The organism is Rickettsia canadensis str. McKiel (genome assembly GCF_000014345.1).
GTDB lineage: Bacteria > Pseudomonadota > Alphaproteobacteria > Rickettsiales > Rickettsiaceae > Rickettsia > Rickettsia canadensis.
The window spans coordinates 964,213-1,159,772 of record NC_009879.1; the positions used below are offsets into that span (position 1 = coordinate 964,213).

The following is a 195,560-nucleotide window of genomic DNA, read 5'->3' on the forward strand; positions in this document are numbered from 1 at the left end:
TTACGAATCTTAAAAGATAGTATTTTAATCTCTGAGATTAGTGCAGAAATAGCAGGTTTTGCCAAAGTGTACTGTGTTACACCTGCTGCTGTTTTATTCGTGATTATTTATGCTAAAACAATTAATCACCTTACTTTTGAAAAGATCTTTTATTATTTAAGTACATTTTTTATCAGCTTTTTTGTTTTATTTGCTTTCGTTATTTATCCTAATATCCATATTTTTCATGTACATCCCGATAATTTAGCTGATTGGATGAAGAGTTATCCTCATTTTAAGTGGTATATATCACTAGTAGGTCATTGGGGTTATATAGTATACTATAGCCTTGCCGAGCTGTGGCCTAATATTTTTTATGTATTATTATTTTGGCAGTTTGCTAATGAACTTACTACTACCGAAGAAGCAAAAAGATTCTATACTCTTTTTTCGTTATTTGGCAACTCTTCTTTAATATTAGTTGGCTTTTTAATGATGAATCTATCATCAGAAGATACTATTATTAAGAAGTTTATGAGTATTTCGGATAGTAAAATCACTTTAGTTCAAGTATCCACAATAATTGTGGCAATTGTTGCTATTATTTGTTGTTTACTAGTCATGTTTATTAGTAAAAATGTTTTTACTAACCCATTATTTTACGCTAAAGCAAAAAGCGGCAGATCAACTTCAGAACGTATGGGATTAATTAAAAGCTTTAAATATATTGCAAAATCAAAATATTTATGGCTTCTTTTAATTTGTTCTGCAACTTTTGGGTTCGCTATTAACTTAGTTGAAGCCGTATGGAAAGCAAAAATTAAGGAGTTATATCCAACCGTAAATACTTACGCTGAATTTAACAGTCTGTATATACTTTGGACAGGTGTTGCAATAATGGTTATGACCATCATCGGTAATAATGTAATGCGTATGCATAATTGGTTTGTAGCGGCAGTAATTTCACCAGTTATAATAATGGTGACCGGCGTTTTGTTCTTTATACTTATAGTATTTGATCAACAAATTTTATCATTATTTGACGGAGCAATTTTAATGTCACCTCTTGCTCTTGCAGTTTCGATTGGCGGTATTCAAAATATTTTAGCTAAAGGTACTAAATATTCTATATGGGATACTTCAAGAGAAATGTTATATATCCCACTTGATGAAGAACTGAAAACTAAAGGCAAAGCTGCTGTTGACGTGATAAGTGCGAAAGTCGGCAAATCCTCTAGCGGTCTTGTACAATCTATTATTTTTACTTTAGTTCCAACCGCTACTTTTACTTCAATCTCACCAATTTTAATGGTAGTGTTTACTTTTGTATGCTTAGCGTGGATTTATGCAGTAAGGAAAATATATTTTGAATATCAAAAAATAGCATAAAATAAATTATTCTCACCCTGTGACTTGATCACGTGGTCCAGTAGAAATACTAAAATTATTAACATTTTAAGTTATTTTCTAGATACTGTGGTCAAGCCACGGTATAACACATAGAATTTTTCATAAATTTTGCTATAATAATGGAACGTTCTAACTCAATATCTAATGGTTTATAATTATTTTGAATAATCAGATAATCATTATTTACTCATCGTAAATGATATAGTAAACAATAATTATAATGTATGGTGAGCTTGCAGTAGTAGGAAGCATGTGCTGTTGGAATTGATGTAGTAGTACGCTTGATACACCTTTGAAATTTGCTATTGCATGCGCTGCAGGAATAATGGAAACATTGACTGCAATTAAAGTAGCAGAAGTCTGTTATATATTGGAATAAATATCTAAGCACAATATAATAATAACATATTTTGCATGAATTTAAAATTAAATTTAACCACTATTCAAAGCATTTTTTAGTCTAATTTTGACTTGTTTTAAAGAACGAGGAGTTGCGTCCGTAACTTCAATTTCAATATTTTCTGAAATATTTATTCTAGTACCGATAGCAGGAACGCTACCAACTCTAGTTAGAACTAATCCACCTATCGTATCAAACTCATCATCATTTTTTAGTTTTTCTCCTATTATTTCTTCAAGCACTTCCACTTCAACACGTGCATTTAAAATAATTGTTGAGTTATTAATAACCTTTAAATTATCACTATCTAATTGCTGATCATGTTCATCATCAATTCGGCCTACTATTTCTTCTATAAGGTCTTCAATAGTAACTAAACCGTCAGTACCACCGTACTCATCAACAACTATTGCGATATGCGTTCTCTCACGACGCATTTTTGTTAGCAAATCTAATAATTTCATAGAAGGAGCTGCAATTATATGCTTACGTATAAGCTTTTTTAAACACCCATTTTGCTTTGTAGCAAATGCTTTAAATAAATCCTTAATATGTATGAATCCTACTACATTATCCAAAGTACCGTCATATATAAGAGTTCGTGCATGAAGAACTTTTAACTTAATAGACTCACTTAATTCTTCTAGATTTGTAGTTAATTTTATTGCCGCAATATCAGAACGGGGTACCATTATATCTGCAATAGTCTTATCTTTTATCTTCAGTAAATTAGCAAAAATATTACACTCATCTAAAGTCATTTTTTGATTATTAATTTTAAGGCGTTTTATGACACCAAAAAAATTATCGGGTGTTTTTGTTTGTCTAAAAAAATTTTTGATTGGAGAGAATAATTTTCGTATAGCAAAAATTAACTTATTATTGTGATTTTTTTTACTAGAATCTTCTTTTTTTGAAGATTTGAACATAAATTTTTTTATTTAGTTAATAAGGGGAAGCAATACCAAAATATGATAATATTTCAATTTCTAGATTTTCCATAATATTTGCTTCTGTATCATTTTGATGATCGAATCCAATTAAATGTAAAATACTATGTATTAAAAGATGAATAAAATGATTTTCAGAAGTTTTTTGTTGCTCATATGACTCATTATATATTACCTCATAACAAAATGCTATATCACCTAAATGCATATAATCATAGCCAATTAACAATTCAAGTTTAGGACTAACATTACTAAAACATAAATCTTGCCAATTTAATTTGTTGCTTGGAAAAGAAAGCACGTTAGTAGCTTTGTCTATATTACGAAATTGTTTGTTTAAGGTCAATATTTCTGCAGTATTTGTGAGTAAAATTGATAATTCAAATTGTTTTATTTTACTAAAATTATCAAATCGCAATAAAACATTTTGAGTTACTTTTTTAATTAATGCTTTATTTATTTGTTTATGCTCACGCCATTTGTCGTAATTTCTTATAATTTCTACATTTATCATTTTCTTATGTTTTAAGCATTGTTGTACGACTCTTTGTCATTCCAGCGCAAGCGTGAATTCGTAAAAATAACCTTAATATAGGTACATATTTGACAAAATAAACATATAAAAATTTGTTTTTATATGTTTTTCCTGGATTTCCGCTTTCACGGGCATGACATCAATTGCCTTTATAATCATACACATATCTCAAGATACCAGTGATTGCCGGTAATTTTGTTTTAATTTTTGAAAATCTTCGTCAGCATGATATGAAGAACGGGTTAACGGACTTGCAGAAACCATTAAAAATCCTTTTGTTCTTGCTACTCGCTCTAGGTATTTAAACTCTTCAGGAGTAACATATTTTGCGACCTCTGCATGATCTTTGGTAGGTTGCAGATACTGCCCGATAGTTAGAAAATCGACCTTTGCTTCTCTTAAATCATCCATAACTTGTATTACTTCGCTTATTTTTTCACCAAGTCCTACCATCATACCAGATTTTGTAAAAATTTCAGAAGATAATTTTTTGATACTATGAAGTAAGCTTAAAGAGTTATAATATCTAGCTCCTGGTCTAATCGTTTTGTATAAAGATGGGACTGTTTCAACATTATGGTTAAAAACATCAGGCTTTGAATGAGCTATTATTTCAGCTGCTCCTTCTTTTCTTAAAAAATCAGGAGTTAGAATCTCAACAGTAGTATTTGGTGATGATTTTCTAATTTCATTAATACACTCCGCAAAGTGTAAAGCTCCACCATCCTCAAGATCATCACGATCAACCGAAGTAATTACTACATGCTTCAGATTTAATTTCTGCACTGCTTCAGCAAGTCTTTGAGGTTCATGTGGATCAAGCAAATCAGGTCTACCTGTTTTGACATTACAAAACCTGCAAGCTCTAGTACAAACCGAACCTAAAATCATCATGGTTGCATGTTTTTTTGACCAGCATTCACCGATATTAGGGCAAGCTGCTTCCTCGCACACTGTATTTAATCTCAGATTTTTTATTAAATCTTTTGTATTATAGTACTCTACAGAATTAGGAGCTTTTACTTTGATCCAATCAGGTCGTTTATTTAAATTAGCCATAGAAAGGAAATAATTTAATTAATTGTGTCACTTCAGTTAATACTTTCTGCTCAGCCTTACTATTATCTTCATTATTTTTGCATCCATCTAAAATATCTGCTATCATATGAGCAACTAATACAAAATCCTTTTCTTTAAACCCTCTAGTAGTGCATGCGGGAGTACCGAGCCTAATGCCTGAAGTAATAAAAGGCGAAGTTTTATCAAACGGAATAGTATTTTTATTGCATGTAATACCTGCTCTATCTAAAGAATTAGCAGCAAGTTTACCTGTGATTCCGTCTTTACGCAAATCCACTAAAACAATATGATTGTCGGTACCACCTGTTAATATATCATATCCTCTTTCTTGTAAGATCCTTGCTAAAGCTTCAGCGTTACTTATAACTTGCTGAATATAACTTTTATATTTAGGCTGTAATGCTTCTTGGAAAGCTACGGCTTTTGCAGCAATGACATGCATTAACGGTCCACCCTGCAATCCCGGAAATAATGCAGAATTTATCTTTTTTCCAATCTCTTCATCATTAGATAAAATTAAACCGCCTCTTGGACCTCGCAATGTTTTATGAGTAGTAGAGGTAACAATATGTGCAAAGGCAAGCGGGCTTTGATGCTCACCTGTGGCAACGAGTCCTGCAATATGAGCAATATCTGCCATGAAATACGCTCCAACTTTATCCGCAATTTCTCTAAATTTTGCAAAATCAATATTACGAGGATAAGCAGAAAAACCTGCTATAAGTAATTTTGGCTTATGTAAATCAGCTAACCTCTCAATTTCATTATAATCAATTAAATAAGTCTCTTTATTTAAGCTATAAGAAACGGCATTAAACCATTTACCGGATATATTAGGGGCTGCACCGTGCGTTAGATGTCCGCCACTATCTAAGGACATACCAAGAATTGTATCTCCAGGCTGTAACAAAGCAAGATACACAGCTTGGTTTGCTTGTGAGCCTGAATGAGGTTGCACATTTGCATATTTGCAATTAAATAATTTCTTTGCTCGCTCTATAGCTAAGTTTTCAGCTTTATCGACTTCCTCACAACCGTTATAGAAACGCTTACTCGGATACCCTTCTGCATATTTATTAGTTAGAATTGACCCTTGAGCTTCAAGAACCGCAGGACTTATGAAATTCTCTGATGCAATAAGCTCGATTACGCTACTTTGACGTATCTTTTCATGCTTTATTATTTCATCAATGTCTTTATCCGTTTCATGTAAATTATTATTAAAAATATTCATTTATCCTCATGTGTTTTTGATTTTGTTGCAGACTACTACTAATTTCATTACCGTAACTCCTATATCATTCCCACATAGGCAGGAATCCAGAAAAAATAATCTTAATACCGGTACAAAAATTGTATATTAATTGACAAAATAAACCTGAAAAAACAAGTTGTTTAATATAGGTTTAACTGAATTTCTGCTTTCGCAGGAATGACATAGGAGTCATGTAACAACGCAGCATTTATTTATAAAATTCAGTGCGATTTCAAGACCCCGCCCGTCTATTGAATGAGCAAGAGAAGTTAATTTATGTCCACTATGATCTATGTGCAACTTAGATAAATAGTTTGCAGCATTATACATTTCACTAACACTAACCACATCGTCAAGCTCCCCATGAATCAAGCATATAGGAGTAAGTTTATTATTAACTTCAGTTGGTGGAATTAATGCCCCTGAAAAACCTATAGTACAGAAAAACGGCTCTTGCTGAATCAGAGTTAAATATAAACCAATCATTGTACCTTGGGAAAAACCGATAATGATAGTATCTTTGTTGGTTAGATTTAGCTCCTCTTGCTTTTGTTTTATTATATCCTCAAGAAGTTTAATATTACTTGCAATCAATCTAGCTATAATATACGGACTGCGATCTTGTAGGCTAAACCATTGCCTACCATATGGTGCCATGTCGTAAGGCTGGATTCCATGTGGTGAAATAAAATGACAATCAGGTAAATCATTTTTAATGTAAGGGACTAACCCTATTAAATCATGGCCGTCCGAACCAACACCATGCAGTAATACTACTAGCTTTTTTGGCGGCTGCTGGGTACTTGTTACTTCAGGGTATTCTAAATATTTGCTCATGTTTTTTCACAAAATTGTCATATCGCGACTTAATCGAGAAATCTAGTTAATAAATATTTGCCGGTGGTCAAGTCACGGGATGACAGTAACACCATTACCTCTTCAATATCTTCTCAAGCGCACCATTATTGTGTAGCTCCGTTACAATATCACACCCACCAACTAATTCCCCGTTAATATATAACTGCGGAAATGTCGGCCAATCACTAAACTTCTTTAAATCTTCACGCAATTCCGGATCAGCAAGCACATTAATATCACGAAATTCTACATCTAATTTATTCAAAATAGCAACTACTTTAGCAGAAAAGCCGCACATTGGCGTTTCCTTAGTACCTTTCATGAACAACACTACTTTATTATTTTTTACTTCACTTTTTATAAATTCAAAATTTTTATTTTCTAGCATTTTAAGACTCAATAATTTATCTTCTAGGTTTTCTGTTGCACGTGTTTATTTACTATTTTAAGATATTTTTTAGCAAAAATTCATAAGATTTATACAGCAAAATATACCTATATTCAAAAAAAATCTTATAATTTTGTAGCAAAAAATAACTAAAATAAAATCTTTTTAGAAATACTTACATTACAGAACCTAAAATACACTTTCTATAGCAAAATATGCAAGTACAAATAGTTAATAAAATTTTTGAGATTTTAAGCAAGAATAATCCAAATCCAAAAACTGAATTAATATATAAGAATAATTTTACCTTATTAGTGGCAGTAATATTATCTGCTCAAGCAACCGATATATCGGTAAATTTAGCAACTAAATCTTTATTTAAAATTTATGATACACCGGAAAAAATTTTAGAACTCGGTGAAGAAGGACTTAAAAAATATATAAAATCTATTGGATTATTTAACATCAAAGGAAAGAATATTATCGCATTATGTAAAATTTTGATAAATGAGTATGATAATTCAGTACCGAATAGCTTTAAAGAGCTAGTTAAACTGCCCGGTGTCGGCAGGAAAACTGCTAATGTTGTACTAAATTGCTTATTTGGTATGCCGACAATGGCAGTTGATACACATGTTTTTAGAGTAGCTAAAAGGATCGGGCTTGCTCAAGGCAGCACTCCTGAAGTAGTAGAAAAAGAGTTGCTGCAAATTCTTAATAAGAAATGGCTAATGCATGCCCATCACTGGCTAATATTACACGGCAGATATATATGTAAAGCTAGAAAACCCGATTGCGATATTTGCCCTGTTAAAAAGTATTGTGAGTATTATCTTAATGCATAATATAAAACTCGAAGATTTGGCAGAAAGAAATAAACCTAAATAAAGTTGCGGTTGCCATTAATATATTTACTGTGCTTTGTTACATGGCTTTAAAAAGCCTTTAATGTCATTCCCGCCCCCGGGGGGGGCGCGGGGGGGGCAGCGCGGGCTGGAATGAAATCGACAACCTAGCAACAAAGCATACAGCTGCTCGCAATGACGTAAGTAAGTGACTCTAATTACTCTCATTCACCAATTTATATATCGCTTTCTTACTATAAATATTTTTGAATTTTTCATAAGCAAGTTCGGTAGTGGTTTTGCTACTTAAATTTCTATTTAAACAAAATTCTATAAATTTTTCTAAATCAACTTCTTGTTTTTCTTTTTTTTCTCGTAAATTTCCTGAAATCAATAATACTATCTCACCTTTTAAAATATTATTTTGATAGAACGCTATTATTTCATCTATATCACCTATTTTTATTCCTTGATACAGTTTAGTTAACTCACGAGCCACACATATTTCTCGGTTTCCTAGTATTTCTTTAGCTACTGATAAAGTGTTTATCAAACGAGGCGCCGTTTCAAAAAAAATCAAAGTAGCCTTAAGATTTACTAGCTCAGAAAAAATCTTTTTTTTACTTTCTATAGTTTTAGGTAAAAAACCGTGAAATAAAAATCGATCGGTAGGGAGAGCCGATAAAGTTAGGGCAGTAATCGGTGCAGATACCCCGGGTATCACGTCTATATGATAGTTAAGCATACGTAAATCTCTACTTAACTTATACCCTGGATCGGAAATTAAAGGAGTTCCTGCATCGGAAATTAAACTTACTATATTACCTTCTTTTATCAGACTTATAATATGTTCCCTATCTTTCTGATCACTATGATCATTATAAATTTGTAATTTTGTATGAATATCATGTTTTGCTAGCAATGTTTGTGATATTCTAGTATCTTCACATAAAATAATATCCGAATTTTTTAAAGTTGATATAGCACGAAGTGTTATATCTTCAAAATTGCCTATCGGTGTTGAAACAATATATAACCCTGGTTTTAAAATCATAATTTTTAAATTTTCAAGTAATATTATGGCTAGTATAAAACATACACTAAGAATTGTTCTATCATTTTTTTGTTTGATATATTTATCGTCATGTCAAACTCCTAAAGAAGACCCTATAAGTTTTCCTAAAAAAGAACAAAAAGAAATTGAGCTTGCAATTTTAATGCCAATTCATGGTCCTGATAGTATTGTAGGTAAACAATATAAAGATCTGATTAAAATGGGGCTTAATGATGGGATAAAATCTTATATACATGTTACGTCTTATGATGGCTCGGACGAAAAAAACGTTTTATCCGCTATGGATAAAATAGTAGCACGTAAAACTAAGATTATTTTAGGTCCTCTATATTCTAACTTTACTTCATTGATAGCTGAAAAAGCAAAAGCTAATGATATTATCATAATAACTATGTCAAATAATCCGGCTCTTGCAGAAGATAAATTATTTGTATTCGGTCATGCACCTTTAAAACAACTGATACGCATCGTTAATTATTACGCAAGTAACGACCATAAAAATTTTATGGCATTATTACCTAAAGGGAAACATTCCCGGAATATTAGTCAAGTAATGCAAAATATATTGATTCAGAAAAATGCATCATTATCACACACTGAATTCTATAATGATAATCCTGAATCTATAGCAAAAGCCGTAAGAAATATTTCAGACAATACCGATATTATAAATGAATGTAACGATACTACAAAACCAGTTATTTATCTATCGGACGATCCAAAAAATTTAAACCTACTTGCTGATATTATTCGTAAATATAATTTAGATAAAAAAGCTATTTTAATCGGTGATAATCGTATTGATATTGATTACCCTGAAAATATTGATATTAGTTTTACCAGTTCTTTAAATTTACTCAATAGCAACGTTCCTGGTAGGGCAAAAGACTTGGGTATTAACCATATGGGTTTCATACATCTTCTTGCTTATGATTTAGGTCGTATGACTGCAAACTATATAGGCAACGAATTTGTGTCTGAAAGATTTTTAAATAGAATCAATAGTAGACAGCCTTATATAGGTTTATCAGGTAATATTCATTTCATCGATGGAGTAGCGCAGAGATGGTATGATATTATTAGGAAAGAGAATGGTGTATATTCTACTGTATCAGGACATTAGAGAGTGTTATTGCATGGCTCTAAAAAAAAGAGTTCAATGTCATTCCCATGAAGGCAAGAATCCAGTAAAACCTATAAAAAATTTGTTGTTTAGGTTTATTGTATCAATATTAAGGTGATTTTACTGGATTCTTGCCTTCATGGGAATGACATTGGGCTTCATGCAACAAAGCTCCGCATACAGCAGGAATGACAATAAAGATTAATTATTTTTTCTATCATTATCGTTGCCGTCATCTTTCATACCGTCTTTAAAAGCTTTAAGACCTTTGGCAAGATCAGACATGACTTGTGGTAGCTTACCAGCACCGAATAATACAAAAATAATTAATAAAACTATTAATAAATGGCTAAAACTCATGCCCATGATATTTTATTGTGTGAGTTAAAATCTTATTATAAGATTTTAACTAAATTTAATCTAGTATATTTTATTTAGAAAAATGTTCACTCAAAAATGGTTCTCGGAATTTTTTGTTACTTTTTTTTATATTGGGAAAATCAAATATTGCCCTGGCACGTTTGGCTCGCTTGCCGCGTTCCCACTAACTTACTTGTTAATATATTTTATTGTCAATAATAAAATAATTCTTCCTTTCTCAAATCTAACACTCGGTGAAGCACAGCTTGTAACTATATTTATTATAAGTTTTAGTATATGTTTGATGTTGTTAATTCTCGGTACTTATTTTACTAGAATATATTTAAATTATACAAATTCAGAAGACCCTAAAGAAGTAGTAATTGATGAAGTAGTAGGACAAATGCTAATTATCGTTTTAGTATTTTTTTCAGCTTTATTTGCTAATGAATCGCATTTAGTAAAATATTTTAGTCCACTAACAATAAATATTATATTACTTTTCATATTACCTTTTTGTCTATTCCGATTTTTTGATATAGTAAAGCCCTGGCCTATTAATTGGTTTGATAAAAATATTAAAGGCAGTATCGGCACTATGCTTGATGATTTGCTAGCTGCAATATTTGCTGCGGTAGCTCAATACGCAATTATATTCGTATTAATAGATATAACATAATATTATTATTGACTAATTTCTAATATAATAATATGATATGGCAATATAAATTTTTAAAGAGATATTTTTCATGTTCGCAGTTATAAAAGCAGGTGGAAAACAATATAAAGTAGACAGAAATAGTGTTATTAAAGTTGAAAAAATTGATGGAGAACTTGGCTCTAAAATTCAGTTTGATCAAATTTTAATGATTGGCGAATATTCAAAGCCTTCTTTTATTGGTACTCCAATAGTTAAAGGGGCTGTCGTTACGGCTGAAATTACTAACCAGCTTAAGGATAATAAAATTATAGTTTTCAAGAAAAAGCGTAGAAAAAATTATCGTCGTAAAGCTGGTCATCGTCAAGAATTGACAGAATTAAAAATATTAGATATTACCAAACAATAATAATAACTTAAAAGGAATGATAAAATGGCAACCAAAAAAGCCGGTGGTAGTTCTAGGAACGGTAGAGACTCGGCAGGTCGCAGACTTGGAGTAAAGCAATCAGATGGACAATATGTAATACCAGGTAATATTATAGTTAGGCAACGCGGCACAAAAATTCATCCTGGAAGGAATGTAGGGCTTGGCAAAGATCATACAATATTTGCTTTGATAGAAGGTAGAGTAGAATTTGTAACTAAGCGAAATCATAAAGTCGTAAACGTTAAAGAAATTGCAAGTGCTTAAAAAAGAATAACACTTTATAATGCTGATATTGTTGCTGTGATAGGCTGCTTGCATAGTGGACCATAAGATATGTTCAGTGTCATCTCGTAGCTTGACCAACGTTGTTGCATGGCTTGTATATCCATGCACGCGTAGACTGGAATCCAGTAAAACCTATAAAAACTTGTTTTTAGGTTTATTTTGTCAATAATGTGTTAAGGTTATTCTCTGGATTCTACCGCCTACACGTGCATGACATTAAGGGTATTTTTTGAGCTATACAATAAAGCTTACAAGTGAACTATGACAACAAAGTTATGGCCTTAATAATTCAAAAATTCGGTGGCACTTCCGTTGCAAATATTGACAGAATAAAAAAAATCGTTCCTATTATAAAAGCTGAAATAGCTAAAAATCACCAAGTAATCGTAGTAGTTTCAGCTATGGCAGGTGTTACTAATAAACTTGTCACATTGTGCAATGAAGTATCAAGCCTGAACAAAACTTCCCAATTTGCAGAATACGATGTAGCACTTTCTAGCGGTGAAATAGTCACTGCTTCATTACTTGCATTAGCTCTTCAAGAAGAAGATATAAAGGCACGCTCATTTCTAGCTTGGCAATTACCGATTCTCACCAATAATAATCATGGTAAAGCTTTAGTGGAATCAATTACTACAGATTTACTAAAAAAATATTTACAGCTAAATACTACCCCTATAATAGCCGGTTTTCAAGGAATTAACAAGTTTAATAGATTATCTACTTTAGGTAGAGGAGGATCTGATACTACTGCTGCCTTAATTGCTACGGCTATGAAAGCCGATAGATGTGATATTTATACTGATGTAGAGGGAATATTTTCTGCTGATCCAAGAATTATTCCAAATGCAAAGAAGATAAAAGAAATAGATTTTTTAGAAATGTTAGCACTAGCATCAAGTGGAGCAAAAATATTACATCCTAGAGCCGTAGAGTTAGTAATGCGATATAAAATAGATATGCGTGTTCTTTCAACATTTTCACCAAATACAGAAGGTACGTTAATTACTTCAAGAGATCAGAATATGGAAAACGGCGTTATTAGCGGTATTACATCTAATAAAAATTTATTAAAAATATCTATAAAGAGCGTTTCGTTAAATTTTCTGCAAATTGCAAATATGATTACGCAAAACAATAATCATATTGAGTTTATGCAAGAGATAAAACATAATGAAGAATATAGTTTTATTACAAATTTAACCGATAAAAGTAATTTACAAACTTTACTTACTAGTTTAAAAAATGATAAGCAAATACAAGATTTTACTTTTGACACCGAAATTGCTACAATCTCCCTTATTGGTTATGGTATTAAAAATGATTGTAAATTACTTGAAACGATATTATCAAAGTTAACAAAAGATAATATAAATGTTAATATGATGCAATTATCAGAAGTTAAAATTACCTTATTAATAAATGATCAAGATACAGAGAAAACAATTTTTAATTTATATAATCTGTTTAAAATATCCTAGGTTCTGCATCTAAAATTTAATTTATATCTTTAAATTATTGTATGTTAAAATTATAAGATTTTGAAAAGACACTGCTCCTATTTCAGAAAAAATCTTATAATTTGTAATACAAAAATTATTATATAGGACCTAAATACTTAATTAAAGAGCTTAAATTTATTATTTTCATTATAATTATCTTCTATTTACTATTTATTAGTTATATATTAATAAATAAGTCTTACAAATCATAAATTCTTATCAGTGCAAAATAAATTATTTTAACTCTCAATTTTGAGGAGTAAATTTTACAGGGAAAAATAATGAGTGAAGATATAAGTTCAAAAGAAAGATTTAATAGAATTAACAATATATCAGAAACAAATAAAGATGATTTAGATTTAAAAAAAATTAGAGATAATTTAGAAAAATTTGTACAAGCTGTGTTAAGAGAAGAAAATATAACTCCATATGAGTTAAGTAGAAGAACAAATACTCATGAAACATTATGGAAAAATTTCTTAGACGGTCGTACACACAAACCTGACACTGGAGCAATTGTAGCTCTTGCAGATTACAAAAATGTTCCACTAGATGAATTGATAGGCAGGGATATAAATCAAGAAAAAAAGATAACCGTAGAAGTAAAACAAACTCCGGAAATATCGGCATCTATAGCTAAACTACCAAAAGACATACTTCAAGAAGCCATGTTGATAGGAGAAAAAACTAGAAGATTTATGCATAAACCAATAACTAAAGAAACAAAACCTTTTACTGAACAAATTAAAAGCTCTAATAAACCAAAAGGAAGGTCTGTCTAAATAAAAAATGTTTTCAATATTGATCCTAATATCAAACCTAAAATTTTACTTGATATTTTAAGATGAAAATAAGTTTATTATTCCTGAAATAGGTAAGTTCTTTCTATTTGATAAAAATAGTTTATAATCTATAAAACGCCTATAGTAAATTATAGCAGGTATGTATTTTCTTTCTTCTTCAATTAAATATTTTTGACGTCTTTTAGAAATACAATCATCTACTATAGCAATATTTTCATCAATTTAATTTTTGGTAAAAATCTTATGCATCTCATCAATTACACTATCTTTCATTTTATATTATTCTCCCTAAAAAATATAGTCATAGAATAAGCAAGTACAGCGGAGATGCAAAGATATAAAATCGGGAATAGATTAAAATCAAATAATTTTATGACATTTGCACAAATATAATTAGCAGTACCAGACATTAACATTGAGCCGATATTATGTCCTAAACTTATAACACGGTAACGTTCTTTAACTACAAAAGACTTAATAACTATACTATGAGCAAGAGCGTTAAAAGGAGCAACCGAGGCAGCTAACATTAAACTAGTTGCAAGCCCTAAATTAGTCATTTGATATTTTACTGCTATCATAAAAAATACACTTGCTATAATAGTACATATAAATGCGGTTTTTAATACCGAATTCACTCCTAAACGGTCGGCAATAAAGCCGGCAATCGGCATGCAAATAGCAAAAGATATTACTATTAAGACTGAAACAGAACTCATAATAATACCGACTGAAGGCAGTACGATCGGTAAATATTGCTTCATAAAAATGATTGCAATTTGATATGTTGCTCCAAAACCTCCAGCTAAGAATATAAGTGGTAAAATATATTTCCATTGCTTTTTAATTATGAAGTTAAGTTTTTCAATAGAATCTTGGCTATCATCTGCTTCTTTAAATTCCGGTGTTTCATGAAATTTCTGACGATAATAAAGAGTGATTAATGCAAGTGGTAAACTTAACAAAAACGGAATACGCCAACCCCATTCCGGAAAAATATGAGAATTAAAGAAATTAGTTGCACCAATCCCACATAATAAACCAACCACCCCTGTACATCTAGTTATAGCTGAAGCAGTAAATCGGTATTTTGCCCCTAAATGTTCAATAACATAAATCACTGCACCGTCATATTCTCCTCCAATAAAAATACCTTGCATGAAGCGACATAAAACTAAAATTACTGTACTCCAAACTCCTATCGAAGAATAATCAGGCAACAAACCGATTATTAAGGTAGGAATTACAATGCCGATAATCGTAAAACTTAACGCTCTCTTTCGACCGTATATATCACCTATGCATCCAAAAATATAAGCACCAATAGGCTTTGATAAATATGCCACCGCATAAACGGCAAAAACATTTACAAGCTTTGTTAATGGATCAGTACCGGCTGAAAAAAATTTATCGGCAACAATTGCCGCTGAGAAACCATATAAACTATAGTCGTAATACTCAATGATAGTGCCTAAAAAAGCACCGAAAACTTTATTGCTTGATTTTGTTTGTTTCATTTTAAAGGTATACTGTGAGTAAACGAAAAGTAGGTAGACGAAGTTTAATTTAGACAAAAGCAAGATGTCCTGAAGCTGATAACTGCAGCGATACATACGTACATACTAGTATGTGAGAGGATTATCAGCAAGAGACAACGTAACAAATTTTTCAAATTAAACAAGTATACATGACCGCTTTGGCCGTTACTTAAAATCCTTCAAAGACCTTTATGTAAAGGTGTACTTCATATATCTAAACTTAAATGAGTATTAGACAGAGACGATGTACTAAAAGTTATTGGTAGTCCTAGGTTAATATTAAGCTCACGAACCAAGCAGCCAAGATCTAATATATCACTTTCCCATTTTACGTGCAAGGTTTTCTAGATAACATGCTATAAGTAGTTAAGGTTTCTACAAATTTTTCTTCATCGGGATGATCTTTTTGAAAATCGTTTTTTCAAACTTTTCTGTTAGATTTACTATCTCAGGTTAAACATTAAGGGATACCATAACTAATAATAGCTCAAAAGAGGCTGTATGATTAACAAAGTGGTTTATTTTATTATTCAATTTATTCGCTAAAGATTAGTAATTCTTTCTCATCTCCATTATTACAATATAATTAAACACTCTTGTTATTTAATGTTACCATAACAATTGACATAATTATTTTTGCTGTTTTTTATTTCTTCACGTTTATTAATATAAATGTTAATTTGATCTAGCATTTTTATATAATTATCTTTTAATTCTTTATTTTCGTTTTAATTATTTACAATTACATAACCCACTTCTAAGGTAATTTGTACACGAGCCAGCACTCCGCATCCTCACGTACCTTTTTGTACTCTCCGATTCTGTGTTCCTTGTCTCCTTTAAATTCCTCTTTATTAGCTTTGTTCTGTAAACAGTCTAATATTTCATTATCCATTTTTGTCTAAGCATTAATTATGAATGGATGACTTATAATAATAATTGATAACATGATTATAGATATAAGTACTAATTGTTTTTTACGTTTATAATTTATTAATGTCGTAGCTCTTTGATTATTTAATAATTTTTCTGTCTCATTCTTTTTAGTAGCTTCTATCTGCTCTGCATTTCGATCTTTTACATTAAGATAATCTAAATATAATTTTAAGTAGCCTCTTACGTATACTTCTCCCGGTAAAACATCAAAATCACCCTCTTCTAAAGCTATTAAATATTTTTTTCTAATTTTTAAATCACTCGATACCTGATTCAAAGTTTTACCTGAATCTAACCTAATTTGCTTAAGCATTGATAACATAGTTTACTCAAGTTTTTGTAAGAATATTTCAAATTTCTTATTTGCTAAAATAATTATATTTAAATCTATAGTTTCTTGAGATTTAATTTCTTTAATAAAATCAAGAAAATTTCTAACTAAATTATTATTATTATCAATCCATAAATCTAAATCAATAGTTGTTTTAGATTTATTAATTATTTTTATTAATAATCTACGTTGTTTGTCATATAAATCATCTTTTAGCGATTGAATTCCAAGACGACGCCAAAATGAATCATTCAACTGCCTATCGCAAGCTTTACGTAACCAATCAAGACTAAACATATCGCTTATAGCAAAATAGGCTTCTGCTATCTCTTTATTATTTCCTGAAGTCTGTTTTGTTATATATATAGTGTCAAATACTGAAATTAGATTATCAAATGTAGCAATAGTAACAGCGAATGATTCCTCTACTCCGCTAGTTGTATAATAATTTAATTTTTCTTCAAATCTTATTTTAGTTTCTCCAACTAATAAAGTACCTACCGTTTTTCTTAAGTTTTGTGCAGGAACTCTAAACTCCGCTATAGTTTCACTAATATTAATAGGATGTTTTAAATTTTTAATAAACCAAGAAATACCACGACGCATTAATTTTGTTATTTCGGTAAACATATCAATTTTTACATTGTAATCAATATTAGCGGATAAATTGCTCACTGTTTCCCATATGTCATCAAGATCAAAAATTCCACAAATAATGGTATATGACCTTATTATATCACAAAGAGGAGCCCCAATCTCACGCTTTACAATACTAATAAGCGGTCCTCCAAGCTGATTCATTATTTTATTTATAGTAACGGTTTTAATAATTTCATGTTTAAGAGGATGAGATAAAATTTCATTACGAAACTTTTTTTGCATCATTTTTGGAAAATAATCTATAAGATATGCGTCAAAATATTTATCATGGGAAAAAGTAGAATTAAGTAACTCGTGATAAGCCGACCTTTTACTATATGATAGCAATATGCAAAGTTCAGGACGAGTTAATACTTCACCGCTGATAGCTCTTCTATTCAATTCTTCTGCACTAGGCAAGAATTCATTTTCCCGTTCTAATACTTTTTCTTCTTCTAAAATGTCTATAAATTGACTAAGTATATTAACGGTTAAAGTAGGAGATAGTTGCATAATCGTTATTGCTTCGGTTTGCTTATAATTATCAAGCAATACTAACTCTTCAACTTGCTTTGTCATATCGTTTAGAAGTTTATTACGTTCTTCTAAAGTAATTTTTCCTAAGGTTACCGCACTACTTAAAGCAATTTTAATATTTACTTCATGATCGGAGCAATCAACACCTGCTGAATTATCAATAAAATCGGCATTTATGCGTCCGCCTTTTTTAGCATACTCAACTCTACCTCTCTGTGATACACCAACATTACCACCTTCTGCTATAACCTTTGCTCTAATTTCCTCACCATTACATCTAAGGTTATCATTTGTTTTATCACCGATTTCTAAATTATTTTCCGTTTTAGCCTTAATATAAGTACCTATTCCGCCATTCCATAACAGATCAACATTTGCTTTTAAAATAGCTTTAATTAACTCTTCCGGTGATACCTCATTATCATTTATATCAAGTAATTTCTTAATTTCAGACGATAATTTTATTAATTTACTACTGCGTTCAAATATTCCACCTCCCTTAGAAATAAGCTTATAATCATAATCAGACCAATTAGAACCTTTTAAATTAAATAAACGTAAACGCTCATTAAAACTTGATAAAGGATCAGGAGTAGGATCAATAAATATATGCTTATGGTTAAAGGCAGCAACTAGTTTAATAACCTTTGACCTTAGCATACCGTTACCGAACACATCTCCTGACATATCCCCTATACCTACAACGGTAATAGGGTCTTTTTGGACATCTAACCCTAAAGTTTTAAAGTGATTAGTTACGGAAATCCAAGCTCCTTTAGAAGTAATAGCCATTTTTTTATGATCGTAACCTGCAGAACCACCTGAAGCAAAAGCATCATCAAGCCAGTAATTATATTCTCTTGCTACACTATTTGCATAATCCGAAAATGATGCTGTACCTTTATCAGCGGCAACCACTAAATAAGGATCGTCTTTATCATAAATAATAGTGTCTTTCGGATGTACTACTTTACCATCAACAATATTATCGGTTATGTCTAATAAACCTCTCAGAAAATTTTTATAGCATTCAATAACTTTTTCCATATATTCATCACGAGTAAGCCCTTCCTCAGTAAAATGAACATAAAAACCTCCTTTAGAGCCGACAGGGACAATAACGGAATTCTTAGTCATTTGTGCTTTCATAAGCCCAAGGATCTCAAACCTATAATCTTCTGCTCTATCTGACCATCTAAGTCCTCCACGCGATACAGGACCACCTCTTAAATGAACAGCTTCAAAATTTCTAGAGTAAACAAAGGTTTCGGCAAATGGAATCGGTTTAGGTAAATTAGGTACTTTTGAAGAATCAAACTTAAATGAAAAAATATGTTTATGTAGTTGATAGTAATTTGTTCTAGTAATAGCATTAACTATAGCAAACATATTACGTAGTACTTTATCTTCACTACTCATATCAACTGTTGCTAAGTAATTAGTTAGCTTATCTTTAATTACGTCACAATTATTATTAGAATGTTTAGGATTAAATTTTATGTCAAATAGATTTACCAACATTTTTGTATATTCGGAATGTTTAAGTAGCGTTAACTGTACATAACCTTTGCCGTAACTAAATCCTGTTTGATGTAAATATCTTGTTAAAGCTTTTATTAATTTAACTTGCTTCCAATTAAAACCAGCCAGCACTATCAGTTTACTTAAAGAATCATTAGCAAGCATCCCAAGTGCTATTTTATCTAAAGCTTCTTCAACATTTATTTTTAATTCATTAACATTATCCTTTACGGGTACAATAGAAGTTAAGATAAAATTATATATCCAACTTTCTTTGATTTCGAGGGCTTCTTTAATGACAAAAGTCTGTTCATCAATTGCTTTAAAACCTAAATTTTCGATTGGTGGCAATATGTTAGAAAGTGCAAGTTTTACCTTTGGACTATATATTTTTAAGTAAAATTCCGATTCACTTACAACGACTAAATTAAACATATATTTTTGCAACTTGCTTGCTTCCGTTAGATATTCAATATCTACTAACGCTATTTCCGGAGAAAATTTTTGTCTATAATCTGCCGGGAAAATACCATCAAAAAACTTTAAATTAATACCTGCTTGATATTCACCAATTTTTTTAGAAAGCTTAAAATAAAAATCTTCACTCCAACGTGTAGAGATACGATCTAAATCTTGCTGTATTATTTCTGCTTCAAAATTTATTTTATGTTCACTTTGTGCTTCAAGAGTTACAAAAAGATAAGAAAAATTACCAGCTACTTCGGTGATATAATTGGATAAAATTTTACTACCGAATTTTTCCGCTAAATAACAATCTATCATATTATGTATTTCAGCCGTTAAACGTTCTCTCGGTAAAAAAATTATGATATTAAGAAAAGAACTCGACCAGTCATATTGAATAAACAATTTAAGCTTTTTACTCATCATACTTGAAAGCATATGAAGACACATACAATATAAATCACCTTGATCGATTTGTATTAAAGCTTCACGCGGCAATGATTCCATTAAAATTTTTAATTTATCGGCATTGTAACCTGATAGGGCAAATCCTGCTTTCTCTATTACAAAATTAAATTTCTGTCTGAGGATTGGGATAGTACTTATTGAATGATAGTACATATTTGAACTATATATCCCAAATATTATACTTCCTGAAATATACTCACCCCAAGAATTAAAATTCTTTACTAACACGTAATCGATTAAATTATCTGGATGAATAAGTGAGCCACTGTTTATTTTACCTAGTATTATCAATTGATTCTGATACGGTAGATCTGCTGAACATTTTATAATATCTTCAATTTCGGTCTTGATATCTTGCCATATTTTTGTTGCACCGATTTCATTATTTAATTTTAAAGATTCTACTTTAAAATCAAGAGCACCTAATAAAACAAAATTGTTATTTTGCAGCCACTTTAAAAATTCTTTAGCCTCTCCAAAATTTAATTTATCATTATTAATTATATTTTTAGATAAATCTTGTAATTTTGTGAGTAAATGCGGCAAACTTCTATAACTTTGCTCTAGTTCTTCTAATCTTTCATTTATAGCCCGAGTTAAAAATGTAGTAGCCTTATCGTCAAAATTTCCTAATATAGTTAAATGCAATATCGATTCTGATTGTTCATTCGGTATAGAATTTTCTAATATTTTTTCTAATTCTCCTTTACTATTTCTTATGCAGTTTATTACCGGATGGAGTAAAAACTTAGTTTGCAAATTCATGTTTTTAAGCAAACATATGATAAAATCAACAATATGCGGTTTATTATCAAGTAATATCAAGACATTTATTGCCGGATCATTTTCTATAACTGCTTTTGTTATTACTATTTTTCTTGCTCTTTCTACCCTTTGCATAAAAAACTTAAAGGCTTCATCTGCAAAACTTTGGAATAATTTTTCTCTATTCTCAAAATCATAATCGATTGGAATATAATTTAAAAATTTTTGAACAAAATCCATATATATAGAATTTGATTCACGTTGTTCCGTACTAAGTTCTAGAATTTTAGTTTTATAATTCGGGATTTGACAATTTAAACGACTAAAATTTAAAGAGGTTGTTTTTGGGGTCATGATTTTCTCAAGTAATAACTATGATTATTTCTTTTGTTATTATATTATATAAAATAACTTAAGCAAGAGGCATAGAAAATAAGTGGAAACAATATTTGCACAAAGCTCTGCATTTGGTAAAGCAGGCGTAGCGGTTTTTAGGATTTCCGGTCCTAAAAGCTTAGAAGTGTTGCAGCTACTTACCGGGAGAAAGGACTTTAAATCGAGATTAATGTATTATCAACAAATTACTTTCCCTGAGAGCGGCGAACTAATTGATAATGCTATGGTAGTTTATTTTAAGTCACCAGGTAGCTTTACAGGTGAAGACGTAGCAGAGATTTATACGCATGGTAGTAAAGCTATTTCTATAATGCTTATTAATGCATTGTTAAATATACCGAATATTCGTTTAGCGGAAGCTGGAGAATTTACCAAAAGAGCTTTTTTAAATAATAAGTTTGATTTAACGGCTGCTGAAGGAATAGCTGATTTAATTAATGCTGAAACTATTATGCAGCATAGGCAAGCAATTAGACAAGCAGGTGGGGCTCTTGAAGAATTATATAATAATTGGCGAGAACAGTTACTTCAAATTATCTCTTTACTTGAGGCTTATATAGATTTTCCTGATGAAGATATACCGGATAGCATCCTTAACAAGGTTAATAACACTCATACAAACCTTATAAATGAAATATCTAATTATCTTAACGACAATAGACGAGGAGAACTACTAAATAGCGGTCTTAAGCTTGCAATTATCGGACCGCCGAATGCAGGTAAGTCTAGCCTACTAAACTTCTTAATGCAAAGAGATATAGCAATTGTCTCAAATATCGCAGGCACTACTAGAGATATAATTGAGGGCCATTTAGACATTGGCGGCTATCCTATTATTTTGCAAGATACAGCAGGTATAAGAGAAGAAAGTAGCGACATTATAGAGCAAGAAGGTATAAAAAGAGCTATAAATTCAGCTAAAACAGCGGATATCAAAATTATTATGTTTGATGCTGAGAAATTAGATTCATCTATAAATGAAGGTATTATAGATTTAATTGATGAAAATACTATCATTATAATCAATAAAATCGATTTAATTGAACCGAGCAAAATATTTTTAATTGAAGATAAATATAAATGCTTAAGGGTTTCAATTAAGAATAATATAGCCTTAAACGATATATTGAAAAATATTGAAAATATTGCCGAAAATATGGCAGGATTTACTGAAACACCTTACATAACAAATCAACGTCATCGTCATTATTTAAAACAAGGTCTTACCTATTTAAAAAATTTCACTCTAGATAATGATTTAGTCCTAGCAACTGAAGATATTAGAATGACTGTACGCTGCATCGGTACTATTACAGGCGTTATTAATGTGAACGAAATACTAGGCGAGATCTTTAAAAATTTCTGCATAGGGAAATGATTTTTCTGCTGTCACCCCCGTGATCAAGTCATGGGGTGACAGAGGGAAAATTGATCCATACAAGCAAACCTTCTGCAGGAAGAATATAAAAGTCCAACCACAATAACTACTCTCAAATCCTATTTTTATATATTAGTTTATTTTTCTCTTGACAAAAATATTAACATACTTTAGAAACCACGTTTCATGGTTTTATTAATTTAAATTGAAGGAGTAGTATTATGGCACCTGTATTAAATATAAATTTAAAATGTTTCATGCCTATATTTACAAATGAAATGGTGAGTAGCTTACCTGGAAATACAAAGCATATTATTTATAAGTTAGGCAATACTATACTTTCATCAGTATATAATACTGTTGCAGGAAGTTTTACTAATGGTTATTTAGTTGAGCATATAAAATGTAATTGGGCAGGAATCTTTAATCATTTAGCAAAAGTACATAATGATTTATCAGTAGTAACTCAACAATGTACAGAGATTAAAATCCCTATAAAGTCTATTGTTACTTATGGAAACAGTACTAGTGTTATTTTAGAAGAAGGCAAACACTTACTTCAAAACGTTAGCCTAGTAGAGTTAAAGGAATGCACTACTACCGAAGGTGAAGCCATTCTACAAGAGCATAATACCAAAATGCTTGTTAATAATTTGAGAGATATTTTAAATCATTTGGAAATAACTTTGAACAATGCTCAAGCAGTAGGAGAAAACATTTTTAATTTATTGAATATACCAGTCAAATTCACTACTGATAATCTTAAGATTATTCTAGAGGATTTCAACATAACTTTGGATGATATATCACCTAGAGAAGTAGGGAAAAACATTTTAGATCTAATAAATAAACCTTTCACTGAGGCAACCACTCCCACTACCACTACAGCAAGCCCTAACGATGATACAAATGGCAATGAATCGTGGGGTTATGTTATTGGAGCAGTAGGATTTATAGCAGCCTCATTGATGTTAGCTAAATATGGATGGGATTGGTATAAGGAAAGAACTAATAATAAAGAATTCGCACAACTAGAATATGGAAATTTAAAATATCAAATTTTAAATTCTAATAAAGATATATTAGATACGATTTTTAAAATTAAAGATTTAGATGATATAATTAAAATGTTAGATAAATTAGAGAATACTGATTGGTGTACACGAATAAATAATAAAAGTATAATAACATTAACTTCACAAGACTACGATTTAGTAGGTCTAAAAACAACAATGGAAAATTTAAACCAAGAATTTAAAAATTTAAATTCTTTAGATAAAATATTCTCTAATATATGTTCTCTAGGCAAGATACTGAATAACATATATTCTTTTATAAAGCCTAGTGTTAATAACTGTCTTACTAATAATCCTATTATACCGTATAAAATAACAATAAAAACCTTTGAAGAGATATTGCAAAGTATTAGAAATCTAGAAAATAATAAAATTAGTATTAAAGAGCAATTTCCTCTTTATGAAGATAGTTTTCAGCAACTATTTAGTATGTTACCAATTGAGAATACCTATGCTGAGTATACACATGAAGATACTTTTTTAATAGGGGAGTCAAGCTCAGGTGTGTAAGTTGCTCAGATTCAGTATAATTAAGACCTTATTGCATGGATTTAAAGTAAGTTTATATAAAAAATGATACTCGAAATAGCAAAACACTATTTCGTGGTGTCGCAGCCTCTACAAAAAGTGAGAACATCGCTCACAAAACCAATGGAATCCTTGACTTCATGTCACGGTCGGGAATATGTTAGACATATCCAGAGTTTAAAGTATTACTTTGAGCTTAAAACCTAGCGTAACTCACTTTTTGCAGTTTTCAACCTCCCGCAACCACCAAGAGTGTATTTCTCTTCAATGGTTAAAACTTGAGCAATTTAAGCTTCATTAATCTGGAACAAATGAATGTGGGGTAGTTGTTAAGCAATAATTATTCCTTGGCCAATTGAGAGTCACGAGCTATTTCTGCAATTGATACAGAAACACTGTGAGGGATTTTATTACTATATATTGAAAGACGTAATACTCACAATAACAGCTATACCTAATACATTAAGTCAGGCATATGCTATTTTTTGTAGTGCTGCTGTACTTCCGGATCTCTCTGCCAGCACTACATTCATCATAAATGTTTAAGTTGGTAGAGAGGCATAGACTACTTCCTATCTATGCAGTCCAAGATATATCGCTATAATCTAGTCTAATATACACTAGATACAGTAAAGATAAGCCCCACTAAACATTATTACACGTGCGGTAAATCGTGTAAGTAAATAATGGCATAACTAAAATATGCAATTAAAGTAAAAACTGCTTCAGGCAACATATAAAAGACCTGTGTGCAAAGAACTGAACCCTTTGATAAATTGGGTAACCATAAGGACATGAGATGATCCTAAGACACAAGTAATCAACTTAAGAACGTAAGGTAAATATTATCATGCCAATTAAGAGCATTCCACCAGATGCTAGATTCATAATACCGTATTTAGCCAACATCTTAATGCCTTGAACTAAAGCTGTCATTCCAAAAAATGACTGAAATACTACTGTCCAATCTCATGGCTCATTACTAGGATTAGATGATTCAGGAATCCAAACTATATGCAATAGGTACATTCACAAAAAATGCAAATTACCAACTTAAAAGCTTAACCAATACTCCTGAAGCGCGGCCCCTACGATTGCCATTATTCCCGACACAGATATGCGCGATCATACGTTCATACATATTAGTAAAAATATTACGCAATATAGATATAAAGTGGAAGGCATGATCATTGATCATCCTAACCCAAGTAAAGCACATATAATACTAATCCTAATGGGGTATCAAATACATAAACTAATATTGAAGCGATAGCAAAAACTAAAAGTCCTCAAAGTAATAATCTTTTACAACCAAATCTATCTCCTAGTGCACCTACAGTAATTAGAAGATCTGATAATACTATTGTATATGCATTGATTATCCATAATTGTTGTAAATTAGGGTTTTAAATCAAGAATTATAGTAGGCATAACAGCATGCAAGATAAAAGTAAGCATATGCTTAAAATAATTTAAATATACCATTATATAAGCATAAGTAGGCGAATCCAAATCAATTGACTATAACACAAGTAAATTGTTATGGAAGTCAAGATTTAATCTTACAAGCATAATAAAATAAAATTTGATTTTTTTTCTCAAGCTTATATTTTAATTGATAAGTTTATAATATGGGAATTTATGTCAAATACAGATAAAGAAAGAGCAATTGCCGCAGCACTCGCACAAATCGAAAAAAGCTACGGTAAAGGTTCAGTAATGAAACTAGGTCAGCGTCCAAATATTGATATAGAAGCTGTATCGACTGGCTCACTTGGGCTAGATATGGCTCTTGGAATCGGCGGCGTTCCCAAAGGTAGAATCATTGAGATTTTTGGTCCTGAAAGCTCAGGTAAAACTACTCTAACATTGCATCTAATTGCCGAAGCACAGAAAAAAGGTGGCACATGTGCTTTTATTGATGCCGAGCATGCTCTGGATCCTGCTTATGCTAAAAAATTAGGCGTAAATATTGATGAACTTATTATTTCACAGCCCGATACAGGTGAACAAGCCTTAGAAATTACTGATACTTTAATCCGTTCAGGCGGTATTGACATGGTAATAATAGATAGTGTCGCCGCTTTAGTACCTAAATCAGAAATTGAAGGAGAAATGGGTGATGCACAAATGGCATCTCAAGCAAGATTAATGAGCCAGGCTTTGCGTAAGCTTACCGCTTCAATTTCCCGTACTAACTGTATTGCCGTTTTCATCAACCAAATCAGAATGAAAATAGGAGTAATGTTTGGTAGCCCTGAAACTACAACAGGCGGTAATGCCTTAAAATTCTATGCTTCAGTTAGAATAGACATAAGAAGAATCGGTTCTATTAAAGATAAAGAAGAAGTAATAGGTAGCCAAACTAAAGTAAAAGTAGTTAAAAACAAAGTATCACCTCCATTTAAAACTGCAGATTTTGATATAATGTACGGCTCAGGTATTTCAAAAGAAGGTGAAATAATCGATCTTGGAGTTAAGCTTGATATTGTTGAGAAATCCGGTTCGTGGTTTTCCTATAATAACGTACGCATCGGTCAAGGTCGTGAAAACGTCAAACAATATTTAAAAGAACATCCACAAATTGCCAACGAAATTGAGAAAATAATACGTGAAAAATCATCAAAAATTACTAATATGAATCTTGATCAAATGGAGGAAGAAAATGATTGATTTAACAGGCAAAACTTCTTTAATTACAGGAGCTTCAGGAGGTATAGGCGGAGCTATAGCGAGGTTACTACACAAACTCGGAAGCCATGTAATTATTAGTGGTAGTAATGAGGCAAAATTAAAATCCCTTGGAAATGTTTTAAAAGATCATTATACAATAGAAATATGCAACCTTGCAAATAAGGAAGAATGCAGCAATTTAATATCTAAAACATCAAAGCTAGATATTTTAGTATGTAATGCTGGTATTACTAGCGATATGCTAGCCATTAGAATGAAAAATGAAGATTTTGACAAAGTTATTGATATTAATTTAAAAGCAAATTTTATTTTAAATCGTGAAGCAATAAAAAAAATGATGCAAAACAGGTATGGACGCATTATCAACATATCTTCAATAGTAGGGGTTTCAGGCAACCCTGGGCAAGCTAATTATTGTGCTGCTAAAGCAGGTTTAATCGGTATGACCAAATCACTCTCTTATGAAGTTGCAACCAGAGGTATTACGGTTAATGCAGTAGCTCCAGGATTTATTAAGTCTGATATGACCGATAAACTGAACGAAAAACAAAAAGAAATGATAGTACAGAAAATTCCGCTAGGTACTTACGGTATGCCGGAAGATGTGGCAAACACAGTCGCATTTTTAGCAAGCGATCAATCATCATATATTACCGGTCAAACTATACATGTAAACGGTGGTATGTTAATGGTATAAAAATTAATAAGATTATTTTGTGCTAGCATAAAATAATTTTTTGTGCTAGAAGTTTTTGTAAAGATAAAATACTATGAATGTTTTAAATAAATATTCATATACAGTAAGAATAAAGCCTAATAGCTGAATAATCGTTACAGCTATACACTTAAATGATTTATGGAGTTTAAAATTATGAGTACAACGGACAAGATCGAGCAGAAAGTTATTGAAATGGTTGCTGAAAAGCTAAATAAAGATAAATCGATAATCACTACGGATTCAAGATTTATAGAAGATTTGAAAGCTGATAGCCTCGATACCGTAGAGTTAATGATGGCAATAGAAGTGGAATACGGTATTGATATACCTGATGATGAAGCAACTAAAATTAAAACTGTATCCGATGTTATACAATATATCAAAGAACGTCAATCTTAATCTGCATAAATTAAATCCCTATATAGATAATTTAAAATGTCGAATCAAAGAGTAAATAAAAGAGTAGTGATTACCGGACTTGGACTTGTTACTCCTGTTGGACTTAATGTTAGTACATCTTGGAAAAATATTGTAAATGGGGTAAGCGGTATAAAAACTATTACGGAATTTGACACTTCTAAACTTGCGTGTAAAATTGCCGGCTTTATAGATAACTCTGAGAAAGATGGTTTTAAACTTGAAAATTTCATACAGGATAATGACGTTAATAGACTAAGTAAAATGGATAAATTTATCCATTACGGAGTAGCAGCCGCAACCGAAGCAGTTGAAGATAGTGGCTGGTTACCCGAAGATGAAAAATCTCGTGATAGAACCGGTGTGGTATTAGGTTCAGGAATCGGCGGACTTAAAATGATCGAAGATACCTCTATCAAATTTTATCAAGAAAATAACGGCAAAGTTAGTCCATTCTTTATTCCAGCTTCATTAATTAATCTTTTATCGGGTCTTGTTTCTATAAAATATGGTTTTAGTGGCCCGAACCAAGCAGCAGTAACAGCTTGCTCTACAGGAGCACATGCTATAGGCGATGCTATGCGTATGATAAAACACGGCTATGTAGACGTTATGGTCGCAGGCGGTGCAGAAGCTCCCATTACACCTGTTGGAGTTGCAGGTTTCGTCGCAGCTAGAGCTCTTTGTACTAAATATAACGATAATCCTGAAAAAGCATCAAGACCCTGGGATAAAGATCGCAGCGGCTTTGTTATGGGTGAAGGAGCAGGCGTTGTAGTTTTAGAAGAATATGAACATGCCGTAAATCGTGGGGCTAAAATTTACGGTGAAGTTATAGGATACGGTTCGACGGGTGATGCATATCATATGACAGCTCCACATCCTGAAGGTAGAGGAGCTTATAGAGCAATGAGAGACGCAATGCTAGATGCAGTTATCACTCCTGATATGATTGATTATATTAATGCACACGGTACTTCTACTAACCTTGGTGATGCAATTGAATTAAACGCTGTTCAAAAATTATTTTTAGAAGTTAATCCAAAAATTTTAATGTCTTCTACTAAATCATCAATAGGACATTTGCTTGGTGCAGCAGGAAGTGTTGAGTTTATCTTTTCAGCTCTTGCAATTAGAGATCAGATTGCACCACCAACCTTAAACTTAGAAAAACCTATGGATGAGGTTAAAATAGATTTAGTACAATTAAAAGCTAGAGACACTAAAATAGACTATGTACTGTCTAATTCTTTCGGCTTTGGCGGTACTAATGCTAGTTTAGTGATTAAGAAGATTTAGTCTAAATCATTTTCATACTGTGGCCCATCTCTACAGTATCCATAAAAACAAATTTATAATGTGCATTTATATTTTTACTGAATCCCGCGATTAAGTCGCAGCATGAAAATTATCCTTCATGACCCCAATTTATTACATTAAAAATGGTAATTTAAGTTTTGCAGATAAAATAATTTTATCTGATTTAGAGCTTTGTTTGTACAAAGGCGATAAGATTTTGTCTTATAGGTCGTATAACAGCTACGGAAAATCAAGCTTAATGAAAGTAATATCAGGTGATTATGAACTAGATAATGGCCGACTATTTCAAGATCCTTTAGTTACAACCGGTTATTTAAAACAAGATATTTCTATAAAAACTAATCTAAATGTTTATGATTTTGTCTTACAACAAACAGATAGTACAAAAAAAAATAGATAAATACCAAATCGATATAATCATAGAAAAATTACAAATTAGCGAAGTGGATAACTTATCCACCTATTCAGGTGGTCAACTTAGAAGAGCAAGCCTTGCTAAAACTCTAATATTAGAGCCGGGAATATTATTACTAGATGAAACGACCAACCATCTAGATATTCGAACAATCGAGTGGCTAGAAGAATTTGTTAAATCTTATAATGGTGCTATTATTTGCATTAGTCATGATAGGAACATTCGTCTCAAATGTTACTAATAAAATCTGGTGGCTTGATCGTAGGACTTTGCGTAAATCCGATAAAGGATTTAAATTTTTTGATGAATGGCAAACAACTAGATGTAAACGAAATCAAAAAAGGCTTGCGGAGTTGAAAGCCGAGCTATAACACAAGAACAGACTGAAAAACTAGCTCGTTCAACACAAAGAGTGAGGACGGAAAAGTAAATTCATTATTGAAGCAGATAATATTACTTTTAGTTATAAAAATACTAAAATTATTGATAATTTTAGCTTTCGTGTAAACAAAGGTGAGAAAATCGGCATAATCGGTACAAACGGTTCATGTAAATCTACCTTTATTAAATTACTTACAAAGCAGCTTACACCTGATTTAGGTAAAATTACATATGGCGGTAATTTAGATATTTCATATTTTGATCAACATAGAGAAAAACTAAACCTTAATCATACATTACAACAAACTTTATATTATCCTACAGGCGGTGATCAAGTATTTTTTCCAAACGGTAAAACTATGCATGTTGCCGGTTATTTAAAATAATTCATGTTTAATCCTAAACTACTTAATATAAAAACTGCTATTTTATCAGGCGGTGAAGCTAATAGGTTATTACTGGTAAAAATTTTAATAAATCCAGATAATTCATATTAGATGAACCAACCAATGACCTCGATATGGATCGTCTAGAAATTTTACTAGATATACTTCAGATTATTCAGGCACTTTAATCATAGTTAGCCATGATCGTGACTTTTTAGATAGGTTAGTTACTAGAACTTTAGTGTTCGCTCAAGGTAAATTCATGATCTAACAGGAGGTTATAAAGATAATAAGCAGTATTTTACTACGTCTTCTATAACTAAAAAAGCTTCAAAAGCACTACAATCAACTTCTCAAAAAGACCATCCTAATAAAAAATTATCTTACAAATATCAGCGTTTGCTTGAAACATTATCAAATGATATTGAAAAATTAGAAATATCAATAAAAAGCTTAGAAACAGAACTTGAAAATGTTAATTTATATTTAGATAATCCTCAAAAATATAATCATATTACTAGCCAATTAATTAATGATCAAAAGACACTAGACGAGTTATTAAATCAGTGGCTAGAAATACAAAATTAATTTTTATTAAAATTTTCTTGACTTAATTATTAACTTTTGTTAACGTTTCTTAGTGTTAATATTAAAGATGATTGGCATGGATGTCTGATATAACAGCTACATTAAAATATAAATTCAATAATTTAAAAGAGTATCTTAAAAACTCTTATTCTCGCTCTCAAATAGAAGCAATTCTAGTAGAATTAAGTAGTTTGCAAAGCGAAGCAGCTTCATATGGCTTGAATTTTGATATATTAAATCTTAAAGAAAATGCTGAAGCTAAGATCAAAAATTTTGAATTAGAACAAAATATTGATAAAATTCAAACTCAAGAAGAAGAATTTCTAAAATCACAAAGAGCAATAAAACTTGCCAAAGCAGAAAGAGAAATCGTACAAAGAATTGCTGCACTTAATAATTTGCATAATGAATTTATAAAAGATATTACTAAAGATACTAAAAGAATTGAAGAAAGTAATAAACGTTTAGATAAGATCATAAATAAACTGGAAAAAGAAAACATTATTGATCATGAAGAGTTAAATCGGGCAATATTAACTCATGAAGAAATATTTAAACTAAATCAAGAACATAAAGTATTAAATCAAAACCATAAAAAAATAACTGAAGAACATAAACAAGCATATAAAGAATTAAATGAATTAAATTCAGCAATAACAAATTTAACACAACAATTGCAAGAAAAAGGCTTAGCACCGGAAAAAGTGAAAGAATTAAAAGGAGAATTAGAATTCTACCAAGAAATGCTAAAAATATATAAGCCATATGTAGAACAGATTGAAAATAGTAAAAAAATATTAGATCAAGCAATCATTAAACGTGAAAAAGAACAAAAAATAAATAAAGAGAAAATAAAGAAATTAGGAAGTGATATTAAAGAGTGTTATAAAAAAGAACCAGCAAAATATTTAGAAGCATATGAAAAATATGTAGCTCTAAAAAATCAGTGTAAAGCAATTGAGACAAATGGCGTTGTAAAGAATATAGAACATCATAATAAAGTAATAAATAAAATTAATGCGGACAAAACTAAATCTTTAGCTAATAAAATAAGAGAACAAATTCAAGTAAAAGATACTAATATTGGGAGTTTATCTCCTTCTCGTACTCCTAATAATCCTACAAATAATAAAACGAGAGGAATTTAACTAAGTAATATTATTATTATGTCTAAACTTAAAAATTTAACTCCTGAACAAAGAAAAGCAATTTTAGAAGCTGCAAAAGTAAAAGTTGAACAAGAACAGCAACAACATAACGAAAGATTTCAAGAAGCTATACAAGCAAGTAGTCAAATCCACCAATATAATCAAGATTTAGCTAATGTTGTGGATAATGCTTATAAGACACAAGATACCAAACTTGCTGGTAAAGGTTCTAAAAGCGTGTGTGAAATTTTGTAGGGATAGCTATCTCTTTCTAAAAATGTTTTTATTCTGACGCCATAAAATAATGTCTGAGTGTCCATTTCAGGTAATGTAAATGGCGTCATTTCAATATAACCTATTCTATCTTTGCTAGTGTTTCAGAACCTGGTTTTATGAAGTCTCTTGATACACTATACCCAGTACCAAAATTTAATATCATTCGTATCAACAAGAACTCTTAAAATAGGAAATATATTTTGTTTTTTATACTGGATTTCATCAATAATAGCACATTCCTTTTAAATCAGACACAGCAAACATCAGTGCATTTAATCTTGCTAAATCTAAAGGATTTTCTCTAAAATATTTATTTTAGGAATATTATGATGTTTAAAAAGAGTAGTTTTTCGCACTATCTTGGTCCTAACAAGACACAAACTTTATGAGTTTTAACATACTGTGTTAAAGACAGAAATACTATTCTAAATCTATGAAATTTGGAAGCTTACCTTCTATAAGGTTCAGTATAATAGTATAAACACTTAGGAGCAAGTTAGTTAAGTTATTATTGACTTTTTCTTCGCTCTGCAACTATAATCGCATGTATTTTTTTAAGCGTATGGTCAAAATCATCGTTAGTAACTACATAATCATACTCATTAGCGTGTGATATTTCATTTTGTGCTGACTGCATACGTAACTTTATTGCTTCTTCATTATCGGTTGCTCTATTTCTTAAGCGTTGTTCCAGTACTTTAATACTAGGAGGCAATACAAATATAGCAACAACATTAGTAGAACTTTTCTTAATACTTCTTGCTCCTTGCCAATCAATATCAAACAAAACATCCACACCTTGATTTAATAACATTTCAACATATTCTTTAGGCGTACCGTAATAATTATCGTATATTTTAGTATATTCAAGGAATTTATTTTGCTGAACTAATTCTTCAAACTCTACACCAGTCTTAAAGTAATAGTTTATGCCCTCTACTTCTCCTAAACGTGGTTTTCTTGTAGTTACTGAAATAGATAAACGTAAATTATTATCTATTTTCAATAATGCTTTAGCTAAACTTGACTTACCTGTACCTGAAGGAGAAGACAAAATTATAATCAGTCCTTTATTTTTTGTTCTCATATTTTATGTTTTATTTTGTAGGTACTTTTCTTTTTATTACCTCATCCATAGTACAATTAAAATATTTTGCTATTTTAAAAATAGTATCTATTTCAGGATTAAATTCACGATTAAATTCTGCTCGCATAATTCTACTAATGGTAGTATAAGGGATATCAGTAACTTGAGCAAGATATTTACGATCTATCTTTTCTTGTTTTAATTTTTCTTCTAAAAATTCTTTTACTTTAATAGCAAGTGCCATATTATATACCTCTGATCAATTTAAAGAATAGTATACGAAGTTCAATCGAGTATTACCAAACATTTTTTATAATTATAGGCAATTTATAAGTGCTTATACCAAATTAAAAACCTAATATTATAGAATTGCTACTTGAAAACAGTCATGGTAATTCTTTTTTACTGATTGAAAGATACAAATATATCATCAATTTTAACGCGACTTGTTTTGACTTCAATAAAAACAACTTCTTTATTACGTAATACAATAATATATCTATTTCGCCGACATAATAACATTTTCTATGATGAAGGATGTGATAAAATTTGAATTTATAGATTATAATACAAATATATTTGGCATAATACAGACATAATCCTTTTGCATACTAGGTAAAATAAATTTAAAGATGAGCATTGTGGTATGGATCTATGTCATTCGCGTAGAAGCGGGAATCCAGTAATCAAAAAGTATAAATACTATTAGTTTTTAAAACTATTCTGTTTAATTGCTGTTTTTTTAGATTCTCGCTTCCATGAGAAGGATATTGAGTGCAACTTTAAAAGAACAGAAATTACTCTTTAGGCAATAATATCTGTACAAATTCCGTTTTAGATAGATCAGCTGCTATATCTACTATAACGTCATGTTCCGTAACTTTAGACACATAACCTACTAAAATACCTGCAGGATAAATACGACCATGTCCAGAAGTTACTATCTCCTCGTCTTTCTGTACTAAATGATTGTTAGGCAAGTATAAAATTTTACTATTATTATTATTACCTGCTAAAATACCTTGTTCTCTTGAAGCATTAGCTTTAATAGGTATTCTAGAATTAACATCGCTAATTAACATCACTTTAGCATAATTATTACTCACTTCTATTACTTTTCCTATTAATTTTCCTGAATTAACAACGATTTGATCAGGCTCAATACCTTGCTTTTTACCTGCAGAAATCAAAGCAGTTCTAGAAAAAGGATTAAAGGAAACACTCAGTAATTTAGTAGTAACATATTCAAATTCTTCTTCCTCAGCAATCTTTAACAAATCTTTTAATGCAATGTTTTCAGCTCTTAACGATTCTACTTCACTTTGCAAATGTTGTAATCTTGCTATCTCAAGTTTAAGATCTACATTTTTTCGTTCTAAATCTTGAAAATAAACAAATTTTTGTGTTATTGAATTTATATATTCAAACACATCTTCATAAACTGCTAAACCAGTTGATAATATACTACCGGTTACCTCAAGAGCTATACTAGATATTTTTTTAGGTGTAGTAAAAAATAAATATATAGAAAATCCAAGCCCAAATATAACAAAGAAACGCTTAAGAATATTTGATATTATTCTTATTAATTCTAACAAATTTGAAGAATTTTTAACTCTATTTGCAAGTATTGCCATTTTTAATCCTGCTTAAATAGTACATGTTTTAGTTTTGTAAAATCTTCAAGTACTTTTCCTGTCCCAAGTGCTACACAAGAGAGGGCATCATCTGCAACTATCACTGGCAATTTAGTAGCTTCACTAAGAACAAAATCAAGATTTCGTAATAATGAACCACCGCCTGTTAAAACAATTCCCTTATCAACTATATCTGAAGATAACTCAGGAGGCGTTGCCTCTAGTGCTACTTTTACTGCTTCAACAATTTGACTTACTGGTTCAATTAGACTATCAGCAATTTGTCTTTCATTTAATATCATTTCTTTAGGAATACCGTAAATTAAATCACGTCCTTTAATTTCCATCTTTCTCGGCTCAGCATTGTCATCTACATAAGCTGTACCTATTGCTTGCTTTATCTTTTCAGCAGTAGCCTCACCTATCAATAGGTTATAGTGCCTTCTTATATATGAGATAATAACTTCATCCATCTTATCACCGCCGACTCTTACCGACCTTGCATATACTATGCCACCTAGTGACAAAACTGCAACTTCCGTAGTACCACCACCGATATCCACAATCATTGAACCGGTTGCTTCCGTTACGGGTAGCCCTGCTCCAATCGCCGCCGCCATAGGTTCTTCAATTAAATATACATCTCTACCACCTGCACTTTCTGCTGCTTCTTGGATAGCACGACGCTCAACCGGCGTAGAACCGGAAGGTACACAAATAACAATTGTCGGACCAAAAAAAGAGCGACGATTATGCACCATTCTAATAAAATACTTTATCATTTCTTCTGCACCCTTAAAATCGGCAATAACACCGTCTTTTAAAGGTCTTTTTGCTTCAATATCCGTAGGAGTACGCCCAAGCATCATTTTTGCTTCATGACCATAAGCATAAGGTACAAAAGCACCATCTTTTTTTATTACAGCAATAACAGAAGGTTCCCTTAGAACAATTCCACGACTTTTTTGATAGACAATAGTATTTGCCGTACCAAGGTCTATTGCCATACCGGAAGAAAACCCTTCCAAAAATTTCATTATCATTTTATTTTTTCTCTCTCAATTCTAAAAACGCTTCTACACTAAACAAAAATTTAATATAGACGAAGTTTTATTTGAAAAAGAGCAAGAGGAGAATCGGAATTGTTGACCACAGCATAGATACTACGTGAGGATCAAAAATGAGAAGGAACAATGCCAATTTTTCAAATAAAACTTCGTCTATATTAAATTTCTTTATAATGTAAAATAATAAAGTTACTAATAAAAAATATTAGCATACTAGGTAATAAAATAGCAGCAATTAAAGACAAATTATTATAAGCCAGTATTTTTAATAAAATTTCTGATAACGAATATGCTATAAAACCTGAAAATAAACCTAATATCAGTATTTTTTCTTGGGAATTATTACGCTGTTTTAGACTAATAAAACAACTTGCTAAAATTACGGTTGCCATCATCATTATAGGCTTAAATAATTGCTTGTAATAATAAATTTGATAATTAATAGCAGGTAAACCTGAATTTAATAATTCATTAATTAATTTAGGTAAAGCCCAAATAGAAACCATATCAGGGCGACTAAATTTATTTACTAAACTATTAATTGATAAATTTGTCTGTATAGTTAAAGTGTTATAAGCCTTAGTTTCCTCTTTTGTAAAAACCTTAACTCTATTTAAATGTAACATTTTATTTTCAATAATACCGTATAATGCATCAATTCTCTTTAAAAAAGAATTATTACTATCAACAAATAAAACTGTAATATTATTTAATTTTTTCTCAGCAACATTAATAAATTGTGTTTGAATAATTTGATTTGCATCATTTAAAGATTCAAAAAATAATAAACCTGATTTAGATATTATACCATCACTCAAGGCTTTTTTAGTCAGTTTTGCTTCTAATAACTCATATTTTTGTAAACCTATAGTACCGATAGGATTCAATATGGTCGTAAAAACTATACCTAAAATTAAAGTTACGATACATGGACTAACAAGCACTTGCCAAATATGAACACCACTAGATAATATAACCGTTAATTCATTATTTTTTGTTAGATTGCTAAGAAAAAATAACATAGCGGTAAAACTAATTAACGACGATACTTGACCTAGTAAATAAGGAATCTTATATAAGATAAGTCTCCAAAAAAAACTAAAAGGAACATAAATATTTTTGAATTTTTGCAAAAGATCAAAGATATTTGAGATAATCAACAGCCCGATTAAAAGAAATAATATAATCAAGAAACACTTAGAATATAATTTAGTAAGATAGCAAGAAAGTGTTTTTAGACTAATCATTATAAATTCAGGTCTAATGCGAATTTAAATACTTGTGTGGTGGGGCTGGTAGGACTTGAACCTACGACCACACCGTTATGAGCGGCGGGCTCTAACCAACTGAGCTACAGCCCCTTTTCATTTGAAATTTATATAATTATTATGCAGTTAAGTCTAGTAAAATTTTTATATTTTTGGTATATCGCCTAAAAAGAGGGCAATAATTATAGATTAAGAAACCTACTATATGTTATTCTTGTAAAGGCTTGCTTGTATGTGGATCGATTTTCTGATTGTCTCACATCCCCACAGCACAACTTGATCACGGGATTCAGTTAAAAATATTAAAATGATTAGTATTTTAAGTTATTTTTATGGACCCCGTGGTCAAGCAAACTAGGTAATACAGCGGATTTTATCATTCCACGCAATAACCACTTCCACAGGCATAACATCAAGTTATAAATAAAAAAAAGACCAAATAGTAAACTCGATTAGTGGTGTATAACTGTTACAGCTCTACGATTATAAGCAAAAGCTTCTTCAGTATTACCCATCATAGCAGGTCTATCTTTACCGTAAGAGATTATATTTAATCTGTTATTATCAATGCCTTTATGAGCTAAGAATTTTTTCGCTGCTGCTGCTCTTCTTTCACCTAAACCTAAGTTATATTCTCTAGTACCTCTTTCATCACAATGTCCTTCAACAGTAGCTTTTACCTCAGGATGCTTTAATAACCAGCAAGCTTGTCTCTCTAATTCTTCTTTAGCCTTTGGTGACAAATCAGAGCTATCAAAATCAAACCATACTGCATTCCCTGCATGCTTCTCAAAATCTTTCATTAATGATATTTCTTCTCCTTGATTCACACCACTGTCAAATTGTGGTGCTTTTTTTGTTGTATTACACCCTGCAAGCACAAATAATGCAAGAAAAGCTAATGTAATTTTTGTTTTCATAATTAAACTCCTTGAGATTATATATTTATTAATATTGCATTCATTTTAGTTAGTGATAAACTTAAACTAACCAAAAGCTATGTAAGTTAGTATATATTATTATTTTATTAGTTTAAAGGCTAAAATATTATAAAATGCAATTACTTATGTATAAATGTGGTAAAAATATCATTTTTATGCATAGATAATTTAGATAAATAAAAGTATAGATAGACTCAGTTTTATTTGGAAAAGAGCAAGGAAGTATATAAGTCGAGGAGCGGGAGGCATATATATAATTATGTACACACTGCAGACAGTTATAACACGATGTAGCCAATTTTCAAATAAAAAAGTATATTCACCATCTTATTAATGCACTGCCCCAAGTTAAACCGGCACCGATAGCTGAAAATAGTAAAATATCGCCTTTTTTTATTTTACCTAATCCTTTGAGAGTACTTAAAGCAAGAGGAATAGAAGCTGCTGAACAATTAGCGTGTTTCTCTACAGTCTTTATGATCTTATGTTCTTCTATATTTAACAACTCAGCAAGTTTATTGATAATACGGACATTTGCTTGATGAGGTATAAAATAATCAATATCGCTTACGCTGAATTGATTAGCACATAATAACTCTTCTATAGATTGTTGCATTTTTTCTATTGCATGACGGAATAATTTTTGACCCTGCATAATGATTTTACCACTAGTACCATTCATACTTATACCACCGTTTGTATATAGTATATCATAATCGATACCGCTTGAAAAAATATTACTCTCTATTAAACCGGAATCATCGCTACTACGCTGCAATATCACACTCCCTGCTCCATCACCAAATAAAACACAGGTAGACCTATCATTCCAATCTAATAGCGATGTCATTTTCTCAGCACCTATAAGCAAAACAGTTTTATATTTACTGGAAGCAATAAGAGAATTTGCTACTTGCAACCCATACACAAAACCGGCACATACTGCCTGTAAATCAAAAGACGGTATATTAGTTAAACCAAGATAGCCTTGAAGTTTAGTAGCAACCGAAGGAAAGCTATGATCTGGAGTAGTAGTACATATAATTATTAAATCGATATCATTTGCCGATATCCCCGCATCTTCTATAGCTTTTTCAGCTGATTTTAAAGCAAGATGGGAAGTATATTCTGTATCGTCTGCTATATGACGCTGCGTAATACCTGTTCTTGTTCTAATCCACTCATCGTTAGTATCTACGAATTTTGTAAGCTCGTCATTACTCACTATTTTTGAAGGAAGATATTGGCCACAACCAATAATTTTACAGGTCATAAATCTTAAGCTTTAGGCGACTTCTTCTGCAGTTTCAATTTTTTTTGTTACTACTTGACGATTATTGTAAGTCCCGTCAACTAAAGAAACGTGATGCGGAAGTTTATATTCACCGGTTTGTGAGTCAACTATTACATTAACTTTACCAAGTGCTAAGTGCGAACGTCTCATATTACGTTTTGATTTTGATGTTTTCTTCTTTGGAACTGCCATTATTATCCTCTCTAAAAATACTATATAAATTAAAAAGTATTTGTCAAATTAGTGAAGCAGTATATTATAATATTGTAATAAAATCTAGATAAAATTAAACTTATGAAAATTTTTATAACATACATTTTTAGTATATTAGCCTTTTTTGCCTTAAGCGGCTGCAAAACTATCGAAAATAGAGGGCAATCCATAGATGATTCGGCACTTGTAAAATTAAAATCTAAAAAATTAAATAAAGCAGAAGTCGTAGAATTAATTGGTACGCCTACTATGGTACCAGAATATTCCCAAAATATTTGGTATTATGTTGAAAGGGTTATGTCTCAAAGAGCTTGGCTTAATTCAAAAATTGAAAAGCAAAAAATAGTAAAAATTATCTTTGATGCTAATAGTTTTATGCAGGAAGTAGTAATAATAGATAATTCTCATAAACAAGATATAGAAATAGTCCGTGAATATACTAGGACATATGGAACAGAACTTAACGGACTACAAAAATTTGTTAAAAATTTAGGTAGATTCAATAAAACTACTGACGGGAATAAAAATAACAGCAAGAATAAGAAGAAGAGATAAAGATTAAGTACCTTAATCGTTATGCGAATGAACATAAAGCGCGTGGCAATCTATTTAATGAATTGCGTCTTCGTCAATTACTTAGTAATTTTCCTTGCAATGACGAAAAAACTGATCCACGGCAGGTAATAACACCAACACCCATAAAACAAAAACTATCTAATATGATTTCGATATTTAGTAAATTAAAACAAAGTTTATCTAAAACTTCTAATAAAATATCAGAAGGTATCGACAAAATATTTTACAAGAAAAAATTAAACGAAGAAACTCTAGAAGAGCTAGAAGAGCTACTTATCTCAAGTGATATGAGTGTTTCGGTAGTAACTAATATTATTGAAGAATTGAAAAAGGTAAAATTTAACGAAGAAATAGATAGTAGTACAGTAAAGGCAGCCCTTGCTAAATTGATAGAAGAGCAGCTGTTAAACTCAGAAATTCCTTTTTCTCTAGATGCAAATAAATTAAATGTAGTATTAGTTTGCGGTGTTAACGGTGCAGGAAAGACTACAACTATAGGTAAGCTTGCTGCAATGTACTCAGCACAAGGAAAAAAAATAGCAGTTGCTGCCTGCGATACTTTTAGAGCAGCTGCCGTAAATCAGCTAAGTATTTTGATAGATAGAGCAAATGCACTACTTATTACAGGTGAAGAATCTGCTGATCCTGCAAGTGTTGCTTACCGCGGGATGGAAGAATCAATAAAACAAAATATCGATATACTTTTTATTGACACAGCAGGTAGACTTCATAATAAAAAAAACTTAATGGATGAACTCACCAAGATCGTAAAAGTTATAAAAAAATTAGATGAGAGCACACCTACTCATAGCATTTTAGTAATTGATGCTATTACAGGACAAAATACTTATAACCAAGCAGAGCATTTTCATAATGCTACTAACTTAACAGGACTTATCGTGACTAAACTAGATGGAAGTGCTAAAGCAGGCGTAATTGTCGGAGTAGTACAAAAATTTAATTTACCAGTGTATTTTATCGGCATAGGCGAGAAGATAGAGGATTTAAAAATATTTGATCGACATGATTTTGCTAAGAGTTTAGTAGGGTTGTGAGATTTTGTTTATAAAAATTACTATGTTATACCACAAATTGATCGCGGTATCTTAAGAAACAACTTATAGAGATAAATAACTTATCTTCTTATTTTTACCTAGAACACAGAGAATAAAAAACCCTCAAATCATAAAATGACTAAAAAAAACACCTTATTACTAATAGACGGATATGGATTTGTTTTTAGAGCCTATTATGCACAACAGCCTTTAACTTCGCCGAAAGGCAAGCCTGTCGGTGCTCTTTACGGTTTTACTTCAATGCTACTAAAATTACTGAGCGACTTTAAGCCTAAACATGTCGCTGTAGTGTTTGATAGCGGCGGGAAAAATTTTCGTCATCATATTTATCCTGAATATAAAGCTAATCGCCCTCCTCCCCCTGAAGATTTAATAATACAATTACCATTAGTTCGTGATGTTGCAAGTAGCTTAAATTTTCCTATTCTAGAAAAGAACGGCTATGAAGCCGATGACATTATCGCAACCTTTGCTACTAAAACGGCTGCACTCGGCGAAGATGTAGTCATTATCTCTTCCGATAAAGATTTATTGCAGTTAATGAATGAAAACATCAAAATATATGATCCACTAAAAGGAAAATATAGCACAGAGGATGATGTTGTTAAAAAATTCGGCACTACTGCTAATAAATTACGTGAAGTAATGGCTTTAATCGGCGATAGATCAGATAATATTCCAGGTGTACCCTCTATTGGACCAAAAACGGCAAGTAGCCTTATAACACAATTTGGTTCGATAGAAAATATATTTAACTCTTTAGACCAAATCTCAAGCGTAAAACAACGTGAAACTTTACAAAATTCAAAAGAAGCAGCTTTAATTTCATGGCAGTTAATAGGGCTTGATTCTAATGTTGATTTAGATTTTCAGCTGAATAATTTAGAATGGTCACCTCCAAATAGCGATAAATTAACAGGATTTTTACAGGAATATGGTTTTAGATCTTTATATAGAAGAGCAGAAAATTTATTTGATATTAAAATTAATGAGCACAAAGAAATAGTAGATAATAAAGTAGCGGAAATAAAAGAAATTAGTAATAAAATTGAACTTGAAAATTTTGCTAAAGAAGCTGAAATAGTAGGAATATTCGGAATATATTTACTACAGTATAAGGGAGATAATCTTGCTTTGATTTTATCACTACAAAATAAAAGTTATATTATTAAAATTTCAAATACGACCAATGACCTTTTTTCCTATAATACTAAAACTAATAATAGCTGGTTTTCAGATATTATTTCTAATTTACTAACCGATAAATCCATAAAAAAAATTACTTACTCTCTTAAACCTTTACTTAAGTTTTATGCAAACCAATCTCATGCAATTACGGCAATTGAAGATTTAGAGTTAATACAATATGCATTATCGGCAGGTTTATCACAGAAAAATTTATTTGAAGAAGCTCAAAAAGAAACTGTAATAGAAAATATAATCAATGAATCGGCAAAAATAGTAATAAATTTTATCTCACTTTATAAGCAAAAAATATTGGAGCTTAAAGATAATAAAGCCTTTAGACTTTATAGCAACATTGATTTACCTATTTGTTTTATTTTAGATAAAATGGAGAAAGTCGGTATTAAAGTAGATGCTAATTACTTGAAACAATTATCAGCTGAATTTGGAACAGAAATAGCTAGACTTGAAGAAGAAATTTTTGCTCTTAGCGGAACTAAATTTAATATTGGTGCACCAAAACAATTAGGCGAAATCTTGTTTGAAAAAATGCAATTACCTTTCGGTAAAGCTTCGGCTAAAACAAACTCTTACTCAACAGGTGTAGAAATACTAAAAAAACTTAGCAAGCATGGATATAATATTGCCGATTTATTACTAAGGTGGCGGCAACTTACAAAATTAAAAAATACTTACACTGATAGTTTACCAAAACAAATAGATAATATAACTAGGCGAGTACATACGACATTTTTACAAACTTCTACCACTACAGGAAGGATTAGTTCACAAGAACCTAATTTGCAAAATGTACCTATTCGCTCTAGTGAGGGTAATAAAATCAGACAAGCTTTTATTCCTGAAAAAGGTTATAAATTAATATCTGCCGATTATTCTCAAATTGAGCTTAGAATATTAAGCCATATTGCAAATATAGATGCACTAAAACAAGCATTTACCAATAAAGACGATATACATACTCAAACTGCTTGTCAGATCTTTAATTTGCCAAAAGATAAACTAACTAGTAAACATAGACGTAAAGCAAAAGCTATAAATTTTGGTATTATTTACGGTATTAGTGCTTTTGGGCTTGCTCAACAATTAAACGTTACGAATAGCGAAGCTGCAGAATATATTAAGAAATATTTTGCTGAATATAAAGGAGTACAAGAATATATTGAGCAAACAAAAGCTTTTGTAAGTAGCAACGGCTATGTTACCAATTTCTTTGGCAGAAAATGTTTTCTACCTTCAATTCATAATAAAAAGCTTAAACAATTTGCAGAGCGTGCGGCAATTAATGCACCTATTCAAGGAACTAATGCTGATATAATTAAAATTGCCATGATCAATCTAGATCAAGAAATAGAAAAACTTAAGCTTAAAACAAGACTAGTGCTGCAAATTCATGATGAATTACTGTTTGAAGCACCGACTGATGAAATAGAACTCGTAATACCTATTATTAAAAAAATCATGGAAAACTCTACTAATATGGACGTACCGATTATTACTGAAATTAGGGCTGGTAATAACTGGATGGAGATTCATTAGGTAATATATAATAAATATGCATGGCTTGCTTGCGTAGATAAGCTTTCCGTTTTCACCCTAGCTAACTTGATCATGACCTTGTTGCATGGATCAAAAAACTTACTCGATGTCATCCATGCAAAAGTGGTGATCCAGAAAAATAACTTTAATACTGATATATAAGTTACATAAACATATAAAAAACTTATTTTATATATTCCCGCCGCCACAGGAATGACATAAAGCGAGCTATACAACAACACTATTTACTATATCCTTTTAAAATCTCAAAATCTTGTGCTTGGAGAAAGAATTTGTCCGGTAATGTAATTTTTGCTACAAAATTCTTTACCTCTTCACTTTGTAAATATATCGTAGCTTTAGTATTACTTTCATTATTATTAGTGCGAGCTGCAAGCATCATTAATATCTGCCGTAATTCTTCATAATTTTGTGGGTAAAGCTTTAGTTCAAATTGTTTATTATTAATTACATCCTCAATTGACGAAAAGCTTTTTGCTGTTAGTTTTATTCCTCCTTCATCTTTAAATACATCACAATTAACGACTACCAAACTTTTAACATCAAGTAAATGTACATAATCTTTTAAAACTTCCTCACTAAAAATACTAAGTTCAAAGATATTCTCAGGATCGGACAGCACGAGCGTCACAAACCTACCTCTTACCGACATACGAGAATCCTTTTTTTGTATTACACCGGCAAGGTTTACTCGGGTAGTACCGTATGGTAATTTATTATGCAAATCTGCAGTATTTAAAATATTTAAACGGCTAAATATTTCTTGATACTGCGTAAGAGGATGATTAGAAATAAATAAACCCATAGCCTCAAATTCATAAAAAGCTAAAGTATTTTTATCTGCATAATTACTATCTATTAAAATAGTTGGACTTAAACTAGAAACTTTAATTAAGCTAAATTGATTAGATGCCTGCTCTTTGTGATATGAAGTTGCATAAGAAAGTAATTTTGGAATACTTAAAAATAATTGCAATCGATTATCATGTAACTCATCAAAACAGCCAGATTTAATTAAATTTTCCAGTAATTTACTGTTAATAGATTTTGGCGGTAATCGTTCAATAAAATCGGTAATTGATTTAAATGGTCCTCTTGCTTTTCGCTCGTCTGTTACTAATTTACCAAAATTCGGCGTAACTCCTTTAATCGCACCTAAAGCAAATATTATTGCACTTACTTCTTTATCATACTCACAACTTTTTATGTCATTCTCAGTACCTTCTTTGTCATTCCCACGAAAGTAGTCATCCATTTTCATTTCACTAATTTTTTCTGGATCCACGCCTACACGGGTATGACATAGAACTTCGTGGGAATGACAAGTCACAGCTTGCGGTATGACAGACTTTACAATAAAATACCCTTCAGAAATATTAATATTAGGAGCAATAATTTTTATTCCACTGTCTTTTGCTTCTTGTAAAAATAAATTAATTTTATCGTGATTATTTAATTCAAGATTTAAGCAGGCAACCAAAAATTCTGCAGGATAATTAGCTTTAAGATATGCAGTTTGATATGAAATAACGCCATAAGCCGCAGCGTGTGCCTTATTAAAACCATATCCGGCAAATTTAGCTACAGTCGCAAAAATGGATTTCGCTTGAGATGCTGAAATATTATTAGCCACTGCCCCTTTAACAAAAATTTCTTCTTGCTCCTCCATTTCTTTTTTAATTTTCTTACCCATTGCTCTACGAAGTAAATCAGCAGCACCTAGTGTATAACCGGCAAGAACTTGTGCTATTCTTTGTACTTGTTCCTGATATATCACCACTCCGTAAGTTTCTTCTAAGATCGGCTTTAATAGCTCATGTAAATAATCAGGCTGCTGTAATTTATGCTTACAAGCTATATAGGTAGGGATATTTTCCATAGGACCGGGGCGATATAAAGCACCAAGAGCTATTAAATCATGTATAGAATCAGGCTTAAGGCGTCTAAGTGCATCTTTCATCCCAACACTTTCAAATTGGAAAACTCCGACTCCCTTACCTTGACATAACATTTGATAGGTCTTATTATCATCAAACGTCATATTGTTCAAATCTACATCTATCCCTCGCTCTTTAAGCAGTTTCTTACAATCGGTAATAACTGTTAGGGTTTGTAGACCTAAAAAATCAAATTTAATTAAACCGGCAATCTCAGAATATTTCATAGAATAACCGACTATCAACATATCGGAATTAGCATCTTTATATACTGGGACTATATCAACTAAATCAGTGCCTGCTATTACGATTCCTGCAGCATGAGTCGAGGAATGTCTATGTAGTCCCTCAAGAATTAACGAAGTATCAAGCACCAGCTTAATTAACTCTGCTTCACCCTCTAAATTATACAGTCCATTACCTTTAGCAGCATTTGCAAGCTCTGGAACTTCATGCATTGCCTGTTCAAGCGTAACGGGATTAACTGCACTAAAAGGTACAAGTTCTGTTATATAATCAGCAAATTTATAAGGTAAACTAAGTACACGAGCAACATCCTTAATAACAGCCTTTGCCTGCATCTTACCAAAAGTTATAATCTGCCCTACTCTATTGTAGCCATATTTAGAACGTACATAATTAATCACTTCCTCACGCCTTTCTTGACAAAAATCAATATCGAAATCAGGCATTGAAATACGTTCAGGATTTAAAAATCTTTCAAATAATAAGCCAAATTTAATCGGATCGAGATCAGTAATAAGCAAGCTCCAAGCAACAACCGAGCCTGCCCCCGAACCTCTACCCGGTCCAACTAAAATCCCCTCTTGTTTACTCCATTTAATAAAATCTGATACAATCAAAAAATAACCGGCAAAATTCATATTACAGATAATATCCAGTTCGTAATTAAGACGAGACAAATATTCTGTTTTCAATTCTTCTTGATTCTCTAACGAAATATTTTCGGATTTAAACTTTATAGCAAGCCTTGCAAGTAACCCTTCTGTTGCTTCTTTTCTAATTAAATCTGTTTCACTAATATCTTTGGTAGCAAAATTAGGCAGCATCGGCGGGTTTGCATGTGCTGCAAAATAACAACGTTCTCTTAAATTCACAGTATTTTCAATAGCAGCAGGTAAGTCGGAAAAAAGCTCTATCATTTCACGTGGTGATTTAAAATAACAATTCTCGCTAACTGTTTTACGGTCAGGATATTCTTTAGTAACACCAGCTGATATACATAACAATACATCATGTGCATAATGCATGCTTTTCTCACTAAATAAAACTTTATTAGTAGCAACAAGTGGAATAGCAAGCTCAGCAGCAATTTTAATATAATGATCCTCAATAAACTGTTCTTCGGGTAAATCATGCCTCATAATTTCAAAATAAAACCGATCTGCTAAAATCTCCTGTAATTTACGTGCAAACAGTATCGCTTGCTCTTCATTACGAGCCAGTAAACATTTTCCGACAATACCGTCGGTATAACAGCATAATGCTATTAACCCTTCTTGATATTTTACTAAATCTTCAAAATTAATATGATCGCAGATCTTACGATCATTTTTAGTTACAGTAAGGCTTGATAGTTTGAGTAAATTTTTATAGCCGACTTCATCTTTAGCTATAAGCAAAATTTGAGCAAAAATATTGATATCATATTGTATGTTGAGAATAACCCCGTGTATCGGCTGCAGCCCTTTTTTTACTGCATATAACGCAAATTCCAATGAACCAAATAAATTCCCACTATCTGCCAAACAAATAGCAGACATTTTATTTAATGAAGCAAGCTCTACTATTTTTTCGATTGTTAATGCACTTTCTAGAAAAGAATAAGAGCTTTGTGTTCTTAAATGAATAAATTCAGGTTGCATTTTAAATATGAATGTATATGGTTTTTATGTGATTCCTGTGAAACATTGTTGCATGGATCGGATCAATGCCAACTCTGTCATCCCCGCGACTTGAACGCAGGTTCTAGTTAAAAATACTAAAATTATTAGTATAATAAGTTGTTTTTTGGATACTATGGTCAAACAACGGTATAACAGTGAATGCATTTTACGTAACAACACCTACGCGGGAATAACATCGAGTTTACTTCCTACTGCATAATACCTAAAACCGATTTTTTTCACTACTTCACTATCTAGTATATTTCTCAGATCAATTATTATCGGAGATTTTACTAAGTCATAAATTTCTTGAAAATTAAGTTCTTTAAATTCTAACCACTCAGTTGCAATAACTATAATATCTGCTGATTTACATGCTTCAACTGCTAAGTCTAAATATAGCAAATTTTTATTTTCAAAATTCTTTTTAGCATTTTCACAACCAATTGGATCAAATGCTTTAACATATGCACCTTTATTTAATAAAATCTTTATAATTTCGATAGCAGGACTTGCTCTAACATCATCTGTCCCTGCTTTATATGTTAAGCCTAAAATTGCTATATTCTTACCTTTTAAATCTCTGTCTAACAAAGTAGCAATCTTATCTACTATGTTACTTGGTCGCTGCTTGTTGCTTGCAATTACTGCCTTAAGAATCTTACAATCAATATGATGGTTTGCTACAAGATGATTTAATGCTAGAATATCTTTTGGAAAACACGAACCGCCAAAACCAGGTCCTGCATTTAAAAAATTTTGACCGATTCTTTGATCAAGCCCTATACCTTTAGATAAATCTTTAATATTACCGCCAATTTTTTCACATAAATCAGCCATTTCATTAATAAAAGCAATTTTAGTAGCTAAAAAACTATTTGAAGCATATTTAATAAGCTCACTTGTCACTAAATCAGTAACCAAAAACTTTGTTCCTTGTTCTATTAAGGGTGCATAAATTTTTCTTAAGATCTCCTCCGATTTTTCATTATTTACACCGACAACTATACGGTCAGGATATAAAAAATCTTCTACCGCACTGCCTTCCCTTAAAAACTCAGGATTGGAAGCAACATTAAATAAAAAACCTTTGGATTTTAAATATGCTATAATATTACTGCAGCTATAAGGCGGAACAGTGGATTTGATGACTATTAAACAATCCTTATTTATATGCACTGATACCTTATCAATAGCATTATAAACATATTTTAAATCTGCTTTTCCCGATTCTTTTGAAGGCGTGCCAACCGTAATAAATATTGCTTCAGCATTTTGAAGTTCATTATTATAAATATATGTAAATTTTAATCTTCTAGCTAGCAGAGCTTTTTGTAAATATTTATCAAGGTTCAACTCATAAATCGGTAATATTTGCTTATTTAATTTGGATATCTTAACCTTATCATTATCAATACAAGTAACATTATGACCTAAATAGCTTATAATAATACCTGAGACTAATCCCACATATCCACTACCGATAAATGTAATATTCATAATTTTTTGTGATTTTTATATTAAATTTTTAAATTATACGTTATATTCAACTAACATGACAAGTATACCTCGAGTGTCAATGCAGGATCATTATACTTTGACATAACTTCAAAGAGAGCTAAAAGTTCACAAGGCAAGAAGCGTATCATATACTTAATATGTAAGTACCGTTGTGTACTCTTGTAGAACAACAACACCAATTTTGAAGCTCATCAAGTATACAAAGCTTTTATCATATTTCAATAGATTTACAAGCTCAAATGAATTTTATTAAAAAAACCTTTATTAGTATTTTTATAATTCTTATTTCATTGTTTGTTTTTACAACTCTAACTGTTTATAGTGCGAACAAAGGATCGTTAAATGAACCTTTGAAAAAAATAATTGAATTTTATTTAAGTAAAAATGATATAAAGGCTGTATTACATAATTTAGAATTTAAAGAAAACCGATTATCTATAGATAAAATTACCTTAAGTTTTATAGATAATACTAGAGGAGAAATTAAAGATTTTAATCTTTTCTTTAATTTCAAAAATTTCTTCTCTAATTCGTTAATAGAGGCTAATTTTAATATTGATAAATTTTCCATAATCTCAAACAACGATGAAGAAATTATAAATACTTCAACGAACGGTGATTATTCGTTAAATATAATCAAAAAAGATGTTCTAACCGACATACGGTTAACTTCAATAAAAAGTGATATCTTAACCGATGAGCAAGGAGCAGGCTTACCTCTAGGAAATGCTTTATGCTTGTATAAAACCACCTATTCTAAAGGTAATCCAAAAAGCGTTAATTGCAAACTTACCTTTGGAGACAAAGCTTTTTTATCACTAAACGGTATAATAACCGATAAAAATATCGATGTAAGTGCAGCTGCTGCAAATATACCTTTAATAATTTATCAAACAGTTGAAAAAATTGTGCCGGATAATTCTATAATCTCATATTTACGAGAACATATAAAACAAGGTTATATCCAAAACGGAGAATTAAATATTAAATTAGATAAAAAATTTTTAAAGAAAAATATTTTAGTAGAAGATAATTTAAAAGCAAATTTACATATCTCGAATTTTGAATATAAATATCATAAAGATTTACCGCCTTTAACTAAAGTTGATACTAATATAATTATTTCAGGACCGGAAATAAAATTTCTAATTAATGAAGCATATAGCGGTAACAGTATTGTTTCAGATGGTATTATAACTTTCAAATGGGAAGGACCGGATAAATCGCAATTTGTTTTTAATGCTACTGCTAAAGGTGAAATTAACGACTTAATTGCCTTTGTTCCAAGTAATATATATCAAAATATTAAAGCTCAAAATATTGATCTAAAACAAATCAAAGGGACAGCAAATTCAATAATAGAGTTCATAATCCCTATTAGTCCAAATATCCCTAATAGTTATAATGTGTTATCAACATTAACAAATATTTCTTTTAATACTTTAGACAATAATATTTTATTACAAAACGGTGAAGCCAAAGGTAGTTTTAAAGATAATAAACTAAATATTACCGGTAAAGGCAAAATTAATAATTATGCAAGTAGCTTTACTTATGATCATGATATATCAGATAAAAATAATGAGTGTTTACTTAAAATAAAAAGCAATATTGTGGCAAATAATCAAAGATTTGGACTATTGAAATTAATTTCAGGGAATACCGTTCTAAATTTTGAGTATAAAAAGCAGCATAATAATGAGAGTTTTATTACTGTTAATTCTAATCTTGATAATTTAGAATTTAATATAGATAAAGTATCTATTCATAAAAAATTATATAAAAAAGCTAATTTATATTTATATACTAAATTAAATGATAAAAATTTCGATAGAAATATTGCATTTAACCTTTCAGGGCAGGATAATCTAAAAATTAACGGTAATGTCTTAATTAAGAACAATATTTATAATATTAATCTAGCCTCTGTTAAACATAATCATACGGATTTAAAAGGAAAAATAATTATAGATAACCATAATCTTAATACGGAACTTTATGGAAGCGGATTAGATTTATCAAATGCTAATATGATGCAGTTTTTAGAAAAAGAGGGGGATTCTACACGTAATATTAATTTAAAAACTAATATATCAAAAATACTTTTAAAGAATAATATAATTCTAAGTAATCTTGATTTAGCAATTAAATGTGATAAAGTACGGTGTTTCTCTGGTTTTCTAAATGCTAATATTGCTAATAAAAAAGTTAAGATGTCACTTACCGCTAAGGAAGCTTTTGAACAATGGCTCATTGAATCTGATAATGCCGGAGCATTGCTTAAAGGACTTGGAATGTATAACACTATGCAAAATGGTCAGATTAATATCAACTTAAATACAAAAAGATATAAAGTAAAAAAAGGCGAAATAGTACCAATATTAGATGGAAAATTTTCTATAAAACATTTTATGGTAGTTGATACCCCTTTTTTAACACGGCTTGTTTCCTTTGTTTCTCTACCGGGTTTTCTTAGTTCAATAACTAATAATAAAAATATTTTATTTGAAGATATGACCGGTAAATTTAATTATAGAGGGAATATTATTACAATTTTCGATACAGAAGCACATGGACCGTTTTTTGACTTTACTATGAAAGGTAATATTGATACTAAGCAGCAATTAATTACGGTTAAAGGAAACATTATTCCTTCCTTTTTCTTAATCAGCACCATTGTAATCAAAATACCGGTAGTCGGTAAAATATTTTCCAAAGTAGCCCCTTACTCACTAGAAATGAAATATTAAGTAACTATTTAAAGCTATTAGATTTCGTGTACAAAATTTTAAATCACTCCTTTATGTCATACCCGCGAAAGCAGGAATCTAGAAATCAAGAAGCTCAAATAACTACAGCTTCTAAAGTTAGAAAACTTAATTTGTTTGACTTTTTTCTGGCTTCGCGCTTTCGTGGACATGACATACATAGCCATACATATTTAATCGGTATTTTACTTTTAGGCTTAATTTCCGGTCTTACATTTAATTTAATTTTTTTCACAGTGCCATATCAATTATCTGAAGCAAAATACACTACTGATATAATAGGTTTGATATCATTAGCTGCTTTTCCATATTGTTTAAAGGTCATATGGTCACCTTTTATAGATAAATACTCTATACCTTTTTTATGTTCTAAACTCGGTCACAGACGTGGCTGGGCATTAGTATCACAAATATGTTTAATCCTAGCAATGACAGGATTCTTAAACATAAGCCCTTGCAATAACTTATATATTACTGCCGTTATCTTATGTATTATTTCATTCTGCAATGCTACTCAAGATATTGTACTTGATGCATATAGAATTGAGAGACCTACATCGAAAGAAGAACTTTCAATGGCTTTTACTTTTAGTAGTATAGGGTTTCGTTTAGGTATGTTACTTGGCAGCGTCGGTGCTTTATATTCATCAATTATTTTTGGCTGGAATATTGTATATAAATTTGCTCTATTCATTACTATACTTGGACCTATAGTAATTTTATATATCAAAGAACCAAAATCAAAAGAAATACGTCATACAACTACTAATTTAATAGGATTACAACAATATTTTGCAGTTATTAAAAAAAGTATTATATCCTTAAAAAATGAACAGCAATATTTACTGCTAATTATATTGTTTGTATTTTTGTACAAAGCTGCAGATTCTATACCTATGGCTATGAGTTCTCCCTTATTTCTAGATTTAAGTTTTACTACTCATGAAATTGCTATTATTTACAAAGCGTACGGGTTACTAATCATGATCATTGGGGGAGCTTTAGGTGGCATTTTATCTGCAAAAATAGGTATATTTAATAGTGTCTTAATTGGTGGAGTTATTCAATTATTATCGCCTCTTATGTTTATGATTCTTGCTACTATCGGTTATGATATAAGGACATTTATAATAACCGTTACAGTGCAAAATTTTTGTGCAGGCTTTGCAGGCACTATTATCTCTATCTATTTTGCTAGCCTTTGCAATAGTGAATTTGTTGCCACGCAATATTCCATTATTGCATCTTTTAGCTCTCTTAGTCGTATTCTTCTAGCTAGCCTTGGCGGTATTTGTGCAAAATATCTTACTTGGCCTGTATTCTTTTTAGGTAATACTCTGTTTAGTATGTTATTTATACCGATATTTTATAAAATATATAGAAAGAAACTAGTGATTAAAAAATATGACAATCCTTAAAAAACCTTTATAATATTGATATATATATACTTCTGTGAAATGACGAGTCGGAATTTTTATGAAATTATATAGTTTTCAAGAACATTTATTAGAATTAAAAATAAGGCTTCTTAGAATATTTACTACTTTTATAATTATATTTGCTATTTGCTATTACTTTAGCGACAATATTTATAGTTTTTTATTAAAACCACTGGCTAAGCTAAGCGGTGATACGGTACGCAATATAATTTACACAGGGCTTACGGAAGCATTCTTTACCTATATTAAACTCGCAGCTTTTACTGCTTTTACTATTATTATACCGATAATTGCTTTAGAGTGTTATTTATTTATCAGTCCTGGGCTACACCGCCATGAAAAAAAAATTATCACTTTTATTCTTTTTATGTCACCTATTTTATTTTGGTGTGGTAGTATTTTTGTCTTTTATTTTGTAATGCCGCAAGCTTGGAAATTTTTTCTTAATTTTGAAAAACGTGATATGATAGTACCAATAGTTTTGGAAGCAAGAATTAGCGAGTATCTCAGTTTAGTTATTCATCTTATTATTGCTTTTGGAGTCGCTTTTCAACTACCAGTTGTGATAATAATATTAAATATACTAAAAATAATTAAGGTACAGACACTTAAGCAAAAAAGACGCATTGCCGTAGTAATTAACTTTATCATCGCAGGAATATTAACACCTCCTGACATTTTAAGCCAGTTTGCTCTTGCAATTCCACTACTTTTATTATATGAAATTTCAATAATGATATGTAATTTTATAGAAAAATCGAGGACACTAAATGTTAAATATCAAATGGATTAGAGAAAACCAAGAATTGTTTGATGAAAAGCTTAGCCAAAGATTTATTGAACCTATGTCTAGTAAAATCGCTATGCTCGACGAAGAGAAAAGAAAAATTACGAGTTTAATTCAAGAATTTCAGCATGCACGTAGGGTGAAATCGAAGATTTTAGGTAATATGACCTCTAAAAGCAGTGAAGAGTTTGAAGGTTTACAAAGAGATGTCAAACATATAAATGAGAAGTTGGAAGAACTTGAAAAGGATCTAAATAACAATAACGAATTAAATGAGCTATTAAATATGCTTCCTAATATTCCGGACGACGAAGTACCTTACGGAATTGATGAAAGTATGAATAAATTAGTTCGTACTTACGGAGAGATAAATCCAAATGCTTTAAATAAGCAGCATTTTGAACTAGGCACAAAATTAAATTTAATGGATTTTGAACAAACTACTAAAATTTCAGGAGCTAGATTTGTAACATTAAAAGGCGATTTAGCAAAGCTAGAACGTGCTTTAATTAACTTTATGATTGATGTTCATACTAAAGAGTTTGACTTCTTTGAGATATCACCTCCAGTATTAGTTCGAGATAATGCTATGTATAATGCAGGACAACTACCTAAATTTACTGAAGAGTCTTTTGCAACAACAAAGGGTTACAGACTAATTCCAACCGCAGAAGTATCTTTAGTCAATATAGTCGCTGATACTATTATATCAAGAGAAAAATTACCTATGCGTTACGTTGCTTACACCCAGTGCTTTAGATCAGAAGCAGGTAGTAGCGGTAGAGATACAAGAGGTATGATTAGATTACATCAATTCGGTAAAGTAGAGCTTGTATCTATTACTACTCCAGAAGAGTCACAAAATGAACATGAATATATAACTAATGCATCAGAGACTATTTTACAAAAACTTAATCTACCTTATCGTATTATGTTACTTTGCACTGGAGATATGGGATTTGCAGCAAAAAAAACCTATGATATAGAAGTATGGCTTCCGGGACAAAAGCAATATCGTGAAATTGCGAGCTGTTCTAATTGTGGAGATTTTCAAGCACGTAGAATGAAAGCAAGATATAAAGAATTCGGCAGTAACGATACTACCTTAGTTCATACTTTAAATGCTTCAGGATTACCTATCGGAAGAACTATGGTTGCAATATTAGAAAGTTATCAGAACGAAGATGGATCAATAACTATACCTGATGTCTTGATAAATTACATGGGAGGGTTACAAAAAATCACTACATATAGTGAATAATTGTTTATTAAATATAAATAATAAGGTAAAGTTTTGTAATAATGCTAGGGTTTTATAGTAAGTTAGATCACGATAGTTTAGTTTATATGTCATGCCCGCGAAGGTATTATTGAGTGGAATGGTAAAACTCGCTGTTGCTACCTCATAGTTTGAATACAAATCCATAAAAAATAACTTAAAATATTAATAATCTTAGTATTTTTAACTGGATCCTACGATTGCCAATGATTTTTTCTTTCAAGTCACAGCATGACAATCGGGAAAATTGATCCACACAACAACACTTTTGAGGAAATGATATAGAGAAGTTTTCAAGAACAATGGAAACTAATACTAAGTCTTGACAAAATTGCAATTTAAATTCAGGTTATTTGTGTTTAGTGATTTACGAAAGTGTGATAAGGATATATACAATTATAATGCTCATAATTTTATACCTATAGCATGTCATTATAATGAAAATACTTTACTTACCAAAGACGGTAAGTTACTACAAATTATCAAAATATACGGCATTAATTCAGAACAAATTAGCAATAATTTACAGAATTTACGTGAAATGGTTAGAGTTTCTATAAAAAAGAATATAACCAATTATGATTTTGCTTTTTGGCTACATACAATACGAGAAAAACAAAATTTAGACGATTCCACTCCTTATAAAAAATTATTACCGGCAAATATTCATGCACTATGGCAAAGAAAAAATCATTGGCATGATAAATTTGTTAATACTTTATATATATCTATAGTACATGATTCCACTAAAGTTAATATCAAAAATTTTAACTCTTTAATAAATTCATTATCTAATAAATTAATTACTGATTTTGAAAATAACTACTTAGATTCAGCTTTTCAAAAATTAGAAAATATCACTAATAATATTTTAAAAGATTTAAATGAATTCGGTGCTGAAAAACTTGGTATAATATTTGAAAATGATAATGTTTTTTCTAACCCTTTATTTTTATATAATCGTATAGCTAACCTTAATAATAATTATTGTTTGGTACCTATAATAGATTTATCTGATGCACTAGGTAGAAGTACTTATACAATTAGTGGCGATAAAATGGTAGTTACAGATAATGATAAAAATAACAAATTCGTTTCTTTACTATCTATAAAAGAATATCAAGAAACTCCTTCTAACGCACTTGATAAATTTTTACAGTTACCGATTGAATTAATAATAACTGAAATATTTTACTTTGTAAGCAAAAAACAAGTAATATCCAAATTGCAAGGTCAAGATTATATTCTTAAGATTACCAACGACTCAACTTTACTTAATCACAAAGGGATTAATAAGCTTGATGCAGCTAACTTAGATTTTCAATTTTGTAATCAGCAAATTTCAATTGCTGTTATAGAAGAAGATGAAAATAAACTCGATGCAGATGTAGCTAAAGCATCAACCGAACTTTTTAAACTTGGCATTATTCATGTAAAAGAAGATCTTAATATTGAACAAATATTTTGGTCGCAATTACCTGCTAACTTTGCCTTTATCCGTAGAATGTCACCATTACCCGTAGAACATATTGCTTCTCTTACCGCTCTTCATAATACTACACTCGGTAATCAATATAATCCTTGGGGTAGAGCTATCACTTTACTGCGAACTGAAAAAGGTACTCCATATTTCATGAATTTTCATGATAAAACGAATAAAGGTAATACTTGCATCTTTGGTACGGAAAAAACTGGCAAAACCGTATTATTGAACTTTCTAATATCAGAATCGACTAAATATGACCCAACAATAATTTATATCTCTAATAATAATGATTCTAAAATTTTTATTGAAGCAATAGAAGGTAAATGGTTAGAACCGGACAAACAAATTATCAATCCGTTTTTAGTAGATGATACAGAAAAATCACAAGCCTTCATTTTAGAATTTTTAAAATTAATCAGCGGTCATTATATTTCACCACTAAGTGAAATAGAGATATTTTTCCTAGAGAAGTTAAAAAATAAAATTTTATCAATTGAAAAAGAAAAACGTATTTTTTCCGATATTTTAAAATTAGAAGATTTTAAAGAGGCAGGAGGAATACAAATACTTGATAAATTTAAAGTTTTTACCGAAGGACAATTATATTATCAATTATTTGATGGACCGTCTCTTAACATTCAAGAAGGGGAAGTCATAGGGTTTAATTTATATAAACTTTCTGACGAACCATTTTCTAAACAATTTTATCCAACGGAGAGAAAATTTTTAGAACAGTTTAATAATAATTTAAAGAAACACCAAAGTATTAGTGCAGCAGTAATTTATGCTTTTACTTATCATTTAAGCATAGTCGGCACAAAACCTAAAATATTTGTTGCCGATAATTTTGATAAACTTTATAAACCTGAGGTTTATTACGATAATATAAATTTGATTTATAATAATTTATCTAAAAATAACGGTATTTTCGTCAGTAATTTCAATTTTATTTATCTTAAGTCATACCCAAAATATACTATAAAACCTTGGCTTGATTTAATTAATACTAAAATTATTCTACCGTCTGACGTTAAAATAGAAGATTTAGACAAAATTTTAGGTTTAAGCGAACCGGAAATACGAAAATTATCACAGCTAATACTTTCTGCAAGGATGTTCTTAATTAGTCAGGATAATGAATCTATAGCTTCTGAATTAAGTATTGCCGCTTTAATAGGAATTGTCCGTATTTTATCAAGCAGACAAGAGGAAATGGACATTTATAAAAAAATACTTGAACAACACCAAGGTCCTCCGGATAATTGGGTCCATTACTTATATAATGCATTAAATACGGACTAATGCGAATAGCGCATTATTACATAATTCGCTATTCGGTTTAAAATATAAAAGGTGAAAGGTAGCTTCTACCTTTTATATCAATAAATTATATATGTTATTGGCGACAATTACAAAGTAACTAATTATAACAAGCATAAAGAATACTCAAAGTGTTTAAAAAATATTTACTATTTTTCTTATTTTCATTTTTCTCATTTAATGTATATGCATCTATTTGGGATGATATAGCCGACTGTCTTGGCGACCCATGTAATTGTGGTCAAAGTGAGAGAACGGAAATTTGGAATAAGGGCGGCCACAATGAAGTAAAAAGAGGACCTTTTAAACCTGATACATTGTGTCCTCCTTGGAATAAAAGCGACGGTCGCAATAATGATACTTGTTTATTAAAATTTGATTACCCAGGTACATTTATTGGTTTTTTACTCAATAGATGTGCGGAAGAAGCCCCTGATAGTAGTTACTTTAATCCAAAAATTCGTATTAGAGTTCAAAGCTGTAATGCTGCAGCTTGTTGGCACCAACACTCTACTTTAAATTGGGATGGAGAATGTGTATTATGGCCTACAGGTTATGGCCTACCTCTAACTAGAGTTTGTGCTAGAATCGCTGTACCGGAAATGTATCTGCCTTACGGAATAAATGCTAACCCTTTTCCTGCAGATCCAGGTTATACAGATGGAGTACATCTCAATAAAGTCGGTTACACGGAAAGTGATAATAAGATAATCGGTGTAGACGGGAAAATAGTTACTTTAAAATCACCTAAACTTTGTGCTTATAGTGATCCTGGACTTGTTAACCTTGTTTCAGATTCCGGTGTACATCTTGATCCAATGGACTGGAATCCTCATCGTCAACCTCTTCACCAAACTAATCAACTTAGCCCTATTGCAAAAGTATTAAAATTTTTAGTTGAAATGGTAAAAGGAGGAAATTTACCAGGTTTATTAGGACACATTCTTGGTATGATAAATCAAGATTCAGAATTTATAAAAGTACTTCAATCAATACTTAATGCAATAGGAGAGATTTTTAATTTTTTTCCTAATTTAATAATAAAAGTTATTGAAACACTTGGATCATTGAACGGTGCTGTAGATAACTATTCTTTTGGTTGCGTACAATTACCTTTAGGACCTTTTCCACCGCCATATTGTCCAAATTTAGATTATATTAGCATTAATCCTAAAGCTAATAATGTATGTAGCATCAAAGATTCCAACGGCAATTTTGACCAATCTTCTACTAGTCCGGCTTGTGTAGTGTCTAATGTTAGAAACAATATTGTTAATAATACCATACGTGTTAGCTTTAGCAATCTTGTTCCACTTTGTACAGGACCTAACCCTGACCTCAAAACTTGTGTACAACTCAAAAATATAGATTTTTCTTCAGCAAAAATTACTCATACTAATACAGCTTTTAGAGATCTTATCAAATCGTGTAATAATACTTCAGGGGGCACACCATGTATTAATACAGAAATCCCTACGCCATGTAGTGTTACAACTGATGGTTGTAATAATGGATTTAGAATAGTATATTCGCAGAAAATTGGCAGTGTAGAAACACCTAACGATTATTACATAAGCGATATACCGGACTGTCCAAGTTCTAATTCAACTACCTGCCAAAAAGTGTGGGGAGTTAATATCGGCGAATTTAAAGATGTAAGCGTAAAATTTCCTAAAATACAAGGACAAGATCAAGCTGGTTTAAGTAAACCTGGACCAACAAGATTCACTTTAAAAGACAATAACGGTAAAGATAGAAATCTTTATGTCTCTATTAGTAATACCGAAGACGATAAGCAAAATCCTAATAATATTTGCTTATTTGAGTCTAGTAATTTAATAGATTGCATACCACGAGTAAATCATTCTTACAGTTTAGTTGCTTATGAATGTGCAAAACAATATGCTGGAATTACCTGTACTAATAACAATGCCAATGATGCTTATTATAAACCGCAATTCATTGCTTCATTGCAGGTAAGGGACGGTAACAATATTATAGATGAAACAAGTACTCTTGTAACGCCATTGTCATACGCCGGACCTCCACCTCCAAACCCTAATGATACAGAAAGCATAGTCATGCTTGCCGGTTATACTTATAGTTCTTCTGTTGCGTTTATACCTAAAGATCCACCAAAAAATCCGACGGAAGATAAATATATTGCTATGCCATTTTCAGGAAAGAATGCTCTAAATCAATTGACCATTCACGGTAAATATAAAGATGATCAGAAACCTTACGATAATAATGGAAATTTAAACCCAAATGCAGTATATTTAAAATACTTAGAATATATAAACGGTAAATATATTCAAGGCGGAACACATGCCTGCTTGATGCCGAAAAATTTCCAACATTGTAACCCTCTCCCGATTCCTACCTTACCTGATGGCTCACCTATGCCCGGTTACAATAATGACTCTATAAATTGCGTACTTGCTAAACTAAATAGCAAAGATACTATAAATTGTAAGGATTTTAAAAATAAATATAACGTTATTTATCCAAATCTTGGATTATGCAGAGATACAAGTAGCTGCACTCTAAAAGAAACAGTATCAGGTCCAGGAAGAGGCATTAATATTTATACTTGCAATATAAATAATATGCCAAGTAATTGCTATACAAATAACGACAACCCTAATACTCCAATATGTGTTTTAAGTAGGGATTATACAGATAGAATCAAGCCAGAACCTAGCATAGGACCAATATTAGATGATTCAAGATATTATAAAGTGACATATACAAAAGGAGATATAAATAATCCTCCTGAACCGACATATAAAGCTGAAGTTTCAGATGTAAGAGATAAAACTTGGCAAGAGCTAAATCTTTGTACTCCTATATTAGTACCTACTTGTCAGGCAATTCATACTCCTTCAGATCAACATGGTAATGCATTATGGCCTGAAAGCGATATAGGGGAACTTGCAAAAGGAACATGCCCGGTTAATTGGGTAACTATTGACCCTAATAAACCTTTAGAACGCTATTGTTTATCATATTTTGATAGAAGGGTTGTCGAGTTTGAACCTTTAGGTCAAAATGTTGGCTGTAGAGAATCAAAAGGATTACAGATAGATATTATTGAAAATAACTTCCCAACAAAATTAGTTAACACTCCTTATAATCATGCAACTAAAACAGGTGAAGTGATTTTTAATGTAGTACCACAATGGAATTCACAATGGAATATTATGGCATTTCCTAGTAATAATCCGGATACTTTTATAAGTGCATCATATGAACCAGAAGGTACAAAATTATATACTATAACTTTCAAATTAACTTTAGATGCAATTATAGATGATATCGATTATTTCAAAATACTAGATTTATGGTACGACGATTGTATATTATTATATGTCAACGACACAAAACTTCTTAGTGCCCCTATACCTTCTATTGATTCTTTAGACGATCCAAAACAATGTAATAACGGTAGAGATCAAGGTTATGCATTACACGCTGAAGTTAATAACCAACCTATTAGTAAAAGCAATCCTATTGACATCAGACCCTATCTACATCAAGGTGAAAATTTCATAAAGTTCCAATTAAGAGTGATGTACGGCGGAGGGCTATATTATCACATGCAATATAAAATGAAGAGATAAATAAATGAATTGGATTATTTTTTATACGGTAATTGCTACTTTACTGATTCTCGATTTGGGGATAGTACACAAAAAAAACACCGTAATGAGCTTGAAAGAAAGCGTACTTTTTAGTCTTTTCTATTTTATAATAGCTTGTTTATTCGGTATCTATGTTTACTATAATACTGGGGCAGATCATGCTCGTGAATATTATACTTGCTTTTTCATTGAGAAAGCTATGTCACTTGATAATATTTTTATTATCTCGATTATTTTCCAATTTTTTAGAATTCGCAGAAAATATCAACATCGTGTTTTATTTTTCGGGATAATAGGCGTAATAATATTCAGAGCCATAATGATTTACAGCGGTATTATTCTTATAAATAAATTTGCCTGGTTATTATATATTTTTGCCGTAATACTTATTGCTACCGGTATAAAAACTTTTTATGTATCACATAAAACTTATGATATACAGGATTCTTATATTTACAAGTCAATAATAAAAAATCTAAATATTACTCCCAATCTTGAAGATGGTAATTTTGTTGTTAAACTTAATAACAAATTATATTTTACTCACCTTTTTATATCTCTAGTACTGATAGAAACAATAGATTTAGTCTTTGCTATAGATAGTATAGCAGCAATATTTGCAATTACTAATGATGTTTATATAATGTATACTTCAAATATTTTTGCTATTTTAGGGCTTAGAGCGTTATTCTTTTGTTTAGAAGAGATTACAGAACGTTTCAGTTATATAAAATATTCTTTGGCATTAATTTTAATATTTATCGGCTTAAAAATATTTATTCATCATTATATAGTGATTCCGGCATATGTTTCACTCACAGTAACTATTACTTTATTACTATTTAGTATAATTGCTTCCATAATTATTAGAAAAAATATGATTGACCATTAATAAAGGGGATATATAATGTTTTTTTATTTTTTAAACAATTATAATGACTAAATTACTAAAATTATTTTTTTTTACTATTATCATTTTTAATAACATTGCTTTTGCAAAAGAAACAGATTTCTATATAGGAATAGAAAGCAAAATAGTTAAGCCGGTCGTGAGTAAATTTCAACATAAAAACTCAAAGACCGAAATAATTTTAAAAAAATCAAGCATATATAGTGGGAAAATAGGCTATATAATATATCCACAGATAGCTATTGAATTTTTGGAAACTTATCAACCTACATATCTTCTACATTACGTATTACCGCAGCAAAATTTAAGTAACGGTCTTACTATCCCACCTACTCTAGGCAACGCTAAAGTATTATCAAATACATATATGCTAAATCTTATTGATGATTTGGAAAAAATAAAAACTTTTACAGCTTTGGTAATACTTGGAGGTGGGAATAGCACAAGTAAAAGTTAAGCCACCTCTTCTAGGTAGAGTGTTATAAAATAGTGATTATTTTAAAGTAAGAAGAAGTCATAAAAATTGTATTGCTTGGCAAGCATCGCTTGGTATTTCACAAGATGTAACTTCAAATTTAAGTAATTGATGCAACTGCAAAATTACAAACGGCATATAGAGTATAGAGTAAGGATTAATTATGATACACTTGATATAAAAACTGGACAATTCGTGCCAGCAAATCCTATCAAAAAAACTATAGTCGTTAGAGAATTTGGCTTAGGATTTACTTATAGATTGCCATTTTAAGGATTCTGTGCAATATTTATTATGAAAAAAGCTGGATTTCAGTTCTTTCTATTGTCATCCCGTGGCGTGACCACGGGATGGGGGACACAGAAGACTTTTTCTGCTCCAGACAATAACACAAATATAACCAACTATATAAGGAAAAAATATGTCCCAAAAAGCTATTAACTCTTCTTCTACCTCTAACAGTCATGATAAGACGGCAAAAAAACTACATTCCGTACAATCTGTTGTTAACGGGGCGATTTCAGATCATAACACTTATGATGAAGTACCATATGAAAGCTACCCGTATGCTCTTACCAATCCTTATCACTTAAGTACACTTGCAACCCTTTTCGGTGTAAATACTCCTGAAGTTGAAAATAGCAGAATATTAGAGCTTGGTTGTGCTGCAGGCGGCAATTTAATACCGCATGCAGTGCTTTACCCAAAAGCTCATTTTGTTGGTGTTGATTTGTCTAAGGTACAAATTGATGAGGCAAAAAAAAATGTTAAAGAACTAGGATTAAAAAATATAGAGTTCTATCATTGTTCAATAACCGATATTGATAATTCTTTTGGTAAGTTTGATTATATAATTTGCCATGGCGTAATTTCTTGGGTACCAAAAACCGTTAGAGATAAAATTTTTGAAGTTTGTAATAAAAATCTTAGCCCAAACGGAATAGCATATATTAGCTATAATACGCTGCCAGGCTGGAATATGGTCCGTACTATTAGAGATATGATGATGTATCATTCTAGCTCATTTGCAAATGTGCGGGATAGAATAGTTCAATCTAGATTGTTACTAGAATTTGTTAAGGATAGCTTAGAAAACTCCAAAACTCCTTACGCAGAAGTATTAAAAACCGAAGCAGGGCTGCTTGCTAAACAAACTGATCATTACTTACGTCATGATCATCTAGAAGAAGAGAATGCTCAATTCTACTTTCATGAATTTATGAATGAGGCAAGAAAGTATAATTTACAATATTTAGCCGATTGTAATCTCTCAACTATGTATCTCGGTAATATGCCGCCAAAAGTAGTAGAGCAGTTAAAATCAGTAAACGATATCGTTAGAACCGAACAATATATGGATTTTATTACGAATCGTCGTTTTAGAACTACTTTGTTATGTCATAGTAATATCAAAATTAATAGAAATATTAATAATGATGATATAATGAAATTTAATATGATCTTTAATATAGTACCTGAAAAGCCACTGAAAGAAGTGGATCTTAACAGTACTTCTGAAAACTTAAAATTCTTTTTAAACGGTAATAAAGACTTTAACTTAACAACTAGCTCACCTTATATGAAAGCTATTTTATACACTTTTAGCGAGAATCTAAATAACCCGTTAAGCTTTGAAAAAATAACTGCAGAAGCCAATAAAAAGTTACATAATACTAAATTAAATGAAATCAAAGCTGAGCTTTTAAATAATGCAATGAAGCTAGTATTGCAAGGTTATATTAGTATTACAAATCAGAAACATCGAAATAACCCTGAGCTTGATAAACCTAAAACAACAAAAATGGTCATACATCAAGCAAACCACACACCTTATATGTGGGTAACAAATTTAAAACATGAGCCGATTGGTGTTAATTTCTTTGAGAAGTTTGCACTTAGATATATGGATGGAAAACATGATAAAAAAGCAATCATTGATGCTGTACTTGGTCATGTAGAAAAAGGCGAATTAACTTTAAGTAAAGAAGGTCAAAAAGTAGAAAACAAAGAAGAAATACGTAAAGAACTTGAAGTATTATTTACTCTGATGATTGAGAAATTTTCTTCTAACGCTTTGTTGGTGTAATGATTTCGTCACGAGCTACGCGACTAAAGTCTTTGTTGCATGGATCAATGTCATTTCCGCAAAAGCAGAAATGACATTGATCCATGCAACAACTCCAGTCAAGTCACGGGGTAACTGACACCAAAGAGATACTTAAAAACATAAAAATAACTCATGCCTATATTTTTTTATTTATTTGCAACATTAATAACTATAAGCAGCTTTTGCGTTGTTTTAAACAAAAATTCCGTATATTCGGTATTATGGTTAATTTTTGCATTTCTCAATGGCTCAAGTCTTATGATTTTGCTTGGTGCAGAATTTCTAGCTATGATACTGATAGTAATTTATGTTGGAGCTGTAGCGGTATTATTTCTATTTGTGATAATGATGCTAGATATGCATTTTAATAAGGCAATAACACAGTTAAAAGAAAATCTGACTTTAAGTATTTTAATATCTCTCATAATGTTTGCTGATTTAGTAATAATTATTTTACTTGGGACTAAAAATATTAATTTCAGCTCCGATATATTGTTTGCCACAACAAATAATATCTCAAACACTAAAGCAATAGGTAATATACTTTATACTGATTTTATGATACCATTTCAAATGGCGGGTCTTATTCTATTTGTGGCTATGATTAGTTGCATTGTATTAACTCTTAGAAAGCGTGAGGGAATAAAACGTCAAGATATATTAAAACAATTAAGCCACAATAAAGAAAATGCTGTATTAATGACGAAACCTCTTCTTAATAAAGGCATTGAGGATATTAAATATGAATGAATATATTTCGCTTAATCATTATTTAATCTTAAGCAGCTTAGTTTTTACTATCGGCATGTTTGGATTATTTATACATCGCAAAAATATTATCAATATATTAATGTCCATTGAGTTAATGATGCTTGCAGTTAATATAAATTTTGTTGCATTTTCCGTGTATATGCAAGAATTATCGGGACAAATTTTTAGTATCATAATCTTAACTGCAGCAGCAGCTGAAACCTCTATAGGGCTTGCAATATTACTTATATATTTCCGTAATAAAGGCTCAATTGAAATTACTGATATTAATCAGATGAAAGGATAAAGATGTATAAGACCCTTACCATAATGATCATCATATTACCACTTGCCTCTGCAATAATAAATGGGTTATTCTTAAGAGTAATAGATAAAAAATTAGCCCAAGTAATTGCAACAGGGTTTTTATCTTTATCTACTTTATTATCATTAATAATATTTAACCATACGGGCTTAGAGGGGGATATTATCCATATAAAATTATTTCCGTGGATTGTCTTAGAGCAATTTAAAGTAGACTTTGCTATTTATGTAGATCAGCTCACTAGCATAATGTTCATAGCCGTAACATGGGTATCAAGCGTTGTGCATATTTACTCGCTTGGCTATATGGCAGAAGATAAAGGGATTGTACGTTTCTTATCATTTCTTTCTTTATTCACTTTCTTTATGTTAATGCTAGTATCGGCAGATAATTTCTTACAGTTATTTTTTGGCTGGGAGGGCGTTGGAGTATGCTCATATTTACTAATCGGATTTTGGTATTCAAAAGAATCATCCAATAAAGCAGCAATTAAAGCTTTTATAACAAATAGAGCCAGCGATTTTGCTTTTATCTTAGGCATAATAACAATAATTTTTTACTGTGGTTCAGCAAATTATAAAAATGTATTTTTATCTACAGGGTTATTATCTAATACAAAAATATTGTTACAGTTTTCTATTCTAGATATTATTTGTTTATTATTATTTATCGGTTGCATTGGTAAATCTGCACAGATTGGTTTACATGTATGGCTTCCTGATGCGATGGAAGGACCAACTCCGGTATCTGCACTTATTCACGCAGCAACTATGGTAACAGCAGGAGTATTTTTAGTGGCACGCTGCTCGTATTTGTTTGAATACAGCCCTATAGTTCTACAATTTATTACAATTATCGGTGGCATTACTTGTCTTTTTGCAGCAAGCATTGCTATTATGCAAAGCGATATTAAGAAAATTATTGCATACTCAACTTGTAGTCAACTTGGTTATATGTTCATGGCTTGTGGAGTCTCTGCCTATAATAGCGGGATATTTCACTTAGTAACTCATGCTTTTTTTAAGGCATTATTGTTTTTATCAGTCGGCAACGTAATACATGTAGTTCATGAGCAGGATATTTTTAAAATGGGTGACTTACGAAATAAGATGCCGATCACTTATGGAAACTTCTTAATCGGTTCACTTGCATTAATAGGCATTTATCCGCTTGCAGGATTTTACTCTAAAGACTCAATTTTAGAAGCTTCTTATAGTAGCGGATCGCTTATGTTTATTTTTGGAATAGCAGCAGCAATACTGACTGCTATTTATTCAATGAAAATTATTATATTGGTATTTCATGGCAAAACTAAGCTAGAAAAAGATATTTTTGAGCATGTTCACGAACCAGCTAAAATAATGAATAATCCACTTATATTACTCGTTGCAGGGAGCTTTTTTAGCGGTATGATCGGCTATTATTTACTCTCTATGGATAAACCAAACGGCTACTTCCATGAAAGCCTATTTAATTTACATATTTATAAATTACTAATTAACCATCCGCCTTTATATATAAAATTACTACCTATGGCCGTTGGTATAATAGGGATTATTATGGGGATTTACTTATATAAGTCAAGTACTGTTATGTCATTCCCACATAGGCTGGAATCCAGTAAAAATATCAAACACTGGATACCGCGATCAAGTCACGGTATGACATTTTTTAGTAAAATGGCACCTTTCAGGTTAATAGGTAATATCCTATACAACAAATATTACTTTGATGAATTATATACTTATTTAATTGTTAAGCCTATTAACTGCCTAGCCTGTTTATTTTATCTTGGGGATCAGAAAATAATTGATCGTTTTGGACCGAACGGTTTTTTACGAGTTGTTAATTATTTTAGTGTTCTTACTGGCAAAATACAAACAGGGTATGTTTTTAATTATGCTTTATATATAGTATCGTTTATTGTTGTAACAATTAGTTATTTTGTTTTTACTTTCTTTCAAAAGTAGTATTGCATACTACTTTTGAAAAAAGAATTAAGCTATATTGAGTAATAAAGATGAAAGGTGACTTCCATCTTCATTACCAAATTAATTTATTTTTTATTTTCACTATTCTTTATTTATTGGGATATTATATACAAGGATGCTAGAATTACCTATTATATCTATCAGTATTTTTCTGCCGCTAATAAGCGTGCTATATATTTTGCTGTTTATTAGTCAAAGTAAAAAGACAGATAAACCAATATATGTAATGTATGTTGTAGTGCTTAGTTCTGTTTTAACATTCATTTCAACTACCTATATTTTAGTAGAGTTTGATTCCTCAAATCCCGCTTATCAATTTGTCGAACATTATACATGGCTTGATAAGATCGGTCTTGAATTTCATGTAGGTGTTGACGGTATATCGATATTTTTCGTTGTTCTAACTTCTTTCCTTACTCTTATTTGCATAATCGGAAGCTTATTTACCGTTAAAAAATATATTAAGGAATATTTAGTATGTTTCTTATTAATGGAATCTTTTTGTATAGGAGCATTTACCTCAATAAATTTACTATTATTTTATCTGTTTTTTGAAGCAATATTAGTACCGATGTATATTATTATTGGTGTATGGGGTGGCGAAAATAGAATATATGCGGCTTTTAAATTCTTTTTATATACTTTCTTCGGTTCAGTATTTTTCCTACTTTCATTAATTTATATTTATAGCAAAATTCATAGTTTTGATTTAACCTATATTCCTGAGCTTACCGGTAATATTCCATTGTTTGCTCAAAAAGTTTTATGGTGGACAATTTTTATAGCCTTTGCCGTTAAAATCCCTATGATTCCTTTTCATACTTGGCTACCTGATGCACACGTACAAGCTCCAACCAGCGGATCGGTTATTCTTGCCGGTATTCTATTAAAACTTGGAGGCTACGGTTTTTTAAGAGTACTACTTACATTACTACCGACTACTTCACAAGCATTTGCAATTTATGTAATTTACCTTAGTGTCATTGCTATAATATATGCATCACTCGTAGCCCTCGCTCAAAAAGATATGAAGAAGATGATAGCCTATTCATCAATTGCACATATGGGATATGTTACGATAGGCATGTTTAGTTTTACTGAAGCTGGAATTAGTGGAGCAATATTTCAGATGCTTAGCCACGGCGTGATTTCTTCATGTCTATTCTTAATAGTCGGTACTTTATATGAAAGACTACACACTAAAGAAATAGCTAAATACGGTGGTGTAGTAAATAAAATGCCTGTACTTGCTACATTTTTTATGATGGCAATTTTTAGCTCTATCGGGCTACCTGGTACTAGCGGCTTTATTGGAGAATTTTTAAGTTTGCTTGGAATTTATAAGGTAAATATAGCAGCAACTTTTGTAGCCGCTCTCGGTATAATCCTTGGGGCAGGTTACATGCTAAAATTATATAAAGAGGTTATGTTGGGAGAAATTACCAATAAAGAAATTATGCATTTCAGAGATTTATATAAATACGAAATAATCTCAATAGCTCCTTTAATATTATTGATTATTTACTTTGGTATAATGCCGAATTCTATTCTAAATATATTCCGTCTATCGATAGAAAATTTGTTAGTTAGGTTTTGATGGTTAATGCTATTTCTGCACCCTTTTGTTATTTCAGCAATGGGCTGGGTCTTGTTGCATGGATCAAGAAACGTACTTAATGTCATGCAAGCGTCGTTGGTGGTAACCCAATAAAACTTGTGTTTTTAGGTTTGTTTTATCAATTAATTTGTAATTTTTATACCAAAATTAAATTTTTTCCGTCTACACGGAATGACATAGTAACAAAATTATGCTATCACTTCATCAATTACAATTTAACATAGAACAAAGAAATTTATTTGATCTCAGCCTTACTTTTCTTCCTTCTTCTATTACATATATAAAAGGAGCTAACGGTTGCGGTAAAAGTTCAATGCTACGAATGATAGCAGGAATTATGCAACCGAGTAGTGGTAATATCTACTATAAAAACTGTAATATTAACAATACAAAGTATATTTCAGAAAGCTTCAGACAAGATAAATTAAAAAGTGAGTCTGTACAACTTATAAAAATACGTGAGCAAAGACGAATTCTGCAAAATTGGCTTGTATCAAGCTTTACGAAATATGCTGTAGCTAAACCTTATTGTACTTATGTAGGTCATAATTTAGGTCTAAAACTTGAAATGACTGTTTTTGAGAATCTAAAATTTTGGTCAGAAATTTATAATTCTGCTGAAACCCTATATGCTGCTATTCATTATTTCAAATTACACGATTTATTAGATAAAAAATGTGCTAGTTTATCTAGCGGGATGCAGAAAGTCGTGGCCGTAGCAAGGCTTGTTGCTTGCCAATCGGATTTATGGTTACTTGATGAAGTTGAAACTAACTTAAGCAAAGAAAATAGAGATTTGCTAAATAATTTAATTGTCATAAAAGCAAATAGCGGCGGTATTGTTCTCCTATCATCTCATCTAGAAAGATCTATAAAATCTGCACAGATATTACAACTGGATTAATTATTACTTGTTTTGCATATTTTTACCAATGCAAAATAAAAAAGGCTAACTATAATCCAAATTGAACAATTAATTATTGTACTTACAGCACGTACTTTAGTAACTTCCATATAAGAATGAATATATATATTCATTCTTATCACTAATGCTCTTGTCTTCTAACGCTTTTGGAGATAAGCCTTTTAATTGTTCATACAAATCCTTATCATATGATTTTAGCTTTAAATATTATTTAGAAAAGATAACCACCAAAATTTTCAAGCCATAAGATTTTGTAGCTCTTTTAGGACCAAGGTAATGCAGGAAAACTACTTTAGCTCATTAATTACCGATAAGCAGAAAGATGTATATTTTTTGCTTTGGAAGATATAAGAGATTTAGCGATCTTAGAAAACCCTTATGTAGCACTTGAGGGTAAAAAAGCTTAATTATTATTAATGAAATTCAAAGATTACCAGAATTTATTTCCTACTTTACAAGTTTTAGCAAACAAAGATGCAAGGCAGAGTTTTTTAATACTAGGGAGTGCTTCAAGAGATTTAATTAGACAATCTTCAGAAACACTTACAGGCATAATATCTTATATAGCATGTATCTTTTTTCTTTTTCTAACCAAGAAAAAAGATACACATTAGAAGCAGATAATGTAGAACAATTACATTTTTTGTGGATTTCCAAATTGTTATCTCTATCCATAAACAGATTGTGACTGGTTAGAACAATATATTAAGGACTTTTTTAGAGCGTGATCAATTCCACCTGCTACATTATGTCATTTTGGACTATGCTTACTCATTATCACAGAAATATTTTTAATGCTTCTGAAATTGGGAAATCCTTAGCAGGAAGAGATATACTATACAAAATTATCTAGATATTTTACTGATTCAAGGATATTTGATCATTTAATTGATATTTATTCACCTGAGCAATTATTAAGACATCCAAAACTAGGAGCAAGTTTTGAAGGATTTGCTCTAGAACAAATAATACAGATTTTTAATAAACACAGCGAGGATTGCTATTACAGCGATACTCCTACTCGTACTTCTTCAATGAATAAAGCAATATAATAATGAAATAAATTTAAAATTATACGAACTATTTTTATATACTTCTGGCAGCAAAAATACCAATTATCAAGTAATATCACTGTTGTTCCAGTTAAGGATATAGTATACTTTTGTATAATTTACCTATACTCATAATCCTTATATAATTTACTGGTAAGTGCTTGTTCCCATTTGTCGCCGTTTTGCAGTAATCTTTCCTTATCGTAAATAAGTGCGGTATGGGTAAGGCTTGCAAACTCGAAATTAGGCCCCTCAACTATTGCATCTACTGGACAAGCTTCTTGGCACAACCCACAATAAATGCATTTTGTCATATCGATATCATAACGAGTAGTACGCCTACTGCCGTCATCTAATGCCTCTGCTTCAATCACTATCGCTTGTGCAGGACAAATCGCCTCACAGAGTTTGCAAGCAATGCAACGTTCTACACCATTTTCATAACGACGCAGTGCATGCTCACCCTTAAACCTTGGGCTCACAGGGCTTTTTTCATAAGGATAATTGATTGTAACTTTAGCTTTAAAAAAATATCTCAAAGTCAAAGCCATCCCTCTTACTATCTCATATAGAAAAAACGATTTTAAGTAGTTTATCATTATCTATTAAAATTTTAAGTTTGAATCGATAGTATTCAGTAATTCCTTAATAGTAGGAACATAGTCTATTATTCGCTTATAAATTTCATCTAAAAGTTTCTCATCATAAGCATGCGATATTACGGTCAGTAAACATATCAATCCATAGATCTTAATCATTTATTATACCAACATTAACCTCTTTGAGAACTTCTTTAGGCTTATGTTTATTTTTGACATATATAACTTTTTTATTATTCAATATATTTTCATAAAGTTCAGGACTTATTGTTGTAGACTCGAACCTAACATAATCTATCTTTAAAAGAGCATCCACATTTTCTACAATATCTACACCTTTTTAACCATTCTTGATCTGTAATATTGGGACCAATAATTGCAAGATCAATATCAGAACGCTTTTTATTGTCACCTTGAATACGAGGAACTAAAAAGCCATATTTCCTTTATAAACGGTAAAGATTGCAATTGCTCAATAAAGAAGTATGTTCAATATCTTTAATCATTCACAATTTACTATAGTTAATGTTATTATTCTCAAACACTTGGCAAATGATCGGTATACATAAGAACACTTGACACTAATACCACCCAAAATAGTGTGAGCGGCAATAATACTTTCCACCCTAAACGCATTAGCTGATCATAGCGATATCTTGGTAGCGTTGCTCTAATCCATAAAAAGCAGAACAGTAAAAATCCAACTTTAAAAGCAAACCAAAAGAAACCAGGAATACAATCTAACCACGAGATATTAAAAGGCGGTAAATAACCACCTAAAAAGAAAGTAGTAGTCATTGCACTAACAAGTATCATATTAGCATATTCACCTAGGAAAAATAAAGCAAATCCCATAGAGGAATATTCAACATTATAGCCGGCAACTAACTCTGATTCTGCTTCAGGTAAATCAAAAGGCAATCTATTTGTTTCAGCAAGCACTGAGATAAAAAACACAACACCCATCGGCAATAGCATTAAATCGATCCACCATGGAATTGTTCTTTGTGCTTCAATAATCCCACTTAAATTAAGAGTACCGGTAGTAAGCAACACGGTAATAATAACAAGTCCCATCGATACTTCATAAGAAATCATTTGAGCAGATGAGCGTATAGCACCAAGGAATGCATATTTTGAGTTACTAGCCCAGCCAGCAATAATAATTCCGTAAACACTTAAGGAAGAAATAGCAAGAATATATAAAACACCGACATTAATGTCTGCAAGAACTAAGCCCTTTGCAAAAGGTACAACCGCCCAACCGATTAAACTTAATATAAAAGTTATCATCGGTGCTAAAATAAATAATATTCTATCGGAATTGGTTGGAATGATTGGTTCTTTGAATAAGAGCTTAACTGCATCGGCAATAGGTTGCAAAAGCCCAAACGGTCCCACAACATTTGGACCTCTTCTAAGCTGCATAAGACCAATTACTCGACGTTCCACATATGTTAAATACGCAACGCACAATATTAAAGGAACAGTGATCGCCACCACCTTTAAAGCGATTATAATTAATGGAAAAGTATATTCAAAAAAGAGTGATGTCATATTTCATTGTGTCATCATCCCACGACTTGATCGCAGAATCTAAGGAAAATTATTTTATAATACTTTAAATCATGCCAATTAGGGTTGTTAGATTCGATTAAATCTAATTTCCATTTTCTTTTATATTATTTTAATTCACAACTAATTGCTAAATTAATATCATTACACTGTTCAAAATAACCTTTTATTTGAAAGTATATAAACATAGTATTCGTTCATTTTTAAATACTAGATACCGCAATCAAGTCGCAGTATGATACTTTATGTTCTCTACTTTGCTTTTAGCCTCTACGCACTTAGCCATAGTTACCGAATTTTTACTAATTATGTCAGTCATATAATAATTAATAGGTTCTGCAGTTATAGGCTCTTTTAATAATTTATCTTTAGATCTAAATTGAGTAAATTTATTCTCTATAATTTTACCAATACTAGCAAACACCTTATATTCTTCAGCAAGCTTAGTCCGTACTGCTTGCAAATTATTCATTCCAATATCTATTTTTAAATGACATGCAAGCTCTTTAATAATTGCTATATCTTCTTTAGCATCTCCTACAGGCGATACTATTTTTTCTGCTATTTGTGGTCTACCTTCTAAATTTACGTAAATGCCACTCTGCTCAGTATAAGCAGCTGCAGGCAAAATTACATCTGCATTAGTAGCACCTGCGTCCCCGTGATGTCCTTGATATACTATAAAAGCCGATTTAAATTTATTAAATTGGGCTTCATCGCTACCTAGTAAATACGCTAATTTTATTTCCTTTAATTCATCAACTGAGCTATTAAAACCGATATCAAGACCACCAACTATAGAAGCGTGATTATGTAATATATTAAAGCCCTTCCAATCATCACGCATAATATTATATTCAGCTACTATCTTATGAATAAGCGACAATATAGCATATCCGTCATCTCTTACATATACACCATCACCTACTATAATTATCGGATATCTTGCTGCTTTTAAAGTTTTAGTAAACTCATGAGTACCAATGATTAACTCCTCAATAATCTTAATATCACCTCCTAAATCCTGAATTTCATAAGTTTGATTATGCCCTGCTCCTATTCTGGCTACTTTTAATGAACCTGCACGCACCCTTTGCCCTATGCGACTATTTAATATAGGTGCTATTTGTCTTGGATTTGCTCCGATTAGTAAACATAAATCTGCCTTTTCTACACCAGCAATAGTTGTATTAAATAAATAATTTCCTCTCTCGCTTGTATCGATTTTATAGTTAAACTGATTAACACTATAATTATTACTGCCAAGTTTCTGAAGTAACATTTTTAGCATAAACATTGCTTCAACGGATACAAAACAGCCAGCAACAGCAGCAATTTGTTTAGGATTAATAGATTTAATTTTATCAACTATCGTATTTAAAGCTTCACTCCAGCTAGCTTCTACTAATTTACCGTTTTTTCTGATATAAGGACGATCTAGACGCTGATATTTCAGCCCATCATAGCTAAAACGATTTTTATCTGAAATCCATTCTTGATTTATTTCTTCATTAACACGAGGTAATATTCTCATTACCTCATCACCTCTACTATCAATACGAATATTAGAGCCTTCAGCATCATGCATGCCTATAGAATTTGTATGTCTTAGTTCCCATTTACGGGCTTTACAGGCATATGGCTTAGAGTTCAAAGCACCAACAGGACAAATATCAATCATATTACCGGAAATTTCTGAATCGAGAGCTTGTTCTAGATAAGATGTTACTTCCATGTGTTCTCCACGATGAATAGCGCCCATTTCTTCTATTCCCGCTATATCATTGGCAAATCTAATACATCTAGTGCATTGTATACATCTAGCCATCGCTGTTTTAATCAACGGCCCCATATATTTATCTTTAATAGACCTTTTATTTTCATAGAATCTATTAGTACCTTTACCGTATCTAAAAGCCTGATCCTGCAAATCACACTCACCGCCCTGATCACAAATAGGACAATCTAAAGGGTGGTTAATCAGAAGAAACTCCATCACCCCTTCACGTGCTTTCTTAACCATCAGTGTATTGGTATGAATAACCATACCACTGCTGACTGGCATTGCACAAGAAGCTATAGGCTTTGGAGATTTTTCCATTTCAACCAAGCACATACGACAATTACCAGCGATTTTTAGACGCTCATGATAACAAAAATGAGGGATTTCTTTGCCTGCTTGTGTACAGGCTTGATAAACGGTGCTACCTTCTGATACTTCTATTGCAGAGCCATCTATAGTAAGCTTTATCATCTTTTGTTTATCCCCAGTAGCAAATTACAAAAGCAATTTGCTAATGCTTTAAAAGTTGTACAAATCAAGCTTGAAATGCTTCTTTGCTTGATTTGGAAATAAATTTTTAAAAAAATCATTATTTTTTACAATTTTTCCAAATAGTATATTATATAATAATGCGCTATTCGTATTATTTTATCCAATAAGTCATAGGGTTTGGATAAGCTTGATCTTCTATCATATACTTAAAACCGATGGCAATACGAATTATATACCAAACTGCCAATGCAAAGTACAATACTACTCCAAGAATGATAAATGTAAATATGAAACATACAATCCACCCAAGAACTCCAAGACAAAAAGTACGCAATAGAAATACATAATGGCTAATAGCACAATTATCCCCTTTATCTTTATTGAAATATACAAAAAATACTCCAATTAATGGCAATATCGGAGCTACTATCCCGCATAGATATAATATATATACTACAATTAAATTTTTCTTACCGCTCTCAACATATTCTTTAAGATGCCTATCCATATGTTTACCTCCTTATGTCATTCCCTGTAGGTGGGTAATACAGAAAAAATCTTTACCTAAATCTTTCCAATCAGGATTGATTGTTTCTATGAATTTTATTTTCCAACCATAATTCCATTTTTTTAATGCTTTTTCTCTAGCAAGTCCTTCTTTAAGATCAGCAAATTCTTCGTATATACAAGCTTTATAATATTATATTTTACTGTAAATCACTTAATCACTTTTTTTTGCTTATGTTCATAAGCACGACACAGTATATTATAGTAATACCAATATACAAAGTACCATTACGATCAAAACATAATATTATGTACCCAACATTATTTTTGCTTTACTGTTTTCTAGATTCCCGCCTACGTGGCAATGACATCATTTCAAACTCTCTATCACAAAATGCATAATACTTCCATGCTTTATATAATTAATCTCATTATCCGTAAATATTTGCAATATTAAATCTATTGTCTGAGTCGCTCCGTTTTGTTTTTTTATCACGCATTTAACAGGATTATAAGGTCTTATATGCTCATTTAAGCCTATAATATCAATAGATTCCGATCCATCTAACTTTAAATCTAACCTTGTATTGTTACCGGTAAAAGTTAGCGGTAAAATACCCATACCTACTAAATTTGAACGATGTATTCGCTCAAAACTCTCAGCAATCACTGCCTTTACACCAAGCAGTTGCGACCCCTTTGCTGCCCAGTCTCTTGATGAACCACTACCATACTCTTTACCTGCAAAAATCACTACCGGTGTGTTATGCTCTTTATAGTCCATAGCTGCATCATAAATAGTTTGCTGCGTACCACTTAACTGGTTTATAGTAAAACCACCTTCTACACCTTTACACATCTCATTTTTTATACGGATATTAGCAAATGTGCCACGCATCATTACTTCATGGTTTCCTCTACGTGATCCGTAAGAGTTAAAATATAGAGGCTCTATATGATGATCTATTAAATATTTCGCAGCAGGACTAGTGTTACTAATACTGCCTGCTGGTGAAATATGATCGGTAGTAATAGAATCACCGAAAATAGCTAAAATTCGTGCAGATTTTATGTCTTTTATATTAGTCTTGCTGCCCATCTCCTTAAAATAAGGCGGATTATTAATATAGGTACTATTCTTATTCCAGTTATAAGTAGCACTAGTAGTAACCTGTAAATCTTTCCATTCTTTTGTTCCAGTAAATATATCAGAATATTTTTCTATAAACATAGAGGAATTAATTGAATTTGCAATAACGTTATCTATCTCTTCCTTGCTTGGCCAAATATCTTTTAAATAAATATTTTTTTCTATCGGTTGACTATTTAAATCTATATTAAGAGTGCCGCTAAGTGCGTATGCTACAACTAAAATAGGCGAGCAGAGATAACTTGCTTTAGTAAGTGGATTAATTCGTCCTTCAAAATTTCTATTACCTGATAAAACGGCAGCAACAACTAACCCGTTTTTGTTAATAGTTTCCTCTATTTCCGGATTTAGAGATCCGGAATTACCGATACAAGTAGTACAGCCGTAACCTACTAAGTTAAACCCCAATTCATCTAAATATTTATCAAGACCGCTAAGCTTCAAATATTCTGTTACAACTTTTGAACCTGGAGCAAGAGAAGTTTTAACCCAAGGCTTTACATTTAATCCGTGTTCTAGTGCTTTTTTAGCAAGAAGTGCTGCACCGATCATAACACTAGGATTTGAGGTATTAGTACAGCTAGTAATCGCTGCAATTACTACATCACCGTTACCGATTTTATAACTCTGATTTGCTACGAGATATTTTTTATCAACGTCTTTATTTTCTATAGCAAAATTCGGTAATTCTTGTTTAAAATTATTTGCTACATCGTTTAAATTTTTCCTATCTTGCGGACGTTTCGGACCGGCTAAAGAACTTTGTACTTTCGATAAATCTAGCTCTAACACCTCGGTATATTCTAGCGTTTCCGAAGAATCATACCAAAGATTTTGCATTTTAGCATACTCTTCTACTAATTTAATTTGTGCTTTTTCTCTTCCTGTTAGTTCTAGATACTTTATTGTTTCATGATCAATCGGAAAAAAGCCGCAAGTTGCACCGTATTCAGGCGACATATTAGAAATAGTTGCACGATCGGAAATCGTTAGATTTTTAAGCCCTTCACCGAAAAACTCAACAAATTTACCTACTACTTTTTTCTTACGTAGCAATTCAGTAACAGTTAGAACTAAATCGGTTGCAGTAACAATACCAGTTAATTTACCGGTGAGTTTCACTCCAATTACCTCCGGTAAGATCATAGTAAGAGGTTGACCAAGCATTGCAGCTTCCGCCTCTATGCCACCAACTCCCCAACCAAGTACCGATAACCCGTTTACCATAGTTGTATGGCTATCCGTTCCAACTAAACTATCAGGATAAGCAAGTCCGTCTTTATGCCACACAACTTTTGCTAAATACTCTAAATTTACCTGATGGCAAATACCAGTACCTGGCGGCACTACTTTGAAATTATTAAATGCTTGCTGCCCCCATTTAAGAAATGCATAACGCTCTATATTACGTTTCATTTCCATTTGAACATTTTTATCGAATGAATCCTTAGCTGCATAAGAATCAACGCTTACGGAATGGTCTATTACCAAATCAACAGGAATAAGCGGGTTAATTTTTAACGGATCACCTTCTATGTTCTTCATCGCATCACGCATAGCTGCCAAATCTACAATAGCAGGCACACCGGTAAAATCCTGCATCAAAACTCTTGCCGGCATAAAATCTATTTCTACATCAGATTTTTTAGTTTTTAGCCACTCTTTAAATGCAAGTAAGTTTTGCTTTGAACCATTAGAACGTAATACATTCTCGAATAACACTCTTAAACTATATGGAAACTTTTTTAATGGGAAATCGATATCATCTGCAGCTTTATTTATATCGTAAATTTTATATAAAATATTATCGACTGGTAATTCTTTCAGATATTCTGAATTATGCACTTTTTGCATGCGTTCCTCATTCTAATATTCATTATTTGGTACTTAGTGGCATTGCCGCTATGTCATTGCCACGTAGGCGTTGTTGCGTGGATCGATTTTCCGTTGTCATCCCACGACTTAACCACGGTATCCAATAAAATTTGACTACTAAATTTGTTTAAAGATCGAGAAGCTTAGTTGCTATTTCCGCTTCACTTAAATTCGTAACATTGATAGCTATTTCTGTAGCTATATTAATATAACTTCCTGCTACTTCAGTTACGCCGCCGGAAATAAGATAAGTGTTTTTGGGTTTATGCATATCATCTATATAAACCTGCACTAAACCAGTTTTCAAACTAACAAGCATCGGAGTGTGACTTGGCAACACCCCAAACATACCATCATCACCAGGTAGCGTTACCATTTTAGCTTGCTTTTCAAATGCAATACTTAAAGGAGTAATTATTTTAACGATAATTGTTTCATTCATATTTTGATTTATCCTTAATGTCATCCCGTGGCTTACTACGGGATGACACACAAAAGAGCTGGATTCCCACCTACGTGGGCATGACATCAACATCATTTTAAAGTCCGAGCTTTCTCAATAGCCTCGTCTATAGTTCCAACCATATAAAAAGCAGCTTCCGGTAAACCATCGTATTGACCTTCTACAAGTCCTTTAAAACCTTCTATAGTATCGGCTAAATCAACAAATTTTCCTTCCACTCCGGTAAATACTTCAGCTACATGGAAAGGTTGCGATAAGAAACGCTGTATCTTTCTAGCACGTGACACGGTTAATTTATCTTCTTCAGATAACTCATCCATACCTAAAATAGCAATAATATCCTGCAGCGATTTATAAGTTTGTAAAACCTGCTGCACTTGTCTTGCTACACTATAATGTTCTTCACCGACAATCATCGGATCAAGTACTTGAGAATTGCTATCTAACGGGTCAACTGCTGGATAAATCCCAAGTTCAGCTATCTGACGACTAAGTACTGTTGTAGCATCTAAATGTGCGAAAGAAGTAGCAGGAGCAGGATCGGTTAAATCATCGGCTGGTACATATATAGCCTGCACAGAAGTAATGGATCCGTGCTTAGTAGAGGTGATACGCTCCTGTAGTGCTCCCATATCAGTTGCAAGAGTAGGTTGATATCCTACCGCCGACGGAACTCTACCAAGCAGTGCCGATACTTCAGAGCCTGCTTGAGTAAAACGGAAAATATTATCCACAAAGAATAAAACATCTTGTCCCTCATTCATATCTCTAAAGCTTTCTGCAATAGTAAGCCCACTTAACGCGACTCTTGCCCTTGCTCCGGGCGGCTCATCCATTTGTCCATAAACAAGAGCAACTTTTGACTTTTCAGGCTCTTCAAGATTAATAACACCTGAGTCAATCATTTCATGGTAAAGATCATTACCTTCTCTAGTTCTCTCACCAACTCCTGCAAATACCGTATATCCACCGTGAGCCTTAGCTACGTTATTGATAAGCTCCATTATTAACACGGTTTTACCAACTCCTGCACCGCCAAACAATCCTATTTTACCACCTTTAGTATAAGGAGCAAGTAGATCGACTACTTTAATACCGGTTACTAATATAGTACGCTCGCTTGATTGATTGGTAAAACTAGGTGCTGGTTTATATATAGAAGAAACATTTGAGCTTTTAATTTCTCCCTTGCCGTCAATCGACTCACCTACAACATTCATAATACGCCCTAACGTTGCAGTACCTACAGGAATGCAAATAGGACTGCCTGTATCCACTACTTCTAACCCCCTTACTAATCCTTCAGTAGAATCCATAGCAATACAACGCACTGTATCATCGCCTATATGTTGTACTACTTCCAGCACTATCCTTTGATTATCGCTATAACACTCAAGGGCATTTAAAATTGCTGGTAATTTGCTATTATTCGTAAATTTTACATCCACCACCGCTGAAATAATCTGAGTAATTTTCCCGATATTCTTTGTCATTATTTTTTCTTTTGTTCAGGTTTGTTATTCCGTGGCTTGACCACGGGGCTCCAAATAAAAAAGACTAGATCCCGTCGTCAAGCCACGGAGATGATACAGCCTTATATCTAAACAGCCTCAGAACCGGCTATAATCTCTATCAACTCCTTAGTAATAATAGCCTGTCTTGATCTATTCAGCTTTAAAACTAACTTGCTTATTAAATCATTAGCATTATTTGTTGCATTTTCCATAGCAGTCATTCTTGCCCCTTCCTCGCTTGCTCTATTTTGCAGCAGAGCATAATTTATTTGGGAATTAACATATAAACTAATCAAGTTAGAAATTAAAGTTTCTCCTTCATACTCATAATGATATTTTTTTACTGTAGAATCATCCTTAGATTTTTCTACCGGTAAAATCTGTTGTCTAGTCATAATTTGAGTCATTGCGTTTTTAAATTTGTTAAAATATATAACACAATTACTAACTTCCAAATTGTAGGCTGCCGACATAATTTTTTGTTTTACTTGTAAGATTAGTTTTTCATCATGAATTTTGGATAACTCAAAATAACTATCAATATAATTTGCATACTGCCTTTTTAGTGCCTCGTAACCTTTTTTCCCAATAATAATAAGTTTTATTTGTTTACCTTTATTTTCTAAATCTTTAATATCATTCTTAACTTGCTTAATTATGTTGTAATTAAACGTTCCGCATAAACCACGCTGTGATGTCATCACTATCAATAGATTTACTTTATTTGGTACGGTATTAAAAAATTTTTGTCCTTCTATAGATAGCTCATACATATCAATTGCTAATATAGCAGACATCATTTTACTAATAGCCTCAATATAAAAATTTGAATTTGCTATTTGACTCTTTATTTTTGTCATCTTAGAAGCTGATACTAGTTGCATTGCTTTAGTAATCTTTTGTGTAGATTTAACGCTTTTAATTCTAGTTCTTAACTGCTTTAAATTTGACATATACTTTTAGTTATTTTAAATTCTAATTCCTAGCCAAAAGCTATACTGCTGATGTCATTCACACGAAAGCTGGAATGACATAGAGTGCAAGAATAACATTATGCTAATTAACTAGCTTTAATAAAAGCCTTAACAAAATTTTCTAAAAATGTTTTTAGTTTCTGCTCAGTTTCTTCAGTTATACGTTTCTCGTTTTTTATTGATTCCAAAATATCGTTTTTATTTAACCGTATTTCTGTAAGCATTTTATCTTCAAATTCCTTTACTTTCTGAAGCGGTACATCATGTAAATATTTCTTAGTGCCGACATAAATACTTACTATTTGCTCTTCTACCGGAAAAGGATGATATTGTGCTTGTTTTAATATCTCAACTAATCTCTTACCATGATCGATTTGTGCTTTAGTTGTAGGGTCTAGATCTGATTCAAATTGTGAGAAAGACTCAAGCTCTCTAAATTGAGCAAGTTCTAGCTTTACCGAACCTGCCACTTGCTTCATAGCTTTTATTTGTGCTGCAGAACCAACTCGGCTTACTGAAATACCAACATTAACAGCTGGTCTTATGCCTTTATAAAATAACTCACTTTCTAAAAAGATTTGTCCATCGGTAATTGAAATAACATTTGTCGGGATGTATGCGGATACATCACCTGCTTGCGTCTCGATTATAGGAAGTGCCGTAAGTGAACCACTACCTTTTGCATCAGACATTTTAGCCGCTCGTTCAAGCAATCTTGAATGCAAGAAAAATATGTCACCTGGGTAAGCTTCTCGCCCAGGCGGCCTTCTAAGTAATAATGAGATTTGTCTATATGCTACAGCATGCTTACTTAAATCATCATAAATAATAAGTGCATGCATGCCGTTATCACGAAAATATTCACCCATGCTACAGGCAGAATAAGGGGCAATGAATTGAAGAGCAGCAGCTTCTGATGCAGTAGCTGCAATAACAATTGTATATCCCATTGCTCCAGCAGCTTCTAGTTTTCTTACTATCTGTGCAACACTTGATCTTTTTTGCCCAATAGCTACATAAATACAATAAATTTTATCGTGTTCATTAGTAAGTAAATGAGCTTGTTTTTGATTAATAATAGTATCGACGGCTATAGCCGTTTTTCCAGTTTGTCTGTCACCTATTATTAGTTCTCTTTGTCCTCTGCCTATCGGAATTAAAGAATCAATAGCCTTTATACCAGTCTGCACAGGTTCACTAACACTTGCTCTTTCTATTATCCCCGGAGCTTTCACTTCAATATTTCTGTACTCTTTACTTGCAATATCACCTTTTCCGTCAATAGGGTTACCAAAAACATCAACAACGCGACCAAGCAAAGCTTTTCCTACCGGTACTGCTAAGACTTCTTTGATTCTTTTAACATTATCGCCTTGCTGTACTTGGTTATCATCCCCCATAATTACAGCACTGACGCTATCATTTTCCAAATTTAAAACAAGACCCTTAACACCGGATTTAAATTCTACTACTTCACCAGATTTTACATTAGCAAGACCATAAATTTTAGCTATACCGTCACCGACAGTTATTACCTGCCCTACTTCCTCAAGTTCACTTAAGCAATTAATATTAGCTATTTCCTTTTGTAATATTTCAGCTACTTCAATAGGCTTTAGTTTCATGTGGTTTACGTCTCCCTAAATGCACATTGTCATCCCACACGACTGGATCGTGGGGTCTAGTAAAATTAACTACTATAAGTTGTTTTCTTAATACAGTGGACAAACCATGGTATGACAACAATATTCAAGTATTAATATTAACTTTCTTTAAAACTTTCGTTATTTTATCTAAACTACCTTTTATTGAGTAATCTTGCAACATACTATCATATTTAATTACAATACCACCAATAATATTGCTATCTATATCAAATAATATTTCTGTTTTTTGATTTAATTCTTTTTCTATATGAGACTTAATCCACTCTTGCTCTTTAGGTTTTAACTTATTTGCAGAAATAACCTGAACTATCTTTATATTTTTACTTTCACATAGTAACTTATTAAATACACTTATTATATCTGATAAGATAGTCATGCGGAAATTTTTTATTAATAATAATAAAAAATTATATACTATTGTATTAATTTTGGTATTTTTTGCTAACGAATTGATTGCCTTAATTTTATCATTCTTATTGACTATAGGAGAAAATAAGAACTCTCTAATATCAACATTATCGGTAATTATACTATTTATAGAGGTGATTTCCTCAAATACCTTATCCTGAATATTATCAACCATAGCATTATTAAATAAAGCTATGGTATAATTCCCTATTAAATTATTTTTATTCATATATACTTCTTTTCTTTTAAATGTAGTATTTATAGTCCTTTTAAAAGAAGTTTTAAATAAAAGGTATTTGATATGAAAAGTGGTTTCCATCTCAAATACAAAATTAATTTATGTTTTTATTTTTCTTACTTCATAAATTTCATTTACTTGGACTATATATGCATTGCTCTATCATAAGCAACTAGTACCGACTCATGCATCATTTCCGATAAAGTCGGGTGTGGGAAGATAGTATTAATTAAATCCAGTTCGGTTCCTTCTAAATTTTTTGAAATCACGTATCCTTGTATTAATTCCGTAACGTCCGAGCCTATCATATGAGCTCCGAGTAACTCACCAGTTTTAGCATCAAATATGGTTTTTATTAACCCATCGCTATCACCACTTACTAAAGCTTTGCTGTTAGCCATAAAAGGAAATCTGCCTATTTTAAGCTCATAACCTAAGGCTTTTGCTGCTTCTTCAGTTAAACCAAGGCTTGCTATTTGTGGTGAAGAATAAGTACAGCTAGGAATATTATGTTTATTAATAGCATGGGGTTTTAAGCCAGCTATGCTTTCCGCTACAATAATACCTTCATGGCTTGCTTTATGTGCTAGGCAAGGTGCTCCTGCTACATCTCCTATAGCATAAATACCTGATTCCGCAGTTTGCATTAATACGTTAGTAACTATATAGCCGTTTTCTACTTTAACTTTTGTTTTCTCTAGTCCTAAATTTTCCGTATTCGCTGTAATACCTACTGCCATAAGTAAGATTTCAGCTTGTAATTTTTGTATCTTCCTGCCTAACTCTAACTCAACCTCTATCTTATCTTGTAATTTTGTTTGCTTAATTAACTTAGCATTTGTAATAATTTTTATTCCCTTTTTCTCAAATCTCTTATGAGCGATGCTGGCAATTTCCGTATCTTCAGCAGGCAATATTTTAGTGTGAGCTTCAATTACGGTAACATCAACGCCGATACTATTATAAAATGAAGCAAATTCTATACCGATTGCCCCCGAACCTACGATAATTATAGATTTTGGCACATGCTGAGGTATCATAGCTTCCTTGGACGTCAAAATTTGTTTACCGTCAGGCTCGAATCCTTTCAATATTCTAGGTCTAGCACCAGTAGCTATAATAATATTCTCTGCTTTTATAGATAATGTATCACCTTGTCCACCTATATTTATTATCTTATTGCCTGCAAGGCTTGCTACTCCATCTATCACGGTCACTTTATTTTTTTTTAATAATAACTTAACGCCACCTGCAAGCTTACCTGAAATTTCTCTTGAACGCTTAACTATTTTCTTAATATTGATTTCAGCACCTTTAGAATCAATTCCATAATCTTGAGCATGTCTTATGTACTCAAAAACCTCAGCAGATTTAAGCAGAGATTTAGTCGGTATACATCCCCAGTTCAGGCATACCCCACCCAAATGTTCTTTTTCTATTAATACAACTTTTTTCTTTAATTGTGCTGCTCTAATTGCTGCAACATATCCACCAGGACCACCACCTATAACGGCTACATTGTATTGTTCCATTTTATTTTTATTTCGTTAATTTGTTTATATTGTCATACCGTGGGTTGACCACTATATCAAGTAGTGTTTAATTTTATACCACGTGGTCAAGATACAGGGTGACACAACGGATTTTACTGATCTATTTAACAAAGCCCTGTCCCAGGGGAATAACATAAGCAACTCTCAAGAAAAACCATACTGCTTTTTAGCATCCACCTATTCTGCTCATACACTTTAATCTGTCCAATAATCTGGGCTGTACCCTCACCGCCTTCTGCTTGTACTACTTTAAGACCTTAATATAATGTATCTCTAATAATATCTTGATTGTTTTGAGATTTTAAGCATTTCATTCACTGTTGCGTAGGGATTTACCTAATCTATAGAGGTAAGTTTTATTAAATGTGACAATACGGCGACTTTAGCACCTAAATTTCTTATTCTTTCGGCAAGTTCATCTAAGCTTTCAACTAAATCTTCATATTGTCCTTCAAATAATAAATGTAGACTTCTAAACTCTGCTCCTTCTACATTCCAACGATAATTCTGCGTTTTAAAATATAAAACATAGCTATCTGCTAAAAATTGCTCTAAAACTTTTACGACTTGAATAACAACCTCAAATTTCTATGAACTTTTTGATTTTATAACATTTCTTTAGATACTTCAAGAGATAACAAAATTTATAATTCATTTCCACATTTCTTCATGAGAGTAAGTTTTAGCATTTTCTTTATCAAGTTTTTGAGTAATTTTTGATAAAATAAATATTCTGTCATTTTTTTTGTAACCACCATACAAACCATCCAATTTCCCTACCTTATAACTTTTGAGTTCTATCTTGACTCAGTTTATTACCACTGTCTATTTATCATAAAGCTTTCAACCATCTACAAAATCTTCAATACACAAAATATTTTTAGTCATTTCTTAGGCTTTAAGATTTACAGGTAATTTATTCTCTGCGAGTTTTTGAAGAAAAGTTAATTGTTCTTATCTTTAGGTATTTGAGGTTGCCTCCAAACTTTCAAGATAGCCAGTATATTCTTCTTTAAAAGGTAATTTTGGATAAGTATCATCAATTAAAACCTATCATAACCCATTAAACTTATAACAATTTTAAATGTTGAGCATGGAGTAGAACGGGCATTGCAATTACCTTTCTTATCTAATAAATTTATCATTTTCTTGAAACAAAAAACAATCGGCTTGAGTTATAAAAGGTATAAGTAGTGATATTAGGGTAGTTATATAAAATAATTTTTATATTATAAGCTCCAAGTAAATGATAAAGTGGGTAGATGAAGTGTAATTTAAAAAGAGCAAGGTACTTTGAAGTTGAAACCACAGCGTAGGTATACTACGTAAGAAATTATAAGCGAAAAGTAACGCCGCCAATTTTTCAAATTAAACAAGTATACAGTTTAATAAATTTCTTGAGACTGATCCTTTATACTGGGCACATAATCAAAAATATCATTGTTATCACGATTATCGATCATGTCTTCATTCTCAAGCATTTGAATGTTATTGATTTTAAATGCTTCTATCACACTACCGTTTGGCGTAATTTTACCGGTCGCCCTATCTACTGCTAATAATTTTATTGAATCAGGGACTTTGAAAGGCAGCACCGGTTCATCCTTATAAGCGTTACTCATAAAATCAATAAAGATCGGTAATACAACGTTTGATCCGGTTGCTCTTTGTCCAAGGGTTCTTGGGGTATCATAGCCAACATAGCTGCCGACTACTATTTTGGGTGTAAAGCCTACAAACCATGTATCTTTACTATCGTTACTAGTGCCGGTTTTTCCACCAATAATCTTCCCTAACTTCTTTGCAGCATAGCCGGTTCCTCTATCTATTGCTCCTATTAAAAACGAAGTAATTTGATAGTCACTAGCTTCATCCGTAACTCTATATACATCTTCTTTGGGTATTTCTAATATTGCGGTATCTAAATTACTATCCGAAACAATGCAAGACGGACATTTTCTATTCTCTCTACGATAAATAATACGTCCGTTACGATCTTTAATTAATTCTACAAAATGAGGTTTAACTTTTTTACCACCGTTAGCAATAATTGCATAAGCATTAGTCATTCGTGCAAGCGTGGTTTCAATTGAACCAAGTACCATAGAATAGACTTTTTTTGGTTCATTATTAATACCGAAACGCTTAATTATATCAACGATTTTTGTAAGTCCAACAGCAGTTGCAACTCTTACGGTTATAAGATTACGAGATTTTTCAAGCCCAGTACGCATAGTGATTTCACCTAAAAACTTACCTTCATAATTTTTAGGACGCCAACTAGGCATACCTGGGCCTTGTGAGATCTCAATAGGACCATCGTTAAAAATCTGATTCGGCTTAACACCGTTTTCAAGAGCTGCTAAATAAACAAAGGTTTTACTCAAAGAACCTGGTTGACGAAGTGCTTGAGTTACTCTATCAAATTGACTGGTAGAAAAATCATAACCGCCGACACTTGCAAGTACCTGTCCGGTATTTGGGTTCATAACCATAATAGCGCCATTCACCTCAGGGATTTGACGAAGAGCATACCACTCTTTTATAACCTCAACTACTATTACATCACCTTTTTTAAGCAAAGCCTTAACTGACTTAAGGTTACTTCTTGCCCATTTCATTTCAGAAATAGGAATTTTAGATTTGCTACCGTCTATAAGTCCAATCTCTGCATGGTTATCTGTTACATCTAGAACTACAGCTAATTTATACTCTAAAAGGGATTGAGGTGGGGATATTTTTTTTAGCTCTTCTTGCCAGTTTTGGATAGAGATATTAGCTATAGGTTTTCTAAAACCGCGTTTTCTATCAAACTCCCTAAGACCTTTTCTTAAAGAATTTTCAGCTAATTGCTGCATCTTTACATCTAAAGAAGTAATAATAGTAAGACCTCCGGTATAAAACTCTTCCTTACTATTTAGCATCTTAATTACTTCTTCTCGCACCTGCTCGGCATAATAATCAGCTGCAACAGTTTCTTCTTTAGCTCGTTTACGTAGAACTATCGGACTGTCTATAGCTTCTTTTGCAGCTTCTTTTGTTATATAACCGTCTTCAAACATGCGTGTTATTACATAATCACGACGCCCTTTTACCCTAACATAATTTTTCTCTGGATTAAGTTCAGAAGGAGCTTTAGGCAGCGCCGCAATAAAAGCTGATTCTGCAATGGTAAGCTCTTCCACCGATTTATTAAAATAATTTTGTGCAGCTGTTGCAACCCCGTATGCACCACGACCAAAAAATGTTTGATTAAGATATAATTCTAAAATTTGATCCTTAGTAAGTACTCTCGAAATCATATAAGAAAGAATCGCTTCTTTAATCTTACGGTCAAGAGAAACCTTATTAGTGAGTAGAAAATTTTTGACCACTTGCTGAGTAATGGTAGACGCTCCTTCCATACGCCTATGATGTAGATAATTAGATATATTTAAAAATGCTGCTCTAATTATTCCAAGCAAATCAACCCCCGGGTGGTTATAGAAATTCTTATCCTCAGCGGCGATAAAACTTTCTATTAATGAACTCGGCACGCTATTAATCGGTACAAATACTCGGCGTTCAAAAGCGTACTCCTCCATTAATTTACCGTCACGGGAATAAATACGCGTTACTGACGGAGGGTAATAACGTGCAAGCTGTGAGTAATCAGGTAAATCACGTGAATAGTGATATATTATATACCCTACAACAACACAGCCAATTAAGATAAGTACGGCAAAAACTTTTAAACAAAAAAACAAAGATTTATACATTTATAGATAATATTTTTTACATATAATAAAATAGATGAAGAAAATAGATGAAGATGAACTTCAAAAAGAGTAGTCGGTCCACAAAGCAAGGAATAAAGCGTATACTATATAGTTCGTACTATACCCCACCATACTTGTAGGACTTTGTGCTAATTTTTGAAGTTCAATCTAAGTATATATTTCGCCGGTTAAGCTATTACTTGTAGCTTTTGTAATTTTTACATCAATAATTTTACAAAGTAAATCTTGATTAGTGTTGTTGATATATACGGACTGCATATATGGAGTTTTACCTATTATTTGACCGTCGAATTTACCACTACGATCAAATAGAACTTTCATGGTACTACCAACACAACTTTCATTAAAAGCTAGTTGTTGGCTTGATAGTTCTTTTTGCAATATAGTTAATCTCTCTGATTTTATATGTTCGGGTATTTGGTCTGTTCTAGTTGCTCCAGGGGTGCCTGGACGAGGACTATATTTGAATGAATAGCACTGACCATATTTTATCTTGCGTACCAAATCTAAAGTATCTTCAAAATCTTCATCTGTTTCACCTGGAAAACCGACAATAAAATCAGAAGATAACACTATATCGGGTCTTGCTTCTCTTAAGCGATTAATTATATTAAAATAATATTCTCTATCATGTTTGCGGTTCATTGCTTTTAATATTTTATTTGAACCTGATTGCACCGGTAAATGTACGAATGGCATTAATTTGGATTCTATGCTGTGCAGTTTTATTAGATCATCTGTCATATCTATTGGGTGTGACGTAGTATAACGCAATCTTTCTAAATTTGGAATTTGTGCTAAATATCTTATTAGATCAGCTAGACTAAATATCTTATCGTCTACACCCTTACCGTGATATGCATTTACATTTTGTCCAAGTAGCATAATTTCTCTAGCACCGTTGCTAACTACTTTTAACGCTTCCCTATAAACCTGTTCTACGTTCCTTGAAAATTCAACACCTCTAGTATAAGGTACTACGCAGAAAGTACAAAATTTATCGCACCCCTCTTGTACCGATATAAAAGCACTTGCCCCTTGTGGATATAATTGCTCAGGTAGCTGATCAAACTTTGCTTCTTCAACAAAATCGAGATCAATTAAATGTTTTTCATGTCTAACGACTTTAGAAATCAATTCTGGTAAATTATAGTAAGATTGTGGACCGACAACAATATCAACATAAGGAGTTCTTGTAAAAATCTCTTCCCCCTCTGCCTGAGCAACACAACCGGCTACAACTATTATTGCAGAGCTTAAACCGTGTTTTTTTCGTGTATCTTGTAGTTTCTTAATACGACCAAGTTCAGAATAAATTTTCTCGGCTGCTTTCTCTCTGATATGACAGGTATTTAGAATAATAACATCTGCTTCTTTAATATTTTCCGTGGACTCATAACCAAAGGGATAAAGCAAATCTTGCATCTTGACAGAATCATAAACATTCATCTGACATCCGTAGGTCTTAATATAAAGCTTCTTACTCATAAAATTTTTAATATATAAAAAGTTTTATATTATAAAATATCTAAATAATTTTATCAAATTTTAAATAAACTGAAAGCAGTTATTTGTCAATACCATGATCAAGTTGGCATTTTTGCATGTATCGACTCCACCACTATCATCCCACGACTTGATCATAGGATCCAGATAAAAATGTCAAAAAAACATACGTTAAAAGTTTTTTGGATACTGTGGTCAAGCCACAGTATGACACCGGATGCGTTTTGTGATCCATACAACAAAATCTTTACAATCAGTGAATTAGTGTAATATTAGCATCTTTTATTTTTAACACTGCCCATATTTTACCGGCAGTATATAGTATTAAATTTAACACCTAAACTATACAAGCTCTATCTCCCAGAGATAATCCTTTACTATATATGCATGCAACTCCGGAGCATATTGTGCTCGCTCTAAATCACACAACACAATTATTGCTATAAAAGCTGTAATTAAAGTTAATATTTCCACAGTATCTATATTAGTGCGTTTTAAAGCAGTTAACACCTCGGTAATATTCATCCGTTGACATACCACATATGACAGTAGAGACTTTATTATTTCGCTACCTCTTTAATTTTGAATCAAAGCAAGTAAAGCTGAAGTATTAGTAATATATTATTCATGTTTTGCCTCTGCTCTTCTTGTTTTCATCAATTCATCCACTAGAGAAATTTTTTGTCCTATACCATCCATTTAATTTTTAATTTTGCTTACAGCTTTGTTAAAGCTTGAGTTGGAGTAGTAAATAAATTACATCTTCTTTATGTAACACTATATTATCACCGATTGAGAGATGAGAAGACTTTGTCTAAAAGCTGAAGGAATAATAACTCTCCACCTCACCAATCTTAGTATGCATCACTTCTTTAAAATTCTCTTTTTTATGAATTTTGTCCTTTATTCGTTTTTTTGCCATGTTAATAATATTTAATGATGAATATTTTTTAAATTTTGTCAAATAACTATAAAAATGTCTTTTAATATCTTTTAAGCTCAGTGTAAGAGAATTAAATTAACATCGTGACGTATTAATTTTATCCATGTAAATTTAACATAAAATGTTAAATTTGCATAAATAATGATTTAGCATTTTTTAGCACAAGAAATAGCAGAATGGATATCTCCTAACCCCCTTTATATTTAGACTTAGAGAAGCTTTCAGATTTGGCAAAATTATCCGATCCTAAACTTTACTTTCAAACTCATACTAACCACTTAGTTATTATTGATGAAAGACGTCATCATAGACAAAAAGTTAAACAATTCTTACTTCTTGGTTCTGTTTCTAAAGAATTATTAAAATATTCTTCAAAATCGTTAGCAGGTCGTATAATTTATACACAGCTTTGTGGTTTTAATATAATATTCAAGAAATTAGAAAAGCCAGATATATTGATGATAATTTATTATGGCTTAGAGGTAACTTTCCCTATAGCTTTCTCGATGCTTTGGATAATCGAAGTATGGATTGGCATCAATCTTTCATAATGACTTATTTAGAACGTAAAATACTACAACTCGGCTATATAAATATACCTACAGAAGTTTTACGTAGAACCTGGACTATATTCGCTCATTGCCAAGGTGATTTATTAAATGCTAGCAAAATATTCGGGAACCTTGGAATATCAGTACCTACTATAATGAAATATATAGAGCTATTTGAAGATTTATTTCTCATAAGATTGCTAAGACCCATGGTCGAGTAATATAAAGAAACGATTAGTTAAAACCATTAAACTATACATTTGTGATAGTGGTATCTTACATGCATTATTAAATATTAAATCTTAATAATAAACTACTCAGAAATTATATTCTCAGACGAAGTTTTAAAGTATTTGTAATAGAAAACATTTTACTATATAAGAATAAAATGAATAGCTGCTTTCATAGAACCGCCGTAGGGACACAAATGTAGATTTAATACTAGAATCAAGCTTACGGCAATTAAAATTAAAAGGTCTCTTACTCCTTCTATATCCAAAGGTTTCTATAATGCATTACAAGATTTAAAACCAAAGAAAGCTTATTAGAACCTGGGCAATGATAAATATTACTTAAATTCATAAGTTGAAGTAGTACCTTTGCATCATCTTCTTGATCTATTAAAAACAGAGCTACAATACTGTCATAATTTACTGATTTATTCTTACTTTACAAATTCTTTCAGTGATTTCTTGCAACTTTTCTCTATCCACTAAATATAAAAGCTATTCTTTACTAATTTTATAATTTCTATCATCATCAACATATACTTTTTAAAGTAACTCAAAACATTTTTTTGTTCTTCGGTTAACTGAGAGAATACCGTCCATAATTCATTAGTATAATTTTCTACCATGCTACCTAATGCTTCTTATCATACGACTTCTAGTTTAGAATTAGAAAAAACGAATAAAATAGTATTGTAAAGATTTTCTGTAGCTTGATGTAACTAAAAAGCACATTTGTTTAAATTACCTCTTAGTAAAATATTATAAACATCAATAAGACATTCGTTAGCATTTTTAAACCACTCTTCTAATATTTTTTCATCTCGCTCCAAGGTAACTCCTTAGCTTCACTAAGTGTAAATTTACCGCTATCATATAAAAGAATACTTTTTTCCGTATAAAATAACATCCTTTTTCTAACTGTCTCTTTTATTTCATTTTAATCTTAAAGTAGCATGCCCTTTATATTATATTGACCTTTTGCAGTATAATCAAAAATATCAGTATCATTATGATAGCCGTCAGGTAGATCACGCAGCCTATCACCTATAGCAAAAGAGCCACACAAGATAATCATAGCGATTTTATCTTGTACAATATCTAGATTTGCTGCACTATAAAATGAAGTCTAGTACTAATTTTAAGAGAACGTTTGGGTAAAGTGGTTTTTATTTAAATTCTAATACTTATTCTTATCATTATACACTCCCCAAATTACTTTCTTTGAAATCCAACCTGTGTAATCCTTACAAGTAATTTGACAAAATTGTTCTTTACATTTTTTCAAGCCACAACGAACCTTAGGCATTAATTTTACTATAACTCGGCTTTTAGGATTGACAGATTTGGTAAGCTCTATTTCTTTATCACCAATAACAACTACTGATCTTTTACCTGATAAAACACTTGAATGTATCCAGCCACCTTCACCGTTAATATCACGTACTTGTCGCCATTGTTCGTACTCTGCAATTATTTCTACTGGCTCACCTTTTTTAATAAAAACCCATTCTATGGCAGATTTAGTGGTTGGTCCGCTCCTTGCATTTACTTCATTAGATTTAATTGAAACAAATCGTGGAACAGGCAATTTTTTATTATCGGCATTAATTGTTGTTGATAATATTATAGTAATTAAAATGATAAAAACTTTAATCATTATCTTCCGCTTCAGATAAAGCATCCTCTTTTTTTGCTATTATATAATTACCAAGCCTAAATTGCACTTTTATTCTATTAATTTCCTGCTCACTAATACCTATATGTTTTAAGACTGTTCCACCAATTTGTAATCCCGTCTCATAGCTTTCCGGAATAATAGTTGTAGCCCCTAAATCATAAAACTCTCTAGCATTTTTTAAATTTTTTAACTTAACGACAACAGGTATATCCTGATAATTATCGCTAATTGTTTTAAGCGATTTCTTGATAGTTACTTGATTATTCATAGTAAGTATTATAGCGAATGCTCTTTCCGTACCTAATGCTTTTAGAGTATCGGCTTGCGATACATCACCTTTAAAAACCGGCAAACCGTTTGATAGTTCTTCTTTGACTCTATCATCATCTAAATCAAGTATTACATAACTTACACCTTCTGCTTCCAAAACTCTTGCTACCATTTGACCGGTATTACCGAGTCCGGCAATAATAATATGCTTTGTTAAATCTCTTGCACCAAGCTCTATCATTTGAGTTGGAGTTTTACTGAGTCCTTTATCAACTTTCTCAGCAATCTTTCTCCCTAAAGCTGCAAGTAGCGGCGTAAGTGCCATAGTAAAAGTAACTACAAGTAATAATATATCGGCTGTACTTTCTTCTAATATTCCACTATCTTTGCCTAAACTGAATAATATAAAACCAAACTCCCCGCCTTGCGATAATAACAAGCCTGAATAAAAAGCAACTCCTTTATTAAAACCAAATAAAATACAAAAAGCCGTTATAATTAAGGTTTTTATACCTATTAAAGCAATAGATAAAGTAAGGATATGAGATATCTTTTCATACATTTCTAAAGCATCGATATTCATACCAACGGTCATGAAAAACAGTCCTAAAAATAAACTTTTGAAAGGATAAATACTTTCTTCCGCTTGCAATCTAAATTCAGTTTCTGCAACTAATACTCCGGCAACAAACGCTCCAAGAGCTAAAGATAAACCAAATGTTTCAGTAGCCCAAGCAGCAGAAAGTACTATTAACAAAGTCATCGCAATAGGTAACTCGCTTGCATTATTACTTTCTGATGAAATGAATAAAAATACAGGGCGAAGTAAAACACGACCGACAATAAATATTGTAAGTAAGGCCGTTACAGCTTTTAAGAATGCAATACCAAGGGCAGCTGCAAGCGAGGCTTGATTGTTACCGGCAAGTAACGGAACTATCACAAGCAATGGCACTACAGCTAAATCTTGTAGTAAAAGAATTGCTAAAGAAATTCTTCCTATTTGTGTCGATTGACTACGATTTTCCTCAATAACCTGCATAACAAGCGCTGTAGATGAGAGTGCAAGACCACCACCAGTAATAATAGCCGCACTACTATTACCGTCTATAAGTACCATTGCACCAGCAATTACTATAGCAGTCGTTAAAACTTGCAAACTACCAAGACCAAAGACATATCGTCTCATAGCTTTTAATCGTTCAAAAGATAACTCAAGACCTATCGCAAATAATAGGAATACCACACCAAGCTCACCTAGTAACTTAGTTTGATCGTATGTTACGATTTTTAAACCGTGATCACCTATTGCAGCTCCGGCAATTAGGTAACCAAGTACCGGACTTAGTCTAAAACGCTTAAGTATAGCCACGATAAAAACCGCAGTACCGAGTAAAATTATAACATTAATAATAATATGATCGTTCATCTTTTCCAAATTTCTTCTAGCTTAAAATACTCCCGTGCTTCAGGATAAAAAATATTAATTAAAATAGTACCTGTATCTATCAGCACCCATTCTGATTTACCAAGCCCTTCAATATTACTATTTATACCGGCATTATTTTTTAATTCTAAAGCTACATATTCAGCAATTGCTTCAACATTTTTAGTCGAACGACCGCTAGCAAATATAATATAATCAGCTAATTTATGTTTTCCTGTTAAATCAATTACCTCAATATCTTCTGCTTTTTTTTCACTTAAACATTCTAAGATAAATAATTTTAATTCTTCTGCTGCTTTTTTCATAATAATTAATGAATGACATAATTTTATATTAATTGATTATATGCATAAGAGTAGCTTTTATCAATGCATGTTTAAAATTCTGTAATAAAAATTCATATAAAGCTTTACTTTAAGCAAAAAAAACTTTAATTAATATTTAAATTAATACTAATAAAATAATGGCAATATCTGCAGAAGAGTTAGAAAAAATACTTAAGGAATCCTTTCCAAACAGTATAATAAAAATTACTGATTTAGTAGGAGATCAAGAGCATTATGCATTAGAAATATCAGATGTTCAATTTAATGGACTTTCTTTAATTAATCAACATAAATTAGTAAAAAACGCCCTGTCTGAAATATTAAATAAAAAACTACATGCAATAACCATAAAAACTATCACAGTTCCTAGTCTCTGTAAAGATTACTAAAAAGATTTAATTTTCAAGCTAGCAACTCTTGTAGTCTTGATATTTTTACTCTTTTTTATTAGAAATTATTTTTGGTAAGGTGATGTTGATATTAGATTTTGATTGTCCTGAGTCTATTGGGATTTTGTGAGGTGCCTCATTATTGGCTTTTAATTATATAAGGAATAAAATTGAATTTTATACTCTATTAATTTAAATTTACTCTCAGTTGTTTTTCTATCCATTTTTTATGTTTTTGTTCATCTAAAAGACTTTTTTTTAAGGTTTTTGATGGATCATGCCATTTTATTATTTATTATACCCATTTAATCTTTCGTAAGTAGTATTAGTATCTTCTTCATTTGTACACATAGCATATAATTTTATCATCAACTACATCAGCAAGTATCCACTTTACCTGTTGTAGCAGGATTGCCATTATTACTGTATGGGCCTTGCTTCCAACATTGGTGATACTGCCGTTGGAGCCTGTGTGGCCACCATAGCTTAAGCCACCACTACCTCTACGCAGTTGATGCTGGGCCATTATAGCCTGTGCTACCTATAGCTCCCCACCTCACGCTAGAATAACTTATACCATCCTGACCTCTGACCAACTGAAGGAGTATATCGGCCAACATTATTACTAAGTACCCCTTGTTGATGGGCTGTATACACTATTACCACCTGCAGGTGAGTTACCACCCGTACTAATATTAGAACCTATACCACTTGGAGTAGTACCGCTGCTACCTATTGATGGACACCGTGTGTTCCAATATTACCGCCTAAGTACCATAACCAAAACCACTGCAAGAGACAGGAACAGCTTTATTAGCGGGATTGCTTAGGTCACTTGGGATAAATACACCTCCAATTATAGAAACGCCCGTCAGGATATCACCTCCCATACCAAGATCATTAGGACCAAATCCAACCGGTGCCACACTGTCTGTAATCATAGTATATGAAGTATTATGCTAGAGATTGCTAGGCGTTACGTTGTAACCACTAGGAACACTAGGAGGAACATATATATTGTTAACTACATTGCCAGCAGTTGGAAACGTTTACATAGGACTAAAAACTCCAATGTTTGGACTGACAGATAGACCTATTGTAGTAATAAGAGGTATAGTTATTCTATGTGTGTCCATTTGAAGGTCTTTGAATTATAGGTAATAGGTGTTCAACTACTGCACGTCTTTGTCATACAGGGATATTGACTATAACATTACCGACAGGAGTGTTTATTAAAATTTTGATGATATATTATCTATTGTTACATACCCTGTTTATCTATATAGGTAAAAGTACAAATGAATTACAATCTGCCATCTGACAAAACCTCCTTCATTAGCTGTAACATTAAACAGTAGATTTGTTGCATTACTGACTATTATATTATCTCCTGCTGCACCAATAATAGGATAAGCACTACCTTGCCCGATAGCAGCAGGATTATTTTGTGCAGTAAAAAATACTTTGATTCATTTGATAGATCTATATAGTACCACCGCTTGCTAAGACTATATTACTGCTATTAGCATTACCTGTGTGATCAGCATTTATCGTATCATAGAATACTTTAATAATAAGCTCACTGGTAGGAGTTGCCCCGATCCCATATAAGGGATCTTATTATTACCAAGATCAAAAGTTATATTACTTCCTGAGATATTACCACCCAACATTTAAGCTAGTGTTATCTCCGGTAAACATAATCGTTGATTGATCAGCAACTATGCTATTTGTTCCTAAATCTGATTGAATAAAGACTTTTGCTTCGGTACAAAAGTAATAACATTAGTACCGGTTAGAGGTTTTTGTAACCACACGTCATCGTTAAATTTATGACTACCACCGTTAATCGGTGCTTGTACAAGCGCAGTATCAATGTATTCAACTGGAGAGTTACTACTGCTACCTTTTTAAAACTATCTAGAACGCTTTTTGTTTTATAATTACGTTGTTGGTCTCAGCACTTTAACACCGCCAACGGTTTGCCGCAGGTATGTATACCTAAACTTCTACTGTTATTACCGGTAAATACTGCTGATTTACCGGCACCAATAGTAATTATCTTTAGCATAGGTATCCCCTGTTACCGGGGCTTTATTATTACTAAACTGAACTTAGCTTAAAGACTTAAATTCTCAGCATCTACATCATCGGTAAAGCCGTTATCGGCATTAAAAATATTGCCGTACCTTGATCCTTTGTCTTGGTTGTTATACTAGAGTAAAAATCTTCACTGTCGATTGTGATTTTACCGTCACTGTTAAGCTTCACGGTTTAAGGTAATTTGAGCATGAACCAAACGGCAAGGGTACCTGTTTTGTTAAATCACTTGTTATTGCAAGAGTATGAATTTTATTGCCGGTAGTTGTAGCCACACAAAATACACGTGTATTAGCAAAAGTTAATGTAGCAGATCATGAAGAAGTAAAATTGATATTGTTAACATGTACTTGGTTATTAAGTGTTACATCTCCAACTTTTATTTGTGTGATCCCTAAAGGACTAGTAGCCGTAAGCATACACCTAGACCTAGAAGCATTATATATTTTAGGATCAGCATCATCAAACCTTACCCCGCCTTTTATATTAATAGGAGCAGGATTGATAGGACAAGGAGGGGTACAATTGAACACTCCTGCAAATGATATATTACTTGAATCATAATCAATTATTACATTTGAACCTAGGTAAATATTAACACCTTTAATAATACTATCAGGATTGCTATTAGGTTACACCAACACTTAAGGTTCCATCTAGAACCCAGCTATCATGTTATTACCTATATTACCTTGGACACTACCATCTTAATTAAATGTTAAGTTAACAGCTGTACCACTGGTTTCGTTGATATTACTGGTTAAATTAGTAGCTTGCATAAATATTATATCACCTGTGCCGGTTCCTTAAATTTCAGCAATTGACATATTATCGCCGCCGTTAATTGTAACAGTACTATTGTCAGCCCCGGCTTTATTGTAGCATTGCAAGGTTTGTAATTGTATGCGTTGAGTTTCTGTTACCATCAACCGTACCTATTACCCATAAACACTACGCTACCATTAGTACCGCCGGTACTTGTTATATTACCCGTAATTGCTGTCGGTATATGTATATTATTTACTATAATAACTAGCAAATACAGCACTACAGGCATTATTTTGGAAATCCATATCACCATTAACATATACAACCATAAGCTTATTAGCACCTGAAAAAGCATCTGCATTGACGATTCCTATAGCAAGCTCCCTGGACACCAAGACGTCTATACTCTTGGTATTAATCTCAGTTACTTCTATTGTACCAAGTCTCATAAATTGTATTTTACTTATCGAATTTACTTTTGTTCCTATAGCACATACCTATTAACTGTACTATCTATTATTAACTTTATATTAGTATTTTTTGCATTTTAACCCAGTATTTGGAATACCCGGATCTATATAACCTGTTAAGGTTATAATACTATTCTTGCCCCTAGATATGATAGTCATTAATCTAAATACTGATGCAGGATTTACAAAAGTTTTACACCCGGAGCATTTAATGGGAACTCACTGTTTAATGCATCAAAAGTGCGTAAGTCCAAAGCCCGTATTATTACCGATATTGATTTTATGAATCTTAGGGCTAGCCGCAGTAATTGATTGGTCAGCAAATACAGCTCCATTTGCAATATTTAAGTACTACCGTGTTATACTTAAAGGCTATTATACCTACAACTTTGACCTCACTAGCCTGCGGTAACATTTATAGCGTAAGTACAGCGCATCCCTTACCAAGTGTTTCAGCACACAGGTAAGACCTTGAAGCTTAAGCAGGGTATCGCCCATACTACTTAAATTGACCATACCACCTCCATTAGCAACTCTGTCCAAACTATTAGCAATAGGTAACTTGTTGATTTTTGTTAGTAGTTAACCAAATACGGACTTAGTATTATTTCAAGTATTTTAGCCGTTAATACCTAAATTATTTACATTTCATTTGTACCGATTGTTTCTAAAAGACCATCAGTTGAACTTAACTGAATCACACTGCTAGCCCAACCCGCACCGGGATTTAAATCCCCGTTCATAGTAGTAGTTACATTACCGTTACTTGTATAATATTTAATGTTGAATTAGCATTCTTGAATTTCATATAGTACTAATATTAAAATTCGCAGGACCATCGACCTAATCCCCATCGATCAAAAATATATTAAGCCTTTTTGTATTTCTGCTTCCATTACCGCTATCTACATTCAGTGTAATATTCCAGCTAGTATTAGAGACGTGTAATATCAATTCACCAACTAAATTATTGGCTGGCACTACAGGTATCGTAGCTGCAAATTCTGCCTGATTTACAGATTCATTACTCACTATATAGGTATAATCATGATCAAGTAAGTTGATATTTTATACAGGCTGTATATCCATAATACCAAGTATCAGTATTAAACTCAAGCACCGTTGCATTTCCAATATTAAATATGAAGCCGATAGTAAAGCGCCATTGTAAGATTTGCTTGGCCCTGAATATCAGCTACTATACCTATTTACGTTAAAAGGAATTTTATCATCACTACCGAAAAAAAATATATGTAGACTTAAAAATTAAATACTAACAGTGTTATTAAAATTAAAGCTGTGAAAATAGTAAGTGTGCCCCAGTACTTACCCTGGTCCCCTTATACTTATTTGGGGTACAAAAGTAGGAACTGTCACAGCTGCTTCTGCTTGTGTAACCGACATACCTGTTAAAGTGATGTTTGAAGAAGCAAGTAATATCTACCTTTAATGATACAATCGGTTGAAGAGGATCATGATTAAGATTAATAGTTACGTCTAAGGATCAGGTCATTCTGCACAGTCATTACTGCATTGTCAAAGGTATCTAAATACATAGCAGGAATTGCCGGTAATATCCGTAGTAAAATTATTTACTCTACCAAGGGTTACAAACGAACCGGCTACGTATGGTCCACCTCACTCCCATCAGATATTAAACTATTAAACCCAGTGTTGTTACGATTTGGTTAGCAGTATCAAGGACACTCATGCTTGCAAGCATCACTGCTACAGTTGATGCTAACATACTGATGCTAACATGCTTTTTTTATTAAATTTTTAGAGTATTTTTTGTTGATATCTCCTAAGTCTGGAGTTAATTTCGAAATTAAAATTTTAGGCTAGTATTGCTTAACAAATATAAATATTCTGCATTGCAGGCAGATTTTTTGAAAACTACTAACAAAATGTAGGTTAAGATAAAAAATCTTAATGTTTTCATTATGTTGTACTTTTACAAAAAGTTAATAATAAAATTAAGTTTTTATTCAGGGCTTTAATTAATATTAATAATAAAAGAGAATAAGAATAAATGATTAATAATTATTTAAAAGAATAATTTTGTTATATAAATAACATATTTTAATTGAAGAACCTTAATTAAATACTAAATGATATACAAAAATACTTAAGAAATAAAGAATTTTTACATATAAAAGGTAACTATAAGTTACCTTTTCTTATTTAGAATAAATTTAATAGAAATTTGGTAAATCGTATATAAAACTTAAAGAATACGAGGATAAAAACTATATATTTTGGCTTCTCAATGACAACAGCAAAATTTGATTAATTTTTGTGACTCTTATGTTATTCCTGCGGAAGCAGGAATCGAGAAAATATAATCTTAATATTATACAAATATTACATATAAACTAAGTTTTTGATATGTGTTACTAGATTCCTGCTTCCGCAGGAATAACATAATGACACTTAGATATAAACAAAACCACTTTTTCTAGGCAAAATCTATAAATTTGTAAATAAACAAATTGATTTGCTATGAATAATAGACTATAATAATAAACATAAATTAATTCTCGGGGCGTAGCGCAGCCTGGTAGCGCATCTGGTTTGGGACCAGAGGGTCGGGAGTTCGAATCTCTCCGCCCCGACCATAAAAACATAAATTATAATGTCAAAAGATGACCTAATTCAGTTTACGGGTACAGTACTTGAGCTTTTACCTAATGCTAATTTCAGAGTAAAGCTTGAAAACGATCATCTAATTATTGCTCATACTTCCGGTAGGATGCGTAAAAATCGTATCAGAATACTACTAGGCGATAAAGTTACAGTTGAAATGACTCCTTATGATTTAACTAAGGGACGTGTGATTCATCGTCACTAATCTATAAAAAGTATGAAGTGGAATCAAAAAAACTTACCGATTGTATTAGCTTCCAGGTCTCCTGCAAGAATTGAGTTATTAAACAGAATAAAAATCATCCCTTCACACATTATTAAGGCAGATATAGACGAAACACCTAATTTGCGTGAATTACCTGCTCCCTTAGCTGTAAGACTTGCTTACGCAAAAGCTATAAAAGTTGTATCTCAAATAGAAGAATCAGCAATAATTATAGCTGCTGATACCGTAGTGGCAGTAGGTAGAAGAATATTGCCAAAAGCTACTACTTATGAAGAAGTCAAGAATTGTATTAAGATATTATCAGGGCGTCGTCATCGTGTCTATACTGGGTTATGTATTATCAAAAAAGAGAATGATAGGCTTACAGTTAGACAAAAAATAGCTCAGACTATTGTAAAGTTCAAAAAATTAAGTGATGAAGAGATTAACTTTTATTGTTCTTTAGATGAAGGAATAGACAAAGCTGGCGGCTGTAAAATTTCCGGTTATGCAGAAGCTTTTATCGCATTTATTTCCGGTTCATATTCAAATGTTATGGGACTGCCTTTATTTGAAACAGTAAATACTCTCACTTCGCTAGGTTTTAAGGTATATCATTAAGATTTTTATATCGTACAGTGTCACCTAGTTCGCTTGAGCACGGGGGGATCCAGTCTTTTTAAATTTTTTCTAGATCCCGCTACAAACTTGCAGGAGGGCAATAAAAACTAATCCATGCTCATAAATGACCTAGCTGCTTAGTTTCCAGGCTCATCAAAATGACTTCTCTCATAATTTTCATGACGTTCTTGAGCTTCAATACATAATGTAGCAATAGGGCGTGCTTCTAATCTTTTTATACCTATTGGGTCACCTGTTTCTTCACAGTAACCATATTCCCCATTTTTAATACGTGATAATGCCTCTTCTATTTTACTAATTAATTTACAATATCTATTTCTACTACGAAGCTCAAAAGCTCTTTCTGTTTCATGAGTAGCACAATCATTAAGATCGGATTCTTTCAAATTTTCTTCCTTTAAATGATTTAAAGTCTCTTGAGACTCTTTTAATAAATCATCTTTCCATCTTAAAAGTTTTTGTCTAAAATATTCTAGTTGATTAGGACACATATATTCTTCATCCTTAGAAGGTGTATAACCCATAGGTAATTTAGGTGTTTCCAGCATATTAATATCTCAATATTAGCTTGAATCTATTATGTTGATAAGGTTTTTAATAATAATATATAACTTAAAATTAACGCAAGAAGATTATGAATATTAATATATATTTTATTTTTTAATTGGATATGCGCTAGTGTATACAGATACTAAATGCTTTATACTTGTCTTAGTATAGTTTTGTGTAGTAGATAGACTTTTATGACCTAATAGCTCTTGAATAGAACGTAAATCTGCACCATGCTCAAGCAAATGTGAAGCAAAACTATGTCTAAATGAATGAGCAGTTAAATGTTCAGGTAAACCATAAAAACGCTTTAATTTAATTAATTCACGATTAAATACAGTTGGCTGCAATTTCTTACCTTGCTTTCCTCTAAATATCGGCTCATTTTCACCTAACTTATATGGCAATATTTCTAAATATTGGGTAATTAAATTTTTAACAATCGGTAACCACGGAATTATTCTTTCTTTACTACCTTTACCTATTATTCTTATAAATTCTAGATTTTGTAGATGAAGTTTCGTAATTGATAATGCCTCCGATATACGAAGCCCTGTAGCATATATAAGAACAAGTAGAGCTTTATTTCTAAGCTCTACCCACTTAACATTCCCGTATTCTTCAATATGCTTAAGTGATATTACTACATCATCTTCCGATAAGGATTTTGGTAACAATTTAGTTTTTTTAGGAGACTTTATAGAAAAAATTATATGGCTATTTAATTGTGTTGTTTTTTCTAAAAACTTATAAAAATTTTTTACCGCAGATAAACCACGTGAAATTGAAGATGTAGTAAAATTATTACAGTTACGTTTTGCAAGCCAACTTCTGATTAATCTTATATCTGCAGTTTTAATATGATTTATTGTCACAAGGTCTGAATTATAATAATGCATAAACTCCAGGAAATGCTTAAGGTCATTATTATAAGAAACTACTGTATGATGAGAGTAATTTTTTTGTAAAATGAGGTATTGTTGCCACTTATTTATTAATTCCTGAATTGATGTATCTAACATTTATAAAAACTTAACTATTTTTTTAATATTAATGCTAACAATTATTGATGCATAATTTTATAAAAATTAACATGAATTAAGCGTTTATGTTTACATTACGTGACCTATAAAACACAAAAGTAAAACAATTTCTTAAGTAAAAATCTTCTAATAAGATGCAGAATATAGCACAACAAATACAAAAAAATTCAATAAGAAATCTGCTTAAAAAATAACTAAAACTGTCATACCACAACTTGATCGATGTATCTTTTAAGGTATACTAACTACTTTACAAAAGATACATCGATCAAGTTGTAGTATGACATGGTAGAAATTCTCCTCAATTACTTGCTTTTCTGTTTAACCAATTTTGTAAATAAGACTCTGCTAGTTCCTTATCTTCTATAAGAATTATATTTTCAGCATTACGTTTATCAGCGGCAACTGTGAAATTAAATGAACCGGTTATTACTCTCTTTTTATCGATAATTATAATTTTATTATGCGCAATTCCCGGTACTTTATCTATACCTACATCAATGTTTGCTCGTTGTAATTCGTGTAACTTAGAAAATTTCTGCTTTAAATTACTACGATCAAGCAATATTTTAACTTTTACTCCTCGTGCTTGTGCGTTAATAAGTGCAGTAGTAATTAACGCATCACTCATACCATATGCCTGCATATAAATAGATTCTTCAGCTATATCTATCTGATTAGCTATAAACTTAGTACAGCCGGCAGGCGGGGTAAAACATGTACTAACTTTACTTCTTGAAAGCTCTGAAATATTGTAATGCTTTATTTGTGGAGCAGATGAAGCCAATAATTTTTGAGGTATTAGATTAGTAAAATAATCTGGATTCTGTCCAGAAATACCTAAAGCAACTCCCAATATAAAGACAATACTTCTTTCTATAAACTTATTATTTTTTCTCTTCATGACTTATATTTTAGACATTGCCTGTAGACTTGCAAATCGTCATTGCGAACTAAAGACTTTGTTGCATGGAACCCGATGTCATTCCTGTCTTTACAGGAATGACATAAAGAGTATTTACCGATCCACACAACAACGTCTATTTTTTACATAACTGCCTGGAGCTTCTTCAATAACCTTTAGATTCTGATAATCTAAAGAACCTACTAGCGCTTAGTATCATTATTTTTTACAAGCCAATCAAGCAAAATGATTCCACCACATGAGCCTTTATATTCCGTATCTTTTATAAGCCACTATGACTACTTAAACTTAAGTTATCATTAAGCCGATAATTATATTTAGGACTAGATGCGGAAGATTAACTACGCCTGCTACATGCCCTAAATCCATAAGATAAAAAATCTTATATCTGCAATTTTACTCGATCTAAACACCACAGAGCTATATGATCTTCTTGTACTGCTACAAAAAAAGAATTACAATCAACTTTTCCAAGATCTATTTTTGTTCTGAGTATCTATAAATTATTAGACTCTTTTAGCAAGTTATTACAATATGTATTTTAAATATTCCTCATACATTTTTGCCGGTAAGTTGATAGAATCTGCATTCCAATATAGCAAATCAAAAGGCATTGGTTTTTTACCAAGCAATAATTATTGATAAAAAAACGTCCAAATTATCATTTACCCTTAGCAAACTTAAACTATTTGATAAATACTGCCGGTCAAAATAACCCTTTAGTTTTACATCTTTAATTAATCGTAGCTTCAGTAAAAAATATTCGAAACTCGCCCTGGACTCGCATAATCAAGCAAAGTAGTAACGAAAGTAGCACTGAACAGAATCTATTTTTAATAGGTGATAATTATAGCAAGAAATATACCACCCATGTAATATCTAACACAATCAATTTTTTTAAAACCAAGGTTTCTAACATACTCAAAAGGTGCTAAAATACCGTCTTTTAAGTAACCATTGAAGTCTTTCTCCGATAAAGAGAGATTATGATTAATCCCATGAAATAAGAAAAACTTGAAAATTATTTCCTACTAGGAAAGATACTTATTTATACATGGCGGAATAATAATAAATATCAGAATTTTGTAAACTTTCTCTTTCGGCTCATAACATATTAATTGCATAAAGCATAAAATCATTTTGAAACATCACTTTTCCTTTTGTTGCCACAATATTTTTACCGAGTTTCAAGGCTGATTTATTGGTAGTTTTAATATATCACCGGAACTTTTTATATCTCTTAAGAAATTTTCTAGTCCTTATAATAGATTTTGACCACCACTTTCTAATGCCTCACATAAAACTTTGAAGGTGAACACACATCTATAAAATGTTTAGTTGCAAACTCTAAATGTTGTTTAAGCTGATAGCTCATACTATTCATTACTGTTCTATATTCTTCTTAAACCACTCCCGGAAGAAAGCAGGTAATATTGTGTAACAAAGTCAAAATGAACATTATCTTCCCATAAAGAATCTTTAATCTTTTATCTTGATTATCTGGAGGACAATACATCTTTTGCTGGACTACTGACAAATTGTGCAAAGCTATTCGCTGTAAGCTCTCTTAATTTATCAATATACTCAACATTAAGCCTACAAAACTTTCAGGATTTGCTCAAAAACTGTTCTACCATTAAAAGAAGGCTATAATTCTGTCAATTAGGCTCCTAGGCATCATAATACTTCCTCTACCTTGCATGAAATGCAAAATAAGCTCTTGTATTTATCGGCAATTTCTTTGAAATTATTAATTATCATCTCGTGTGGAATATTATACATATTGAGTTCCGGTATTAAAATCATGTGTGTCATATACCGTGGCTTGAACACGGTATCCAAAAAATAGTTAAAAAAGACTGTATCCTCGTTCAAATCACGGGATGACACATAAACAAAGCTTATATCTTTAAACCATTCCACATATTATTAACCTTATCGATCACTTCCTGACTCATCTCTATTTTTTTACCCCATTTTCTATTTGTTTCAGGGTATATTTTATCTGTTGCATCTATTCCCATTTTACTACCAAGCCCTAACTGCGGTGATGCAAAATCCAAATAATCTATCGGAGAATTATCTATAAAAGTTGTATCACGCCTTGGATCGCTTCTTGTTGCTATTGCCCAAATTACTTCTTGCCAATTACGAACATCAATATCATCATCTACAACAATAATAAACTTACTATACATAAATTGCCGCAGATAAGACCAAATACCAAGCATTATTCTTTTAGCATGACCGGAATAAGATTTTTTAATCGATACTACTACAATTCTATATGAACATCCTTCAGGAGGAAGCCAAAAATCAACTATTTCAGGGAATTGTTGCTGCAAGATAGGAATAAAAATTTCATTTAATGCTTCACCGAGTATTGATGGCTCATCAGGCGGCTTACCTGTATAAGTACTTAAATATACGGGATTTTTTTTCATCGTTATTGCCGTTATGATAAATACTGGAAATTCCTCAACATCATTATAATATCCGGTATGATCACCAAAAGGACCTTCAGGCAAATATTCCTCTAAACTTACATAGCCTTCCAGCACTATTTCACTATGTGCCGGTACTTTTAAGTCAATGGTTTTGCATTGTACTAACTCTACTTTTTCATTACCAAGTAAACCGGCAAAATTATATTCTGAAATATTTTCAGGTATAGGCGTAACCGCTGCCAAAGTTACTGCCGGATTTGCCCCGATAACAATAGCAGCAGGAAATGGTTCTTTTTTTGCTTCCCTCCAACGTTTATGATGCTCTGCTCCGCCCCGCAATTTAAGCCAACGCATCAATAGCTTATTTTCTGAAATAATCTGCATTCGATATATGCCAAGATTATAATTATCAATACACCTCTTCCCAAACTTTAATTCTAGAGGTAATGTATTATACGTTGATCCGATACTCGTATCCTCACGTATGTCCATATACGCTGCGGTGCTTAGTTTTGCGTCTCCTTTAAATTCCTCTCTATAAGTGAATTTGGAAAGAGGTCTAATCTTATCTTCAGTTGGACCTTTAGTAACTACTATCCCCCAAGTAATTAAAGGTGAAATATCATCAGGCCAACATTTTTGAATCGGTAATATATTGATATTTGGTTTGTCAATAATGACTTCATGACAAGAGGCTTTTGATATGGTTTTAGGAGACATAGCAAATATACGCTTAGCAAGTGGTAACATTGACAATGTTTCTTTAAAAGATGCTGGAGGTTGTGGCTGTTTAAGAAATGCTACTAAAACACCAAGCTCTCTTAATTCCTCGATGTTCTGAAGCTTTAGTCCCATACAAATACGCTTTATGCTAGCATAAAGATTAGTTAGAACAGGTATATCGGACTTAGTGCCGTCGGTTTTTATAACATTTTCAAAAAGTAATGCAGGTCCACCTTGTGCTAATCCTCTTCTGCTAATTTCGGTAATTTCTAAATCAGCTTTAACTTCGGTAGAAATACGCGTTAACTCACCATTTTTTTCTAAAAATTTTAAAAATTCCAGTAAATTTTTAAAGCTCATAGTTTTATTTTTTTATTTATAATACGTGGCTTATTGTATCGATCCTATGTCATTCCTGCGAAAGCAGGAATCTAGAAATGAGTATCATACTGTGTGGACGATATCCAAAAAAAAGACTGAATCCAGCGATCAAGTGGCGTGATGACAATGGCGAAAGCTAAATTCCCACGAAAGCGGGAATAACATTATAGACACGTTTCCCTACTTACTAAAATTAGCCTTTACCTGCATATCATTCTGAATAATTGCATAGTTAATTAACTCATCAATTACAGAATTTTTAATATTATATATTATATTTTTTTCTGAATTGACACGAATATTTTTAGCCGTTAATTCATCTATACTTCTAGATTTAATATGTGCAAAATATACTGCATCGCCTATCTGAAATACAGGTGTATTACTTCCTATTTTAGTATTAAAAATTGATAATAATATCTCAGGAGTTAATGTTAGCTCATTTTCCATTTCGGATCTAATATAATTTTTTTTGCTTATTTTTATTCCGGTAGCTTTAAGTTCTTTTATATTCTCTTGATCTGAATTATATTCCTTTGCTAAATCTTTGATCATGTTTAAGTTTACATCTGCAATATTCTGCTTTATCCAAACTTTATTTACCTGCTCTTTAATACTATCAAATTCAGGTATTTTTACCGGCTGAATTGATTTTAATTCCACCAATATAAGATAGCTTTTATCTCCTGCTTCTATAGGATAAGATAATTCTCCTTCTGAAAGCTCAAAAATACTATCAGCATTTTCGGCAATTATTTTATCTTCAATAAGCTCTGCATAACTGACATAGTTAACGTTTTGTATCGGTAACTTATATTTTTCAGCAATTTCAACTAAGCTAGAACCGGCTGCCGTCTCATCTTCCAATTTTTTAGCAAACTCCATATTAAGTATGTCGATTTTTTGAGCCTTTAATAAATCATGTAATTGTTTTTGCACCGTTTCAAAACTTTGATTTCCAAATTCATCTTTATTTTCATTATAAAATTCTAACAACTCATCTTGAGTAACTGAGACTTTTAGATCCTTAATATTAGCTTTAATATAAGAAAAGCTGCGTTTCTCAGGTACTTCAAACAAGGTTTTATTATCTTGGTAAAAATCCTTTAATTGCTGATCAGTAGGAGTAGGAATTTGTAAATCTTGCGGTTTATTTTGTAAATCTATTTGTACTAATTCTACCTCTCTTTTTTCAGCCATATAATCTACTATATTGTCAGTCATAGCTTTAGGAACATAGAAACTTTCTGCAAAAGTACCGACAAAAATATTTTTTAAAGCTTTCTCTTTGAAATTTGATAAATATTTTTCTTCATCCATATAAGAATTTCTAAAATAAGTTTTAAAAATTTTAATATCAAAAACACCTTGCTTATTTTTAAACACCGGTGATTCTTTAACTAAAATTTTAACTGTATCATCACTTAGATCTAAGTCATAATAACTAACTAAATAATCTAAAACATTATCGTAAACAAGCCTTTTTAAGACTCGGTTATCAATATTTAACTGTGCTATTTCTTCATCGGTTAAATTTGTTCCAGTTTGCTTACTTATAGCGTTAATTTCCAAAGATTTTGCTCGCAAAAAATCTGCTTGAGATATGTTTTTCGCATGAGAAAAAGTAACAACATCACCACCTCTTCTTCCGTTTAATACATCTTGAATACCAAAGCCGATAAAAGCAAAAGCGATCATTGCGAATAAAATCCGCATTATAAAACTATCGGCAGTTTTTCTAAAATTATCTAACATAATTTTTTATTTAATACTTACTTTGTCATCCCTTAGCTTGACCACGGGATCCAGTATTATTAGCATTTTAAAGTTATTTTCGGTGACACTCACTTCTAGATTCCTACTGTCTCGCAGGAATGACATTTACACCATTATATCTCAAGGCCATATTATAAAGCAAAAAAACCTATATAGTCAAAAACTATATAGGTTTTTCTGTAATATATGAATAGTTGATTAGAAGTTTATACGAACTTTTACACTACCTTGCTGTGCGAAATACTTACTTCCGATATTTGTATCGTAGTTCATGCTGTATTCCATCATTTTGTACTTAGCAGTAACACCAACACCGACATCAAAGCTTATTTTGTTTTGCTTGAAGCGGTTAGTCGGGAATGGTTGTGCCATACCTTGTAATCTTGCATCAATAGCTGGCACTCTGTTCTTAAATGCATAATCAACCATTGCGTAAAGCTCAGGTGTTAGAACTACATCACTGACATTGATATTACTTGATAGTTTAGCCCCTAATATTCCGTCAAAGCTTTTATAGTGCTTTCCTTTAATGACAAGATTTTGATAAGTAGCTCCAGTTTCTTTATAGCTTTTATCTTTGATGGCTGAGTATCTAAGTCCTGCTACCGGTGTAAGGTTAATGTTCTCAGGCATTACATAGGTATAGCCTACCATTAACTGACCTGTATAGCCTTCGGATTTATACTTACCACTTGCAGTTTGATAAGCAATAGCATCCACCGCCGTTGCAACAACACGTCTTGATTTGCTTCTTATTTTATTATCCGAGTAAGATGCTATAGCTTCAACAAAGAAATTTTCATAAGGTAAGTTATATAAACCATATAAAGAATAGATGTTACTCTGTGCTTTATTCTTATCACCCTTCTTATTATTTTTTAGTTTGATATCGGTATCAGCCCTTGTATATGCAAGCCCTAACGCTAAATGATCGCTAACTAGGCCGTCAAAACCTATAGTACCGCCCGTTGTATTAGACTTATAACCGCTTATGTTATTACGCATCTTTTGCGTTGTATTACCGACAAATGGGCTTACCCATGCACCAAACTTAGCATCTCTATCCTCATCACCTGCAGCTACGGCAACCGGCTGTAGTTCAGCAATTCTAGCATTTAGATTAATTAAACTATTTGATATATTACTTGCTATAATTTGATTATTAACAGCAGCTATAGTATCACTAGGTTTTATAACATCTTGTATGAGATGACTTACAGCATCTACTACCTGTGAATTTGTCATAGATCCGAAGTCATTATTAAGAGCCTGACGTGCATCTGAACCGTTTTGTGCTTTTGCCATTCTTTCAAGCGATGTTTGAGTAAAACCTGTAAACTCTTTGTCTATCACTGCTTTAGATACGTCTTCTGCAAATAAAGTTAAAGACAATTCATCAAAAGTAAAGTTGACAAAACGGTTTTCATTGTTAATAGTTACTTTAACATTATCTGCGGGGGCAGGCTTTAAACCACCGGCTGTTTCTGCAGATACTACTGTATATTTTGTATTTGGATCTATATTATTAATATCGAAATTAGTAGCAGTCACAACAAGTTCTAAAGTTGAAACCCCTGATAAATCAAGAGTACTACCTGATTTAATTAAAATATTACCGCCTGACTTAACTGCTCCGTCAAAAGTAGTATTTAAGGTTAATGTATCGGTAAAGCTACCTGTTCCTGTATAGGTTACTTGATTTGCTCCTAAGTTAATAGTAGTACCGCTACCTGTGATGGCACCGTTAAATGCTAGGTTATTACTGAAATTCATAGTAGCACCATCAGCTTTAAAGCTCATCGCGGTTACATCTTTAGCAAAATTATAGGTAGAACCTGTGACTAAAGTCACTGGTCCTGTATTAGTAAACGTATCAGCAAAACTTGTATTACCGCCAAATGTCGCAGTACCTTTTGCGTTAACACTGCTTCCAAAACTCATTGTGCCTGCGGTGGTAATATCACCCACTGGATTATTTGCATTACCGACAACACCGATGACACTACCACCACCAGTGAAGTTCAACTTTAACGCTTGACCTCCAGTTTTATTTATACTACCTATTAAGTTAATAGCCGGCATTGTTAACATTCCTGTACCGTTACCTTGGATTTCAGTGATGCTAGTATTACCGCCTGTGGTTATAGTTACATTACCCGCACCTAATTTTAACATAGCGAGATTCGTAATAGCGCCTTTAATAGTGCTAGCACCTCTTGCAATTATCGTACCGTTAACTCCATTGCTGCTTGTAACACTACCGTTGATACTTTTATCTACACCGAGTGTTATAACCGCTGCCTGATTATTAAAATCTACATTACCATTAATATTATAGTTTTGAGTTAAAGCAGTATTAGCTCCAAATGTTAAATTAGCATTGATATCCTGATTGTAAGTAATTGCCGGTACTGATAATTCTAAATCGTTAGCAAATATCTCCGTATCTATTTGGAATGCTCCGTTTCCTTTAAATTCCAATTCTTTTAACCTATTTACTGCAGTACCGTAAGTAGCACCACCGACACTTGCAAGTATTATTCTCCCACCCGCAGCTCCTGAATCTACAACAAGTTTACCTTTATTTGGTGCAAGAGGGTCAAGTACAGCATTTAATATTATTGTACCGTTACCGACTGCACTATTTTGTAATACTAATTCAGCATCTTCATGTGCAAAATTAATAGTCTGACCATTGGCTAAAATATTTATTGCATTAGGACCTTCTGTATCAATAGTATAAGAACCTTCACCGGCAGCACATAGTGCATTTGCAGCTCCTATATTTATTTTATTAATTTGGTTCGTAATACCGCCTACATCAACAAACTTTGTATTATTTAGGATATTAAATTCAATAACATTTGTAGTATCTATATTATTAAATGCTACATTACCAAAAATGTTTAATGATCCTAATTCATTTCTTACCGTACCTATTGCTTTAGCTCCACCATCACCTTGTAAGGTTATAAGCTTTGTTGTACCAATAAGAGTTAATTGACCACCACCGGTTGCAAACGCTGGTAAATCATTTTTAAGAGTTATAACTCTATCATCTGTAGTACTATTGTTAACTAATAAAAGGCTTGAATTTGCCCCTTTAAAACTAATCACCTGACCGTTTAATAAATTAACATCAGCGTTCTTAGCATTTATTCCAAAATTCTTACCATTTTGAATGTCAATTTGTGCAACTTCACCGATACTAGCATCATTTGCAACCACTGTACTGGCAGCATTAATATTAAGTTTACCGTTATTACCGTTTGCTATAACACCGGTTAAGTTATACATTGGACCTGCAGGACCGTTAAACTCTAATGTACTACCACCAGCTTTAAAATCTATATTATTTACAACTAGACTTCCTCCAACTTGTAATGTTGCTCCTGCTCCTACATTCACTGTTGCTAATGCTGATGTATCACCTATACTACCTGTTACTGTACTATCACCGTTAAAGGTCACCACACCATTATTAGCATTATCAGTATTATCTATTGCTCCGGTTACTATCACAGGATTTATAAATGTCAATTCTGATGCATTATCTGTTAAATTTATCACATTTGCTTTGACTATGCCGCCCTGTACTTGTACTAATCCTGCTCCTACACTCAATTTTGCTAATGCTGCTGTATCACCTATATTGCCGGTTACCGTACTTGCGCCATTAAAGGCCACCACACCATTATTAGCATTACCAGTATTATCTATTGCTCCGGTTACTATCACAGGATTTGCAAATGTCAATTCTGATGCATTATCTGTTAAATTTATTGCATTTGCTTTGACTACGCCACCCTGTACTTCTAAGCCTGCTCCTACACTCAATTTTGCTAATGCTGCTGTATTACCTATACTACCTGTTACCGTACTTGCGCCATTAAAGGTCACCACACCATTATTAGCATTACCAGTATTATCTATTGCTCCGGTTACTACTACAGGATTTGTAAATGTCAATTCTGATGCATTATTTGTTAAATTTATTGCATTTGCTTTTACTACATCGCCCTGTACTTCTAAGCCTGCTCCTACACTCAATTTTGCTAATGCTGCTGTATTACCTATACTACCTGTTACTGTACTTGCGCCATTAAAGGTCACCACACCATTATTAGCATTACCAGTATTATCTATTGCTCCAGTTACTACTACAGGATTTGCAAATGTCAATTTTGATGCATTATCTGTTAAATTTATTGCATTTGCTTTGACTACGTCGCCCTGTACTTCTAAGCCTGCTCCTACACTCAATTTTGCTAATGCTGCTGTATTACCTATACTACCTGTTACTGTACTTGCGCCATTAAAGGTCACCACACCATTATTAGCATTACCAGTATTATCTATTGCTCCAGTTACTACTACAGGATTTGCAAACATCAATTTTGATGCATTATCTGTTAAATTTATTGCATTTGCTTTGACTACGCCACCCTGTACTTGTACTAAGCCTGCTCCTACACTCAATTTTGCTAATGCTGCTGTATTACCTATACTACCTGTTACTGTACTTGCGCCATTAAAGGTCACCACACCATTATTAGCATTACCAGTATTATCTATTGCTCCGGTTACTATCACAGGATTTACAAATGTCAATTCTGATGCATTATTTGTTAAATTTATTGCATTTGCTTTGACTACGTCGCCCTGTACTTCTAAGCCTGCTCCTACACTCAATTTTGCTAATGCTGCTGTATTACCTATACTACCTGTTACTGTACTTGCGCCATTAAAGGTCACCACACCATTATTAGCATTACCAGTATTATCTATTGCTCCGGTTACTATCACAGGATTTACAAATGTCAATTCTGATGCATTATTTGTTAAATTTATTGCATTTGCTTTTACTACGTCGCCCTGTACTTGTACTAAGCCTGCTCCTACACTCAATTTTGCTAATGCTGCCGTATTACCTATACTACCTGTTACTGTACTTGCGCCATTAAAGGTCACCACACCATTATTAGCATTACCAGTATTATCTATTGCTCCGGTTACTATCACAGGATTTGCAAATGTCAATTTTGATGCATTATTTGTTAAATTTATTGCATTTGCTTTTACTACGTCGCCCTGTACTTGTACTAAGCCTGCTCCTACACTCAATTTTGCTAATGCTGCCGTATTACCTATACTACCTGTTACTGTACTATCACCGTTAAAGGTCACCACACCATTATTAGCATTACCAGTATTATCTATTGCTCCGGTTACTATCACAGGATTTGCAAATGTCAATTCTGATGCATTATTTGTTAAATTTATTGCATTTGCTTTGACTACGCCACCCTGTACTTCTAAGCCTGCTCCTACACTCAATTTTGCTAATGCTGCTGTATTACCTATACTACCTGTTACTGTACTATCACCATTAAAGGCCACCACACCATTATTAGCATTACCAGTATTATCTATTGCTCCAGTTACTACTACAGGATTTGTAAATGTCAATTCTGATGCATTATTTGTTAAATTTATTGCATTTGCTTTGACTACGTCGCCCTGTACTTCTAAGCCTGCTCCTACACTCAATTTTGCTAATGCTGCTGTATTACCTATACTACCTATTACTGTACTTGCACCATTAAAGGCCACCACACCATTATTAGCATTACCAGTATTATCTATTGCTCCAGTTACTACTACAGGATTTGCAAATGTCAATTTTGATGCATTATTTGTTAAATTTATTGCATTTGCTTTGACTACGTCGCCCTGTACTTCTAAGCCTGCTCCTACACTCAATTTTGCTAATGCTGCTGTATTACCTATACTACCTGTTACTGTACTATCACCGTTAAAGGTCACCACACCATTATTAGCATTACCAGTATTATCTATTGCTCCGGTTACTATCACAGGATTTGCAAATGTCAATTCTGATGCATTATCTGTTAAATTTATTGCATTTGCTTTGACTACGCCACCCTGTACTTGTACTAATCCTGCTCCTACACTCAATTTTGCTAATGCTGCTGTATTACCTATACTACCTGTTACTGTACTTGCATCATTAAAGGCCACCACACCATTATTAGCATTACCAGTATTATCTATTGCTCCAGTTACTACTACAGGATTTGTGAACGTCAATTCTGATACATTATCTGTTAAATTTATCGCATTTGCTTTTACTATATTTCCTCCAAGAGAAAGTGTAGTTGCCCCAACACTTATTTTAGCTAATGGATTAGCATTACCTATTATTCCATTAATTGTAGTATCTGTATTAGCAGTTATTATACCCCCTCCATTTATATTTCCTGTAAGGATTATCAATGCAGGCATGTTAGAGTGAATGGTTAATTGAGCATTTGCACCACCTAAAGTGATATTTCCTAAACCGGTATAAATATTAGCATTAGCATTAAAACCATGCTGTATGTCAACTGCATTTGTACCGGTTAAAGTTAAATTTTGATTATCATTAATAGTAACAGGCAATAAGTTACCATCTGTAATAATAGACCCGACATTGGTATTGTGATTGATATTTAGGCCTCCGGGATTAGTACCTGCAACATTTATAGCCTGAATAATACGACCAGCTACATCTGCAGTGATAATATGATCACCACCGAAAGTAAATGCATAATTATCTTGAGGTCCGGCAACACCTTGAGCATTATCTGCTCCTGCCTGCGTTATACCATGCCAATTATTAGCACCAATATTATCACTAAATGCTGCATTATTATTATTAGAAATAACACCATTTGCAACACCCAATGTCCCACTACTACTCAGCATTAATGCTGCGGTTGAGGTGGTGAATAAAGCGGTTTTAAGACCTTTTTGAATTACTTTTTGGAATAGTTTTGGAGAAATATTTGTCATATTTATAGACCTTAATAAAAATTAAATAACTTAGGAAATTAAATAACTTAGAAATTTGTTCTCATTTTAAATTAACTTTTTAAATATGTCTATTACAATTAATATATAAATGATATTTTTACAAAATTTGTTATAAATTTGTGGCATTATTGCATAATAGAGGGGAGGAGAGCACAGTGTAGCATTATTAAAGTATATTCGGTGTTATCTCCCATAGCTTGATCACTGTATTAATTTTTCACTGTAGTTAGCTTTTTATAGTATGACAGCAAGAATTAGACATCATAATTGGTCTTTGTATTCAATAATTAACATCCTTAATAATATAAAGTTGTTACTAATTCTAAATCACTCATATATATTGCTTTATAGTTTAAAGGCATTGAGAACAATCATAGATTATCTCCATTATTTAATATATTTCGGCGACAATTAAAAATATATTAATAATAATACTAGATAACATAAATCCCTATCTCTTAGGCAATAATATTTCTCTCTTACCAGTATGGTTTGGTGGTGAAACTATCCCCTCTTTTTCCATTTTCTCAACTAAATTAGCAGCTTTGTTATAACCGATTCTAAGCGATCTTTGGATATAGCTAATAGATGATTTCCGCTCATTATGCACTATCTGCACGGCTTTTTTGTAAAGTACTTCATCAGATGTGCCATCGCTGATATCAATACTACTGTCGTCTTCCTCAGGATGCTCGGTAACAGCAGATATATATTCAGGTGTACCAGTTTCTTTCAAATATTCCGTAATTTTCTCAATTTCGGCTTCATTAACAAATGGTCCGTGTACCCTACTTATCTTTGAAGTGTTTCCCATAAATAGCATATCGCCCATACCGAGTAACTGCTCGGAACCTTGCTCGCCTAAAATCGTACGGCTATCAATTTTAGAGGTAACTTTAAAACTAATACGGCTTGGAAAATTGGCTTTAATGATGCCGGTAATAACGTCTACCGAAGGTCTTTGCGTTGCCATAATAATATGGATACCTGCCGCTCTTGCCATTTGAGCAAGCCTTTGAATCAACATTTCAATATCCTTACCAGCCACTAGCATTAAATCAGCCATCTCATCAACAATTACCACTATGTAAGGTAGTTTGTCCATATTCATCGTAATGGTTTCGTAAATAGGTTTGCCGGTTTCAGGATCAAAACCCGTTTGAATCGAACGCTCAATTACTCTATTTTCTTTAACCGCCTCTAAGATTTTTGCATTATAACCTGCGATATTTTTAACCCCAATATTACTCATCATTCTATAGCGATTTTCCATTTCCTTAACTGCCCATTTAAGAGCAACTACTGCCTTAGAAGGCTCGGTTACCACAGGAGTTAGCAAATGCGGTATTCCATCATAAGCTGATAACTCTAGCATTTTCGGATCAATCATGATAAAGCGGCATTCTTCAGGAGTATAGCGATATAACAGCGAGATGATCATGGCGTTAATCCCAACCGATTTACCTGAACCGGTAGTTCCTGCAATAAGCAAGTGAGGCATCTTAGCAAGGTCGGCAATGAGCGGCTTACCTGCTAAATCTTTACCCAAGACTAACGGCAATAAAGTTGATTTATCTTGATATTCAGGTGTCTCTATAAGTTCTTTTAAACAGAAGAATTCACGTTGCTTATTAGGCAGTTCAATACCAAGTACATTTTTCCCAGGTATTACTGCTATCCTTGTTGATAAAGCAGATAACGAGCGTGCTATATCGTCTGATAAGCCTACCACTCTTGAAGTTTTAGTACCTGCTGCCGGCTCAAATTCATATTGAGTTACCACTGGTCCTTGGTTTATATTAATAATTTGCCCATGAACTCCAAAATCATTCAACACTGTTAATAACTCTTCAGCTTTTTGTTTCAGCACTGAGGAAGAAGCCAGTTTTACATGATGGTTTTCAGCATCACGTAATAACGAAATAGGTGGCAATTCTGCTATTTCAATTTGAGATATTTTAGGAGCATGGGGTTTGCTAAAGAATTTTATAGGATTTGCAGGTGCAGGGTTATTTTCTGCAACGAATTTTACTTTTTCACTCACAGGCTTTTGGTAAGCAGAAGTTATATTTATCTTATCATTATTCTTATTAGGGAATAATCTTACTGAAGACAACCGTGCAAATACATTATGTAAAAAAAATTGTATCCGGTAGGCTAAAAATTTACCTAGCTTAATAATAAAATTACTTAAAGAAGTAAATTGTATTTCAAGTAAAACGACTAATATAATAAAGGTAAAAAATATTAATAATAAGTAAAGTTGATTTGTAAATCCTTCAAAGAAATTAAAGGCTATTATTCCAATAGCTCCGCCTGCATTTGCCGGTATGAATTCTAGTTTGATATTAGATAATAATGTGCTACTGCTTAAGAGAGCAAACAACATTACAAACACACGTATAAATGGTGCACGATATCTTCCATACCAACAATTTCTCCCCCAAACAAAGCAGGCAAGCGGTATGATAAAAGCAGCTAACCCAAAAAATTGATATAAAAAATCCGATAAATAAGAGCCAAAAATACCGACTAAATTACTAGGATACTCTGTTGTGACCGAGTTAAAAGAAGGATCCTCTATATTATATGATGTGAGAACAGTAACAACACCAAGCCCGATTATCCCTAAGATAACAGCTTGTATTTTATTGCTTGAACGAATTTTGTTTATGTAATATAGCATAGTTTTAAATATTAAGCTAAATTATGAATTTAATATCTTTTTCTATAAGTCTCTATAGACTTTTCAATAAAGAAATAAATTAAAAAAGAGATAATTATTACTGTTATAAAAGTAACTAATGTATCAAGAAATTTCCCATTATCACCCAATATGAAATAGCAGGTAATTATATTATATAAGACAATATAAACGACAATAATATATTGGGTAAGAGAGTAAAGCAATTCATTTATCTCACTTATTATCTTTGATTAAGTCAAATATTTGTCCTAAAGATAGAGCAAATAAACAATAAAAAAGTAATTTTTTTAATTTAGGCTCTATTGGGATAAGCAGAAAAGTAATAATTATTAATATAACATATAATATAGAGTAATTGATTAAGCCAAGACTTTTCTTCATGTACTTCTTTATTACTTTATTAGTATAAATATAAAATGCTTGACTACCAATTAAGAAAATTGCAAGTGCAGAAGGAAAGAATCTATAAAACCAAGGATCGCCTATAAATCTATTAAATTGAAGAATAATTCTAGTGGATAAAATATAGATACTTTTCTTTTTTAGAATCCAAAGTGCTATTAAATAAAAAGACAGTTCTAACCCCATTGACAAAACAGGAGGTATCAACAAAAATTGTTACATCTTAAAACAACATTGTTAGGTTTGTAAAAAATAAGAAAACTAGCTGGAAATGGAAGATTATATAATTGCCTTAAAGAAGAAAATTTTTGCTGCAAGAAGATAAGTAGTTAAAATACAAAAAATATAAGTAGGATAAAGACTTAAATATCTACTTTTCCAAAAGTTTATTTTGCTTGTATAATTGCTTTGAATCATAGCTATATAAAAGCTGGATTGTACTGCAATTTCTCTACCTACAAATTTAATACATGGATGAGAGTTTGAATTTACAGAAAGAGCAAATAATAACCTAACTACACCGATTATATTAAATAATATATCCAAAACCTAAATAAAGTAACATAGTGGCACTTCTTAATAAATAGGATAAGTTATTTACATAAAAAGAACCATTTTGTATTATATGAAAAATATATTTTTACTTGATTATATAACTCTCAAGTAATTTATAATGAAAGGTAATTAAAATTCATGACCATAAAAATCCACACAGAAAAAGATTTTGAAAAGATGCGGGCAGCAGGAAGATTGGCTGCAGAGACACTCGATTTTATTACTGATCACGTAAAACCGAATGTTACTACCAATAGTTTAAATGACCTTTGTCATAATTTTATCACTGCTCATAATGCTATTCCCGCACCGTTAAATTATAAAGGTTTTCCGAAATCGATTTGTACTTCGATAAATCATGTAGTTTGTCACGGCATTCCAAATGATAAGCCTTTAAGAAACGGCGATATAGTAAATATTGATGTTACGGTAATTGTAGACGGTTGGTACGGCGATACTAGCCGTATGTATTATGTCGGTGACGTAGCCATTAAACCAAAACGTCTTATTCAGGTAACCTATGATGCAATGATGAAAGGCATTGAAGTAGTGAGACCTGGTGCTAAACTCGGTGATATTGGGCATGCTATTCAAAGCTATGCTGAGAAGCATAACTATTCGGTAGTGAGAGATTATACAGGCCACGGTATTGGAAGAGTTTTCCATGATGAACCGTCAATATTAAATTACGGTCGCAGCGGCACAGGTCTAACGTTAGAAGAAGGAATGTTTTTTACCATTGAACCTATGATAAATGCCGGTCACTATAACACAATATTAAGTAAGCTAGATGGATGGACGGTTACTACGCGTGATAAATCATTATCGGCTCAATTTGAGCATACTATAGGTGTGACTAAAGACGGTTTTGAAATATTTACGTTATCGCATAAAAAACTTGATTATCCTCCATATGTTAAATAATAAATTGATAGAATTATGCAATAATGAAATAGACGTATACTCCCTGTGAAATAAAGAATGGTTATACGATCAACTTGGAAAAGAGCAAGGAGTCTGTATGTAAGCCAAGTAGTGGAGCAATAATATGTGAGCATCCGATGACTTACAAAGATGATGTAGACAATTTTTCAAGTTCATCGAGTATACCTCATTATATAGGTCGACCAATTAGATAGGTCGACCATAAAAGAGTAAAAGAACACTTCATTGCCGCCGGAGCAGAACATTTTTCCGATTACAAATTACTTGAAATAATACTATTTGCGGCTATCCATTGTAAAAACGCAAAACCTCTTGCTACAAAGCTACTTGATCATTTGATAAGGAAAGATTACTTAGTATTAAAGGTACCAATGAAAATTTATATATTAGCTCTAATAAGTGAGTTGGTAAATAGAGATTGAAATAAGAATATTATTGCTTCCTGGAGTTCTTGTATTGATTATTTAAAAGTTAATATGGGCAATATGCGTTTAGAGCAATTTCGTATATTATTTTTGAATAAGCAAAATACTTTAATTGCCGATGATGAGATCTTAAGCCAAGTCACTATAGACCACGCTGTGGTATATCCTACAAGATAATTAAACGAGCTTAATTTAATGCAGCAAGAAACTTTATACTTATGCATAATCATCCAAATGGTAACCCTGAAGCCGATATTCAAATAAGATAGTAGAGATATGCCAACCTGTAAATATTATAGTACATGATCATGTGTCATTTATTAAGTAATAACAAATATTATAGTTTTAAATCTAATATGTTCTATGAATATAAATAGCTATAGCACATTATTTATTTTTTCGTTTATAGCAACTGCTATGTTAACATATATATTAACTAAATATCTTCCTGTAATCGGTTTAGTTGATGTACCGAGTAGTCGTCGCTCTCATGATAAGATAACACCACGCGGTGGCGGTCTTGCGATTGTAATTGTTGTAATGATTGCTTTGAGCGGGTTTGAATATATAACAAGCAATAACCTTGTTAATTCAATAAAAATATTACCATTATTATTAGTAATTGCCTTGGTTTCTTTTTTAGATGACTTAAAAGCTGTACCTATTCTAATTCGCTTAATAGTCCATTTAATTTGTGCAGCTTTTGCTATTTTTCTTTTCTCACAGGTAAACTCCGTGCATATAATAATATATGCTATTTTAGTTATAGCTTTAAGCGGTTTTATTAATATATATAATTTTATGGACGGTATAGATGGTATGAGTTGCATAGAATCTATTCATCTTGCTAGCACTATGCTTATATTATGTTTTTTACAATTTTCGGCTATTGATAACCCATATTTTATATCTAGTGTAAATGTTATTATTCTTGGTTGTTCCTGTGGTTTTTTAATATTTAATTGGCATCCGGCAAAAATATTTTTAGGAGATGTAGGAAGTATTAGCCTTGGATTCTTAACGGGTCTTTGTTTGCTCTTACTTGCTCTTACAAATACTAATTTATTTATAGCTTGTGTTATTGCTAGCTTATATTACATTACCGATGCCGTGCTAACCATATTAATTCGGCTACTCAATAAAGAAAAAATTTGGCAACCTCATTTAAAGCATTTTTTTCAAAAAGCAGTACAAAAAGGTAAGTCTCATAAACAAGTAGTATCGATTATAGCGGTTTGTAATATATTTTTAATAATTATATCGGTTACATCTTTATATTTTCCTATAATATCTATAATGCTTGCTTTAGCCGTTATAACTTTAACAGTGCAGAGTTTATTAAAATGAAACTAATTAAAGAGGATATTGATAAAATAATTAGACGTCTATTTGCCAAACAACATCCGTTGCTACCTGAAATCATAATTAACTGGAATAAAATAGTCGGGTTTCACTTCAGCACTAAGGCCTTACCTTTAAAAATCACCACATATACTTATAAAAAACGGAAAATTAATACTCTATTTATACAAGCAGAAGATAATGCTATTGCAGCAGAATTACCTTATTATCAAGATATTATACTAGAACGTATTAAAATTTATTTAGGCTTTGAAGCAATACATCAAATGAATGTAACGTTCTATAAGCAAAAGCCTTAGAGGCGTCTGTCTCTGTAAAGTTATTTTAATTGATAATTAAATTCTTTTTTTGCTATAACTTATAAGTTTTTTTGAAATAGGAACAGCTATTCCAGCAAAAAACTTATTAAGTTTCGCTATTAAATCTCTTTAATTATCAATTAAAATAACTTTACAGAGACAGACGCCTCTAAGGCATGATAATTAAATTATGCTCTCTTCTCGTGAATTTCCTGAATTAAAATATCTGCCCTAATATTTAATTTTAATGTAATTTTCTAATCATAGACAAAGTATAATAAGCTCTTCTTTTATTAAGCATTTCAGACACTTTACTTCTTGATACTCTTTTCTAAATCTTTCCTAGAAAGACCAAGCTGCTTCTATCCTAAAATTCATTGCTGCAATTGGATCAGGTGCTTTCTATTTTATAATATTTATGCTTATAAGCTTATACTAAGACTGATAATATTTCTAATTTTTCAGCTTTTTGATGAATTTTCTTTTGCATCTAATAAACTATCTATTTCTTTTAATGGTTCTTGATATTCTTTTGCTGTTTTTATAATATTTATTTCCATACTCAAATCTCCTTAACATTTATCTTATCATATTCTGCATGCATTCCCACAAATCTTATGACATTGTTGTTGCGTAGTTCTTAAAAGTGGTTAATGTCATTCCTGCAAAAGCAGGAATGACACAACAAAGTCAAAGTACATAAACAAAAAAGGAGTCTTTAAAATTAAAGACTCCTTTTTCGTGTTAATAGCTTGTAAAAAGATTTAATAGCTAATTACATATCAAATCTTAAACCTGCCATTAGGTTATTACCTTTATAACTGGTTCCACCAAATTTATGTGTAACTCCATACATAGCTTTAGTGGTATTTTTTGTTTTACCGTAATCTGTCCAGCTATAAACGAGTTCTGCTTTTACACCTTGTGCTACTTCAAATGAAGTACCTAAAGATAATTGATAAGCAAAATTGATTTTATTTTTAGTAGTTAGGCTAGGATTATTAACAGTCAAAGTTATACCATTAGCATTTGTAGAAACGTCTTTTCCTGTGATTGTCTCTTTTACCATTGCAAGCCCAACACCAGCACCAGCAAAAACTTTAAACATACTTAAATCAACAAAATCTACATAACCATTAAGTAACGCACTTACAATAGTAGGCTTATGTTTTACTATATTACCTCTTGTACTTTTTTTCAGATGCACATTTATTACTGTTCCAAGTGTTAAATCGGTTCTTAAATTATCCATGATATAATAACCTACTCCAATATTACCAGTAAAACCAGTATTAGATTTTAGTTTAAAATCTGTACCTTTAGATATAGAAGGTTTTGTTTTGTTAAAAATCATGGTACCGGCATTAAGTTTTAAATACCATTGATTTTCCATAGAGGATGATGATATCGATGAATTAGTAGATGAATCTACAGAGGAATGCATATCGCAATCAGCGAATGAAAGACTGGAAGTTAAAAGTGCTGTGCTTGCAGCTGATATTAAAAGTAATTTTTTCATATTGTTCAATTTTTCCTTTAAATTTTATATTGTTAGTAAAAACGATATTAGATAATAATTTTACAATTTTTACCTAAATTCGATAAAAAATAGTTTTAAGTGATATTCCTGACTTTGCATCCCACGATCTTGTAGCGGGATCGAACTTAAAATACTAATATAATACTAGTATTTTAAATTATTCTTTTGGATAACGTGGTCAAGCCACGGTATGACACTAGGTTATTACTTAAAACTATTAATATTTCTTGTTCAATTATATATCAAATCTTATACTTGCTGTTAAGTTATGGCTTTGATAACGCATTCCACCGATTTGTACCTTTTGACCTTGGTAAACTACATTTTTACTTTTTGCTTTACCGTCGTTTATCCAGCTATAAGCTAGTTCTACTTTGACATCATCAGCAATTTGTGCAGAAGTACCTAAAGTTAGCTTGTAAGAGATATTAGTTCTGTTTTTAGTTGTAGATGCAAGACCGGTTATCCCGTTATATGTAATTTTCTCTTTAACTAATGCAGGACCAACACCGGCACCGGCAAAAACATCAAATATATTAAAATTAGTTAAATCTACATAGCCGTTAATAAGTAAACGTGTAATAGTAGGTTTATAGCTTACTGAAACATTAGTACCAGAAAAAGGTACATTAGTCGCAGTTCCAGATTTCTTTAACTTTCCACCAATTATAGTACCTAAAGTTAAATCAGTTCTAAAATTTTTGGAAAAATAATAACCGATACCTAAATCAACGGAAACAGTCATATTAGATTTTAATTTAACACTAGTTGCCTCATCTTTTTCTTTATTAAACATTGCTGCACCGGCACCTATTCTTAAATACCACTCATTATCCATGCCATCAGCAAATGATAGGGTAGAAGATAACATTGTTGCACTTGTAGCAGCTATTAAAAGTAACTTTTTCATGATTAACACCTCAAATTAATTAAACATTATCTCAATAGCATATAACATATTATATTTTTTAGTGCTATATTTAATCGGCAATTAGACTCATAGAAAAAGCTTTTATTAAGTTTTGTGACAAAATAAACACATATATTCCCCACTTGAACAATTGACTAAGTCATCCTACAAGAACTATGGTCTCACGTTAATTAATATACGCTCCATTCCTCACTCTGTGGATTCCTTACTCTTTTTCAAGTTGAACTTCATATAACTAACTATTCATTTTACTTTGGAGTATACTTCAGTACACATGTATTTATTAAACTTATCTTTCTCATCTTTAAATTTATCGGCATCAGTTAAAGCAGGCCTTTTTTTGGTAATATTTTTCCATCCCTTATTCTCTATAAAGTCTTTTGCACGTTCTACCCATTCTATTAACTCCGGTGATTCAGGTTTGATGGCATCTATAGGACAATCAGGAATACACACGCCGCAATCTATACATTCATCGGGGTTAATGACTAGCATTAATTCACCTTCATAGAAGCAGTCTACAGGACATACTTCAACGCAATCGGTATATTTACATTTTACACATTCATCGGTTACAACATAAGTCATTTTATTATCGATTCTTAATTTTATAAATTAATACAGAAGTACGCATAGTGAGTATTAATAAAAAATATAGCACAAAACTTATAAACATAATAATTAAGGGTTTTAACATTGAAGAATGAATAGTAGGAGAACCAAGCCTTAAAACACTAGCTGGCTGATGCAGGCTATACCAAATATTTACCGAGAATTTTACTATCGGTATGTTAATCAAACCGATAAGAGCAATAATCGAAGCAGGATTTTGTGTCTTTCTTATATTATCCGCACTATTCACTATTATAATATAGCTTAAATATAATAAAAATAATATAAGCATAGAGGTAAGTCTTGCATCCCAAACCCACCATGTTCCCCATATAGGCTTTCCCCATAAAGAGCCTGTTACTAAACTAATCAAAGTAAAATTAGCGCCAATGTAACTAGAAGCTACAGCTAACAAATAGCTAATAGTAGTTTTCCATACTAAATAACTAAAGCTGCATGCTGCCATAAAAATATAAATACCAAGGGCCATCCAAGAAGCAGGTACATGAACATACATAATGCGTACAAACGCACCTTGTTGATAATCTACCGGCGAAACTATGAGAGCTAAATAAAGACCTATAACCATTATTACGAAAGTAGATATAGTTAATATAGGTATTATAACCTTTGATAATTTATTAAAATAATATGGGGTTAATATTAACATATTTTATACTCTCAATGTCATTCCTAGTTAAAAGCAATGCTGTTATACGACTATATATGTCATTCGCACTTACGCTGGAATGACATTTGGGCTATTTTTCGCGCCATGCAACAATCTCCCACTTTCACTGGAATGACATCATTTGAGTTACGTAACAATGCTCTACCATGATTAGGAATAGTAGTTCTTATTTTTTTAAAAAACTCTTTCATTAATAGTCCCGAATCTTCGGCAAGAATTCCACTATATATTTCTGGTCTATGAAAACAAGCACTACTGTTAAAATATCGCAAATTACTTTCAACAGCCCCATGTTTAGGATCAGATACTCCATAAAACAAACGTTTCAACCTGCTATGGCTAATCGCTGCCGCACACATAGCACAAGGCTCTAAAGTAACATAAATATCATAATCATTTAAATTCTTACAAGATATAATGTTACATGCTTCATTAATAGTAATGATTTCAGCATGATAAAGAGCATTGTTTTTTTCTTCGGTATTATTATAACTACTAGCAATAATTTTCTGGTTTAATCTATCTACAATCACTGCTCCAACCGGAACTTCATTTTTATCAAAAGCAATCCTAGCTTGTTTTAAAGCTTGCTGCATGAAAAAGTTATTAAAACTAGTTTCTTTATCTAACAATAGATTCACGATAATTTACATGTTCTTCAAGTCCATGAGGATCTTGGTGAATAATTATTTCAGCTTCCGGAAATTCCTGTAATATTTCAAAAGCAATTTCATCACTAATTTTATGAGCATTATAAAGCGACATATTGCCGTCTATTTCCAAATGGCACTGGATAAAAGCTTTTTGACCAGCATATCTAGTTTTCATTTCGTGCATACCTTGCACACCTAAATGGTTATTAATTATCGAGATAATTTTTTGCCTATCTTGTTCAGGTAATTCATGATCTACTAAATTTTTAAATGCCTTTCTAAATAAAGAATAAGAAGCGTAAAATATATATAATGCAATAACCACACCAAATAATGAATCAACAAACCAAAAATGATCGCTTAAATTTATAGAGATAATTACTATAACATTAGTTAGTAAGTCTGTGAAATAATGAAGCTTATCAGCTTTTACTATCTCCGATCCTGTTTTTTTAATTACATAAGTTTGATAAAGTACTAAAATAATTGTTAAGAATATACATACATACATTACTTTAGTACCGTCGCTAATATTCTCTGGTTTTGTTTTTTCAAATAAAGATTTAAGTGAAGAAAAACCTATAAAAAAAGCTGAAGCAAAGAAAAATATCGATTGAGAAAAAATTGTTAAATCCTGCATTTTTTCATGCCCGAATCGATGATGATGATCAGGTGGTTGCAAAGCAAATCTTACAGCTATTAAATTAATAAAAGAGGATATTATATCAAGCATCGAGTCAATTAAAGAAGCAAGTATTGATTGTGAATCGGTAACAATCCAAGCATATAATTTTATACTTAAAATAATTAATGCCATAGTAACAGATAAATAAGATGCTGATTTTATTAATCGACTACAGCTATTAGTATCCATGACAAATCTTTCCAATTTACTTTTGTTAGTTTAACAAAGAAAATATAAAATTCAATGAGTTTTATACTTTACAAAATTCTAAAAACCATATACTTAATTAAATAATATATTAATTAAAGAGGATTTAATATGAAACTATTATCTAAAATTATGATTATAGCTCTTGTAGCTTTTATGTTACAAGCATGTACCGGTTCAGGCGGTATGAATAAGCAAGGTAGCGGTACGCTAATTGGCGGTACGGCAGGTGCGTTACTGGGTTCCCAGTTCGGTAAGGGTAAAGGACAGCTTATTGGAGTAGGTGCTGGAGCATTACTAGGTGCTATCCTTGGTAATCAAATTGGTGCAGGCATGGACGAGCAGGATAGAAGACTTGCAGAACTCACCTCGCAAAGAGCGTTAGAAACAACACCTAGCGGTACTAGCATAGAATGGCGTAATCCAGATAACGGTAATTACGGTTATGTAACACCTAGCAAAACTTATAAAAATAGCACTGGTCAATATTGCCGTGAGTACACTCAAACAGTTGTAATAGGTGGAAAACAGCAAAAAGCATACGGTAATGCATGTCGCCAACCTGATGGACAATGGCAAGTTGTAAATTGATAAGTAGTGCTATGTTATTCCCGTGAAAGCAGGAATTCAGAAAAAATTTAAAAAAGACTGGAACCCACTACAAGTTCGTGGGATGATACAAAAAACTGGATTCCAGCTTTCGCGGGAATAACATACACAACACTCATAGAGAGTAAATAATTATGACTTTTATAATAACAAGTATGGCACTTAAACATAATAACCATATTCCTGATAAATTCACTTGTAAAGGACAAAATGTTTCACCGCATTTAGAGTCGAATAATGCTCCTTCAGATACTAAAGCTTTTACACTTATCATGGATGATCTGGATGCACCGGTAGAAATAGCACCGCCGCACGATAAGGATCATTGGATAATATATACTGCTTTTATTAGTGAGCCTTCAGAAGGACAAATAGATAGCAATATTAAAATTTTAAATAATAGCTGGAAAGAAAAAAAATACGGTAGTTCTTGTCCGCCTACCGGTAAACCTCATCGTTATTTTTGCAAACTATACACTCTAAATGATTATCTTGAACTTGATGAGAATGCTAGCAAACAAGATTTAGTATTAGCTTTGCTAAAACAATTTACTTACCGATGCAGAACTAATAGGAATTTATTCCATAGATAAATAAATGGAAAAACCTATAATAGAGTTTCGTAACGTATCTAAAAAATTCGGTAATAAATTGCCGATAAATAACGTTAGTTTCACTGTCAGAAAAAATAACATTACTACTTTAATCGGACCTAACGGTGCAGGTAAAACTACCATAGTACGATTAATGCTTGGACTTGAAAAACCGACAAGTGGTGAGATCATAATAAATCCCAAATTAAAAATTGGATATGTACCGCAGAAGTTTGGGCTAAGCCCTGATTTACCTATCACAGTGAAAAAATTTTTAGATCTATTAGCACCAAATAACTTCAATAACAATATTAAAGAAATTAACTCGTTTATTGATTTAGAACATATAAAAGATCAAGAAATTTCTAAGCTCTCAGGAGGGCAGTTTCAGAAAGTGGTTCTTGCATGTTCAATAGTTAATAATCCCGACTTAATTATTTTAGATGAACCGTTGCAGTCTTTAGACGTAACGAGTCAACAAGAATTTTACTGGCTTATTAATATGATACGTAAAAAGATAAATATTACGGTTTTTATGATCTCGCACGATTTATTTACTGTAATAAAAAACTCTGATCAAGTGATATGCTTAAACAGTCACATATGCTGCAGCGGAATACCAAACAAAATAACTCCTAACTCTGAATTTTCAAATGCACTTTCTTCTCTAGGATTCTATACTCACTACCACGATCATAGGCATTAGACTTATTTCAAATATTGCTTTAAATATCTACCGGTATGACTATCGATGCATGTAGCAATGTCCGCAGGAGTACCGCATACAACTATCTTACCGCCTTTGTCACCACCTTCAGGACCGACATCAATAATATAATCTGCTGTTTTTATAACATCTAGATTATGCTCGATAACTAAAACGGTATTGCCCATATCAACAAGTTTATGTAACACTTTCAATAATTTATTAATATCGTCGATATGCAATCCTGTAGTCGGTTCATCAAGTATATAAAGCGTTTTACCGGTTGAACGTCTTGATAATTCTTTAGCAAGCTTAACACGCTGTGCCTCACCGCCTGACAGAGTAGTAGCAGATTGACCGATTTTAATATAGCCAAGTCCGACCTCATTTAAGGTAATTAGTTTTTCGTAGATTAACGGGATTTTTGCAAAAAATTGCATCGCATCTTCTACCGTCATCATTAATATATCGGCAATTGATTTACCTTTATATCTTATTTCAAGCGTTTCTCTATTATATCTGTGACCATTACAAATATCACATTTTACATATACGTCAGGTAAAAAATGCATCTCTATTTTAATTAGCCCGTCACCTTGACATGCTTCGCATCTACCACCTTTAACGTTAAACGAAAATCTACCTACTTTATATCCTCTCGCTTTTGATTCAGGTAATTCTACAAACCAATCTCTAATATGAGTAAATGCACCTGTATAAGTCGCAGGATTTGAACGAGGAGTTCTACCTATTGGAGATTGATTAATATCGATAATTTTATCAATATATTCAAGCCCTTTCAACTCTCTATATTTTCCAGGCAATACTTTACTAGTTGGTTCTAAATGCTTTAAAGCTGCTTTATATAGAGTATGAATCATCAAGCTTGATTTACCGCTTCCCGATACTCCTGTTATAGCAGTAAACGTACCAAGTGGAATTTTGATATCAACATTATCTAAATTATTAGAAACCGCTCCAAGTAGTTCGATGGCCCTATTATCATGCCCTAATCGTGTTTCAGAAGGTACTTTAATTGTTTGACGACCGCTTAGATACCTACCTGTAATACTTGCTTCAAAATTCTTTATTTCTTCAGCATTCCCTTCCGCAATAACACGTCCACCGTGAATACCGGCTCCTGGTCCTATATCAATAATATGATCTGCTTCATACATTGTTTCTTCATCATGCTCAACTACCAAAACGGTATTACCTATATCTCTAAGCCTTTTTAGTGTCTCAATTAATCTTGTATTATCTCGTTGATGAAGACCGATAGACGGCTCATCAAGTACATATAAAACACCGCTAAGTCCTGAACCTATTTGAGATGCAAGACGAATACGTTGACTTTCCCCTCCTGATAAAGTACCTGCTTCTCGCGATAACGTTAGATAATCAAGCCCGACATTCATAAGAAATTTTAATCTCTCGGTAATTTCTTTAAGTATACGCTCGGCAATAAATAATTGCTTTTTATTTAATTTTTCTTCTAAGTTACTAAACCATTTTTGCAAGGCTGCAATACTCATACCTGCTACTTCGCCTATATGAAGATTTGCTATTTTAACGCATAATGCTTCGTCTTTTAATCTATATCCGTTACAAGCAGTACATTTATGTTCTGACTTAAACTTAGCAAGTTCTTCTTTAATTAAAACTGATTCTATAGTACGATCCTTTTCTTGTAAACTTGGTATTATACCAGCAAAAGGTTGTTTTATTATTTGTGTTTTAGAACCATCGTGAAACTCAAATTTTATTGTTTCTTCTCCCGAACCTTCAAATAAAATGTCCTTAACATTTTGTGATAAACTGACAAAAGGTACTTCAATAGAAAATTTATAATGATCGGCAAGAGCCTTTAATGTCTCTAGGATAAATTTAGACGATGTACTACCCCAAGGTACTATTGCACCGTCTTTAATAGATATTCTGTGATCTGGAACAATCAAGTCTCTATCAAAAAAAAATTCCTTACCTATGCCTTCACATTTAGGGCATGCTCCAAAAGGGCTATTAAAAGAAAAGATTCGAGGTTCTATTTCAGTAAGCTGAAAACCAGATACCGGACAAGAATATTTCTCGGAAAAAGTAATACGCTGATTTTTTTCAAACTCGGTCTTAACTGCTGGCGGCAATTCTACAATTTCTAAATAAGTAATACCATCGGCAAGTTTTAAGGAACTCTCTAAGCTATCTGCAAGCCTATTACCTAAATTTTCGTCTAGAACTATTCTATCAACGATTACTTCTATATTATGTTTCTTATTTTTATCAAGTTTCGGTAAATCATCAATTTCACAAACTTCCTCGTTAACTATTAATTTCTGAAAACCTTGCTTTTTCAGATTCATAATTTCACGCTTGAACTCACCCTTATATCCTCTAACAATAGGAGCGAGCAAATATATTTTCGTACCTTTAGGTAATTCATTAATTATATCTACCATCTCTGAAACTGTTTGGCTATGTATAGGAAGACCCGTTGCTGGAGAGTAAGGAATACCCACCCTTGCATATAATAACCTAAGATAATCGTAAATTTCCGTTATAGTTCCGACCGTAGAACGTGGATTTTTAGAAGTAGTTTTTTGGTCAATTGCAATAGCAGGTGATAATCCGGAAATAGATTCCACATTCGGTTTATTTTGTAAATGTAAGAATTGCCTTGCATATGAAGATAAACTTTCAACATATCGCCTTTGTCCTTCTGCATAAATAGTATCAAACGCTAAAGAAGACTTGCCTGAACCGCTAAGGCCGGTGATAACAACAAATTTATTCCTTGGAATATCAACATTTATATTTTTTAGATTATGCTCTTTAGCACCGCGTACCTTAATATATTCTTGGTTCATAATCACTGCACTACAAAATTTTTTGAGAATTTTTAAAAAAACCTATAGTATTATAGGCTCTTTTATTTTATTATTGCAATAATAATATTTTAAAATAGGTAGTAATCTATGGCAGGTAGTTTAAATAAAGTAATATTAATAGGTAATGTAGGGCGTGATCCTGAAATTAGAACTACGGGAGAAGGAAAAAAAATCATTAATCTTTCCTTAGCAACAACCGAAACTTGGAAAGATCGCGTCACCGGTGAACGAAAAGAACGAACTGAATGGCATAGAGTAGTGATCTTTAGTGAAGGGTTAGTATCTGTTGTAGAACGCTATGTTACAAAAGGTAGTAAATTATATATTGAAGGTTCATTACAAACACGTAAGTGGAATGATAATTCAGGTCAAGAAAAATATACTACGGAAGTTGTGTTACAAAACTTTAATGCACAATTAATATTATTAGATAGTAAAAACTCTAATAATCATACTCAAGATTCAGGACATAACGAATATAAATATCCTGAAACTAAAAATCATTCCTTTGATCATAGTGACTTAGACGACGAAATACCGTTTTAATCAAAATCGTCATGAAAAATTTTATTTGGGCAATAATATTTTTAATACCAATATTGCTTTTAGGGTGTTCTACTACTCATGATGTAGCTAGTAGGGTAAAGCATTCACAAGATATAGCAACTCAAAATAATTTTCAGATGCAGCTAGTAAACGGAGGTGATTTTACTCTTACGACTTATCAGCGTATTACCAACCGTAACTTACCTTTTGTATTCTATATTGAAGGGGATGGGCATATTGCAGATGGATCCACTAATTCTGATAATCCTACTCCTATTAATCCGATGCTCTTGAAGCTTGCTACAATCGACAAAAGACCGAATGTCGTTTATATAGCAAGACCTTGTCAATATACGCCTTTAGAAATAAACCCAAAATGCATTAGTGATTATTGGTTAGATAAAAGAATGGGGCAAGAAGTCGTAGATTCAATTAACAATGTCATAAATATTATTAATAACGGACAAAAATTTAGCTTAGTCGGTTTTTCAGGTGGTGGTGGACTTACAATATTGATTGCTAGTCAAAATAGTAATGTGAAAGATATTATAACGATTGCCGGTAATTTAGATACTAAAAAGTTTGATAAATATCATAATGATCGTGGTTACTTGGTTAAATCATTAAACCCAATAAATTATGCAAAGCAGGTTAATAATATCCCGCAATTACATCTTGCCGGCATGGATGACAAAAGAGTTCCGCCTTTCATAACAGAACTTTACGTAAAAACAAGCAGCTCACCGTGTGTAAAAAAGCAAACTTTTCCTAATATTTCTCACGCAAAAGGTTGGGATAAAGTTTGGTCTAATATATTAGATATTCCTCTGATTTGTGATAATTATTATTTGAATTCAGAATAATCATCACAGCGAAAAGAAACAGATGTTGTTGCATGGTTCTAAAAAGCGTTCTATGTCATTCGTAGCTAAAAGCGGGAATCTATTCGCTAAAAAGTATAAATATAATGACATAGAAGCGCTAGGCTACTACAAACTATGCTTTTTAGGCAATATCTCATACAAGGCGAAATCTCGACTTTTATATGAAACAGTATAAGTTTTTTACAATTTAATTTTTTATACAAAAATTATGCTAGGCTACGAAAAAGAACAAAGAAGCTTAACTAAAAGAGCAGAAATAAGTTGTAGGGTTGTTATCTGTAGGAACCTTATTGGAATATTTTGATCTTATGCTGTATGTCATATATGTCTGTACTTCTTAATGAGTTTTTTTCCAAAAGCTGATACTTATGCTACTGCTCTTTACTCTAGCAGCTTTATGTGCTACTTTTACCTTTAGACCTTTAGGGGCAGTCGTTTTTAGATATTTAGGCAACACATATGGGCGTAGTTATAATAATAACTATGATATTGCTACTTCGTATATAGTAATAGCATTACTTCCTATTTAAAATGGAATTGGTATACTAATAATAGTATGTAGAATTGTTTAGGAGGAAAAATAATAGGAACAGAAGTTTATTTAGCCGAGTTTTACTAAACACCCAATACAATATCCTATTGTAGCCTTAGATACGGTTTTCACTACTGTAGAACTTTTGCAGCTTTAGGGATTGCTAAATTGTGACTTCTTATGGCTTGAATTGGCGTTATACATTTGGTATTGGGTACCATTATTGCTGTTGTAGGAGAACATTATCGAGAACCGCATGATGAAAAACTCCTGAATTTGCTAATGCAAAGTTTAAAAGCTAATAGAGATTAATAAGTATTAGAAAATAATCCTATTTGGAAAGAAAAATTAGTTATTTTTCATTTTAGCAACTATAATCCTAGTATATTGGTTTGTACAGTTACAAACTTATCAAAAAATGAAAAATGGTGCACCCTAAAGGATTCGAACCTCTGACCCACAGATTAGAAATCTGTTGCTCTATCCAGCTGAGCTAAGGGTGCTGAACATTTACGGTAACTTTATATCAGTTTAAGCAAAATTTTTCAAGGATTCTTTTTTTAGAAATAATAAGCAAATGTGATAAAAAATATTCATGGATAAGTTCTACAACTACAATTCTTCTTCAAATCAGGCTTTACTTAATCTTAAAGTAAAGCCTGATTCTAAACAGAATCTAATTAGCGATTTTGTAATTATTAACAATCTTCCGTATCTAAAATTATTTATAAAAACTGCACCTGAGCAAGGTAAAGCTAATGAAGAAATTATAAATTACCTAGCAAAAGCATGGAAATTATCACGCAGTAATATCGAAATTATTAAAGGTCATACCCATAGCTTAAAAACGATCTTGATAAAAAATATTGATGAAGACTATTTAAATTCGATTATTAATTCCTATATTAAGTAAGAAAATGTTGTAGTTAGACTTTCGATATCATTCCCGCATAGGCGAATCCAGGAAAACAACATTAATATTGGTACAAAATTACACCTAACGGAAATGATATTAAGAGTATTTACCAAGCTATACAACAAAGCTTAAATTTCCTTAAAATGAGGGAAAAATAATTTATAAATTGGTTTAATATGACACAAGAAAAGAAAAAGTTTGATGCCGAGGTTGGCAAGATTTTAAATTTAATGATTCATTCTCTTTATAGTAATAAAGAAATTTTTATGAGAGAGTTAATTTCCAATGCTTCAGATGCTTGCGATAAACTACGTTATTTATCTCAAAGTAATAATACATTAGTAGCAGGAGATAGTAACTTTAAAATTACTGTTAAAATTGATAAGAATAACGGACAAATTATTATTCGTGATAATGGTATAGGCATGAATAAAGAGGATTTAATCGAGAACCTTGGTACCATTGCAAGATCAGGGACAGCAAATTTCCTTAAAAACTTATCTGGTGATTCTAAAAAAGATAATATGCTAATCGGTCAATTTGGCGTTGGGTTTTATTCAAGCTTTATGGTAGCCGATAAAGTGACTGTAACTTCAAGAAAAGCAGGAGAAGATAAAGTCTATGTTTGGGAATCAGATGGACTTGGTGAATATATTGTCTCAAATTCAGGTAAAGAATTCACAAGAGGTACAGCAATCGTTTTAAATATCAAAAAGGAAGAAGATAATTTCCTTGATCATTTCAGGTTAAAGCATATTGTTAAAAGCTATTCCGATCACATAGCAGTACCAATATATTTCTTTGATGAGAACGGCAACAGTGAAATACAATTAAATTCTGCATCTGCATTATGGACAAGACCAAAATTAGAAATTACGGAAGAACAATATAAAGAATTTTATAAAAGCTTATCTTACACCATAGATGATCCGTGGATTACTCTGCATAATAAAAACGAGGGTGCTATAGAATTTACTAACCTACTTTTCATTCCCTCAAGTAAAACATTTGATTTATTCCATCCTGATCGTAAAAGGCGAGTAAAATTATATATCAAAAGAGTATTTATTTCTGATGAGAATATTGATTTAATTCCGTCATATTTAAGATTTTTACGAGGTGTGGTTGATTCAGAAGATTTACCGCTAAATATTAGCCGTGAATCCCTACAGCATAATAGCATACTTGACAAAATCAAAAATGCTATTACAAAAAGAGTGCTTGCTGAACTTAAGAAAAAGAAAGAAGAATCACCTGAAGATTATAATAAGTTCTGGTCTAATTTCGGCGGTGCTTTAAAAGAAGGATTATGTGAGTCTACTACCGATCATGAAAAATTATTAGAGGTATGTATATTCAGAAGTGCCTTGCATAATAAAATGATCAGCCTTGACGAATATATAGCGAATTTTAAAGAAGGGCAAAATACTATATATTACTTAAGCGGTGATAATCCCGATAAATTACTTTCAAGCCCGCAAATTGAAGGATTGTTGAGTAAAAATATTGATGTATTACTTTTCACCGATACTGTTGATGATTTTTGGGTAAATGTTAATAGCGAATATAAAGGGCATGCTATTAAATCTGCTACTAGAAGTGATATCGATGTAGAACAAACTACTTCATCGTCTGAGGAAAAAAATACAGATAGTAAAAAATCCGATGATGAATATAAATTGCTAACCGATTATTTTAAAGAGACACTAGGGGATTTAGTTAAGGATGTTAAGATATCCAAAAAACTTACTTCAAGCCCTGCTTGTCTTGCAGTAAGCGAATCTGCTATGGATATTCGTATGGAGAGGTTTTTAATAGAGCAAAAGCAAATAGCTAATGCCTCCGCTAAAAATTTAGAGCTAAATCCTAAAAATAAAATTATAGAGAAAATCTTTAACGACTTAAAAGCAAATAATAAAAATAATAAAGAGCTAGTTAATCTAATATTTGATCAAGCCTGTATTTTAGAGGGCGAACCTGTCGCTGATACTGGTGCGTTTTCAAAAAGATTAAACGATATTGTACAAAAAGCCATATTATCACTTTAAACTTCTTAAATTTTAATGTAAAATGCTTGCAAATGTAAAATCCGTTGTCACCCCGCAACTTGATCACAGGATCTAGTAGCAATAATAATATTTTTTATTGTTTTTATATATACCGTGTTCAAGTCATGGTATGACACACAGTGTGTTTTACAATTCATGTAAAAAATTTCTAACAAACCATATAGTTCTAATGTTTTATTACGATACTATATTTAGCAAATATATAGATAAGATCAAAAGCGAGGGAAGATATCGAGAATTTAAAGCTTTAAAAAGACAAGCAGATAATTTTCCTTTTGCAGAACATGAAGATAAACAAATAGTCATGTGGTGCATTAATGACTATTTGGGTATGAGTAAACATACAAAAGTAATGCAAGCTTCTATAGATGCTTTACTGAAATACGGTTTTGGATCAGGCGGAACACGTAATATTGGCGGTAATCATACTGCCATTCTTGAACTTGAAAAAGAGCTTGCAAGTTTACACAATAAAGAAGCAGCTTTAGTTTTTACATCCGGTTTTGTTGCAAATGATACAACACTTGGAAGCCTTGCTAAAATCATACCGGATATAGTATTTTTCTCCGATGAGCTAAATCATGCATCAATAATTGCAGGAATTACAAGTTCAAGAGCCGAGAAATATATATATACTCATTTAGACGTTAAGCATTTAGAAGAGCTTCTGCAATCAGTCGATATTAATAGGCCGAAAATTATTGTTTTTGAATCAGTTTACTCTATGGATGGGTTCTTCTCACCTATCAAAGATATAATTAACTTAGCAAAAAAATATAACGCTTTAACCTTTATCGACGAAGTTCATACGGTTGGTTTATACGGTAAGCATGGCGGGGGCATTACAGAACTTTTTAATTATAGTAATCAAATCGATATTATTCAAGGTACACTTGCCAAAGCCTATGGCACTATCGGAGGTTATATCACAAGCAATCATAATTTAGTCGATGCTATAAGACTAACTGCCTCAGGATTTATTTTTACTACTTCACTTCCACCAGTAATTTCTACCGCTGCAACACATAGTATTAGACATCTTAAAGAATCGAATGAAGAGCGAATAAAATATCAAGAAGTAGTTGCAAAACTTAAAAACTCTTTTGAACGTTTTAGTATACCTTATTTGAAAAATGAGAGTCATATAGTACCGATAATTATCGGCGATCCGATCAAAGCAGCTAAAGCCTCAAATATGTTACTTAATAAATATGGCATTTATGTTCAACATATAAATTTTCCAACTGTACCACGTGGTACAGAACGCTTAAGGATCATTGCAACCCCTGCCCATACCGATGAAATGATCAATGATTTATCTGTAGCTTTAGTCAAGGTATTTGCCGAGCTTGGTATATAATTGTTGTCTACAAAAGAACTTAACAAAAAAGTAAGTTTGAATCTTATTACTTAATAAGCTTGTATTCTCTATTCCTGTAAAATAAAAATTTGTGATACAAATATCAACTTGGAAAAGAGTAATCGGTCTGTAAGCCAAGGAGCGGAGCGTATAATAAATGTTCAGCATTCCAGGACTTACAAAGACATTGTCACCAATTTTTCAAGTTCATCGAGTATATAAAAACTATTGCATATTTAAGCTCTTTGATTTATTTTGATTAGTAAACTATAATAGAATTAATGGACTATATAAAATGGGAATTACCGTATTAAAAAATGAAGGATTGGATTTTCATGCAAAAATCTCTACTCCTTTAAGTGAGATAGATGACGATATGCAAAAAGAATTGCTTGATTTAACCAAAAAAGTTAAAATAGCAGGTTTTAGAGCTGGTAAAGTACCAGTTTCAATTGTTAAGAAAAAATATGGTACTTCCATCAGGAATGATATAATAGAAAGAAGAATTAACCATTGGGTAAATCACGTTATTAAAGAGCATAATCTAAATATAATTGGTAGACCCAAAATTGAAGAATTACAAAATGAACCCGATAAAGCTTTAGAATTTACCGTAAAAATAGAGATATTACCTAAAATTACTATTCCAGATTTAAAGAAAATCTCACTAGATCGTCCAAAATTAGAAGTAAAACCTAAAGATGTTGAAGAACAACTAGAAAAGCTTGCTACATTAACAAAAAGTTATACCAAAGAAAGTAAAGTAACAATAAAGGATGGAGATCAGGTTACTATTGATGCAATTGGGTATATTAAAGATAAAACTTTTGACGGTGGTAAATTAAATGATTTAAAGGTAGTAATAGGTAGTAATACACTTATTCCCGGTTTTGAGAAGCAATTAATAGGTTCTAAAACAGGTAGTGAAATAGATGTTAATGTTACTTTTCCTGAAAATTACCATGCTAAAGATTTAGCAGGTAAAGATGCTCGTTTTGTAGTACAAATTAAAGCAGTACATACTTCAGAACCTACACTTATTGATGACGAATTTGCTAAAAAATTCCAAAGTAATAACCTTGAAGAATTGCGTACACATTTTGCTAAACAAATAGAGAATGAGTCGGAAGAAGCTATTAATACTATAATGAAAATGAACTTATTTGATAAGTTAGAAAAATTGTTAGATTTTGATGTACCGGAATCTTTATTAGAGCAAGAAAAAAATATTTTAAAGTCAGAGACTGATAAAGATGAATCATTATTAAAAGATAAATCCTCTAAAGAAATAACAGAATATTATAATAAATTAGCATTACGCCGTGTGCGCATAGGTTTATTACTTGCTGAATATGCAAAATCTAAAAATTTGCAATTGGAACCTGATGATTTTAAAAAAGTTATTATACAACAAGCACGTAATTTTCCAGGGCAGGAAAATATGATTTTTGATTTTTATAAAAATAATCCTAAAGCAATTGAGGCACTTAAAGGCACTGCTTTAGAAGATAAAGTTGTACAATATATCTTTAATAACGAAATAAAGCTTAAAGAAAAGAAATATACTAAGGAAGAACTAGAGAAATATCTAGAAGAAGAAGAGCAACGTATTACTTTGATTTAAAGTTTGCCAATCGTCTCATTGCGTGCAACTATATGGTTTGTTGCATAGATCGATTTTTTTATTGTCATCCCCTCGAGCTTGTAGCGAGACCTAGGTTAAAATACTAAAATTACTGGTATTTTTTATTGTTTTTTGGATCCCGTGGTCAAGTCACGGTATGACACCATGTACATTTTTCGATCCACACAACAATACCTCCTCGCTAGGTAATATTACTCCTGATTTTTTATAACCTCTAAAGCAAGTTTGACTATTTTATTTACTCCGATATTAGTATAGGTAGAGATAGGAAAAACTTCTTTATTAGTAACTTTCCGCAACTTATTTATTTTGTCCTGTATTTCCTCATCGGTCAGAACATCACATTTATTAAGACATATGATTTCGATTTTGTTTTTTAGATAATCGGAATATGATTCAAGTTCAAAACGTACTGTATTATAATCTGCAACTACATCATTACTAGAGCCGTCTATTAAATGTATTAATACACGACATCTCTCTATATGTTTTAAGAATTTATCACCAAGACCATGACCTTGATGAGCTCCCTCAATTAAGCCTGGAATATCAGCTATAACAAACTCTTCGTCATCAACATATACCACTCCAAGATTTGGTACTAAAGTAGTAAATGGATAATCGGCAATTTTAGGCTTAGCAGCAGTGACAACTGATAAAAAAGTAGATTTACCAGCATTTGGAAGACCCACAAATCCAACATCAGAGAGAAGTTTTAAGCTTAAATGAATCCACATTTCTTTGGCAACCTCTCCTTCTGTACGCTTCCTAGGAGCTTGATTAACCGATGTTTTAAAATGGCTATTACCAAGACCGCCGCTTCCTCCTTTAATTATTTCAAAGCTTTGATCATCCTCAATAAAGTCATACAATAATATATTACCATCTTCTGAAAAGATTTGTGTACCAATTGGAACATCAAGAACTAACGGTTTTCCTGATTTGCCGCTTCTATTTGAACCTTGACCATTTTTGCCGTTTTCAGCGGTAAAATGCTGTTTATATCGATAATTTACTAGCGTATTAAGATGGTGATTACTTCTAAAAATAACACTACCGCCATGCCCTCCGTCACCTCCGTCCGGTCCTCCTCGGTCAATAAATTTTTCACGATGGAAACTAACGCAACCATTACCGCCGTTTCCACCTTTTATATATATTTTAACTTCATCAATAAAATTCATTTTATTTTCTTGTTATTCGTATAAATTTTTATTATGTCCAATATACATTTAATGTAAAATTACTTACTTCATTGTTATCATCTTCTAAAGGATCAACAGGAGTTAATTTATCTAATGGTATTCATCCTTTATATTTATCGCTGATAAACTCAAATATAACAGTCAATAGTTTTGGCTTCTATACACAATATAGCCAAGCGGTACTTCTTTACCTTTTGGTAAAATTTAATCTTCTATGATTTCATAAAATTCTAGTTTTTAAAATACGCTTTTACTTTGTTAGATAAGTTTTATTTCTCAATAGTAGAATGAATAGGTTTTAAATTTTTACAAGTCATTTTCTCTCTCGAATACCCTTATACTCTCTATGTACATAACCGGTATAAAGCTGTCTCGGTCTACTGATTTTTTGTTCAGGGTCTTCGTGCATTTCTTTCCACTGTGCCATCCAGCCTACGGTTCTTGCTATTGCAAAAAGCACTGTGAACATTTGTGACGGTATACCCATAGCTTTATAGATAATACCCGAATAAAAATCAACATTTGGATATAATTTTCTCTCAATAAAATATTCATCTTTAAGAGCAATAGCTTCAAGTTCTATTGCTATTTGTAAGAGAGGATTGTTTTCTAGCTGTCCGAGTTCCTTTAATACTTCGTTACAAGTTTCTTTAAGTACTGCAGCACGTGGGTCATAGTTTTTATAGACACGATGACCGAAGCCCATTAACCTAAATGGGTCATCTTTATCTTTAGCTTTAGCTATATATTTAGGGATATTCTCAGAACTACCAATTTCTTTAAGCATATTTATTACCGCTTCATTAGCCCCGCCGTGAGCAGGGCCCCAAAGTGAGGCAATACCTGTACTAATACAAGCAAAAGGATTAGCTCCGGATGAGCCAGCAATTCTTACTGTTGAGGTAGAAGCATTCTGCTCATGGTCGGCATGCAGAATAAATATCTTATTAAGAGCATTTTTTATTACCGGATTTACTTCATATTTCATACAAGGCGTTGCAAACATCATGTGTAAGAAATTTTCGGTAAAATCTAAGGAATTATCAGGGTAAATAAAAGGTTGTCCTATAGAATATTTATAAGACATTGCAGCCATAGTCGGTATCTTAGCAATCATTCTAATAGCGGTAAGTTCGTAGTCTGCTTCCTTAAAATTCAATAAATCAGGATAAAATGCTGATAGAGAACCGACAGCCGCAAGCATAATAGCCATAGGATGAGAAGAGCTACAAAATGTTTGAAACAGATAATGTAGTCGTTCATTCACTAATGAATGAACAGCGACTTTTTTAGTAAAATTATTATACTGCTCACTACTTGGTAATTCTCCGTAAATCAATAAATATGCTACCTCTAAAAAATCACTTTTTTCGGCTAAATCCTTAATATCATATCCTCGATATCGTAGGATTCCTTTATCACCGTCTATGTAGGTTATTGTAGATCTACAAGAAGCAGTAGACATAAAGCCAGGGTCGTAAGTAAAGCAATCAGCTTCCGAAGAGACCCTACTTATATCAATTACATCCTCACCTATACTTGCTTTAAGTATAGGTAATTTAAATATTTTTCCTCTGATTTTTAATTCGACAAATTCTGAATCATTATTATTTTCATTGGTCATATATGCTATACCTTATTTTATACATCAGTAAGTATAACCATACTTTAAGGAAATTAGAAATAAATTATGATCTATGAGGATTTAAAATTTTTTATATTGTAATTTTAAACGTACAACTTTATTTGTTAAATCTTCACGTCTTCCCATACTTAGATTAACAGCTAATTTACAAAAAGCTTGCTCGAAATATTCTATTACCTTTTTTCAGCTAACCTATATATTAAAGTCAAATATCTTTGATGACGTTATAAATGATAAGATTTCTAAGAAGCTTTTAGATTTTACACATCTTGTTGAGCTTGCAAGGTTAATGAAAAATTATAATTAGACATTAGAGTTTAACTGCTCTTTGCAAAAATTTTTAATATTTTGTAAAGCTTTCTTTCCAGGAATTAATTTAGCTTCAGCAGCTTGGTCTAATAAACCAACTTGAATTTCTTGATTAAACCACTTTTCATAGTTTGCAAACTGAGTGTTTTGAGAAAAATTTTCAGATTTAACCATTAAACGCAAGTGTTACTCTTATGACTTCGCGTAAAGAATGGTAAAAGTCACTTTCTACCTATTTATTTATTTACATATTTTTCAAGTTCAGAGGTTAAAGAAATATTTATATATTACCTTAAAAATAACAATAATTGATATTAGCATAACATTATTATTTATTATGTTACTATAAGAAAGTTTAGACAATCTTTTTATATAATTTATAACTATAAACTAACACTTAATAAATTTATTTAAAGCTTTTCTAACTATTCCATTTATAACCATGTTACATAGCATAATAAAAGCTCCATCTTTATGCAATTGAGGCTATAAAACTATCTTTAAACGGTTTATCGGAAGTTTTACCAACTATTGCAATCTTTTAAGTAACTATCTATAATGAAATGATTTTATTAAAGTTTTAGCATCAAATGCTTAGTAAGTTAATGCTACTTTACCAAAAAATCATTCTTCTAACATATTAAAATGCACTACTAAATAACCTTTATAAATCATAAAATCGGTTTTTACCATATTAGTCCCTATTTTTTCATTATCATGTGCCGTGACTTGATCATGGCATTTAGTTTAAAATGCCAAAACGATGCATACTTTTTAGTTGTATTTTTGGATACCTCAGGTACAAGCCACGGTATGATCTAGAACACGTTTTTCAATCCACCTAACAATGCTTCTAGCTAACTAGACATAATATTCTGAACGTTTACACACTACTACTTCTAATTTCAAAAAATATATTTACTAATACAAAACAATTAAAATTAGTTGCTTAAAACATGAGATTTTAAAATCAATTAAGAATGAGTTTATTATTTACTAAATACTCCTTAATCTTTAGTAAATCATACCATGAGGTACGTTTTTGCATAGGGTGGCGTAGTAGATAGGCAGGGTGGAAGATTGTAGTAGTTTGAATGGGTGAAGATAAATATTTATTGGTATAAAAATAATATTCTTGTCTAATTTTAGTAATACCCGAATTTTTTCCAAGTAAGCTAGTTGCAGCCGTACTACCGACTAAGATAATTAATTTGGGATTAATGAGGGCAATATGCTTCTCAACAAATGGTCTACAAATATCGACTTCTTCGAGTGTAGGTTGTCTATTAGCAGGAGGACGCCAAAATACTGTATTAGTAATATAAGCGTTATTTTTCCGTGAAATTCCGATACTATGTAGCATATTATCAAGTAAATTACCGCTTTCACCGCAAAAAGGTATACCTTTTAAATCTTCAGTACTTCCTGGAGCTTCACCTATTAACATAACTTGAGCTTTCTGATTACCGTCACCAAAAACGGTATTAGTAGAAAATTTCTTAAGTTTACAGCCATTAAAATTTAGTAGAGATTCTCTTAGTTCTTCTATATTATTAACTTTGTCGGCAAGAGATCTTGCTAAACTAATATTAGTATGCATTTTATCGGTATCTACTTCAAGAATTTTATCAATTGTTTTACGTGGCATAGGATTAATTTGATTGTTTTCTTGAGGTTTATCAAAATTTAATTTTTGTGGCTGTGTAGAGCAGTAATATTCAACACCGATTGCACTTAACCATTTAAGCGTATTATTCATTATCTTAAAATAAAATATGTTAAAACATTCCGTACCGCACGAACTAAACGGCATAAGACTTGATAAAGCTCTATCATTACTTCTTAAAAATGTTTCAAGGAATCAAATCCAAAAAGCTGTTAAAGATTCGCAAGTACTAGTTAATGATATAATTATTTCTGATCCTGATGTTTTGGTCAAGGAGAATGATATCATATTATTTTCTTTTAAAGAACCTGAAGAACTAAAAATTGAGGCAGCAAATATAGCACTTGATATAATCTATGAAAATGATGATCTAATTGTAATTAATAAAGCTGCAGGTATGACGGTACACCCAGGGCTAGGTCATCATAATGATACACTTGTTAATGCTTTATTACACTACACGAAGAATTTATCAGATATTGGTTCATCAGAAAGACCTGGAATAGTGCATCGTTTAGATAAAGATACTACAGGCTTGATGGTAGTTGCTAAAAATAATAAAGCACATATGCTACTTGCAAATCAGATAGAGCAAAGACAGGTAATACGGAAGTACAAAGCGTTAATTTGGGGAGTAATTAATCCGCTAGAAGGAGTGATTCAGAATAATATAGGTCGCAGCCGAAGTGATCGACAAAAAATGACCATATTAAAATACGGCGGTAAAGAAGCCGTGACACATTATAAAACTCTAGAATTGTTTTACGGTGGCACTATTAGTATGGTGGAATGCAAGCTTAACACGGGTAGAACTCATCAAATCAGGGTACAGCTAAGCCATTTAAAGCATTCAGTAGTCGGTGATCAAACTTATGGCAATAACGACCGAAAAGTTGCTCATTCCCCACCTGAATTAAAAGCAAAATTAATTGATTTTAAACGCCAAGCTCTGCATTCTTGGTACTTAAGTTTTACTAATCCAACTAGTAATAAGATTATGGAATTTTCTTGTAAGCTGCCAAGGGATATGGAAGAAATAATTTCGCTTGATGTCATTCCTGCAAAAGCAGGAACCTATGGACAATAAGTATCGACCCACGACTTGATTACGTGGTCTAATGAATTAGATACTACGCTCAAGGAGCTAGATAACAACTCAATAATTTAATATTTTACTATTCATGCAATACTCCATAAAAGAAACTCTCAGTGACGCAACAGATAAATTAAATAAAATAGGCATCAATTCATCGCAATTAGAAGCACGCATCTTACTACAGCATGTTATAAACACACCGCTTCAATATTTGCTTATCAAGCTTGATGAACAATTAAATCAGTCAGAGATAGAAGCTTTTGAAAAATTGTTAGAGAGAAGATTAAAGCATGAACCGATAGCATATATTATAGGTGTAAAAGAATTTTACTCACGTGAATTTATCGTTAATAAACATGTATTAATTCCAAGAGGCGATACTGAATTGTTGGTTGATATTGTAGTAGCATTGGTAAAGAGATGTCATTACCGCGAAAGCAGGAATCCAGTAAATCACTATATGGATACCTGCCTACGCGGGTATGACACTAGACTACAGACTAACAATATAAAAATCCTAGAACTTGGTACAGGTAGCGGTTGCATCGCTATCAGCCTATTATGTGAGTTACCAAATGCTAATGTAATTGCGACTGATATAAGCCTTGATGCAATAGAAGTTGCTAGAAACAATGCTCTAAAACATCACGTAACAGATCACATTCAGATTATTCACAGTAATTGGTTTGAGAATATTGAGAATCAGAAATTTGATTTTATTGTTAGCAACCCGCCATATATATCGAATACCGAAAAATCAGAGATGGCAATTGAAACAATAAATTATGAACCTCATCTTGCATTATTTGCCGAAGAAAATGGCTTACAGAGTTATAAAACAATTGCCGAAAATGCAAAAAAATTCTTGAAACAAAACGGTAAGTTGGCATTAGAGATAGGGTTTAAACAGAAAGAAACGGTAATTCAAATTTTCTTAGATCAAGGATATAATCTTGAAAACGTTTATAAGGATCTACAAGGTTACAGTAGGGTAATATTATTTTCTCCTATTAACTTAAATCGTTCATGTGCAAGACGTATCGGTAAAAGCCTATAAAGCTTGCAACAAAATATGTTAGATAAAGAACTACCGAAATATTTTTTTAAAAGAAAAGCTTATTAATGAAAAACTTAAAGTATTTATAGAAATTGGCTTTGGTATATGTGAGCATTTCATTACATTAACCAAGTTAAAATGAATCCTAATGCACTTTTTTTGGGGTAAAGGTATATTTAAACAGCAAATGCTTTAAGCTTGAAGGCGAGCAGAATATCACAAATTTTTTATTATTCCCCAATAATCTAGAAAATTTTTATATTAAATGATCTACCTAATAATAACCTTGAAAGCATTTATATTTTATTTCCTAATCCATACCCATAGGCAAAAAATAAGCAAAAAAAGAAACACATTTTTAATAAAGAGCGTATTAAGCTTTTGCAAGATAAGCTAAAAGATAACAGTAATTTAGTATTTGCTTCCGATATTGAAAGTTATTTTTTGAAGTAATATAATTATAGAGTAAAATGGTAAAATTATAAATAAAAATGATTATCTAAAACCTCATGATAATCATATAATTACCAAATATCATCAAAAAGCTATTAAGACGCATAGAACACTGAAATTTATAATTTTGCAGCACGTTTCAATCTGTCATTAATTGCAGCTCCGATATTTACAGAAGGCACTGGAGCAACTGCAATATATTCTATATCATGACTAGCAGCATAATCGTCAAGTATTCTTAAATATGCATAAAGATTTGCAGCAGCTTCTATAAGGTCACCTTTGGGGCTTAGATTTAACAAGAATCTTCCCTTAAGGTTTCTATTGCCAAAATTTAATCCAATTTCTTTATCCTCTAAATTTGTAGCATTTAATCTAATTGGTACTTTTGGCGAATAGTGTTTTGCAAGCATTCCAGGAGCTTTTATAGTACTTGTTTCTGAAGCTTTTAAAATTTCTATACCAAACGTTTTTTCTAGAACTTCAGACATTATAAACCCTTCTCTAAGAAGAGTAGGAGTAGCGGTTGTAGTATCAATTATAGTTGACTCTAGCCCATATTCAGATTGATAAATTTCAGGGGCTAAAATAAAAATTTCTTCATTATCCTTAAAATGTTTTGTAACATGCTCGGCGTTAGTTGGACTAATATAGTTTGAGGGGTTAGCACTTGGGGCTGCTATAGGCTTACCTGATTGTCTAATAAGTTCTAATGCTAAAGGATAAGATGGCATTCGAATTGCTATTGTATTAAGCCCTGCGGTAACTGACAATGCTATATTAACATTCTTTTTTAAAGGAACAACTATCGATAATGGTCCCGACCAAAATTTTTCTGCTATTTTTGTAGCTAAATCATTAAACTCACCTATTTCTTTTGCTTGCTCTATGGATGCAACATGCACGATAAGTGGATTAATAGCAGGACGATTTTTAAACTGAAAAATCTTTAAACAAGCCTCATTATTAGTAGCATCCGCTCCGATTCCATAAACTGTTTCAGTTGGAAAAACAACTACTTTACCAGATTTTATAAATTGAACTGCTTTATTAATCATGAATTTAGTTATTTAAGCTTGTTACTTATATGTCATTCCTGAGAGGCATTGTTACGTGGATACTAAATCGTCATTTTAAGTGACTGTAACGAGTCTGATAATCCAAAAAAATTAAAAAAGTTCTATAAACTTTTAGCATTTTTTACTGGATTACTATGACATGTCCAATCATAAGCGGTTAAACTTAGCTATTTTATGGAATAATTCACAAGTATTTTGTAATAATGATAAACGATTTTGTACGATTTTTGGATCAGGGTCATTAACGAGTACATTGCCAAAAAAGCTAGTAATCGGAGCTAATAGAGATGATAATAAATTTAAAACTCTCTCGTAATCTTTATCAGTTATACTATCTATAATTTGCGGCAAAATTTTTTGCATCACTGCAAATAATTCTTTTTCGGACTGCGTAGTAAAGAGATTCCCATCAACTAAACCGGTAATTTTCTGATCGCCGATTATATTACTTGCTCGTTTATAAGCATTTAATAATTGCTTTCCTGCATCTTCTGCTAAAAATTTTTGTAAGGTATTAAGTTTTAGACTTACACTAACCAAATCTTCTGCACTTAAATCAAGAACGGCATTAATTAATGAAATATCATAATTATTTTTGAAATAGAATTTTATTCTTTCTTTAAGGAAAGATATTATTAAATCCTTATTTTTATCAGATGAATCTTTATATAAGTTTATAGAAAAATTAATTAAATCATTTAAATTTAACTCTAATTTATTTTCAATGATTATTCTTATTATACCAAGAGCTTGACGTCTTAAGGCATATGGATCACCTGAACCTGTCGGCGCTTCTCCTGCTATCATTAAACCGACTAAACTATCTATTTTGTCAGCAGTAGCAAGAAGTGCAGCATTCCCGTTTGGTACATTGTCGCTTAGACCTTGCGGTTTATAATGATCCTTAATTGCTGTAGCTACTTCTTCATCTAATCCATCATGTTTTGCATAATAATAACCCATAATACCTTGCAGATCAGGAAATTCCCCGACCATTTCCGAAACAAGATCACTTTTGCAAAGTTTTGCTGCCATAATTAAATCTTTATTATTTGGAGCTATATAATTACAAATATTGGTTATGCGGTCGACTTTCTCTCTTAAGTTACCAAGCTTTACATGAAACGTTACAGCTAGTAGTTTAGATAAATTTGATTCTAAAGTTTTAGCTATATCCTGCTTATAAAAATATAAAGCATCAGCAAGACGTGCTGCTAATACTTTTTCGTTACCTTTAATAACGAGTTCAGCATTTACAAATCTGCCATTACTTACAAACAGAAAATACGGTGCAAAATTTCCCGCTTTATCAAATAGACAGAAATACTTCTGATGCCTACGCATCGAGGAAATTAACACCTCCTTAGGTAACTCTAAGAATTTTAGCGGTATTCTTCCAAGTAGTACAACAGGAAATTCAGTAAGCCCTGATACTTCTTCAATTAAACGATTATCTTCTTTTATAGTTAAATCATGAGAATTTGCGAGTTCTAATAAACCGGCTTTAATTATTTCTTCTCTCTTTGTTCTTTCTAAAATAACATGATTTTCTGAAAGTTTATTTTTGTAATCCTCAAAATTTTCTACTTCTATTTTTTTATTATCAGTTAGGCGATGTCCGTACGTAATATTATTAGCGGTTAAATGCCCAAATTGCATCGGTAATATTTCACCATCAAATATGCATAAAATGTTACGCAGAGGTCTAACCCACTTTATATTATAATCACCCCAAAACATCGACTTTGTCCAGCTATATTTATTAATAGCCTCTATAATAATTTCTGGTAAAATCTCTTTTATTTCTCTTTCTTCTGTTTTTTTGATGAAGAAATAATATAGTTGATTATTAATTAATTTAGTAAAAAGTTCTAATTTGCTAACATTATGAGCTTTACAAAAGCCATTAATAGCGGCTTCCGAAGCATTTAAGCTAGGTCCTTTAATTGCTGTGTCTTTTGGTAAAGTTACTTTCGGCAAGTGAGTAGCATGCAGAGTTATCCTACGAGGTCCTACAAACACTTTTACTTTTGCAAATATTTTGTTTTCTTCAAAAATTTTTGTAAATACGTTTAAATAACCCTTTTCAGCATTTTTTTGCATAAATGCAGGTATTTCTTCACTAAATAACTCTAATAATAACTCACTCACTCGTTCATCTCCAACCATTTTGTGCAACAAATTTTTGCTAAATGACGCACTCTTAAAACGTAGGAAGCACGTTCAGTTACACTAATCACCCCAAGTGCATTTAATTGATTAAATGCATGACTTGCCTTAAGGCATTCATCATAAGCAGCAAACGGCACATTTTTCTTTACTAACCACTCACATTGTTCTTCACTATCTTTAAAATGTCGTACTAACATTTCACTATCTGCAAGCTCTAAGTTATATTTTGAAAATTGCCTTTCAGCCTCAAAATCTACTTTACCGTATTTTAAAGCTTTTTCTCCTACTTGCCCATTCCAGTCAAGTTCTTTTACTTCATCAACACCTTGAATATATAAAGCAAGACGCTCAAGCCCGTAAGTGATTTCACCGGCAACGGGACGGCATTCAATACCACCGATTTGCTGCATATAAGTAAATTGTGATACTTCCATACCGTTACACCACACTTCCCAGCCAAGCCCAGCAGCACCTAGTGTCGGCGATTCCCAATCATCTTCAACAAAACGAATATCATGCGTTTTTAAATCTAAACCTAAACATTCTAAACTTTTAAGATATAGATCTTGAATATTATCTGGCGACGGCTTTAAGATAACTTGAAACTGATAATAATGTTGCATTCTGTTAGGATGCATACCGTACCTGCTATCCCCAGGTCTTCTAGACGGTTGCACGTAAGCGACAGACCAAGGTTTAGTACCAAGACATCGAAGCACTGTTGCAGGATGAAAGGTACCTGCTCCAACATGTGCATCGTAAGGCTGCAGTATTGCACAGCCGTAATCCTGCCAATAATTTTGTAATGTCAGTATAATTTGCTGAAATGATAGTTTTTTCATAAGCATTATGTTTATTATGTTATTCCCACATAGGCGGGCATCCAAAAAATGAAAGAATTTAAATTATTTACACCTATTAATTACTAGATTCCTGCCTTTTGCGGAAATGACACAGGAAAACTCATACAATACCACTATAAGCTCGTGCTAATTACATACAGAGGTCTTTAATAATACTCCTTACCGATCTTAATCTTAGGACGACCAGCAGCTATTCGCCAATCATTAGTGTCACGGAAAGAATAAATACAACCACAAAATTCTTGCTTATAAAAATGCTCTTCTTTAGCGATTTCATACATCCTACTAGCACCGCCATCTTTACGCCAATTATAAGTCCAATAAGTTATCCCCTCGTAATGAGATGCGGCTCTAATTCCTGATTCATTAATTTGGTTCATATCTTTCCATCTAGAAATACCAAGAGAACTGGTAATAACCCTAAAGCCATTTTCATAAGCATATAAAGCCGTACGTTCAAAACGCATATCAAAACACATACTGCAGCGTTTACCTCGTTCAGGCTCAAACTCCATCCCTTTAGCTCTTCTAAACCAATTTTGTGGATCATAATCCGCGTCAATAAATTCTATATTATGTTTGCCGGCAAAACGTATATTTTCATTTTTACGAAGCTCATATTCTTTTTTAGGATGTATATTAGGATTATAAAAAAATAGTGTAAACTTAATACCGTTATCTATTATTTTTTCCATTAAAGGACCGACGCAAGGAGCACAACAACAATGGAGTAAAACCTTGCTTTCACCATTTGGTATTTCAAAAACTTCACTCATAATTAGTTTACCAAGTTTTTCTTATATGTCTCTTTATAGAACTTCAAAATTATAGAGGATAATAAAACAAGTGCAATTAAATAATATGCAATAGCATAATGATCGCCGGTAACTTTCATTAATATCATTGCCACCATCGGTACGGTGCTGCCAAATATGGCAGCAGCAAGATTATACGAAAGTGCAACAGCAGTAAATGTTATACTAGTTGGAAATACTTCTACTAGAATCGTTGCGACAGGCCCCATATAAGTGCTGATAATTCCAGCAAATACTATTTGAGATATTATAGCTAAAGTAAAATTCATTGATCCAATACATATAAAAATAGGTTAGACATATACAATTAATAATATAATACCCCATATTAGCACAGGACGACGTCCAATTTGATCAGCAATATATGCAGATATTGTTAATACAATCATCATTACAATTAATATTATACTACTCTCAATTCGTGCTTTGCTGACTAGTATAACCAAGTGTTTGCATAAAATTACTGATAAAAACTGTAGCTGTAGAAGTATAAAAAGGAGCAGTTACAGTAATATAGAGTCCAGTGCTACTATTAATTCTTTCAGATATTTGGTTAATGTCTCATGCAAAGGAAAGCGTGCTAAGCATCCGCTCTCTTTAGCTTTTTTATAAATAGAACTTTCTGCTAGGTTTTTTCTAATATATAAACCTACGAAACTAATAAATAAACCGGCAATAAAAGGTATTCTCCAATCCCATTCAAAAAGCATCTCAGCATAAATAAAATAAGAAAAACCGGCTGCTGTACTAAGTCCAAGGAGCATACCGCCCCCGCACATACTAAATAAATGAGCTACTCCCTGCAAGTCCTAGTGCTTCTGTTGAAGTATGTTATACAATATATGAAATACAATCACTAAATTCCTCTCCTAAAGAAAAACCTTGTATGAGTATGATAATAGTTAAAATAATAGGAGCGGCAATTCAATAGTTTTATAGCTTGGTAAGAGACCTATTCCGGCAGAGTTCGGTATTGCCATAGTTATAATACCCATTACCAAAGCAGTGTGTCTGCCGAATTTATTCCCTATATTACCAAAAATAATAACGCCAAGCGGTCGTAACTACAAAGTCTGCAGCAAATACTGCAAAAATTAAAGTATCTTGCATTTCTGAATCCAAAAAAATGCTCCCCTATATAATATAAGCAAATTGAGCATATAATGCATAATTATACCATTCTAAAGCGTTACACATCATACCGGATATTACTACTTTTCTCATTATTATCTTTTTGAAATTATTGTATTGATTTAAAAAAAAGATAATAAGAGTAATATTTTATATTCTCAAGTAAAAATAGCTTTATCTATGTTTTTCATTAACTGCTTTCTTAGTTAATTTAGCATTTATTTGAGAAGGAGAAACTTTAATATTTTGTTTGATGTTTTTTGTTTTTTCTTGAGATAGAAGACTTTCTTTATTATTTTGTAATGTTTTCATAAACTTATCTATATTGCTTTGTTCTAGTTTTATTGCATTATCATTATTCAAAATTAATTCTCCAATTTTTTCACCAAGTTCAGGTGCATATCTCACGGCAAAAATTGATACCGGTACAACTATGATAGAAAAAGCTGCTCCCGCAGTCGCAACACTAATTGCGCCGACTAATAAAGCACAAACAGCACCAGCAATTTTTCCGGTTGCTTGTTTAAATATATTACTTTTTTGTGTAAATTCTAAAGATATTTCTAATATTTTATTAAATTCTTTTTTTATATACGTGGTTGCTGCATCAATATTATTATATTTCTTCATTGCATACATTATGGAAGCCTTAAATAATTTTTTATGAGATTCAGCATAATTTATTATTTTGTCAAAATTCTTATCTTTTAAAAGAATTTTAAATATGTTTTTAATTTTTTCTTTTTCGGTACTATTTATTTTTTCATCTCCAAAATAAACTGCTACAAGATTTTCTGCTATTATATCTTGTGATTGCTCTAAAATATTATTCTTATTTTGCTCATTTTTATCTTCAGAAGTAATCATTATTGCAAATAACTCTAATGCTACAGAAAAATTATCATCGTTAATAACCCGCATACCTAAATAATTTTTGAGCCTAGAAATACATTTGTTAATATATTTTTCAGGTTCCAGTTGAGAATTAAGTCTTAGCTTATAATCTATAGCAAGCATATTTGCAATAGTAGAGCAAGTAGATTTCGTAAGATTATTGACAAAATCATTAACAATATCCTTTTTAAATAAATTAGTATTTACGTTATTAAGTATTATTGCATTATTCATTTTATAATTTATTTTGAGACTAATTCTCTAATATGTAATATTAATTTAGCATAAATAATATTAGGAGCACGATTTACTGAAAGTTTATAGATATTCTTAGGCGTTAATACTTCTTCATTACGCACTCGTACAAAAGATATAAGAGTATTAGGAGGCACATAAGAATAAATTTCAGAGAATATTTTTAGAAAAGTCAAAAAATCTGCACATGCATATTTTATATTTATGCTATAATTATTTACATAAATCGATGCACTTTCTCCTTCAGTCGCCTGAAAATTATTTTTAAACAATACTGAATTTATAGATACATCTATAGGTTCTACTAAATTATATTTATCGCTTAAGCTTTTTATTCTGGGAATTAGTTCTTGATAATTTACGCAACTCAGACTACTTGGCACCCTTAAATCTATATATTTTTTGTAAGATTCTAATATTTCTTCTTTAGAGTTAATGACAGAATAAAGCTTTAAAACTTCTGTTGTTAGATTTTCTTGTGCAACGTGTTGATCAAGCATAGATTTACTGTATTCTTGCTGAAAATTTTTCATTATCCAAATAGTTAAGGAAATAAAGAAAAAATATATGATAAATTGAACAAATATCAGGTTCTTTAAATACATAATGTATTTTTCAAACATTATTTTTACCTTGGGTTATTAGTATTGTTGCATGGTTCATCTCATTCCCGCAAAGGCAGAAACCCAGAAAATAACTTTAATACTAGTACAAAATTACATGACAAAATAAACCTATAAAAGTTTTTCTAAGATTCCTACCCTTAGTGGCTAGGAATGACATAGAATATTAAGTTTTATCGTCAATGATATTAACCGACAAAGGAATTACTACCTTACCTAATATATCAAGTATTTTATCCTTGTATATAACATAATCTATTTGCAAATTAGATAATGTATTTTTTACGTTTTGCATATGATTATCTAGTATCTCTAAAGATTCATCTACCGATAGATTATTAGTATGATATTTAAGTATTAATTTAATTATTAATTGTCTCTTAGAAACTAGTAAAATATTATCTATATTTGTTAATTCCCATTTAATTTCTTCTAATTTAAAAGCTGGATTTAAAGTCATTATTAGTCTTTTAAGTAAATCAAACGGCAGTGGTACCGGTGCTGCTAGTAATTTTTCTATCACATATAAATCAGCTAGACTAGTAGCATTTTTAATATAAGGATATTTATATTTTATATTATCATATGCTTGATTTGTTGCATAATATTTTTCATTAATAGATTGTATGTTTTTGTAATTCTGTTTTGTATTATATTTGATAACACCGATCACTAATATTAATATTATAAGTAATGTACTATATAATTTAAATGTTAGATCTTTTATAGTAACTAGTTTTTTTATTGATTTTAAATTATTATTATAAGCAGGAAAGCTCTTATATTCTAGAAAGAGCCTACTAATATTTGTATCCATAAATCTTTCTTTTTCTAGAGTTTGCTTATTTAGTATATTATCAACTGGTATAAAGATCACAGGGCGATCTTCAAAATTTGTTGATTTTAATAAAGATTTCAACTCTTCATCTACTATAAGAATTATACAGGCTTTTTGATCAAGATTACTTATATAGTTTTTAAATAATATAAAGCAATCATTAATTTCTTGTTCTATAATACCTTGAATATAGCCGACAGTTTTATGAAATGGATACTCAAGATTTTTAATTGTTATTATATTATTTTTATGTTTGATAATAAATTTTATACCACTAGCTTGTGATGCATATACACAAATTTGAAAATAATCATTATATTTATTATTTTCTATATTCTGCACTATTTTATTTATAATAACTTTTAGTTCTAATGTTAAAAAATAAATTCCTTTTAAATCAAGTGATCTTTTATTTATAATACATGAAATTATATCGCTTAAAGGTCTTTCAAATGGACACGACATAATTAAAGTCGACCAAATTTCACTTGGTGTAGTAGTAATTTCGTAAACACAATGTGCTATAATGTCTTCTTTATTAAAATAACCTTCGATAAATTGTGCAATAGGATCAAGTTTTACTATTGACTGTAATATAGGTATTTGATCATGCCGTGTTTTACATTCGCTGCCATCAAGTAAAAAATAAATATCGCTTTTTGAAAATTTACTAAAAAAGTTTTTATAAGGGTTTAAGTCTATCTGTTCCTGGTTAGGGATAAATAATTTATCTAATAATTTGTTATCAAGAAAAGTACTCAGAAACACCCCTTTATTACCTAGTAACACCACAATATTTTTTCTTTTGAAAGAAAATATTTTTAATTTTGTAGCAAATTTAACAAAATATAATTTGATCGAATCAAAAATATTTTTCATAAATAAATTTATTTTACTCATGATTCAGAGTATACTCCTGATAAATGAAGAATAGTCAAAATAAAACATAAATTAATATTAGAGATAGGAACTGCTTCCCATCTCTAATACTCATTATTTTAAACTTCTTTTAAAAGAAACAAAGTATATAAAGAAACTTTAAACTATTATAACTTATATGACTAAATTTACCACCGAAGAAGTTAGAAGTAAATTTATAACTTACTTTAAAACAAATAATCATACACATGTACCCGCTAGCTCCTTAATTCCACAGAATGACCCTAGCTTAATGTTTGTTAATTCCGGAATGGTACAATTTAAAAATGTTTTTACAGGACAGGAAAAAAGACCTTATAACAAAGCGGTAACTAGTCAGAAATCTCTTAGAGCCGGCGGCAAGCATAATGACCTTGAGAATGTCGGTTATACTGCAAGACATCACACATTTTTTGAAATGCTAGGTAATTTTTCTTTTGGTGACTACTTTAAAGAACAAGCCATATATTACGCTTGGAATTTATTGACTAAAAAATTTGAACTACCGAAAAACAAGCTTTATGTAACAATTTATCATACCGATGATGAAGCAGCTTCTTACTGGAAAAAAATAGCAGGTTTTGGGGATGATCGCATAATAAGGATCAAAACAAACGATAATTTTTGGTCTATGGGCGATACCGGTCCTTGCGGTCCTTGCTCCGAAATTTTTTACGACCACGGCGAAAATATATATGGTGGACTTCCCGGTACTAAAGATGAAGATGGTGATAGATTTATCGAGATTTTGAATATGGTGTTTATGCAATATGAACAAGTAGATAAGGATACTAGAATAGAGTTACCGCAAAAATCTATTGATACTGGTATGGGTCTTGAGCGTATGACTGCGATATTGCAGCATGTTAACAATAATTATGATATAGATTTATTTCAGAAAATAATTGATTATACCGAAAATATAGTAAAAGTAAAAGTAAAGGGAGAAGCTAAATTTTCTTATAGGGTTATTGCTGATCACCTAAGAGCAAGTAGCTTTTTAATAGCTGACGGTGTCATCCCTTCAAATGAAGGACGCGGTTACGTACTTCGACGTATTATGCGAAGATCCATGAGACATGCTCATATGTTAGGTAGCAAAGAGCCGCTTATGTATAAATTACTGCCAAAGCTTGTTGATTTAATGGGAAATATTTATCCGGAACTTAAAAGATCTGAGAGTTTTATAAGTAATATCTTAGAACAAGAAGAGATTAGGTTTAAAACTACTTTAGAAAGAGGATTAAAATTACTTTCCGAAGAAACGGAAACACTAACAAAAGGTGATAAATTATCAGGAGAAATAGCATTTAAATTATACGATACTTACGGATTTCCACTTGATTTAACCAAAGATATTCTAAAAAACTATGATATTTCTGTTGATCATCAAGGATTTAAAGAGCAAATGCTTGCACAAAAAGAACGTGCTAGAAAATCTTGGCTTGGCTCTGGTGAGTACAAAACCAATCAGCTATGGTTTGATATCAAAGAACAATATGGTAGCACAGAATTTTTAGGATACACACTTAATGAAGCAGAATGTAAAATAATTGTATTAATCAAAGATAATAATTTAGTTAATAATATTCAGGAAACAGATACACAATTTTTATTGATCAGCAATCAAACTCCTTTTTACGGTGAGTCCGGCGGTCAGATGGGTGATAATGGAACGATATTTGCAAAAGATTCTGAAGTAGAAGTAATAGATACTTTGAAATATTTAGGCTCTATTATAGTTCACAAATGTATTTTGAAGAAAGGTAAAATTCATGTAGGAGAAAATGCTAATTTTAGTATAGACGTAAAATATAGACAGAATTTAAGAATTCATCATTCAGCAACACATATATTACATGCAGTGCTGCACGAAGTGCTTGGTAAACATGTGACACAAAAAGGCTCGTTAGTTGCTCCGACTTATTTACGTTTCGATATTAGCTATTCTAAAGCTGTGACTAATGAAGAAATTACTTTGATTGAAGATAAGGTAAATGAGATTATTAGAGCTAATCATGAAGTAAATACTACATTAATGGCAACTGAAGATGCAGTCAAACAAGGAGCTATGGCATTATTTGGAGAAAAATACGACTCTGAGGTAAGAGTAGTTAAGATGGGTAATAACTCTCTAGAATTATGCGGCGGTACACATGTTAGACGCCTTGGCGATATTGGTTGCTTTAAGATTACAAACGAAAGTGCTATAGCTGCCGGTATTCGCAGAATTGAAGCAGTTTGCGGTGAATTCGTAATTAAATTAATGAGAGAAAAAGAGAATTTACTTAAATCGGTAGAAAGCAGTTTAAAAACTAATAAAAATGAGCTTATTACCAAAGTAAACAATATTTTAGAACGGAATAAAGGTCTTGAGAAAGAGCTTGAAAAAGTCCATTTAGCTCATTTAGATTTAAGCATAGATCAGATTAATAAAGAAGCTGAAGAGATAAAAGGAGTTAAATTAATTTATCAATATATAGAGAATTTAAACAATAAAGTACTACGTCAGGCTGCAGAAAATTTAACGAAAAAAGTAGAGGATTTAATAGTAGTATATATTGTGGGTAATAGCGATAAATTATCTATTACGGTTGCAGTGAGTAAAGCTATAACAGATAAGTTCAACGCCGTTAATATTGCAAAAGAACTCTCGTTATTCTTAGGTGGCACAGGAGGCGGTGGGCAGGCAAGCCTTGCTCAAGCTGGCGGACATGATATAGGTAAGCTAAATAAAATACATGAAAAATTATATAGTTTATTAACAGTATTATAGGCTCTATGATTTTTAAAAAAGATCTTACTGACGTAGCTTTGCTGCACGGCTATCAGTCAATGTCATGACCTCTGCGTACACATTGTTATGTCGGCTGACACAGCGGACTTTACCAAGCCATGCAACAATGCCAGACAAGGATTAAACATTTAGGATCCGAGGACTTACAAAGAGACGACGTAATGAATTTTCAAGTGGGGTAATATATGATAATAAAGTACTAATACTCCGTTCTCACAAAATAAAGACCGGATGCAGGAGCAGTAGGCCCCGCAGCTTTTCTATCTTTTACTTCTAAAAGCTCTTTAATGTATTCTGCTTGCCAAACATTCTTACCGACAAGTACTAAACTACCGACAATATTACGTACCATATGATGCAAAAATGAGGGTGCTGAAAGATATAATTTTATTTCTTCGTCTTCTTTAATGATATTAAGTTCAGTTAAAGTTTTTATCGGTGATTTTGATTGACATGAGCTAGCCCTAAATGAAGTAAAATCATGTTTACCTAAGAGATAAGTTGCAGCTTTTTGCATAGCTAGAACATCTAAAGGTGAACTAATCCACCAAACACGATCACGATTAATTACCGATGAGTAAGGTCTATTAAGAATCCTATATATGTAGTGACGAGAGACAGCTGAAAATCTTGCATGAAAATTATTTGGAGCCATTTCACAGTTCCATACTATTACTGAATAAGGTCGTGCAAAATAGTTGATAGCTGTAATAATTTTGTGAGTTTCTAAATTTTTTGAAAGGTCAAAATGTGCTACCTGACCTATAGCATGCACACCAGCATCTGTTCTTCCGGATCCAAACAATACTACCTGTTCACCGGAAAATTTATAAATCGCTTCTTCTAATATTTGCTGTACCGACATTATTCCTGCTTGCCTTTGCCAACCTGCAAGATCCGTGCCTAAATATTCAATGGTGATCTTATATCGATACATAATTAGCCTGATTGTCATACCGCGACCTGATCGCAGTATGACAATATAAAGTGTTATCACGCCTCTAACAAATCTGATGAATTACTATCACTATGCTTTCCTCCGCTTCTAAAGCTATTAAGCTTTTTAGATCTAATAGGATGCTGTAACTTTCTTAAAGCTTTTGACTCGATTTGTCTTATACGTTCCCTAGTTACTTTAAATTGCTGCCCTACTTCTTCTAATGTATGGTCAGTATTCATACCTATACCGAAACGCATTCTCAGCACTCTTTCTTCACGAGGTGTAAGAGTTGCAAGTACTCTAGTGGTAACTTCTCGTAAATTTGACTGAATTGCCGCATCAATCGGTGCTACTGCATTCTTATCTTCAATAAAATCACCTAATTGACCGCCGTCACTATCATCACCTACTGGATTCTCAAGACTTATAGGTTCTTTAGCTATTTTCATGACCTTACGCACTTTATCAAGCGGCATTGAAAGACGGTTAGCGATTTCCGTTGCCGTAGGTTCATAGCCAAGTTCATTAAGCATTTGTCTTGAAGTACGCAATATCTTATTAATTGTTTCAATCATGTGCACAGGAATACGTATAGTCCTTGCTTGATCAGCAATAGCTCTTGTTATAGCTTGTCTAATCCACCAAGTAGCATAGGTAGAGAATTTATATCCACGGCGATATTCAAATTTATCCACCGCTTTCATAAGGCCTATATTACCTTCTTGAATTAAATCTAAAAACTGCAATCCTCTATTAGCATATTTTTTAGCAATAGATATAACTAAACGTAAATTCGCTTCTATCATATCTTTTTTTGCTTGCAGTGTTTGTCTCTCGCTTTTTTGTATAGTATTCACTAATTTTTTAAAATCATTGACTAAAAGACCGGTATTAGATTCTATAACCGATAATTCGGCAATCATTTGATCTATATAATCCGATTCTTTAGTAATTAACTCTTTCCAAGCAATTTTTTTATTTTTCAGCATTTTTTCTTTCCATGCTGCATTGATAACCGATCCTATATATTCATCAAGGAAATTTTGGCGAGTTACTCCGTATTTTTCGGCAAGTTTTAAAAAAGCTGTTTCTTTATTAATTAAATCACGATTTATTCCATACATTTTACCTAAAATTTCGTCTGTTTTTTTAGAATTAAAATGTATTTCCGAAACTTCATTTATTAATAATTCCAAGTTATTATTATATTTCCTGCTATTTTGTAAAACCTTCGGCTCAAAAGATTTCTCATAACATTTTTTAGCTTCAATTAGTAGTTCTTCACAAATAAAAGCAATCTTTTTCATACGCTCTATAACATTAGGTAATATCTGCGTTTCCACTCTAGACATAGATAAGTGATGATCCTCATGCTCTTCTCCTTCGTTATCACTACTATGTTCTTCATCATTTTCAGATGTTTCGTCATGTAACATGTTAGCTTCCAAATCTATTAGATCACGTAGTAACATTTTTTCATTAACTAAATCTTCATACCATACTATAAAACAACGCATAGCAATAGGGCTTCTGCATAAGGAAGCAGTCATTGTTTTACGTCCTTCCTCAATTCTTTTTGCTATTTCTACTTCGTTTTCACGAGTTAAAAGATCAACTCCTCCCATATCCTTAAGATATAATCTTACAGGATCATCGGTAGTACCTATATTTTTTTCTTCTACCTCATCATCAGGTTCATTATCAACATTGATAGATAGCTTAAATTCTTCATCCATGCCTATATCAAGCTTAATTTCATCATCTTCATTAGATTCTAAAATATCTATTCCCGCATCAGAAAATTTTAATATAGCTTCCTCTAATTGTCTTATTGAAGGATTTTTATTAAGAGGAAGAGCTTTGTTTATATCATCGTAAGTGACCGGTATCTTTTTAGATTTAGCTTTTTTAAGTAAACTATCTATTTTATCTAGATCATTATATACATTACTATTGCTCATTAAATACCTATATGGTTTTTTCTTTCAAAAGGAGTATGTAATACTACTTATTGAAAGAAGAATTAAAATAACGGATATTCGATATGGAAAGTAGTTTCCACCTCAAATACAAATTCAATTTATATTTTTTGTTTTCTTTACTCTTCATTATACTTGAAGTATAAAATACTAAATTATATAGTGCGGTTAATAAAAGATTCGTTTAAAACTTGAAGCTCATTTGCAATCTTTAGAATTTCTTTTTTATATAGTAAAACTTTTTCAAAATCGTGATTATCAGTACTGTTTATAATATACATGTATTCTTGTTGTAAATTTATTAGATAATATTTCTTATGTAGCCACTGCCATAATAAATCTATTCTGACATTATTTTTATTAAATGAGATATCTAAAAACAAATTATCCGTTTTTGATAATAATAAAAAAATATCAAAAAAGCTAGTTTTTTCCACAATTGCAGTAATTTCACTTGCTGCTACGTTATTAGCTATAATCTCGTTTAAATACCAATTACGGAATTCTTCAAGTGATTTATTATTAAAATTTAAATTTAGGATAAAATCTTTAATATCTTTTTCTTCAAGAATTGCAGGAAACCTAACCAACAAAGCACAAAAAGCGTGTTCTAGCATTTCAAGCTCCGAATAACCGTGACTTGAAATTATAGGAGTTAAATTTAAACTTTTAGTTTTAACTTTTTTCTGTTTTATAACTAAATTTTGCCATATTTGATCTTTAAAAAATCTGTAATAACTTGATCTTAAATCACTATCTGATATTTTGCTGCAATAATTTTTTAAAATTTTTTCTAAAGTAGCTTTTTCTTCTGCAGTTTTAAAACTCTTACCGCTATATTCTATATGCCAAATCATTTCTGATAGGCTTATTCTTTTATCTATAAGCTTTGCAAAAAAATCAGCACCGTTTTTATTTACTGCATCGTCGGGATCAAGTCCGCTTGGTAACCTAATAAAAGAAATTTTCTTTTCACTATTAATAAGTGGTAATGCTAGGTTAATAGTTCTTATGCTAGCTTTTATGCCTGCATTATCTCCGTCAAGGCATAATATAATTTCATCGCCGGCACGCCATAATTTATGTAAGTGATTCTCAGTGATGCTAGTACCAAGGCTTGCAACCGTTTCACTAAAACCTGCTTGATGTAGTACTATAACGTCAAAATAACCTTCTACTAAAATCGACTGATTTTTTTTATAACTACTGCTTATCGCTTTATGCTCACCGTATAGTGTTTCGCTTTTTTGAAATACTATAGTTTCAGGTGAATTTAAGTATTTAGGCAGCCCTTCCCCTAGTACTCTACCACCAAAGCCTACAATTTTATTGTAAATATTTCTAATTGGAATGGTAATACGGTTAGAAAATAAATTATATATTTCTCCGTTTTCTCGTTTGCCGATTAAACCTGCTTTACCGAGTTTTACAATATCTATATTTTTATCATGAAAAAACTTTTCAAATTTATTATTCTTCGGTGCAAAACCTATTGAAAACTCTTTTACTGTTTTTTCGGTAATATTCCTCCCGTGTAGATAATTTAATATTTCAGGCGTTAATTGCGTCCTGAAAAACTTATTGGCAAGTTCTAGAATATTTAGAATTTCATCGGATTCTTCATAAAATTCTTTCTGTTTTGCAGTTAATTTTGGTATCTCTATACTGTAATCGGTTGCAAGCTTTATAGCAGACTCATTATAGGATAGGCCACTAATATTAGAAGTAAATTTTATAACGTCACCGGCTGCTTTACAACCAAAACAATAGAAAAATCTCTTACTATCATTAACTGTAAAAGAAGGAGTCTTTTCTTGATGGAAAGGACATAAACCTACATAGTTGGCGGATTTTTTAGTTAAAACTACTTTTTGCCGTATTACATCAGATATGTTAATACGGTTTCTTAAGAACTCATAAAATTCAGATGCAACTCGCATATTTTATATTATATAAAAAAGAATAGTAGTAAAAAGACAATAAGCCAGAGGTATAGACAGATTATCGTTAATTCTTAAATCTTTTGAATAAAATTCAGCTACCGTAGCCCCTATACAACTTATAATAATAATAAAAAAACTTGTATTATATCCTAAATAGAAATACACTAATATACTTATAAACATTGCAGAAACTAAAAAGGTAATAGAACCTGCCATTGATTTACCATTACTTAAACTATTGCCTATTTTAACGCCGATAAGAGCCGCTAAACAATCTGAAATAATTAAAATTAGCCACGAACAAATTACTAAATTTTTAGGAAAAAGAAGAGCAGTTAAGAAAAAACCGAGCATCATAAAGCTAATGCCGCTTAAAACACAAGAGCTGTGATTTTCTTGAGGCCTTATAACCTTTGAAAAAAATCTAGTTACAAATTCACTAATTCTTACATTATTATGACGCGATACATCTAAATATAATGTAATAACTGTTATTATAAATAATAATAGTGTAATAGCTGTTCTTGGAATAAACAAATAAAGTAGCGGAAATATTATAGCCGATAGGTGGAAAATTTTACGCTTTTTCTCGAAGTCAAAATCTTTAATTTCCATAGGACAATTAATATGTTTTTAGATATGTGAAAATAATGCCTGCGTCATTGCGAGAAGCATTCGATTTCATCCCCTGCGGAAAGCATGGATCCAGAAAAAATAACCTTAGTATTGGCACAAAATTACCTATTTGGTAAAATAAACATATAAAAAACAAGTTTTTATATGTTTTACTGGATTCCCGCCTCCGCGGGAATAACATAACAGAATCCACGCAACAATATGTCCACTTGCAATAACAATATCTACTATTTAGTAGCAATACCAAATAATTAAAAAAGGCTTATTTGACAAATTTAACTATTACAAATATACTTGCTAAAATCTATATTATTGAAAATAGTATACTATAAATTACTAAATCTACACAATATAATTATGAATACAAAATTTCCTATAACTGCTAAAGGTTTTAAAAAATTAGAACACGAGCTTAAACATTTAAAACATGTAGAGCGTAAAAAAATTAGTGAAGATATAGCAGAGGCACGAGAACACGGTGATTTATCCGAAAATGCGGAATATGAAGCAGCACGTGAGAAACAAGCATTTATAGAAGGACGTATTAAAGAGCTTGAAGATATGGCAGCAAGAGCGGAAATCATTGATATTAGTAAACTATCGGGAGATAACATAAAATTCGGGGCTACAGTTACTTTAATCGACGACGATACTGAAGAAAAAGTAACATATATTGTTGTAGGAGAATATGAAGCCGATATCACTAGAAAAAGAGTTTCAATAGCTTCTCCTATAGCAAAAGCTTTGATTGGGAAATCAGTAGGTGATTTTGTAGAAGTCACAACACCGAAAGGATCAAAATCATATGAAGTGGTTGAGGTTGAATATAAAGCATTAGAACTTTAGCTGCATAACTTGCTCCTAAGAGGAATTTTTGTGCATCGATTCGGTACTCGCATCTTTATACTTATATGTACGCTACAGTATTACATCCTGCATTTCCTACAAATTCCTCCTTATTAGCTCGTTATGCTTAACTAGGTTTATACTCTAAGTAAATGAAGAGTTAATATAGATGAGTCTATTTCTTCTTAAACATCTCTAGCATTCTTTTTGTCACTATAAATCCTCCAAAAATGTTTATAGAGGCAAGTAAAGTGGCAAAATACCCAATTAGACTAGAAACCCATAAAGCAGAGCTTACTTTGCAGCAATCATAGAGCTAAGAACTATAATGCCTGAAATAGCATTATTAATAGACATAAGTGTAGTATGGAGTGCAGGTGTTACTTTCCACACTACATAATATCCAACAAAAGAAGCTAATACGAAAATTGTTATAGCAAATACTAGCAGGTCTATAGTGCTTGTGTTCGTTTGGCAACTAGCATCTATTACTAAGTCTTTTAACGTGTCTGATAATTCTTGGTTATTATTGGCAATTTCAGCACTCTGCTTCGTTATTATCGGTAATTGATTCATATTTCTATTTTGGTTACAGTGTTACCTAGTTCACTTGGCTTCTTACCGTACGAACGTTTATGATGTCATTCCTACGAAAGCGCGAATCTAGAAAACAACCTTAATATTAGGTACATATTTGATAAAATAAAAATATAAAAAACAAGTTTTTATATGTTTTACTAGATTACTGCTTTTGCATAAATGAAATTTATTTTCTCATTTACTATTTTGCCGTCTTTAGTAATTAACATATCACGTACTAAATCATCATCCATATTAAATTTACCATCTTGTAAAGCATAATTTAGAAAATTATATAAATTCTCAGCATATAACTTTGAGCTATCGGTAGCAATTTTAGCAGCAAGACTTTGATAAACCTACTATGGTAACTCCGTGTTTAGTAACGATCTTATCAATTTCCGAACCCTCGACATTCCCACCTGTAGAGGTCGCTATATCAATAATTACCAAACGATACTTCATCGATTCCAGCATTTTTTGTAACAAGTAACGGTGCTTTTTTCCCGGAATTTGTGCAGTAGTAATAACTATATTATATCCTTTAATAATTTTTGCTAAAAACTCTTCTTGTTTAGCTTTGTAATCTTCCGAACTTTCTGAAGCATAACCTGATTTATCTTGCAAATCTTCTTGTAGCTCAGGTGAAACAAACTTAGCTCCTAAGCTTTCTACCTGCTCTTTGGTAGCAGCTCTTACATCGTATCCTGCACAACTATACTACCAAGTCTTTTTGCCGTTGCAATAGCTTGAAGACATGCCGATATACCAAGCACTAAAGTTTTACACGGTGAAATAGTCCCTGCTGCCGTCATCACATCATCGGAAAAGCTTTTGTGTAATGATATCCTGCCTCAATTACTACTCTATGATTACTTTGAGAAGACAAAGTATCCATATTTTGAGTTTTAGTAATTCTCGGTATAAACTCCATAGCAAAAGTCGTAAGTTTTTTTAGCTGCCACTTGCTGCCACTTTTATATAATCATGATTTAAATAAGGTGATAGAAGACCGATAATAATTGCACCTGCTTTTGCAAATTCAAGACTATATTTATCCCTAACAGATGAAGGTTGTACCTTTAATATAATATCGTCATTAGAAATAATTTCGAGCGGTACTGAAAATATCTTAGCACTGGCTACAATATATTCTTCATCAAGAAAACCGGCAGAAAGCCCTATATCTTTTTCTACAGTAACTAAATAGCTTTTTTGACTAGAGCAATCCAGCTACTTCAGACGTTATAGCAGTTCGTGTTTCATACTTGGCTTTTTCTTTTAAAGTAACAATTTTCATAAAAATTATTTGTTTTAACAAAATAACTAAGGTATTTTAAACATAATTTAAAATATAAAACAATAAAAATGAAAAAAATATTGTTCTTAGCCGTTATTTTTGTTTTCGTAAATTCTATTACGGTATATGCAAATGATCATACTGTTATTTTAGAGCTAAAAACTTATCTACGTACTATAAAATCAGTTGCGATAGATTTTACTCAAGAAGATTCTAAAAATAATATAGCTAAAGGAAAATTATTAATAAGAAAACCTTATAATTTTAGATGTAATTATTATCCCCCGTTTCCTTTAGTTATAATAGGTACTAAAAATTTTGTATCAATGTATGATTATGACATGGAACAAGTAAGTCGTATTAATAGAAGCGAAAATATATTTAATTTCTTATTAGAAGATAATGAGAATTTTGACAGGTATTTTGTTTTTGAATCAGTAATTAATGAAGGAAACATTTTTAAAATTACTATCTACCATACTCTAACGGAAAAACGTAGCGAAATTATTTTTAATAAAGCTACTAAACAAATTGAGCTACTCAAAATATTTGAAAATAATAATATAGTAACTATTACTTTTGATAAAATAGCTAAAGTACAAAAATTTTCCGATGATTTGTTTAAATTAAAAAATCCTGAAATATTTGGCCCGCCTAAAAGGTTAACAAAATCAGAAATAGAAAAAAAATATATTGTTTCTTCTAGATAAACAGGTTATGTTAATTATGCTAGTAGTGGGCATTATGCCTGTTTAGTTGGTCAGGTCTGAAAGGAAGCAGCCGGAGCAGGCTTTAAGTGGGTCATTACTAGCATTATTCTCAAAAGAATTGGATGTCATAACTATTTTTTATTGTCATCCCGCTACTTGATCACAGGATCCAGTCTAAAATACTGAAATTATTAGTTATACTTTTGGGTACTATGGTCAAAGCCACGGTATGACACATCAAGTGCTTTTTTCGAATCGTGCAACAACGCCTACAACTGAGCTAGGATGACATTAAAGGTAACTAGATCTTATAACAATCGTGACCGATATAAATTCATCTAATAAGTATATTCCTTTTGCAAGGAAATATCGTCCTGGTAACTTTGCCGAGCTTCAGGGGCAAGAGGTACTAGTCAAAGTTTTAAGCTATACTATTTTAAATGATAGGCTTGCTGGAGGTTATCTTTTAACAGGTATTAGAGGCGTCGGTAAAACTACCTCGGCCCGCATTATTGCTAAAACCGTAAACTGTTCTGCTTTAATTACTGAAGACACTGTAGGCAATTCAGTTAAGCTTAAATACAATGAGCAAGGAGCAAAGCCTATAGGTAATAGGAGAGTGACAAGCAACAATGTAGGTAAGTTTAAATCAATTGACTACACTATTAGAACATGTGAAGAATGTACGAACTGCATTAGTTTTAACAATCATAATCATCCTGATATAATCGAAATTGATGCAGCAAGTAAAACTAGCGTAGATGATATACGTAGAATTATAGAATCAGCTGAGTATAAACCTCTACAAGGTAAACATAAAATCTTCATTATTGATGAGGTACATATGCTTTCTAAAGGAGCTTTTAATGCACTTCTTAAGACTTTGGAAGAACCACCACCTCATATAATATTTATTTTTGCAACGACGGAAGTACAAAAAATACCTGCAACTATTATTTCAAGATGTCAACGTTATGATTTAAGACGTCTGAGTTTTGAAGAGATTTTTAAATTACTTGAATATATAACTAAGCAAGAAAATTTAAAAGCCGATATAGAAGCACTAAGAATTATATCTTTTAAATCAGAAGGTTCAGCACGTGATGCAGTATCTATTTTAGATCAAGCAGCTAGTATGTCGGCAAAATCCGATAATATAATTAGCTCTCAAGTAATTAATCAAATGCTTGGACTTGTTGATACTTCAGTTATAATAGAATTTTTCGAATATATTATCCGTAGAGAAACGGAAAAAGCTATAAACTTAATAAATAAGCTTTATAGTTTTTCAGTTAATCTTGAGATTTTTATAGAATCGGTAGCAGATTTTATTGCTTATCTTAATAAAGTAAAAATGTTACCTAATTATAGGTTGCCTATATATGAATCCTTTAATGATAGAATTAAAAATATTTTGAGTGAAATTAGTTTGCCCTATCTGTCAATCTTATGGCAAATATATAATAAAGGAGTCGTAGAAATAAAAATTTCCTATAATCAACTGACAGAAACAGAAATGTTAGTTATAAAATCTATATATTCGAGGTCGCTACCATTGCTTACAGATTTTGACGTTAATAATCAAAATTTAAATCAATCAATTAATCCAGAAATAAAAAAAAAATTTGAAATTGTAGATTTTCTTGAATATCTATATAAAAATAATGAAATAGATATATATTACTTCCTACTCAATCATACGGAACTTAAAAAGTTTGGTTATAATAGGTTAGAGTTCTTCAGTCTTGAAATTACAAGCAAGATAAAAAAACAAATAGAAGATTTACTGGTTACTTTTAGCAAGGAAAAATTTGAGGTTATAATAATAAAAGAGCAGAACAAACAAACCTTAAAGAATCAGCTCATAGGGAAGATTGAAGCAAGTAACGATTTTGCTTTAATCAAAAAATATTTTCCAAATGCAATGATTTCAGATATTTTACTTAAAAATTAAAGGATAGAATTATGGTAAATTTTAATCAGTTTTTAAAACAAGCCCAATCAATGCAAAAGAAAATGCAAGAAGCACAAGAGCAAATGGTAAATGCAAGATATACCGGTAAAGCTGGAGGCAGACTTGTTGAAATTACTATCACCGGTCGTAGTGAAGTAGAAAAGGTTTCGATTGATGAATCTTTATTAAAAGCAGAAGAAAAAGAGATGCTTGAGGATTTAATTAAAGTTGCCTTTAATGATGCTAAACAAAAATGTGATGAAGATTCTCAAAATTCTTTATCAGGAGCTTTAAACGGCATAAATTTACCACCAGGTTTTAAAATGCCGTTCTAACACGGCTCTTATGTCATTCTAACTAAAAAAGCAGTAATCTAGATTTGTTGTCATCCCGTGGCTCTTGCCACGGGGTCTTGTATCCTACATTGCATGCTAAGATACAGTTACAAGCTCGCGTGGTTTCTGGATTACCGCTTTTAGCTAGAATAACATCGAACTCTTTAAGAGACATGAAACAAAACCTTCTAAGTTCTGTAAACTTCTTCGGCAAGATGTCTAATAATTCAAGATCAATAAATCCTTATCAATTCTGAAACCTTTAAAACGTTCTAATAGCGACATACCAAGCAGTGAAATATTAAGATCACCAAGACCTACATGACCTTTGATATTCTTAAATTCTGTACCGATTACTACACTATTTAAGGTTATAGGTGCAGCTCTATTTTCACCGTTAGCTGTTAGGTAAGTGTGAGTATATTTTAATTTAGTTAAGTCAAAGCCTAATCTTTGTGCATCTCCTTTAGTTAAAGCTACATCACTTGTACCAGTATCTACCATAAATTTTATTTTAATGTTATTTACAAAAGCATTGATATAGAAATGTCCGTCTCCACTACGGCCTATAATAATTTCTCCGACTTCAGTAGACCACTTATATGATGGAATTAAAGCAGACATTACTCTATGATAAGCGTAGTTCAGCTCAAACCTAAAAGCATAACCAGTTATTATAATTAAAAAAATTGCTACCCACATTGCTAATTGTAAGCAAAATTTGCGTACCTCATTTTGGCTAATAGTACTATAAATTATACTAAATAATATTAATAACGACGCACAAAAACTTCCTATATTTTGTAGTTCTTTAAAAAATTTCGGATAATGTTGATTGATATATTTGTATAATAAACCGCTTACAATTATGCTACTGCAAACGATAAAAACAAATTTTATAAGTTTTTTATTCATATGGTAATATTGTTTATTGATTTGATGTCATTGCTGCATAGACGGTGTTACATGGATACCAAATCAGCATTGCGAGCGACCCGAAAGGAGCGTAGCAATCCAAAAAAAATTAAAAAATGCTAATCTTTAGCATTTTTATTTTTCCTTGCTTCTTCAATTACTTCGTAATTTTTCTTAGCTCAGACAAAAAAACCGATCCATACAAAAACAATAAATTAAATTTGTGTTAAAGGTGGAAGCTGCGTTTCACCTTTGATACTCTTTATTGACTCTTCTCTATGAAAAAATACATTTTTTCATAGAGAAGATTTACATTAAATCACCAATATTTTCCAAAAACAATCTAGCTCGATGTGATGCCGGTTTAATAAAAAAGTCTGGTGCAGCCTGATTTGCTAAAATCTGCCCTTGATCCATAAAAATAACACGATCTGCTATTAATTTTGCAAATTTCAAATGATGAGTGACTACTACCATACTCATTTGGTCTTTTAATAAATTTATATTCTCTATAACATCTTTAATATTTTCGGGATCTAAGGCTGACGTTGGTTCGTCGAATAACAAAATTTCTGGCTTCATCATTAAAGCCCTTACTATTGCTATACGTTGTTTCTGTCCTCCTGATAGGCTTGACGGATATGAGTCAAATTTTTGCGTTAGCTTAAATTTTTCAAGTAGTTCCTTTGCATTAAGAATTGCTTTTTCTCTTGGCAAATTTAAAACATTTATCGGTGTATATATTAGATTTTCTCCTACCGTTAAATGTGGGAAGAGATTAAAATTTTGAAAAACCATACCTATTTTTAAACGAAGCTTTCTTCTATCTTTTTGCCGTATCTTCTTTCCGTCTACCAAAAAAGTACCACTACTTGGTTCTTCTAAATTATTCAAAATTCGTAACAGAGTAGTTTTACCGCTTCCCGAAGGACCTATTATTACAGTAGTTTCCTTAGTAATAAAATTTAAATCAATATTTTTAATTGCATAATTTTTGTTGTAACGCTTACAGACTTTTTCTAAAACTATCATACGCTAAACCGTAAATTTATAACCGTCATAAAGCGGCTTAACATCACTTGGGAGCATTTTCGTAATTTCATGATAATCTATCGTGTGTCTCATATTGGTTAATAATATCTCTTCAGGTTTATATTTTTCACGCCATTCTAGAACTTTATCAAGCCCTGCATGATTCGGATTTGATTTGTAATCCATACAATCTAATATCCATATTTTTATATCTTTTAAAAATTTTTCCGATTCAAGCGGAAAATCGATTACATCAGGCGAATAGACAAAATCACCTATACGTAAGCCTAAACTATCTATCGAACCGTGATGCTGTCTAAAAAATTGTATTTCTATAGTAGAGATCTTAATTTTATCAAAAAAATCAATAGGTTTAGTATCTAGCACTTGCCAAGGCATAACTGATGCCGGCTTAAATAAATAATCAAATTTCTTATGTAGCTTTGCTACCGTATTATAATTGGTATAGATCTCTAACGGCTTTTTTGAGGTAAAAGAAAATACCCGCAAATCCTCAATACCGTTAACATGATCAGAATGATCATGCGTTAATATCGCACAATCAAGCTTACTAATTTTTTCTCTAACTAGCTGATATTTAATATCATAACCGAAATCAACTAATATTTGACTATTTTCATCATTAATATATATTGCTGATCTAGTTCTTTTATTGTACTTTGAAGGAGATGTACATGTACTACAATCGCATCCGATCACCGGTACGCCTATAGATGCTCCACACCCAAGTATTGTTACTTGTAACATAAATAAAAATAATGTTTGAAGTTTTTTATAATTTTTGCGGATTAAATCAAGAAATATTCTTATTTTTAAATAAAATGACTAATATAGGTTTTATACCTTATTGTCTAAAAATAATTTCTTTTTGTTTTAATATCGCTAATTTCGCCTTAATATATATTTTATACTGTATATATCTTTATATTCAACTAAAGAAAATCAAAAATGATAATGAGCGACAAAATAAATTTTGGGATAACTATAATAAATTAGTCGAAGTCGGTATAATATACACAATATTTAGTTTAGTTTTTACAACTCTTAAATTTTCTGTTAATTTACCTCGCCCTTATTGCAGTCTTCTTATAGATAGTTTCATAACCGTAATAAATACTGCAAACGAAAGATGCTTTTCAAGTTTTCCAAGCAGCCATGCAGCTCTTAGCATTTTGATAACGTATTTTGCTTGGAATTATATTAAATTACGGTTAAAAATCTTAATGATTTGTGTTATTATACTCGTGTCTTTATCTCGTATAAGCCTTGCTATGCATTACCCAAGTGATATAATCTACGGCATTACTATTGCATTTATAACAATACTGATAGGTAAGTTAATTTATCGAATCTTTGCAAATAATGTAATAAAAAAGATTGGTCAGTATTTTTGCATAGCTCTCAATGTCATTGCCGTGCAGGCAGAAATCCAGAAAAACATATAAAAAATTGTTTTTTATATTGTTTATTTTATCAAAAATGTAATTTTTGTACCAATATTAAGGTTATTTTTTCTGGATTTCCGACTGCACGGGAATAATATAAGAGAACAGCAGGAATGATATCAAAAAATCAAAAATATTATGTTACTATATGAAAAATACTTTATAAAAAATATTTTACCGCTACTTATAGTCGTTACTTTTTCGGTGACTAGTATAGTATGGATAACGCAAGTATTAAAACTTTTATATTTATTTGATAAAGGTATAAAAGTTATGGACTTCTTCAGTTTAATAGTTTTAGTACTTCCTACTTTATTATTTATTCTATTACCGGTAATAACGGTTATTGCCGTAATCTATATCTATAATAATTTAAAAGTCGAGCGACAAATAATTATATTACAAGCTTCGGGAGTTCACAACGTACAGCTGGCATTGCCTGCTTTGTATGTAGCATTAATAGTTATGCTACTCGCTTATTATATATCTTCTACTATCATGCCTTTATCTCATATAAACTTAAAATCACGTTTAAGCTTTATAAAGAATAATTATATATCAAGTATGATTGAAGAGAAAACTTTTAATAAAGTAACTAAAGATATCACCGTTTTTATAGATAAAAAATCAGCAGGAAATATTATGAACGGCGTAATAATATTTGATAATCGCAACGCCGATAACCTATCAGTAGTATTTGCGGATTCAGGTACTCTTAATATATATGATAATAGCCCCATTTTTGAACTTAATAAAGGCCTAAGACAAGAACATGACATAAACGGTAATTTAACACAACTAACTTTCAATTCTTTAATGATAAAGCTACAAAATGATAATCCTCTAATACCACAAAGGACTAAACATAATAAAGAAGCAAACGAATATTATATAAGCGAATTACTTGCACCCCCTCATGATTTAGCTGTTACTAAAAAAATTAAATTAATTGCTGAAGCACATCAAAGAATAATTTGGCCTTTATATAATTTTGTATTACCTTTTTTAGCACTTGCAGTTTTTTTAAGATATCCTTATAGCAAAAAAACAACTTTTATGCCGGTATTATTTTCAGCTTTGACAGTATTGCTTGTTACTTCAATTCATTTTATATTACAAAATTTTGCTTCAAAAAATCTAAATTTTATTTTTGCTTGTTATTCCAATTTGGTTATTGCTTTAACGATTGGATTATATTTATTTGTACGTAAAAAAATATAAGCTTATTTTACTTTATTCCATGCACCCCGCATATCTTGTTTAAAACAATCGATTTTATTTTCCTGCTCAGTAAATTTATTTACTTTAACTGTTAATTCTTTTAAATCTTCCAGAAAATGAGTTATAATAATTATTCTTTTAAAAACTTCTATATAGTCTTTAACTTGTAAAATTTTTCCTATATCTATGGGTGAAATAATGATAAGCACACTAGCATTATTAGGATTTTGTAACTCATCGGTAATATAAATCGGCTGTTTTTCAGGCTGTGGATCAAGCTTACTACCGTGAGGTATAAATTGCTTACGTGAATAAGTCCAAAGATTTTTATTGAGCATTTCCTGCTGTTCTTTATCAGTGGTAAGTATAACACTTTTAAGATCAGAGTAATAACATTTTTCTATCAGAAGTAATACCGATTTTAGCAGTAATTCATCGCTTGTTTGATAAATACTAAATTGCTGCATAAAAATTTTATATTATTTTTTATGATAAAATTTATAAGTGGTACGGATGGAGGGACTTGAACCCCCACGCCTCACGGCACAAGAACCTAAATCTTGCATGTCTACCAGTGTTCCATCACATCCGCATATATAATAATGCTCTTTAAATTGGTTGTCATCCCCCGCGACTTGATCGTGAGATTCAGTAAAAAATGCTAATAAGATTACAAGTTGTTTTTGTCAAGCCACGGTATGACTATAATTTACTTTCCTGATCTACACAACAGCCTATAACAGGAATAACTATTTATTAGTCAGCATTTCCATCAAAAAATTATAATACACATCATATAATTTTTGTAAATCACTAATTTTGGTATATTCGTTTATTTTATGTGCCATTTCAGATAATAAACCAAACTCTACCAAGGAGCAATAATTTTTAACGAATCTTGCATCCGAGGTACCACCGCTTGTAGAGAATTTGGGCTTTATTTTTAATGTGCTCTCTACTATATCAGCAAAATCTTTTATTTTATCGTTAGGATTCTGAATAAAACTTTCAGCAGCACTAATATATTCTAGCTTATAGTCTACTTTATATTCTTTGCAATATCGTTTAACAATTTGCTCTATTAATTGCCCTAAAGTTTCTGCATTATGTAAATTATTAAAACGTATATTGAAATATGCTTCCACACTTGCAGGAATTACATTTGAAGTATTATTGCCAACATCAATATTTGTCACTTCAAGATTTGAACTTTGAAAAAACTCTGTTCCCTCATCAAATTTTATATTTATTAACTCGTTCAATATTTTTATTAAGCAAGACAAAGGATTATTAGCTTTATGAGGATAAGCTACATGCCCTACTAAGCCTTCTATATTTAATTTAAAGTTAACGCTTCCTCTTCTGCCAATCTTAATTGTATCACCTATTTCTGTTTCGCAAGTAGGCTCACCGACAACAGCAAAATCAATCTTATACTCTTGATCATAAATATATTGCAGCATTTCTTTAGTACCGTGTTTTGCTTTTCCCTCTTCATCACTAGTAAGTAAGAAACTAATGGAACCTTTAAAATCAGGATTATTTTTTATAAGATCTAAAGCTGCAGTTAGAAAGCACGCTATAGCTCCTTTCATATCCACTACACCCCTGCCGTATATCTTTCCGTCTTGTTCATTAGCCTTAAACGGAGCCGAATTATGCCACAGGTGATAATCACCAGCAGGCACTACATCTACATGCCCAACAAAGCAAATATTAGGTTTGCCGTTACCATACACGGCATAAAGATTAGTAACTTGCTCACTTTTAGAATCACCGAATATTTTTATTTCGGTCTTAAAGCCGTGTTTTTTAAGCAAATCATCAATATACTCAATAGCCAGGTTACTCTCAGGAGTTACAGACTTAAAACCGATCAAATCTTTTAAGTAGTTAATGTACATAATATATTATATTTATATATTCTTACACTTATTATACAAGCTTATAGAAATAAAAAACAACTTTTATAGAGTTAGTTAATGAAGATCTCATGACTTTCTTCTTCTTATTAATAAATAGGTTTAGAGATGCAATTTCATCTAGTAGAAGGTGAATAAAATAAAAAAACTAATATTACCTGCTGCTGCGGCCCTTGGTGGTGGGTATTTCCTGCCTTAGTAGGAATGTTTTTTATAATTATGATAAACCCGAATTAATAAAAGAATGAGCTATTCCTATAACAACCAATACTGCTTTTGTCCCTGGTATTTTATCTTTTTTCAGCTGACATATATCTTTAGAATTACAAGCTTTTATTATAGGTTTCTCACTCATTGATAATGCTTTTGTATTAATTAAATTATATTAGCCGTGTTTTATTACTAAAATAATCAATACTCCGGCTTTATTATCTTCTTTTGCAATCATATAGGCTCTTTAATTTCTGCATTATTTGGCGTAACCGTAAAATATTGTACTAGAAAAGAGTAAAGTAGCAAATTAAAGAATAGGATATATATTCCTGATAAATGAAAAGTAGTCAAAAAAAATAAATAAAATTTGTATTCGAAATAGGAATCGCTTTTTCAAGCTTATTTAACATAAAAGGCATATTATAATTATGCTCTACTAAAATTATTGAAGTAAGATTGTAAGTCACAATAAAATCACCCGCTTTCTTAATTATTATCTTCTTCAGAAATTGTTTTATTCAGAGCAAGTATTACTTGTTGTGCTATTACACTATGTTCTTTTAGCAAATTTTTTAATTGCCCTGTAGATTCTATACCGAATAATATGTGCATAGCCTACCTTAAACATCCCAATACCAGTTTCAATTTTATGCCCTCCTCCTGCAAATACTATTATTATATTATAGTACTGTTAAGCTTATAAGAATTTATTAAATATACATAATAACCAAAACCCACCGACCCAAGGAGTAAAAATTTTCTAATCATGTAAATATTTTGTTAAATTCAGTTTGAATAATTTTATCAAATTCAGACATTTCAATATGAACTCCTAATTGATTTAAAGATGTTACTAAAGAATTTTCAAGTCCACAAGGAATAATCCCACCAAACTTACTTAAATCTGTTGAAATATTTATAGCTACACCGTGATATGTAACCCATTTTCTTACTCTAATACCTATTGCAGCAATTTTAGCAAATTCATCTTTCCTTACTTTTACCCAAATACCTACTTTATCTTTAATAAGATATGCTTTAATTCCAAAATAATTTAAGCTATTTATAATCCATTCTTCAAGCATTTTTATATATAGCTTTAAATCTTTACTGCGATTCGGTGAAGCTAAATTAAGAATTGGATAAATAACACGCTGACCCGGTCCATGAAAAGTAAATTTACCGCCACGTCCTGTGTAAATTACCGGAATATCACTGTAATTTAATAATTCTTCTTGTTTATAATTAGTACCGGCAGTGTATACTTCAGAATGTTCGACTAAATAAACAATTTCCGGCTCATTAACATTAATTACCTTATTAACATAGTTTTGCATTAATTTCAAAGTAACCTGATAATCTGTAAGATTCGGTATAGTTACAAACTGTACCATATTAACTACTTAACTCGGATTTATATTTTAATATTAATGCATCTAAAATTGCTACGGTTTCAGCATCCAAATTACCGGAAAAATTACTAGGACGAAAATGCATTTGAAATGAAATTATAACATCTTTCATTTTAGACTCTAAAACTCCGGTAACTTCAAGTTTATAACCATATGTAATAAATTTTTGCTGAATTGCCATAATATCGGTTATATCGATTTGTGGCAGCAATTCGTTAAAAGTTTGCTCATCATACCATGCTCCTATACTGTTATCATATAATAGCTTCCAAGGAAATAGCGGACCTGGGTCCTGTTTTCTACCTGGAGCAATATCAGAATGCCCAACCACTCTAGTAGGTTTAATATCATATCTAGCAATAATCTGTTTACATAAACTTATAACACTATTAATTTGCCTTTCCGAATAAGGTAACCATATTACATCATTATTTTTTGCATCTACTTTAAAAGCAGGATTCACGATTTCAATGCCGATTGATGTATCATTAATACGCTCATGACCTTGCCAGTAACTTACTCCGGCATGCCATGCTCTATCATGCTCTTCGACTAATTGAAATATATGTTCAGGTTTTTCATCGTTTATCAAATAATGGCTACTTAACTTTTCACCGGTTAGAAAATCTAAAGATTGCTTAAAATCACACTGTGTATAATGTAGCACTAGGAATTTAATACGTTTATCAAACCCCACAGCTCTATAAGATGTTTTATCAATTACTATCATATGATAAAATTTAAAAAAAGATGTTAATCTTATTAAAAAGTGGTTTAGATACTGTGTCAAGCCACAGTATGACATCGATCTAACTTTAATAAGTTAGAGATATTTTTGATGGTGCCGGATATCGGATTTGAACTGATGACCTACCGCTTACAAGGCGGTTGCTCTACCACTGAGCTAATCCGGCATATTAATATGATTATAGAGAAAAGGAACCTATTTAGAAATAGGTTATAATCGCATGATTGTAAGAGTTGTTGTTGCATCGATCAATTTTTTCGATTGTTCATCCCACGATTAAGTCATGGAATGATAGGTTACTGGATTTCTGCTTTCACAAGAATGACAATACAAAAACAAATTAAGCTTCTTTAGCTTCCTTTTTACTTGGTCTAGGTTTACGATTTTTTGCTTTAACTGCCATTTCTTTTTTGACTTTCTCAGGAAGAATAACGCCCGCCTGCTCAATAAATTTTGCGACTCGCTCGGTTGGTTTAGCACCAGTACTAAGCCAATATTCTATACGATCTTTTTTTAAAACCACACGCTCACTATTATCTGAAGCAAGCATTGGATTATAAGTTCCCACTTTTTCTAAAAAATCACCGTCACGAGGTGCTGTTGCGTTAGCTACTACTACACGGTAAAAAGGACGCTTTTTAGCACCGCCTCTAGCTAAACGAATTTTTACTGCCATACATCCTACTTACAATTATTTTATTTTTTCTTCTTTAAAAAGAACATGTTTTCTAACTACTTTATCATACTTACGAAAAGAAAGCTTCTCGGTTTGGGTCTTCGGATTACGTTTTTTTACCCAAAAAACACCTGTGCCGGCAGTACTTACTAGTCTTACCAAAACATTTTTATTTTTCTTTGCCATTAGCTGACACCTTAAATCAAGATATTATTTATTCTTCTAATAAGAGCAGGATAAAATGAAATTGAAAAATAGTCAAGTAAAATGAAATAATTTAACTAGCGACCAAATAAACGTTCTATATCTTTAAGTTTTAATTCAATATAAGTAGGTCTGCCATGATTACATTGTCCTGAAAACGGCGTATTTTCCATTTGACGCAGTAAAGCATTCATTTCATCCGCCGATAATTTTCGTCCTGCTCTAATAGAGTAATGACAGGCATAAGTCTCAGTTACATGCTCGATTAACTCCATCAAAGCTACATTTTCGCTAAAGTCCGATAAATGATCAGCGAGATCTTGGATTAACTTTTGTACATTTACATCTCCAAGGATATTTGGAATTTCGGTTACTATAATAGACTTTTCACCGAATTTTTCTAAAGTTAAACCAAGTTTAGATAATTTTTCTCTATGGTCATACAAACAATCTGCTCTTTTTTCATTTGGCAGCTCTACTATTTCAGGAATAAGTAAACGCTGCTTTATTAGTTCGTCCATCTTAATATAGCTCTTTATTTTTTCATATCCAAGACGCTCATGTGCTGCATGTTGATCCGTAATTACTATACTATCTTCAGTTTGCGAAATAATATAAGTTGTATGAAGCTGAGCTTTAGCTGCTCCAAGTTTATATTGTTTATGAATTTGCTGCTTGTGTTCTATACGATTTTCTACTTCCTGCTCTACTTTAGCATGTGGCAATGTATCGATTAGTTTTTGACAAATATGATTTTGTAGTATTTTAGGCGTATTAGCTGAACTATAAGACCTATAATCCACCGATTTACTATTAACATTTACCTCTTTATTTATAGTCGGTTGTTTATTGATCAGAGGGTTTTTAAATAACTTAAGAGTATCAGAGGCGATAGTAGTAGAAGTAACATGGCTTTTATTTGCTAAAGCATTTTTAATCGCTTCTATTAATAAGTTTCGTACATAATTTGGATCATGAAACCTTACCTCTGCTTTTGCCGGATGTACATTAACATCAACAAATTGTGGATCAATTTGTAAGAATATAGCACATAGCGGATAACGATCACGAGCCAAATAGTCTTGATATGCTACCCTTAAAGCTACTTGCAGTAATTTATCCTTTACCGGTCTATTATTGATAAATAAAAACTGATCTTCACTTGAAGCTCTATTATATGTTGGGATACTAGTATAGCCGCAAATAGAGAAATCCAGTATTTTGAAATCTATATAAGCGGCATTTTTTATAAAATCATCACCTATTACATCGATTATACGCTGCTTTAGGTTAGTTTCTGCATCTTTATTTTGTCCCTTTAGTTTTAATAAATTCTTACTGTCATTTGTTAAACTAAAAGAAATTTCAGGATGTGCTAGAGCAATTTTCTTAACTATATCCACAGTTACTGCAAGTTCAGTTTTGTCAGCTCTAAGAAATTTTAAACGTGCGGGTGTTGCGAAAAATAAATCTCGTATTTCTATTTTAGTACCTTCATTATGGACAGAAATAGTAATTTGTTTTTCATTGCCGCCAATTAATTTAATTTGAAATGCTTTGTCAGTTCCTCGTTTTTTAGAAGTAATTAGCATTTTGCTAATAGCAGCAATCGAAGGTAATGCTTCACCACGAAAACCGAAAGTATGAATCTTTAGAAAATCGCTTTCATCAAGCTTAGAAGTTGTATGACGTTCAACGGCAATTTCTAATTCCTTATCAGTCATGCCGATACCATCATCAGAAATAATAATTAGGTTTTTACCTGCACGTTCTAAAATAATATTTATTTTGGTACTACTGGCATCAACAGCATTTTCCACTAATTCCTTTACTACTGATGCAGGTCTTTCTATAACTTCACCAGCAGCAATTCGATTAATAGTACTTTCTGAAAGAAATTTGATAGTCATTTTGTTACTAATTTAAATTTCTTACTACAATATGGGCAGGTAACTTCCTTTTTTTCTTTATCTATCTCTAAATAAACTTTTGGGTGGTCATATAGAGGTTCTTTGCCGCAACAAGATACAGATGCATCAAAACTATTAACAATTTCCATAGATTTATACATTATTTCTTTGAAATCTAATATAAGTTACTTTTAAATACAAGACAAATAATACTTGACTAGTTTATAGTTATTGTGTGGATCAAAGATCGGCATCATATCATTCTCACGAAATCAGGAATCTAGAAAAATAACATTGATATAAGTACATTAAAGTTTTGTCTATGTTTTACTGGATTCCTGTTTTCACATGAATGATATTGAACACTATACAATTAAGCCCAAATTGACTATGGCATAACACAACATGAGGTATAAATGAAAGACAAAGTAACAGTTATTACCGGTTCTACTAGCGGTATCGGTCTTAAGATAGCAAAACATTTTGCAAAACTTGAGTCTAAAATAGTTATTAACGGTTTTACAAAAGAAGATGAAGTAGCCAAAATTTCAGCAGAATTAAAAGAACTTGGTGCAAGTAGTGTATTTTATCAAGGAATAAATTTGGAAAAGCCTGATGAAATTCGTTCTATGTTCGAGAAAATAATAAAAGAATTCGGCAAAATAGATATATTAGTAAATAACGCAGGTATTCAACATGTTGCCCCTATTGATGAATTTCCTGAAGATAAATGGGAGCAAATACTACGTATAGATTTAATAGCTTCTTTTTATACTACAAAATACGTAATACCGATTATGAAAAAAACGGCTTTGGACGAATCGTCAACATCGCTTCCGCTCATGCATATGTTGCATCACCATTTAAGTCAGCATATGTAGCAGCAAAGCACGGTGTTCTTGGGCTTACCAAAACCATTGCTTTAGAAGTGGCTGAGAATAATATTACAGTTAATGCTATTTGCCCGGGTTATGTTAATATTCCCTTAGTCAAGAATCAAATAGCAGATACTGCTAAAGCTAGAAATATCAGTGGAGAATCAGCATTACAAGATGTAATCCTAAAATCTCACGCCACAAAAAAATTTGTCGAAGCTGATGAAATAGCAAACTTAGTAATATTCTTATGTGACGAAAAAGCATCATCAATAACAGGTAGTGGACTCTTGATAGATGGCGGCTGGACGGCACAGTAGTTTTTAATTCTTAATATTTGTTAGTTATTGAGAAATAACTAACAATAAAACTTCTTGCAAAAATTTGATTTACTACTTTACACTTGAAATAAACTAAAATTTATCCAAGTAGAATATAAATTTTTAAACTGAAGAAATTGAATTAAATAGAGTAAAAAATGCCAAATTAATTAAAAATTACTATAACTGAAATATATAGAGAAGGTGTGTAATCACCAAAAAAAACATTATCGGATTTCATAGTTTAGATGATTTTAAAAATAACAAAGAATCAATAAATGACTTTGTACAAGAATTAAAAAAATATAAAGTCGCTAAAGCTTATGATCTTAACAATGATAAAATCGGTTATATTAATAATGAACGAAATTTAATAAGAAATGAAAATATTAAAGTTGATTATAATAATGAAACTATTCTTCAAAAAGATGTGGAAAAGTATTTGCTATTGAAAAAAATGATAAGTTCTTAGATTTAGAAGGTAAAGCTTTATAAAATCAAAATAAGTAATAAAAAAATCACTTGCACGAAAATAAGCAAATGATTTTCATAGAAGGAGGCAGTCAAGTTGGTAAAACTACTTTAGCTAAAAATTTAAATCTTTATTTAAGTTTGGTGGTTTTCCTGTCTCTTATCTTTCAACCATTACAAGATGGCTTGAGTCAATCGATGCTAATTGAACCAAAAACTTCTTCAAATCAAGGATTAAATCCAAATTTGAAATATTTTCAAGAACTTTTAAATTGTCCTTTTGCATTCCAAGTAACACCTAATATGAAATATAAAGAAATTGACTGCTTCAGTTATAATTACCCTTTAATTGGGCCAGCAAAGACTTTTTATTCCAATTAGTTTAAATATCGCCAATATACTAAGTAAATACAGAGTAGGAGATATACGAAGATCAACTTCAAAAAGAGCAAGTGGTCCATAAGAGGAGGAGCCGAGCGTATACTTAATACGTGTGAGTACTACTTGTATGATAACGTGTAGCCAATCTTTGAAGTTCACCGAGTATATTAACACTTTACACTTTAAAAATGATGTAATTTGTCTATAATAACTAATTAGCAATTAAATTATTTAAAGCTCGATGAATAGATCTAAGTTCATTTTTTTATCTGCTATTTCAGGTAATGTACTCGAATATTATGATTTTACTGTATATTCAGTTTTTTCGCTGATTATTGGACAAGTTTTTTTCCCGGATAAGTCAGAATTTATTCGAATTCTTCTAAGCCTTGGAGTATTTGCAGTCGGTTTTCTGACAAGACCGATAGGGGGCATATTATTTGGTTATATAGGTGATAGATACGGCAGACGTACCGCTTTAATAATCTCGATGCTAGGTATGACTATTCCAACCTTTATTATGGGTCTCATACCCTCATACACAAGTATTGGGATTTATGCCCCTATAACGCTAGTTATAATGCGGCTTATTCAAGGTTTATGTATTAGCGGTGAAGGAACGGGAGCTGCTATTTTTATTCTAGAACATCGTCAAAATTTAAAACCTGGCTTTACGGCTGGTTTGGTTCACGGTTCAAATATTGCAGGTACTTTAGTTGCAACATTTATTGGTATTATAATCGAGCGTTATTTTTCTCATATAGATTTTGCTTGGCGTTTTGCTTTCTTACTTGGTGGCTTTATGGGTCTTGTCGGATTTTACTTGCGATTGCGTGTATCGGAAACACCGATTTTTAAAATGCTTGAGAAGAAAAAACAAGTTCTTAAAGCACCTTTTTCCAATGTAATTAAAACTGCTTGGAGATCTATGTTTTTAACTATGTGTATAGGTGCTATTGCTAGCAGTGTCATGTATTTAGTAAAAACTTATATAAATGTTTTCTATAATAATGTTATGCATCTTGGTAATACTATTGCTTTATCATATTTGGCTTATAGCTCGTTTATTGCAATGATAGCAATGCCGCTTGCCGGCGCTACTACCGATATCATTGGAAAATTTAAAACGGCAATGTTTGTCGGAGTTGCTATCTTGATATTAATTTTACCTACTATGTTACTTATGTCGGCAGAAGAGATGTGGCAACAATTTATAGCACTTACAATTCTTGGTATGCTTGCAGGAAGTATAGCAGGCACAGCTTATATATTTGTTATATCCTTATTTACAGCAGAACAAAGATTTACCGGTGTTGCTTTCAGCTACAATCTTGCAATAGCGATATTCGGCGGAACTTCACCGATTATTTCTAGTTGTCTTGTAGAGCATACAGGAATATTTTATGCTCCGGCTTTTTATATAATGATTATTGCTACCGCATTTTTAGTGATTATGTATATGATGAGAAATGTAATTAAACGAATATCGGATAGCATACTTGTTTAATTTAAAAAATTGGCAGCGTTATTTCTTGCACAGTCCTCATGTAGATTATAAACTACACTGCTGCTGTTATAAGCTTCAAAATGCCTTGTTCTTTTCTAAATTAAACTTCGTCTAATGACTCCTAATTTATTTAGGTAATGAATATGGAAAATAGAAAAATAACTAGTAATTGGTTTACTGATTTACGTGATTTATTATGTGCGGAATTTGAAAAAATTGAAGAAGAATATACAAAAGAAAAAGATATAGAACCTGCTAAATTTGTGCGTTCAAACTGGGAACGTAACGGTGGAGGCGGCGGTGTTATGTCTCTTATGAAAGGAGAAGTATTTGAAAAAGTAGGAGTTAATATTTCTACTGTATTTGGCGAATTCTCTCCCGAATTTCGTACAGAAATTCCAGGAGGAGAGCTAGACGGGAAATTCTTTGCAACTGGTATTTCAGTAGTTGCACATCTTAAATCACCGTTAATTCCTGCTATGCATTTTAATACTCGTTATATAGAAACTTCTAAAAGTTGGTTTGGCGGAGGAGGAGATTTAACACCGTATTATCCGGAAGAAAACGAAACCACAAAATTTCATGCAGCTTTTAAAAAAGCATGTGATAAGTATGATTTTAGTTATTATCCTAAATTCAAAAAGCAATGTAACGAATATTTTTATCTAAAGCACCGAAAGGAACCAAGAGGAGTAGGCGGAATATTCTATGATTACTTAAATAGCGGTAATTTTGAGCAGGATTTTGCTTTCACTAAGGATGTTGGTAAGGCTTTACTATCAGTATATCCTAAAATCGTTAGAAATAAGCTATTTTTGCCTTGGACTGCTGAGCAGAAAGAATACCAGCTTATAAGGCGAGGTAGATATGTAGAATTTAATCTACTATATGATCGCGGTACTAAATTCGGTTTAATGACATATGGGAATGTTGAAGCAATATTAATGTCACTACCACCTGAAGTAAAATGGTGTTAAATACTTAGTTTGATTGCACAAATTGAAAAAGATGATCAGGTGTCATACCATGACTTGACTACGGTATCCAAAAATATAACTTATACCAGCTAAGCCACAGTATAACATAGTTACACTATACTAGTCAAATGGTTTTACTATAACCATTATTACTGCAATAATCATACAAATAGTAGGAATCTCGTTGACTATACCATAAAAATTTTCTGAATGGATATTCTTACCGTTTGCAAAATCTTTTCTCCATCTTGCAAGTAAACCGTGAAATATCACTAAAATTAACACTGCAAGCATTTTAATGTGAAACCAATTGCCAAGAGCAACAAATCCGTAAATGTGAGCATTTATTAAACCAAATATAAATGTGCTAATCATTGCCGGATTCATAATGAATCTAAGTAATTTTAGCTCCATTACTTGTAAAGTACTATCTAGCTCACTACCTATTTCAGCTTTGGTATGGTAAACATATATCCTAGGTAAATAAAGAAGTCCTACCATCCAACATATAGCAGATATAAGATGGATTGACTTAAACCACAGATAGTAACTTGTCATTTTTTTCCTTATTAATTCTTTAATTTACACAAGCATTTAGTAAATTCATTTGGACATATTCTTGTACTAGAGCTACTTGTAACTAAATTAGTATCAACCTTATTAATAAATCGTAGCAATATATTTGTCAAACTATTAATAAAAATTTTATTTGTTCCAAGCGTCGGGATTCGAGTATATTGAATTTCATATTTATCTGCGATTAATTTATATTCAATATCAAGCTCTACAAGCGTCTCAACATGTTCGGATACAAAGGATATAGGTACAATAATCACGTCTTTTTTTAACTTTCCCGCCAGCTCTATTTCGTCTTCCGTATTCGGTTTTAACCATTCTATAGGCCCTACTCTGCTTTGATAAGTTATCTTATAATCTAGATCTTTTATATTTAATTCTTTGACTATTGCTTTTACTGTTTCTTTTATCTGAAAACTATAAGGATCACCTGCTTTTATTATTTTTTCAGGTAGCCCGTGAGCAGAAAATAATATACAAAAATTTTTATCGTATAGTTTTTCTTTTATTAAGGAAACATGAGCTTTTATAAAATCTTCTTCTAGAGGATAACAGCAAACTGTTTTAATTGGAATATCAAGTGTTTTAATTGGAATATCAAGGTTTTGTAAAAAATTTTTAACCGACGATCCCGTCGTAGTACTTGAAAATTGAGGATATAGAGGCAATAATATTATTTCGCTTGGATTATATTTTTTTATTTGATTTATTGTTTCTTTAACAAACGGTGCTGAATATCTCATATTTATAAAAACAGCAAAGTCTTCTTTTATAAGTTGCTTTAGCTTTTTGGTTAGTAATAACCTCTGCTCTTGCGTTTCCTGAAGTAGAGAAGATTTACCACCGATTAAAGAATAAATTTTTTGAGATTTCCTTTCTCTAATAATAGAAATTATTTTGGCGATAATATAACGCAAGGGATTTGGTAAATTAATTATAGCTTTGTCATAGAATAAATTAAATAAAAAAGGTTTTACCAATTCAAGACTATTTGGACCTCCTAAGTTAAAAAGTACTATTGCTATTCTTTTCTTCATATTATTTCATTTTTTAAAACTTCTAACATATTCTGTTAAAAATTCTACATTTTCTATAGGTGTTTCAGGCAAAATACCATGTCCTAAATTAAAGATAAAATTCTTTCCTTCCATTACCTGAAGAATTTCGTAAGCTTTTTCTTTAATAATTTCTTTATTAGTAAGTAATACAACTGGATCTAAATTACCTTGTACTATTACTTTATCACTCCACTCTTTCATTTTTTCAAGAGGGATCATTTGATCTACAGCTAAAATATCTATCGGTACTTCTTTTATAAATTTTTCGTACAACAATCCTGCTCCTTTAGGAAAAGCAATGATAGGAGTTTTTGGAAGAACTTCTTTTACTTTTAGTATAATCTTTTTTGTCGGTTCTATTACAAATTCTGTAAATTCTTCTTCTGCAAGTACTCCCGAACATGAATCAAAAAGCTTTAAAATATTTGCTCCTGATTCTACTTGATTTATAAGATGATAGGTTGTTTTATCTATTAAAAAATTCAATAATTCTTTAGATAATGCTTTATTTTCATAGACAAATTTTTTGCTCGTTTTAAAATCCTGTTTTCCTTTCCCTTCTAGCATGTAACTCATCACTGTCCAAGGACTTCCTGCAAATCCTATTAAAGAAGTGGTAGAGGGTAATTCTTTTTTGACTTTTTTTATTATTTTATAAACCTTTTCTAATTTATTATTCGTGTCACTTTGCAGATATTTAAAATCTTCTTGTGATCTAAATTGTCTTAATATAGGTCCTATGTTTTCTTTAAAATCCACTTCCCATCCAAGAGCGTGAGGTAAAACTAATATATCGGAAAAAATAATAGCTGCATCAAAATGATAACGTCTTATCGGTTGTAATGTTACTTCTGTTGCTTTGTTAACATCATAACAAAAATCTAGAAAATTTTTTATTGTTTCTCTTATTTTTTTATATTCCGGTAAATATCTACCTGCTTGACGCATAAACCAAACAGGTATTTTATCACTATTTCCTTTTAATGGATTTAGAAGTTGCTTCATACAATTACTAAAGATTTAAATTAATAAATATATTTGTTTTTTATATAAACAGAATTATGTAGATTAAATGTTTTAAACAGAGTTATCAACAAAATTTTCATTAAGATTTTCTAAAAAAATTAGTATTTTTAATTATTATTCACATAAGTTTGTAATGAATTTATATAAGTGGATAATTAAGTGTAAAATTCATTTATAACTTAGAAAAGACTTCTTTTTTAAAGAAAAATAATATTTATTCACAATTTTATCCACAAACTATTTATTTAAAAGAAACTACACTAGATTTACTTGATTTAATGAGGATTTAAGGAAATTTTTAATAGATTTTTATAGGGAAAATAACAAGTTATTAAAAAATTTATCCACAATTACATGTGTAAAGT

At 31.6% G+C, this 195,560-nt stretch carries 153 protein-coding genes, 5 tRNA genes, 2 other RNA genes and 17 pseudogenes (1 of these 177 running past the window's edge); 72 read left to right on the top strand and 105 right to left on the bottom strand.

The features are described from left to right. On the top strand, positions 1-1,368 hold the 3' portion of the coding sequence (tlc5, locus tag A1E_RS04250) for a GTP/GDP exchange transporter Tlc5 (RefSeq protein WP_012149067.1). It extends 132 nt beyond the left edge of the window; only the last 1,368 of its 1,500 coding nucleotides appear in the window; its start codon lies off the left edge, out of view; the stop codon is at positions 1,366-1,368. A 453-nt stretch (positions 1,369-1,821) separates the two neighbouring features. Here the strand turns inward: tlc5 and tlyC are convergent, their stop codons facing one another. From tlyC to grxD, 6 genes are all read right to left on the bottom strand, one after another. Next, positions 1,822-2,718 carry a hemolysin C gene (tlyC, locus tag A1E_RS04255; RefSeq protein WP_012149068.1) on the bottom strand — a complete coding sequence of 299 codons (897 nt, stop codon included), beginning with the start codon at positions 2,716-2,718 and terminating at the stop codon, positions 1,822-1,824. Between the two features lie 16 nt (positions 2,719-2,734). Further along, complete coding sequence (gene ybeY, locus A1E_RS04260; protein WP_012149069.1) at positions 2,735-3,253, bottom strand: rRNA maturation RNase YbeY; 519 nt, start codon at positions 3,251-3,253, stop codon at positions 2,735-2,737. Positions 3,254-3,442: 189 nt separating this feature from the next. Further along, positions 3,443-4,333: a lipoyl synthase gene (gene lipA / locus A1E_RS04265; protein ID WP_012149070.1), complete on the bottom strand. Its 891-nt coding sequence runs from the start codon at positions 4,331-4,333 to the stop codon at positions 3,443-3,445. Continuing rightward, positions 4,326-5,588, bottom strand: a complete 1,263-nt coding sequence (gene glyA / locus A1E_RS04270; protein ID WP_012149071.1) for a serine hydroxymethyltransferase — start codon at positions 5,586-5,588, stop codon at positions 4,326-4,328. The genes lipA and glyA overlap by 8 nt, the downstream gene beginning before the upstream one ends. Before the next feature lie 210 nt (positions 5,589-5,798). Next, a complete protein-coding gene (locus tag A1E_RS04275) occupies positions 5,799-6,446 on the bottom strand; it encodes an alpha/beta hydrolase family protein (RefSeq protein ID WP_012149072.1) in 648 nt (215 codons plus the stop codon). Between the two features lie 94 nt (positions 6,447-6,540). Beyond that, complete coding sequence (grxD, locus tag A1E_RS04280) at positions 6,541-6,855, bottom strand: Grx4 family monothiol glutaredoxin (RefSeq protein ID WP_012149073.1); 315 nt, start codon at positions 6,853-6,855, stop codon at positions 6,541-6,543. A 215-nt stretch (positions 6,856-7,070) separates the two neighbouring features. Between grxD and nth the strand changes: the two genes are divergently transcribed. Then, positions 7,071-7,700: an endonuclease III gene (gene nth / locus A1E_RS04285; RefSeq protein ID WP_012149074.1), complete on the top strand. Its 630-nt coding sequence runs from the start codon at positions 7,071-7,073 to the stop codon at positions 7,698-7,700. A 214-nt stretch (positions 7,701-7,914) separates the two neighbouring features. Here nth and rsmI read toward each other — a convergent pair whose 3' ends face one another. Beyond that, a complete protein-coding gene (gene rsmI, locus A1E_RS04290) occupies positions 7,915-8,754 on the bottom strand; it encodes a 16S rRNA (cytidine(1402)-2'-O)-methyltransferase (RefSeq protein ID WP_012149075.1) in 840 nt (279 codons plus the stop codon). Between the two features lie 25 nt (positions 8,755-8,779). On the opposite strand from rsmI, the gene A1E_RS04295 reads away from it, so the two are divergent. Beyond that, positions 8,780-9,898: a penicillin-binding protein activator gene (locus tag A1E_RS04295; protein WP_012149076.1), complete on the top strand. Its 1,119-nt coding sequence runs from the start codon at positions 8,780-8,782 to the stop codon at positions 9,896-9,898. A 201-nt stretch (positions 9,899-10,099) separates the two neighbouring features. On the opposite strand, the gene tatA is transcribed toward A1E_RS04295, so the two are convergent. Then, positions 10,100-10,264 carry a twin-arginine translocase TatA gene (tatA, locus tag A1E_RS04300; protein ID WP_012149077.1) on the bottom strand — a complete coding sequence of 55 codons (165 nt, stop codon included), beginning with the start codon at positions 10,262-10,264 and terminating at the stop codon, positions 10,100-10,102. Positions 10,265-10,340: 76 nt separating this feature from the next. Between tatA and A1E_RS04305 the strand changes: the two genes are divergently transcribed. The 5 genes from A1E_RS04305 to A1E_RS04325 all read left to right on the top strand — a co-directional run bounded on the left by A1E_RS04305 (position 10,341) and on the right by A1E_RS04325 (position 13,915). Continuing rightward, positions 10,341-10,937 (top strand): phosphatidylglycerophosphatase A family protein, encoded by a 597-nt coding sequence (locus tag A1E_RS04305; protein ID WP_012149078.1) that lies wholly within the window; start codon positions 10,341-10,343, stop codon positions 10,935-10,937. Positions 10,938-11,007: 70 nt separating this feature from the next. Beyond that, on the top strand, positions 11,008-11,325 hold the full coding sequence (gene rplU / locus A1E_RS04310; protein WP_012149079.1) for a 50S ribosomal protein L21: 318 nt from the start codon (positions 11,008-11,010) through the stop codon (positions 11,323-11,325). Positions 11,326-11,349: 24 nt separating this feature from the next. Further along, positions 11,350-11,610 carry a 50S ribosomal protein L27 gene (rpmA, locus tag A1E_RS04315; RefSeq protein WP_012149080.1) on the top strand — a complete coding sequence of 87 codons (261 nt, stop codon included), beginning with the start codon at positions 11,350-11,352 and terminating at the stop codon, positions 11,608-11,610. A gap of 296 nt (positions 11,611-11,906) precedes the next feature. After that, positions 11,907-13,112, top strand: a complete 1,206-nt coding sequence (locus tag A1E_RS04320) for an aspartate kinase (protein ID WP_012149081.1) — start codon at positions 11,907-11,909, stop codon at positions 13,110-13,112. A 302-nt stretch (positions 13,113-13,414) separates the two neighbouring features. After that, complete coding sequence (locus A1E_RS04325) at positions 13,415-13,915, top strand: helix-turn-helix domain-containing protein (protein ID WP_012149082.1); 501 nt, start codon at positions 13,415-13,417, stop codon at positions 13,913-13,915. 290 nt (positions 13,916-14,205) lie between these two features. Here the strand turns inward: A1E_RS04325 and A1E_RS04330 are convergent, their stop codons facing one another. The 6 genes and pseudogenes from A1E_RS04330 to A1E_RS04340 form a co-directional block, all read right to left on the bottom strand. Next, positions 14,206-15,453 (bottom strand): MFS transporter, encoded by a 1,248-nt coding sequence (locus A1E_RS04330; RefSeq protein ID WP_012149083.1) that lies wholly within the window; start codon positions 15,451-15,453, stop codon positions 14,206-14,208. A gap of 167 nt (positions 15,454-15,620) precedes the next feature. Then, a non-coding RNA gene (gene ssrS, locus A1E_RS05895) (6S RNA) lies at positions 15,621-15,780 on the bottom strand. Positions 15,781-15,789: 9 nt separating this feature from the next. Continuing rightward, a pseudogene (locus tag A1E_RS06330) lies at positions 15,790-16,102 on the bottom strand (cell division protein ZapA). Then, positions 16,074-16,369, bottom strand: a pseudogene (locus A1E_RS06335) (palindromic element RPE1 domain-containing protein). Before A1E_RS06335 ends, A1E_RS06330 begins: the two co-directional pseudogenes overlap by 29 nt. Before the next feature lie 6 nt (positions 16,370-16,375). Further along, positions 16,376-16,732 (bottom strand): helix-turn-helix domain-containing protein, encoded by a 357-nt coding sequence (locus tag A1E_RS04335; RefSeq protein WP_012149085.1) that lies wholly within the window; start codon positions 16,730-16,732, stop codon positions 16,376-16,378. 3 nt (positions 16,733-16,735) lie between these two features. Then, positions 16,736-21,490: an NAD-glutamate dehydrogenase gene (locus A1E_RS04340; RefSeq protein ID WP_012149086.1), complete on the bottom strand. Its 4,755-nt coding sequence runs from the start codon at positions 21,488-21,490 to the stop codon at positions 16,736-16,738. A gap of 82 nt (positions 21,491-21,572) precedes the next feature. On the opposite strand from A1E_RS04340, the gene mnmE reads away from it, so the two are divergent. The 9 genes and pseudogenes from mnmE to A1E_RS04385 all read left to right on the top strand — a co-directional run bounded on the left by mnmE (position 21,573) and on the right by A1E_RS04385 (position 32,836). Next, positions 21,573-22,910, top strand: coding sequence for a tRNA uridine-5-carboxymethylaminomethyl(34) synthesis GTPase MnmE (mnmE, locus tag A1E_RS04345; RefSeq protein WP_012149087.1), 1,338 nt, complete (start codon positions 21,573-21,575; stop codon positions 22,908-22,910). A gap of 221 nt (positions 22,911-23,131) precedes the next feature. Then, a complete protein-coding gene (locus A1E_RS04350) occupies positions 23,132-24,496 on the top strand; it encodes a DUF5460 family protein (RefSeq protein WP_012149088.1) in 1,365 nt (454 codons plus the stop codon). 1,659 nt (positions 24,497-26,155) lie between these two features. Beyond that, positions 26,156-27,187: a recombinase RecA gene (recA, locus tag A1E_RS04355; protein WP_012149089.1), complete on the top strand. Its 1,032-nt coding sequence runs from the start codon at positions 26,156-26,158 to the stop codon at positions 27,185-27,187. After that, on the top strand, positions 27,180-27,905 hold the full coding sequence (fabG, locus tag A1E_RS04360; protein WP_012149090.1) for a 3-oxoacyl-ACP reductase FabG: 726 nt from the start codon (positions 27,180-27,182) through the stop codon (positions 27,903-27,905). Before recA ends, fabG begins: the two co-directional genes overlap by 8 nt. Before the next feature lie 159 nt (positions 27,906-28,064). Then, positions 28,065-28,325 carry an acyl carrier protein gene (gene acpP, locus A1E_RS04365; protein ID WP_012149091.1) on the top strand — a complete coding sequence of 87 codons (261 nt, stop codon included), beginning with the start codon at positions 28,065-28,067 and terminating at the stop codon, positions 28,323-28,325. A gap of 36 nt (positions 28,326-28,361) precedes the next feature. Further along, positions 28,362-29,642 carry a beta-ketoacyl-ACP synthase II gene (fabF, locus tag A1E_RS04370; RefSeq protein ID WP_012149092.1) on the top strand — a complete coding sequence of 427 codons (1,281 nt, stop codon included), beginning with the start codon at positions 28,362-28,364 and terminating at the stop codon, positions 29,640-29,642. Between the two features lie 118 nt (positions 29,643-29,760). Beyond that, positions 29,761-31,433, top strand: a pseudogene (locus A1E_RS04375) (ABC-F family ATP-binding cassette domain-containing protein). Between the two features lie 80 nt (positions 31,434-31,513). Next, the gene (gene roaM / locus A1E_RS04380; protein ID WP_012149093.1) at positions 31,514-32,581 is read left to right on the top strand and encodes an actin-based motility regulator RoaM; all 1,068 of its coding nucleotides are present in this window, start codon (positions 31,514-31,516) and stop codon (positions 32,579-32,581) included. A gap of 18 nt (positions 32,582-32,599) precedes the next feature. Beyond that, the gene (locus tag A1E_RS04385) at positions 32,600-32,836 is read left to right on the top strand and encodes a hypothetical protein (RefSeq protein ID WP_012149094.1); all 237 of its coding nucleotides are present in this window, start codon (positions 32,600-32,602) and stop codon (positions 32,834-32,836) included. A 77-nt stretch (positions 32,837-32,913) separates the two neighbouring features. Here the strand turns inward: A1E_RS04385 and A1E_RS07330 are convergent. From A1E_RS07330 to rpmF, 10 genes and pseudogenes are all read right to left on the bottom strand, one after another. Further along, a pseudogene (locus tag A1E_RS07330) lies at positions 32,914-33,281 on the bottom strand (AAA family ATPase); the annotation flags it as partial. An 84-nt stretch (positions 33,282-33,365) separates the two neighbouring features. Then, entirely contained in the window at positions 33,366-33,944 is a 579-nt protein-coding gene (gmk, locus tag A1E_RS04390; RefSeq protein WP_012149095.1) for a guanylate kinase, read from the bottom strand. Between the two features lie 10 nt (positions 33,945-33,954). After that, the gene (locus A1E_RS04395; RefSeq protein WP_012149096.1) at positions 33,955-34,188 is read right to left on the bottom strand and encodes a helix-turn-helix transcriptional regulator; all 234 of its coding nucleotides are present in this window, start codon (positions 34,186-34,188) and stop codon (positions 33,955-33,957) included. 553 nt (positions 34,189-34,741) lie between these two features. Beyond that, the gene (gene mreC / locus A1E_RS04400; protein ID WP_012149097.1) at positions 34,742-35,581 is read right to left on the bottom strand and encodes a rod shape-determining protein MreC; all 840 of its coding nucleotides are present in this window, start codon (positions 35,579-35,581) and stop codon (positions 34,742-34,744) included. Positions 35,582-35,583: 2 nt separating this feature from the next. Further along, a complete protein-coding gene (locus tag A1E_RS04405; protein ID WP_012149098.1) occupies positions 35,584-36,624 on the bottom strand; it encodes a rod shape-determining protein in 1,041 nt (346 codons plus the stop codon). Positions 36,625-36,806: 182 nt separating this feature from the next. Further along, on the bottom strand, positions 36,807-37,895 hold the full coding sequence (locus A1E_RS04410; RefSeq protein WP_041405255.1) for an LptF/LptG family permease: 1,089 nt from the start codon (positions 37,893-37,895) through the stop codon (positions 36,807-36,809). A gap of 37 nt (positions 37,896-37,932) precedes the next feature. After that, positions 37,933-38,009 (bottom strand) — tRNA-Ile (locus A1E_RS04415). Between the two features lie 359 nt (positions 38,010-38,368). Further along, positions 38,369-38,836, bottom strand: a complete 468-nt coding sequence (gene pal, locus A1E_RS04420) for a peptidoglycan-associated lipoprotein Pal (protein WP_012149100.1) — start codon at positions 38,834-38,836, stop codon at positions 38,369-38,371. A 340-nt stretch (positions 38,837-39,176) separates the two neighbouring features. Then, complete coding sequence (locus tag A1E_RS04425; RefSeq protein ID WP_012149101.1) at positions 39,177-40,130, bottom strand: beta-ketoacyl-ACP synthase III; 954 nt, start codon at positions 40,128-40,130, stop codon at positions 39,177-39,179. 12 nt (positions 40,131-40,142) lie between these two features. Then, a complete protein-coding gene (rpmF, locus tag A1E_RS04430) occupies positions 40,143-40,343 on the bottom strand; it encodes a 50S ribosomal protein L32 (RefSeq protein ID WP_012149102.1) in 201 nt (66 codons plus the stop codon). A 102-nt stretch (positions 40,344-40,445) separates the two neighbouring features. Between rpmF and A1E_RS04435 the strand changes: the two genes are divergently transcribed. The 3 genes from A1E_RS04435 (at position 40,446) to polA (ending at position 44,758) form a co-directional block, all read left to right on the top strand. Next, on the top strand, positions 40,446-40,919 hold the full coding sequence (locus A1E_RS04435; RefSeq protein ID WP_012149103.1) for an outer membrane protein assembly factor BamE: 474 nt from the start codon (positions 40,446-40,448) through the stop codon (positions 40,917-40,919). A gap of 164 nt (positions 40,920-41,083) precedes the next feature. Then, on the top strand, positions 41,084-41,995 hold the full coding sequence (ftsY, locus tag A1E_RS04440) for a signal recognition particle-docking protein FtsY (RefSeq protein ID WP_012149104.1): 912 nt from the start codon (positions 41,084-41,086) through the stop codon (positions 41,993-41,995). A gap of 135 nt (positions 41,996-42,130) precedes the next feature. Continuing rightward, positions 42,131-44,758, top strand: coding sequence for a DNA polymerase I (gene polA, locus A1E_RS04445; RefSeq protein ID WP_012149105.1), 2,628 nt, complete (start codon positions 42,131-42,133; stop codon positions 44,756-44,758). A gap of 241 nt (positions 44,759-44,999) precedes the next feature. Here the strand turns inward: polA and dnaE are convergent, their stop codons facing one another. Next, complete coding sequence (gene dnaE / locus A1E_RS04450) at positions 45,000-48,602, bottom strand: DNA polymerase III subunit alpha (protein ID WP_012149106.1); 3,603 nt, start codon at positions 48,600-48,602, stop codon at positions 45,000-45,002. Between the two features lie 201 nt (positions 48,603-48,803). Further along, positions 48,804-50,123 carry a UDP-glucose dehydrogenase family protein gene (locus A1E_RS04455; protein WP_012149107.1) on the bottom strand — a complete coding sequence of 440 codons (1,320 nt, stop codon included), beginning with the start codon at positions 50,121-50,123 and terminating at the stop codon, positions 48,804-48,806. 260 nt (positions 50,124-50,383) lie between these two features. Between A1E_RS04455 and A1E_RS04460 the strand changes: the two genes are divergently transcribed. The 14 genes and pseudogenes from A1E_RS04460 to A1E_RS04525 all read left to right on the top strand — a co-directional run bounded on the left by A1E_RS04460 (position 50,384) and on the right by A1E_RS04525 (position 71,947). Continuing rightward, positions 50,384-52,894 (top strand): YhdP family protein, encoded by a 2,511-nt coding sequence (locus A1E_RS04460; protein ID WP_012149108.1) that lies wholly within the window; start codon positions 50,384-50,386, stop codon positions 52,892-52,894. Positions 52,895-52,947: 53 nt separating this feature from the next. Then, complete coding sequence (locus A1E_RS04465) at positions 52,948-54,330, top strand: MFS transporter (RefSeq protein WP_012149109.1); 1,383 nt, start codon at positions 52,948-52,950, stop codon at positions 54,328-54,330. A 58-nt stretch (positions 54,331-54,388) separates the two neighbouring features. Next, entirely contained in the window at positions 54,389-55,144 is a 756-nt protein-coding gene (tatC, locus tag A1E_RS04470; protein WP_012149110.1) for a twin-arginine translocase subunit TatC, read from the top strand. Further along, positions 55,122-56,399: a serine--tRNA ligase gene (gene serS, locus A1E_RS04475; RefSeq protein WP_012149111.1), complete on the top strand. Its 1,278-nt coding sequence runs from the start codon at positions 55,122-55,124 to the stop codon at positions 56,397-56,399. The genes tatC and serS overlap by 23 nt, the downstream gene beginning before the upstream one ends. Positions 56,400-56,772: 373 nt before the next feature. Then, positions 56,773-59,205: a VirB4 family type IV secretion/conjugal transfer ATPase gene (locus A1E_RS04480; RefSeq protein WP_012149112.1), complete on the top strand. Its 2,433-nt coding sequence runs from the start codon at positions 56,773-56,775 to the stop codon at positions 59,203-59,205. Between the two features lie 149 nt (positions 59,206-59,354). Beyond that, positions 59,355-62,846, top strand: a complete 3,492-nt coding sequence (locus tag A1E_RS04485) for a hypothetical protein (protein ID WP_012149113.1) — start codon at positions 59,355-59,357, stop codon at positions 62,844-62,846. 4 nt (positions 62,847-62,850) lie between these two features. Next, positions 62,851-63,759: a TerC/Alx family metal homeostasis membrane protein gene (locus A1E_RS04490; protein WP_012149114.1), complete on the top strand. Its 909-nt coding sequence runs from the start codon at positions 62,851-62,853 to the stop codon at positions 63,757-63,759. Between the two features lie 43 nt (positions 63,760-63,802). Next, a pseudogene (locus A1E_RS05920) lies at positions 63,803-64,525 on the top strand (porin family protein). Between the two features lie 148 nt (positions 64,526-64,673). Beyond that, positions 64,674-66,338: a methyltransferase regulatory domain-containing protein gene (locus A1E_RS04500; protein ID WP_012149117.1), complete on the top strand. Its 1,665-nt coding sequence runs from the start codon at positions 64,674-64,676 to the stop codon at positions 66,336-66,338. A 153-nt stretch (positions 66,339-66,491) separates the two neighbouring features. Further along, on the top strand, positions 66,492-67,109 hold the full coding sequence (locus A1E_RS04505) for an NADH-quinone oxidoreductase subunit J (RefSeq protein WP_012149118.1): 618 nt from the start codon (positions 66,492-66,494) through the stop codon (positions 67,107-67,109). Then, positions 67,102-67,416: an NADH-quinone oxidoreductase subunit NuoK gene (nuoK, locus tag A1E_RS04510; RefSeq protein ID WP_012149119.1), complete on the top strand. Its 315-nt coding sequence runs from the start codon at positions 67,102-67,104 to the stop codon at positions 67,414-67,416. The genes A1E_RS04505 and nuoK overlap by 8 nt, the downstream gene beginning before the upstream one ends. Before the next feature lie 2 nt (positions 67,417-67,418). Then, positions 67,419-69,404, top strand: coding sequence for an NADH-quinone oxidoreductase subunit L (nuoL, locus tag A1E_RS04515; RefSeq protein WP_012149120.1), 1,986 nt, complete (start codon positions 67,419-67,421; stop codon positions 69,402-69,404). Between the two features lie 136 nt (positions 69,405-69,540). Beyond that, positions 69,541-71,022, top strand: coding sequence for an NADH-quinone oxidoreductase subunit M (locus A1E_RS04520; protein ID WP_012149121.1), 1,482 nt, complete (start codon positions 69,541-69,543; stop codon positions 71,020-71,022). Positions 71,023-71,233: 211 nt separating this feature from the next. Beyond that, the gene (locus A1E_RS04525; RefSeq protein WP_012149122.1) at positions 71,234-71,947 is read left to right on the top strand and encodes an ATP-binding cassette domain-containing protein; all 714 of its coding nucleotides are present in this window, start codon (positions 71,234-71,236) and stop codon (positions 71,945-71,947) included. A gap of 1,192 nt (positions 71,948-73,139) precedes the next feature. Here A1E_RS04525 and nuoI read toward each other — a convergent pair. The 17 genes and pseudogenes from nuoI to A1E_RS04605 form a co-directional block, all read right to left on the bottom strand. After that, positions 73,140-73,619, bottom strand: a complete 480-nt coding sequence (gene nuoI / locus A1E_RS04540; protein ID WP_012149125.1) for an NADH-quinone oxidoreductase subunit NuoI — start codon at positions 73,617-73,619, stop codon at positions 73,140-73,142. A gap of 151 nt (positions 73,620-73,770) precedes the next feature. Next, on the bottom strand, positions 73,771-73,935 hold the full coding sequence (locus A1E_RS07005) for a hypothetical protein (protein ID WP_012149126.1): 165 nt from the start codon (positions 73,933-73,935) through the stop codon (positions 73,771-73,773). 221 nt (positions 73,936-74,156) lie between these two features. After that, positions 74,157-75,176, bottom strand: coding sequence for an NADH-quinone oxidoreductase subunit NuoH (nuoH, locus tag A1E_RS04545; protein ID WP_012149127.1), 1,020 nt, complete (start codon positions 75,174-75,176; stop codon positions 74,157-74,159). A gap of 241 nt (positions 75,177-75,417) precedes the next feature. Further along, complete coding sequence (gene nuoG / locus A1E_RS04550) at positions 75,418-77,448, bottom strand: NADH-quinone oxidoreductase subunit NuoG (RefSeq protein WP_012149128.1); 2,031 nt, start codon at positions 77,446-77,448, stop codon at positions 75,418-75,420. 172 nt (positions 77,449-77,620) lie between these two features. Then, a complete protein-coding gene (locus A1E_RS04555; RefSeq protein ID WP_012149129.1) occupies positions 77,621-77,977 on the bottom strand; it encodes a DUF4870 family protein in 357 nt (118 codons plus the stop codon). Between the two features lie 12 nt (positions 77,978-77,989). Further along, positions 77,990-78,287, bottom strand: a pseudogene (locus A1E_RS07010) (GIY-YIG nuclease family protein). A 59-nt stretch (positions 78,288-78,346) separates the two neighbouring features. Beyond that, positions 78,347-80,980: an aconitate hydratase AcnA gene (acnA, locus tag A1E_RS04560; protein ID WP_012149130.1), complete on the bottom strand. Its 2,634-nt coding sequence runs from the start codon at positions 80,978-80,980 to the stop codon at positions 78,347-78,349. Between the two features lie 148 nt (positions 80,981-81,128). Beyond that, complete coding sequence (locus A1E_RS04565; RefSeq protein ID WP_012149131.1) at positions 81,129-81,443, bottom strand: F0F1 ATP synthase subunit epsilon; 315 nt, start codon at positions 81,441-81,443, stop codon at positions 81,129-81,131. A 92-nt stretch (positions 81,444-81,535) separates the two neighbouring features. Beyond that, positions 81,536-82,957, bottom strand: a complete 1,422-nt coding sequence (atpD, locus tag A1E_RS04570; RefSeq protein ID WP_012149132.1) for a F0F1 ATP synthase subunit beta — start codon at positions 82,955-82,957, stop codon at positions 81,536-81,538. A gap of 107 nt (positions 82,958-83,064) precedes the next feature. Continuing rightward, a complete protein-coding gene (gene atpG / locus A1E_RS04575) occupies positions 83,065-83,931 on the bottom strand; it encodes an ATP synthase F1 subunit gamma (RefSeq protein WP_012149133.1) in 867 nt (288 codons plus the stop codon). 107 nt (positions 83,932-84,038) lie between these two features. Further along, positions 84,039-85,577, bottom strand: coding sequence for a F0F1 ATP synthase subunit alpha (gene atpA / locus A1E_RS04580; protein ID WP_012149134.1), 1,539 nt, complete (start codon positions 85,575-85,577; stop codon positions 84,039-84,041). Between the two features lie 124 nt (positions 85,578-85,701). Next, positions 85,702-86,256, bottom strand: a complete 555-nt coding sequence (gene atpH / locus A1E_RS04585; protein WP_041405291.1) for an ATP synthase F1 subunit delta — start codon at positions 86,254-86,256, stop codon at positions 85,702-85,704. A 152-nt stretch (positions 86,257-86,408) separates the two neighbouring features. Then, positions 86,409-87,797 (bottom strand): dihydrolipoyl dehydrogenase, encoded by a 1,389-nt coding sequence (lpdA, locus tag A1E_RS04590; RefSeq protein WP_012149136.1) that lies wholly within the window; start codon positions 87,795-87,797, stop codon positions 86,409-86,411. Positions 87,798-87,922: 125 nt separating this feature from the next. After that, positions 87,923-88,391 (bottom strand): annotated as a pseudogene (locus tag A1E_RS05935) (Dps family protein). Positions 88,392-89,203: 812 nt separating this feature from the next. Then, positions 89,204-91,576: a penicillin-binding protein 1A gene (locus tag A1E_RS04595; RefSeq protein ID WP_012149138.1), complete on the bottom strand. Its 2,373-nt coding sequence runs from the start codon at positions 91,574-91,576 to the stop codon at positions 89,204-89,206. A gap of 168 nt (positions 91,577-91,744) precedes the next feature. Then, positions 91,745-93,085: a tRNA (N6-isopentenyl adenosine(37)-C2)-methylthiotransferase MiaB gene (gene miaB / locus A1E_RS04600; protein ID WP_012149139.1), complete on the bottom strand. Its 1,341-nt coding sequence runs from the start codon at positions 93,083-93,085 to the stop codon at positions 91,745-91,747. A 360-nt stretch (positions 93,086-93,445) separates the two neighbouring features. Continuing rightward, entirely contained in the window at positions 93,446-93,628 is a 183-nt protein-coding gene (locus tag A1E_RS04605) for a hypothetical protein (protein WP_012149140.1), read from the bottom strand. 645 nt (positions 93,629-94,273) lie between these two features. On the opposite strand from A1E_RS04605, the gene A1E_RS04610 reads away from it, so the two are divergent. Genes A1E_RS04610 through A1E_RS07535 form a run of 3 tightly spaced genes read left to right on the top strand, consistent with a single transcriptional unit; the run spans position 94,274 to position 94,903 of the window. Then, a complete protein-coding gene (locus tag A1E_RS04610) occupies positions 94,274-94,597 on the top strand; it encodes a hypothetical protein (protein ID WP_012149142.1) in 324 nt (107 codons plus the stop codon). After that, entirely contained in the window at positions 94,597-94,818 is a 222-nt protein-coding gene (locus tag A1E_RS04615) for a DUF4143 domain-containing protein (protein ID WP_012149143.1), read from the top strand. The genes A1E_RS04610 and A1E_RS04615 overlap by 1 nt, the downstream gene beginning before the upstream one ends. Before the next feature lie 25 nt (positions 94,819-94,843). Continuing rightward, on the top strand, positions 94,844-94,903 hold the full coding sequence (locus A1E_RS07535) for a hypothetical protein (RefSeq protein ID WP_410524329.1): 60 nt from the start codon (positions 94,844-94,846) through the stop codon (positions 94,901-94,903). Positions 94,904-95,770: 867 nt separating this feature from the next. On the opposite strand, the gene A1E_RS07190 is transcribed toward A1E_RS07535, so the two are convergent. From A1E_RS07190 to rsfS, 4 genes are all read right to left on the bottom strand, one after another. Beyond that, complete coding sequence (locus tag A1E_RS07190; protein WP_012149145.1) at positions 95,771-95,902, bottom strand: hypothetical protein; 132 nt, start codon at positions 95,900-95,902, stop codon at positions 95,771-95,773. Positions 95,903-96,004: 102 nt separating this feature from the next. Further along, positions 96,005-96,484: an SH3 domain-containing protein gene (locus A1E_RS04620; protein WP_012149146.1), complete on the bottom strand. Its 480-nt coding sequence runs from the start codon at positions 96,482-96,484 to the stop codon at positions 96,005-96,007. Then, positions 96,477-98,204 carry a cation:proton antiporter domain-containing protein gene (locus A1E_RS04625; protein WP_012149147.1) on the bottom strand — a complete coding sequence of 576 codons (1,728 nt, stop codon included), beginning with the start codon at positions 98,202-98,204 and terminating at the stop codon, positions 96,477-96,479. Before A1E_RS04625 ends, A1E_RS04620 begins: the two co-directional genes overlap by 8 nt. Further along, positions 98,201-98,527, bottom strand: a complete 327-nt coding sequence (gene rsfS, locus A1E_RS04630) for a ribosome silencing factor (RefSeq protein WP_012149148.1) — start codon at positions 98,525-98,527, stop codon at positions 98,201-98,203. Before rsfS ends, A1E_RS04625 begins: the two co-directional genes overlap by 4 nt. A 158-nt stretch (positions 98,528-98,685) precedes the next feature. Between rsfS and A1E_RS04635 the strand changes: the two genes are divergently transcribed. Further along, a complete protein-coding gene (locus A1E_RS04635) occupies positions 98,686-98,937 on the top strand; it encodes a BolA/IbaG family iron-sulfur metabolism protein (RefSeq protein ID WP_012149149.1) in 252 nt (83 codons plus the stop codon). Between the two features lie 767 nt (positions 98,938-99,704). Here the strand turns inward: A1E_RS04635 and A1E_RS06350 are convergent. Together A1E_RS06350 and A1E_RS07195 are read right to left on the bottom strand one after the other, a co-directional pair. Beyond that, the gene (locus A1E_RS06350; protein ID WP_012149151.1) at positions 99,705-99,878 is read right to left on the bottom strand and encodes a hypothetical protein; all 174 of its coding nucleotides are present in this window, start codon (positions 99,876-99,878) and stop codon (positions 99,705-99,707) included. 1,201 nt (positions 99,879-101,079) lie between these two features. After that, entirely contained in the window at positions 101,080-101,208 is a 129-nt protein-coding gene (locus A1E_RS07195; RefSeq protein ID WP_269146069.1) for a hypothetical protein, read from the bottom strand. A gap of 84 nt (positions 101,209-101,292) precedes the next feature. Here A1E_RS07195 and A1E_RS07015 point away from each other — a divergent pair, with 84 nt between their 5' ends. Next, positions 101,293-101,601 (top strand): hypothetical protein, encoded by a 309-nt coding sequence (locus tag A1E_RS07015; protein WP_041405256.1) that lies wholly within the window; start codon positions 101,293-101,295, stop codon positions 101,599-101,601. Between the two features lie 361 nt (positions 101,602-101,962). On the opposite strand, the gene A1E_RS07020 is transcribed toward A1E_RS07015, so the two are convergent. Together A1E_RS07020 and A1E_RS04655 are read right to left on the bottom strand one after the other, a co-directional pair. Then, on the bottom strand, positions 101,963-102,124 hold the full coding sequence (locus A1E_RS07020) for a hypothetical protein (protein WP_231259266.1): 162 nt from the start codon (positions 102,122-102,124) through the stop codon (positions 101,963-101,965). 994 nt (positions 102,125-103,118) lie between these two features. Then, positions 103,119-103,307, bottom strand: coding sequence for a hypothetical protein (locus A1E_RS04655; protein WP_012149157.1), 189 nt, complete (start codon positions 103,305-103,307; stop codon positions 103,119-103,121). A 1,509-nt stretch (positions 103,308-104,816) separates the two neighbouring features. On the opposite strand from A1E_RS04655, the gene A1E_RS04660 reads away from it, so the two are divergent. From A1E_RS04660 to A1E_RS04670, 3 genes are all read left to right on the top strand, one after another. After that, positions 104,817-104,893 (top strand) — tRNA-Pro (locus A1E_RS04660). 17 nt (positions 104,894-104,910) lie between these two features. Further along, positions 104,911-105,126 (top strand): translation initiation factor IF-1, encoded by a 216-nt coding sequence (infA, locus tag A1E_RS04665; RefSeq protein ID WP_012149158.1) that lies wholly within the window; start codon positions 104,911-104,913, stop codon positions 105,124-105,126. A 12-nt stretch (positions 105,127-105,138) separates the two neighbouring features. After that, complete coding sequence (locus A1E_RS04670) at positions 105,139-105,747, top strand: Maf family protein (RefSeq protein ID WP_012149159.1); 609 nt, start codon at positions 105,139-105,141, stop codon at positions 105,745-105,747. Positions 105,748-105,884: 137 nt separating this feature from the next. On the opposite strand, the gene dksA is transcribed toward A1E_RS04670, so the two are convergent. The 11 genes and pseudogenes from dksA to A1E_RS07030 form a co-directional block, all read right to left on the bottom strand. Next, positions 105,885-106,316, bottom strand: coding sequence for an RNA polymerase-binding protein DksA (gene dksA, locus A1E_RS04675; protein WP_012149160.1), 432 nt, complete (start codon positions 106,314-106,316; stop codon positions 105,885-105,887). 105 nt (positions 106,317-106,421) lie between these two features. Next, positions 106,422-107,339 carry a tyrosine recombinase XerC gene (locus tag A1E_RS04680; RefSeq protein ID WP_012149161.1) on the bottom strand — a complete coding sequence of 306 codons (918 nt, stop codon included), beginning with the start codon at positions 107,337-107,339 and terminating at the stop codon, positions 106,422-106,424. A 322-nt stretch (positions 107,340-107,661) separates the two neighbouring features. Continuing rightward, the gene (gene pld, locus A1E_RS04685; RefSeq protein ID WP_012149162.1) at positions 107,662-108,264 is read right to left on the bottom strand and encodes a phospholipase D; all 603 of its coding nucleotides are present in this window, start codon (positions 108,262-108,264) and stop codon (positions 107,662-107,664) included. Between the two features lie 1,125 nt (positions 108,265-109,389). Beyond that, the gene (locus A1E_RS07540) at positions 109,390-109,476 is read right to left on the bottom strand and encodes a hypothetical protein (RefSeq protein WP_410524330.1); all 87 of its coding nucleotides are present in this window, start codon (positions 109,474-109,476) and stop codon (positions 109,390-109,392) included. Positions 109,477-110,186: 710 nt separating this feature from the next. Beyond that, positions 110,187-111,146: pseudogene (locus tag A1E_RS07335) on the bottom strand (UbiD family decarboxylase); the annotation flags it as partial. Positions 111,147-111,293: 147 nt separating this feature from the next. Then, positions 111,294-111,815, bottom strand: a pseudogene (locus tag A1E_RS07345) (UbiD family decarboxylase domain-containing protein); the annotation flags it as partial. Between the two features lie 201 nt (positions 111,816-112,016). Next, positions 112,017-113,591, bottom strand: a complete 1,575-nt coding sequence (locus tag A1E_RS04695) for a SurA N-terminal domain-containing protein (RefSeq protein WP_012149164.1) — start codon at positions 113,589-113,591, stop codon at positions 112,017-112,019. A 219-nt stretch (positions 113,592-113,810) separates the two neighbouring features. Further along, positions 113,811-120,467, bottom strand: coding sequence for an autotransporter outer membrane beta-barrel domain-containing protein (locus A1E_RS04700; RefSeq protein ID WP_012149165.1), 6,657 nt, complete (start codon positions 120,465-120,467; stop codon positions 113,811-113,813). A 472-nt stretch (positions 120,468-120,939) separates the two neighbouring features. Further along, positions 120,940-123,174, bottom strand: coding sequence for an FtsK/SpoIIIE family DNA translocase (locus A1E_RS04705; protein WP_012149166.1), 2,235 nt, complete (start codon positions 123,172-123,174; stop codon positions 120,940-120,942). 234 nt (positions 123,175-123,408) lie between these two features. Next, positions 123,409-123,783: a hypothetical protein gene (locus A1E_RS07025; RefSeq protein ID WP_012149167.1), complete on the bottom strand. Its 375-nt coding sequence runs from the start codon at positions 123,781-123,783 to the stop codon at positions 123,409-123,411. A gap of 93 nt (positions 123,784-123,876) precedes the next feature. Then, the gene (locus tag A1E_RS07030; protein WP_012149168.1) at positions 123,877-124,143 is read right to left on the bottom strand and encodes a hypothetical protein; all 267 of its coding nucleotides are present in this window, start codon (positions 124,141-124,143) and stop codon (positions 123,877-123,879) included. Between the two features lie 147 nt (positions 124,144-124,290). Between A1E_RS07030 and map the strand changes: the two genes are divergently transcribed. The 5 genes and pseudogenes from map (at position 124,291) to A1E_RS04730 (ending at position 127,183) form a co-directional block, all read left to right on the top strand. Then, a complete protein-coding gene (gene map, locus A1E_RS04715) occupies positions 124,291-125,076 on the top strand; it encodes a type I methionyl aminopeptidase (protein ID WP_012149169.1) in 786 nt (261 codons plus the stop codon). A 224-nt stretch (positions 125,077-125,300) separates the two neighbouring features. Beyond that, positions 125,301-125,500: pseudogene (locus tag A1E_RS07350) on the top strand (DNA repair protein); the annotation flags it as partial. Between the two features lie 73 nt (positions 125,501-125,573). Beyond that, positions 125,574-125,699: a JAB domain-containing protein gene (locus A1E_RS07040; RefSeq protein WP_012149170.1), complete on the top strand. Its 126-nt coding sequence runs from the start codon at positions 125,574-125,576 to the stop codon at positions 125,697-125,699. Positions 125,700-125,885: 186 nt separating this feature from the next. Continuing rightward, the gene (locus A1E_RS04725) at positions 125,886-126,869 is read left to right on the top strand and encodes an MraY family glycosyltransferase (protein WP_012149171.1); all 984 of its coding nucleotides are present in this window, start codon (positions 125,886-125,888) and stop codon (positions 126,867-126,869) included. Further along, positions 126,866-127,183: a DciA family protein gene (locus tag A1E_RS04730; RefSeq protein WP_012149172.1), complete on the top strand. Its 318-nt coding sequence runs from the start codon at positions 126,866-126,868 to the stop codon at positions 127,181-127,183. Before A1E_RS04725 ends, A1E_RS04730 begins: the two co-directional genes overlap by 4 nt. A gap of 775 nt (positions 127,184-127,958) precedes the next feature. Here the strand turns inward: A1E_RS04730 and A1E_RS04735 are convergent. The 6 genes from A1E_RS04735 to A1E_RS04760 all read right to left on the bottom strand — a co-directional run bounded on the left by A1E_RS04735 (position 127,959) and on the right by A1E_RS04760 (position 132,484). After that, positions 127,959-128,702 carry an outer membrane protein gene (locus A1E_RS04735; protein ID WP_012149174.1) on the bottom strand — a complete coding sequence of 248 codons (744 nt, stop codon included), beginning with the start codon at positions 128,700-128,702 and terminating at the stop codon, positions 127,959-127,961. Between the two features lie 256 nt (positions 128,703-128,958). Beyond that, on the bottom strand, positions 128,959-129,633 hold the full coding sequence (locus A1E_RS04740) for a porin family protein (protein WP_012149175.1): 675 nt from the start codon (positions 129,631-129,633) through the stop codon (positions 128,959-128,961). A gap of 264 nt (positions 129,634-129,897) precedes the next feature. Beyond that, positions 129,898-130,242, bottom strand: coding sequence for a ferredoxin FdxA (gene fdxA / locus A1E_RS04745; RefSeq protein WP_012149176.1), 345 nt, complete (start codon positions 130,240-130,242; stop codon positions 129,898-129,900). Between the two features lie 4 nt (positions 130,243-130,246). Continuing rightward, complete coding sequence (locus A1E_RS04750) at positions 130,247-130,936, bottom strand: heme ABC transporter permease (protein ID WP_012149177.1); 690 nt, start codon at positions 130,934-130,936, stop codon at positions 130,247-130,249. 59 nt (positions 130,937-130,995) lie between these two features. Continuing rightward, the gene (locus tag A1E_RS04755; RefSeq protein WP_012149178.1) at positions 130,996-131,598 is read right to left on the bottom strand and encodes a nucleoside deaminase; all 603 of its coding nucleotides are present in this window, start codon (positions 131,596-131,598) and stop codon (positions 130,996-130,998) included. Next, positions 131,579-132,484 carry a cation diffusion facilitator family transporter gene (locus tag A1E_RS04760; RefSeq protein ID WP_012149179.1) on the bottom strand — a complete coding sequence of 302 codons (906 nt, stop codon included), beginning with the start codon at positions 132,482-132,484 and terminating at the stop codon, positions 131,579-131,581. Before A1E_RS04760 ends, A1E_RS04755 begins: the two co-directional genes overlap by 20 nt. 129 nt (positions 132,485-132,613) lie before the next feature. On the opposite strand from A1E_RS04760, the gene A1E_RS04765 reads away from it, so the two are divergent. The 3 genes from A1E_RS04765 to A1E_RS04775 all read left to right on the top strand — a co-directional run bounded on the left by A1E_RS04765 (position 132,614) and on the right by A1E_RS04775 (position 134,410). Further along, the gene (locus tag A1E_RS04765) at positions 132,614-133,093 is read left to right on the top strand and encodes an RT0821/Lpp0805 family surface protein (RefSeq protein ID WP_012149180.1); all 480 of its coding nucleotides are present in this window, start codon (positions 132,614-132,616) and stop codon (positions 133,091-133,093) included. Between the two features lie 152 nt (positions 133,094-133,245). After that, positions 133,246-133,704: a YbhB/YbcL family Raf kinase inhibitor-like protein gene (locus A1E_RS04770; RefSeq protein ID WP_012149181.1), complete on the top strand. Its 459-nt coding sequence runs from the start codon at positions 133,246-133,248 to the stop codon at positions 133,702-133,704. A 4-nt stretch (positions 133,705-133,708) separates the two neighbouring features. After that, entirely contained in the window at positions 133,709-134,410 is a 702-nt protein-coding gene (locus A1E_RS04775) for an ATP-binding cassette domain-containing protein (protein WP_012149182.1), read from the top strand. Positions 134,411-134,412: 2 nt separating this feature from the next. On the opposite strand, the gene uvrA is transcribed toward A1E_RS04775, so the two are convergent. Next, a complete protein-coding gene (gene uvrA / locus A1E_RS04780) occupies positions 134,413-137,274 on the bottom strand; it encodes an excinuclease ABC subunit UvrA (protein ID WP_012149183.1) in 2,862 nt (953 codons plus the stop codon). 108 nt (positions 137,275-137,382) lie between these two features. On the opposite strand from uvrA, the gene A1E_RS04785 reads away from it, so the two are divergent. From A1E_RS04785 to A1E_RS06655, 3 genes are all read left to right on the top strand, one after another. Then, complete coding sequence (locus A1E_RS04785) at positions 137,383-137,841, top strand: single-stranded DNA-binding protein (protein WP_012149184.1); 459 nt, start codon at positions 137,383-137,385, stop codon at positions 137,839-137,841. Between the two features lie 11 nt (positions 137,842-137,852). Beyond that, the gene (locus tag A1E_RS04790) at positions 137,853-138,704 is read left to right on the top strand and encodes an alpha/beta hydrolase family protein (protein ID WP_012149185.1); all 852 of its coding nucleotides are present in this window, start codon (positions 137,853-137,855) and stop codon (positions 138,702-138,704) included. Positions 138,705-139,093: 389 nt separating this feature from the next. Then, entirely contained in the window at positions 139,094-139,255 is a 162-nt protein-coding gene (locus tag A1E_RS06655; RefSeq protein WP_012149186.1) for a hypothetical protein, read from the top strand. A gap of 428 nt (positions 139,256-139,683) precedes the next feature. Here the strand turns inward: A1E_RS06655 and A1E_RS04795 are convergent. After that, positions 139,684-139,760, bottom strand: a tRNA-Arg gene (locus A1E_RS04795). A gap of 92 nt (positions 139,761-139,852) precedes the next feature. Between A1E_RS04795 and A1E_RS04800 the strand changes: the two genes are divergently transcribed. From A1E_RS04800 to tig, 4 genes are all read left to right on the top strand, one after another. After that, positions 139,853-140,170, top strand: coding sequence for an A1G_07140 family DUF167 domain protein (locus tag A1E_RS04800; protein WP_012149187.1), 318 nt, complete (start codon positions 139,853-139,855; stop codon positions 140,168-140,170). Between the two features lie 179 nt (positions 140,171-140,349). Continuing rightward, positions 140,350-142,221 (top strand): molecular chaperone HtpG, encoded by a 1,872-nt coding sequence (gene htpG / locus A1E_RS04805; protein ID WP_012149188.1) that lies wholly within the window; start codon positions 140,350-140,352, stop codon positions 142,219-142,221. A gap of 190 nt (positions 142,222-142,411) precedes the next feature. After that, positions 142,412-143,602, top strand: a complete 1,191-nt coding sequence (gene hemA, locus A1E_RS04810; RefSeq protein WP_012149189.1) for a 5-aminolevulinate synthase — start codon at positions 142,412-142,414, stop codon at positions 143,600-143,602. A 295-nt stretch (positions 143,603-143,897) separates the two neighbouring features. Continuing rightward, positions 143,898-145,226, top strand: a complete 1,329-nt coding sequence (tig, locus tag A1E_RS04815) for a trigger factor (RefSeq protein ID WP_012149190.1) — start codon at positions 143,898-143,900, stop codon at positions 145,224-145,226. 212 nt (positions 145,227-145,438) lie between these two features. On the opposite strand, the gene obgE is transcribed toward tig, so the two are convergent. From obgE to A1E_RS04835, 4 genes are all read right to left on the bottom strand, one after another. Continuing rightward, entirely contained in the window at positions 145,439-146,431 is a 993-nt protein-coding gene (gene obgE / locus A1E_RS04820) for a GTPase ObgE (RefSeq protein WP_012149191.1), read from the bottom strand. Between the two features lie 334 nt (positions 146,432-146,765). After that, positions 146,766-148,076, bottom strand: a complete 1,311-nt coding sequence (locus A1E_RS04825) for a citrate synthase (RefSeq protein WP_012149192.1) — start codon at positions 148,074-148,076, stop codon at positions 146,766-146,768. A 324-nt stretch (positions 148,077-148,400) separates the two neighbouring features. After that, the gene (locus tag A1E_RS04830) at positions 148,401-148,580 is read right to left on the bottom strand and encodes a hypothetical protein (RefSeq protein WP_012149193.1); all 180 of its coding nucleotides are present in this window, start codon (positions 148,578-148,580) and stop codon (positions 148,401-148,403) included. A gap of 796 nt (positions 148,581-149,376) precedes the next feature. Beyond that, the gene (locus tag A1E_RS04835; protein ID WP_012149195.1) at positions 149,377-150,165 is read right to left on the bottom strand and encodes a uracil-DNA glycosylase; all 789 of its coding nucleotides are present in this window, start codon (positions 150,163-150,165) and stop codon (positions 149,377-149,379) included. Between the two features lie 16 nt (positions 150,166-150,181). Here A1E_RS04835 and A1E_RS04840 point away from each other — a divergent pair, with 16 nt between their 5' ends. Together A1E_RS04840 and trmB are read left to right on the top strand one after the other, a co-directional pair. Further along, entirely contained in the window at positions 150,182-151,159 is a 978-nt protein-coding gene (locus tag A1E_RS04840) for an RluA family pseudouridine synthase (RefSeq protein ID WP_012149196.1), read from the top strand. A gap of 94 nt (positions 151,160-151,253) precedes the next feature. Continuing rightward, positions 151,254-152,832 (top strand): annotated as a pseudogene (gene trmB / locus A1E_RS07045) (bifunctional peptide chain release factor N(5)-glutamine methyltransferase PrmC/tRNA (guanosine(46)-N7)-methyltransferase TrmB). On the opposite strand, the gene A1E_RS04850 reads toward trmB, so the two are convergent. The 8 genes and pseudogenes from A1E_RS04850 to A1E_RS04890 all read right to left on the bottom strand — a co-directional run bounded on the left by A1E_RS04850 (position 152,798) and on the right by A1E_RS04890 (position 162,248). Further along, complete coding sequence (locus A1E_RS04850; RefSeq protein WP_012149198.1) at positions 152,798-153,736, bottom strand: L-threonylcarbamoyladenylate synthase; 939 nt, start codon at positions 153,734-153,736, stop codon at positions 152,798-152,800. The pseudogene trmB and the gene A1E_RS04850 sit on opposite strands and share 35 nt — an antisense overlap. Positions 153,737-153,904: 168 nt before the next feature. After that, entirely contained in the window at positions 153,905-155,908 is a 2,004-nt protein-coding gene (glyS, locus tag A1E_RS04855) for a glycine--tRNA ligase subunit beta (protein ID WP_012149199.1), read from the bottom strand. Next, positions 155,905-156,771 carry a glycine--tRNA ligase subunit alpha gene (locus A1E_RS04860; protein ID WP_012149200.1) on the bottom strand — a complete coding sequence of 289 codons (867 nt, stop codon included), beginning with the start codon at positions 156,769-156,771 and terminating at the stop codon, positions 155,905-155,907. The genes glyS and A1E_RS04860 overlap by 4 nt, the downstream gene beginning before the upstream one ends. 167 nt (positions 156,772-156,938) lie before the next feature. Further along, complete coding sequence (locus tag A1E_RS04865; protein WP_012149201.1) at positions 156,939-157,568, bottom strand: epoxyqueuosine reductase QueH; 630 nt, start codon at positions 157,566-157,568, stop codon at positions 156,939-156,941. A gap of 2 nt (positions 157,569-157,570) precedes the next feature. Further along, positions 157,571-158,831, bottom strand: a pseudogene (locus A1E_RS07050) (MFS transporter). Between the two features lie 81 nt (positions 158,832-158,912). Next, positions 158,913-159,866 carry an RP853 family protein gene (locus tag A1E_RS04880; RefSeq protein WP_012149203.1) on the bottom strand — a complete coding sequence of 318 codons (954 nt, stop codon included), beginning with the start codon at positions 159,864-159,866 and terminating at the stop codon, positions 158,913-158,915. An 8-nt stretch (positions 159,867-159,874) separates the two neighbouring features. Continuing rightward, positions 159,875-160,510 (bottom strand): hypothetical protein, encoded by a 636-nt coding sequence (locus A1E_RS04885; RefSeq protein WP_041405258.1) that lies wholly within the window; start codon positions 160,508-160,510, stop codon positions 159,875-159,877. 166 nt (positions 160,511-160,676) lie between these two features. Beyond that, on the bottom strand, positions 160,677-162,248 hold the full coding sequence (locus A1E_RS04890; RefSeq protein WP_012149205.1) for a hypothetical protein: 1,572 nt from the start codon (positions 162,246-162,248) through the stop codon (positions 160,677-160,679). 157 nt (positions 162,249-162,405) lie between these two features. On the opposite strand from A1E_RS04890, the gene alaS reads away from it, so the two are divergent. Continuing rightward, the gene (alaS, locus tag A1E_RS04895) at positions 162,406-165,042 is read left to right on the top strand and encodes an alanine--tRNA ligase (RefSeq protein ID WP_012149206.1); all 2,637 of its coding nucleotides are present in this window, start codon (positions 162,406-162,408) and stop codon (positions 165,040-165,042) included. Positions 165,043-165,262: 220 nt separating this feature from the next. Here alaS and truA read toward each other — a convergent pair whose 3' ends face one another. The 4 genes from truA to A1E_RS04915 form a co-directional block, all read right to left on the bottom strand. Further along, complete coding sequence (truA, locus tag A1E_RS04900; RefSeq protein WP_012149207.1) at positions 165,263-166,000, bottom strand: tRNA pseudouridine(38-40) synthase TruA; 738 nt, start codon at positions 165,998-166,000, stop codon at positions 165,263-165,265. Between the two features lie 56 nt (positions 166,001-166,056). After that, positions 166,057-167,964 (bottom strand): RNA polymerase sigma factor RpoD, encoded by a 1,908-nt coding sequence (gene rpoD, locus A1E_RS04905; protein WP_012149208.1) that lies wholly within the window; start codon positions 167,962-167,964, stop codon positions 166,057-166,059. A gap of 173 nt (positions 167,965-168,137) precedes the next feature. Next, on the bottom strand, positions 168,138-169,922 hold the full coding sequence (gene dnaG / locus A1E_RS04910; RefSeq protein ID WP_012149209.1) for a DNA primase: 1,785 nt from the start codon (positions 169,920-169,922) through the stop codon (positions 168,138-168,140). A 3-nt stretch (positions 169,923-169,925) separates the two neighbouring features. Next, positions 169,926-170,540: a diacylglycerol/polyprenol kinase family protein gene (locus A1E_RS04915; protein ID WP_012149210.1), complete on the bottom strand. Its 615-nt coding sequence runs from the start codon at positions 170,538-170,540 to the stop codon at positions 169,926-169,928. Positions 170,541-170,918: 378 nt separating this feature from the next. On the opposite strand from A1E_RS04915, the gene greA reads away from it, so the two are divergent. Further along, a complete protein-coding gene (gene greA / locus A1E_RS04920; protein ID WP_012149211.1) occupies positions 170,919-171,407 on the top strand; it encodes a transcription elongation factor GreA in 489 nt (162 codons plus the stop codon). A 175-nt stretch (positions 171,408-171,582) separates the two neighbouring features. Here greA and A1E_RS04925 read toward each other — a convergent pair. Beyond that, positions 171,583-171,983 (bottom strand): annotated as a pseudogene (locus A1E_RS04925) (NAD(P) transhydrogenase subunit alpha part 2). A gap of 161 nt (positions 171,984-172,144) precedes the next feature. Next, positions 172,145-173,286, bottom strand: a pseudogene (locus A1E_RS06005) (NAD(P) transhydrogenase subunit alpha). 68 nt (positions 173,287-173,354) lie between these two features. Here A1E_RS06005 and A1E_RS04935 point away from each other — a divergent pair. The 4 genes from A1E_RS04935 (at position 173,355) to A1E_RS04945 (ending at position 176,285) form a co-directional block, all read left to right on the top strand. Then, positions 173,355-173,996 carry an outer-membrane lipoprotein carrier protein LolA gene (locus A1E_RS04935; protein WP_012149214.1) on the top strand — a complete coding sequence of 214 codons (642 nt, stop codon included), beginning with the start codon at positions 173,355-173,357 and terminating at the stop codon, positions 173,994-173,996. A 14-nt stretch (positions 173,997-174,010) separates the two neighbouring features. After that, positions 174,011-174,105, top strand: an RNA gene (gene ffs / locus A1E_RS06010) — signal recognition particle sRNA small type. Positions 174,106-174,315: 210 nt separating this feature from the next. After that, positions 174,316-175,950: a DNA polymerase III subunit gamma/tau gene (gene dnaX, locus A1E_RS04940; RefSeq protein WP_012149215.1), complete on the top strand. Its 1,635-nt coding sequence runs from the start codon at positions 174,316-174,318 to the stop codon at positions 175,948-175,950. Positions 175,951-175,961: 11 nt separating this feature from the next. Then, the gene (locus A1E_RS04945) at positions 175,962-176,285 is read left to right on the top strand and encodes a YbaB/EbfC family nucleoid-associated protein (protein WP_012149216.1); all 324 of its coding nucleotides are present in this window, start codon (positions 175,962-175,964) and stop codon (positions 176,283-176,285) included. A gap of 219 nt (positions 176,286-176,504) precedes the next feature. On the opposite strand, the gene A1E_RS04950 is transcribed toward A1E_RS04945, so the two are convergent. From A1E_RS04950 to A1E_RS04960, 3 genes are all read right to left on the bottom strand, one after another. Continuing rightward, a complete protein-coding gene (locus tag A1E_RS04950) occupies positions 176,505-177,200 on the bottom strand; it encodes a TIGR02281 family clan AA aspartic protease (RefSeq protein WP_012149217.1) in 696 nt (231 codons plus the stop codon). A gap of 309 nt (positions 177,201-177,509) precedes the next feature. Continuing rightward, on the bottom strand, positions 177,510-178,232 hold the full coding sequence (locus tag A1E_RS04955) for an amino acid ABC transporter ATP-binding protein (RefSeq protein WP_012149218.1): 723 nt from the start codon (positions 178,230-178,232) through the stop codon (positions 177,510-177,512). A 3-nt stretch (positions 178,233-178,235) separates the two neighbouring features. Continuing rightward, positions 178,236-179,000 (bottom strand): MBL fold metallo-hydrolase, encoded by a 765-nt coding sequence (locus tag A1E_RS04960; RefSeq protein ID WP_012149219.1) that lies wholly within the window; start codon positions 178,998-179,000, stop codon positions 178,236-178,238. Between the two features lie 11 nt (positions 179,001-179,011). On the opposite strand from A1E_RS04960, the gene A1E_RS04965 reads away from it, so the two are divergent. Beyond that, a complete protein-coding gene (locus A1E_RS04965; RefSeq protein WP_012149220.1) occupies positions 179,012-179,698 on the top strand; it encodes a phosphatase PAP2 family protein in 687 nt (228 codons plus the stop codon). Between the two features lie 138 nt (positions 179,699-179,836). Beyond that, positions 179,837-180,919: an LptF/LptG family permease gene (locus tag A1E_RS04970; protein ID WP_012149221.1), complete on the top strand. Its 1,083-nt coding sequence runs from the start codon at positions 179,837-179,839 to the stop codon at positions 180,917-180,919. A 2-nt stretch (positions 180,920-180,921) separates the two neighbouring features. Here the strand turns inward: A1E_RS04970 and A1E_RS04975 are convergent, their stop codons facing one another. The 3 genes from A1E_RS04975 to dapE form a co-directional block, all read right to left on the bottom strand. Then, positions 180,922-181,386 (bottom strand): DNA polymerase III subunit chi, encoded by a 465-nt coding sequence (locus A1E_RS04975; protein WP_012149222.1) that lies wholly within the window; start codon positions 181,384-181,386, stop codon positions 180,922-180,924. A gap of 38 nt (positions 181,387-181,424) precedes the next feature. Then, positions 181,425-181,511 (bottom strand) — tRNA-Leu (locus tag A1E_RS04980). A gap of 157 nt (positions 181,512-181,668) precedes the next feature. Continuing rightward, positions 181,669-182,823, bottom strand: coding sequence for a succinyl-diaminopimelate desuccinylase (dapE, locus tag A1E_RS04985; RefSeq protein ID WP_012149223.1), 1,155 nt, complete (start codon positions 182,821-182,823; stop codon positions 181,669-181,671). Between the two features lie 148 nt (positions 182,824-182,971). On the opposite strand from dapE, the pseudogene A1E_RS07355 reads away from it, so the two are divergent. After that, a pseudogene (locus A1E_RS07355) lies at positions 182,972-183,290 on the top strand (Na+/H+ antiporter NhaA); the annotation flags it as partial. Between the two features lie 123 nt (positions 183,291-183,413). On the opposite strand, the pseudogene A1E_RS04990 reads toward A1E_RS07355, so the two are convergent. The 8 genes and pseudogenes from A1E_RS04990 to A1E_RS06015 all read right to left on the bottom strand — a co-directional run. After that, positions 183,414-183,822: pseudogene (locus A1E_RS04990) on the bottom strand (YdcF family protein); the annotation flags it as partial. Beyond that, positions 183,819-184,448, bottom strand: coding sequence for a lipoyl(octanoyl) transferase LipB (gene lipB, locus A1E_RS04995; RefSeq protein WP_012149228.1), 630 nt, complete (start codon positions 184,446-184,448; stop codon positions 183,819-183,821). The pseudogene A1E_RS04990 and the gene lipB, both read right to left, overlap by 4 nt. A 1-nt stretch (position 184,449) precedes the next feature. Next, positions 184,450-185,196, bottom strand: coding sequence for an N-acetylmuramoyl-L-alanine amidase (locus A1E_RS05000; protein WP_012149229.1), 747 nt, complete (start codon positions 185,194-185,196; stop codon positions 184,450-184,452). Between the two features lie 109 nt (positions 185,197-185,305). Then, positions 185,306-185,380: transfer RNA gene (locus A1E_RS05005), tRNA-Thr, on the bottom strand. Positions 185,381-185,554: 174 nt separating this feature from the next. Continuing rightward, on the bottom strand, positions 185,555-185,890 hold the full coding sequence (gene rpsP / locus A1E_RS05010; protein WP_012149230.1) for a 30S ribosomal protein S16: 336 nt from the start codon (positions 185,888-185,890) through the stop codon (positions 185,555-185,557). Positions 185,891-185,905: 15 nt separating this feature from the next. After that, the gene (rpmG, locus tag A1E_RS05015) at positions 185,906-186,076 is read right to left on the bottom strand and encodes a 50S ribosomal protein L33 (protein WP_004997072.1); all 171 of its coding nucleotides are present in this window, start codon (positions 186,074-186,076) and stop codon (positions 185,906-185,908) included. A 95-nt stretch (positions 186,077-186,171) separates the two neighbouring features. Further along, complete coding sequence (gene mutL, locus A1E_RS05020) at positions 186,172-188,004, bottom strand: DNA mismatch repair endonuclease MutL (protein WP_012149231.1); 1,833 nt, start codon at positions 188,002-188,004, stop codon at positions 186,172-186,174. Continuing rightward, a complete protein-coding gene (locus A1E_RS06015; protein WP_012149232.1) occupies positions 188,001-188,165 on the bottom strand; it encodes a zinc-finger domain-containing protein in 165 nt (54 codons plus the stop codon). Before A1E_RS06015 ends, mutL begins: the two co-directional genes overlap by 4 nt. A gap of 255 nt (positions 188,166-188,420) precedes the next feature. Here A1E_RS06015 and A1E_RS05025 point away from each other — a divergent pair. From A1E_RS05025 to hemF, 4 genes and pseudogenes are all read left to right on the top strand, one after another. Continuing rightward, positions 188,421-189,199: pseudogene (locus tag A1E_RS05025) on the top strand (3-hydroxybutyrate dehydrogenase). A gap of 522 nt (positions 189,200-189,721) precedes the next feature. Further along, positions 189,722-190,051: a hypothetical protein gene (locus A1E_RS05030; RefSeq protein ID WP_155799172.1), complete on the top strand. Its 330-nt coding sequence runs from the start codon at positions 189,722-189,724 to the stop codon at positions 190,049-190,051. Between the two features lie 241 nt (positions 190,052-190,292). Beyond that, the gene (locus A1E_RS05035; RefSeq protein ID WP_012149236.1) at positions 190,293-191,558 is read left to right on the top strand and encodes an MFS transporter; all 1,266 of its coding nucleotides are present in this window, start codon (positions 190,293-190,295) and stop codon (positions 191,556-191,558) included. Between the two features lie 137 nt (positions 191,559-191,695). Then, a complete protein-coding gene (hemF, locus tag A1E_RS05040) occupies positions 191,696-192,535 on the top strand; it encodes an oxygen-dependent coproporphyrinogen oxidase (protein WP_041405259.1) in 840 nt (279 codons plus the stop codon). A 120-nt stretch (positions 192,536-192,655) separates the two neighbouring features. Here the strand turns inward: hemF and hemJ are convergent, their stop codons facing one another. From hemJ to hemE, 3 genes are read right to left on the bottom strand one after another with little or no spacing between them, the layout of a single operon-like run. After that, entirely contained in the window at positions 192,656-193,093 is a 438-nt protein-coding gene (hemJ, locus tag A1E_RS05045) for a protoporphyrinogen oxidase HemJ (protein ID WP_012149238.1), read from the bottom strand. Positions 193,094-193,104: 11 nt separating this feature from the next. Continuing rightward, positions 193,105-194,148, bottom strand: coding sequence for a ferrochelatase (gene hemH / locus A1E_RS05050; RefSeq protein WP_012149239.1), 1,044 nt, complete (start codon positions 194,146-194,148; stop codon positions 193,105-193,107). Positions 194,149-194,154: 6 nt separating this feature from the next. Next, a complete protein-coding gene (gene hemE / locus A1E_RS05055; RefSeq protein ID WP_012149240.1) occupies positions 194,155-195,174 on the bottom strand; it encodes a uroporphyrinogen decarboxylase in 1,020 nt (339 codons plus the stop codon). Between the last annotated feature and the right edge of the window lie 386 nt (positions 195,175-195,560).

Bases quoted from the DNA above. Each gene is read 5' to 3' on its own strand.
- A1E_RS06350 (WP_012149151.1), bottom strand. From the start codon at position 99,878: ATGATTACAGACAGTGTGGCACCGGTTGGATTTGGTCCTAATGATCTT.
- rpmF (WP_012149102.1), bottom strand. From the start codon at position 40,343: ATGGCAGTTCCAAAGAAGAAAACATCAAAATCAAAACGTAATATGAGA.
- A1E_RS05000 (WP_012149229.1), bottom strand. From the start codon at position 185,196: ATGATAGTAATTGATAAAACATCTTATAGAGCTGTGGGGTTTGATAAA.
- A1E_RS04825 (WP_012149192.1), bottom strand. From the start codon at position 148,076: ATGACCAATGAAAATAATAATGATTCAGAATTTGTCGAATTAAAAATC.
- A1E_RS04680 (WP_012149161.1), bottom strand. From the start codon at position 107,339: ATGTTAGATACATCAATTCAGGAATTAATAAATAAGTGGCAACAATAC.
- acnA (WP_012149130.1), bottom strand. From the start codon at position 80,980: ATGCAAAAAGTGCATAATTCAGAATATCTGAAAGAATTACCAGTCGAT.
- A1E_RS04330 (WP_012149083.1), bottom strand. From the start codon at position 15,453: ATGAAACAAACAAAATCAAGCAATAAAGTTTTCGGTGCTTTTTTAGGC.
- A1E_RS04965 (WP_012149220.1), top strand. From the start codon at position 179,012: ATGTTTGAAGTTTTTTATAATTTTTGCGGATTAAATCAAGAAATATTC.
- rpmG (WP_004997072.1), bottom strand. From the start codon at position 186,076: ATGGCAAAGAAAAATAAAAATGTTTTGGTAAGACTAGTAAGTACTGCC.
- lipA (WP_012149070.1), bottom strand. From the start codon at position 4,333: ATGGCTAATTTAAATAAACGACCTGATTGGATCAAAGTAAAAGCTCCT.
- A1E_RS04405 (WP_012149098.1), bottom strand. From the start codon at position 36,624: ATGATAATGAAATTTTTGGAAGGGTTTTCTTCCGGTATGGCAATAGAC.
- A1E_RS04705 (WP_012149166.1), bottom strand. From the start codon at position 123,174: ATGCTATATTACATAAACAAAATTCGTTCAAGCAATAAAATACAAGCT.
- htpG (WP_012149188.1), top strand. From the start codon at position 140,350: ATGACACAAGAAAAGAAAAAGTTTGATGCCGAGGTTGGCAAGATTTTA.
- nuoL (WP_012149120.1), top strand. From the start codon at position 67,419: ATGTATAAGACCCTTACCATAATGATCATCATATTACCACTTGCCTCT.
- dnaG (WP_012149209.1), bottom strand. From the start codon at position 169,922: ATGCGAGTTGCATCTGAATTTTATGAGTTCTTAAGAAACCGTATTAAC.
- A1E_RS04520 (WP_012149121.1), top strand. From the start codon at position 69,541: ATGCTAGAATTACCTATTATATCTATCAGTATTTTTCTGCCGCTAATA.
- polA (WP_012149105.1), top strand. From the start codon at position 42,131: ATGACTAAAAAAAACACCTTATTACTAATAGACGGATATGGATTTGTT.
- A1E_RS07040 (WP_012149170.1), top strand. From the start codon at position 125,574: ATGGGCAATATGCGTTTAGAGCAATTTCGTATATTATTTTTGAATAAG.
- A1E_RS04425 (WP_012149101.1), bottom strand. From the start codon at position 40,130: ATGACCTGTAAAATTATTGGTTGTGGCCAATATCTTCCTTCAAAAATA.
- A1E_RS07190 (WP_012149145.1), bottom strand. From the start codon at position 95,902: ATGATTATCTTGTGTGGCTCTTTTGCTATAGGTGATAGGCTGCGTGAT.
- alaS (WP_012149206.1), top strand. From the start codon at position 162,406: ATGACTAAATTTACCACCGAAGAAGTTAGAAGTAAATTTATAACTTAC.
- miaB (WP_012149139.1), bottom strand. From the start codon at position 93,085: ATGAGTAAGAAGCTTTATATTAAGACCTACGGATGTCAGATGAATGTT.
- A1E_RS04350 (WP_012149088.1), top strand. From the start codon at position 23,132: ATGGCACCTGTATTAAATATAAATTTAAAATGTTTCATGCCTATATTT.
- hemA (WP_012149189.1), top strand. From the start codon at position 142,412: ATGTTTTATTACGATACTATATTTAGCAAATATATAGATAAGATCAAA.
- roaM (WP_012149093.1), top strand. From the start codon at position 31,514: ATGTCTGATATAACAGCTACATTAAAATATAAATTCAATAATTTAAAA.
- hemJ (WP_012149238.1), bottom strand. From the start codon at position 193,093: ATGACAAGTTACTATCTGTGGTTTAAGTCAATCCATCTTATATCTGCT.
- A1E_RS04465 (WP_012149109.1), top strand. From the start codon at position 52,948: ATGTCATACCCGCGAAAGCAGGAATCTAGAAATCAAGAAGCTCAAATA.
- A1E_RS04500 (WP_012149117.1), top strand. From the start codon at position 64,674: ATGTCCCAAAAAGCTATTAACTCTTCTTCTACCTCTAACAGTCATGAT.
- A1E_RS04915 (WP_012149210.1), bottom strand. From the start codon at position 170,540: ATGGAAATTAAAGATTTTGACTTCGAGAAAAAGCGTAAAATTTTCCAC.
- acpP (WP_012149091.1), top strand. From the start codon at position 28,065: ATGGAGTTTAAAATTATGAGTACAACGGACAAGATCGAGCAGAAAGTT.
- A1E_RS04735 (WP_012149174.1), bottom strand. From the start codon at position 128,702: ATGAAAAAATTACTTTTAATATCAGCTGCAAGCACAGCACTTTTAACT.
- A1E_RS04860 (WP_012149200.1), bottom strand. From the start codon at position 156,771: ATGAAAAAACTATCATTTCAGCAAATTATACTGACATTACAAAATTAT.
- infA (WP_012149158.1), top strand. From the start codon at position 104,911: ATGTCAAAAGATGACCTAATTCAGTTTACGGGTACAGTACTTGAGCTT.
- tig (WP_012149190.1), top strand. From the start codon at position 143,898: ATGGGAATTACCGTATTAAAAAATGAAGGATTGGATTTTCATGCAAAA.
- A1E_RS04670 (WP_012149159.1), top strand. From the start codon at position 105,139: ATGAAGTGGAATCAAAAAAACTTACCGATTGTATTAGCTTCCAGGTCT.
- A1E_RS04865 (WP_012149201.1), bottom strand. From the start codon at position 157,568: ATGAGTGAAGTTTTTGAAATACCAAATGGTGAAAGCAAGGTTTTACTC.
- A1E_RS04555 (WP_012149129.1), bottom strand. From the start codon at position 77,977: ATGGATAGGCATCTTAAAGAATATGTTGAGAGCGGTAAGAAAAATTTA.
- tlyC (WP_012149068.1), bottom strand. From the start codon at position 2,718: ATGTTCAAATCTTCAAAAAAAGAAGATTCTAGTAAAAAAAATCACAAT.
- fdxA (WP_012149176.1), bottom strand. From the start codon at position 130,242: ATGACTTATGTTGTAACCGATGAATGTGTAAAATGTAAATATACCGAT.
- A1E_RS04605 (WP_012149140.1), bottom strand. From the start codon at position 93,628: ATGAATATTACCGAGGTGTTAACTGCTTTAAAACGCACTAATATAGAT.
- serS (WP_012149111.1), top strand. From the start codon at position 55,122: ATGTTAAATATCAAATGGATTAGAGAAAACCAAGAATTGTTTGATGAA.
- A1E_RS04410 (WP_041405255.1), bottom strand. From the start codon at position 37,895: ATGATTAGTCTAAAAACACTTTCTTGCTATCTTACTAAATTATATTCT.
- A1E_RS04395 (WP_012149096.1), bottom strand. From the start codon at position 34,188: ATGGCACTTGCTATTAAAGTAAAAGAATTTTTAGAAGAAAAATTAAAA.
- nuoI (WP_012149125.1), bottom strand. From the start codon at position 73,619: ATGATAAACTACTTAAAATCGTTTTTTCTATATGAGATAGTAAGAGGG.
- A1E_RS04785 (WP_012149184.1), top strand. From the start codon at position 137,383: ATGGCAGGTAGTTTAAATAAAGTAATATTAATAGGTAATGTAGGGCGT.
- A1E_RS04790 (WP_012149185.1), top strand. From the start codon at position 137,853: ATGAAAAATTTTATTTGGGCAATAATATTTTTAATACCAATATTGCTT.
- atpG (WP_012149133.1), bottom strand. From the start codon at position 83,931: ATGTCAAATTTAAAGCAGTTAAGAACTAGAATTAAAAGCGTTAAATCT.
- atpA (WP_012149134.1), bottom strand. From the start codon at position 85,577: ATGAAACTAAAGCCTATTGAAGTAGCTGAAATATTACAAAAGGAAATA.
- A1E_RS06015 (WP_012149232.1), bottom strand. From the start codon at position 188,165: ATGTATAAATCTATGGAAATTGTTAATAGTTTTGATGCATCTGTATCT.
- A1E_RS04620 (WP_012149146.1), bottom strand. From the start codon at position 96,484: ATGATTAAAGTTTTTATCATTTTAATTACTATAATATTATCAACAACA.
- A1E_RS04565 (WP_012149131.1), bottom strand. From the start codon at position 81,443: ATGAATGAAACAATTATCGTTAAAATAATTACTCCTTTAAGTATTGCA.
- A1E_RS04950 (WP_012149217.1), bottom strand. From the start codon at position 177,200: ATGAATAAAAAACTTATAAAATTTGTTTTTATCGTTTGCAGTAGCATA.
- A1E_RS04490 (WP_012149114.1), top strand. From the start codon at position 62,851: ATGAATTGGATTATTTTTTATACGGTAATTGCTACTTTACTGATTCTC.
- nuoK (WP_012149119.1), top strand. From the start codon at position 67,102: ATGAATGAATATATTTCGCTTAATCATTATTTAATCTTAAGCAGCTTA.
- A1E_RS04320 (WP_012149081.1), top strand. From the start codon at position 11,907: ATGGCCTTAATAATTCAAAAATTCGGTGGCACTTCCGTTGCAAATATT.
- A1E_RS04800 (WP_012149187.1), top strand. From the start codon at position 139,853: ATGGATAAGTTCTACAACTACAATTCTTCTTCAAATCAGGCTTTACTT.
- A1E_RS04960 (WP_012149219.1), bottom strand. From the start codon at position 179,000: ATGTTACAAGTAACAATACTTGGGTGTGGAGCATCTATAGGCGTACCG.
- tatA (WP_012149077.1), bottom strand. From the start codon at position 10,264: ATGGGCATGAGTTTTAGCCATTTATTAATAGTTTTATTAATTATTTTT.
- map (WP_012149169.1), top strand. From the start codon at position 124,291: ATGACCATAAAAATCCACACAGAAAAAGATTTTGAAAAGATGCGGGCA.
- A1E_RS04935 (WP_012149214.1), top strand. From the start codon at position 173,355: ATGAAAAAAATATTGTTCTTAGCCGTTATTTTTGTTTTCGTAAATTCT.
- A1E_RS04700 (WP_012149165.1), bottom strand. From the start codon at position 120,467: ATGACAAATATTTCTCCAAAACTATTCCAAAAAGTAATTCAAAAAGGT.
- greA (WP_012149211.1), top strand. From the start codon at position 170,919: ATGAATACAAAATTTCCTATAACTGCTAAAGGTTTTAAAAAATTAGAA.
- A1E_RS04295 (WP_012149076.1), top strand. From the start codon at position 8,780: ATGGCTAGTATAAAACATACACTAAGAATTGTTCTATCATTTTTTTGT.
- hemF (WP_041405259.1), top strand. From the start codon at position 191,696: ATGAATATGGAAAATAGAAAAATAACTAGTAATTGGTTTACTGATTTA.
- A1E_RS04975 (WP_012149222.1), bottom strand. From the start codon at position 181,386: ATGCAGCAATTTAGTATTTATCAAACAAGCGATGAATTACTGCTAAAA.
- A1E_RS04275 (WP_012149072.1), bottom strand. From the start codon at position 6,446: ATGAGCAAATATTTAGAATACCCTGAAGTAACAAGTACCCAGCAGCCG.
- A1E_RS04505 (WP_012149118.1), top strand. From the start codon at position 66,492: ATGCCTATATTTTTTTATTTATTTGCAACATTAATAACTATAAGCAGC.
- lipB (WP_012149228.1), bottom strand. From the start codon at position 184,448: ATGGTACAGTTTGTAACTATACCGAATCTTACAGATTATCAGGTTACT.
- A1E_RS07025 (WP_012149167.1), bottom strand. From the start codon at position 123,783: ATGGGGTTAGAACTGTCTTTTTATTTAATAGCACTTTGGATTCTAAAA.
- A1E_RS04955 (WP_012149218.1), bottom strand. From the start codon at position 178,232: ATGATAGTTTTAGAAAAAGTCTGTAAGCGTTACAACAAAAATTATGCA.
- A1E_RS04760 (WP_012149179.1), bottom strand. From the start codon at position 132,484: ATGGATACTAATAGCTGTAGTCGATTAATAAAATCAGCATCTTATTTA.
- A1E_RS04740 (WP_012149175.1), bottom strand. From the start codon at position 129,633: ATGAAAAAGTTACTTTTAATAGCTGCTACAAGTGCAACAATGTTATCT.
- A1E_RS04595 (WP_012149138.1), bottom strand. From the start codon at position 91,576: ATGTATAAATCTTTGTTTTTTTGTTTAAAAGTTTTTGCCGTACTTATC.
- atpH (WP_041405291.1), bottom strand. From the start codon at position 86,256: ATGAATAAAAATAATTTAATAGGGAATTATACCATAGCTTTATTTAAT.
- grxD (WP_012149073.1), bottom strand. From the start codon at position 6,855: ATGCTAGAAAATAAAAATTTTGAATTTATAAAAAGTGAAGTAAAAAAT.
- hemH (WP_012149239.1), bottom strand. From the start codon at position 194,148: ATGAAGAAAAGAATAGCAATAGTACTTTTTAACTTAGGAGGTCCAAAT.
- A1E_RS04885 (WP_041405258.1), bottom strand. From the start codon at position 160,510: ATGTTTGAAAAATACATTATGTATTTAAAGAACCTGATATTTGTTCAA.
- ftsY (WP_012149104.1), top strand. From the start codon at position 41,084: ATGATTTCGATATTTAGTAAATTAAAACAAAGTTTATCTAAAACTTCT.
- A1E_RS04460 (WP_012149108.1), top strand. From the start codon at position 50,384: ATGAATTTTATTAAAAAAACCTTTATTAGTATTTTTATAATTCTTATT.
- A1E_RS04615 (WP_012149143.1), top strand. From the start codon at position 94,597: ATGACTTATTTAGAACGTAAAATACTACAACTCGGCTATATAAATATA.
- A1E_RS04880 (WP_012149203.1), bottom strand. From the start codon at position 159,866: ATGAATAATGCAATAATACTTAATAACGTAAATACTAATTTATTTAAA.
- pld (WP_012149162.1), bottom strand. From the start codon at position 108,264: ATGAAGAGAAAAAATAATAAGTTTATAGAAAGAAGTATTGTCTTTATA.
- A1E_RS04945 (WP_012149216.1), top strand. From the start codon at position 175,962: ATGGTAAATTTTAATCAGTTTTTAAAACAAGCCCAATCAATGCAAAAG.
- A1E_RS04830 (WP_012149193.1), bottom strand. From the start codon at position 148,580: ATGGTTAAATCTGAAAATTTTTCTCAAAACACTCAGTTTGCAAACTAT.
- pal (WP_012149100.1), bottom strand. From the start codon at position 38,836: ATGAAAACAAAAATTACATTAGCTTTTCTTGCATTATTTGTGCTTGCA.
- A1E_RS04725 (WP_012149171.1), top strand. From the start codon at position 125,886: ATGAATATAAATAGCTATAGCACATTATTTATTTTTTCGTTTATAGCA.
- gmk (WP_012149095.1), bottom strand. From the start codon at position 33,944: ATGAGAACAAAAAATAAAGGACTGATTATAATTTTGTCTTCTCCTTCA.
- lpdA (WP_012149136.1), bottom strand. From the start codon at position 87,797: ATGGAACAATACAATGTAGCCGTTATAGGTGGTGGTCCTGGTGGATAT.
- A1E_RS04765 (WP_012149180.1), top strand. From the start codon at position 132,614: ATGAAACTATTATCTAAAATTATGATTATAGCTCTTGTAGCTTTTATG.
- dksA (WP_012149160.1), bottom strand. From the start codon at position 106,316: ATGCTGGAAACACCTAAATTACCTATGGGTTATACACCTTCTAAGGAT.
- dapE (WP_012149223.1), bottom strand. From the start codon at position 182,823: ATGTACATTAACTACTTAAAAGATTTGATCGGTTTTAAGTCTGTAACT.
- ybeY (WP_012149069.1), bottom strand. From the start codon at position 3,253: ATGATAAATGTAGAAATTATAAGAAATTACGACAAATGGCGTGAGCAT.
- A1E_RS04775 (WP_012149182.1), top strand. From the start codon at position 133,709: ATGGAAAAACCTATAATAGAGTTTCGTAACGTATCTAAAAAATTCGGT.
- rsmI (WP_012149075.1), bottom strand. From the start codon at position 8,754: ATGATTTTAAAACCAGGGTTATATATTGTTTCAACACCGATAGGCAAT.
- A1E_RS04525 (WP_012149122.1), top strand. From the start codon at position 71,234: ATGCTATCACTTCATCAATTACAATTTAACATAGAACAAAGAAATTTA.
- A1E_RS04635 (WP_012149149.1), top strand. From the start codon at position 98,686: ATGGCAATATCTGCAGAAGAGTTAGAAAAAATACTTAAGGAATCCTTT.
- fabF (WP_012149092.1), top strand. From the start codon at position 28,362: ATGTCGAATCAAAGAGTAAATAAAAGAGTAGTGATTACCGGACTTGGA.
- truA (WP_012149207.1), bottom strand. From the start codon at position 166,000: ATGTATCGATATAAGATCACCATTGAATATTTAGGCACGGATCTTGCA.
- nth (WP_012149074.1), top strand. From the start codon at position 7,071: ATGCAAGTACAAATAGTTAATAAAATTTTTGAGATTTTAAGCAAGAAT.
- nuoH (WP_012149127.1), bottom strand. From the start codon at position 75,176: ATGACATCACTCTTTTTTGAATATACTTTTCCATTAATTATAATCGCT.
- obgE (WP_012149191.1), bottom strand. From the start codon at position 146,431: ATGAATTTTATTGATGAAGTTAAAATATATATAAAAGGTGGAAACGGC.
- A1E_RS04435 (WP_012149103.1), top strand. From the start codon at position 40,446: ATGAAAATTTTTATAACATACATTTTTAGTATATTAGCCTTTTTTGCC.
- glyA (WP_012149071.1), bottom strand. From the start codon at position 5,588: ATGAATATTTTTAATAATAATTTACATGAAACGGATAAAGACATTGAT.
- atpD (WP_012149132.1), bottom strand. From the start codon at position 82,957: ATGACAAAGAATATCGGGAAAATTACTCAGATTATTTCAGCGGTGGTG.
- A1E_RS04340 (WP_012149086.1), bottom strand. From the start codon at position 21,490: ATGACCCCAAAAACAACCTCTTTAAATTTTAGTCGTTTAAATTGTCAA.
- A1E_RS04305 (WP_012149078.1), top strand. From the start codon at position 10,341: ATGTTCACTCAAAAATGGTTCTCGGAATTTTTTGTTACTTTTTTTTAT.
- A1E_RS04890 (WP_012149205.1), bottom strand. From the start codon at position 162,248: ATGAGTAAAATAAATTTATTTATGAAAAATATTTTTGATTCGATCAAA.
- A1E_RS04335 (WP_012149085.1), bottom strand. From the start codon at position 16,732: ATGTTATCAATGCTTAAGCAAATTAGGTTAGATTCAGGTAAAACTTTG.
- A1E_RS07020 (WP_231259266.1), bottom strand. From the start codon at position 102,124: ATGTTAATGGTGATATGGATTTCCAAAATAATGCCTGTAGTGCTGTAT.
- recA (WP_012149089.1), top strand. From the start codon at position 26,156: ATGTCAAATACAGATAAAGAAAGAGCAATTGCCGCAGCACTCGCACAA.
- mreC (WP_012149097.1), bottom strand. From the start codon at position 35,581: ATGGCAATACTTGCAAATAGAGTTAAAAATTCTTCAAATTTGTTAGAA.
- fabG (WP_012149090.1), top strand. From the start codon at position 27,180: ATGATTGATTTAACAGGCAAAACTTCTTTAATTACAGGAGCTTCAGGA.
- A1E_RS04840 (WP_012149196.1), top strand. From the start codon at position 150,182: ATGTTAAAACATTCCGTACCGCACGAACTAAACGGCATAAGACTTGAT.
- A1E_RS04625 (WP_012149147.1), bottom strand. From the start codon at position 98,204: ATGAACGATCATATTATTATTAATGTTATAATTTTACTCGGTACTGCG.
- A1E_RS05035 (WP_012149236.1), top strand. From the start codon at position 190,293: ATGAATAGATCTAAGTTCATTTTTTTATCTGCTATTTCAGGTAATGTA.
- A1E_RS04850 (WP_012149198.1), bottom strand. From the start codon at position 153,736: ATGATTAATAAAGCAGTTCAATTTATAAAATCTGGTAAAGTAGTTGTT.
- rpmA (WP_012149080.1), top strand. From the start codon at position 11,350: ATGGCAACCAAAAAAGCCGGTGGTAGTTCTAGGAACGGTAGAGACTCG.
- nuoG (WP_012149128.1), bottom strand. From the start codon at position 77,448: ATGATAAAGCTTACTATAGATGGCTCTGCAATAGAAGTATCAGAAGGT.
- A1E_RS04730 (WP_012149172.1), top strand. From the start codon at position 126,866: ATGAAACTAATTAAAGAGGATATTGATAAAATAATTAGACGTCTATTT.
- A1E_RS04750 (WP_012149177.1), bottom strand. From the start codon at position 130,936: ATGTTAATATTAACCCCATATTATTTTAATAAATTATCAAAGGTTATA.
- A1E_RS04835 (WP_012149195.1), bottom strand. From the start codon at position 150,165: ATGAATAATACGCTTAAATGGTTAAGTGCAATCGGTGTTGAATATTAC.
- A1E_RS04770 (WP_012149181.1), top strand. From the start codon at position 133,246: ATGACTTTTATAATAACAAGTATGGCACTTAAACATAATAACCATATT.
- rplU (WP_012149079.1), top strand. From the start codon at position 11,008: ATGTTCGCAGTTATAAAAGCAGGTGGAAAACAATATAAAGTAGACAGA.
- A1E_RS04695 (WP_012149164.1), bottom strand. From the start codon at position 113,591: ATGTTAGATAATTTTAGAAAAACTGCCGATAGTTTTATAATGCGGATT.
- A1E_RS04325 (WP_012149082.1), top strand. From the start codon at position 13,415: ATGAGTGAAGATATAAGTTCAAAAGAAAGATTTAATAGAATTAACAAT.
- A1E_RS04970 (WP_012149221.1), top strand. From the start codon at position 179,837: ATGTTACTATATGAAAAATACTTTATAAAAAATATTTTACCGCTACTT.
- A1E_RS06655 (WP_012149186.1), top strand. From the start codon at position 139,094: ATGCTACTGCTCTTTACTCTAGCAGCTTTATGTGCTACTTTTACCTTT.
- A1E_RS04385 (WP_012149094.1), top strand. From the start codon at position 32,600: ATGTCTAAACTTAAAAATTTAACTCCTGAACAAAGAAAAGCAATTTTA.
- tatC (WP_012149110.1), top strand. From the start codon at position 54,389: ATGAAATTATATAGTTTTCAAGAACATTTATTAGAATTAAAAATAAGG.
- rpsP (WP_012149230.1), bottom strand. From the start codon at position 185,890: ATGGCAGTAAAAATTCGTTTAGCTAGAGGCGGTGCTAAAAAGCGTCCT.
- rpoD (WP_012149208.1), bottom strand. From the start codon at position 167,964: ATGAGCAATAGTAATGTATATAATGATCTAGATAAAATAGATAGTTTA.
- uvrA (WP_012149183.1), bottom strand. From the start codon at position 137,274: ATGAACCAAGAATATATTAAGGTACGCGGTGCTAAAGAGCATAATCTA.
- rsfS (WP_012149148.1), bottom strand. From the start codon at position 98,527: ATGAAAAAAGCAGCAGAAGAATTAAAATTATTTATCTTAGAATGTTTA.
- hemE (WP_012149240.1), bottom strand. From the start codon at position 195,174: ATGAAGCAACTTCTAAATCCATTAAAAGGAAATAGTGATAAAATACCT.
- A1E_RS04455 (WP_012149107.1), bottom strand. From the start codon at position 50,123: ATGAATATTACATTTATCGGTAGTGGATATGTGGGATTAGTCTCAGGT.
- mutL (WP_012149231.1), bottom strand. From the start codon at position 188,004: ATGACTATCAAATTTCTTTCAGAAAGTACTATTAATCGAATTGCTGCT.
- dnaE (WP_012149106.1), bottom strand. From the start codon at position 48,602: ATGCAACCTGAATTTATTCATTTAAGAACACAAAGCTCTTATTCTTTT.